Annotated in this window: 238 protein-coding genes, 2 tRNA genes and 1 pseudogene (2 of these 241 only partly in view); 155 read left to right on the top strand and 86 right to left on the bottom strand. The window is 60.3% G+C overall.

The window, feature by feature from the left end:
- Both CAK95_RS21145 and CAK95_RS21150 read right to left on the bottom strand, forming a co-directional pair.
- On the bottom strand, positions 1-587 hold the 5' portion of the coding sequence (locus CAK95_RS21145) for an amino acid ABC transporter permease (RefSeq protein ID WP_086089711.1). 76 nt of this gene lie to the left of the window's left edge; 587 of the gene's 663 nt are visible here — the first part of the coding sequence; the start codon lies at positions 585-587; the stop codon falls past the left edge of the window.
- Between the two features lie 22 nt (positions 588-609).
- Positions 610-1383, bottom strand: coding sequence for a transporter substrate-binding domain-containing protein (locus CAK95_RS21150; protein WP_425349712.1), 774 nt, complete (start codon positions 1381-1383; stop codon positions 610-612).
- Positions 1384-1510: 127 nt separating this feature from the next.
- On the opposite strand from CAK95_RS21150, the gene CAK95_RS21155 reads away from it, so the two are divergent.
- The 8 genes from CAK95_RS21155 to CAK95_RS21190 all read left to right on the top strand — a co-directional run bounded on the left by CAK95_RS21155 (position 1511) and on the right by CAK95_RS21190 (position 7488).
- On the top strand, positions 1511-2173 hold the full coding sequence (locus CAK95_RS21155; protein WP_147413493.1) for a DUF6778 family protein: 663 nt from the start codon (positions 1511-1513) through the stop codon (positions 2171-2173).
- Between the two features lie 97 nt (positions 2174-2270).
- Positions 2271-2347 (top strand) — tRNA-Trp (locus CAK95_RS21160).
- 187 nt (positions 2348-2534) lie between these two features.
- Positions 2535-2732 (top strand): preprotein translocase subunit SecE, encoded by a 198-nt coding sequence (secE, locus tag CAK95_RS21165; protein ID WP_086089713.1) that lies wholly within the window; start codon positions 2535-2537, stop codon positions 2730-2732.
- A 65-nt stretch (positions 2733-2797) separates the two neighbouring features.
- Positions 2798-3328: a transcription termination/antitermination protein NusG gene (gene nusG / locus CAK95_RS21170; protein WP_086089714.1), complete on the top strand. Its 531-nt coding sequence runs from the start codon at positions 2798-2800 to the stop codon at positions 3326-3328.
- A gap of 142 nt (positions 3329-3470) precedes the next feature.
- Positions 3471-3902: a 50S ribosomal protein L11 gene (rplK, locus tag CAK95_RS21175; RefSeq protein WP_086089715.1), complete on the top strand. Its 432-nt coding sequence runs from the start codon at positions 3471-3473 to the stop codon at positions 3900-3902.
- 2 nt (positions 3903-3904) lie between these two features.
- Positions 3905-4606 (top strand): 50S ribosomal protein L1, encoded by a 702-nt coding sequence (rplA, locus tag CAK95_RS21180; protein ID WP_086089716.1) that lies wholly within the window; start codon positions 3905-3907, stop codon positions 4604-4606.
- Positions 4607-4835: 229 nt separating this feature from the next.
- Positions 4836-5300, top strand: coding sequence for a (2Fe-2S)-binding protein (locus tag CAK95_RS21185; RefSeq protein WP_086089717.1), 465 nt, complete (start codon positions 4836-4838; stop codon positions 5298-5300).
- A 4-nt stretch (positions 5301-5304) separates the two neighbouring features.
- Entirely contained in the window at positions 5305-7488 is a 2184-nt protein-coding gene (locus CAK95_RS21190; protein ID WP_086089718.1) for a xanthine dehydrogenase family protein molybdopterin-binding subunit, read from the top strand.
- A 130-nt stretch (positions 7489-7618) separates the two neighbouring features.
- Here CAK95_RS21190 and CAK95_RS21195 read toward each other — a convergent pair whose 3' ends face one another.
- Entirely contained in the window at positions 7619-7906 is a 288-nt protein-coding gene (locus CAK95_RS21195; RefSeq protein WP_086089719.1) for a hypothetical protein, read from the bottom strand.
- Positions 7907-8217: 311 nt separating this feature from the next.
- Here CAK95_RS21195 and CAK95_RS21200 point away from each other — a divergent pair, with 311 nt between their 5' ends.
- The gene (locus CAK95_RS21200) at positions 8218-8613 is read left to right on the top strand and encodes a DUF4168 domain-containing protein (protein WP_086089720.1); all 396 of its coding nucleotides are present in this window, start codon (positions 8218-8220) and stop codon (positions 8611-8613) included.
- Between the two features lie 37 nt (positions 8614-8650).
- Here the strand turns inward: CAK95_RS21200 and CAK95_RS21205 are convergent, their stop codons facing one another.
- Positions 8651-9850, bottom strand: a complete 1200-nt coding sequence (locus CAK95_RS21205) for a cobalamin-independent methionine synthase II family protein (protein WP_086089721.1) — start codon at positions 9848-9850, stop codon at positions 8651-8653.
- Between the two features lie 495 nt (positions 9851-10345).
- Between CAK95_RS21205 and rplJ the strand changes: the two genes are divergently transcribed.
- The 38 genes and pseudogenes from rplJ to CAK95_RS21395 all read left to right on the top strand — a co-directional run bounded on the left by rplJ (position 10346) and on the right by CAK95_RS21395 (position 42311).
- Positions 10346-10864, top strand: a complete 519-nt coding sequence (gene rplJ, locus CAK95_RS21210) for a 50S ribosomal protein L10 (protein ID WP_086089722.1) — start codon at positions 10346-10348, stop codon at positions 10862-10864.
- A gap of 42 nt (positions 10865-10906) precedes the next feature.
- A complete protein-coding gene (rplL, locus tag CAK95_RS21215) occupies positions 10907-11284 on the top strand; it encodes a 50S ribosomal protein L7/L12 (RefSeq protein WP_086089723.1) in 378 nt (125 codons plus the stop codon).
- Between the two features lie 343 nt (positions 11285-11627).
- Complete coding sequence (gene rpoB / locus CAK95_RS21220) at positions 11628-15746, top strand: DNA-directed RNA polymerase subunit beta (RefSeq protein WP_086089724.1); 4119 nt, start codon at positions 11628-11630, stop codon at positions 15744-15746.
- A 99-nt stretch (positions 15747-15845) separates the two neighbouring features.
- On the top strand, positions 15846-20048 hold the full coding sequence (rpoC, locus tag CAK95_RS21225) for a DNA-directed RNA polymerase subunit beta' (RefSeq protein ID WP_086089725.1): 4203 nt from the start codon (positions 15846-15848) through the stop codon (positions 20046-20048).
- A 308-nt stretch (positions 20049-20356) separates the two neighbouring features.
- Positions 20357-21310, top strand: a complete 954-nt coding sequence (locus CAK95_RS21230; RefSeq protein WP_086089726.1) for an AraC family transcriptional regulator — start codon at positions 20357-20359, stop codon at positions 21308-21310.
- A 239-nt stretch (positions 21311-21549) separates the two neighbouring features.
- Positions 21550-21834, top strand: a complete 285-nt coding sequence (locus CAK95_RS21235; RefSeq protein ID WP_086089727.1) for a hypothetical protein — start codon at positions 21550-21552, stop codon at positions 21832-21834.
- 1039 nt (positions 21835-22873) lie between these two features.
- Positions 22874-23245: a 30S ribosomal protein S12 gene (rpsL, locus tag CAK95_RS21240; protein ID WP_086089728.1), complete on the top strand. Its 372-nt coding sequence runs from the start codon at positions 22874-22876 to the stop codon at positions 23243-23245.
- An 11-nt stretch (positions 23246-23256) separates the two neighbouring features.
- Positions 23257-23727 carry a 30S ribosomal protein S7 gene (rpsG, locus tag CAK95_RS21245; protein WP_086089729.1) on the top strand — a complete coding sequence of 157 codons (471 nt, stop codon included), beginning with the start codon at positions 23257-23259 and terminating at the stop codon, positions 23725-23727.
- 21 nt (positions 23728-23748) lie between these two features.
- Positions 23749-25821 (top strand): elongation factor G, encoded by a 2073-nt coding sequence (fusA, locus tag CAK95_RS21250; protein ID WP_086089730.1) that lies wholly within the window; start codon positions 23749-23751, stop codon positions 25819-25821.
- Positions 25822-25872: 51 nt separating this feature from the next.
- Positions 25873-27063, top strand: a complete 1191-nt coding sequence (gene tuf / locus CAK95_RS21255; RefSeq protein WP_086089731.1) for an elongation factor Tu — start codon at positions 25873-25875, stop codon at positions 27061-27063.
- 125 nt (positions 27064-27188) lie between these two features.
- Complete coding sequence (gene rpsJ / locus CAK95_RS21260; RefSeq protein WP_086089732.1) at positions 27189-27497, top strand: 30S ribosomal protein S10; 309 nt, start codon at positions 27189-27191, stop codon at positions 27495-27497.
- Between the two features lie 22 nt (positions 27498-27519).
- Entirely contained in the window at positions 27520-28272 is a 753-nt protein-coding gene (gene rplC, locus CAK95_RS21265; protein WP_086089733.1) for a 50S ribosomal protein L3, read from the top strand.
- On the top strand, positions 28272-28892 hold the full coding sequence (gene rplD / locus CAK95_RS21270; RefSeq protein WP_086089734.1) for a 50S ribosomal protein L4: 621 nt from the start codon (positions 28272-28274) through the stop codon (positions 28890-28892). The genes rplC and rplD overlap by 1 nt, the downstream gene beginning before the upstream one ends.
- Positions 28889-29188, top strand: coding sequence for a 50S ribosomal protein L23 (locus CAK95_RS21275; protein WP_086089735.1), 300 nt, complete (start codon positions 28889-28891; stop codon positions 29186-29188). The genes rplD and CAK95_RS21275 overlap by 4 nt, the downstream gene beginning before the upstream one ends.
- 22 nt (positions 29189-29210) lie before the next feature.
- On the top strand, positions 29211-30050 hold the full coding sequence (gene rplB / locus CAK95_RS21280) for a 50S ribosomal protein L2 (protein WP_086089736.1): 840 nt from the start codon (positions 29211-29213) through the stop codon (positions 30048-30050).
- Between the two features lie 12 nt (positions 30051-30062).
- Positions 30063-30350 carry a 30S ribosomal protein S19 gene (rpsS, locus tag CAK95_RS21285; RefSeq protein ID WP_086089737.1) on the top strand — a complete coding sequence of 96 codons (288 nt, stop codon included), beginning with the start codon at positions 30063-30065 and terminating at the stop codon, positions 30348-30350.
- A gap of 20 nt (positions 30351-30370) precedes the next feature.
- Positions 30371-30754, top strand: a complete 384-nt coding sequence (rplV, locus tag CAK95_RS21290; protein WP_086089738.1) for a 50S ribosomal protein L22 — start codon at positions 30371-30373, stop codon at positions 30752-30754.
- Between the two features lie 11 nt (positions 30755-30765).
- A complete protein-coding gene (gene rpsC, locus CAK95_RS21295) occupies positions 30766-31476 on the top strand; it encodes a 30S ribosomal protein S3 (RefSeq protein WP_086089739.1) in 711 nt (236 codons plus the stop codon).
- Between the two features lie 12 nt (positions 31477-31488).
- Positions 31489-31902 (top strand): 50S ribosomal protein L16, encoded by a 414-nt coding sequence (gene rplP, locus CAK95_RS21300; protein WP_086089740.1) that lies wholly within the window; start codon positions 31489-31491, stop codon positions 31900-31902.
- A gap of 5 nt (positions 31903-31907) precedes the next feature.
- Complete coding sequence (gene rpmC / locus CAK95_RS21305; RefSeq protein WP_086089741.1) at positions 31908-32105, top strand: 50S ribosomal protein L29; 198 nt, start codon at positions 31908-31910, stop codon at positions 32103-32105.
- 10 nt (positions 32106-32115) lie between these two features.
- Complete coding sequence (rpsQ, locus tag CAK95_RS21310; RefSeq protein WP_086089742.1) at positions 32116-32367, top strand: 30S ribosomal protein S17; 252 nt, start codon at positions 32116-32118, stop codon at positions 32365-32367.
- Positions 32368-32402: 35 nt separating this feature from the next.
- Entirely contained in the window at positions 32403-32771 is a 369-nt protein-coding gene (gene rplN / locus CAK95_RS21315; RefSeq protein WP_086089743.1) for a 50S ribosomal protein L14, read from the top strand.
- Positions 32771-33088 (top strand): 50S ribosomal protein L24, encoded by a 318-nt coding sequence (gene rplX / locus CAK95_RS21320; protein ID WP_086089744.1) that lies wholly within the window; start codon positions 32771-32773, stop codon positions 33086-33088. The genes rplN and rplX overlap by 1 nt, the downstream gene beginning before the upstream one ends.
- A complete protein-coding gene (rplE, locus tag CAK95_RS21325; RefSeq protein ID WP_086089745.1) occupies positions 33081-33644 on the top strand; it encodes a 50S ribosomal protein L5 in 564 nt (187 codons plus the stop codon). Before rplX ends, rplE begins: the two co-directional genes overlap by 8 nt.
- A gap of 40 nt (positions 33645-33684) precedes the next feature.
- Positions 33685-33990, top strand: a complete 306-nt coding sequence (gene rpsN / locus CAK95_RS21330; protein ID WP_086089746.1) for a 30S ribosomal protein S14 — start codon at positions 33685-33687, stop codon at positions 33988-33990.
- Positions 33991-34002: 12 nt separating this feature from the next.
- Positions 34003-34401 (top strand): 30S ribosomal protein S8, encoded by a 399-nt coding sequence (rpsH, locus tag CAK95_RS21335; RefSeq protein WP_086089747.1) that lies wholly within the window; start codon positions 34003-34005, stop codon positions 34399-34401.
- On the top strand, positions 34401-34934 hold the full coding sequence (rplF, locus tag CAK95_RS21340) for a 50S ribosomal protein L6 (protein ID WP_086089748.1): 534 nt from the start codon (positions 34401-34403) through the stop codon (positions 34932-34934). Before rpsH ends, rplF begins: the two co-directional genes overlap by 1 nt.
- Before the next feature lie 17 nt (positions 34935-34951).
- Positions 34952-35311 (top strand): 50S ribosomal protein L18, encoded by a 360-nt coding sequence (gene rplR / locus CAK95_RS21345; protein ID WP_086089749.1) that lies wholly within the window; start codon positions 34952-34954, stop codon positions 35309-35311.
- A 45-nt stretch (positions 35312-35356) separates the two neighbouring features.
- Entirely contained in the window at positions 35357-35917 is a 561-nt protein-coding gene (gene rpsE, locus CAK95_RS21350) for a 30S ribosomal protein S5 (protein WP_086089750.1), read from the top strand.
- Between the two features lie 43 nt (positions 35918-35960).
- Entirely contained in the window at positions 35961-36152 is a 192-nt protein-coding gene (rpmD, locus tag CAK95_RS21355; RefSeq protein WP_086089751.1) for a 50S ribosomal protein L30, read from the top strand.
- Between the two features lie 113 nt (positions 36153-36265).
- Positions 36266-36739, top strand: a pseudogene (rplO, locus tag CAK95_RS21360) (50S ribosomal protein L15); the annotation flags it as partial.
- A gap of 217 nt (positions 36740-36956) precedes the next feature.
- Positions 36957-38288: a preprotein translocase subunit SecY gene (gene secY / locus CAK95_RS21365; protein WP_086089753.1), complete on the top strand. Its 1332-nt coding sequence runs from the start codon at positions 36957-36959 to the stop codon at positions 38286-38288.
- Positions 38285-39223, top strand: coding sequence for an adenylate kinase (locus CAK95_RS21370; RefSeq protein ID WP_086089754.1), 939 nt, complete (start codon positions 38285-38287; stop codon positions 39221-39223). The genes secY and CAK95_RS21370 overlap by 4 nt, the downstream gene beginning before the upstream one ends.
- Positions 39224-39393: 170 nt before the next feature.
- Complete coding sequence (rpsM, locus tag CAK95_RS21375) at positions 39394-39762, top strand: 30S ribosomal protein S13 (protein ID WP_086089755.1); 369 nt, start codon at positions 39394-39396, stop codon at positions 39760-39762.
- 51 nt (positions 39763-39813) lie between these two features.
- A complete protein-coding gene (gene rpsK / locus CAK95_RS21380) occupies positions 39814-40203 on the top strand; it encodes a 30S ribosomal protein S11 (protein WP_086089756.1) in 390 nt (129 codons plus the stop codon).
- A 103-nt stretch (positions 40204-40306) separates the two neighbouring features.
- Complete coding sequence (locus CAK95_RS21385; RefSeq protein ID WP_086089757.1) at positions 40307-41338, top strand: DNA-directed RNA polymerase subunit alpha; 1032 nt, start codon at positions 40307-40309, stop codon at positions 41336-41338.
- A gap of 127 nt (positions 41339-41465) precedes the next feature.
- Positions 41466-41888: a 50S ribosomal protein L17 gene (rplQ, locus tag CAK95_RS21390; RefSeq protein ID WP_086089758.1), complete on the top strand. Its 423-nt coding sequence runs from the start codon at positions 41466-41468 to the stop codon at positions 41886-41888.
- A gap of 129 nt (positions 41889-42017) precedes the next feature.
- Positions 42018-42311 carry a DUF1330 domain-containing protein gene (locus CAK95_RS21395; RefSeq protein WP_086089759.1) on the top strand — a complete coding sequence of 98 codons (294 nt, stop codon included), beginning with the start codon at positions 42018-42020 and terminating at the stop codon, positions 42309-42311.
- Positions 42312-42364: 53 nt separating this feature from the next.
- Here CAK95_RS21395 and CAK95_RS21400 read toward each other — a convergent pair whose 3' ends face one another.
- Entirely contained in the window at positions 42365-43381 is a 1017-nt protein-coding gene (locus tag CAK95_RS21400) for a zinc-binding alcohol dehydrogenase family protein (protein ID WP_086089760.1), read from the bottom strand.
- 147 nt (positions 43382-43528) lie between these two features.
- Between CAK95_RS21400 and CAK95_RS21405 the strand changes: the two genes are divergently transcribed.
- A complete protein-coding gene (locus CAK95_RS21405) occupies positions 43529-43903 on the top strand; it encodes a winged helix-turn-helix transcriptional regulator (protein ID WP_086089761.1) in 375 nt (124 codons plus the stop codon).
- Between the two features lie 74 nt (positions 43904-43977).
- Here the strand turns inward: CAK95_RS21405 and CAK95_RS21410 are convergent, their stop codons facing one another.
- The 3 genes from CAK95_RS21410 to CAK95_RS21420 form a co-directional block, all read right to left on the bottom strand.
- Positions 43978-45492 (bottom strand): tripartite tricarboxylate transporter permease, encoded by a 1515-nt coding sequence (locus CAK95_RS21410; protein ID WP_086089762.1) that lies wholly within the window; start codon positions 45490-45492, stop codon positions 43978-43980.
- Positions 45493-45513: 21 nt separating this feature from the next.
- A complete protein-coding gene (locus CAK95_RS21415) occupies positions 45514-45978 on the bottom strand; it encodes a tripartite tricarboxylate transporter TctB family protein (protein WP_086089763.1) in 465 nt (154 codons plus the stop codon).
- A 327-nt stretch (positions 45979-46305) separates the two neighbouring features.
- Entirely contained in the window at positions 46306-47877 is a 1572-nt protein-coding gene (locus tag CAK95_RS21420; RefSeq protein ID WP_086089764.1) for a spermidine synthase, read from the bottom strand.
- A 186-nt stretch (positions 47878-48063) separates the two neighbouring features.
- On the opposite strand from CAK95_RS21420, the gene CAK95_RS21425 reads away from it, so the two are divergent.
- From CAK95_RS21425 to CAK95_RS21435, 3 genes are all read left to right on the top strand, one after another.
- On the top strand, positions 48064-49491 hold the full coding sequence (locus CAK95_RS21425; RefSeq protein WP_086089765.1) for a DegQ family serine endoprotease: 1428 nt from the start codon (positions 48064-48066) through the stop codon (positions 49489-49491).
- A gap of 187 nt (positions 49492-49678) precedes the next feature.
- Positions 49679-51013 carry a replication-associated recombination protein A gene (locus tag CAK95_RS21430; RefSeq protein WP_086089766.1) on the top strand — a complete coding sequence of 445 codons (1335 nt, stop codon included), beginning with the start codon at positions 49679-49681 and terminating at the stop codon, positions 51011-51013.
- 218 nt (positions 51014-51231) lie between these two features.
- Entirely contained in the window at positions 51232-52416 is a 1185-nt protein-coding gene (locus CAK95_RS21435) for a GGDEF domain-containing protein (RefSeq protein WP_086089767.1), read from the top strand.
- Here CAK95_RS21435 and CAK95_RS21440 read toward each other — a convergent pair.
- The gene (locus tag CAK95_RS21440) at positions 52400-53266 is read right to left on the bottom strand and encodes an alpha/beta hydrolase (protein WP_086089768.1); all 867 of its coding nucleotides are present in this window, start codon (positions 53264-53266) and stop codon (positions 52400-52402) included. The genes CAK95_RS21435 and CAK95_RS21440 overlap by 17 nt on opposite strands.
- Positions 53267-53510: 244 nt before the next feature.
- Here CAK95_RS21440 and CAK95_RS21445 point away from each other — a divergent pair, with 244 nt between their 5' ends.
- From CAK95_RS21445 to CAK95_RS21490, 10 genes are all read left to right on the top strand, one after another.
- Entirely contained in the window at positions 53511-55001 is a 1491-nt protein-coding gene (locus CAK95_RS21445) for an RluA family pseudouridine synthase (protein WP_245303484.1), read from the top strand.
- A gap of 94 nt (positions 55002-55095) precedes the next feature.
- Entirely contained in the window at positions 55096-55617 is a 522-nt protein-coding gene (locus tag CAK95_RS21450; RefSeq protein WP_157699695.1) for a hypothetical protein, read from the top strand.
- A gap of 58 nt (positions 55618-55675) precedes the next feature.
- Positions 55676-55930, top strand: coding sequence for a hypothetical protein (locus CAK95_RS21455; RefSeq protein ID WP_086089771.1), 255 nt, complete (start codon positions 55676-55678; stop codon positions 55928-55930).
- A gap of 70 nt (positions 55931-56000) precedes the next feature.
- A complete protein-coding gene (locus CAK95_RS21460) occupies positions 56001-56324 on the top strand; it encodes an ArsR/SmtB family transcription factor (RefSeq protein WP_086089772.1) in 324 nt (107 codons plus the stop codon).
- Positions 56317-56778 carry an SRPBCC family protein gene (locus tag CAK95_RS21465; protein WP_086089773.1) on the top strand — a complete coding sequence of 154 codons (462 nt, stop codon included), beginning with the start codon at positions 56317-56319 and terminating at the stop codon, positions 56776-56778. The genes CAK95_RS21460 and CAK95_RS21465 overlap by 8 nt, the downstream gene beginning before the upstream one ends.
- Positions 56779-56817: 39 nt before the next feature.
- A complete protein-coding gene (locus CAK95_RS21470) occupies positions 56818-57303 on the top strand; it encodes an SRPBCC family protein (protein WP_086089774.1) in 486 nt (161 codons plus the stop codon).
- 51 nt (positions 57304-57354) lie between these two features.
- Positions 57355-57879 carry an SRPBCC family protein gene (locus CAK95_RS21475; RefSeq protein WP_086089775.1) on the top strand — a complete coding sequence of 175 codons (525 nt, stop codon included), beginning with the start codon at positions 57355-57357 and terminating at the stop codon, positions 57877-57879.
- A gap of 71 nt (positions 57880-57950) precedes the next feature.
- Positions 57951-58448 carry an Lrp/AsnC family transcriptional regulator gene (locus tag CAK95_RS21480; protein WP_086089776.1) on the top strand — a complete coding sequence of 166 codons (498 nt, stop codon included), beginning with the start codon at positions 57951-57953 and terminating at the stop codon, positions 58446-58448.
- 125 nt (positions 58449-58573) lie between these two features.
- Positions 58574-59830 (top strand): ornithine--oxo-acid transaminase, encoded by a 1257-nt coding sequence (rocD, locus tag CAK95_RS21485; protein WP_086089777.1) that lies wholly within the window; start codon positions 58574-58576, stop codon positions 59828-59830.
- A gap of 25 nt (positions 59831-59855) precedes the next feature.
- The gene (locus CAK95_RS21490; protein ID WP_086089778.1) at positions 59856-60770 is read left to right on the top strand and encodes a dimethylarginine dimethylaminohydrolase family protein; all 915 of its coding nucleotides are present in this window, start codon (positions 59856-59858) and stop codon (positions 60768-60770) included.
- On the opposite strand, the gene CAK95_RS21495 is transcribed toward CAK95_RS21490, so the two are convergent.
- The 3 genes from CAK95_RS21495 to CAK95_RS21505 form a co-directional block, all read right to left on the bottom strand.
- Positions 60751-61806, bottom strand: coding sequence for a 2-oxoacid:ferredoxin oxidoreductase subunit beta (locus CAK95_RS21495; protein WP_086089779.1), 1056 nt, complete (start codon positions 61804-61806; stop codon positions 60751-60753). The genes CAK95_RS21490 and CAK95_RS21495 overlap by 20 nt on opposite strands.
- Positions 61807-61965: 159 nt before the next feature.
- Positions 61966-63807, bottom strand: coding sequence for a 2-oxoacid:acceptor oxidoreductase subunit alpha (locus tag CAK95_RS21500; RefSeq protein WP_086089780.1), 1842 nt, complete (start codon positions 63805-63807; stop codon positions 61966-61968).
- Positions 63780-65582: an FAD-dependent oxidoreductase gene (locus tag CAK95_RS21505; protein ID WP_086089781.1), complete on the bottom strand. Its 1803-nt coding sequence runs from the start codon at positions 65580-65582 to the stop codon at positions 63780-63782. Before CAK95_RS21505 ends, CAK95_RS21500 begins: the two co-directional genes overlap by 28 nt.
- Positions 65583-66009: 427 nt before the next feature.
- Between CAK95_RS21505 and CAK95_RS21510 the strand changes: the two genes are divergently transcribed.
- The 3 genes from CAK95_RS21510 to blaOXA all read left to right on the top strand — a co-directional run bounded on the left by CAK95_RS21510 (position 66010) and on the right by blaOXA (position 68395).
- Positions 66010-66687, top strand: coding sequence for an HAD-IA family hydrolase (locus CAK95_RS21510; protein WP_086089782.1), 678 nt, complete (start codon positions 66010-66012; stop codon positions 66685-66687).
- A gap of 24 nt (positions 66688-66711) precedes the next feature.
- Positions 66712-67485: an ATP12 family chaperone protein gene (locus tag CAK95_RS21515; protein ID WP_086089783.1), complete on the top strand. Its 774-nt coding sequence runs from the start codon at positions 66712-66714 to the stop codon at positions 67483-67485.
- Positions 67486-67570: 85 nt separating this feature from the next.
- Positions 67571-68395, top strand: coding sequence for a class D beta-lactamase (gene blaOXA, locus CAK95_RS21520; protein ID WP_086089784.1), 825 nt, complete (start codon positions 67571-67573; stop codon positions 68393-68395).
- 62 nt (positions 68396-68457) lie between these two features.
- Here the strand turns inward: blaOXA and CAK95_RS21525 are convergent, their stop codons facing one another.
- Positions 68458-68976 (bottom strand): Dps family protein, encoded by a 519-nt coding sequence (locus CAK95_RS21525; RefSeq protein ID WP_086089785.1) that lies wholly within the window; start codon positions 68974-68976, stop codon positions 68458-68460.
- Positions 68977-69118: 142 nt separating this feature from the next.
- On the opposite strand from CAK95_RS21525, the gene fliK reads away from it, so the two are divergent.
- Together fliK and CAK95_RS21535 are read left to right on the top strand one after the other, a co-directional pair.
- Positions 69119-70153, top strand: a complete 1035-nt coding sequence (fliK, locus tag CAK95_RS21530; RefSeq protein WP_086089786.1) for a flagellar hook-length control protein FliK — start codon at positions 69119-69121, stop codon at positions 70151-70153.
- On the top strand, positions 70150-70413 hold the full coding sequence (locus CAK95_RS21535) for an EscU/YscU/HrcU family type III secretion system export apparatus switch protein (RefSeq protein ID WP_086089787.1): 264 nt from the start codon (positions 70150-70152) through the stop codon (positions 70411-70413). Before fliK ends, CAK95_RS21535 begins: the two co-directional genes overlap by 4 nt.
- Here CAK95_RS21535 and CAK95_RS21540 read toward each other — a convergent pair.
- On the bottom strand, positions 70410-71093 hold the full coding sequence (locus CAK95_RS21540; RefSeq protein WP_086089788.1) for a DJ-1/PfpI family protein: 684 nt from the start codon (positions 71091-71093) through the stop codon (positions 70410-70412). The genes CAK95_RS21535 and CAK95_RS21540 overlap by 4 nt on opposite strands.
- A 264-nt stretch (positions 71094-71357) precedes the next feature.
- Between CAK95_RS21540 and CAK95_RS21545 the strand changes: the two genes are divergently transcribed.
- The gene (locus tag CAK95_RS21545; RefSeq protein ID WP_086089789.1) at positions 71358-72338 is read left to right on the top strand and encodes a hypothetical protein; all 981 of its coding nucleotides are present in this window, start codon (positions 71358-71360) and stop codon (positions 72336-72338) included.
- A gap of 71 nt (positions 72339-72409) precedes the next feature.
- On the opposite strand, the gene CAK95_RS21550 is transcribed toward CAK95_RS21545, so the two are convergent.
- The gene (locus tag CAK95_RS21550) at positions 72410-72847 is read right to left on the bottom strand and encodes an SDR family NAD(P)-dependent oxidoreductase (RefSeq protein WP_086089790.1); all 438 of its coding nucleotides are present in this window, start codon (positions 72845-72847) and stop codon (positions 72410-72412) included.
- Between the two features lie 140 nt (positions 72848-72987).
- Between CAK95_RS21550 and CAK95_RS21555 the strand changes: the two genes are divergently transcribed.
- The 4 genes from CAK95_RS21555 to CAK95_RS21570 all read left to right on the top strand — a co-directional run bounded on the left by CAK95_RS21555 (position 72988) and on the right by CAK95_RS21570 (position 76586).
- A complete protein-coding gene (locus tag CAK95_RS21555) occupies positions 72988-73476 on the top strand; it encodes a TetR/AcrR family transcriptional regulator (protein WP_210190725.1) in 489 nt (162 codons plus the stop codon).
- 226 nt (positions 73477-73702) lie between these two features.
- Positions 73703-75229: an acyl-CoA carboxylase subunit beta gene (locus CAK95_RS21560; RefSeq protein WP_086089792.1), complete on the top strand. Its 1527-nt coding sequence runs from the start codon at positions 73703-73705 to the stop codon at positions 75227-75229.
- A 32-nt stretch (positions 75230-75261) separates the two neighbouring features.
- Positions 75262-75552 carry a hypothetical protein gene (locus CAK95_RS21565; RefSeq protein ID WP_086089793.1) on the top strand — a complete coding sequence of 97 codons (291 nt, stop codon included), beginning with the start codon at positions 75262-75264 and terminating at the stop codon, positions 75550-75552.
- 167 nt (positions 75553-75719) lie between these two features.
- Positions 75720-76586, top strand: a complete 867-nt coding sequence (locus tag CAK95_RS21570) for a hypothetical protein (protein ID WP_086089794.1) — start codon at positions 75720-75722, stop codon at positions 76584-76586.
- Between the two features lie 95 nt (positions 76587-76681).
- On the opposite strand, the gene CAK95_RS21575 is transcribed toward CAK95_RS21570, so the two are convergent.
- From CAK95_RS21575 to CAK95_RS21585, 3 genes are all read right to left on the bottom strand, one after another.
- On the bottom strand, positions 76682-77083 hold the full coding sequence (locus tag CAK95_RS21575; protein WP_086089795.1) for a type II toxin-antitoxin system VapC family toxin: 402 nt from the start codon (positions 77081-77083) through the stop codon (positions 76682-76684).
- Complete coding sequence (locus CAK95_RS21580; protein WP_086089796.1) at positions 77080-77322, bottom strand: FitA-like ribbon-helix-helix domain-containing protein; 243 nt, start codon at positions 77320-77322, stop codon at positions 77080-77082. The genes CAK95_RS21575 and CAK95_RS21580 overlap by 4 nt, the downstream gene beginning before the upstream one ends.
- A gap of 575 nt (positions 77323-77897) precedes the next feature.
- Positions 77898-78791: a hypothetical protein gene (locus CAK95_RS21585; protein WP_120265352.1), complete on the bottom strand. Its 894-nt coding sequence runs from the start codon at positions 78789-78791 to the stop codon at positions 77898-77900.
- A 242-nt stretch (positions 78792-79033) separates the two neighbouring features.
- Between CAK95_RS21585 and CAK95_RS21590 the strand changes: the two genes are divergently transcribed.
- Complete coding sequence (locus CAK95_RS21590; RefSeq protein WP_086089797.1) at positions 79034-79501, top strand: FKBP-type peptidyl-prolyl cis-trans isomerase; 468 nt, start codon at positions 79034-79036, stop codon at positions 79499-79501.
- A 48-nt stretch (positions 79502-79549) separates the two neighbouring features.
- Here CAK95_RS21590 and CAK95_RS21595 read toward each other — a convergent pair whose 3' ends face one another.
- Entirely contained in the window at positions 79550-79936 is a 387-nt protein-coding gene (locus CAK95_RS21595; RefSeq protein ID WP_086089798.1) for a hypothetical protein, read from the bottom strand.
- Positions 79937-80143: 207 nt separating this feature from the next.
- Here CAK95_RS21595 and CAK95_RS21600 point away from each other — a divergent pair, with 207 nt between their 5' ends.
- Positions 80144-80530, top strand: a complete 387-nt coding sequence (locus CAK95_RS21600) for an MAPEG family protein (RefSeq protein WP_086089799.1) — start codon at positions 80144-80146, stop codon at positions 80528-80530.
- Positions 80531-80599: 69 nt separating this feature from the next.
- Here CAK95_RS21600 and CAK95_RS30055 read toward each other — a convergent pair whose 3' ends face one another.
- Positions 80600-81259, bottom strand: a complete 660-nt coding sequence (locus CAK95_RS30055; protein WP_245303485.1) for a GFA family protein — start codon at positions 81257-81259, stop codon at positions 80600-80602.
- On the opposite strand from CAK95_RS30055, the gene CAK95_RS21610 reads away from it, so the two are divergent.
- Positions 81195-81473, top strand: coding sequence for a winged helix-turn-helix transcriptional regulator (locus CAK95_RS21610; RefSeq protein WP_245303486.1), 279 nt, complete (start codon positions 81195-81197; stop codon positions 81471-81473). The two genes, CAK95_RS30055 and CAK95_RS21610, sit on opposite strands and share 65 nt — an antisense overlap.
- A 558-nt stretch (positions 81474-82031) precedes the next feature.
- On the opposite strand, the gene CAK95_RS21615 is transcribed toward CAK95_RS21610, so the two are convergent.
- Both CAK95_RS21615 and CAK95_RS21620 read right to left on the bottom strand, forming a co-directional pair.
- Complete coding sequence (locus CAK95_RS21615) at positions 82032-82367, bottom strand: PRC-barrel domain-containing protein (protein ID WP_086091565.1); 336 nt, start codon at positions 82365-82367, stop codon at positions 82032-82034.
- Between the two features lie 263 nt (positions 82368-82630).
- Positions 82631-83062, bottom strand: a complete 432-nt coding sequence (locus CAK95_RS21620) for a DoxX family protein (protein ID WP_157699696.1) — start codon at positions 83060-83062, stop codon at positions 82631-82633.
- Between the two features lie 181 nt (positions 83063-83243).
- Here CAK95_RS21620 and CAK95_RS21625 point away from each other — a divergent pair, with 181 nt between their 5' ends.
- Positions 83244-83645, top strand: a complete 402-nt coding sequence (locus CAK95_RS21625) for a cupin domain-containing protein (RefSeq protein ID WP_086089802.1) — start codon at positions 83244-83246, stop codon at positions 83643-83645.
- A gap of 20 nt (positions 83646-83665) precedes the next feature.
- On the opposite strand, the gene CAK95_RS21630 is transcribed toward CAK95_RS21625, so the two are convergent.
- Positions 83666-84016, bottom strand: coding sequence for a hypothetical protein (locus CAK95_RS21630; protein ID WP_120265353.1), 351 nt, complete (start codon positions 84014-84016; stop codon positions 83666-83668).
- 158 nt (positions 84017-84174) lie between these two features.
- On the opposite strand from CAK95_RS21630, the gene CAK95_RS21635 reads away from it, so the two are divergent.
- Together CAK95_RS21635 and CAK95_RS21640 are read left to right on the top strand one after the other, a co-directional pair.
- Complete coding sequence (locus tag CAK95_RS21635; protein ID WP_086089804.1) at positions 84175-85191, top strand: TRAP transporter substrate-binding protein; 1017 nt, start codon at positions 84175-84177, stop codon at positions 85189-85191.
- Between the two features lie 19 nt (positions 85192-85210).
- Positions 85211-86260 (top strand): cyclase family protein, encoded by a 1050-nt coding sequence (locus CAK95_RS21640; RefSeq protein WP_198343750.1) that lies wholly within the window; start codon positions 85211-85213, stop codon positions 86258-86260.
- Between the two features lie 9 nt (positions 86261-86269).
- Here the strand turns inward: CAK95_RS21640 and CAK95_RS21645 are convergent, their stop codons facing one another.
- Positions 86270-86986, bottom strand: coding sequence for a cell wall hydrolase (locus tag CAK95_RS21645; protein ID WP_157699697.1), 717 nt, complete (start codon positions 86984-86986; stop codon positions 86270-86272).
- A 147-nt stretch (positions 86987-87133) separates the two neighbouring features.
- Between CAK95_RS21645 and CAK95_RS21650 the strand changes: the two genes are divergently transcribed.
- Positions 87134-87526 (top strand): carboxymuconolactone decarboxylase family protein, encoded by a 393-nt coding sequence (locus tag CAK95_RS21650; protein ID WP_086089806.1) that lies wholly within the window; start codon positions 87134-87136, stop codon positions 87524-87526.
- A gap of 136 nt (positions 87527-87662) precedes the next feature.
- Here CAK95_RS21650 and CAK95_RS21655 read toward each other — a convergent pair whose 3' ends face one another.
- Both CAK95_RS21655 and CAK95_RS21660 read right to left on the bottom strand, forming a co-directional pair.
- Positions 87663-88106: a hypothetical protein gene (locus CAK95_RS21655; RefSeq protein ID WP_086089807.1), complete on the bottom strand. Its 444-nt coding sequence runs from the start codon at positions 88104-88106 to the stop codon at positions 87663-87665.
- 163 nt (positions 88107-88269) lie between these two features.
- Positions 88270-89397 (bottom strand): S-(hydroxymethyl)glutathione dehydrogenase/class III alcohol dehydrogenase, encoded by a 1128-nt coding sequence (locus CAK95_RS21660; protein WP_086091567.1) that lies wholly within the window; start codon positions 89395-89397, stop codon positions 88270-88272.
- 135 nt (positions 89398-89532) lie between these two features.
- Here CAK95_RS21660 and CAK95_RS21665 point away from each other — a divergent pair, with 135 nt between their 5' ends.
- A complete protein-coding gene (locus tag CAK95_RS21665; protein WP_086089808.1) occupies positions 89533-90411 on the top strand; it encodes a DMT family transporter in 879 nt (292 codons plus the stop codon).
- A gap of 10 nt (positions 90412-90421) precedes the next feature.
- On the opposite strand, the gene CAK95_RS21670 is transcribed toward CAK95_RS21665, so the two are convergent.
- The 3 genes from CAK95_RS21670 to CAK95_RS21680 all read right to left on the bottom strand — a co-directional run bounded on the left by CAK95_RS21670 (position 90422) and on the right by CAK95_RS21680 (position 92206).
- A complete protein-coding gene (locus CAK95_RS21670; protein ID WP_086089809.1) occupies positions 90422-90820 on the bottom strand; it encodes a PaaI family thioesterase in 399 nt (132 codons plus the stop codon).
- Between the two features lie 16 nt (positions 90821-90836).
- Positions 90837-91472 (bottom strand): alpha/beta hydrolase, encoded by a 636-nt coding sequence (locus CAK95_RS21675; RefSeq protein WP_120265354.1) that lies wholly within the window; start codon positions 91470-91472, stop codon positions 90837-90839.
- Between the two features lie 74 nt (positions 91473-91546).
- Positions 91547-92206 carry a peroxiredoxin gene (locus CAK95_RS21680; RefSeq protein ID WP_086089810.1) on the bottom strand — a complete coding sequence of 220 codons (660 nt, stop codon included), beginning with the start codon at positions 92204-92206 and terminating at the stop codon, positions 91547-91549.
- Positions 92207-92451: 245 nt separating this feature from the next.
- Here CAK95_RS21680 and CAK95_RS21685 point away from each other — a divergent pair, with 245 nt between their 5' ends.
- From CAK95_RS21685 to CAK95_RS21705, 5 genes are read left to right on the top strand one after another with little or no spacing between them, the layout of a single operon-like run.
- Positions 92452-93747 carry an MgtC/SapB family protein gene (locus CAK95_RS21685; RefSeq protein WP_086089811.1) on the top strand — a complete coding sequence of 432 codons (1296 nt, stop codon included), beginning with the start codon at positions 92452-92454 and terminating at the stop codon, positions 93745-93747.
- A gap of 59 nt (positions 93748-93806) precedes the next feature.
- The gene (locus CAK95_RS21690) at positions 93807-95813 is read left to right on the top strand and encodes an acetyl-CoA carboxylase biotin carboxylase subunit (protein ID WP_086089812.1); all 2007 of its coding nucleotides are present in this window, start codon (positions 93807-93809) and stop codon (positions 95811-95813) included.
- Positions 95814-95866: 53 nt separating this feature from the next.
- Positions 95867-96391, top strand: a complete 525-nt coding sequence (locus tag CAK95_RS21695; RefSeq protein ID WP_086089813.1) for a DUF805 domain-containing protein — start codon at positions 95867-95869, stop codon at positions 96389-96391.
- Complete coding sequence (locus CAK95_RS21700; protein WP_086091569.1) at positions 96391-96855, top strand: gamma-glutamylcyclotransferase family protein; 465 nt, start codon at positions 96391-96393, stop codon at positions 96853-96855. Before CAK95_RS21695 ends, CAK95_RS21700 begins: the two co-directional genes overlap by 1 nt.
- On the top strand, positions 96852-97151 hold the full coding sequence (locus CAK95_RS21705) for an acylphosphatase (RefSeq protein ID WP_086089814.1): 300 nt from the start codon (positions 96852-96854) through the stop codon (positions 97149-97151). Before CAK95_RS21700 ends, CAK95_RS21705 begins: the two co-directional genes overlap by 4 nt.
- 2 nt (positions 97152-97153) lie before the next feature.
- On the opposite strand, the gene lipB is transcribed toward CAK95_RS21705, so the two are convergent.
- Positions 97154-97897, bottom strand: coding sequence for a lipoyl(octanoyl) transferase LipB (lipB, locus tag CAK95_RS21710; RefSeq protein ID WP_086089815.1), 744 nt, complete (start codon positions 97895-97897; stop codon positions 97154-97156).
- A gap of 84 nt (positions 97898-97981) precedes the next feature.
- Between lipB and CAK95_RS21715 the strand changes: the two genes are divergently transcribed.
- The 5 genes from CAK95_RS21715 (at position 97982) to CAK95_RS21735 (ending at position 101683) form a co-directional block, all read left to right on the top strand.
- Positions 97982-98224 (top strand): FliM/FliN family flagellar motor switch protein, encoded by a 243-nt coding sequence (locus CAK95_RS21715; protein WP_086089816.1) that lies wholly within the window; start codon positions 97982-97984, stop codon positions 98222-98224.
- A gap of 128 nt (positions 98225-98352) precedes the next feature.
- Positions 98353-98437: transfer RNA gene (locus CAK95_RS21720), tRNA-Leu, on the top strand.
- Positions 98438-98602: 165 nt separating this feature from the next.
- On the top strand, positions 98603-100012 hold the full coding sequence (gene mgtE / locus CAK95_RS21725; protein ID WP_086089817.1) for a magnesium transporter: 1410 nt from the start codon (positions 98603-98605) through the stop codon (positions 100010-100012).
- 12 nt (positions 100013-100024) lie between these two features.
- Positions 100025-100492 carry a PaaI family thioesterase gene (locus tag CAK95_RS21730; protein WP_086089818.1) on the top strand — a complete coding sequence of 156 codons (468 nt, stop codon included), beginning with the start codon at positions 100025-100027 and terminating at the stop codon, positions 100490-100492.
- A gap of 18 nt (positions 100493-100510) precedes the next feature.
- Positions 100511-101683 (top strand): isovaleryl-CoA dehydrogenase, encoded by a 1173-nt coding sequence (locus CAK95_RS21735; protein ID WP_086089819.1) that lies wholly within the window; start codon positions 100511-100513, stop codon positions 101681-101683.
- 94 nt (positions 101684-101777) lie between these two features.
- On the opposite strand, the gene CAK95_RS21740 is transcribed toward CAK95_RS21735, so the two are convergent.
- Both CAK95_RS21740 and CAK95_RS21745 read right to left on the bottom strand, forming a co-directional pair.
- Positions 101778-102527 (bottom strand): acetoacetate decarboxylase, encoded by a 750-nt coding sequence (locus CAK95_RS21740; RefSeq protein WP_086089820.1) that lies wholly within the window; start codon positions 102525-102527, stop codon positions 101778-101780.
- Between the two features lie 126 nt (positions 102528-102653).
- Positions 102654-103472, bottom strand: a complete 819-nt coding sequence (locus tag CAK95_RS21745) for a 3-hydroxybutyrate dehydrogenase (protein ID WP_086091570.1) — start codon at positions 103470-103472, stop codon at positions 102654-102656.
- A gap of 180 nt (positions 103473-103652) precedes the next feature.
- Between CAK95_RS21745 and CAK95_RS21750 the strand changes: the two genes are divergently transcribed.
- From CAK95_RS21750 to CAK95_RS21790, 9 genes are all read left to right on the top strand, one after another.
- The gene (locus CAK95_RS21750; protein WP_245303487.1) at positions 103653-104810 is read left to right on the top strand and encodes a patatin-like phospholipase family protein; all 1158 of its coding nucleotides are present in this window, start codon (positions 103653-103655) and stop codon (positions 104808-104810) included.
- An 81-nt stretch (positions 104811-104891) separates the two neighbouring features.
- Positions 104892-105239, top strand: a complete 348-nt coding sequence (locus CAK95_RS21755) for a helix-turn-helix domain-containing protein (protein WP_086089822.1) — start codon at positions 104892-104894, stop codon at positions 105237-105239.
- A 101-nt stretch (positions 105240-105340) separates the two neighbouring features.
- Positions 105341-106162: an aldo/keto reductase gene (locus CAK95_RS21760; RefSeq protein WP_086091571.1), complete on the top strand. Its 822-nt coding sequence runs from the start codon at positions 105341-105343 to the stop codon at positions 106160-106162.
- Positions 106163-106169: 7 nt separating this feature from the next.
- Positions 106170-106988 (top strand): aldo/keto reductase, encoded by an 819-nt coding sequence (locus CAK95_RS21765; RefSeq protein ID WP_086089823.1) that lies wholly within the window; start codon positions 106170-106172, stop codon positions 106986-106988.
- The gene (gene queC / locus CAK95_RS21770) at positions 106979-107704 is read left to right on the top strand and encodes a 7-cyano-7-deazaguanine synthase QueC (RefSeq protein ID WP_183044167.1); all 726 of its coding nucleotides are present in this window, start codon (positions 106979-106981) and stop codon (positions 107702-107704) included. The genes CAK95_RS21765 and queC overlap by 10 nt, the downstream gene beginning before the upstream one ends.
- On the top strand, positions 107689-108267 hold the full coding sequence (locus CAK95_RS21775) for a VUT family protein (protein ID WP_086089824.1): 579 nt from the start codon (positions 107689-107691) through the stop codon (positions 108265-108267). Before queC ends, CAK95_RS21775 begins: the two co-directional genes overlap by 16 nt.
- Before the next feature lie 15 nt (positions 108268-108282).
- Entirely contained in the window at positions 108283-108975 is a 693-nt protein-coding gene (locus CAK95_RS21780; protein ID WP_086089825.1) for a ribonuclease activity regulator RraA, read from the top strand.
- Between the two features lie 39 nt (positions 108976-109014).
- The gene (locus tag CAK95_RS21785) at positions 109015-109842 is read left to right on the top strand and encodes a YdcF family protein (RefSeq protein WP_086089826.1); all 828 of its coding nucleotides are present in this window, start codon (positions 109015-109017) and stop codon (positions 109840-109842) included.
- A 94-nt stretch (positions 109843-109936) separates the two neighbouring features.
- Positions 109937-110116 (top strand): hypothetical protein, encoded by a 180-nt coding sequence (locus CAK95_RS21790; protein WP_086089827.1) that lies wholly within the window; start codon positions 109937-109939, stop codon positions 110114-110116.
- A gap of 1 nt (position 110117) precedes the next feature.
- Here CAK95_RS21790 and CAK95_RS21795 read toward each other — a convergent pair whose 3' ends face one another.
- Positions 110118-110801: a DUF599 domain-containing protein gene (locus tag CAK95_RS21795; RefSeq protein WP_086089828.1), complete on the bottom strand. Its 684-nt coding sequence runs from the start codon at positions 110799-110801 to the stop codon at positions 110118-110120.
- A gap of 394 nt (positions 110802-111195) precedes the next feature.
- Between CAK95_RS21795 and CAK95_RS21800 the strand changes: the two genes are divergently transcribed.
- From CAK95_RS21800 to CAK95_RS21815, 4 genes are all read left to right on the top strand, one after another.
- The gene (locus tag CAK95_RS21800) at positions 111196-111603 is read left to right on the top strand and encodes a rhodanese-like domain-containing protein (RefSeq protein WP_086089829.1); all 408 of its coding nucleotides are present in this window, start codon (positions 111196-111198) and stop codon (positions 111601-111603) included.
- A 90-nt stretch (positions 111604-111693) separates the two neighbouring features.
- Positions 111694-112344 carry a glutathione S-transferase family protein gene (locus CAK95_RS21805; RefSeq protein WP_086089830.1) on the top strand — a complete coding sequence of 217 codons (651 nt, stop codon included), beginning with the start codon at positions 111694-111696 and terminating at the stop codon, positions 112342-112344.
- Between the two features lie 88 nt (positions 112345-112432).
- On the top strand, positions 112433-114550 hold the full coding sequence (locus tag CAK95_RS21810) for a VTT domain-containing protein (RefSeq protein WP_086089831.1): 2118 nt from the start codon (positions 112433-112435) through the stop codon (positions 114548-114550).
- Positions 114547-115296 (top strand): endonuclease/exonuclease/phosphatase family protein, encoded by a 750-nt coding sequence (locus tag CAK95_RS21815; protein WP_245303488.1) that lies wholly within the window; start codon positions 114547-114549, stop codon positions 115294-115296. The genes CAK95_RS21810 and CAK95_RS21815 overlap by 4 nt, the downstream gene beginning before the upstream one ends.
- Before the next feature lie 244 nt (positions 115297-115540).
- Here CAK95_RS21815 and CAK95_RS21820 read toward each other — a convergent pair whose 3' ends face one another.
- Positions 115541-116224 (bottom strand): DUF1236 domain-containing protein, encoded by a 684-nt coding sequence (locus tag CAK95_RS21820; protein WP_157699698.1) that lies wholly within the window; start codon positions 116222-116224, stop codon positions 115541-115543.
- Positions 116225-116492: 268 nt separating this feature from the next.
- Between CAK95_RS21820 and CAK95_RS21825 the strand changes: the two genes are divergently transcribed.
- Together CAK95_RS21825 and CAK95_RS29720 are read left to right on the top strand one after the other, a co-directional pair.
- Positions 116493-118091, top strand: a complete 1599-nt coding sequence (locus CAK95_RS21825) for a carboxyl transferase domain-containing protein (RefSeq protein WP_425349713.1) — start codon at positions 116493-116495, stop codon at positions 118089-118091.
- 2 nt (positions 118092-118093) lie between these two features.
- Positions 118094-118390, top strand: coding sequence for a hypothetical protein (locus CAK95_RS29720; RefSeq protein WP_086089835.1), 297 nt, complete (start codon positions 118094-118096; stop codon positions 118388-118390).
- A gap of 82 nt (positions 118391-118472) precedes the next feature.
- Here CAK95_RS29720 and CAK95_RS21835 read toward each other — a convergent pair whose 3' ends face one another.
- Positions 118473-118946 (bottom strand): RidA family protein, encoded by a 474-nt coding sequence (locus CAK95_RS21835; protein ID WP_157699699.1) that lies wholly within the window; start codon positions 118944-118946, stop codon positions 118473-118475.
- 139 nt (positions 118947-119085) lie between these two features.
- Between CAK95_RS21835 and CAK95_RS21840 the strand changes: the two genes are divergently transcribed.
- Together CAK95_RS21840 and CAK95_RS21845 are read left to right on the top strand one after the other, a co-directional pair.
- Positions 119086-119325, top strand: coding sequence for a hypothetical protein (locus tag CAK95_RS21840; RefSeq protein ID WP_086089837.1), 240 nt, complete (start codon positions 119086-119088; stop codon positions 119323-119325).
- Positions 119326-119437: 112 nt separating this feature from the next.
- On the top strand, positions 119438-120139 hold the full coding sequence (locus CAK95_RS21845) for an SDR family NAD(P)-dependent oxidoreductase (protein WP_086089838.1): 702 nt from the start codon (positions 119438-119440) through the stop codon (positions 120137-120139).
- Positions 120140-120144: 5 nt separating this feature from the next.
- On the opposite strand, the gene CAK95_RS21850 is transcribed toward CAK95_RS21845, so the two are convergent.
- Genes CAK95_RS21850 through CAK95_RS21860 form a run of 3 tightly spaced genes read right to left on the bottom strand, consistent with a single transcriptional unit; the run spans position 120145 to position 123142 of the window.
- Positions 120145-120876: an MBL fold metallo-hydrolase gene (locus CAK95_RS21850; protein WP_086089839.1), complete on the bottom strand. Its 732-nt coding sequence runs from the start codon at positions 120874-120876 to the stop codon at positions 120145-120147.
- Positions 120873-122093: an MFS transporter gene (locus CAK95_RS21855; RefSeq protein ID WP_086089840.1), complete on the bottom strand. Its 1221-nt coding sequence runs from the start codon at positions 122091-122093 to the stop codon at positions 120873-120875. Before CAK95_RS21855 ends, CAK95_RS21850 begins: the two co-directional genes overlap by 4 nt.
- On the bottom strand, positions 122090-123142 hold the full coding sequence (locus tag CAK95_RS21860) for a YeeE/YedE thiosulfate transporter family protein (RefSeq protein WP_086089841.1): 1053 nt from the start codon (positions 123140-123142) through the stop codon (positions 122090-122092). The genes CAK95_RS21855 and CAK95_RS21860 overlap by 4 nt, the downstream gene beginning before the upstream one ends.
- Before the next feature lie 389 nt (positions 123143-123531).
- Between CAK95_RS21860 and CAK95_RS21865 the strand changes: the two genes are divergently transcribed.
- Positions 123532-123744 carry a hypothetical protein gene (locus tag CAK95_RS21865; protein ID WP_086089842.1) on the top strand — a complete coding sequence of 71 codons (213 nt, stop codon included), beginning with the start codon at positions 123532-123534 and terminating at the stop codon, positions 123742-123744.
- Between the two features lie 14 nt (positions 123745-123758).
- Here the strand turns inward: CAK95_RS21865 and CAK95_RS21870 are convergent, their stop codons facing one another.
- Positions 123759-123977, bottom strand: a complete 219-nt coding sequence (locus tag CAK95_RS21870) for a CsbD family protein (protein WP_086089843.1) — start codon at positions 123975-123977, stop codon at positions 123759-123761.
- Positions 123978-124063: 86 nt separating this feature from the next.
- On the opposite strand from CAK95_RS21870, the gene CAK95_RS21875 reads away from it, so the two are divergent.
- From CAK95_RS21875 to CAK95_RS21895, 5 genes are all read left to right on the top strand, one after another.
- Positions 124064-124399, top strand: coding sequence for a GYD domain-containing protein (locus CAK95_RS21875; protein WP_086089844.1), 336 nt, complete (start codon positions 124064-124066; stop codon positions 124397-124399).
- Between the two features lie 101 nt (positions 124400-124500).
- Entirely contained in the window at positions 124501-125508 is a 1008-nt protein-coding gene (locus CAK95_RS21880) for a hypothetical protein (RefSeq protein ID WP_086089845.1), read from the top strand.
- A gap of 64 nt (positions 125509-125572) precedes the next feature.
- Positions 125573-127528, top strand: a complete 1956-nt coding sequence (locus CAK95_RS21885) for an acetyl-CoA carboxylase biotin carboxylase subunit (protein WP_086089846.1) — start codon at positions 125573-125575, stop codon at positions 127526-127528.
- A gap of 89 nt (positions 127529-127617) precedes the next feature.
- Positions 127618-128055: a DUF1489 family protein gene (locus CAK95_RS21890; RefSeq protein ID WP_086091573.1), complete on the top strand. Its 438-nt coding sequence runs from the start codon at positions 127618-127620 to the stop codon at positions 128053-128055.
- A gap of 71 nt (positions 128056-128126) precedes the next feature.
- On the top strand, positions 128127-129065 hold the full coding sequence (locus tag CAK95_RS21895; protein WP_086089847.1) for a dioxygenase family protein: 939 nt from the start codon (positions 128127-128129) through the stop codon (positions 129063-129065).
- A gap of 31 nt (positions 129066-129096) precedes the next feature.
- Here CAK95_RS21895 and CAK95_RS21900 read toward each other — a convergent pair whose 3' ends face one another.
- Together CAK95_RS21900 and glsA are read right to left on the bottom strand one after the other, a co-directional pair.
- Positions 129097-130743, bottom strand: coding sequence for an MFS transporter (locus CAK95_RS21900; protein WP_245303489.1), 1647 nt, complete (start codon positions 130741-130743; stop codon positions 129097-129099).
- Positions 130744-130791: 48 nt separating this feature from the next.
- Complete coding sequence (gene glsA, locus CAK95_RS21905; RefSeq protein WP_086089848.1) at positions 130792-131796, bottom strand: glutaminase A; 1005 nt, start codon at positions 131794-131796, stop codon at positions 130792-130794.
- 261 nt (positions 131797-132057) lie between these two features.
- On the opposite strand from glsA, the gene CAK95_RS21910 reads away from it, so the two are divergent.
- A complete protein-coding gene (locus tag CAK95_RS21910) occupies positions 132058-133026 on the top strand; it encodes a FecR family protein (RefSeq protein WP_086089849.1) in 969 nt (322 codons plus the stop codon).
- Positions 133027-133090: 64 nt separating this feature from the next.
- On the opposite strand, the gene panC is transcribed toward CAK95_RS21910, so the two are convergent.
- The gene (gene panC / locus CAK95_RS21915) at positions 133091-133945 is read right to left on the bottom strand and encodes a pantoate--beta-alanine ligase (RefSeq protein WP_086089850.1); all 855 of its coding nucleotides are present in this window, start codon (positions 133943-133945) and stop codon (positions 133091-133093) included.
- A 297-nt stretch (positions 133946-134242) separates the two neighbouring features.
- Between panC and CAK95_RS21920 the strand changes: the two genes are divergently transcribed.
- From CAK95_RS21920 to CAK95_RS21930, 3 genes are all read left to right on the top strand, one after another.
- The gene (locus tag CAK95_RS21920) at positions 134243-135157 is read left to right on the top strand and encodes a division plane positioning ATPase MipZ (RefSeq protein WP_086089851.1); all 915 of its coding nucleotides are present in this window, start codon (positions 134243-134245) and stop codon (positions 135155-135157) included.
- Positions 135158-135249: 92 nt separating this feature from the next.
- Positions 135250-135978 (top strand): vWA domain-containing protein, encoded by a 729-nt coding sequence (locus CAK95_RS21925; protein WP_086089852.1) that lies wholly within the window; start codon positions 135250-135252, stop codon positions 135976-135978.
- Positions 135979-135984: 6 nt separating this feature from the next.
- On the top strand, positions 135985-136683 hold the full coding sequence (locus CAK95_RS21930; protein ID WP_086089853.1) for a DnaJ domain-containing protein: 699 nt from the start codon (positions 135985-135987) through the stop codon (positions 136681-136683).
- 53 nt (positions 136684-136736) lie between these two features.
- Here the strand turns inward: CAK95_RS21930 and CAK95_RS21935 are convergent, their stop codons facing one another.
- Positions 136737-138443, bottom strand: a complete 1707-nt coding sequence (locus tag CAK95_RS21935; protein WP_086089854.1) for a serine hydrolase — start codon at positions 138441-138443, stop codon at positions 136737-136739.
- Between the two features lie 408 nt (positions 138444-138851).
- Between CAK95_RS21935 and CAK95_RS21940 the strand changes: the two genes are divergently transcribed.
- Positions 138852-139205, top strand: coding sequence for a phasin family protein (locus CAK95_RS21940; RefSeq protein WP_086089855.1), 354 nt, complete (start codon positions 138852-138854; stop codon positions 139203-139205).
- 69 nt (positions 139206-139274) lie between these two features.
- Here CAK95_RS21940 and CAK95_RS21945 read toward each other — a convergent pair whose 3' ends face one another.
- Positions 139275-141017, bottom strand: a complete 1743-nt coding sequence (locus CAK95_RS21945) for a TadE/TadG family type IV pilus assembly protein (protein ID WP_086089856.1) — start codon at positions 141015-141017, stop codon at positions 139275-139277.
- 1019 nt (positions 141018-142036) lie between these two features.
- On the opposite strand from CAK95_RS21945, the gene clpS reads away from it, so the two are divergent.
- The 3 genes from clpS to CAK95_RS21960 all read left to right on the top strand — a co-directional run bounded on the left by clpS (position 142037) and on the right by CAK95_RS21960 (position 146361).
- A complete protein-coding gene (clpS, locus tag CAK95_RS21950) occupies positions 142037-142372 on the top strand; it encodes an ATP-dependent Clp protease adapter ClpS (protein WP_245303895.1) in 336 nt (111 codons plus the stop codon).
- A gap of 80 nt (positions 142373-142452) precedes the next feature.
- A complete protein-coding gene (gene clpA, locus CAK95_RS21955) occupies positions 142453-144903 on the top strand; it encodes an ATP-dependent Clp protease ATP-binding subunit ClpA (RefSeq protein ID WP_086089857.1) in 2451 nt (816 codons plus the stop codon).
- Between the two features lie 159 nt (positions 144904-145062).
- On the top strand, positions 145063-146361 hold the full coding sequence (locus tag CAK95_RS21960) for a gallate dioxygenase (RefSeq protein ID WP_086089858.1): 1299 nt from the start codon (positions 145063-145065) through the stop codon (positions 146359-146361).
- Positions 146362-146385: 24 nt separating this feature from the next.
- Here the strand turns inward: CAK95_RS21960 and CAK95_RS21965 are convergent, their stop codons facing one another.
- The 3 genes from CAK95_RS21965 to CAK95_RS21975 all read right to left on the bottom strand — a co-directional run bounded on the left by CAK95_RS21965 (position 146386) and on the right by CAK95_RS21975 (position 148756).
- Positions 146386-147003, bottom strand: coding sequence for a glutathione S-transferase family protein (locus CAK95_RS21965; protein ID WP_086089859.1), 618 nt, complete (start codon positions 147001-147003; stop codon positions 146386-146388).
- A 210-nt stretch (positions 147004-147213) separates the two neighbouring features.
- Complete coding sequence (gene zigA, locus CAK95_RS21970; RefSeq protein ID WP_086089860.1) at positions 147214-148419, bottom strand: zinc metallochaperone GTPase ZigA; 1206 nt, start codon at positions 148417-148419, stop codon at positions 147214-147216.
- A 61-nt stretch (positions 148420-148480) separates the two neighbouring features.
- Positions 148481-148756: a hypothetical protein gene (locus tag CAK95_RS21975; RefSeq protein ID WP_086089861.1), complete on the bottom strand. Its 276-nt coding sequence runs from the start codon at positions 148754-148756 to the stop codon at positions 148481-148483.
- Between the two features lie 186 nt (positions 148757-148942).
- On the opposite strand from CAK95_RS21975, the gene CAK95_RS21980 reads away from it, so the two are divergent.
- Positions 148943-149677, top strand: coding sequence for an AzlC family ABC transporter permease (locus tag CAK95_RS21980; RefSeq protein WP_086091576.1), 735 nt, complete (start codon positions 148943-148945; stop codon positions 149675-149677).
- Positions 149674-150021 carry an AzlD domain-containing protein gene (locus CAK95_RS21985; RefSeq protein ID WP_086089862.1) on the top strand — a complete coding sequence of 116 codons (348 nt, stop codon included), beginning with the start codon at positions 149674-149676 and terminating at the stop codon, positions 150019-150021. The genes CAK95_RS21980 and CAK95_RS21985 overlap by 4 nt, the downstream gene beginning before the upstream one ends.
- Positions 150022-150025: 4 nt before the next feature.
- Here CAK95_RS21985 and CAK95_RS21990 read toward each other — a convergent pair whose 3' ends face one another.
- From CAK95_RS21990 to CAK95_RS22005, 4 genes are read right to left on the bottom strand one after another with little or no spacing between them, the layout of a single operon-like run.
- Positions 150026-150454 (bottom strand): HIT family protein, encoded by a 429-nt coding sequence (locus CAK95_RS21990; RefSeq protein ID WP_086089863.1) that lies wholly within the window; start codon positions 150452-150454, stop codon positions 150026-150028.
- Positions 150455-150459: 5 nt separating this feature from the next.
- On the bottom strand, positions 150460-151713 hold the full coding sequence (locus CAK95_RS21995) for a GNAT family N-acetyltransferase (RefSeq protein WP_086089864.1): 1254 nt from the start codon (positions 151711-151713) through the stop codon (positions 150460-150462).
- Positions 151714-151735: 22 nt separating this feature from the next.
- The gene (locus tag CAK95_RS22000) at positions 151736-152461 is read right to left on the bottom strand and encodes a glycerophosphodiester phosphodiesterase family protein (protein ID WP_086089865.1); all 726 of its coding nucleotides are present in this window, start codon (positions 152459-152461) and stop codon (positions 151736-151738) included.
- A gap of 27 nt (positions 152462-152488) precedes the next feature.
- Positions 152489-152956 carry a RidA family protein gene (locus CAK95_RS22005; RefSeq protein ID WP_086089866.1) on the bottom strand — a complete coding sequence of 156 codons (468 nt, stop codon included), beginning with the start codon at positions 152954-152956 and terminating at the stop codon, positions 152489-152491.
- 145 nt (positions 152957-153101) lie between these two features.
- Between CAK95_RS22005 and CAK95_RS22010 the strand changes: the two genes are divergently transcribed.
- On the top strand, positions 153102-153971 hold the full coding sequence (locus tag CAK95_RS22010; RefSeq protein WP_086089867.1) for a cell envelope integrity EipB family protein: 870 nt from the start codon (positions 153102-153104) through the stop codon (positions 153969-153971).
- A 45-nt stretch (positions 153972-154016) separates the two neighbouring features.
- On the opposite strand, the gene CAK95_RS22015 is transcribed toward CAK95_RS22010, so the two are convergent.
- Both CAK95_RS22015 and CAK95_RS22020 read right to left on the bottom strand, forming a co-directional pair.
- Positions 154017-155285 (bottom strand): DNA polymerase IV, encoded by a 1269-nt coding sequence (locus CAK95_RS22015; protein ID WP_086089868.1) that lies wholly within the window; start codon positions 155283-155285, stop codon positions 154017-154019.
- Between the two features lie 30 nt (positions 155286-155315).
- On the bottom strand, positions 155316-155663 hold the full coding sequence (locus CAK95_RS22020; protein WP_425349629.1) for a DUF3572 domain-containing protein: 348 nt from the start codon (positions 155661-155663) through the stop codon (positions 155316-155318).
- 80 nt (positions 155664-155743) lie between these two features.
- On the opposite strand from CAK95_RS22020, the gene CAK95_RS22025 reads away from it, so the two are divergent.
- Positions 155744-156115: a response regulator gene (locus CAK95_RS22025; RefSeq protein ID WP_086089870.1), complete on the top strand. Its 372-nt coding sequence runs from the start codon at positions 155744-155746 to the stop codon at positions 156113-156115.
- A 12-nt stretch (positions 156116-156127) separates the two neighbouring features.
- A complete protein-coding gene (locus tag CAK95_RS22030; RefSeq protein WP_086089871.1) occupies positions 156128-157501 on the top strand; it encodes a PleD family two-component system response regulator in 1374 nt (457 codons plus the stop codon).
- Between the two features lie 157 nt (positions 157502-157658).
- Here the strand turns inward: CAK95_RS22030 and CAK95_RS22035 are convergent, their stop codons facing one another.
- Positions 157659-158621, bottom strand: a complete 963-nt coding sequence (locus tag CAK95_RS22035) for an MBL fold metallo-hydrolase (protein ID WP_147413495.1) — start codon at positions 158619-158621, stop codon at positions 157659-157661.
- Positions 158622-158730: 109 nt separating this feature from the next.
- Between CAK95_RS22035 and CAK95_RS22040 the strand changes: the two genes are divergently transcribed.
- Positions 158731-159606, top strand: coding sequence for a LysR family transcriptional regulator (locus CAK95_RS22040; protein WP_086089873.1), 876 nt, complete (start codon positions 158731-158733; stop codon positions 159604-159606).
- 513 nt (positions 159607-160119) lie between these two features.
- Here the strand turns inward: CAK95_RS22040 and rpmG are convergent.
- From rpmG to topA, 5 genes are all read right to left on the bottom strand, one after another.
- On the bottom strand, positions 160120-160287 hold the full coding sequence (gene rpmG / locus CAK95_RS22045; RefSeq protein WP_086089874.1) for a 50S ribosomal protein L33: 168 nt from the start codon (positions 160285-160287) through the stop codon (positions 160120-160122).
- 175 nt (positions 160288-160462) lie between these two features.
- The gene (locus CAK95_RS22050) at positions 160463-161197 is read right to left on the bottom strand and encodes an NUDIX hydrolase (protein ID WP_086089875.1); all 735 of its coding nucleotides are present in this window, start codon (positions 161195-161197) and stop codon (positions 160463-160465) included.
- Complete coding sequence (locus tag CAK95_RS22055; RefSeq protein WP_086089876.1) at positions 161194-161640, bottom strand: DUF983 domain-containing protein; 447 nt, start codon at positions 161638-161640, stop codon at positions 161194-161196. Before CAK95_RS22055 ends, CAK95_RS22050 begins: the two co-directional genes overlap by 4 nt.
- A complete protein-coding gene (gene rnr, locus CAK95_RS22060; RefSeq protein WP_425349714.1) occupies positions 161637-163931 on the bottom strand; it encodes a ribonuclease R in 2295 nt (764 codons plus the stop codon). The genes CAK95_RS22055 and rnr overlap by 4 nt, the downstream gene beginning before the upstream one ends.
- A gap of 36 nt (positions 163932-163967) precedes the next feature.
- Entirely contained in the window at positions 163968-166721 is a 2754-nt protein-coding gene (gene topA / locus CAK95_RS22065; RefSeq protein ID WP_086089878.1) for a type I DNA topoisomerase, read from the bottom strand.
- A 211-nt stretch (positions 166722-166932) separates the two neighbouring features.
- Between topA and CAK95_RS22070 the strand changes: the two genes are divergently transcribed.
- Positions 166933-167118 (top strand): hypothetical protein, encoded by a 186-nt coding sequence (locus CAK95_RS22070; RefSeq protein WP_086089879.1) that lies wholly within the window; start codon positions 166933-166935, stop codon positions 167116-167118.
- On the opposite strand, the gene dprA is transcribed toward CAK95_RS22070, so the two are convergent.
- Genes dprA through CAK95_RS22090 form a run of 4 tightly spaced genes read right to left on the bottom strand, consistent with a single transcriptional unit; the run spans position 167115 to position 171161 of the window.
- Positions 167115-168212 (bottom strand): DNA-processing protein DprA, encoded by a 1098-nt coding sequence (gene dprA / locus CAK95_RS22075; RefSeq protein ID WP_245303490.1) that lies wholly within the window; start codon positions 168210-168212, stop codon positions 167115-167117. The two genes, CAK95_RS22070 and dprA, sit on opposite strands and share 4 nt — an antisense overlap.
- Before the next feature lie 23 nt (positions 168213-168235).
- Positions 168236-168862, bottom strand: coding sequence for a glycerol-3-phosphate 1-O-acyltransferase PlsY (plsY, locus tag CAK95_RS22080; RefSeq protein WP_245303491.1), 627 nt, complete (start codon positions 168860-168862; stop codon positions 168236-168238).
- Positions 168863-168894: 32 nt separating this feature from the next.
- Entirely contained in the window at positions 168895-170202 is a 1308-nt protein-coding gene (locus CAK95_RS22085; protein ID WP_086091578.1) for a dihydroorotase, read from the bottom strand.
- Positions 170203-170207: 5 nt separating this feature from the next.
- Positions 170208-171161: an aspartate carbamoyltransferase catalytic subunit gene (locus CAK95_RS22090; protein WP_086089881.1), complete on the bottom strand. Its 954-nt coding sequence runs from the start codon at positions 171159-171161 to the stop codon at positions 170208-170210.
- A gap of 131 nt (positions 171162-171292) precedes the next feature.
- Here CAK95_RS22090 and CAK95_RS22095 point away from each other — a divergent pair, with 131 nt between their 5' ends.
- Together CAK95_RS22095 and CAK95_RS22100 are read left to right on the top strand one after the other, a co-directional pair.
- Positions 171293-172906: an acyl-CoA dehydrogenase family protein gene (locus CAK95_RS22095; protein ID WP_086089882.1), complete on the top strand. Its 1614-nt coding sequence runs from the start codon at positions 171293-171295 to the stop codon at positions 172904-172906.
- Positions 172907-172986: 80 nt separating this feature from the next.
- Complete coding sequence (locus tag CAK95_RS22100; RefSeq protein WP_086089883.1) at positions 172987-173328, top strand: hypothetical protein; 342 nt, start codon at positions 172987-172989, stop codon at positions 173326-173328.
- Positions 173329-173360: 32 nt separating this feature from the next.
- On the opposite strand, the gene ruvX is transcribed toward CAK95_RS22100, so the two are convergent.
- Entirely contained in the window at positions 173361-173849 is a 489-nt protein-coding gene (gene ruvX / locus CAK95_RS22105) for a Holliday junction resolvase RuvX (RefSeq protein WP_086091579.1), read from the bottom strand.
- 136 nt (positions 173850-173985) lie between these two features.
- Between ruvX and CAK95_RS22110 the strand changes: the two genes are divergently transcribed.
- Positions 173986-174765, top strand: a complete 780-nt coding sequence (locus CAK95_RS22110; protein WP_086089884.1) for a CPBP family intramembrane glutamic endopeptidase — start codon at positions 173986-173988, stop codon at positions 174763-174765.
- A gap of 16 nt (positions 174766-174781) precedes the next feature.
- On the opposite strand, the gene CAK95_RS22115 is transcribed toward CAK95_RS22110, so the two are convergent.
- The gene (locus CAK95_RS22115; protein ID WP_147413496.1) at positions 174782-175252 is read right to left on the bottom strand and encodes a hypothetical protein; all 471 of its coding nucleotides are present in this window, start codon (positions 175250-175252) and stop codon (positions 174782-174784) included.
- Between the two features lie 84 nt (positions 175253-175336).
- Between CAK95_RS22115 and CAK95_RS22120 the strand changes: the two genes are divergently transcribed.
- A complete protein-coding gene (locus CAK95_RS22120; protein ID WP_086089886.1) occupies positions 175337-176419 on the top strand; it encodes an Ntn hydrolase family protein in 1083 nt (360 codons plus the stop codon).
- 102 nt (positions 176420-176521) lie between these two features.
- A complete protein-coding gene (locus CAK95_RS22125) occupies positions 176522-176761 on the top strand; it encodes a hypothetical protein (RefSeq protein WP_086089887.1) in 240 nt (79 codons plus the stop codon).
- 52 nt (positions 176762-176813) lie between these two features.
- Here CAK95_RS22125 and CAK95_RS22130 read toward each other — a convergent pair whose 3' ends face one another.
- The 3 genes from CAK95_RS22130 to CAK95_RS29350 form a co-directional block, all read right to left on the bottom strand.
- On the bottom strand, positions 176814-177155 hold the full coding sequence (locus CAK95_RS22130) for a DUF2218 domain-containing protein (RefSeq protein ID WP_425349630.1): 342 nt from the start codon (positions 177153-177155) through the stop codon (positions 176814-176816).
- Positions 177059-177409: a hypothetical protein gene (locus CAK95_RS29345; RefSeq protein ID WP_183044226.1), complete on the bottom strand. Its 351-nt coding sequence runs from the start codon at positions 177407-177409 to the stop codon at positions 177059-177061. The genes CAK95_RS22130 and CAK95_RS29345 overlap by 97 nt, the downstream gene beginning before the upstream one ends.
- Positions 177410-177567: 158 nt before the next feature.
- Positions 177568-178005 carry a hypothetical protein gene (locus tag CAK95_RS29350; RefSeq protein ID WP_147413500.1) on the bottom strand — a complete coding sequence of 146 codons (438 nt, stop codon included), beginning with the start codon at positions 178003-178005 and terminating at the stop codon, positions 177568-177570.
- Here CAK95_RS29350 and CAK95_RS22135 point away from each other — a divergent pair.
- Positions 177989-178513, top strand: coding sequence for a hypothetical protein (locus tag CAK95_RS22135; RefSeq protein WP_086089888.1), 525 nt, complete (start codon positions 177989-177991; stop codon positions 178511-178513). The two genes, CAK95_RS29350 and CAK95_RS22135, sit on opposite strands and share 17 nt — an antisense overlap.
- Before the next feature lie 15 nt (positions 178514-178528).
- Here the strand turns inward: CAK95_RS22135 and CAK95_RS22140 are convergent, their stop codons facing one another.
- From CAK95_RS22140 to CAK95_RS22175, 8 genes are all read right to left on the bottom strand, one after another.
- Positions 178529-179356: a DoxX family protein gene (locus CAK95_RS22140; protein WP_086089889.1), complete on the bottom strand. Its 828-nt coding sequence runs from the start codon at positions 179354-179356 to the stop codon at positions 178529-178531.
- Positions 179357-179383: 27 nt separating this feature from the next.
- Positions 179384-180241, bottom strand: a complete 858-nt coding sequence (locus CAK95_RS22145) for an SDR family oxidoreductase (RefSeq protein ID WP_086089890.1) — start codon at positions 180239-180241, stop codon at positions 179384-179386.
- Positions 180242-180282: 41 nt separating this feature from the next.
- A complete protein-coding gene (locus tag CAK95_RS22150; RefSeq protein WP_086089891.1) occupies positions 180283-180948 on the bottom strand; it encodes an HAD hydrolase-like protein in 666 nt (221 codons plus the stop codon).
- Positions 180949-180954: 6 nt separating this feature from the next.
- The gene (locus CAK95_RS22155; protein WP_086089892.1) at positions 180955-181230 is read right to left on the bottom strand and encodes a GNAT family N-acetyltransferase; all 276 of its coding nucleotides are present in this window, start codon (positions 181228-181230) and stop codon (positions 180955-180957) included.
- A 115-nt stretch (positions 181231-181345) separates the two neighbouring features.
- On the bottom strand, positions 181346-181948 hold the full coding sequence (locus tag CAK95_RS22160) for an HXXEE domain-containing protein (RefSeq protein WP_086089893.1): 603 nt from the start codon (positions 181946-181948) through the stop codon (positions 181346-181348).
- Between the two features lie 59 nt (positions 181949-182007).
- Positions 182008-182802, bottom strand: coding sequence for a potassium channel family protein (locus CAK95_RS22165; protein ID WP_183044168.1), 795 nt, complete (start codon positions 182800-182802; stop codon positions 182008-182010).
- A gap of 149 nt (positions 182803-182951) precedes the next feature.
- The gene (locus CAK95_RS22170; protein WP_086089894.1) at positions 182952-184085 is read right to left on the bottom strand and encodes a fatty acid desaturase; all 1134 of its coding nucleotides are present in this window, start codon (positions 184083-184085) and stop codon (positions 182952-182954) included.
- Positions 184086-184254: 169 nt separating this feature from the next.
- A complete protein-coding gene (locus CAK95_RS22175; protein WP_086089895.1) occupies positions 184255-184437 on the bottom strand; it encodes a hypothetical protein in 183 nt (60 codons plus the stop codon).
- Positions 184438-184444: 7 nt separating this feature from the next.
- On the opposite strand from CAK95_RS22175, the gene CAK95_RS22180 reads away from it, so the two are divergent.
- Both CAK95_RS22180 and CAK95_RS22185 read left to right on the top strand, forming a co-directional pair.
- Positions 184445-184843, top strand: a complete 399-nt coding sequence (locus CAK95_RS22180; protein WP_086089896.1) for a hypothetical protein — start codon at positions 184445-184447, stop codon at positions 184841-184843.
- Positions 184844-184958: 115 nt separating this feature from the next.
- Positions 184959-185537, top strand: a complete 579-nt coding sequence (locus CAK95_RS22185; protein ID WP_086089897.1) for an NAD(P)H-dependent oxidoreductase — start codon at positions 184959-184961, stop codon at positions 185535-185537.
- A gap of 25 nt (positions 185538-185562) precedes the next feature.
- On the opposite strand, the gene CAK95_RS22190 is transcribed toward CAK95_RS22185, so the two are convergent.
- Positions 185563-185910: a hypothetical protein gene (locus CAK95_RS22190; RefSeq protein ID WP_086089898.1), complete on the bottom strand. Its 348-nt coding sequence runs from the start codon at positions 185908-185910 to the stop codon at positions 185563-185565.
- Positions 185911-186664: 754 nt separating this feature from the next.
- Here CAK95_RS22190 and CAK95_RS22195 point away from each other — a divergent pair.
- The 3 genes from CAK95_RS22195 to CAK95_RS22205 all read left to right on the top strand — a co-directional run bounded on the left by CAK95_RS22195 (position 186665) and on the right by CAK95_RS22205 (position 189712).
- A complete protein-coding gene (locus CAK95_RS22195; RefSeq protein WP_198343752.1) occupies positions 186665-187405 on the top strand; it encodes a nucleoside deaminase in 741 nt (246 codons plus the stop codon).
- Between the two features lie 669 nt (positions 187406-188074).
- On the top strand, positions 188075-188701 hold the full coding sequence (locus CAK95_RS22200; protein ID WP_086089899.1) for a hypothetical protein: 627 nt from the start codon (positions 188075-188077) through the stop codon (positions 188699-188701).
- 144 nt (positions 188702-188845) lie between these two features.
- Entirely contained in the window at positions 188846-189712 is an 867-nt protein-coding gene (locus tag CAK95_RS22205; protein ID WP_086089900.1) for a hypothetical protein, read from the top strand.
- Positions 189713-189782: 70 nt separating this feature from the next.
- Here CAK95_RS22205 and uvrA read toward each other — a convergent pair whose 3' ends face one another.
- The 3 genes from uvrA to CAK95_RS22220 form a co-directional block, all read right to left on the bottom strand.
- Positions 189783-192734, bottom strand: coding sequence for an excinuclease ABC subunit UvrA (uvrA, locus tag CAK95_RS22210; RefSeq protein ID WP_086089901.1), 2952 nt, complete (start codon positions 192732-192734; stop codon positions 189783-189785).
- Between the two features lie 240 nt (positions 192735-192974).
- The gene (locus CAK95_RS22215) at positions 192975-193769 is read right to left on the bottom strand and encodes an outer membrane protein (protein WP_198343753.1); all 795 of its coding nucleotides are present in this window, start codon (positions 193767-193769) and stop codon (positions 192975-192977) included.
- Between the two features lie 223 nt (positions 193770-193992).
- Positions 193993-194766, bottom strand: coding sequence for an outer membrane protein (locus CAK95_RS22220; protein WP_157699700.1), 774 nt, complete (start codon positions 194764-194766; stop codon positions 193993-193995).
- 371 nt (positions 194767-195137) lie between these two features.
- Here CAK95_RS22220 and ku point away from each other — a divergent pair, with 371 nt between their 5' ends.
- From ku to CAK95_RS22235, 3 genes are all read left to right on the top strand, one after another.
- A complete protein-coding gene (gene ku, locus CAK95_RS22225) occupies positions 195138-196049 on the top strand; it encodes a non-homologous end joining protein Ku (RefSeq protein ID WP_086089904.1) in 912 nt (303 codons plus the stop codon).
- Between the two features lie 12 nt (positions 196050-196061).
- Entirely contained in the window at positions 196062-198761 is a 2700-nt protein-coding gene (ligD, locus tag CAK95_RS22230) for a DNA ligase D (RefSeq protein ID WP_183044169.1), read from the top strand.
- Positions 198762-198960: 199 nt separating this feature from the next.
- The gene (locus CAK95_RS22235; protein ID WP_086089906.1) at positions 198961-199452 is read left to right on the top strand and encodes a single-stranded DNA-binding protein; all 492 of its coding nucleotides are present in this window, start codon (positions 198961-198963) and stop codon (positions 199450-199452) included.
- Between the two features lie 11 nt (positions 199453-199463).
- Here CAK95_RS22235 and CAK95_RS22240 read toward each other — a convergent pair whose 3' ends face one another.
- The gene (locus CAK95_RS22240; protein ID WP_086089907.1) at positions 199464-200087 is read right to left on the bottom strand and encodes a MarC family protein; all 624 of its coding nucleotides are present in this window, start codon (positions 200085-200087) and stop codon (positions 199464-199466) included.
- A gap of 184 nt (positions 200088-200271) precedes the next feature.
- On the opposite strand from CAK95_RS22240, the gene gyrA reads away from it, so the two are divergent.
- The 7 genes from gyrA (at position 200272) to tgt (ending at position 207791) form a co-directional block, all read left to right on the top strand.
- Entirely contained in the window at positions 200272-202995 is a 2724-nt protein-coding gene (gene gyrA / locus CAK95_RS22245; protein WP_245303493.1) for a DNA gyrase subunit A, read from the top strand.
- A 90-nt stretch (positions 202996-203085) separates the two neighbouring features.
- The gene (locus CAK95_RS22250) at positions 203086-203685 is read left to right on the top strand and encodes a DUF4337 domain-containing protein (RefSeq protein WP_086089909.1); all 600 of its coding nucleotides are present in this window, start codon (positions 203086-203088) and stop codon (positions 203683-203685) included.
- 164 nt (positions 203686-203849) lie between these two features.
- A complete protein-coding gene (gene coaD, locus CAK95_RS22255; RefSeq protein ID WP_086089910.1) occupies positions 203850-204347 on the top strand; it encodes a pantetheine-phosphate adenylyltransferase in 498 nt (165 codons plus the stop codon).
- Positions 204348-204386: 39 nt separating this feature from the next.
- The gene (locus tag CAK95_RS22260) at positions 204387-204932 is read left to right on the top strand and encodes a peptidylprolyl isomerase (protein WP_086089911.1); all 546 of its coding nucleotides are present in this window, start codon (positions 204387-204389) and stop codon (positions 204930-204932) included.
- Positions 204933-204999: 67 nt separating this feature from the next.
- Positions 205000-205464 (top strand): peptidylprolyl isomerase, encoded by a 465-nt coding sequence (locus tag CAK95_RS22265; protein WP_086089912.1) that lies wholly within the window; start codon positions 205000-205002, stop codon positions 205462-205464.
- 111 nt (positions 205465-205575) lie between these two features.
- A complete protein-coding gene (queA, locus tag CAK95_RS22270; RefSeq protein WP_086089913.1) occupies positions 205576-206661 on the top strand; it encodes a tRNA preQ1(34) S-adenosylmethionine ribosyltransferase-isomerase QueA in 1086 nt (361 codons plus the stop codon).
- Positions 206658-207791, top strand: coding sequence for a tRNA guanosine(34) transglycosylase Tgt (gene tgt, locus CAK95_RS22275; protein ID WP_086089914.1), 1134 nt, complete (start codon positions 206658-206660; stop codon positions 207789-207791). Before queA ends, tgt begins: the two co-directional genes overlap by 4 nt.
- Before the next feature lie 102 nt (positions 207792-207893).
- Here tgt and CAK95_RS22280 read toward each other — a convergent pair whose 3' ends face one another.
- Positions 207894-208808: a LysR family transcriptional regulator gene (locus CAK95_RS22280; protein ID WP_086089915.1), complete on the bottom strand. Its 915-nt coding sequence runs from the start codon at positions 208806-208808 to the stop codon at positions 207894-207896.
- A 146-nt stretch (positions 208809-208954) separates the two neighbouring features.
- On the opposite strand from CAK95_RS22280, the gene CAK95_RS22285 reads away from it, so the two are divergent.
- The 3 genes from CAK95_RS22285 (at position 208955) to CAK95_RS22295 (ending at position 211841) form a co-directional block, all read left to right on the top strand.
- A complete protein-coding gene (locus CAK95_RS22285; RefSeq protein ID WP_086089916.1) occupies positions 208955-209908 on the top strand; it encodes an amidohydrolase family protein in 954 nt (317 codons plus the stop codon).
- Positions 209909-209983: 75 nt separating this feature from the next.
- Entirely contained in the window at positions 209984-210985 is a 1002-nt protein-coding gene (locus CAK95_RS22290) for a Bug family tripartite tricarboxylate transporter substrate binding protein (protein ID WP_157699701.1), read from the top strand.
- Positions 210986-210989: 4 nt separating this feature from the next.
- Positions 210990-211841 carry an amidohydrolase family protein gene (locus CAK95_RS22295; protein WP_086089918.1) on the top strand — a complete coding sequence of 284 codons (852 nt, stop codon included), beginning with the start codon at positions 210990-210992 and terminating at the stop codon, positions 211839-211841.
- 196 nt (positions 211842-212037) lie between these two features.
- Here the strand turns inward: CAK95_RS22295 and CAK95_RS22300 are convergent, their stop codons facing one another.
- Both CAK95_RS22300 and CAK95_RS22305 read right to left on the bottom strand, forming a co-directional pair.
- Complete coding sequence (locus tag CAK95_RS22300) at positions 212038-213222, bottom strand: 3-hydroxybenzoate 6-monooxygenase (RefSeq protein WP_086089919.1); 1185 nt, start codon at positions 213220-213222, stop codon at positions 212038-212040.
- A 1059-nt stretch (positions 213223-214281) separates the two neighbouring features.
- Complete coding sequence (locus CAK95_RS22305; RefSeq protein WP_086089920.1) at positions 214282-215463, bottom strand: tyrosine-type recombinase/integrase; 1182 nt, start codon at positions 215461-215463, stop codon at positions 214282-214284.
- Positions 215464-215636: 173 nt separating this feature from the next.
- On the opposite strand from CAK95_RS22305, the gene CAK95_RS22310 reads away from it, so the two are divergent.
- Positions 215637-215951: a helix-turn-helix transcriptional regulator gene (locus CAK95_RS22310; RefSeq protein ID WP_086089921.1), complete on the top strand. Its 315-nt coding sequence runs from the start codon at positions 215637-215639 to the stop codon at positions 215949-215951.
- A gap of 67 nt (positions 215952-216018) precedes the next feature.
- Here the strand turns inward: CAK95_RS22310 and CAK95_RS22315 are convergent, their stop codons facing one another.
- Together CAK95_RS22315 and CAK95_RS22320 are read right to left on the bottom strand one after the other, a co-directional pair.
- Positions 216019-216711, bottom strand: a complete 693-nt coding sequence (locus CAK95_RS22315) for a uracil-DNA glycosylase (protein ID WP_086089922.1) — start codon at positions 216709-216711, stop codon at positions 216019-216021.
- On the bottom strand, positions 216689-217345 hold the full coding sequence (locus CAK95_RS22320) for a LabA-like NYN domain-containing protein (protein ID WP_086089923.1): 657 nt from the start codon (positions 217343-217345) through the stop codon (positions 216689-216691). The genes CAK95_RS22315 and CAK95_RS22320 overlap by 23 nt, the downstream gene beginning before the upstream one ends.
- 338 nt (positions 217346-217683) lie before the next feature.
- On the opposite strand from CAK95_RS22320, the gene rpoZ reads away from it, so the two are divergent.
- The 3 genes from rpoZ to CAK95_RS22335 all read left to right on the top strand — a co-directional run.
- On the top strand, positions 217684-218070 hold the full coding sequence (gene rpoZ / locus CAK95_RS22325) for a DNA-directed RNA polymerase subunit omega (RefSeq protein WP_086089924.1): 387 nt from the start codon (positions 217684-217686) through the stop codon (positions 218068-218070).
- 179 nt (positions 218071-218249) lie between these two features.
- Complete coding sequence (locus CAK95_RS22330) at positions 218250-220544, top strand: RelA/SpoT family protein (protein WP_086089925.1); 2295 nt, start codon at positions 218250-218252, stop codon at positions 220542-220544.
- Positions 220537-221127, top strand: partial view of a pyridoxine 5'-phosphate synthase gene (locus CAK95_RS22335; protein WP_086089926.1) — the 5' portion only. 183 nt of this gene lie beyond the right edge of the window; 591 of the gene's 774 nt are visible here — the first part of the coding sequence; its start codon is at positions 220537-220539; its stop codon lies beyond the right edge, outside the window. Before CAK95_RS22330 ends, CAK95_RS22335 begins: the two co-directional genes overlap by 8 nt.

Raw genomic sequence — 221127 nt, forward strand, 5'->3', positions numbered from 1 at the left:
AGGGTGACGACGAGATAGACTTCGAAAGCGCGGAAGTTGCGCGACTGGATATAATTGGCCGCATAGGTCAGATCTTCGGCGGAGATCTGTGAGACCACCGCAGAGCCCAGCATCACGATGACGATCTGCGATGACAGGGCCGGATAGATTTTCTGGAACGCCTGCTTGAGCACCACATAGCGCAGCACCTGCATCCGCGACATCGCCAGGCTCTCGCCGGCTTCGATATGCCCTTTCGGGACGGCCTGGATGCCGGCGCGGATGATCTCGGTCGAATAGGCGCCGAGATTGATGGTCATCGCCAGAAAGGCGGCGACCGTTTCCGACAGCTTGATTCCCGCTGCCGGCAGCCCGAAGAAGATGAAGAAGAGCTGGACGATGAAAGGCGTGTTGCGGATGATCTCGACATAAGCGCCGACCAATAAATCCAACCATTTCGGACCGAAGGCGCGGGCCGACGCGCCAGCGGTGCCAAGCGCGATGCCGGCGATTGTCGAGACGATGGTCAGGACAATGGTGAAGATCAGGCCGTGCAGCAACACGTCCCAGTAGGGAAGAAGATCGGAGAAGACGAGCGTGTAACCCATGACGGGAGTCTTGCTCGGCCGATCAGAAGCCAGCCGGCAACGACGCCTTCAGCCATTTCTCCGAAATCTTGTTGAGTTCACCGGATTTCTTTGCCTTGGCGATGATTTCATTGACCTTGGCCATCAGCTTCGGCTCGTCCTTGTTCATGCCGATATAGCAGGGGCTGTCCTTGATCACGAATTTCAGCACCGGCGGCCGCGCCTTTGATTTGTCCGCGATCGATGCCGCCACGGTATTGCCGGTGGCGATCAGGTCGACCTGTCCGGAAATAAAGGCCGAGATGGTGGCATTGTTATCTTCGTAACGCTTGACCGTCGTCCCCGCAGGAGCGGTCTTGGAGATTTCCTGTTCCTCGATCGCGCCGCGCGTCGCGCCGATGGTCTTGCCGGCGAGGTCCTCGACCTTGGTTGCCGCAATTTCTTTGGTGCCGTAGACGCCGGAGAAGAATGGCGCATAGGCCTCGGAGAAATCGATCACCTTCTCGCGCTCGGGATTCTTGCCGAGGCTGGAAATGACGATGTGGGCTTTCTTGGTTTGCAGATAGGGGATCCGGTTGGCGCTGGTGACGGCGATGATCTCGGTTTTGACCCCAAGTTCCTTGCCGATCAGATTGGCCATGTCGATGTCATAGCCGACCGGCTTGAGGTCCGGCCCCGCCGAGCCGAACGGGGCGAAATCCTGGGGGACGGCCACCTTGATCACTTTGGCCTTCATGATGTCGTCCAGCGCATCGGCGCGAGCAATCGAGGCGCTGCCCAGGGCGAGAATGCTCAAAAAAGCGGCACGAAATGCGATGGTTGCGAGTGTCAAGGCGGCCTCCACAGGTCCCGGTGTGCTATTTTGGCCAATAGAGCAAAGACCGTGCCGAAGGTGTGGAATTTTTCAACGTCTCCGATCCGTCTGGCCCCGTTAAATCGTGGCTATGATTGAGCTTCTCCTTGGAGTTGTGGCATGGAGGACGGTAGGGTTGTGGGGATTTTACAGTATGTTTCTGCGATTTATTGCGGTGATGAGCCTTGCCTGGGCTGTCAGTGGATGCGTGACCACGAACCAGCATTCGCTGTCAGGGTCGGATCTGCAGAGTTTCAAGCTTGCTGAGGTTCGCGTTGTTGTGCCGCCGGAAGCTAGCATCGTCGGATATGACGGGATTAACGAGTATCTCGCCGGCCGAAATGTTCCGAACTACGAGCTAAATGCCGCCACCGAAACGGAGGAGGCGAAACAATGGACGCGTGATCATTTGGCGGCACGTATCAAAGGCGCGATGCAGCAAAACCTCGCTGGCACCTTCAATGGAAATCGGCCGGTCCGTGCCGAAGTCACCGTGCACGGCTTCATGTTATCCAGCGCCGTCCAGCGGATCGTTGTCGGCGGTAACTACCATATGGTTGCTGACGTCACGTTGGTTGATGCGAAAACGGGTGCGGTCATCGTCGCTTATCCGAAAATGGTCCACGTCGTTCAGGCCCTGAATGGATGGGCTGGGGCGATCGTTCAGGCGGCTTACGATGCCGCCAACTCACCCGGCGAGAGGGTGGTGAAGGGCTTTGCCGAGCAATATCGGGGTTGGCTGCTGAAGACGTAAGGGAGGGGCTTTTCGCCGTTTCCCGCTCTTGCAAACCGCCCATCCATAAGGCATATCGGTCTGGCGGCGGGCCGAATGGTCCGCCGCAGCCGTTTGGAGGAGTGTAGCTCAACTGGCTAGAGCACCGGTCTCCAAAACCGGGGGTTGGGGGTTCGAGTCCCTCCACTCCTGCCAGTTGCGACGGCTGGCAGGACAACCTTGATTTCCGACGGCTTTCGCAGTACTTACACGGCTTCGCTTCAGCGGCCCGGTGACGGACATCCGCGGCGAAGGGCATCCCAAAACAAGGGCCGGATGTGGCTCGTTCCTTAAGAACAAGGATCGGGCGACAAGACGGCTCGTTTGAGCACCGGCAAGATCGATGGCGAAGTTCAGTCCGTTCAAGTTTCTGCAGCAGGTACGCGCCGAGACCGAGAAGGTCACCTGGCCGTCGCGCCGCGAGACCGCCATCACCACCGCGATGGTGTTTGTCATGGTTGCGGTGTCGTCGATTTTCTTCCTGCTGGCCGATCAGGCGATCCGGCTACTCATTACGACGATTTTGAACATGGTGCGCTGACTGTCGCCGTTGAATAGAGACGTCACAAGACCCCGGACCGAAAAGACTTTGGAAGAATAAGAGACATGGCCAAGCGCTGGTACATCGTTCACGCCTATTCGAATTTCGAGAACAAGGTCGCCGAATCCATTCGCGAGCAGGCCAAGCAGCGCGGCCTGACCGAGCATTTCGAGGAAGTGCTGGTCCCGAAGGAAAAGGTCACCGAGGTGCGCCGCGGCCGCAAGGTCGATACCGAGCGCAAGTTCTTTCCGGGTTATGTGCTGGTGAAGGTCGACCTGACCGACGAGGCTTATCACCTGATCAAGAATACGCCGAAGGTCACGGGCTTTCTCGGCGCCGACAACAAGCCGATGCCGATCTCCGAGGCCGAAGCCGGCCGTCTGCTGCAGCAGGTGCAGGAAGGCATTGACCGTCCGAAGCCGTCGGTTTCGTTCGAAGTGGGCGAGCAGGTGCGTGTCTCCGATGGTCCGTTCGCGTCATTCAACGGCACCGTCGAAGAAGTGGACGAGGATCGTGCGCGCGTGAAAGTCGCGGTGTCGATCTTCGGTCGCGCAACGCCTGTCGAACTCGAATTCGGGCAGGTGGAGAAGGTTTAAGATTTCTGCGTTGGCGCCGGCCTCAGTCCGGCCCTGACGAAGAAGAAGAGCCGTGGGAGGTGAGGACGGCCGCCAACCGTCCAAGAGCTGCACCACGGCACCTGAACCGGGCCGGCAACGGCTCACATCACAGGAGTAGTACATGGCAAAGAAAATTACCGGCTATGTAAAATTGCAAGTGCCGGCCGGCGCCGCCAATCCGTCGCCGCCGATCGGTCCCGCGCTTGGCCAGCGCGGTCTGAACATCATGGAATTCTGCAAGGCATTCAACGCGCAGACTGCCAAGCTCGAAAAGAACATGCCGATCCCGGTCACCATCACGGTGTATCAGGACCGGTCCTTCACCTTCGAAATGAAGCAGGCGCCCGTGTCCTACTTCATCAAGAAGGCGGCGAAGATCGACAAGGGGTCGAAGGCCCCGGGTCGTGACAAGGCCGGCAAGATCACGCAGGCCCAGATCAACGAAATCGCCGAGCAGAAGATGAAGGACCTGAACTGCGACACCGTCGAGGCTGCGGCCAAGATGATCGCAGGCTCCGCCCGTTCGATGGGCATCGACGTGGTGGGAGGCTGATCATGGCTTTTGAAGGCAAGCGCGCCAAGAAGATCCGCGAAGGCATCGATCGCGACAAGCTCTATGCGCTCGACGAAGCGGTGAAGATGATCAAGGACCGCGCCAAGGCGAAGTTCGACGAGACCATCGAAGTGGCGATGAATCTCGGCGTCGATCCGCGTCACGCCGATCAGATGGTGCGTGGCGTCGTCACGCTGCCGAGCGGCTCGGGCCGTACGCAACGCGTCGGTGTGTTCGCACGCGGTGCCAAGGCGGACGAGGCCAAGGCGGCCGGTGCCGATGTCGTCGGTGCCGAAGACCTGTTCGAGAAGGTCAACAACGGCGAGATCGATTTCGATCGTTGTATTGCGACCCCCGACATGATGCCGCTGGTCGGCCGTCTCGGTAAGGTGCTCGGCCCGCGCGGCATGATGCCGAATCCGAAGGTCGGCACCGTGACCATGGACATCGCCAATGCGGTGAAGGGTGCCAAGGGCGGCTCGGTCGAATTCCGCGTCGAGAAGGCCGGCATCGTTCAGGCCGGCGTCGGCAAGGCCTCTTTCACAGCCGACGCACTGGTTGCGAACATCAAGGCGTTCGCCGATGCGGTGCAGAAGGCCAAGCCGGCAGGCGCCAAGGGCACCTTCGTGCAGAAGGTGTCGCTGTCCTCGACGATGGGGCCGGGCCTGAAGATCGAGCCGAATTCGATTTTCGCGCAGAGCTGATCTTCGTTTCAAAGACACGATGAGAAAAAAAGCCCGGCAGCGATGCCGGGCTTTTTGTTTGGGACATATTTTATTTTGCTGATGTGAATTTTATTCCAGCGTGCAGGGACAGTTTTCGCGACGACCAAAGTCTAATTCGCAAACGCTTCAGAATTTTTGCCGGCGCTCTGGCGATTTTGGAACCGCTGTCTACATCCGTTCCAATCAGTCCTGGTTCTGGAGAGAACGTATGGCGGCCTACTCGTTGCGCATCAACGGGCAAACTAAAAACGTTGAAGTATTACCCGACACACCTTTGTTGTGGGTCATCAGGGACACTGTTGGACTCACGGGAACGAAGTTTGGGTGCGGGATCGCGCAATGCGGTGCTTGCACAGTGTTTGTGGATGGTAACCCGACACGCTCCTGTCAGTTGCAGGTCTCCGATGTCGGCAACAGTGAAATCACAACCATCGAAGGAATCGGCGGGCGCGAAGCGCAGGCCGTGCAGAAGGCTTGGGTCGCGCGCGATGTGCCGCAGTGCGGCTATTGCCAGTCCGGTCAGGTGATGAGCGCGGTGGCGCTCCTGAAAGATAACAAGAAGCCAAGTAATGAGGATATCGACAATGCGATGAGCGGCAATCTCTGCCGCTGCGCGACCTATGTCCGCATTCGCGCCGCGATCCACGACGCAGCCAAGTCGCTGGAGGGCTGAACGCATGACGATTCATCAGCGCAATCTGTCGCGCCGGTCGATGCTGCAAGGCATGGCCGGGCTTGTCATCGCGTTCCATCTGCCGCGGCAAGCATCGGCGCAATCGGGCGCCGCGTCGATCTTCCGTCCCGACGGAAAGGCCGCCGTGTTCGCGCCCAATGCCTTCATCCGCGTCGGCACCGACAACACCGTCACCATTCTGTCGAAACATATCGAATTCGGGCAGGGGCCGTTCACCGGCCTTGCGACGATCGTTGCCGAAGAGCTCGATGCCGACTGGTCGCAGATGCGTGCCGAGCACGCGCCGGCGGATGCCAAGCTCTACAACAACACCGCCTTCGGTCCGATTCAGGGAACGGGCGGATCGACGGCGATCGCCAATTCGTATGATCAGCTGCGCATGGCCGGCGCCACTGCGCGGGCGATGCTGGTGCAGGCCGCAAGTGCGGCGTGGACGGTACCGGTGTCCGAGATCACCGTGGAGCGTGGCGTGCTGCGGCACGCGGCCACCAAACGCGAAGCGACCTTCGGCCAGATGGCCGATGCCGCAGCGAAACTGCCGGCGCCGGACAATGTGAAGCTGAAAGACCCGAAAAATTTCAGGTTCATCGGCCGCGAAGGCTCGGTTCACAAGCTCGATGTGCCGAGCAAGGTCAACGGCACGGCGCAATTCACCATCGACATTCGCGAGCCCGATATGCTCACGGTGGTGGTCGCGCATCCGGATCGTTTCGGTGCGACGGTCGCACGCGTTGACGATGGCGAAGCCCGCAAGGTGCCAGGCGTTGTGGACGTGAAGGTGCTGCCGAGCGGCGTCGCCGTTTATGCCAACGGTATGTGGCCGGCGCTGAAAGCCCGCGATCTGCTCAAGATCACGTGGGACGACAGCAAGGCTGAAAAGCGCAGCACGCAGCAATTGCTGGACGAATACCGCGCATTGTCGCGCAAGCCCGGCACCGTCGCCGGCAAGCATGGCGATGCGGATGCGGCGCTGTCGAAAGCCGGCAAGGTGATCGAGGCGGAATATATCTTCCCGTATCTCGCCCATGCCGCGATGGAGCCGCTCGACGGCTATCTGCAGTTTGGCAACGATCGTGCTGTCGCGCGGTTCGGCAGCCAGATCCAGACGCTGGATCAAGCGACGATCGCGACCATTCTCGGATTGAAGCCGGAGCAGGTGGATATCCAGACGATGCTCGCTGGCGGCAGCTTCGGCCGCAGGGCGCAGCCGGCATCGCAATTTGCCGCCGAACTCGCCATGGCGGCCAAGGCGATCGGCCCCGAACGGCCAGTGAAGCTGGTCTGGACGCGCGAGGATGACATGCGTGGCGGCTTCTACCGGCCGCTGTTCGTGCATCGCCTGCGCGGCGCGGTGCAGGATGGCAAGATCGTGGCGTGGTCCAACACCGTTGTTGGCCAGTCGTTCCTGAAAGGCTCGCCCTTTGAGGGTCTGATCAAGGACGGCGTCGACGGCACATCGGTCGAAGGCTCGCGGAACATTCCGTACGACGTGGCCAATTTCCAGTGCGACCTGCACACAACCGATGCCGGCGTGCCGACCTTATGGTGGCGCTCGGTCGGTCACACCCACACCGGCTACGCCGTCGAATGCTTTGTCGATGAATTGCTGCAGGCGGCGGGCAAGGACCCGGTGGCCGGGCGTCTCGAACTGATGACCAAACATCCGCGCGCGGCTGGTGTTCTGCGTGCCGTGGCGGAGCTTGCGAAATGGAACGGGCCGGGTCCGGTCAACGGGCGCGCCCGCGGCGTTGCGGTGGTTGAAAGCTTCAACACCTTCGTCGCACAGATCGCGGAGATCTCGGATGGCGGTAATGAAGGACCGCGCGTGCACAAGGTCTGGTGCGCGGTCGACTGCGGCATTGCCGTCAATCCCGATGTCATCCGTGCGCAGATCGAAGGCGGTATCGGCTATGGTCTCGGTCACGTGCTGTTCGCAGAAGTGACGCTCGATCAGGGACGCCCGATGCAGAGCAATTTCGACACCTACCGGTCGCTGCGCATCAACGAGATGCCGGAGGTCGAAGTCGCGATTGTGCCATCGTCCGAAAAGCCGACGGGCGTCGGTGAACCGGGCGTGCCGCCGATCGGTCCGGCCGTTGCGAATGCCATGGCGCGGCTCGGTCATGAGCGGCCGCGGCAATTGCCGGTCGTGAAAGGCGTTGCGTGACGAGGACGTTGTCGCTCGTCGCTGCCGCGAGACATGGCAAGTGCTGATCGGGAATCCGCATCCGCGAATTCCCGATTACGCCGGACAAGATTTTACCGAACGGCCTCTAATTCCGAGGCGCCAGCCAGGATCAGGCGGCCAGTTGAACGGCGATGTCCGTTGGCACGGGTTCGTGCGGCGCTAATTGCGTGCGGGTCGAGTCCGCCCAATTCGCAAGATTGATGACGACGCCTGTTTTCTGCTTGGTGTCGCCATCGGACTGTGTCGACTCCACGATGCTCAGTCCCTGACCATCGAGAAAGAAGGTGTGATCACCGAACAGTCTGGTGAGTTCCGACATGACCGGATGACTTTCGGGTATCGCTTGTGCGGGGAACTGGTCGAGGGTCTGTTCCACCTGAGTTGGTGTCAGTTTCATGACATCTCCTCTCGCGGGTTTCGTGTGCGAAAGCGTGACGCGCAGCTTTCACGACCTCATCGCTAACTCGCCCAAGTGGCGAGTATACGGCGACTTAGGACACGACATCTGTTGTTCAAGACAATAAAGCCGCGCTTCCATGAATAAGGCAGCGGAACACACGTGTTTTGCACAGTCTGTGCATTTTTTGTGCGGAACATTCGGCGCCGCCGCGTCTTGACCCATGTTGCCGCGTTGGGGGTGCGAGCACGGCGTGGTCTTGCGTCGAGCGAACGCTGGCGGGGCTGTCCAATCAATGTTCGGAGAAAGACATGCGCGTATTCACATTGACTTCTGTCGCCATCCTGGGGCTGGCCGGTTCGCTGATCGTTGGTCCTGCGAATGCGCAATCCGCGCCGGCTGCGAAGCCGCAAACAACGTCGCCCAGTGCGATAGCACCGTCGGATCTGTCCGATCAGAAAATCGATGCGGTCGCCACGGCGCTCGAGAATGTCACGAAGGTCGATCAGGAATATTCGCAACAGATTGCCAAGGCGCCAGAAGCCGACAAGCAGCGCATTGTCGAAGAGGCGAACAATGTGATGGTCAAGGCCGTGACCGATCAGGGATTGTCGGTGGAGGAATACAGCAAGATCATCGAAGTGGCCTCAAACGATGCCGGCCTCCGTCAGAAAATCCTGCAGCGCATCCCGTCCGCGCGACAATAGCGCGTAACGGTCCGTCACTGCGGTGACGCAGCGCGGCTCAAGCCGCGCTGCGCTTGCCCCAGAGGTTTTGGGATGCGATGCGGGCGCCTTCGGCCAGCGAGCGCAGCTTCGCCCACATGATGCTTTCGTGCACGCGTTTGGCGAACGGGCTCTGCGCAAAGCCGCAATCCGTGCCGGCCATCACGTTCTCACGGCCGACGAGCTTGGCAAGACGCGTCAGCCGCTGCGCCACGAGTTCGGGATGCTCGACGATATTGGTTGCATGACTGACGCAGCCGGGGATCAGCATCTTGCCCGCAGGCAGTTTCACAGTCTCCCACACCACCCATTCGTGTTCGTGGCGCGGATTGGCGGCCTCATACTGATACGCGCCGCATTTCACCTGCAGCATCATGTCGACGATGTCCTTCATCGGCACGTCATGCGCATGCGGGCCATTCCAGCTTCCCCAGCACAGATGATAGCGTGACTTTTCTTCGGGGATGCCGCGCAGTGCGTGATTGAGCACGTCGACGCGGAGCTGGGCCCATTTGCGATAATCGCCGAGCGTCATCGGCGGCACCATCTTCTCGTACATATAGGGCAGGAAGGCATCGTCGATCTGCACGTAGAGACCGGCATCGACAATGGCCTTGTATTCGGCGTTCAGCGCATCGGCGAGCGCGAACAGACAGGTTTCCTCGTCCTTGTAGAATTCGTTCTTGCTGCCGGGCAGGGCGCTGGCCGGTGCCACCACGGGAAGAAACGCGCCCGGCGCTTTCGCCTTGCTGGCCGCGTGTTTGAGATTGTCGATGTCGCGCGAAACCTGCTTCTGGCCGATATACGAAAGGGCGCCATTGACGACAAAGCGATTGCCGAGCCGTTTGCCGAGCCCGGTCGCGGCATCGTATTCGGCGTAGAACTCGGGGAAGGCTTTACGATCGTTGCCGCCGCCGGCCTGCGTCAGCGGATCCTTCGCTTCTTCGGGCGTGAGCGGACGCGTGGTGAGGCCACTCAATCGTTCGTGGACGTAAAAAGCCCAGTTGCGGCCTTTGGAGAATTCGCCGTCGCTGACAATGTCGACGCCGACATCGACCTGCTGCTGCACGACCTCGTCGATCGAATCCCTCAGGCAGGCTTGGTAGGCGGCTTCGTCATACGGCTCGCCTGCTTCGATCTTGCGCAGATGGTGGACCAGTTTCGGCGGCCGGACCAGACTGCCGACATGGGTGACGAGAATGCGATCGGGTGTCGCCATGATGCTCTTCCTCCAGGGCTCTTCTTTGTGTGAGCTTTACGCATTCTACGAGCATGACACTGCCGATCCACCCTTGCCGTGGGGGAGGGGATAAGTCAGGGCTTGGCAAGCGTGACAGAAGGGAATAGAAGACGACCATTGGCGTGCTGGCTATGTCGGCACGCCTTTGCGCGTTCCTGATGGAACACGCGGCAGTCCGGCTCAGCCGGGCCGCCTCCTGTCCAAGACTGCCGGTGCGGGGTTACCCGCCTAATTGCCAAATTCGAAAGAAGGCGGCTGCCAGCATAGACGGGTGAGAGACGTGTTTCTGGCCGGCTATGCCGCGCCGTTGACCGGTTCGAACCTTTCAAATCCCACGTGGCCAAGGGCGCGAGCTCGGCTGCGGTGGAGGGCAGGGCTTAACGGAAGCGCCGTTCTGCCCCTTAAGCATTCCGGGCAGAATGGTTGTCGCAACGGGTGGGTTCCGGAAAGGGGTCCACCAACCGGAGAGAGCTTGTGAACCGAACGGAAAAAACTGAGTCCGTCGAGTCGCTGAAGGAGGTCTTCAAGTCCTCCAAAGTGGTCGTTGTGGCTCATTATTCCGGCCTTTCGGTCGCCCAGATGCAGACCCTGCGCAAGCAGATGAAGCAGGCGGGCGCCCAGGTGAAGGTCGCGAAAAACCGTCTCGCCAAGATTGCTCTTGATGGCTCCGATGCTGCCTCGATCGCGCCTTTGCTGAAAGGGCCGACCCTGATCGCCTATTCTCTGGCCGATCCGGTAGCAGCACCGAAGGTCGCCACCGACTTTGCCAAGGCGAACGAGCAGTTCGTCATTCTTGGCGGAGCGATGGGCAAGACCGCCCTGGACGTGAATGGCGTGAAGCAGCTGGCTTCTCTGCCTTCGCTCGACGAATTGCGTGGGAAGATCGTCGGCCTGCTTGTGGCCCCGGCGACCAAGATCGCGCAGCTCACGACCGCACCGGCCTCCAAGGTCGCGCGCGTCGTCCAGGCCTATGCCAGCAAGACTGCGGCGTGACACCGACATCAATCATCAAGGTTCGAATAGGATAATAATACCATGGCTGACTTGCAGAAAATCGTCGACGATCTGTCGTCCCTGACCGTCCTCGAGGCGGCTGACCTCGCCAAGATGCTCGAAGAAAAGTGGGGCGTTTCCGCCGCTGCTGCGGTGGCTGTCGCCGCTGCTCCGGGTGCTGGCGGCGGTGCCGCTCCGGCTGAAGAGAAGACCGACTTCACCGTCGTCCTGGCCGCGGCCGGCGACAAGAAGATTGAAGTCATTAAGGAAGTTCGCGCTCTGACCGGCCTCGGTCTGAAAGAGGCGAAGGACCTCGTTGAAGGCGCTCCGAAGACCCTCAAGGAAGGCGCCAACAAGGAAGAAGCCGACAAGATCAAGGCGACCCTTGAAAAGGTCGGTGCCAAGGTCGAGCTTAAGTAATCTCTTGATTGTGCCGTACGGCCGGGTTCCGCCCGGCTGTACGCTCTCCGGAGAAAGGCCGGGATTGCCCCGGTCTTGACGTCAAAGTGAGTGGACCCGCCCAAAAATCGCCCTTTCCGGGCAATTTTTGGCAGCGGGCACTGGACATTGTGGCTATTGGGCCTATATGGGTTCGATATCCCCTTATAGCGCCGCTTCGCGGCGGCAGATGCGGCGGTTCGAGCCCGGCTCGAATCATCTTAAACGCAGGCACCCGACGCCTGTCCTGATGGTCGCGATGATGGCGGCCTTTCGGAGAGTCGTCCCGGCTGTCTCAGAACGACAGACGAGAGAAGGACGGTTTATGGCGCAGACGTTTATCGGTCGGAAGCGCGTTAGAAAATTTTTCGGAAAAATCCAGGAAGTGGCGGAGATGCCGAACCTCATCGAGGTTCAGAAGGCGTCCTATGACCAATTCCTTCTGGTGACGCCCCCCGAGGGCGGCCGGCCCGACGAGGGCCTGCAGGCGGTCTTTAAGTCCGTCTTCCCGATCAAGGATTTTTCCAACACCTCGCAGCTCGACTTTGTCGGCTACGAGTTCGATCCCCCGAAATACGACGTCGATGAATGCCGCCAGCGCGGCATGACCTATGCTGCGCCGCTCAAGGTGACGCTGCGCCTCATCGTGTTCGATGTCGATGAAGAGACCGGCGCCCGCTCCGTGAAGGACATCAAGGAGCAGGATGTCTACATGGGCGACATCCCGCTGATGACCAACAACGGTACGTTCGTCGTGAACGGCACCGAGCGCGTTATCGTTTCGCAGATGCATCGTTCGCCCGGCGTGTTCTTCGATCACGACAAGGGCAAGACCCATTCATCCGGCAAGCTGTTGTTTGCGGCCCGCATCATTCCCTATCGCGGTTCGTGGCTCGACATCGAGTTCGATGCCAAGGACATCGTACATGCGCGTATCGACCGTCGCCGCAAGATCCCGGTGACGTCGCTGCTCTATGCGCTCGGCATGGACGGCGAGGAAATCCTCAAGACCTTCTACAACATCGTTTCTTACAAGCGCGCGAAGGAAGGCTGGCGCGTGCCCTTCGATGCCGACCGCATGAAGGGTTACAAGGCCATCAACGATCTCGTCGATGCCGATAGCGGCAAGGTCGTTGTCGAAGCCGGTCGCAAGATCACCGTGCGTCAGGCGCGTCAGCTCGCGGAAAAGGGCCTTAAGGCTCTCCGCATGACCGATGAGGAGCTGCTTGGCAATTACATTGCCGAAGATCTCGTCAACATGAAAACCGGTGAGATCTACGCCGAAGCCGGCGAAGAGATCACCGAGAAGCTGCTTGAAACGATCAACGAGCTCGGCATCAAGGAATTGCCAATCCTCGACATCGATCACATCAATGTCGGCGCCTACATCCGCAACACGCTCGCGGTTGACAAGAACATGACGCGTGAAGACGCGCTGTTCGACATCTACCGCGTGATGCGTCCGGGTGAGCCGCCCACGATCGATACCGCATCGGCGATGTTCCAGTCGCTGTTCTTCGATGCCGACCGCTACGACCTTTCGGCCGTTGGTCGCGTGAAGATGAACATGCGCCTCGACCTCGATGCGCCGGACACGATGCGCGTGCTGCGCAAGGATGACATCCTTGCCGTGGTGAAGACGCTCGTCGATCTGCGCGACGGCAAGGGCGAAATCGACGACATCGACAATCTCGGCAATCGCCGTGTGCGTTCGGTCGGCGAGTTGATGGAGAACCAGTATCGCGTCGGCCTCCTGCGTATGGAGCGCGCGATCAAGGAGCGCATGTCGTCGGTCGATATCGACACCGTCATGCCGCAGGACCTGATCAACGCCAAGCCGGCGGCTGCCGCGGTGCGCGAGTTCTTCGGCTCCTCGCAGCTCTCGCAGTTCATGGATCAGACCAACCCGCTGTCCGAGATCACGCACAAGCGTCGTCTCTCGGCGCTTGGACCAGGCGGTCTGACTCGCGAACGCGCTGGCTTTGAAGTGCGCGACGTGCATCCGACCCACTATGGCCGTATCTGCCCGATCGAGACTCCGGAAGGTCCGAATATCGGTCTGATCAACTCACTTGCGACCTATGCGCGGGTGAACAAATACGGTTTCGTGGAAACGCCTTATCGCAAGGTGAAGGACGGCCGCGTCACCGACGAGGTCATCTATCTCTCGGCGATGGAGGAGGCTCGTTACACGGTCGCGCAGGCGAATGCGCCGATCGATGCCAAGGGCCGTTTCACCGAAGACATGATCGTCTGCCGTCATGCCGGCGATGTTGCGCCTTATCCGCGCGACAAGGTCGACTTCATGGACGTGTCGCCGAAGCAGCTCGTCTCGGTCGCCGCGGCGTTGATCCCGTTCCTTGAGAACGACGACGCCAACCGCGCGCTGATGGGCTCGAACATGCAGCGTCAGGCGGTGCCGCTGGTTCGTGCCGAGGCGCCGTTCGTTGGTACCGGCATGGAAGGCGTGGTGGCGCGTGACTCCGGTGCGGCCATCGGTGCTCGCCGTGCGGGCGTGATCGATCAGGTGGATGCCACCCGTATCGTTATCCGCGCGACGGAAGAGACCGACCCGACCAAGCCGGGCGTCGACATCTATCGTCTGATGAAGTTCCAGCGCTCCAACCAGAACACCTGCATCAACCAGCGACCGCTGGTGCGTGTCGGTGACGTGGTGAAGAAGGGCGACATCATCGCCGACGGCCCGTCGACCGAACTCGGCGAGCTCGCGCTTGGCCGCAACGTGCTGGTCGCGTTCATGCCGTGGAACGGCTACAACTTCGAGGACTCGATCCTTCTGTCAGAGCGCATTGTGCGCGACGACGTCTTCACTTCGATCCATATCGAGGAATTCGAAGTGATGGCCCGTGACACCAAGCTCGGACCGGAAGAAATCACGCGCGACATTCCGAACGTGTCGGAAGAGGCGCTGAAGAACCTCGACGAAGCCGGCATCGTCTATATCGGTGCTGAAGTCCGCGCCGGCGACATCCTCTGCGGCAAGATCACGCCGAAGGGCGAAAGCCCGATGACGCCGGAAGAAAAACTTCTGCGCGCCATCTTCGGTGAGAAGGCCTCGGACGTTCGCGATACCTCGCTCCGCGTGCCGCCAGGCGTGCAGGGCACGGTCGTGGAAGTGCGCGTGTTTAACCGTCACGGTGTCGACAAGGACGAGCGTGCGCTCGCGATCGAACGCGAGGAAATCGAACGCCTCGCCAAGGACCGCGACGACGAACAGGCGATCCTCGACCGCAACGTGTTCGGGCGTCTGGCCGAGTTGCTGGATGGCCGTCAGGGCGTTGCGGGGCCGAAAGGCTTCAAGAAGGACACCAAGATCACCCGCGCGACCCTGGATGAATATCCGCGTTCGCAATGGTGGCAGTTCGCGACCTCGAACGACAAGCTGATGGCCGAGATCGAGGCCATGCGGAAGCAATACGACGAGTCGAAGAAGCTGCTCGAGCAGCGCTTCCTCGACAAGGTCGAGAAGCTGCAGCGTGGCGACGAACTCCCGCCCGGCGTGATGAAGATGGTCAAGGTCTTCGTCGCGGTGAAGCGCAAGATCCAGCCCGGCGACAAGATGGCCGGACGTCACGGCAACAAGGGTGTCGTGTCCAAGATCGTTCCGGTCGAGGACATGCCGTTCCTTGAGGACGGGACGCATGCGGACATCGTGCTTAATCCGCTCGGCGTGCCGAGCCGCATGAATGTCGGTCAGATTCTTGAGACGCATCTTGGCTGGGCGTGCGCCGGTCTTGGCAAGCGCATCGGCCAGGCGGTCGATGCGTATTATGCCAAGCAGGATACGCGTCCGCTGAAGGATACGCTGAAGAAGGTGTATGGCGAGGACGAGACCATCAAGTCGCTGGACGACAAGGGGATCATCGAACTCGGCAGCAACCTCCGTCATGGCGTGCCGATTGCGACGCCGGTCTTCGACGGCGCCAAGGAAACCGACATCGAGCAGATGCTCGACATGGCGGGTCTCGATCACTCGGGGCAGATGACGCTGTTCGATGGCCGCACCGGCGATCAGTTCGATCGTAAGGTGACTGTCGGCTACATCTACATGCTGAAGCTGCATCACCTTGTCGACGACAAGATCCATGCCCGTTCGATCGGTCCTTACTCGCTCGTCACCCAGCAGCCGCTGGGCGGCAAGGCGCAGTTCGGCGGACAGCGTTTCGGCGAAATGGAGGTCTGGGCGCTCGAAGCTTACGGCGCCGCCTACACGCTGCAGGAAATGCTGACCGTGAAGTCCGATGACGTGGCCGGCCGTACCAAGGTCTACGAAGCGATCGTGCGTGGTGACGACACGTTCGAAGCCGGTATCCCGGAAAGCTTCAACGTCCTGGTCAAGGAAATGCGCTCGCTCGGCCTCAACGTCGACCTGCACAATTCGAAGGTCCAGCGGCCCGGCGAACTGCCGGAAGCCGCCGAGTAATTCGCGAAGAGAGACGGGACGGCGAGGGCGCCGTCCCGACCGACGACAGCGAAACCCTTTACGGCCAATGGCTCTTCAGAGCCGGCCGAGGAGAAGACGATGAACCAAGAAATTATGAATCTGTTCAGCCCGCAGGTGCCGGCTCAGGTCTTCGACCAGATCCGCATCTCGATCGCGTCACCTGAGAAGATTCAGTCCTGGTCGTACGGCGAGATCAAGAAGCCGGAAACCATCAACTACCGGACCTTCAAGCCGGAGCGTGATGGCTTGTTCTGTGCGCGCATCTTCGGCCCGATCAAGGACTACGAGTGCTTGTGCGGCAAGTACAAGCGCATGAAGTACAAGGGCATCATCTGCGAGAAGTGCTCGGTCGAAGTCACGCTCTCGCGCGTGCGTCGTGAGCGCATGGGCCATATCGAGCTCGCGGCTCCGGTCGCCCATATCTGGTTCCTGAAGTCGCTGCCGAGCCGCATCGGCCTTCTGCTCGATATGACGCTGAAGGATCTCGAGCGGATTCTGTACTTCGAGTACTACGTCGTTCTGGAGCCGGGCCTCACCCCACTGCAGGACCGTCAGCTCTTGTCCGAAGAGGAATATCTCAAGGCGCAGGACGAATACGGTCAGGACAGCTTCACCGCCATGATCGGCGCGGAAGCGATCCGTGAGATGCTGAAGGCGCTCGACCTGCACAAGATGCAGGCCGATCTGCGCGCCGAAATCGGCGAGACCGATTCTGACATCAAGAAAAAGAAGTTCGCCAAGCGCGTGAAGCTGATCGAAGCGTTCATCGAGTCCGGCAACAAGCCGGAATGGATGATCCTGACGCATGTGCCGGTGATTCCGCCGGACCTGCGCCCGCTCGTTCCGCTCGATGGCGGACGCTTTGCGACCTCGGACCTCAACGACCTGTATCGCCGCGTCATCAACCGCAACAATCGTCTGAAGCGGTTGATCGAACTGCGTGCGCCGGACATCATCATCCGCAACGAGAAGCGCATGCTTCAGGAAGCGGTCGATGCGCTGTTCGACAACGGCCGTCGTGGCCGCGTCATCACCGGCGCCAACAAGCGTCCGCTGAAGTCGCTCGCCGACATGCTGAAAGGCAAACAGGGCCGGTTCCGCCAGAACCTGCTCGGCAAGCGCGTCGACTATTCCGGCCGTTCGGTGATCGTGGTCGGTCCCGAGCTGAAGCTGCATCAGTGTGGCCTGCCGAAGAAGATGGCGCTCGAGCTGTTCAAGCCGTTCATCTATTCGCGGCTTGACGCGAAGGGCCTGTCCACCACCGTGAAGCAGGCGAAGAAGTTGGTCGAGAAGGAGAAGCCCGAGGTTTGGGATATTCTCGACGAGGTCATTCGCGAACATCCGGTGATGCTGAACCGCGCGCCGACGCTGCATCGTCTCGGCATTCAGGCGTTCGAGCCGGTGCTGATCGAAGGCAAGGCGATCCAGCTTCATCCGCTGGTTTGCGCCGCGTTCAACGCCGACTTCGACGGCGACCAGATGGCTGTGCACGTTCCGCTGTCGCTTGAAGCGCAGTTGGAAGCGCGCGTCCTGATGATGTCGACCAACAACATCCTGCATCCGGCGAACGGCCAGCCGATCATCGTGCCGTCGCAGGATATCGTGCTCGGTCTCTATTATCTCTCGCTGATGCGTGACGGTGAGCCGGGTGAAGGCAAGGTGTTCGGCACCATCTCCGACATCGAGCATGCGCTGTCGCAGAAGGTCATTACGCTTCACACCAAGATCAAGTATCGCTGGGTCGGTACCGGTCCGGACGGCAAGCCGTTCAACAAGCTCTACGACACGACACCGGGCCGCGTACTACTCGGCCAGGTGCTGCCGAAGAGCTCGGTTGTCACGTTCGATGTCGTCAACAAGCTGATGACCAAGCGTGAAATCTCGAACATGATCGACACCGTCTACCGTCACTGCGGTCAGAAGGACACGGTCATCTTCTGCGATCGCATCATGGCGCTGGGCTTCCATCACGCTTTCAAGGCCGGCATCTCGTTCGGCAAGGACGACATGGTCGTACCTGAGGCGAAGTGGAAGATCGTCGACAAGACCCGCGAAGAGGCTAAGGACTTTGAGCAGCAATACAATGACGGCCTGATCACGCAGGGTGAGAAGTACAACAAGGTGGTCGACGCCTGGTCGAAATGCACCGAGGCGATTGCCGCCGAGATGATGACCGAGATCTCGACCACCAAGAAGGATCCGAAGACCGGCCGTGAAAAGCAGATCAACTCGATCTACATGATGGCCCATTCCGGAGCGCGCGGCTCGCCCGCCCAGATGCGGCAGCTCGCCGGTATGCGCGGTCTCATGGCCAAGCCGGACGGCTCCATCATCGAGACACCGATCGTCTCGAACTTCAAGGAAGGCCTGACGGTGATGGAGTACTTCAACTCCACCCACGGTGCCCGTAAGGGTCTCGCGGATACGGCGTTGAAGACGGCGAACTCCGGTTACCTGACACGCCGTCTCGTCGACGTGGCGCAGGACTGCATCATCACGTCGTTCGACTGCGGTACGGATGCAGGCATCAAGGTGCGTGCGATCATCGACGCGGGCACCGTGGTGGCATCGCTCGGCATCCGTATCCTGGGTCGCACCACGGCCGAGGATGTGAAGGATCCGGCGACCGGCGAAGTGATCGTGCCGAATGGCACGCTGCTCGGCGAGGCCGAGGTCGACAAGATCACACAGGCGAATGTGCAGGAAGTGCGCATCCGTTCGGTGCTGACCTGTGCCTCGACTGCCGGTGTCTGCGCGGCTTGCTACGGACGCGATCTGGCCCGTGGTACGCCCGTCAACATGGGCGAAGCGGTTGGCGTCATCGCGGCGCAGTCGATCGGTGAGCCCGGCACCCAGCTCACGATGCGTACGTTCCATATCGGTGGCGCGGCGCAGATCAACGAGCAGTCGTTCATCGAGTCGAATTTCGAAGGCACGATCAGGCTGAAGGCGAAGGACAAGCAAGCCAACGCCGTGATCAAGAATTCGGAAGGCGCTCTCATCGTGATGAGCCGCAACGTCACGCTTGCGGTCGTCGATCCTGACGGCACCGAGCGGGCGACCCATCGTCTGCCTTATGGCGCGCGTCTGCGCGTCAATGAGGGCGATGTGGTGAAGCGCGGACAGCGTATGGCGGAATGGGATCCTTATACCCGTCCGATCATCACCGAAGTGGACGGTTTCGCCGAACTGGAAGATCTGGTCGAAGGTCAGTCGGTTGCGGAAACGCAGGACGAATCCACCGGCATCACCAAGCGCGTGGTGACCGATTGGCGTACGTCCCAGCGTGCGGCGGATCTGCGCCCGGCGATCGCGATCAAGGACAAGGACGGCAAGGTCCTCAAGCTGGCCCGCGGTGGCGACGCTCGCTATCCGCTGGCGATCGACGCGATTCTTTCGGTTGACCAAGGCGCGGCCGTGTATGCAGGCGACGTCATCGCCCGTATCCCGACCGAGAGTGCCAAGACCCGCGACATCACCGGCGGTCTGCCGCGGGTGGCGGAGCTGTTCGAGGCGCGTCGTCCGAAGGAAGCGGCGGTCATCGCCGAAATCTCCGGTACGATCCGCTTTGGCCGCGACTATAAGAACAAGCGTCGCATTTCGATTGAGCCTGCGGAGCAGGATGTCGAGCCGGTCGAGTATCTGATCCCGAAAGGCAAGCACATCCATCTTCAGGATGGCGACCTGATCGAGAAAGGTGACTCCATCGTCGAAGGCAATCCGGCGCCGCACGACATTCTGGCGATCAAGGGCGTCGAGGAACTCGCCGCCTATCTGGTCAACGAAATCCAGGAGGTCTATCGGTTGCAGGGCGTGGGCATCAACGACAAGCACATCGAGGTGATTGTCCGTCAGATGCTGCAGAAGGTGGAGATCGACGACTCGGGCGAGACCGACCTGATCCAGGGCGAGCAGCTCGACCGTGTCGAGATGGACCAGATCAACGCCAAGGCGGTGGAGCAGGGCAAGAAGCCGGCGACCGGCACACCGGTTCTGCTCGGCATCACCAAGGCTTCGCTGCAGACGCGATCCTTCATCTCGGCGGCGTCGTTCCAGGAGACCACGCGCGTGCTGACGGAGGCTGCCGTTAACGGCAAGGCCGACACGCTCGACGGCCTCAAGGAAAACGTCATCGTTGGCCGCCTGATCCCGGCGGGCACCGGAGCTATGATGAGCACGCTGCGCGAAATCGCCACCAAGCGCGACTCGCTCATTCTGGACGAGCGCGAGAAGGAAGCGGTGAAGCCGGTCGAAACGCCGGCGCTGCCGGCGGCGGAATAACACTTCGCATTCGCGACACGAATGGAAAAGGCCGCTCTTCGGAGCGGCCTTTTTCGTGGGTAATGGCCTCTAGAGCATGAGGCCGAAAAGTGCGAAGCGGCTTTCGGACGACATCATGCTCCAACTTATTAGAATCGATCACGTTTATGATTTTGGATCGATTCGATCCAAAATCATCGTGATCTAGGGGCGGCGTGACGGTGGGTCTGCGATTATCGTCTACATGGGAGCAGTTTTTCGTTTTGCTTTTATTTTTTCTGTAATTTGATACCGTTCGCGGCTTTTCAAATTAACGGCCCGCGCAAGCCATGCCGAGTTTTTCAACCGACGATCTGCCGCAACACGAGCGCTTCACGCATTGGCGTGAAGTGCGCGCCAAGAACATCTTCGGCGTCAGCATCGATCTCGACAAGGATCAGCACGCGCAGTTTCATGGCCGCTGCTCCGCGATGTCCATCGGCGGCGCGGCGCTCGTTGAAATGCATGCGTCATCCTATCATGTGACGCGTACCGAACGGGATATCGCACGCTCGCCGAGCGACTCCCTTTGCATCTATCAGCAGCTTGATGGCGGTGGCTGGTTCGAAGCAGGCGGTAGCGAATTTATTGTTTCGGCCGGCTCGCTCGCGACAAGTCATTCCGATCTGCCGTACAAGACGACGCCGACAACGGATGCCGGTTTCCATCTGCGGCTGGTGAAAATTCCGTTCGCGCGCTGCAAGGCGCTGATCGAGCGTGAGCAGGATCTGCCGGCGCGGCCGCTGCATGTTGAGCCCGGCCTCACAACGTTGTTCGCGGATTATTTCTCATCCTTTGTCGAGCAGGCGCCGCATCTGTATGGCGCAGGGGCGGAAGCTGCTGTGCAGACGCTGGCGCAACTCGCGATCGTCGCACGCGGCATGGCCGCGCCGCAGGAGCAACGCAGCCGCAATGCCATTCGCGCCGGTCTTTTGCAGAAAGCGCGACAAACCATCGAGAACAACATCGACCGATCCCATCTGTCGCCGGCGACGATCGCCGGCCTGCTCGGCATTTCAGTTCGTCAGCTTCACCTGTTGTTTGAACCGACGGGAACGACTTACGCGCGTTATGTTCTGTCGCGCCGCCTCGAACATGCGCGCCTGTTATTGAGCCAGCTGCCACCACGTCCTGTTGCCGATATCGCTTATGCCTGCGGCTTCGACAGTCTTTCGACTTTCTATCGCAGCTTCCGGACCGCCTTCGGCCTGTCGCCGGCGGATTTTCGCGATCTGCAAAAGTAGATCGTTGTCCTCAACGACAATTCGTCTGCATCCCGGGTGAGGCGCTTTCTCCAGACGCCATTCGTCGTTCGATCGTTATCTCAACCTGAAATCATTCCGGGCCAAGCCGGAAAGAGCGTGATTTGCACGCAATGGGATACGCTTTTGCACGCAACGAGACGACAATTCGCAATGGATTTGGCAGATAGCGTCCGCGTTTTAAGTGTCCCTGCCACAGATTATTTCGAAGGAACAAATTTATGAAATCGGTTCTCACTCTGGCCGCTGTAGCAGCCACGTTTGTCACCATCTCGTCATCCCATCCGGCGCTGGCGCAGCAGAACGCCGACGACGTCAAATGGATCAAGGAATGCGTCGAGGATAACAAGGACGAGGGGCAGACGGCTCCTGTCATTCTCGGCTACTGCACCTGCATGAACAACAAGATGTCGTCGAACGAAACGCGTTCGATCACGCAATGGGAAAAGTCCAATCCGCGCGCTGTGGAAGCCTGTGCTCGTCAGGCGGGTTGGAGAGGCCGGTAATCGTCGCAGCGATGCAGCGCAGCAATATGGTCGGATGCACGAACGTAAATCGTTTTCGATTGCGTCCGAGTCCGTCCATCACGCGGCCTTCACACGATTGTGGTTGTCGGATGCGCTGCGATGTGAGGATGTCGCTGGAAATCAGACGTCAGTTGCTCTTTGATGTCTCTGCCACTTGCTCAAGTTCTTTGCGGACTTGCACGAAATGGGCGTCGCCTTGCGCGCAAGTGAGACGACACACGTGCGGTGATCTGCAAAAAAAGCCGCGAGTTCTTCGACTTTTCATCACCAAACAATTTTCAAGTTCGATAGCGCTCGGACCTCGGCCGCGCGGCGTCTGGTTTTCGCCGCGGTCACGGAAATTCCGATCTGGCATGACGCGCCGTTTTTGCGCGTTCGAACGGGCGAGGGTGTCCCATAGCGGCACAGCCGCGCCGAGCGCTGCGATCCGGAAAACCGGTGGCGGCTGGGGCGAGGCCGCCGCCTGAGGCCGGCGCATCCCGGCCAACCGCCGTTGCTGGCGCGCACCACAGGTCACGCCGGAGATTGCACCGGCGGGCCGAGGCGGCAATTATGCTGTTCTTAGGTGCTATATTGCTTCCGCATGGGCGCTGGCCAAGCGATGATGCGCCGGGCGGTCACGATGACGTGCCAGAAAGCCCCGATAATTCAGGCTTCTTTGCTTGACTTGGCCGATTCTCGCTTATACAACCCGCCCACCTTACGGCAGGCGGTGAGTTTCGCCTCGTCGGCACGGCCACCCAAAAACGACACCTAAGCCATTGAGTTTTAAGCTCTTCTGGCTGTCGTGGACGGCGACCAAAAGCCTCGACGAATGAACCTCAGACGCTGTCGTTGATGGCAAGAAAGTTAGTTCGAGACTCATGATCGCACAGCATTCGCCGTGCGGTCCTCTGAAACGCGAAGCGCCATTCCGCAAAACCGGGGCGGATGGCGTGAATTTCTTTTGCGCGTGTGAACGCGTGTCCCGGCGAGGGGCTTTGGTGCCCCGCACGGTGAGGATGAAGGCTTAAATCGTATGCCGACGATCAACCAGTTGATCCGCAAGGGTCGCGTAAAACCGACCTACCGCAACACGGTGCCGGCCCTGCAGGCTGCTCCGCAAAAGCGTGGCGTGTGCACGCGCGTCTATACGACCACTCCGAAGAAGCCGAACTCGGCGCTTCGCAAGGTCGCAAAGGTGCGTCTGACCAATGGTTTCGAGGTAATCGGTTACATTCCGGGTGAAGGCCATAACCTTCAGGAGCACTCGGTGGTCATGATCCGCGGCGGCCGCGTGAAGGACCTTCCGGGCGTTCGTTATCACATCCTCCGCGGCGTCCTCGACACCCAGGGCGTCAAGAACCGCAAGCAACGCCGTTCGAAATACGGCGCGAAACGGCCGAAGTGAGGTAGCGCGTCATGTCCCGTCGTCACTCCGCCGAGAAGCGCGAAATCAATCCGGACCCGAAGTTCGGTAATCTCGTCGTTTCGAAGTTCATGAATTCGCTGATGTATGACGGCAAGAAGTCTGCCGCCGAGCGCATCGTCTATGGCGCTTTCGACATCATCGAAGGCAAGACCAAAGGCAATCCGCTGCAGGTCTTCCAGCAGGCTCTGGACAATGTGATGCCGTCGATCGAAGTGCGCTCGCGCCGCGTCGGTGGTGCGACCTATCAGGTGCCGGTTGAAGTGCGCTCGACCCGCCGTCAGGCGCTCGGCATCCGCTGGCTGATTTCGGCGGCGCGCGATCGTAACGAAAAGACCATGATGGATCGGCTCTCGGCTGAGTTGCTCGATGCATCGAACAACCGTGGAAACGCCGTGAAGAAGCGGGAAGACGTGCACCGGATGGCGGAAGCCAACCGCGCGTTCTCGCATTATCGCTGGTAATCGGCTTTCAGGACACTCGACATGCCCCGTCTCCACGCCATTGAGGACTACCGCAACTTCGGCATCATGGCCCACATCGATGCTGGAAAAACCACGACCACGGAGCGGATCCTCTATTACACCGGCAAGAGCCACAAGATCGGCGAGGTGCATGAAGGCGCCGCGACGATGGACTGGATGGAGCAGGAGCAAGAGCGCGGCATCACCATTACGTCAGCCGCGACCACCGCATTCTGGAACGGCAAGCGCCTCAACATCATCGACACCCCGGGTCACGTGGACTTCACCATTGAAGTCGAGCGTTCGCTGCGCGTGCTCGATGGCGCCGTCGTCGTGCTGGACGGCAACCAGGGTGTCGAGCCGCAGACCGAAACCGTGTGGCGTCAGGGCGACAAGTATCGCGTTCCGCGTATCGTCTTCGCCAACAAGATGGACAAGATCGGCGCCGACTTCTTCAAGTGTCTCGATGACATCGTGAAGCGTCTGGGCGCTCGTCCGATCGCGATCCAGCTTCCGATCGGTTCTGAGAATAACTTTAAGGGTCTCGTCGATCTCGTCCGCATGAAGGCGGTGGTGTGGGAAGACGAAGCCCTCGGTGCGAAGTACAACGACATCGACATTCCGGCCGATCTGCTCGATCAGGCCAAGGAATATCGCGAGAAGATGATCGAAGCCGCCGTCGAACTCGACGACGATGCGATGACCGCCTATCTCGAAGGTAACGAACCTTCCGAAGAAACGCTGAAAAAGCTGCTCCGCAAGGCGGTGCTGACTGGCGCCTTCTATCCGGTGCTCTGCGGTTCGGCCTTCAAGAACAAGGGCGTGCAGCCGCTGCTCGACGCAGTCGTCGATTATCTGCCGTCGCCGATCGACGTTCCGGCTATCAAGGGTACAGACGACCACGGCAACGAGATCGTCCGCAAGGCCGATGACAAGGAGCCGATGTCGCTCCTGGCATTCAAGATCATGGACGATCCGTTCGTCGGCACGATCACGTTCTGCCGTATCTATTCGGGTATTCTGCAGAGCGGCACCGGCGTCATCAATTCGACGCGCGAGCGCAAGGAGCGGGTGGGGCGCATGCTGCTGATGCATGCGAATAACCGCGAAGACATCAAGGAAGCTTACGCCGGCGACATCGTCGCGTTGGCCGGCCTCAAGGAAACCCGCACGGGCGACACGTTGTGCGATCCCGACAAGCCGGTGATCCTCGAGAAGATGGAATTCCCCGAGCCAGTGATCGAGATCGCGATCGAGCCGAAGTCGAAGGCCGACCAGGAAAAGCTCGGCGTTGCCCTGGCGAAGCTCGCTGCGGAGGATCCGTCCTTCCGCGTGTCGACCGATCAGGAAAGCGGCCAGACCATTCTGAAGGGAATGGGCGAACTGCATCTGGACATTAAGGTCGATATCCTGAAGCGGACCTACAAGGTGGATGCGAATATCGGTGCGCCGCAGGTGGCGTTCCGCGAGCGCATCACCAGGCCGGCCGAAGTTGATTACACCCACAAGAAGCAGACCGGCGGTACCGGCCAGTTCGCACGGGTGAAGTTCATCGTCGAGCCGAACGAGCCGGGCAAGGGCTTCGAATTCGAGTCGAAGATCGTTGGCGGCGCGGTGCCGAAGGAATACATCCCCGGTGTCGAAAAAGGCCTCAACAGCGTTCTTGGTGCGGGCGTGGTCGCCGGCTTCCCGGTCGTCGACGTGAAGGTGCAGCTGGTCGACGGCGCGTACCACGAAGTCGACTCGTCGGCGCTGGCCTTCGAAATCGCCTCGCGCGCTGCCTTCCGTGACGCACTGCAGAAGGGCAAGTCGGTCCTGCTCGAGCCGATCATGAAGGTCGAGGTCGTGACGCCGGAAGACTACACCGGTTCGGTGATCGGCGATCTCAACTCGCGGCGCGGCCAGATCCAGGGTCAGGACATGCGCGGCAACGCCAATGTCATCGACGCCATGGTGCCGCTGATGAACATGTTCGGCTACGTCAACACGCTTCGCTCGATGAGCCAGGGGCGGGCGACGTTCACGATGCAATTCGATCATTACGCAGAGGCGCCGGCGAACGTCTCGGCTGATGTTCAGAAGAAATACGCTTAATCGACTACCTGTTTAGACCAACCGTCAGAAAGACCCGGAAGGGAGAGTTCTATGGCTAAAGAGAAATTCAACCGCAGCAAGCCGCACTGCAATATCGGCACCATCGGTCACGTCGACCATGGCAAGACGTCGTTGACGGCTGCGATCACGAAGGTTCTGGCGGAGTCGGGCGGTGCGTCCTTCACGGCCTATGACCAGATCGACAAGGCGCCGGAAGAGAAGGCGCGCGGCATCACCATCTCGACCGCTCACGTCGAGTATGAGACGCCGAACCGTCACTATGCGCACGTCGACTGCCCTGGCCACGCCGACTACGTGAAGAACATGATCACCGGTGCGGCGCAGATGGACGGCGCGATCCTCGTCGTGTCGGCTGCTGACGGCCCGATGCCGCAGACCCGCGAGCACATCCTGCTCGCCCGCCAGGTCGGCGTGCCGGCGCTCGTCGTGTTCCTGAACAAGGTCGACATGGTCGACGATCCGGAGCTGCTCGAGCTCGTCGAACTCGAAGTGCGCGAGCTTCTCTCCAAGTACAATTTCCCGGGCGACACGATCCCGATCATCAAGGGCTCGGCTCTCTGCGCTCTCGAAGACAAGGATCCGAAGCTCGGCCATGACGCTGTGCTTGAGCTGATGAAGGCGGTGGACGATTACATTCCGCAGCCGGAGCGTCCGATCGATCAGCCGTTCCTGATGCCGGTTGAAGACGTGTTCTCGATCTCGGGCCGCGGCACTGTGTGCACCGGTCGCGTCGAGCGCGGCATCGTGAAGGTCGGTGAGGAAGTCGAGATCGTCGGTCTGAAGCCGACGCTGAAGACGACTGTTACCGGCGTTGAAATGTTCCGCAAGCTGCTCGATCAGGGCCAGGCGGGCGACAACATCGGCGCGCTGCTGCGCGGCACCAAGCGCGAGGAAGTCGAGCGCGGCCAGGTGCTCTGCAAGCCGGGCTCGGTGAAGCCGCACACGAAGTTCAAGGCCGAAGCCTACATCCTCACCAAGGAAGAGGGTGGCCGCCACACGCCGTTCTTCACCAACTACCGTCCGCAATTCTATTTCCGCACGACCGACGTGACCGGCATCGTGCATCTGCCGGAAGGCACGGAAATGGTGATGCCGGGCGACAACATCGCGATGGAAGTGCACCTGATCGTGCCGATCGCGATGGAAGAGAAGCTCCGCTTCGCTATCCGCGAAGGTGGCCGCACCGTCGGCGCCGGCGTGGTTGCAAGCATCATCGAGTAACTGAAGTGTCGCCCTCCGCGAAAGCGGAGGGCCCAGTATCCCGCGAGGTCGCGGGTGAACTGAGACGTTAGCGATTACTGGGTCGGCCGCCGTCGCGGACGATGACAGTTCAGAGAGAAACGACAATGAACGGCCAGAATATCCGGATCCGGCTCAAGGCGTTCGATCACCGCATCCTCGATGCGTCGACGCGCGAGATCGTCAACACTGCCAAGCGCACAGGCGCGCAGGTGCGTGGGCCGATTCCGCTGCCGACCAAGATCGAGAAGTTCACGGTGAACCGCTCGCCTCACATCGACAAGAAGAGCCGTGAACAGTTCGAAATGCGCACGCATAAGCGTCTTTTGGACATCGTCGATCCGACGCCCCAGACGGTGGACGCGCTGATGAAGCTCGACCTCGCCGCAGGCGTCGACGTCGAGATCAAACTCTGAGCCGGCATAAGGAAACGAAGCCATGCGCACCGGAGTGGTCGCAAAGAAGGTCGGAATGACGCGGGTCTTCACTGAGGCCGGCGAGCATGTGCCGGTAACGGTGCTGGAGCTCGCAGGCTGCCAGGTTGTCGGCCATCGCACGAAAGACAAGAACGGTTATGTCGCGCTGCAGCTTGGCGCCGGCACCCGCAAGGTCAAGAACGTGTCGAAAGCCGAACGCGGCAATTTCGCCATCGCCAAAGTCGAGCCCAAGAGCAAGATCGTGGAATTCCGCGTCAGCGATGACGGCGTAATCCCGGTCGGCGCGGAGATCACCGCCGATCACTTCGTGGTTGGTCAGTATGTCGACGTCACCGGCACCTCGATCGGCAAGGGTTTTGCCGGCGGCATGAAGCGCTGGAATTTCGGCGGTCTGCGGGCCTCGCATGGTGTGTCGATCTCGCACCGTTCGATCGGTTCGACCGGTGGCCGTCAGGATCCCGGAAAGACCTTTAAAAACAAGAAGATGCCCGGCCATATGGGTGTTGAGCGCGTGACCACGCTCAACCTCAAGGTGGTGCAGACCGACATCGAGCGCGGTTTAATCCTCGTAGAAGGGGCGGTGCCCGGCTCGAAAGGTGGCTGGATCACCGTCAGAGATGCGGTGAAGAAGGCTCTTCCGAAGGACGCAGCCAAGCCTGGCAAATTCCGCGAGACCGGTGCGTCGAATGGCGTCGCCGAGACCCCGGCTGCTGCCGAGCCAGCGGCTGAAGCCGAGACGAAAGAGGGCGCGTGATGGAACTCAAGATGCTCTCGCTCGACGGCAACGAGGCCGGCGCCGTCACGCTGAACAAGGACATTTTCGGGCTCGAACCGCGCCCGGATCTGATCCACCGTTGCGTCGTGTGGCAGCTCGCCAAGCGCCGCGCCGGCACGCACAAGGTCAAGACCCGCGGCGAAATCGCCCGCACCGGCAAGAAGCTGGCGGCGCAGAAGGGCACCGGCGGCGCGCGTCACGGCTCGCACCGCGTGAACTTGTTCCGCGGCGGTGGCCGTTCGTTTGGTCCGGTTGTGCGCAGCCACGAAATCGGTCTGCCGAAGAAGGTGCGGGCGCTCGCGCTCAAGCACGCTCTGTCGGCGAAGGCCAAGGATGGCGGCCTGATCGTGCTCGACAAGGCCGCCATGACCGAAGCCAAGACCAAGGCTTTGTCGGAACACTTCTCGAAGCTCGACATCGTCAATGCGCTGATCATTGACGGCACCGAGATCGATACGAATTTCCGCAACGCCGCCCGCAACATTCCGCACGTCGATGTGCTGCCGATCCAGGGCATCAACGTCTACGACATTCTTCGTCATGGAAAGCTGGTGCTGACCAAGGCGGCCCTTGATGCGCTGGAGGCGCGCTTCAAATGAGCACGAAAGATCCGCGCCATTACGACGTGATCCTTTCGCCAGTGATCACCGAAAAGTCGACCGCCGCCTCCGAGTACAACAAGGTTGTGTTCAAGGTCCGCGGCACAGCGACCAAGCCGCAGATCAAGGATGCGGTCGAGAAGCTGTTCGATGTGAAGGTGAAAGCCGTCAATACGCTGGTCCGCAAGGGCAAGCTGAAGGTGTTCAAAGGCAATCTCGGCGTCCAGTCGCCGAGCAAGCGCGCGATCGTGACCCTTGAAGAAGGTCATCGCATCGACGTGACGACAGGCCTGTGACGAGCGCGGCAAGGAACGAGTCATGGCACTAAAAAAATACAAGCCGACCACGCCGAGCCAGCGCCAATTGGTGCTGGTGGATCGCTCGGGTCTGTACAAGGGCGCGCCGGTCAAGACGCTGACCGAAGGCAAGCACTCGACCGGTGGCCGCAACAATAACGGCCGCATCACCACGCGTTTCCGCGGCGGCGGTCACAAGCAGGCCTATCGCATCATCGACTTCAAGCGTCGCAAGGCCGACGTTGCGGCGAAGGTGGAGCGGCTCGAATACGATCCGAACCGCACCGCGTTCATCGCGCTGGTGAAGTACGATGACGGTGAGCTCGCCTATATCCTGGCGGTGCAGCGCATGGCCGTCGGCGACACGATCGTCTCCGGCGAGAACGTCGACGTGAAGCCGGGCAACGCGATGCCGGCCGGCAACATTCCGGTTGGCACCATCGTGCACAATGTCGAGCTGAAGATCGGCAAGGGTGGGCAGATCGCCCGTTCGGCCGGTTCTTACGCCCAGATCGTTGGCCGCGATGGCGAATACGTGATCCTGCGCCTCAACTCGGGCGAGCAACGCCTCGTGCATGGCCGCTGCATGGCGACCATCGGCGCGGTGTCGAACCCCGACCACATGAATACCTCGATCGGCAAGGCGGGGCGTACCCGCTGGCTTGGCCGCCGTCCGCACAATCGCGGCGTCACCATGAACCCGGTCGACCATCCGCATGGTGGTGGTGAAGGTCGTACGTCCGGTGGCCGTCATCCGGTCACGCCGTGGGGCTTCCCCACGAAGGGCAAGAAGACCCGCACCAACAAGTCCACCACCAAATTCATCGTTTCGAGCCGCCACGCTCGGAAAAAGAAGAAGTAAGGAACGACCGTCATGGCGCGCTCGGTCTGGAAGGGTCCATTTGTCGACGGCTATCTGCTGAAGAAGGCAGACAAGACGCGTTCGTCGGGACGGCACGAGGTCATCAAGATCTGGAGCCGGCGCTCGACGATCCTGCCGCAATTCGTGGGCCTGACTTTCGGTGTCTACAACGGCCAGAAGCACGTACCGGTGCAGGTGTCCGAAGAAATGGTCGGTCACAAGTTCGGCGAGTTTTCGCCGACGCGTACGTTTCATGGCCATGCGTCGGACCGCAAGGCCAAGCGCGGTCCGGGCGCTTAAGAGTTTGAGAGGATAGGGTCATGGGCAAGACAGCGCGCGAACGCACGCTTCCCGACAACGAGGCCAAGGCCGTCACCCGCAACATCCGGGTGTCGCCTCAGAAGCTCAATCTCGTCGCGCAATTGATCCGCGGCAAGAAGGTTGCGACTGCGCTGAACGATCTGCAGTTCTCGCGCAAGCGCATCGCGGTCGACGTGAAGAAGTGCCTGGAATCGGCGATCGCCAATGCCGAGAACAATCACGACCTCGACGTCGACGATCTGATCGTTGCCCAGGCCCATGTCGGCAAGGCGATGGTGATGAAGCGCTGGTCGCCGCGCGGCCGCGGCCGTTCGGGCAAGATTTTGAAGCCATTCTCGCATCTGACGATCGTCGTTCGTCAGGTCGAGGCCAAGGCTGCTTAAGGAGAATTAGGATGGGTCAGAAGATCAATCCGATCGGGCTTCGCCTCGGCATCAACCGGACCTGGGACTCGCGCTGGTACGCTGGCAAGACCGAGTACGGTACGCTGCTGCACGAGGACATGGCGATCCGCAAGGAACTGATGAAGCAGCTCAAGCAGGCCGCCGTTTCGAAGATCGTGATCGAGCGCCCGCACAAGAAGTGCCGGGTGACGATCTACTCGGCTCGTCCGGGTGTTGTGATCGGCAAGAAGGGCTCCGATATCGAGAAGCTGCGCAAGTCGGTTGCGAAGCTGACCTCGAGCGATGTGGTCATCAACATCGTCGAAATCCGTAAGCCGGAACTCGATGCGCAGCTCGTCGCTGAATCGATCGCCCAGCAGCTCGAGCGCCGCGTGGCTTTCCGCCGTGCGATGAAACGTGCGGTGCAGACCGCGATGCGTCTCGGTGCCGAGGGTATCCGCATCAACTGCTCGGGCCGTCTCGGCGGTGCCGAAATCGCGCGTCTTGAATGGTATCGTGAAGGCCGGGTGCCGCTGCATACGCTGCGCGCCGATGTCGATTACGGCGTTGCGACGGCTTTCACCACCTACGGCACCTGCGGCGTGAAGGTCTGGATCTTCAAGGGCGAGATCCTCGAACACGACTCGATGGCGCAGGACAAGAAGATGAACGAAGGCGGTAGCGATGCGGGGCGTCCGCGCCGCGAAATGACCGCCGGATAACGAGTTAAAGTCATGCTGCAACCAAAGCGCACCAAGTTTCGCAAGGCCTTCAAGGGACGCATCCACGGCGTCGCGACGTCGGGCACTGCGCTCGACTTCGGCCAGTTCGGCCTGAAGGCGATGGAGCCTGAGCGCGTCACCGCGCGCCAGATCGAGGCCGCTCGTCGTGCTCTGACGCGTCATATGAAGCGCGCCGGCCGCGTGTGGATCCGCATCTTCCCGGACGTGCCGGTGTCGAAGAAGCCGATCGAAGTCCGCATGGGCAAGGGCAAGGGTACCCCGGAATTGTGGGTGGCCCGTGTGAAGCCCGGCCGCGTGATTTTCGAGATCGACGGCGTGCCGATCGAACTCGCCAAGGAAGCGCTGACGCTGGCCGCCGCCAAGCTTCCGATCAAGACGCGCTTCGTTGCGCGTATCGCGGAGTAACGAGCATGAAGATCGCAGACGTCCGCGTGATGAGCGTCGACCAGCTCGACGACGAAGTGCTGAAGCTGAAGAAAGAGCAGTTCAACCTGCGCTTCCAGCGTGCCACCGGCCAGCTTGAGAACACCTCGCGCGTTCGCCAGGTGCGCCGCGATATCGCGCGTCTGAAGACGGTCGCGCGTCAGAAGAATACGAAGAAGGATTGAGGGGTCAAAGATGCCAAAGCGTCAGTTGCATGGCCTCGTCGTGAGCGACAAGCAGGACAAGACGGTCATCGTGAGCGTCGAGCGCCGTTTTACGCACCCGGTTTTGAAAAAGACCATCCGGCGTACGACCAAGTACCACGCTCATGACGAGACCAACGAATACTCGGTCGGCGACATGGTCTGGATCGAAGAGCACAAGCCGATTTCAAAGCTCAAGCGCTGGTCTGTGACCCAGGGCGAAAAGAAAAAGAAGGTGCTGTGAGCTTTTCTCGCAGCGAATGAAGGATTGGGTGTCCCATGATTCAGATGCAAACTAACCTGGACGTTGCCGATAATTCCGGCGCGCGCCGCGTCATGTGCATCAAAGTTCTGGGCGGCTCGAAGCGGAAATATGCCACCATCGGCGACATCATCGTGGTGTCGGTGAAGGAGGCGATCCCGCGCGGCCGCGTGAAGAAGGGCGACGTCATGAAGGCGGTCGTCGTGCGGATTTCGAAGGACATCAAGCGGTCCGACGGTTCCGTGATCCGTTTTGATCGCAATGCGGCCGTGCTGATCAACAATCAGTCGGAGCCGGTCGGCACCCGTATCTTCGGACCGGTGCCTCGCGAATTGCGTGCCAAGAACCATATGAAGATCATTTCGCTCGCCCCGGAGGTGCTGTGATGGCGGCCAAGATCCGTAAAGGCGACAAGGTCATTGTCCTGACCGGCCGCGACAAGGGTCGCTCCGGTGAGGTGATCGAGGTGCGTCCGACCGAAGGTCGTGCGCTGGTTCGCGGCGTCAACATGGTGAAGCGTCACCAGAAGCAGACGGCGCAGCAGGAAGGCGGCATCATCTCGAAAGAGGCGAGCATCCACCTGTCGAATATCGCGCTGGCGGACCCGAAGGACGGCAAGCCGACCCGCGTTGGATTCAAAATCATGAATGACGGACGCAAGGTGCGTGTCGCACGGCGTTCGGGAGCTGAGATCGATGGCTGATACGCAGAAGTCATACGTTCCGCGTCTGAAGACGCAGTTCGACGAGGTCATCCGCGGCAAGCTGACCAAGGATTTCGGTTATACGAATCCGATGCAGGTGCCGGTGCTCACCAAGGTTGTGCTCAATATGGGCATCGGCGAGGGCGTCAACGACCGCAAGAAGGTCGAGAATGCCGCGAACGATCTGGCCCTGATCGCCGGTCAAAAGACGATCATCACGCGTTCGCGCAAGTCGATCGCGAGCTTCAAGCTGCGCGACGGCCAGGCGATCGGCACCAAGGTCACGCTGCGCAAGACGCGGATGTATGACTTCATCGACCGCCTCGTGAATATCGCGCTGCCTCGCGTGCGAGACTTCCGCGGCCTGAACCCGAAAAGCTTCGATGGCATGGGCAATTATTCGCTCGGCCTCAAGGAACACATTATTTTCCCGGAAATCGACTACGACAAGGTGTCGGATGTCTGGGGAATGGACATCACAATCTGCACGACGGCGCGCACCGATGACGAGGCGCGTGCGCTGCTCGTGGCGTTAAACTTCCCCTTCCGGCAGTGAGAGCTGAAACCTCTCAGACGCGGATAGTCAGGAGACTTTGATGGCGAAGAAGAGTTCGATCGAGAAGAACAAGCGGCGTCGCAAGATGACGAAGTCGTTTGCCGGCCGCCGTTCGCGGCTGAAAGAGATCGCCATGGACAAGACCAAGCCGATGGAAGAGCGCTTCGCGGCCTCTCTCAAGCTTGCCGAATTGCCGCGCAATTCGTCAGCCACGCGTATTCGCAACCGCTGCGAGGTGACGGGCCGTCCGCGCGCCTATTACCGCAAGCACAAGCTGTCGCGTATCGCGCTCCGTGAGCTCGGCAACAAGGGCCTGATTCCAGGCCTTGTGAAGTCGAGCTGGTAAGGGAGGTCGGACATGGCTGTGAACGATCCGATCGGCGATTTGATCACCCGCATTCGCAATGCGCAGGAGCGGCACAAGCAGAAGGTGTCGTCGCCTGGTTCCAAGCTGCGCGAGCGCGTTCTCGAGGTGTTGAAGTCCGAAGGCTATATCCGCGGGTTTTCGACCGTGGAGCACAAGGACGGACGCAACGAGCTGGAGATCGAGCTGAAATATTTCGACGGCACGCCGGTGATCCGCGATATCTCGCGTGTGTCGAAGCCCGGCCGCCGCGTCTATGTGGCGGTGAAGAACCTGCCGCGGGTCAATAACGGCCTCGGCATTTCCATCCTGTCGACCCCGAAGGGTGTCATGGCGGATCACTCCGCGCGTGACGCCAATGTCGGCGGCGAACTGCTCTGCACGGTGTTCTGATGTCCCGCGTCGGCAAGAAACCGGTCACTGTCCCGTCAGGCGTTACCGCCAATGTGCAGGGCAAGACCATCAGCGTGAAGGGGCCGAAAGGCACCTTGTCGCTCGTCGTCGACGACCGCGTGAAGGTCGCGATGGACAAGGGTGAGATCAGCGTCGATCCGGCTGACGAGAGCAAGGAGGCGCGCGCGCTGTGGGGCACCACGCGAGCGAACCTGAACAATATCGTCACCGGCGTCACGCAGGGCTTCGAGCGCAAGCTCGAAATCACCGGCGTCGGTTATCGTGCGGCCGTGCAGGGCAAGAACCTGCAGCTCGCGCTCGGTTACAGCCACGACGTCGTCTATCCGATCCCGGAAGGCATCGCGGTTGCGACGCCGAAGCCGACCGAAATCGTCGTGACCGGCATCGACCGCAGAAAGGTCGGCCAGGTGGCGGCCGAGATCCGCGCTTACCGTCCGCCGGAGCCCTACAAGGGCAAGGGCGTGAAGTATTCCGACGAATTCATCTTCCGCAAGGAAGGCAAGAAGAAGTAACGCCTGAGGGCACGTTTATGGCACACAAAACCAAGACAGAGCGCCGTCAGGCGCGTGTTCGCCGCGCCGTCAAGGCGGCGGCCAACGGCCGCATGCGGCTTTCCGTGCATCGCTCCTCCAAGCATATCTATGCTCAGGTGATCGATGACGTGAACGGCGTCACGCTCGTTGCCGCATCGACGCTGGAAAAGACCCAGCGCGAGACCGGCAAGACCGGCGCCGATATCGAAGCGGCGAAGGTGGTCGGCAAGCTCGTTGCCGAACGCGCAAGCGAGAAGGGGATCAAGAATGTGGTCTTCGATCGCGGGCGCTTCATGTTCCATGGCCGCATCAAGGCTTTGGCCGACGCTGCGCGCGAAGGTGGACTGAGTTTCTAACCGGGCAAAAGGCAGAGGGCCTTCAGCGCCCGAGGGATAGACGATATGGCACGTGAACCCAGACGCGAACACCGCGGTGAACGGGAAGAGTCGGAATTCATCGACAAACTCGTTCACATCAATCGCGTCGCGAAGGTGGTGAAGGGCGGCCGGCGTTTCGGCTTTGCCGCGCTGGTGGTGGTCGGCGATCAGAAGGGCCGGGTCGGTTTCGGCCACGGCAAGGCACGCGAAGTGCCGGAAGCGATCCGCAAGGCGACCGATGCGGCGAAGCGCAACCTGACGCGCGTTCCGCTGCGCGAGGGCCGCACGTTGCATCACGACGTGTATGGCCGTCATGGCGCCGGCAAGGTTCAGTTGCGTGCGGCTCCGGCCGGTACCGGCATCATCGCCGGTGGCCCGATGCGCGCGGTGTTCGAGTCGCTCGGCATGCAGGACATCGTCGCCAAGTCGCTCGGCTCGTCGAACCCCTATAACATGGTGCGCGCGACCTTCGACGCATTGAAGAACCAGGATTCGCCGCGTTCGGTTGCGGCGCGTCGTTCGATCAAGGTCTCGACCCTGCAGGCACGTCGCCGCGAAGAGGGTGTCGAGGCAACCGCCGAATAATACGATCGAGCAATCGGTCCGGTCACTGGAAAGCTGGTTAGTCATGGCAGCGAACAAAACCATTAAGGTCGAGCAGGTCGGTAGCCCGATCCGCAGAGACAGCGCGCAGCGCAAGACGCTGATCGGTCTCGGCTTGAACAAGATTGGCCGCGTGAAGGAATTGCAGGACAATCCTTCGACCCGCGGCATGATCGACAAGGTCGGGCATCTGGTCCGCATCGTCGAAGGAAAATAGTTTTTCGTCATGCCCGCACGCGTTGCGGGCATCCACGTCTTACTCGTTTGAGACTGAGACGCGGGCGGTCGGGTCAAACCGGCCATGACAAGAGAGAGAACGAGGACTGGGTTATGAAGCTCAATCAGATCGCAGCCCGTCCGGGCTCCACGAAGGCGCGGACCCGCGTTGGTCGCGGTATTGGCTCGGGCAAGGGCAAGACCGGCGGCCGCGGCGGCAAGGGCCAGACCGCGCGTTCCGGCGTTCGCATCAAGGGGTTCGAAGGCGGCCAGATGCCCTTGCATCGCCGTCTGCCGAAGCGCGGCTTCCGCAACACGATGTTCGCGCTGGCGCTGAACGAGATCAACCTCGATCGCATTCAGACGGCGATCGACGCCGGCACGCTCGACGCCAAGAACCCGATCGACATCGATACGCTGGTGAAATCCGGCGTGCTGAGCCGCGCCCGCGACGGCGTGAAGCTGCTCGGCGGCGGTGAAATCAAGGTGAAGGCTGATTTCGTGGTTTGGCGTGCCTCGAAGTCCGCCATTGCCGCGGTCGAGAAGGCCGGCGGTACGGTGAAGGTGCTTGCGCCTTCCAAGGAAGAGCCGAAGGAGCCGCGCGGCAAGAATGCCCGTTTCGCGGCCGGTATCGACAAGCCGAAGATCATCGAATCCGCCCCGGCTCCAAAGGGTGGCAAGAAAAAGGCTGACGCCAAGGCCGACACCAAGGCAGAAAAGCCAGCCAAGGGTGCAGGCAAAGCCTCGACGTGAGCCCCATATGACGCCTGCAGGGCGACGGGGTTAGACGGGGTCAGGAGCGAGCATGGTCTCTGCAGCGGAACAATTGGCAGCCAACATCAACTTCTCGGCGCTTGGAAAAGCCGAGGAGTTGAAGAAGCGTATCTGGTTCACGCTTGGCGCTCTGCTGGTCTACCGGCTCGGCACGTATATTCCGCTGCCGGGTATTGATCCGTCCGCGTGGGAACAGATTTTCCGCACCCAGGCCGGCGGCATTCTGGGCATGTTCAACATGTTCGCCGGCGGCGGCATCCAGCGCATGGCGATTTTCGCGCTGAACATCATGCCGTATATCTCGGCCTCGATCATCATTCAGCTGATGACGACGGTGTCGCCGACGCTGGAAGCGCTGAAGAAAGAGGGCGAGGCGGGCCGCAAGACGATCAATCAATACACCCGCTACCTGACCGTGGTGCTGGCCGTGTTCCAGGCCTATGCCATTGCCATCGGCCTTGAAGGCGCCGGCAATGTGATCAGCGATCCGGGCTGGATGTTCCGCATCTCGACCGTGATCACTCTGACGGGCGGCACCATGTTCCTGATGTGGCTCGGCGAGCAGATCACCTCGCGCGGTATCGGCAACGGCATTTCGCTGATCATCATGGCCGGCATCGTCGCCGAGCTGCCGTCGGCCATCGCCGGAACTCTTGAACTCGGCCGCCAGGGCGCGCTGTCCACCGGACTGATCCTGGTCGTGATCGTGATGGCGATCGTCGTCACCGCTTTCATCGTGTTCATGGAGCGCGCCCAGCGCCGCCTGTTGATCCAGTATCCGAAGCGCCAGGTCGGCAACCGCATGTTCGAGGGCCAGTCCTCGCATCTGCCGCTGAAGCTCAACACGTCGGGCGTGATCCCGCCGATCTTCGCGTCATCCCTGCTGCTGTTGCCCACCACGATGGCGAACTTCGCCGCCGGGCAGGGATCGGGCTGGTTGACCACGATCACGACGCAGCTCAGCCACGGACGGCCGCTGTTCCTCGTGCTGTATATCTCGCTGATCGTATTCTTCTGCTTCTTCTACACCGCGATCGTGTTCAACCCGACCGAGACCGCGGACAATCTGAAGAAGCATGGTGGCTTCATTCCGGGCATCCGTCCGGGCGAGCGCACCGCCGAATATATCGATTACGTGCTGACGCGCATCACGGTGATTGGCGCAATCTACATTTCGATCGTGTGCCTTATCCCGGAAATCCTGATCTCGTATGCGGCTGTGCCGTTCTATTTCGGCGGCACATCGCTGTTGATTGTGGTGACGGTGACTATGGACACGGTCGCACAAGTTCAGGGACACTTGCTGGCACACCAATACGAAGGCCTGATCAAGAAATCGAAGTTGCGGGGGCGACGTAGATGAGGTTGATCCTGCTCGGACCGCCGGGGGCGGGTAAGGGCACTCAAGCGCAGAGGCTGGTTGAGAAGCACGGCATCGTGCAGCTTTCCACTGGCGATATGCTCCGCGCCGCGGTTGCGGCCGGCACGCCAGTAGGACAGCGCGCCAAGGATATCATGGCGCGCGGCGAGCTTGTTCCGGACGATGTGGTGGTCGATATCATCGCTGACCGGATCGAGCAGCCCGACGCGAAGAATGGTTTCATTCTCGATGGGTTTCCGCGCACGGTCGGCCAGGCCGAAGCGCTGGAAAAGCTGCTGGCGAGGAAGGGCCTGAAGCTCGACGGCGTGATCGAGCTGATGGTCGATGACAGCATCCTGCTGCAGCGGATCGAGAAGCGAATCGCGGACATGCAGGCGCGTGGCGAACCCGTCCGGGCCGATGACAATGCCGAATCGCTCGGCAAGCGCCTGACTGCCTACCACCTCCAGACGGCGCCGCTGTCGCATTACTACCGCCAGAAAGGCCTGCACAAGGCCACCGATGGCATGGCGCCGATCGATGAGGTGACCGAAGCGATCGGGCAGCTTCTGGCGTCGAAACCGCGCCGGAAGGCCGCTGCTACGGGCAAACGCCGGGCCCGGGTGACGACTGGTCGCCGCCCGGCAGGCCGCAAGCCGGCTGCGCGGACCGCGCCAAGAAGTGCTTCAGGAGGCGCGTCAGGGCGCGCGACTGGCAAGTCGACCGCCAAAAAGGCGAAAAAGGTATCTAAGGGTGTCGTCCGCAAGGCCGCCGCCAAGAAGAAGCCGGCCAGAAAGGCGGCTAAACGCACCAAAGCCGCGAAAGCGGCCAAAAGTGCAACCACCCGCCGCAAGGCGGTCAAGACGAGGAACTCGACCCGGAATCGGGCTTCAAAAGCCCGTTCCGGCCGCGGCCGGAGGTTGACGAAGCGTCGTTGAATCCGTACATACCGCGTCATTCAGTGGGAGAACGTACGCGCGATACCGGGCCCCGAAAGAGGCGGGGGCAGGGTGTCGTGCTAAATTATTGCGGTCCCCTCCGGAGACACGGACAGAACAGAAAGGTTGATCGGCAGTCCTGACCGACTGTCGGCACATGGAGCGAGATCGTGGCCCGTATCGCAGGTGTCAATATTCCGACCAACAAGCGCGTCGTCATCGCGCTTCAATACATTCATGGCATCGGCGAGAAAGCAGCCGACGACATCATGCAGCAGCTACACATTCCGTATGAACGGCGTGTGTCGCAACTCACCGACGCCGAGGTGCTGCAGATCCGCGAGATGATCGATCGCGATTATACGGTCGAGGGCGATCTGCGCCGCGAAACGGCAATGAACATCAAGCGTCTCATGGATCTCGGTTGCTACCGCGGTCTGCGTCACCGCAGGGGCCTGCCGGTGCGCGGTCAGCGCACGCACACCAACGCCCGTACCCGCAAGGGGCCGGCGAAGGCGATTGCAGGCAAGAAGAAGTAATTTCGGATTGGTCGCTCCGGGTCGCGAACCGGAGCCGCGAAAGGAACGAGAATGGCAAAGGAAGTGACGCGCGTCCGTCGCCGCGAGCGCAAAAATATCGTCTCCGGCATCGCGCATGTGAATGCCAGCTTCAACAACACCATGATCACCATAACCGACGCACAAGGCAATACGATTGCTTGGTCGACGGCTGGTACGATGGGGTTCAAAGGCTCGCGCAAATCGACCCCTTACGCCGCGCAGATTGCGAGCGAAGACGCCGCCAAGAAGGCGCAGGAACACGGCATGCGCACGCTTGAAGTCGAAGTGTCGGGCCCGGGCTCGGGACGCGAATCAGCCCTTCGCGCGCTGCAGTCGGCGGGCTTCACGATCACCTCGATCCGCGACGTGACGCCGATCCCGCATAACGGCTGCCGTCCGCGCAAGAGGCGCCGCGTATAAGCGATACGACAACCCGGCGGCTGGGCGTATTCGTCTGCCGCCGCCGACACCTCTCACGGGGCGGGCGTGGGTTTCGCAGAACAAGACCGAGCCGTTTAAGGCGATGGGTGCAAACGTGACGATCCAGAAAAATTGGCAGGAACTGATCAGGCCGAACAAGCTGCAGGTGTCGGCGGGTGCCGATCCGCGTCGTGAGGCGACGCTGATCGCAGAACCGCTTGAGCGCGGCTTTGGTCTCACACTTGGTAATGCGCTGCGGCGCATTTTGTTGTCTTCGCTGCAGGGCGCCGCTGTGCAGTCAGTCCATATCGACGGTGTGCTGCACGAATTCTCGTCGATTGCCGGCGTCCGCGAGGACGTGACCGACATCGTCCTCAATATCAAGGACATCGCCATCAAGATGCAGGGCGAAGGCCCCAAGCGCATGGTGGTGAAGAAGTCCGGCCCCGGCATCGTGACCGCCGGCGACATCTCGACCGTCGGCGATATCGTCATCCTCAATCCGGAACTCGTGCTCTGCACCCTGGACGAGGGGGCCGAGATCCGCATGGAATTCACCGTCAATACCGGCAAGGGCTATGTCGCCTCCGAGCGCAATCGTCCCGAGGATGCGCCGATCGGCCTGATCCCGGTCGACAGCCTGTATTCGCCGGTGAAGAAGGTCTCCTACAAGGTCGAGAACACCCGCGAAGGTCAGATCCTCGATTACGACAAGCTGACGCTGCAGATCGAAACCAATGGCGCGGTGTCGCCTGAGGACGCGCTCGCCTATGCTGCACGCATCCTGCAGGACCAGCTCAACGTGTTCGTGAATTTCGAGGAGCCGCGCAAGGAAGTCGTCGCCGAGTCGATCCCCGATCTCGCCTTCAACCCGGCCTTCCTCAAGAAGGTGGACGAACTGGAATTGTCGGTGCGTTCGGCCAACTGCCTGAAGAACGACAACATTGTCTATATCGGCGATCTCGTTCAGAAGACCAAAGCCGAGATGCTGCGGACCCCGAATTTCGGCCGCAAGTCGCTGAACGAAATCAAGGAAGTGCTGGCGCAGATGGGCCTGCACCTCGGTATGGAAGTGCCTGGCTGGCCGCCGGAGAATATCGACGACCTCGCCAAGCGTTTCGAGGACCATTACTGAGTTTGAGTTGACCCGTCATGGCTGGATTTCGTCCGGCCATGACGTTGTAAAGGGCGAACGCAGGAAGCCCACCTGAGCAGAGAGTCCGGCGGATTGTCGCGACACAGAGAAGAGAAGGAATAGTTCAATGCGTCACGGCAAGGCTCACCGGAAACTCAACAGGACCGCCGAGCATCGCAAGGCGATGTTTGGCAACATGTGCGCAGCCCTGATCAAGCACGAGCAGATCATCACCACGCTGCCGAAGGCGAAAGAGCTTCGCCCGGTTGTTGAGAAGCTGATTACGCTGGGCAAGCGCGGCGACCTGCATGCGCGCCGGCAGGCTGTTGCGCAGATGCGCGACGTCGGCATGGTCAAGAAGCTCTTCGAGGTGCTTGGCCCCCGCTACAAGGAGCGCAACGGCGGCTATACCCGCATCATCAAGGCTGGTTTCCGCTACGGCGATTCCGCTCCGGTTGCGGTGATCGAATTCGTCGATCGCGACGAGGATGCAAAGGGCCAGGATTCAGGTCCGGTGCAGGCCAAAGCTGAGGACGCGGCCGCAGCGTAACGCTGCCTGCCGAACCGATTTGAAAAAGCGGCGCACACAAGCGCCGCTTTTTTTGTTTGTGCCAATCGTCGAAATCCGGAGCCCGGCGTTACTTCCATCAAAGCTGGAAAGGACTCTGAGGAGAAATCGATGGCGGCCTATGTGATATCGGAAGTGGAGTTCCGCGATCCGGCGCTGGTGGCACAATATCGGGCGATTGCGCAGGACACGATCGAACGCTATGGCGGCCGTTATCTCGTTCGCGGCGGGGCCGCCGAACTGGTCGAAGGCAGCGGTGAGCTGCGCACGATGATCATCGTCGAATTTCCGTCGATGGAGGCCGCGCGCCAGTGGTACCGCTCTCCCGAATATGCCGAGGCGCTAAAGGTGCGCCGCGATGCGCTGGAGCGCCGGCTGATCTTCGTCGAGGGTGTCCCCGGTTGATTGCCGCCACAACTTTTCGAATCCGGCAGGTCATGTCACCGGCATAAGCGTTCTCAATCCCATCCCGCCAGCACGATCTTGCCCTTGGCGCGCCCGCTTTCCAGCATGGCATGCGCGCGCTTCAGATTGGCGGCATTGATCGCGCCATACTCCTCGCCAAGCGTCGACCTGACAACGCCGTCGTCGATCAGCGCCGCGACATCGTTGAGCAGATTATGCTGCGCGATCATGTCAGCGGTCTGGAACAGGCTGCGCGTGTACATGAATTCCCAATGCAGCGCGACGCTTTTGCGCTTCAACAGCGACACCGCGAGCGTTGCCGGATCGTCAATCAGTCCGAAATGACCCTGTGGTGCGATCAGATCGACAATCGCTTCGAAATGCTGGTCGGTGTTGGTCAGGCTGGCGACGAGGCTGACCGGCGGGATTTTCAGCTTGTCGATCTGCTCACGCAGCGGCTTGCTGTGATCGATCACCGCATGCGCGCCGAGATCGAGACACCACTGCGTGGTTTCCGGGCGCGAGGCCGTGGCGACAATCGTCAACCCGGTGAGGCGCCGCGCCAGTTGAATGAGGATCGATCCGACGCCGCCGGCGCCGCCGATGATCAGCAGGGTTCGATCATCGGGTGACTTGCCCGGGCGAACGGCAAGTCGGTCGAACAGCAACTCCCAGGCGGTGATCGTCGTCAGCGGCAGGGCCGCGGCCTGCGTGAACGAGAGTGATGCCGGCTTACGTCCGACGATGCGCTCGTCCACGAGATGCAGTTGCGCGTTTGCGCCCGGCCGGTCGATCGCACCCGCATACCAGACTTCGTCGCCTGGCCTGAACATCGTCACGTCCGGGTCGATGGCATCGACCACGCCTGCGACGTCCCAGCCAAGGACCGCCGTTTCACCGTCGGACGGCGCTGACCGCACCCGCATCTTGGTATCGACCGGATTGACCGAAATCGCTTTCACCGCAACGCGCAGGTCGCGTCCCGCCGGCGTCGGGACGGGGAGATCGACATCGATCAGCGATTGCGCATCCGCAATGGGAAGGGACTTGTGATAGCCGACGGCTTTCATGATTGGCATCCGCGCGATGAGACCGGAATTGAGAATGAAGGTTGTGGTGACTTGCGTGTTTTCTGCTAGGAATACAAGTACTGCCCTGAAGTGTAGATAGGGACCATTTGGATACTAATAGCCGTTTTCGCGGGGAAATGACGCGTCATGAAAACGAAACGATATGATTGCGCACCCGGCTGTCCGGTGGAGGCGACCCTCGATCTGATCGACGGCAAATGGAAGGGCGTGATTCTGTATCACCTGCAGGACGGCACACTCCGGTTTGGCGAGTTACGCAAAAAACTGAATGCCATCACCCAGCGCATGCTGACCAAGCAATTGCGTTCGCTGGAAACGTCCGGCCTGATCACCCGCACGGTCTATGCTGAGGTGCCGCCTCGCGTGGAGTATGGCTTGTCGGCCGAGGGAAGGCGTCTGCAGCCGGTGATCGAAGCGTTGCGGCTCTGGGGTGAAGCCTATCTCGCCCGGCAGTCCAGGGAGACTGCAGAGCCGCGCAAGCGGCGTGCCCGCGCGGCATGACTTGATACGTCTTCGCTGGTGGGTTGCCTTTTGCCTTATCGGCGCGGAAAGATCCGTGTTTGCTTGTTGTCAGCTTACGTTGCCTCGATCGCCTTGGCCGGCCGGCGGCGCAATGCACCGAACGCCGCCCATGCCAGCAGAGCAGCCGTAATGGCCATGACGGTGGCACTGATCGGGCGTTCCAGGAACACCATGAAGTCACCGCGCGAGATTAATAACGTGCGGCGCAGGTTTTCCTCCATCAGCGGCCCCAGTACGAAGCCGAGGAGCAGCGGAGCGGGCTGAAAGTCGACCAGACGCATGGCATAGCCGAGCCCTCCAAACACCATGACCATTACGACGTCGGAGGGGCTGTTATTGATGCTGTAAACGCCGATGCAGACGAACATCAGGATGGCGGGATACAAAAGGTGATAGGGGATCACCAAAAGCCTGATCCATAGGCCGATGAGCGGTACGTTCAGGATCACGAGCAGAACATTGCCGATCCAGAAGCTCATGACCAGGCCCCAGAACATGTCCGGATGTTTGGCCATCAGTTGCGGGCCCGGCACGATGCCGTGGATGGTGAGCGCGCCGAGCATCAGCGCCATGACGACATTGCCTGGAATGCCCAACGTCATGGTCGGAATGAACGCGGTCTGGTCGGCCGCGTTATTTGCGGCTTCCGGTGCCGTAATGCCTTCGATCGCGCCTTTTCCGAATCGGGAGGGATCGCGTGCGATTTTCTTTTCGATCGCATAGGCCATGAAAGAGGCGATCACACCCCCGGTCCCGGGCAGCGCGCCGAAGAATGAGCCGAGGCCCGTACCGCGCAATATCGGCATCCAGGAGCGGCGGACTTCGTCGCGGGTGGGAATCATCGAACGAAAGGTGATGCTCTTGCGGTCAATCTCCCCGCGCCGGATCGTACGAATGCTTGCGATAACCTCGGAAACGCCAAAAAGACCCATGGCGACGACGACAAGGCTCACGCCATCGTATAATTCAGGGATATCGAAAGTGAAGCGCCCAGCTCCCGTCTCAAGATCGGAGCCGGCGGTGCCGAGCAAAATGCCGAGCACGACCATGGCGATGCCCTTGAGAGCGGAGCCGCTCGAGATGGTCGAAGCCGCGACCAATCCCAACACCATCATTGAGAAATATTCGGCCGGCCCGAATTTCAGCGCAGCGCTCACGATCAGCGGGGACAGCAGCATCATGACGACGATACCGATGCTGCCGCCGATAAAGGATGCGACCGTGGTCATCAAGAGCGCGACGCCAGCGCGGCCCTGCTTGGCCATGGGATAGCCATCGAGACAGGCGACTGCGGCCGAAGGCGTGCCGGGCAGATTGAGCAGGATCGACGCGGTAGAGCCGCCATAACTCGCCCCATAGAACACGCCGGCCAGCATGACGATCGCGGACGTTGCGTCGAGATGAAACGTGATCGGCAGCAACAGCGAGATCGCCGCGAGTGCGCCGATGCCCGGCAATACGCCGACCAGCGTCCCGAGGAGAACGCCGACGAAACAATAAAACAGGTTGGACAGGGAGAAAGCGACCGTCAGCCCGATCGTCAGATTGTCGATGAAGCTCGCAAACATGAATGTCCTCGCGGCCGTTCGTCAGAATGACGGAATGAAAGACGGCCATATGAATGGCTGTATCGGCATGCCGAGACCGACACGGAAGATAAGCACCGCCAGTAATGACAGCGCCGCGCTGAGAAGCGCTGCTTCGACAAATCGAAGCTTATTGTCAGCGAGAACGGCCGCTAAGGTTAGCAGCACGATCGCTGGCACGAGGCCTGCGGTCCTGATGGTGAGCGCAAACAGCAGTGTGCTGACGAGGACGGCGGCCAACGAGCGATAATCAGGCTGAGGCAGACGACCTGGCCTGAACAATGCAGGGACGGCGACGAGCACGCCGAGGCCGGCAAGGATGTAGCCGAGTGCCATCGGAAACATGCCTGGGCCCATATGAGTGACAGTGCCGAGCGGTAAATTCTGCGCTGCATGAACAGCACAAAATACGCCCAGCGCGATCAAAGCGGCACCGCCAATGATGTCGCGATAATCACGGGTCTGCATGAATGATCAGCCTCGTCGTGGCGTTGGATGTCTATTTGGGGAAGCAAGCAGGGGACTTTGTCCAGCACGATTTATGCGGGACGCGCCTCCTGTTTACGGCCAACCTGCCACACGTATTCCCTGCCGATACCCTGTGTACATTGACAGGTAGCTCAGACACTTGGGGCCGAAGACGCGCGCTAGGGCGTGTCGAAATTCATTCGCGAGGCTTGTTTCTTCAAGGTGTGGCAACAGGCGAAGTGCTCACGGCAGTGATATCGACTGCTTGTTCGTGCGAGCGCGACAATTCAGCGCACACAGACAGCGGAAGCAAATGGAGCGTCTATTTTATTTCTTCTTCTCTGGCCCGCCGATCGCGCCATAGAGATCGACGGGGGCGAAGTCGTCGGTGATGATTTCGCCGCGCTTGGTTTGCGATTTCACATCGGCAATGCGCTTGCCGATCATCTTCGGCAGCGAATAGCGGAACTTGTATTGTTCCTGCATCGCCTCGGCGCGCTGTGAAAGAGTCTCCGGCGAAATCTCGGCGTCGGTGACCACCGTAATCACTTCGCCTTCGCCGGACGGATAGAGATCGACCCGCTTGAAGACGTCGCCGAGTGTCAACACCGTCGAGGCATAAAGCTTCGTGCCGTCATGCACGTTAAACGCCGCTGCGCCGCCGGGATTCAGCCGATTCTTGAGAAGCTGGTAGAACTCCTTCGTCAAAAGATGGAACGGCACGAAACCGCCGTGGAACGCATCGACCAGGATCAGGTCGTATGTCTTCTTGTTGCGATTGAGATAGACGCGGCCGTCGGCGTCGAAATATTTGACGCGGTCGGAATCCGTGATGCCGAAATAGTTGCGCGCAGCGGTGATGACGCCGGGATCGATCTCGACTGTGTCGATCTGTACGCTCGGCATCGCGCGGCCGAGATAGGTCGAGATCGAGCCGCCGCCGAGGCCGATCATCAGGATGCTTTTCGGCTCGGCCGGATAGATCACCGGGACCGTCATGAATTGGGTATAGGCGACAGGAAGGTCATCGGGATCGCGCAGGTTGGTCACCGACTCGGTGTAGTTCCAGCCCTTGAGCTGAAACGACATGGTGATTTCGTTGCGGCGCTTATGAATAAAGATGTCGTTGTATTCGGTCTCGATCCGCGTGAGCTGACCGTCCGGCTTTTTCAGAAGTTCGCTGCGCAGCTTTTCGTTGACCAGCGTATCGGCTTGCGCCTCGTTGCCAGCGAACGCGGCAAGGAGGGCCAGCAGCGATAATGCGACGGCGTTGCGGTTCTGCCGGGTGAGCGCGGGGAGCATGATCAGCAATAATGCGGCAACGATCCCGGCCGTTCCGAGCGAGAGCGTGATCGCACGCGAGCCCATGGTCGGAATGAGGTAGAAGGTGGTGCCCAGCGTGCCGATAATCGAGCCTGCGGTGGAGACGCCATAGACCGTGCCCGACACCATGCCGCTCGACGCCGGCGATTTCAGGAGCAGCCGGATTGCGAATGGCGAATACATGCCAAGGAATGTCACCGGGAAGAACAGGATGGTGATCGCGGAGACGAGGCTGCCGATCTTGATATCATCGATCGCATTCAGCACGACTTCCAGCATCGGCTGGGAGAAGGCCGGCAGCACGAGGATGTAGAGGGAGCCGATCAGGACGGTAATGCCGAGGACGCGCGGGGAGGGCGTGCGGTCTGCCAGCCAGCCGCCGATGAAATAGCCGACGGTCAGTGACAGCAGCACGGTCGAGATCAGCGAGGCCCAAGTATAGATGCCGCTTCCGAAATAGGGGTTGAGGTAGCGCGAGCCGAGCATTTCGAAGCTCATGACGATGGCCCCCACCACGAAGGCGACGACATAGATGATCACCGCCGCGGCCGCGGTTCTGCCCGGAATTTCGCTCACGAAGGTCTCCTCGACACTGAATCCTGCCGTTGAACCGGATTATCGGCGACTTTCACTGCCCGGTACAAGCAGTTGCTCTCGTTGAATTATTCGCTCCAGCCGATGAACATCATGTGTACGCGCCGGCCCTTCTATTGACGCAAGCTCCGGCCTATATCTGACCGCAGATTCGCTACGGGATTTCCTATGACAGATCGTCGCTCCCTCCGGACCGTTCTCGGCATTTTGGCTCTGACCGCGCTGACACTGGCTCCTGCCGCCCACGCCCAAGATCGCGTTCAGGATCGCGTGGTGCCGCGCAGCGGCGCGGAACTGAAACTGTCGTTCGCCCCGGTGGTGAAACGGGCAACGCCTTCGGTCGTCAACGTCTATGCTGCGCGTGCGGTCGAAGTTCGCAATCCGCTGTTCGACGATCCATTGTTCCGCCGCTTCTTCGGCGCGCCGGGCAACATCCCGCGCGAGCAGATGCAACGCTCGCTCGGTTCCGGTGTGATCGTCGATCCGAGCGGTCTGATGATCACCAACAATCACGTGGTCGAAGGCGCGACCGAAGTGAAGGTCTCGCTCGCCGACAAGCGCGAATTCGAGGCCGAGATCGTTTTGAAGGATTCCCGCACCGACCTTGCCGTGCTGCGGATCAAGGACGCGGGCAAGGAGCGTTTTCCTGCCGTCGAGTTCGGCAATTCGGACGAGTTGCAGGTCGGCGACGTGGTGCTGGCGATCGGCAATCCGTTCGGTGTCGGCCAGACCGTGACCCATGGCATCGTCTCGGCGCTGGCGCGCACGCAGGTCGGCATCACCGATTACCAGTTTTTCATCCAGACCGATGCGGCGATCAATCCCGGCAATTCCGGCGGCGCGCTGGTCGATCTGTCGGGCAAGCTGGTCGGCATCAATACAGCGATCTTTTCGCGCTCGGGCGGCTCACAAGGCATCGGCTTCGCCATTCCGGCCAACATGGTGCAGGTGGTCGCAGCGTCCGCGAAAGGCGGCGGCAATGCGGTGAAGCGGCCGTGGCTCGGCGCGAAACTGCAGAACGTGACACCGGAAATCGCCGAGGGGCTGGGCCTCAAGCGCGCCTCCGGCGCACTGGTCGCAAGCGTCTCGTCCAACTCGCCGGCGGCGAAGGCCGGGCTGAAATCCGGTGACGTGATCGTGTCGATCGATGGCCAATCGGTGGAGGACCAGAACGGGTTCGATTATCGCTTCGGACTGCGGCCGCTGGGTGGCAACGCGCAGGTCGGCGTATTGCGCGGCGCCAATGAAACGACGCTCGCCGTTGCCTTGGTGACGGCACCGGAGCGGCCGCGGGAGGAGATCGTCATCAAGGCGCGCTCGCCCTTGACGGGGGCCAAGGTCGGCAATCTGTCGCCGGCATTAGCGGACGAGTTGCGGCTCGATCCGTCGACCGAAGGCGTTGTGGTGCTCGAGATCGCCGGCGGCTCGCCGGCACAGCGTCTCGGCTTTCAGCGTGGCGACGTTGTGCTGGCGATCAACGAACAAAAGGTAGAAACGAGCAAACAACTCGAAAGGGTCACGCGTGATACCAATCGCCTGTGGCAGATCACCATCCTGCGCAACGGCCGTCAGGTGACGGCGCAGTTCGGGGGATGAGTACCGGTTGCACCACTGGGGTGTCCCGGATGCAGTGCAGCGCCGCAAGCGCGTTTACGCGCGTCTTCGACGCGCTATGGCGGTGCACTGCTAAGCCGGGACCCATCCTTCAGTTTTGCAATATCTGGGTCCCGGTTCTGCACGGCAGCGTTTCACGTTGCTGTGCGCCCGGGACACGAGACCGCTCATGACGCCGCGCGCCAAGCAAAGCGGCCCCAACCTGTTCACCGCGGCAGGGCTGGACAAGAATGCGCCGCGCCCGCTGGCCGATCGGTTGCGTCCGCAGAAACTGTTGGAGGTCGTGGGGCAGGACCACCTGCTTGGGCACGACGGCACGCTGACGCGGATGCTGGAGACGCGCTCGCTCGGCTCACTGGTGTTCTGGGGGCCGCCCGGCACCGGCAAGACCACGGTGGCGCGATTGCTGGCGCAGGAAACCGACCTGCATTTCGAGCAGATTTCCGCGATCTTCACTGGCGTTGCCGATCTGAAGAAAGTGTTCGAGCAGGCGCGCGCGCGGCGCGAGAGCGGGCAAGGCACGCTGCTGTTTGTCGACGAGATTCACCGGTTCAATCGCGCGCAGCAGGATTCATTCCTGCCGGTGATGGAAGACGGCACCATCGTGCTTGTCGGAGCCACCACGGAAAACCCATCGTTTGAACTGAATGCGCCGCTGCTCTCGCGTGCGCGCGTGCTGGTGTTTCGTTCGCTGGACGAAGCGGCGATCGAAAAGCTGCTGGCGCGCGCCGAAGAGATCGAGGGCAAGCCGTTGCCGCTCGATGCGGATGCGCGGGCCTCGCTGATCCGCATGGCCGATGGTGATGGCAGAGCCTCTCTGACGCTGGTCGAAGAAGTGTGGCGCGCCGCGCGCGCCGGTGAAATCTTCGATGAAGCCGGGCTGCAGAATATCGTGCAGCGCAGAGCGCCGATCTACGACAAGGGCCAGGACGGGCATTACAATCTGATTTCGGCCCTGCATAAATCCGTGCGCGGATCCGATCCCGATGCGGCGCTCTATTATCTCGCGCGCATGTTCGATGCCGGCGAAGACCCGCTCTATATCGCGCGGCGCGTCGTGCGGATGGCGGTGGAGGATATCGGGCTCGCCGATCCGCAGGCGCTGGTGATCTGCAATGCCGCCAAGGATGCTTACGATTTCCTCGGCTCTCCCGAAGGCGAGCTCGCCATCGCACAGGCGGTGATCTATGTCGCCACCGCGCCCAAATCGAATGCCGGCTATACGGCCTATGGCGCGGCGATGCGCACCGCCAAGGAGCACGGCTCGCTGCTGCCGCCCAAGCACATCCTCAATGCGCCGACGCGCTTGATGAAGGATGAGGGCTATGGCCGCGGCTATGCCTATGACCACGACACGCAGGAAGCGTTTTCTGGCCAGAATTATTTCCCCGACGCCTTGCCGCGCCAGACATTCTACGATCCGCCCGAGCGCGGCTTCGAACGCGAGATCCGCAAGCGGCTGGATTACTGGGCCAAGCTGCGCAAAGAGCGCAATTCGTCGTAGCGTGCCAGCGCTTTCCGGAAGAGCGGGCCTTGCGTCCATCGCTTCGGCAAGGCGGCTCACGAAACAGTGACACATCGGAGGATCGGCGCAGGCTAGACGACGTGTCTTTACCGGTTGGACTGCGGCGGGCGGCAGCCCGGCGCTGACGACGCCCGGTGAAGATCGGCTGGACTTGGGGGGTAACGCAGAAATTGGACGAATCCATTTCGAGAACCACGATGGCCCTGATCGGGCCGGGGATCCTCAGCGTCTTCGGGCTTGCCTTCCTGTGGGCCTGGATCATCGAAAAGAAGCGTCACTACCTGCTTCTCCTTGCGGCCGCCCCGGTCCTGTTCGCCTTGGGCGTGATCGTCCAGGTGTTTTCCTGGCCCCCCGGCGTCGGTCCGAATGCGTTGCTGTCCGGCCTTTTCTACACACTAGCGGTGCTGCTTACGGCGGAGGCGATTGTCCGCAGGTCCGGCAAGCGGTTCGGTCTTCCGCTTGATCTCGTCTTCCTCACGGCCATCATGGGTGGCCTGTGGTATTTTGCCTATATCGCGCCGAACGTGCTCGTGCGCGTCTATATCCAGAACTTCGGATACGGGCTCATCTTCCTCGTCGCCGCTCTGTTCTTGACGCATCTGATGCGCGGCAGGCGTGTCGATCGCGTGCTGTTTTGGGTGCTGCTTGCCTTCAGCGTTCACTTTTTCGTCCGTACGGTGCTGACAATCGGCTTCAGCGCGCCAGTCGGCGTCAAAGCGTTTGGTGCATCGCTGTTCTGGCATGCGCTGCATTTGTCACTGGCGGTGCTGGGCGCAGGCCTTGCGCTGACTGTGCTTGCGGCGGCGCTGTCCGACGTGATCGACGACTTGCGCCGGGAGGGCGAGGTCGATGGGTTGACCGGTGTGCTCAACCGTCGCGCTTTCGAAAACCGTGCTTCATCTCTGATGGCTAAGGCGGAATATACACCCTGTAGCCTGGTGGCCTGCGATCTCGATCGCTTCAAAGAGATTAACGATCGTTACGGACATGCGGCCGGCGACGAGGTTTTAAGGGTTTTTGGTGATTTCCTCAGGGTGGCCATTCGTGCATCCGACCTTGCGGGACGGATTGGCGGCGAGGAGTTTGCCATTCTGCTGCCGGGCTCAACCCGGGATGACGCGTATCGGCTTGCGGAGCGCCTGCGCGTTGATTGGTCGGAGGTCGAATTTGCATGTCTTCCCGCCGGCAAACGCGTGACGTCGAGTTTCGGTATTGCCGAGGTGAGGCCAGGCGATGACCTTTTCGAACTGCTCGAGCGTGCTGACACGCAGCTGTATCAAGCCAAGGCGACGGGACGAAACCGCACGGTCTTCGACGATGCCGCCTTGTACCGGATGGCAGAACCGCTCGATCGTGAGCGCGTCGCTATTTCAAGCTCTTGATGAATTCGAGGATCGGCCCCGTTAGCGCCGTATCGTCCGTACCAATCGAATAGCCGAGCGACAGGTGGCTGTGCTGATCGAGGAGCAGCGTGCGTGGCTTGCCGCCCGGCGCATTCGCCATTGCGGCAGCCAGCTTTTCGAATTGCGAGACGAAAGGTCCCGGATCGCGTTCGGCATAAACGAGCATGGAAGGAATGCCCAGTTTGTCGAGGCCGTTGATCGGCGAGCGCTCGGCATAGAGCGAAGCATCGTCGCCGATATAGGAGCGGTAATTGTCGGTCAGCGGGAAGGTCGTCATGTCGTAGATGCCGGAGGTCAGGATCAGCCCGGTGAGGCTGATGCCCCTCGGACCGTGGAACTGCGGCATGGCCGCGTAGGTGCCGGCATGGGTAGCTCCGGCCGAATGTCCGAACAGGATGATTTTCGACGGATCGCCGCCAAAGGTCGCAATATTGTCGATCACCCAACGCACGGCGGCGCCAACATCTTGCGCGCCCGCCGGCCACGGGCCTTCGGGCGCCAGCCGATAGGTGATGTTGACGCCGACCAAGCCGTTGCGTGCGGCCCAGAGCGGGACATTGTCGTAATAGGGCGTGCCGGGCGTATGCTTGTTGCCGCCGGTAAAGCCGCCGCCATGAACGAAAACCAGCACCGGCCGGGTGCCGGTCGCACCTTGCGCGGTGAAGACATCGAGGATGTTGCGCTCTGCCGGTCCGTATTGGATGTTGCGGACGACGGTCACACCCGGATAGGGCTCCTTGTCGTGCATGGCGGCATAGATCGCGCCGGTCTTGGCGGGATCGATGACGCGGCCGATGGCGGCGATCTGTGCGGCGATGTCTGGGGACATGGGACGTGACCTTGGGCTTGTTTTTATGAGCCGCAGGCGACAGCGCAGGGCGCCGGAACCGCCGCAGCAGGCGAAGAGCGCTTCATAGGCATCGAAGTTTCGCTTTCGGCAAGCCATTTTGTGCTAAGGCGCCGCCATGACATCGCGCCGGAACCGCCCGCCCTCGAAACAGCATCGCCGCCCGGAAGGGGGACGGCCGCATAAGCCATCGCGCCCGCTCAAAGGGCGGTCGGAACCGCGTGACGTGCGGACCGAAGAGCGCGGCCGCCAAGACGACCGTAAACTTTCCGACCGTAAACCTTCCGGCCGGACATTCTCCGAACGAAGCGAGGCGACATTTCGGGAGCGTAAGTTTTCCGATCGCAAGTTTTCGGAACGCCGACCGGAGCGCAGGCCTGCAGACGACAGGTCTTCAGAGTATCAGTCGTCTGAACGGAAGCCGTCCGGGCACAAGCGTCCGGCGCGCAAATATGGCGAAGAAAAATCCTTCGAGCATGGATCCGAGCGCCTATCGCGCGGGCGCAAGCCTGATGATCGCAAGTCCGATGGCCGCAAGCCTACGGATCGCGACCGCAAGTCAACAGATCGCCAGCGCACCGAACGCAAATTCACCGACCGCAAACAGATGGCGGATCGTCGGCCGGAACATCGCAAACCCTTCGAGCGCAGATCGCCAGAACGCCGGCAACCTGAACGCAACATCGATCAGCCGGAGATCGCGGCCGAAACACCGGCTGTACAACTCAGCGCGGCCGTACAAACCGTCGAAGTGACGCCCGACGAGAACGGCATGCGCGTCGACCGTTTTCTCGAAGCGCGCTTTGCCGGCCTGTCCTTCAGTCATATCCAGCGCATCATTCGCAAAGGCCAGCTGCGCGTCGATGGCAAGCGCGTCGAGCCGAAGGATCGTCTTGAAGCTGGGCAATCGGTGCGCATTCCGCCGTTGCGGCTCGATCCGGAAAAGCCGCGTCCCGAAGGCGGCAAGGACGAAGAGACACGCCAATTCCTGAAATCCATCACCCTGTTTGAAGACGACGACGTGATGGTGCTGAACAAGCCGGCCGGGCTCGCGGTGCAGGGCGGTTCCGGCACTACACGCCATATCGATGGCATGCTTGGCGTTATCCGCACCAAGGACGGACAGCGTCCGCGCCTCGTGCATCGGCTCGACAAGGATACGGCCGGGTGTCTGCTGATCGCGAAATCGCGGTTTGCCGCCGCGGCGTTGGCCAAGACCTTCCGCTCGCGCTCGGCGCGCAAGATCTACTGGGCGCTGGTGCCCGGCGTCCCGAAGCCGAAACAGGGCCGCATCTCCACTTATCTGGCGAAGGAAGAACGCGAGGACGATTCCGTCATGCGCGTTGCCCAGCATGGCGAAGAGGGTGCAAGCCACGCCATCACCTACTATGCGGTGGTGGAAACGGCGGCGGCGCGGCTGGCCTGGCTGTCGCTGAAGCCGGTCACCGGACGCACGCATCAATTGCGCGTGCAGCTCGCGCATATCGGCCATCCGATCGTCGGCGATCCGAAATACTTCAACATCGAAAATTGGGAATTGCCGGGCGGTATCCAGAACCGCCTGCATCTTCTGGCGCGGCGGATCGCGGTGCCGCATCCACGCGGTGGCGTGATCGATGCCACGGCGCCATTGCCACCGCATATGCAGCAGACCTGGAATCTGCTCGGGCTGGATGCCAGCCGGTACGATCCGATTGAAGACGCGCCGGAAGGATAGTTGATCGCAATCAGGGACCTGAAACAGCCTTCGCGCGTTCCTATATGGAACCGTGCTTCAAGCATTGCTGCTGAAGCACAATCTGAGGCTCTGGATGATCGACGTGCGAAAACACCTCAAAGCTCCTGTTTTGCTTGCGATTTGCTTCTGTGTTGCTGGTTCTGCAGCGCAGGCGCAAGATCGCACCGGCCTGGATGAGTATCCTTATTCGATCATGAAGCCGGAGCCCGGCGCACGGCGCGCTCGCCCGCCTGTGCAGCAAGTGACGCCGCCGGAAGCGGAACCGCAATCGCGTCCTGTGCAAGAGGCCAGGAAGACAACCCGCCGCGTGCGCGGTTCGTCCACGTTCTCGACGATCCCTACCTACCAGTCGCCGCTGACGCCGCTCGGTACGGCACCAACCATCGGCACGGCTCCCACACAGGCTTATCCGGCGTCGCGAGCTGCGCCGGTGCCTGGCGTGAGAGGAACCGGCGGAGCGATTGCCGTTACGCCGCCGCGCCCGGCCGGCCAGAGTTTCCAGGGTCGCGCGGCGAGCTGTGTGCATGCCGGCAGCGCCGCGGGAGTACGGCCAGGGCAGCTCGGCACCTTCACGCGCAGCTGCGTCAATCGCTGAGGCAACGGCTGGAGCTGTCCGCGGCGGAACTTTTTACCGTCTCTCCGGTTGGACAGCGATGGCGCGTCAGCTTTCACAACGGACTCTGCCGCAAGCGGCGCTCTCGCCGTCTTTGACTGCGCGCACGGCCGCCGCGGGCGCCTTGGCTGTCGGCGCGCTGGCGCTCGGCGCTGCGGCCATCGGCGCGTTTGCCATCGGCCGTTTGATCGTCGGCAAGGCGCGCGTCCGGTCGCTGGAGATCGACGATCTCACCGTCAATCGCCTGCATGTCGTGAACGCCAATCGCAGACATTCCTCTCGCAAAACCAGGTGATTAGCAGCGAACCAATCCGCGCATTTTGGCGTTGCCTTGACATGCAACCAAATAGTTGCATATTGTGGCCATGAAGAATCTCGACCCGGTGTTCAAGGCACTGGCTGACGAAAGCCGGAGAGGGCTGCTGGACCGCTTGCGCGCACGCAACGGTCTGACGCTCGGCGAACTCTGCGAACGTCAGGACATGACGCGGCAGGCGGTGAGCAAGCATCTGGCCATTCTGGAGGAGGCCAATCTCGTCGTCACGGTGAAGCGCGGGCGCGAGAAGCTGCACTATCTCAACCCAGTGCCGATCCATGCGATCGCGGAACGCTGGATCGGCAAATACGAAAGTCATCGCCTGCAGGCGCTGAGCGACCTGAAGGCCAGTTTGGAGAAGCGTAATGGGTAAGCCGAGTTTCGTTTATGTGACCTACATCCAGACGACGCCGGAGACATTGTGGAATGCGCTGCTCGATCCGGAGATGACCAAGGATTATTGGGGCCGGCATCGCAATGTATCGGACTGGAAGACGGGCTCGGCGTGGCGTCACGAAGATTACGACGATGCGAATAATGTCCGCGTTGTCGGGACGGTGCTTGAAAGCAATCCGCCGCACCGTCTGGTTTTGAGCTGGGCATCGCCTGAAAAAGGTGACGATCCGGCGAAACAATCGCGCGTCACTTTCGACATCGAGCCGTATATGGGCGAGGTGCGTTTGACCGTGACGCATGAGGATCTCGATAACGAGATGCTGCGTCGCGTGTCGGGCGGCTGGCCGGCCATTCTCTCCAGCCTGAAGACCTTGCTCGAAACCGGCAAGGCTATGCCGATGACGCAGAAGCGCTGGTCCGGCAAAAGCTGAACATCATGGACCGAAATCGTTGTACGCAGGGAGTGGGACATGACTGCTGACAAGCCGAAATTCGTCTATGTCACCTACATCGCCTCGACGGCCGAAAAGGTCTTCGAGGCGCTGACGGACGCATCCATTTCGAAACAATTCTGGTTCGGCTTTCACGTCGATTCGAACTGGAAGAAAGGTTCGGCCTTCGCGCTGAAAAAGGACGGCGTCACCATGGACTCGGGCGTCGTCCTGTTGTGCGAACCGCCGCATCGGCTCTCCTACACATGGCATCCCGAATACGAAAGCCATCGGCATGAGCGGCCATCGCGCGTGCTGTTCGAACTCGAACAGTTGAAGGGCCAGGTGAAGCTCACCGTCACGCACGATGATTTCGACGAAGACAGCAAGGTGTTCGAAAGCATCAGCGGCGGATGGCCGCTCGTTCTCTCGAGCCTCAAGAGCATGCTGGAGACCGGCAAGTCACTGGAGCCGACCTTCAGCGAAGACGACATCAAGAAGCTCGAGGCGGCATGCGCGCAATGAAAGATCGAGCATTCGATATTGCGCGGTATGTCGCTGTGAAAGGGTGAGGGCATGACCGACATCAGCCAGTTCAAGCCGAAGACCGTCTACGTCACCTATATTGCCTCGACACCGGAGAGGGTGTGGCAGGCTCTGACCGATCCGGAATTCAGCCGGCAATATTTCTTCGGTTTCGCTATCGACGTCGAACCGAAGCCGGGCGGTGCGTTCCACTACCGCTATCCGGATGGCCGCGTTCACATCAGCGGTAAAGTGCTGGATTGGTCGCCGCCGCGCCGTTTCGTCTGCACCTGGATCGTGGAAGGCATGGAAGGCTTCGGCGAGTTGCCGGAATGCATCGTGGCCTATGACATCGAGCCGGCGGGCGACGCGGTCAAACTGACGATGACCGAGTCGCATAGCTGGGACGTGCCCGAGGCGATCATGGCTGGCGGCCGGTCCGGCTGGCCGGCGATCCTGTCCAATCTCAAGAGCGTCTTGGAGACCGGCAGGCCGATGACCATCCAGATGGCGCCGCCGGAGGGGTTTATGGAAGCGGTAAAACGCGCGGTTGCGGAGAGGCCTTGGAAACGATGACGCCTTAACAAGGACGCCTTCGAGACGATAACGGACTACAATGCCGGCCTCGCATCCGAATCGGGGTCGATATGGCCGTCAAACGTCCGCCCGCGCTCGATCGCATCGACATCAAGATTCTCGCTGCGCTTCAGCAGGACGGGCGGCTGACCATCCAGAAACTGGCGGGGATCGTCGGCCTCACCGCGCGGCCATGCCTTGAGCGGGTGCGCCGCCTGGAAGCCGCCGGCATCATTGCCGGCTATCGGGCGGTGCTGGCGCTGGAGCGTTTGTCGAAGCCGGTCACGATCTTCGCGGAGATCGCTCTCGAAAAGCAGGGCCATCAGGATCGTCTGGAAAAGCGCCTTGTGGCGATCGAAGAGGTCGTGGAGTGCTGGGAGGTCAGCGGCAATGTCGACTATGTCGCGCGTTTCGTCTGTGCCGATCTCGGACGCTACGAAACGCTGACGGCCGATCTAATCGATGACAAGACGCTGGGCGTGTCCCGCATCGTCAGCCACATCGCGCTGCGTCCGGTGCGGCGCTTTGGCGGTTATCCAATGTCATTGTTGAGCCCGCCATACGGTTAATGCACCGCGACAGCAAGTTCTGTCGCCGCCAGCGCGCCTTGCAGCCGTTTTTGTCGCCAGCGTGTCTGCATTCAGCAACATAAGCATCTGCACGCACCTATTCTTTATTGATGGAGGTGCGCCCAATGACACGCCCAGGGAAACGCTTTGAGATCCGGTCGGAAACGCCGCTTGCTTTGGAGCAGCGTTATTCCGCGCATAACTACGATCCGCTTCCGGTGGTGCTGACACGCGGGAAGGGCGCGTTCCTGTGGGACGATGCCGACCGCCGTTACATCGACATGATGAGCGCTTATTCCGCAGCGAGCCATGGTCATGGCCATCCGCGGATTCTGGCGGCGCTGGAAGCGCAGGCGTCCCAATTGGCGGTGCCATCACGCGCTTATTTCAATGACAAGCTTGGACCGTTCCTTGCGGCTTTGTGCAAACGCACCGGCCTCGACGAAGCCTTGCCGATGAACACCGGCGCCGAGGCGGTCGAAACCGCGATCAAGGCCGCGCGCCGCTGGGGCTATTACGTCAAGGGCATTCCGCATAACAAGGCCGAAATCATCGTTGCGGACGGCAACTTCCACGGCCGCACCACGACGATTGTCGGGTTCTCGTCGGAGCCCGATTATCGCGATGGCTTCGGACCCTTCGCGCCCGGTTTCGTCTCGGTGCCGTTCGGCGATCTGTTGGCGATGAAAAGGGCGATTACGCCGCGGACGGCGGCCATTCTGATCGAGCCCATTCAGGGCGAGGGCGGAATCATCGTGCCGCCGCAAGGCTATCTCGCCGGTCTGCGCCAACTCTGCGACGAACACCGCGTGCTGCTGATCCTCGATGAAGTGCAATCCGGTCTTGGCCGTGCGGGCGACTGGTTCGCCTTCCAGCACGAAGGCGTGATGCCCGATGGCATTGTGCTCGGCAAGGCGCTGGGCGGCGGCATGCTGCCGGTCTCGGCCTTCGTCGCGCGCCGGGAGGTGATGGCTGTGTTCACGCCGGGGTCGCATGGTTCGACCTTTGGCGGTAACCCTCTGGCGGCGGCGGTCGGCTTCGAGGCGTTGCGCGTGATCGAGGAGGAAGGCCTCGTCGAGCGAAGCCGCATGCTGGGCGAACACATGTTCGATCGTCTGCGCGCGATCCGCAATCCGGCTTTGAGGGCGGTGCGGGGACGCGGACTTTGGGCGGGCGTGGAGATCGATCCCAGGCAAGCCAGCGCCCGCGATGTCTGTTTGCGGATGCTGGATAAAGGCGTGCTGTCAAAGGACACCCACGGCACCGTCGTCCGCCTCGCGCCACCGCTCGTGATCCGCAAATACGATCTCGATATCGCGCTTGATATCTTTGCCGAGGCGCTGAACGAAGCGGTGCCATCGGGGCAGCCGGTCGCCGCGTAACCAATCGATCCATCGAGGGGAAGCTATGAAAGTCCAGTCGAACCCACGCATCCTGATGTGCCGGCCCGAACATTTCGGAGTCGTCTATGCCATCAATCCGTGGATGGACCCGTCTGAATGGGAACGCGATGTGCGCAAGCTGGCCGCGGCCTCGCACAGCCAGTGGATGGCGCTGCGCAAGACGCTGCGCGATCTCGGTGCGCGGATCGAGCTGGTGCCGCCTGTGGCCGGTGTGCCCGATCTCGTCTTCACCGCCAATGCGGCGGTGGTGATGGACCGCAAGGCGCTGCTGGCGCGCTTTCGTCATCCGCAACGGCGCGCGGAAGAAAACCATCTTGCCGCGGCCTTCCAGAGCCTGCGCGCGCGTGGGATCATCGACGAGATCGTGACGCTTCCCGATGATGTGACGCTGGAAGGGGCAGGCGATTGCGTGTTCGACCGCGCCCGCAATCTGTTCTGGCTTGGCTATGGCCCGCGTTCCGACGCCGCCGCGGCAAACACCGTCAAGGATGTGTTCGGCCTCGATGTCGTGCCGCTCGAACTGGTCGATCCGCGCTTCTATCACATGGATACGGCGCTGAGCGCCTTGCCGCGTGGCGAGATCATGTATGTTCCGCAGGCCTTTTCAGCGGAAGGCAGGGCAGCGATCGCTGCGCATGTGCCGGCCTCGCAGCGCATCGGCATCGCCGAGGATGACGCCGTGCAGCTTTGCGCCAATGCGGTCTCAATCGGTGACACGCTGGTGATGTCGGCCTGCAGCGATTATCTGAGCGCGCAGCTTGCGGAGCGTGGCTATCGCGTGGTGACGACGCCGCTGACCTCGTTCCTGCGCAGCGGCGGTTCGGCCTTCTGCCTGACGCTGCGGCTCGACCTGACATCGGCACAGTCGGCCAGCCAGTCCGCTCCCAAAATGCGGGACGCTATCGCAGGCCGGCGTTGATCCGGTCGAGCGCCGCCGAACCGGGACACAGCTCTTTCTCGCCGAGCGCATTCAGCGGCATCTGCACGGTCTTCAATGACGTGTGCAGATCCTGCGGCTCGTCGGCGATGTAGAGCACGCCGGTGACGATCTGTCCTTCCGACGCATGCTTCTGCAGGAAATTCATCGCCGCATAGCGGTCATGGATTTCGTAGTCGGCACCGAGCTTGCGCAACGCCAGTTTCGAGCCGTCGTGCTGCTCGACGATCTGCACCGTGCCTTCGGGATAATCCACCGCAATCGGTGCGCGGGCCGAAATCACGTCGAGCCGGTTCACCGCTTCGTTATGCTCGCGCACATAATCGAAGCTTTTGGTCGAGCCGGCATGATTGTTGAAGGCGACGCACGGCGAGATCACGTCGAGGAAGGCCGCGCCCTGATGTTCGATGGCGGCCTTGATGATCGGCACGAGCTGTTTCTTGTCGCCGGAGAAAGAGCGGGCGACGAAGGTGGCGCCAAGCTGCAGCGCCATGGCGGCGAGGTCGATGGAATTGTCGGTATTGATCACGCCGCGCTTTGACTTAGAACCGCGATCGGCGGTCGCCGAGAACTGTCCCTTGGTCAGGCCGTACACGCCGTTATTCTCGACGATATAGGTCATGTTGACGCCGCGCCGCATCACATGCGCGAACTGGCCAAAGCCGATCGAGGCCGAGTCGCCATCGCCGGAAACGCCCAGATAGATCAGGTCGCGATTGGCGAGATTGGCGCCCGTCAGCACCGACGGCATGCGGCCATGCACGGAATTGAAGCCGTGCGAATTGCCGAGGAAGTAAGTCGGCGTCTTCGATGAGCAGCCGATGCCGGAAATCTTCGCCACCCGGTGCGGCTCGATCGAGAGTTCGAAACACGCCTCGATGATCGAGGCGGTGATCGAGTCATGACCGCAGCCGGCGCACAGCGTCGAGATCGTGCCTTCATAGTCCCGGTGCGTGTAACCGAGGTCGTTCTTCGGCAGCGCCGGGTGGTGGAATTTCGGTTTGGCGATGTAGGTCATGACGCGTCCTTTACCCTCCCCTGGAGGGGGAGGGTCGGCGTGCGAAGCACGCCGGGGTGGGGTGATGGAATGACCGTGTCACCCCATCCCGGCGCACTATGTGCGCCGACCTCCCCCCTCCAGGGGGAGGTGAAGAGTGACGGCTGCGGCAGAACATTTTCATGACGCCGCCTGCTTTCGCTTGACCTTCAACTGGTCGAGATGATCGCCGATCGCCTTGGCGATAAAGCGCGCGGTGATCGGCGTGCCGTCGAAATGCAGGATCGGCACCAGCCGCACCGGATCGATGCCGCATTCGTTGACGATCAGCGAGCGAAGTTGTCCGTCGCGGTTCTGCTCCACCACATAGACGAAGTCGTGATCGGCGACGAAGCTGTTGACGCTGGAATGGAACGGGAAGGAGCGAATGCGCATGCGGTCGAGCCGGTGGCCTTTGGCCTCGATCAGTTCGATCGCCTCATCCATCGCCGGTGATGTCGAGCCATAATAGATCACGCCGTATTTCGTTTGCTGTTCCGCATTGGCGATCAGGGGACGCGGCACGATGTCTTTGGCGCTCTCGAATTTGCGGAGAAGCCGCATGACGTTGTCGACATAAGGTCCGCCTTCTTCGGTGTAGCGGGCATAGCGGTCGCGGGTCGAACCGCGGGTGAAGAAGGAGCCGCGGGTCGGATGCGTGCCTGGATAGGTGCGATAGGGAATGCCGTCACCATGGACGTCGAGATAGCGGCCGAAATCGGTGCCGGCCTCCAGCTCCTCGTAGGTCATCACCTTGCCGCGGTCATATTGGCGCGTGTCGTCCCATGTCAGCGGCGCGCACAGCCGGTGGTTCATGCCGATATCGAGGTCGAGCATGACGAAGATCGGCGTTTGCAACCGGTCGGCGAGATCGAACGAGAGGGCGCCGAATTCGAACGCCTCGTGCGGGTCTTCCGGAAACAGCAAGATGTGCTTGGTGTCACCATGCGAGGCATAGGCGCAGATCAAGAGATCGGATTGCTGCGTGCGAGTCGGCATGCCGGTCGATGGCCCGCCGCGCTGCACGTCGAAGATGACGGCCGGCACTTCAGCGAAATAGGCCAGGCCGCAGAATTCCTGCATCAGCGAAATGCCGGGACCGGACGTGGCGGTGAAGGCGCGGGCGCCATTCCACGATGCGCCGATCACCATGCCGATGGAGGCGAGTTCGTCCTCGGCCTGGATGATGGCGTATTTGGCTTCGCCGGTGTCCTTGTCGACGCGCAGCTTGGCGCAATAGCGGGTGAAGGCGTCAGCGAGTGACGAGGACGGTGTGATCGGATACCAGGCGCAGACGGTGGCGCCGCCATAGACGGCGCCGAGCGCCGCCGCGGAATTGCCCTCGATGAAGATGCGGTCGCCGACCTTGTCCGATGCGCGCACCCGCAAGCCGATCGGGCATTTCAGATTTTCCAGAGCCCAGTCGCGGCCGAGATGCAGCGCATGCACGTTCGGGCCGATCAGCTTGTCCTTGCCCTTGTACTGCTCGCCGATCAGCGTCTCGATCACTTTCGCATCCATATCGAGCAATGCCGACAGGACGCCGAGATAGATGATGTTCTTGAACAGCTGACGCTGGCGCGGGTCGGTATATTCCTTGTTGCAGATCGCGGTCAGCGGCACGCCGATGACATTGATGTCGTCGCGGAATTTCGATTGGGGCAGGGGCTTGGTCGAGTCGTAAAGCAGATAGCCGCCCGGTTCGATCCCGGCGATGTCCTTGTCGAAGGTCTGCGGGTTCATCGCTACCATGAAGTCGACGCCGCCGCGCGCGCCAAGATGGCCCGCTTCCGTGACCCGCACTTCATACCAGGTCGGCAATCCCTGAATGTTGGAGGGAAAGATGTTGCGGGGAGAAACCGGTACGCCCATCCGCATCACCGCGCGGGCGAACATCTCGTTGGCACTCGCCGAACCTGACCCGTTCACATTGGCGAAGCGGATGACGAAGTCGTTTACGCTGCTGATCGTGCCGCCTGGCATTTCGTCTCACCCGCATATGCCATTTCGATAAGATATTTTTGCATGTCCCAGGCGCCGGTCGGGCATCGTTCGGCGCACAGGCCGCAATGCAGACAGACGTCCTCGTCTTTCACCATGACACGGCCGGTCTTCAGATTGTCCGCGACATAGAGATCTTGCGTCAGATTGTTGGCCGGCGCGCTGAGGCGCTGGCGCAGGTCCGCTTCCTCGCCATTCTGTGTGAAGGTGATGCAATCCATCGGGCAGATATCGACGCAGGCATCGCATTCGATGCAGAGTTGCCCGGTGAACACCGTCTGCACGTCGCAATTCAGGCAGCGATGCGCTTCGCCAAGCGCGAGCTTAACGTCGAAGCCCAGTTCGACCTCGGCCTTGATGTCGCGCAACGCCACCGTCTTTTCCCTTAAGGGGACGCGGAAACGCTGATCCAGCGTGATGTCGTTGTCATACGACCATTCGTGGATGCCCATCTTCTGGCTTTCGATCTCCACATGCGGCAATGGCCGCTCGGTGATCTCTTCGCCGGAGAGCAATTTGTGGATCGACAGAGCGGCGTCATGTCCGTGCGCCACCGCCCAGATGATGTTCTTGGGTCCGAAAGCGGCATCGCCGCCGAAGAACACTTTCGGGTTTGTCGACACGAAGGTTTTCGGATCGACGACCGGCATGTTCCATTTATCGAACTCAATGCCGATATCGCGTTCGATCCAGGGATAGGCATTCTCCTGGCCGACCGCGACGAGCACGTCATCGCAGGGGAAATGCTGATCGGGTTCGCCCGAAGGCACGAGATTGCGCCGGCCCTTGGCGTCGTATTCGGCTTTCACCTTCTCGAAGGTGATGCCGGTCAATCTGCCATTCTCGTGCGTGAAGGCTTTGGGCACGAGATAATTGTGGATCGGGATATCCTCGTGCATCGCGTCTTCCTTTTCCCAGGGAGACGCCTTCATCTCATCGAAACCGGAACGCACGACGACCTGCACATCCTCGCCGCCGAGCCGTCGGGCGGAACGGCAGCAATCCATCGCGGTATTGCCGCCACCAAGCACGATCACGCGCTTGCCGATCTTGTCGATATGGCCGAACGCGATCGAGGACAGCCAGTCGATGCCGATATGGATGTTCCTGGCCGCTTCCTTGCGGCCGGGGATGTCGAGATCGCGGCCGCGCGGCGCACCGGAGCCGACGAACACCGCATCGTAATTTTCAGCCAGCAACGATTTCAGGCTATCGATACGCTGGCCGCCGCGAAATTCGACGCCGAGATCGAGGATGTAGCCGGTTTCTTCATCGATGACGGAATCGGGCAGGCGGAATTTCGGGATCTGCGTGCGCATCATGCCGCCGGCGCGCGGATCGCCGTCAAACACGATGCATTCATAGCCAAGGGGCGCGAGATCGCGGGCAACGGTGAGCGAAGCGGGTCCGCCGCCGACCAGCGCGACGCGCTTGCCGTTTTTGCGCTGCGCCTTGCGCGGCATCCGCGCCGACACGTCATTCTTGTAGTCGGCGGCGACGCGCTTCAAGCGGCAGATCGCCACCGGTTCCTCTTCGACACGGCCGCGCCGGCAGGCCGGTTCACAAGGGCGGTCGCAGGTGCGTCCGAGAATTCCCGGAAACACGTTGGATTGCCAGTTGACCATGTAGGCGTCGGAATAGCGCCCCTGTGCGATCAGCCGGATGTATTCGGGAACGGGCGTATGCGCCGGACAGGCCCATTGGCAGTCGACGACTTTATGAAAATAGTCCGGCGCCGAAATATCGGTCAGCTTCATTCGGTCCTCGGACGCGCCTATGCAGCACGCGTGGCGCGCAAACGACGGTTTTCCCCCGATGGTCCGGCTTGTGCCGCCGAATCCACTTCCTAAACCTAATTAGTCTAGTTCTTGAATTCTAGTCGCCAAAAGACGCATAGCGGAAGTCACTATCGAGTTAAGTTTGTCGCGCGCATGCGAATGACCCGCCTTGCGGAACACGCGATTGACCGATATTGCGATGCAACAGCGCGTAGGCACCACCTCAGCGCGTGTTGTTTCAGATCTGTGAAAAAAATCAGCCTTGCGGGGCGGTCTTTTGCGGGGCAGGGCTGTTGCCGACGCGGGTTAACCCGGCTTTTTCAGTTTGGCTGTTCCATTCACTTTTCTTTGCTCTCGCGCACCAATCATCACAGCGCGGTGAGTGTCAGGCGAGATGTTTAACGGAATGAAACTTGTCATCTTCGATTGCGACGGCACGCTGGTGGACAGCCAGCACATGATCTGCGCGGCGATGCAGCGCGCTTATGACGCCCATGCCATTGTCTGCCCGCCCCGTGAGACTGTGTTGTCGATCGTCGGGCTGTCGCTGCGCGAAGCATTCGAAGTGCTGGGGCGCGGACACGACGATTTCCCGTTCGATGGCATGATCGAACACTACAAGCAGGCCTTTTTCGATCTTCGTCATTCGGTCGATCATCAGGAGCCGCTTTATACCGGTGTCCGCGAAACGATCCTGACTTTGGCCAGCCGCGGCGATTGCCTGCTCGGTGTTGCCACCGGCAAATCGCAACGCGGGGTCCGTGCCATTCTGACCCATCACGGCCTGCTGTCGCATTTCGCCACCATCAAGACAGCGGACGATGCACCGTCCAAGCCGCATCCCGGCATGATCCTGGAGGCGATGCGCGAGGCGGGCGCGGAGCCCGGCGACACGCTCATGGTCGGCGATACCTCCTACGATATCGAGATGGCCCGCGCCGCCGGTGTGACGTCCATCGGCGTGACCTGGGGTTATCACACCGAGGCGGTGCTGAAAGCCAGCGGCGCTGACCATGTCGTCAGCGATCACATGGAACTGGCCGCTTCCATCGACGGTTTACTCTTTGCGCCGCAGGCGGCCTGAGGCCGAGCGCGGTCGAGATAACTCATGCGCGATATTTTCGAAGACATTTTCAAGAATGATCCGCTCGATCCGATGGAGGCGGCACGGCGCCATGTTCGCCCGACCTTGCGCAAGCGCTTTTACGATACGGCCGGCGTCACCCAGAACGGTGATCTGTTTGAGGTGACACTCGACGGCAAGCCGGTGCGCACGCCTGCGCGCCATGCGCTGGCAACCCCGTCGCGGGCGTTGTCGCAGGCCATCGCCGACGAATGGCAGGCCCAGACCGATATGATTGATCCGGCTCATATGCCGCTGACACGTCTTGCAAACTCGATCATCGATGGCGTCGCCGCATCGCCCGAGCTGGTGCATGATGAGATCGTCAAATATCTCGGCTCCGATCTTTTATTCTATCGCGCCGACGGCCCGGAGCGATTGATCGAACGGCAGGCCGCGGCCTGGGATCCGGTGGTGGCCTGGGCGGCGAATGCGCTCGACGCTCATTTCATCATGGTCGAAGGGGTTGTCTTTGCCGCACAGCCGCCGGAAGCGGTGGCCGCGGCCGGCAAGGCGATCCCGACTAATCTCTGGCGGCTCGGCGCGGCCCATTCGGCGATGACACTGACCGGTTCGGCCTTGCTGGCGCTTGCGCTCGCCCATGATGCGATCTCGCTGGACGAGGCCTGGAAGGCTGCTCATGTCGACGAGGACTGGCAGATGGAACAATGGGGCCGCGACACGCTGGCGATGCAGCGCCGCGAGCATCGGCTGGCCGAGATGAAAGCCGCCGCCGCGATTCTGAAATTCATTCGATAAGCCCGTAGCCTCTCTCCGGATAAGACAATTGGATAAACCAGTCACTGGCCACGATTGCGCCATAACCTTTGGCTTTCTGCGGCGCATGAGCAAGATCGATCGTCGTACCTTCGTCACGACTTTGGCCGGTGCCGCTGTCTGCCCCTTCGTTGCCGGCGCTTCTCCGAATTTCGAACTGAAAGCGGACATGGCCGCCAGATTCAGCGAAGCCGGCACCGAGGGCGTGTTTGCCGTGCTGCGCGTGCGTGACAACAAGCTGCTGTCGACAGATGAAGGACGCATGCGGCAGCCCTTCATCCCGGCTTCGACCTTCAAGGTGCCGCATGCGCTGATCGCGCTGGAGACCGGCGTCGTGGCCGATGCCGATAAGGAAATCATCCATTGGGACGGGCAGGTGCGGTCGATCGAGGCCTGGAACAAGGATCACACCTTGCGCAGCGCCATGGCCGTGTCGGCGGTGCCGGTCTATCAGCAGATTGCGCGCCGCATCGGCACCGAACGCATGCAGAAATATCTCGATGCGTTTCAGTACGGCAATCGCGAGATCGGGCCTGTGATCGACCGCTTCTGGCTGGATGGGCCATTGCGCATTTCGGCGCTGGAGCAGATCGCGTTTTTCGACAAGCTGCGCCGCGGCGATTTGCCGGTGTCAAAGCGCAGTCTCGATATCGCCCGCGAGATCATTCCATCCGAAGCGGTTTCCGGCGGACACCTCCGCTCAAAAACCGGTGCGCTCGGTATCGATGGGACGCCGGGCGAGAAGGCGACGCTCGGCTGGCTGGCCGGTTATGTCGACCGTGGCGAGGATTCGTCGGTCTTTGCGATGAACATCGATATCCGCAGCCCGGCCGATCTCGCGCGCCGCATGGAGATCACGAAATCGATCCTCGGCGAGATCGGGGCGATCTGAAGGAATGCCATCATACCAGAATCACGTGCTGGCGCACGTGACCCGGAATGACAAAATTGGGATTACTGCCCCGTCGCGGTCGCCGCACGGCCGCTCTCATACAGGAACCACACCCGCTTTTCGGCTTCATCGATGAAGTTTTCGAGCAGGCTCGCGGTCGCGACATCGCCGTGTTCGTCGCATACGTCGTGGACCTGCCGCATCGACGCGATGAAGCGCTGGTTGTCCTCGCGCAGTTCGGCCAGCATGTCCTGCGTGTCGACATAGGGAGCGTCGTTGTCGGCGAGCCGCTGCTGGCGCGAAATGTCGCCGATCGAGCGCAGCGTCGTACCGCCGATCTTGCGGACACGTTCGGCGATGACGTCGGTCATCGCGAAGATCTGATCGCCTTGCTCGTCGAACATCAGATGATAGTCGCGGAAATTCGGGCCTGAGACATGCCAGTGAAAATTCTTGGTCTTCAGGTACAGCGCAAAGGTATCGGCAAGCAGCGCATTCAGCGCGCCGGAAATATCCTTGGTGGCATTGGCGCCGAGGTCGGTCGGGGTGGCGAGGCGGGCTTTGGTTTTTTCAGCGCTCATGGCGATAGGTCCAGTGACAAGGGAGGGGGAGGGTTTGAATAGTCTAGATCGATGAAATGAGGCTTTTGTTCCGGGACAACAGACGGCGCACGGTAAACAGCCCGTTAACGCCCGTTTCACCCTTGAACATTAGCATGCTTGCATGACGAGGATTAGTGCGGGCTTGCCTCAAAACATTGTTTTCAGCCCTTCCGCGGTTGATCTGTCGACCATGCATGCCGGTAAGGCTGTGCTGCCCCGCGCTGCGAGCATCGCACCATCGATGCCGGACAACGCGGCGCTTGCAGCGAACACGGTGATCAAGGATGCGGCGGCCCGGCTGGTCTCGCAGCAAAGCGGACTGGCACAGCTTTATGGGGATCTGGACGCGGCGATCACACGCACGGATCTGCCGCAAGCCGTGCGGGCGGCGGCACAGTCCGTCCTGTCATTGCGCATGGACGCTGGCCATGCCGATGCGCTGAAGACCGCCGTGCTGAAATCGGGCTTGTTCACCGAAGCGATGCTCGCTGCCGGCCTTGCGCCCGCGGGTGACATGAAAACCGCTTTGCTGTCGCTCCGGCAGACATTGCAAAGCTGGCTCGGTGTATCGGTGCCGGAGACGCGTGCCGATCCGCAATTGCCGCCGCCGTTTCGTGGCGCAGCACCGGTCGCGCAACAGCCTGCCGTGTCACCGCTTGCGATGCTCGATGCTCGTGCCGCCGGTTTTCAGCTTCTTGCCGAAACCGACGGCGCGCTGGCGCGTCAGACATTGCTGCAGATTGCGTCGCTGCCGGATGCCGTCGCCCCGCAGCAAACCGACGCTTCGCCCAAGCTGACGATGGATATTCCGCTGGCGACACCGCTCGGCACCGCGATCATCCAGCTTCAGATCGAACATGACGAAGAACGGCAGGATGGCGAAGCCAGCCGCGAGAAGACCTGGCGCATCAATCTGGCGATCGATCTCGAGCCGCTGGGGCCGGTGCGGGCCAGCGTGTCGCAGATTGGCGGTCTCACGCATGTCGCGCTGATGGCCGAACGCAAGGACAGCGCGAAGGCCCTGCGCGATGATTTGCCGATGCTTGAAGCATCGCTCGCCGAAGCTGCGCTCGATGTCGGCGATTTGCAATGCCGCACCGGCAAACCGCAAATCTCATCGGCGCCGGCCGGACTGTTCGTGGATCGCGCGTCATGAGCGGGCAAAAGGTTGCGGTCGCGCTGAAATACGATGCGCCGACCGCGCCGCGCGTCACCGCCATCGGGCGTGGCGAACTGGCGGAGCGCATCGTCGAAGCGGCGAAGGCCAATGGCGTGCCGTTGTCGGACAATCCGGTTTTGGCCGAGGCGTTGTCGAAAATCCCGCTGGATCAGAACATTCCGGAGAGCCTGTACCGCGCCGTCGCGGAGGTGCTGAGCTACATTCTGCGCACGTCCGGCCGCATGGGGAATCGTTAGACTTTACTGCGCAGGTTGAAAGCGGCTCGTTCGGTCGCCGCTCTCCGTCTGGCGATGAAGGGGGCGATCTTCTCGCGCATCGCCTCGACCACGGCTTCCGGGGCTGAGCGGGGTGATCCGGCTCGAAACGGCGGCTCAGGATCGTATTCCATCTGTAACTGTATCTCTTGGGCGGTTTGCTCTCCGAAGAGATCGGCAACAACGGTCAGCGCGAAATCGATTCCAGAGGTGACACCTGCGCCGGTCACACGATTTCGGTCTTTGACGACACGCTCAGCGGTTGGGATGGCACCCAGCAAACGAAGCTGATCAATCGAAGACCAATGGCAGGTCGCCCGGTATCCGTTCAACAGACCCGCTGCGGCGAGGACCAGTGAGCCGGTGCAAACGGATGTTACCAATTGGCAGCTCGGCGCGATGCGGGATAAAAAATTCAAAGTCTCTTTGTCGTCCATCAGGTCGATCTGGCCCGGTCCTCCCGGAACACAAATGAGATCGAGAGCGGTGCAATCAGCAAATCTCATCGTGGGAAGGATCGACATGCCACGATCGGACGAGACGGGCTCAATCGTCTTCCAGAGCAGATGAACGCTGGCCCCCGGCACCCGGTAGAACACCTCCGCCGGACCTGTCAGATCGAGTTGCGTCAACTTCGGAAAGAGAACGAAGCCAATCTGCATTCTTCCAAGCCCCGCTGATGATCCGATCCACTGTAATTCAGTACGGTGCGACCGTTAAGGGGCTGCGAGCTGACCGTCCCGCCAAGTCTTTAGCCAAGTCTCCAGCCAAGTCTCTCTCTTTCTCTTCTCTCCGAAGTCACTGCGCGGACAATGCGGATCCGATATCGCTTGCGTCGGCCGCGCTGATGATGAACGTATCCGCCAGATCAAAGCCTTCACATCGCGGCGTTGAACCCTTTTTCGATTCCGGGCGACATTGTCCTCATGAAAATCACACTCGATCTGTCGAAGTTGCTCGAACAGGGCAAGATCACAGCCGCCGACGCTGAGCGCCTGAAGGCGCTGGCCGCGACCGAAACCGGCAATCTCGGCCTCAATATCCTGACCGGCTTCGGCGTCATCGCCGCAAGTGCCGGCGCCGTCGCGGTGATGCTGACGGCGTTCGATTTCACCGCGCAATCGGCGGCGATCATCGGCGGCTGCGTGTTCGGTCTAGGCCTTCTTCTTCTGCTGGCCCGCGGCGAGATGGTAAGCCTGCTCTCGCAGACGCTGATCCTGATCGGCGCGCTGACCGGCGGTGCGGGTTTACTGATCCTTGAAGATGGTTCGCTGCGCGCTGCGGCTTTCGTCACCGCCGTGCTGGCGGTGACGGCGGTGCTGGCGCGATCCAGTCTGATGGCGGCCTTGGCGGTGGTGTCGCTCGCCGGCTGTCTCGGTGCGCGGACCGGCTATATCCACGCGATGTATTCGCTGTCGATCCAGGAGCCGCTCGTCACGGTGGTGCTGTTTTCAGGTCTCGCGTTCGCGCTGTATCTGATCTCGCAGCAGGTGAGGGCCGATTACGAGCGCATCAGCCTCGCGGCAGCGCGCATGTCATTGGTGCTGGTGAATTTCGGTTTCTGGATCGGCTCGCTCTGGGGCGACCGTCTGCGGCTCTACCGTTACATCGTCTATAACGATCCGAAGGGCGGCCCGGATTTCACCGCCCATGGCGCGGTTATCCCGCCTTATGTCTTCTCGATCGGCTGGGCGGTGGCGCTGATCGCCGCCGGCGTCTGGGGCGTCAAGTCGGGACGGCGCTGGGTGGTCAATCTCGCCGCGGTATTCGGCGGCATCCACTTCTATACGCAGTGGTTCGAGCATCTCGGCGCCAATGCCTTCAGCGTGCTGGCGGGCGGCATCCTGCTGATCGTGATTGCCTTCGCGTTGCGAACGCTGAATCGCAAGCCTTCGCCGGCGTCCTGATCGCTCTCTTAAGAAATTCGTCGCCGGGGCTCGGTGGGGCGTCGAACGAGCCCCGGCGACAACGGCCTGGGCTACAGACAGGCCGCCTTGACAACTGCCGGCGTGGGCTCTGGTGACGGCAGCCGTACGAGCAGGCTCTTCAGCCGGTCCTTCATCCCGGTGAGGCCAAAGAGTGAATTTTCAGGGTTTTGGCGCGTGGCATCGCCGGCCCGGTAGAGCACCTGGCCGGCCTCGTTCGTCACCACATCGACGCGCGCGCCACCGGTCAGTTCGCCATAGGCAAAGACCGCGGCCGCGCAGGCACGGATGCTCGCGCAGTCTGTTGTATCCAGGTAATGCAAAATCGCGCCGTCACGCTCGAGATCGGCCATCTCGTCCAGCCGCCGCGCGGCGGCATGCACGACATAGCCGTCAGCCAGGAAGCGACGCACAGTCTCTTTGCCGGTGCTGGAAGCCGCACCGGTAACGACTGCCACCTTGGAGGGAATCGTGGAAGACTTGGTATTCATGGTGGCTCCTGATCGGCCCCCCGGCCCATCGGATCGCGTTACAGATTGACAGAATAGCGAAAAATGTTACATTGTCAACCATGTCAGACATAACTGTCGCTACATCACGGGATCGTGAAGACGAGCGCCGCGACGCCATCATGGCCGGCGCCCACGCCTGTTTTCTGCAATACGGCTTTGCCAAGACCTCGCTGGATGACATCGCCCAGCGCGCTGGTATCTCGCGGCCGCTGATCTACCGGAAGTTCAAGAACAAGGAGGCCATCCTCGCCGCCCTCTACGACTTCAAGCTCAACGCTCTTTACCCGCAGGTGGAGGCGGTGCTGGCAAAGCGGGGCAGTGACAAGCGCGAGACGCTGCTGCGGATGTGGGAGGTGCTGCTGCTCGATGCCTGGGCGGAGCTGATCCAGATCCCGATGGTGTCGGAGCTGTTCGATGCCTGTTCGCGCCACGTGCCTGAACTTGAAAAGAAGCATGAGTTGCGGCGGATCGAATATGCGCAGGCCGTGCTCGGCTCGCATGACCTCGCCGAGGTGTTCGTGCTGGCCACCAAAGGGCTGACCAAGGATCTGCCGAGCGAAGCGGTGCTGCGCCGCCGGCTGATGATCCTGATCGACCGGTTCGTCTGATCTGCAAACACTCTTTGCCGTCATTCCGGGGCGCGGGCCTTCAGCCCGCGAACCCGGAATCCAGTCAGACACTCCTGGATTCCGGGCTCGCTTGCCGCGCAAGCGCCCCGGAATGACACCCAATGGGAGAGGTGAACAAGAGCGCCGCTCGTGACGCCGAATCCTGCCTCGTGCTATGGCCAAAGGAAGCCGAATTCGAGCGCGCAGGGCAAAGGGCGGCAAGGGCATGAAAGACATCATCGAAAAACTCGATCTCCGCCGGGACAACGCCAAGCTCGGCGGCGGCAAGGCCCGCATCGAAGCGCAGCACAAGCGCGGCAAACTCACGGCCAGAGAGCGCATCGAACTCCTCCTCGACAAGGGCTCGTTCGAGGAATTCGACATGTTCGTCGAACACCGCTCGAACGAATTCGGCATGGAGAAGCAGAAGATCCCCGGCGACGGCGTCGTTACCGGCTGGGGCACGGTCAATGGCCGCACCGTCTTCCTGTTCTCCAAGGACTTCACCGTGTTCGGCGGTTCGCTCTCCGAAGCGCACGCCCAGAAAATCATCAAGGTGCAGGATATGGCGCTGAAGGCGCGGGCGCCGATCATCGGCCTGTTCGATGCCGGCGGCGCGCGCATCCAGGAAGGCGTCGCAGCTCTCGGCGGCTATGGCGAAGTGTTCAAGCGCAACGTGATCTCGTCCGGCGTCATCCCGCAGATCAGCGTCATCATGGGACCGTGCGCGGGCGGCGATGTCTATTCGCCGGCGATGACCGATTTCATCTTCATGGTGCGCGACACGAGCTACATGTTCGTCACCGGCCCCGACGTGGTGAAGACCGTCACCAATGAAGTGGTGACAGCGGAAGAACTCGGCGGCGCCTCGGTGCATACGACCAAAAGTTCGGTGGCCGACGGTGCGTTCGAGAACGATGTCGAGTGCCTTCTTCAGATGCGCCGGCTGATCGACTTTCTCCCCGCGAGTTTCGATGCCGGCGTGCCGCAATGGCCGACGCTCGACGATCCCGACCGCATTGACAATTCACTCGATACGCTGATCCCCGACAATCCGAACAAGCCCTACGACATGAAGGAGCTGATCCTGAAGGTCGTGGACGAGGGCGACTTTTTCGAAATCTCGCCGAGCTTCGCCAAGAACATCGTCACCGGCTTCGGCCGCGTGGCCGGCCGCAGCGTCGGCTTTGTCGCCAACCAGCCGATGGTGCTGGCCGGCGTGCTCGACTCAGATGCCTCGCGCAAGGCCGCGCGCTTCGTGCGCTTCTGCGATGCCTTCAACATCCCGATCGTCACCTTCGTCGATGTGCCGGGTTTCCTGCCGGGCACGGCGCAGGAATATGGCGGGCTGATCAAGCATGGCGCCAAGCTGCTCTTCGCCTATTCGCAGGCGACGGTGCCGCTGGTCACCGTCATCACGCGAAAAGCCTTCGGCGGCGCCTATGACGTGATGGCGTCTAAGCATGTCGGCGGCGATCTCAACTATGCCTGGCCGACCGCGCAGATCGCGGTGATGGGCGCAAAGGGCGCGGTGGAGATCATCTTCCGCGGCGGCGATGCCGACACCATCGCCGCGCGCACCAAGGAATATGAAGAGCGTTTCCTGTCACCCTTCGTCGCCGCCGAGCGCGGCTATATCGACGACGTGATCATGCCCCACTCGACACGCAAGCGCATCGCGAGAGCGCTGGCGATGTTGCGGACGAAGAAGGTCGAGATGCCGCCGAAGAAGCACGATAACTTGCCGTTGTAGCAAGATTGCGGATGTGATCCGCGGGGGGAGACATGGATTGGCTTGTCGTAGCAGGCGTAGTTAGTCTTGGATTTTTAGTTGGACTTCTTGTCGGCTGGTACGTGAACGAGGATCAGCCATTTACGGCAACAGGGCTTGTTGCGTCGATAACGATCTTATCCGGAGCAGGGGTATTGGGGGTATTTCATATGATTGCTCCGACCGGGCCAACGCGAGAGTTTTGGCTTTATCCCATTGCGGTATTGTTGGGGGTTCTGATCGCGCCTCCATTGAGTAAGCTTTACGATCGATTGTATGTCGAAGACAGCAAGATCAAGCGATAAGAGATTTTCACCTTCGTCGCCGATACGGCCTGCTCAACGAGCCTGATTTTGTCTGCACTCGACGAGGAAGCGCATCGTCCGTGCTCTGGCCATGCAGCGGACCAAGCAGGTCGAGATGCCGCCGAAGAAGCGCGTGAATTTTGCCGTTGTGAGGGGAAGGTGCTCTTGTGCCCATCGATTTGCATCATCGATTGTCGGAGTTTTCTTACGGATACGGAGTAACGCGTGAGATTGAGCGTTATTTGGCCGCAGTCGGGATTGAGGCGACACCGTTTCTACCCAGCCTGTTGCACGAGGCAAAACTTGGATTTGACGTGGCATTCGATAGGCCTGGCAAACCGCTGCTGTTGCAATTTAAGCTTGGAGAGGTGGTGAAGCGCTTCAAGAGCAAAAGCGGCAAAGCGGCACCAACTCTTCAAAGACCATTTTGGCGCTTTCGGGTAGATACCGCTGAGCCGGACGGACAGTACGACGTATTGTTGAAGGCTGAAAAGGCCGGTGCGGAGGTATATTACGCCGCACCGCGTTTCACAGATTGGGACGCATATGCCAGCCATTTCCAAAAGGGGAAGGTTCTTGATCGATCTTTGCTGATGAGGCCTTCAGAAATTGAACAAAAGCTAATTAGGCAGGGCGAGCCCGATGGATCACATCTTGTGGTCTACGATCGTTCCTCAGTCCACGTATATTCGGACGGCGATGAGGTTGAGGAAGTCGATCCAGAGGAATTGGCAGAGAAGATACGAGCCGATCTGCTTCAGCAAAGGGAGAGGGCGGACTTGCTACTTCAGCGAGTATACTTGGGTTTAGGGGAATTTAGAAGGGTTAGGCTTGTGGACGGACATATCGAACAGGCCGCACAAACTTCGCCCGATTTGGCTCGCTCACCGAAGCGGCGCGCGCAGGAGCGTGAACGTCGCCTTGAGTCGTTTAAAGGGCGCGCCGATCGAGAAGGAGATGCGATTTTCGCGGCTCTGGGTGCGGAAACTTGGTCTATGGGCACGCAGCTGATTTTTGCAGCGTTGAAAACGTGACCAGTGTAGCCCGGATGCAGCGAAGCGAAATCCGGGGCATAACAATCCCGCATTTCCGTTGCGCTCCCATGCAGGGTACGTTTCCGTCAAAGCCGCTACAGCCCCTTAGCCTTGATCTTCGTTTTCTTCGTCGCTGCGAGCAGTCGCTCGTCAGCGGTAATGAGCGTTGCGGCTTCGCGCTCGGCCAGCGCCAGATAGAAGCAATCGTAGATCGGATGCCGCAGGTCCGTCGCAAAGGCCAGCGCGGGCGTCATCAAATCCTCGACGGGTAAAAGCCGATGATAGTGCGCAACGACGATTTTGAGCGCGTGCTGTGCGTCGGCCGCGTTCATGTCGCCCCGCATCGCGCTTTTCCAGATGGCATTGCCAATCTCGGCGATCACAAGCGAAGGCGCGATGATGTCGGTGTCGCTGGTGCGAAGCAGTGCGGCCTTGTTTGAATCGGCTTCAGGCAAAACCCATTTTACTGCCACGCTGGCATCGACAATCAGCGTCATCGATACCGTTCGTCATTGTCGCGCCACTCCCTGATATCGGCCGTGGAGTCGCCTGTGACCTTCCCGATCTTTTGACGCAAGCGATCGGCCTCAGCCCAGGCTTCTTCCTTGCTGGGCTTCGCGGCTGCAGTCAGCGCCTCGCGGGCAATCTCGCTCACCGACTTGCCCTCGGCCTTCGCCTTTTGCTTCAGGCGGTCGGCGGTCGCCTGATCGACGTTGCGGACCAGAATGTCCACCATCTCCGCCTCCTGCGGATGATATCAGTCTGATATCAAGATGGGGCGGCGCGATCTTTTTGTCAAACGCTCTTGACAATATTCCTATAAGCAAATAATCCTATATCCGCTCGCCCCAAGCGAGGGACGTTCTGCAGGACGTTGCTGGATGGGGGTGAGTGCGGCGCCCGCGGGTGAGGCTCGTCACCTCACACTCGGGCGGTGCCGGGGCTCCGCCCGGGACCACTAAGAGTCCCTGCCAGGAGCTGGCTGACACGGGCCTCGTTTCGATACGAGGTCCGCGCGAAGCGCGGCCCGGCACTGGTTAAACGTCGCGGTGGAGCGCTGGAAGGCGGGGTGTCCCGATCGCAAGGGACGCCGACGCCAAGGCGCATTGGACGCCGCGCAAGCGGTGGAGGATGCGTCGCGGCGTAGTGAAAAGGAACAGCGCCTTCCGGCGCTCCACTCCCTCGCACATCACACGCACCGGGTGTTTCCGGTGCGTGCCAAGACGCATGCCGGGTGTTCCCGGCATGCGACGCACAAGCACGCGCAAAAGAGGCAAGCGCAGGATGTTGAGCGACGTGAGCCCTGATGGGTCAGTTAATCGCCGCCATCTTGCCGGTGGCGATGTCCGTCACCGATCCATCCTCGAGGCTGATGCGATAGATCTCGCGCAGCACATTGCCGGCAAATCCGAGCTCGACGATGGAGACGGTCTTGAACGTGGCGGGAATGCCGTCCGGCAGGATCTGGTTGAATTCCTTCGCGGTCTGATCGAAGGTGGCCTTGATCTCGGGTGTGAATTTCGCCATCGAATAGACCAGCGTGTTGTGCGGATTATGCGCGGCCAGGGTCTTGCCGTCCTTGACGACATTCAGGCCGCTGACGCCGACCGTCCGCACCAGCTCCTTTCCGGCCTCGCTCATCACGGCATAAACCGGGCCGGTCACCCGCGGCAGCGGGCCGTCGCGCAACGGCGTCAGCGCCACGGTGGCGGCGGTGTTGAAGGCCATCATCGCGTCAAAGCCCTCGCCGGATTTGACGATGCCAAGATCGAGCCACCACGGATGGCCGGCGCCTTTGGCGGCTTCGGTGGTATAGAAGTTCTTCAACGTGACATTCAGCACACCCGGCAGCTTCGGCAGCGCCTTCAGCATCTTTTGCGGCGTTTCGGGATCGGCATTGTGGATGTGCAGCACGGTGACATGCGGAATGTTGAAACGCTGCGCCTCGTCTTCGAGCTTGGCATTCAGCAGTTTCTCGCGCAGCAGGCCGCCGGTGGCGACCGCCAGCCGATCGTTGACGTCCTTGGGCAGCGTATAGACGAGACCGAACGTACGCTTGTGCTCACGGAAGGCCGGCGAGGCGAGGGCGCTGTTGTCGACCGGGGTCTCCGTCTGGGCCTGCGCGATCGGAGTGGTCAGGGCAAAGGCGCTGACCATGACGAGCGCGGCCATGCTGCTTGTCAATGTGTCGGTGGTCTTGAACATACGGTGGCCCCTTTCGTGAGCAACGTGCAATAAAATGCCGGATTCCGGTGAAGGACGCAGAGCGGCGACGCATCGACCCGCCGCCACGATGGTTCTCGGATACGCCGGCAATCTGGCGCGATCGTATGACAGTGATGTTACGGCAGCGTCGTCATCCACCGGGGCGTATGCTAAGTCCGGCCCTTGCGCTCCCTTTCCTGCGGGCTACAAGGGGCCGGAAGCATTCAGGGAGAAAACGACCAATGCGAACCTTCCCAGGCCTGACTTTCCCAGGCCAGAACCTGAAGGCTGTGGTCGCCGCCTTCGCAATGATGAGCATCGCAATTATGACCTCCGACGACGCCAACGCCCAATCGAAACCCGTCACCACATCCTCGGGCCTGCAGATGACCGACACCAAGGTCGGCACTGGCGCTTCGCCGAAGCAGGGCCAGACCGCGGTCGTGCATTACACCGGCTATCTCAATGACAACGGCGCCAAGGGCAAGAAATTCGATTCATCGGTTGATCGCGGCCAGCCGTTCGAGTTTCCGGTCGGCGCCGGCCGTGTGATCAAGGGCTGGGACGAGGGCGTTGCGACGATGAAGGTCGGCGGCAAGCGCACCTTGGTGATCCCGCCGCAGCTCGGCTATGGCGCGTCGGGCGCCGGCGGCGTCATCCCGCCAAATGCGACGCTGATCTTCGATGTCGAATTGCTCGGGGTGAAATGAGTTGTAGGGTGGGTTACGCGCCTTCGGCGCCAACCCACCCTGCACGCTTCACCGCTGCAAATTCTGCAGCGTCGTCGCATTCGGGCAGTAATCCTTGAAGCTCTGCACCGCACGGCCGTGACCGATCTCGTCGGCGCAATGAAGTTTTGCAGTGCAGCCGGCGCAGGTGCGCTCAAGTTCGCGCATGGTCTTCGGCGGCACTTTATCTTCGTCGATGCCGGTCACGTCCAGCATATGGCAAAGAAGTTCGGTCGAGCCGGGTTCGCGGCCGACCAGCCAGCGCAGATCCTCGGGCCGGCCGCGCACATGCGCGCGCAACCGCTCCATCTCCTCGCCGCGGGCCTTTTCGAGGAAGGCGAGGTCGCGCTCATAATCATTGGGCTTCAGCCAGTCGATGAGCTTGCCGATCATGGGCCATTGTGCGCGAACGGACATGGATCATCCTCCCGATTACATCGGCAGACAGCCTGACACGATCTTCGGGAACGGCGTTGATCCGGATCAACCGCGCAAGCGCGACGGCAAAAAAGTGTAGGATTGACGAAGGCGCATGCGGATCGGCGGCTTCGCAACGTTTATCATCGGGCCGCGCTTCGCGTAGAGCCGTTGGCTCAATCGACCCAACGTGCATAGGGATCAACCATGCCGCATTACACCGCGATCGTCACCATCCTCGCCGTGCTGTTCTACTTCTTTATCGCGACGCGCGTCGCTGCGGCTCATATCAAGTTTGGCGTCAAGCTGCCGGCGATGTCCGGCCATCCCGATTTCGAGCGCATCTATCGTGTGCAGATGAACATGCTGGAATGGATGCCGATCTTTTTGCCGCTGCTCTGGCTGTCCGCGATCTATTTCAGCGATGCCGCCTCGGCCGCCGTCGGTCTTTTGTGGATCTTCGGCCGCATCCTGTATTTTCGCGGCTATCGCCAGGCGGTGGACAAGCGGGTGCCCGGCTTTCTGATCCAGGCAACGGCGTGCATTTTGCTGTTCATCGGCGCTGTGACCGGGTTGGTGATGGAGTTGCTGTAGGGAGGCGTGCCAGCAATGCGCAGGATGGGTTGAGCGTCAGCAAAACCCATCAGCGAAGCGCCCTTCTGACTATATCGGCGGGCGGGGAGGCATCTCGGGAAATGACGGCAGACTGGCGTCCGGTCGGTCCCAGGACGGGGCCCGGTCGGTATAGACGACCAGTTGCGGCTGGAAAATTTCCGGATCGTCGAGACTCGATGCGCGGATGAAGGCGAGGCCGGGCATCCCGGAATTGGTGGAATAGATCGGCGTCCCACATGTCGGGCAGAACCCACGGCTGACCACATTCCCGCTGTCCGCCGGAGCATCGTAGAAAGTCAGATCGCCGATAACACGAAAGCCTGCCTGCGGCACCCCCATATGCGAGCAGTGTCCGGTGCCGCTCGATTTCCGGCAATCCAGACAATGGCAATGACCGCTTGCGACCGGCTCGCTATCGCCCTCGTAGCGGACGCGCCCGCACAGGCACCCGCCGGAAAATGTCGCCGACATCAATCCCCCCTCTAACTTGTAAAAGACAAGTGACATGCTTTCATAGTGAGTTGCAAATTGCAAGTGATAGGCTACGCAGATGAACACAATCGATTCGCAAAGATCCGGGTGCCCGATCGCCACGACACTCGATTTGGCCGGCGACAAATGGACGTTCGTCATCGTTCGGGACATGCTGACCGGGAAGTCGCGTTTTGGAGAGTTCTTGGCTTCGCCCGAGACAATCCCGACGAACATCCTGACCGAGCGCCTCAAGCGCATGGAGAAAGCGGGCTTGTTGCTGAAGCGCGCCTATCAATTGAACCCGCCGCGATTTGAATATCTCCTGTCGAAGAAAGGCATGGCGCTGCTGCCGATCCTTCAGGAGATGTGCCGGTGGGCCAATACATTCATTCCCGGAACGTGGACGCCGCCGAAGAGCTTTATGTCCCGAAAAACGGACACCCGATAAAGGCCTACAGGTTCGACATCATTGAACTGAACTGTCTTTTGACAATATTCCTATAAGGATATAGTCCTAACGCCGCTCGCCCCAAGCGAGGGCCGTTCTGCACGACGGAACCGGACGGGGGAGTGCCGCGCCCGCGGGCCTGGCTTCGTCAGCCGGGCACTCGGACGGTGCCGGGGTACGCGCAAACAAGTTTACGCAGTTTGCGCAAGCGCAACTGCTATGCCGGAGTTACTAGGGACCCCTGCCAGGAGCTGGCTGACACGTGCTTCGACCCAAAGCCGAGGTGCGGGGTAAAGCGCGGCCCGGCACCTGATAAATCGGCGCTGTGGAACGCTGGAAAGGCGGGACGCCCGATCGCAATGGGCGTCGATGCTGAAGCATGCGGGCGGCGTTAGCTTTCGTCGACTGTCTGTGAAAGCGTCTGTGAGAACGGTGCCTTCCGGCGCTCCATGCCCTCGCACGTTTAACAACGCCGCCGGTGGTCGGGCGAGCGGGAGATCGCGCATGCGCGTTGTTTTTTTACGACATCAAGCGGCGCGGAGCCGCCTTCCGTATCGTTTACGTGCCCCAGTACAGCGGCGGCGCGTAGGGCGGGGCGCGGTTGCCCCAGTCGAACGCATCGCCATCGAGTTCAGACGCGCCGGCCTGCATTTCGGCCAGCGTCAGGTCGGCTTCATAGACGCGGCGTTGCGAGTTGTATTTCAGCGAGTTCCACAGCACCGGATAGTGATGCGTATTGCTGAACATAAAGCCGCTATGCCGCACCACAGCATAGGCAACGGCGCCGGTGGTCTTTTCCAACATCAGCCGCTCGATGGTGCCGAGCTTCTCGCCGTCGCGCCCATAGACGGCGGTGCCCTCCACGAGATCGCTGGGAACGAGAGTGTGAGTCATGACGTCCTCCTTGCCGGGCGGGCGCGTTCGGCAGCAGAGCCACTCGCGCGCCGATGGCGCCAGTTGCGCCCGGCTCTGGTCCGCAACCATCGCGGGCCATGTTTTTGTCAGCGTATCAAAGGCGCAGGCCGGTGGAGGGTTCCCTACCTGCGGCCAAACATCACGATCGCGCGATCCGCAGGGCCGGGTCGGATGCGTGTGCAGACAAAAAACCTCCGGCTTTTCACCGGAGGTTTTCGTAAGACCGAGAACGATGCTGTTTTTCAGGCCGGCGCGAACAGGGCCGTGGAAACGCGGATGCGCCTGGCGAGAATGTCCTTCCACGCGTGCACCGCGAGCGCCAGCGACGCAACGCCCCAGAACACGATGTATTCGACGCCGCCGAAATTCCACATCCAGTGCACACCTTTGGTGGCGAAAGTACCATAAGCCGCGAGCGCCATCGTGCCGGCAGAGGCAAGGCCGACATAGCGGGTGTAGAGATTGAGTGTCAGTCCGACGGCGCAGACAAGTTCGGTGGCGATCGCCAGCAGCACCCAGAAGGCGGCCGGCTCAAATCCCATCTTGGCGAAAGCCGCGACCGATCCCTCGAAGCCGTTAATCTTGAAAAATGCATGTGGAAGATAGAACAGCCCGCACATCAATCGGACGACAACGGTGGGATTGGTGAGGTCAAAGTCTTTGGACAGCGTCATGGTCGCACCTTTCAATTGATCGAATTGGATCGCTGGCATTCTGGCGCGAGCTGCTTGCGTTGTGTTTTGATCTGCCTCAACGTTCCGGCATTTGAGTGGCTTGCGATAGTGCCTAGAAATGCATCAAAATGCTGCGTGGTTTGTCGACACTGAAATATGAAAACATGTTGGGGAGGGCTTGATGTTGAAAATGCTTTGGGCCGCTTTGCTGGCCGGATCGCTTTCCTTCAGTGCGTATGCGCAACAGCCGCCGGTGCAGCCGTCGCCAATCAAACGTACGCCGATCGGCAAGAGCGATGTGCCCAATTCGAATTACGAAGTCATCACCGCGATGGTCGAGCTTGCGCCTGGCTTCAAGGCGGGGCGTCATTCGCGTCCCGGCATCGTGCAGGCGCAGGTGGTGGATGGCGAGTTTTTATTGGCGCTCGACGGGCAGCCGGAAAAGACTTTCAGGGCTGGCGAAGCTCTGGAGGTGCCGCATGGCGCGGTCCACAACGAAGGCGCGGTCGGCGACAAGCCGGCGAAGCTGATCGCGGTCTATGTCGTGGAGAAGGGCAAGCCGTTGGTCGTACCGGCGCAATAGCCCCAGCACGCCACATCCGCTTAGCGTTTTGAATCGTCCGGAGTCGCCGGCTTTGTCTGCTCCGGTGCTGGCTGCTGTGCGGGCTGGTTCGGCTGTTGCGCTGCCGGTGGCGTCTGGTCGACATTCTTGCCCCCGGCGGTATTGCCGCCGGTCTGTTCCTGCTGTGGCGCGGCGCCCGTCGTTTCCGTGCCTGGGGTGGAGGCGACGTCGCGTTCCGGCTGGTTCAGACCATAGATCGTCAGGCCCAGAATGAGTGCGCAGGCTGCAGCGACCAGCGTCATCTGCACCCAATTGGCGCGCCCGCTCGACAGTTTCAGTTGCGGGTCGGGCTGCAGCTCTTCGCGGGTCGGTCTCTTGTCCTTGTCGGTCATGACGAAGCTCCGTGCATCTCGCATATGCAACCGCCCGGGAGGCATCTGGTTCCTCGGTCCCGGCAGCGGGCAGGGCTTGCGTGACATCGATTGCTTAGTGCTACGACGAATGATTAGCTTCGCAAATCAATGCAGCCGCGTGCTGAGCGGGAGAGATCATGATGGTTCGTTTCGCTCTGATCTTACTTGCATCGTGTCTTGCCATCGCGCTCGATCTGCCGCGCAGTCAGGCGCAGGAAACAACGCTCACCTTCAGTCATTTCCTCGGGCCGTCGAGCTTCTTTCAGCTCGACGTGGCCGAGCCATTCGCCAAGGAGCTCGAAGCCAAGACGGGCGGACGGGTGAAGGTGAAAATCTTCAACGGTACAGATCCGCAAGGCAAGGTCACCGAACAGGCGACACAGGTGAAGAACGGCACGGTCGACATCGCGCTCGGCTTGCGCGGCGCCGAGGGGGACCGGTTTCCTGGCTCTTCGGTGATCGAACTGCCTTTCCTCGTACCGGATGCTTTGCGCGGATCGAAGGCGCTGTGGTCACTCTATCAGGACGGAACGCTGGCCGACGAATACAAGGATTTCAAAGTCCTTGCGCTGTTCGTGCACAACCCAGGGCTCATCCACACCAGCAACAAGAAAGTTCTGGAGCTGTCGGATCTGAAGGGCTTGCGTCTGCGCTCGCCGAACAAGACGGTGTCAACGGCGCTGGAATATGTCGGCGCCGTGCCTGTGCTTTTGCAGGTCAACGACGTGATGCCCGCGGTGAAGGAGGGAAAGATCGACGGCATCGTCACCAACTGGGGCAACCCGCTGCAGGGCTTCAACGATTACATGAAGCATCATACCGACACGCAGTTCTACACGTCGGCCTTCTTCATCGTGATGAACCGCGCCAAATTCGACTCGCTGCCAAAGGACGTACAAGCGGTAATCGATTCCATGTCGGGCGAGGTCTGGTCTGCGAAATTCGGCCCGCTCTGGGATAAATGGGACAAGCCGGTGCGCGACGGCGCGGCAGGTCCGGGGCATGAGGTGATCGTTCCGGACGAGGCAGTCATGGCGCAATGGCGTGAGGGCTTGCGTCCCGTCACGGAGAGTTATCTCGAGACCTTGAGCAAAAGTTTTCCGGGAGCGCGCCAGGCTTACGAAAAGCTGAGCGCGCAGTTGCGTCGCAATTGATCAGGCAGGGGGAAGCAAGGTGTTCAGAACCGCAATCGTCATCACGCTCGTTGTGAGCACGACCGCTTTTTCAGCATCGACCGACGTGTCGGCGCAAAGCCGCTGGCCGGCCGGCGACCAGATCGGCATGGCCAACAATCTCGGCACCGCGACATGGCAGCGCTGTGCGCCGCTGCTGGCCAATCCGAAAGCGAAATCCTACGAGATCTCGCATGTCCGCTCGAACACCATGCCGCAATCGCCGTTCGGCACACCATTGGTCGAGAAATATCGTCCGACGGTCGGCATTCCCGGTACGCGCCATGCCTTCAACGGCGAGGACACGATAAGCGGCGAGCCGGGCGCGCAGGGCACGCAGATGGATGCGCTGGGGCATTTCGCCGTGTTGCCGGAGCCCTGGGACGGCAAGAGCGAATTTCCGTCTAGCCGCGCAACGTACTATGGCGGGTATACGCAACAGCAGGTGAAACCCGCGCCTGACGTGCCGCTGCAAAAACTCGGCATTGAGAACGTGCCGCCCATTGTCACGACCGCCGTGCTGCTTGATGCCAAGACGCATCTCGGCAAGGGGCAGGCGATGCAGCCGGGCGCTGTGGTGACCGCCGCCGACATCGAAGCGATGCTGAAGGCGCAAGGGCTTGGGGAGCGGGGACTGATGCCAGGGGACGTGCTCTACATCTACACGGGATGGGGCGACGGCTGGATCGATCCCGACACCGCAAAAGATTATTACACCAAAGGTCCGGGGCTGGCCTATGACGCGGCGAAATATATAGAAGATAGGCAGGTCGTGCTGGTTGCGCTCGACAATCCGTTCACCGATCCGGTACCCGACGGACTGCTGATGGGAAAAGCTGGGCCGGCGCCGGGGACGCCGCCCGCGCTGCCATTCGCGATCCATCATCACAATCTGGTTCAGGCCGGCATTCACCAAATCCAGAACGCCAATCTCGGCGAACTAGCAAAGGACAAGGTGTGGCTGTCCTGCACGATCATCCTGCCGCTGCGATCCAAAGGCGGATCAGGATCGCCCGTGCGGCCGGTTTCGATCGGGGTGCCAGCGCAGTAGCTTGCCTTGCTACCGCCGCGCGACCGTGACCTTCTTTGGCGGCTGCTTCTTGGCCGCGGCGAGCGCGCGTTTCGCCTTCGCGACCTTTTTCTTCTTGAGCGCTTCCTGCCGTTTGCATTCGGCATGCTCGGCTTTCGCAAGCTCGATGCGCTCGGCAGTGCTGGCTTCGCGGAAGAATTCGTGGCGACCGGCCTGCACGACAGGGACGAACTCCTTCCTGAAGCGGCAGGCATTGCGTGGCGACGTCAGCGCGGCGTTCATGTAATAGCGGATGGATTGCTCTTCGACATTGCTGCGGCCTTCCAGTTCGTCCTTGGCAATGGCCATCGAATAGGTCCAGGCCGCTCCGCCGCGGGGCGTTCGTCGTGCGCTGGGCAGACAGGCAAAGGAAAACTGGCAGGTCTTGCTGCGTTGATAGAAGACGACGTCGCAAATGTTCGAGCCGCCCCAGATCGCCCTGTTGGCATTGGCCCGTGCAACGACGACACGCGCGACATGACGCTGTCCAATCTCCGGCTCGTCCGTGGAGCCGCCCTCGAAATAGACCGCGAGGGCGAGACAATAGAGCTGTGTTTCGGCAACGATGTTGCGGCTGATATCGATATTATCGTCGCGGATGACGCGCGGCTCTTCAAATAAAACGGCCCGCGCTTGTGCGTGACCGATATTCAGACATGCAATGGTTGTTGCGAACGCAAGATGAAATAATGCAGTCTTCGGCTGCATTGCCTCCCTCCCACTTCCGTCCTGTCCCTTCGCGATCCTATAAACAGGGCACGCCATTTGGCCAGACCCCTGAAAGGGAAAGTCCCAGCTCAATTGTGGCGAGGGAACCGGGCAGGGCAATCGAGTTCTTAAGAAAGGGTTAACGTCATGGCCGCCGCGACTATGATCGAATATGATGAGGCATCACCGGCGGTTCGTGCGGTGTTCGACGACATCAAGGCGTCTCGCAACGTGCTGGACGTCAACAATTTCTGGAAGTATCTCGCGCGCGATCCGGCGCTGCTGCAGCGCACCTGGGAGAGCGTAAAACAGGTGATGGCGCCCGGTGCGCTCGATCCCTTGACCAAGGAAATGATCTATCTCGCGGTCAGCGTCACCAACGGCTGCGCCTATTGCATCGCCAGTCACACCGCAGCCGCACGCAAGGCCGGCATGACCGAAGAGATGTTCGGCGAGGTGATGGCCGTGACCGGCATGGCCAACGAAACCAATCGGTTGGCGAATGGCTATCGCGTGCCGATCGATCCGATGTTTGATTGAAGCCTTAGAGCGTTTTCGAGTGAAGTGGGTACCTGTTCGCGTAAAGAAAACGCGTCAAAACAAAAAGCGAGAGCCCTGGCTTTGATTCCATCAAAGCCAGGGCTCTATTAACACAGGCTCGTATGGGTGAGGGCTGCTACCACTCTTCTGGGCAGGGCAGTAGCATCGCCCACAGATCGGGGCCGTTTTTCACGATCTTCATTTTCGGCGTGAGTCCGCCCTTGCGCTCGATCCAATCCAGCACGGGTTCGGGATAATAAGACATCAGATCCCGCGTGCCGGATGCGCTGGCAAGCTTTCCCTTGAATGGCCAGTTTTGCACCGTATAGGCTTCATGAAAGCCAAGGCTTGCACGCGGTGTCACACAAATTTTGTTGTGGGGCACGATGCCCAATACCAGGGTGCAGGCTGAATTGCAGATGCCATCGATGATAACGCGCTCGCCGCTATCGCGAACGCGCTTGTACTTGACCTTGTATTTTTCGACTTCGCCGCCGTGATCGCGCGTAATGCGCAGGTCGGCAAAGGCCGGCACGGACGTCAGGCAGAGCAAGCCGACGACAACCCCCACAAACCGCATCCCCGCCCCGAACTGATTTCTGACGCACACTCACTGCGCATCCCAAAAGGCCGCAGCTGGGCAACAAATTGGCGAAATCGCGTTTTCAAATGGTTAACGTTAAACATCCGTTGCCGGGATTGGGTGTTCAACGACAGGGCTGGCGCCCCCCAACGTTAAGCCCTCAATAGACCACGACGCTCCGGATGCTCTTGCCTTCATGCATCAGGTCAAAGCCCTTGTTGATGTCCTCCAGGGGCAGGAGATGCGTGATCATCGGGTCGATCTCGATCTTCTTGTCCATGTACCAGTCGACGATCTTCGGCACATCGGTGCGGCCTCTCGCGCCGCCAAAAGCCGAGCCTTTCCACACGCGGCCGGTGACAAGCTGGAATGGCCGGGTCGAAATCTCCGCACCCGCCGGCGCGACGCCGATGATCACCGAGACGCCCCAGCCGCGATGACAGGCTTCCAGTGCCTGACGCATGACCGTGACGTTGCCGGTACAGTCGAATGTGTAGTCGGCGCCGCCGATCTGGTCGGCCGGCGTTTTGGTCATATCGACGAGATAGGGGACGAGGTCCTTGCCAATTTCTTTCGGATTGACGAAATGCGTCATACCGAAGCGCTCGCCCCAGGCCTTGCGATCGTTGTTGAGGTCGACGCCGATGATCATGTCGGCGCCTGCAAGTCTTAATCCCTGGATCACGTTGAGCCCGATGCCGCCGAGGCCGAACACGATCGTCTTCGAACCGATCTCGACCTTGGCCGTGTTGAACACTGCGCCGATGCCGGTGGTGACGCCGCAGCCGATATAGCAGATCTTGTCGAAGGGCGCGTCCTCGCGCACCTTCGCGACGGCGATTTCCGGCAGCACGGTGAAGTTCGCAAAGGTCGAACAGCCCATATAGTGATGCAACGGCTTGCCATTGAGCGAGAAACGCGAGGTGCCGTCCGGCATCAGGCCTTGACCCTGCGTCGAACGGATCGCAGTGCAGAGATTAGTCTTGCGCGAGAGACACGACGGGCATTGCCGGCATTCGGGTGTGTAAAGCGGAATGACGTGATCGCCTTTCTTCACGCTGGTCACGCCGGGACCGACGTCCACGACGACGCCGGCACCTTCATGCCCCAGAATGGCAGGAAAAAGGCCTTCCGGATCGGCGCCGGATAGCGTGAATTCGTCGGTATGGCAGATGCCGGTCGCCTTGATTTCGACCATGACTTCGCCGGCCTTTGGGCCTTCGAGCTGGACCGTCATAATTTCCAGCGGCTTGCCCGCCGCTGTCGCCACCGCCGCGCGCACATCCATGGCAATCTCCATTCCAGCGCCGCGAATTGATCGCGGCCATTCCATTCTTGCCTGTCATGCACCGATTGCAACGCCTAGCGCAATGACATTGCGGCGAGCGTCCGCTAAAGACGTCCGCTGCTGGGAACTGCCTTTGTGAAGCCGTCTTTTTCCGACCTCGCCATCCGCGCAGCGCCGCTCACTTTCGTGTTCCTGTGGAGCACGGGGTTTATCGGCGCAAAATTCGGTATGCCTTACGCGGAGCCGATGACCTTCCTGACGCTGCGAATGGCTTTCGTCGTCGCCATTCTTGCATTGATCGTTGCGGTGGTTCGGCCGCGCTGGCCGGTGGGTCTCGAGGCGGCGCATAGTGCGGCCGCGGGACTTCTGGTCCACGGTCTTTATCTCGGCGGCGTCTTCGTTGCCATCGGCCAGGGCGTGCCCGCCGGAATTGCGGCTTTGATTCCGGGGCTTCAACCCATCCTGACATCCACGATCGCCAGCCGCTTTCTGGGTGAGCGGGTGACACCGTTGCAATGGTTTGGCCTTGCTATGGGTCTCATTGGCGTGCTGCTGGTGCTGCACGATCTCACCATCATCGGCTCAGGCTCGATACTTGGCTGGATTGCGTCATTCATGTCGTTGATCGGAATCACACTTGGGACGCTCTATCAGAAGCATTTCTGCGGGCCGATTGATTGGCGCAGCGGTAATTTGATCCAGTTTGGTGCCTGCACGATCCTGTTCGGTGCCGCCGCATGGATATTCGAGACGGGTCACGTCATCTGGAGCGGCGAGTTCATCTTCGCGATGTTCTGGCTGGTCGTCGTGATGTCGATTTTAACAATCGCGCTGATGTACTGGCTGATCAAGCGCATCCCCGCAACCCGGGTCGCGAGCCTGTTCTATCTGGTGCCGGCAACCACGGCGGTCCTGGCCTGGCTCTTGTTCAACGAACGGCTGGATGCGCTGTCTATCAGCGGTATTGTGCTGTGTGCCGCGGCTGTCTTCATCGTCAATTACCGCAAGGCGTAAATGTCGGCCTTCACGTCCCAAACTTGCCCGGGATCACGAGCTGCGTCTGCGTAACGATCGCCGCGAGCTTTCCATCGCCTCGGGAAATCTTTGTCTGCCAGACCATCGTGGTGCGTCCGCGATGAAGTGGCGTGCATTCCGCCCTGACGGTGTCGCCGATATTGATGGCGGCAAAGAAATTGGTCTTGCTTTCGATCGTCGCCGTCGTCGTGTTTTCAGGAAGATTGATGATCGTCGCCGCGCCGCCAAGGTCGTCGGCCAGCGCCATCACCGCGCCGCCATGCATGTTGCCGTTGCGATTGCCGAGCTCCGGCCGCACGTGCAGTTCGGCTTCGACGCGTTCGGGAGAATAGTGGATGACCTTGATGCCCAGCGTGGAGGCGAAGGGCGGCGGCTGATCCTGACGCATGAGCTTCCAATATAGATTACGCCTGAGCGGGAAAATATCGCTCAAGCCAGTTGAACGCGAAGATGAGATCCTGCTGCGTCAGAGTGTGTCCAGCCGGAACCATTTCCAGCGTCACGTCGGCACCGGCTTCACCGAGCAATGCAGCAAAGTAGGATGGTTGATCAGAGGGCACGAGCGGGTCGTCCTTACCGGACAGGAGCAACACCGGAAAACCGGTCAGGTCGGGGAGGGGCCGCGGATCGAATGGCAGCATCGCCCTCATCAACAATGCGCCGGCAAGCTGATCCGGATCGCGCCGCATTAACGACCAACCGATATTGGCGCCGTTGGAAAAGCCGAGCACGACGGGCGGAGCCAGGTGATAGACAGCCCGCGCCCGCGCCAGAAACCCCGCCAGCTCATTCGTGCGTGTTTCGAAATCGGGAAGGTCCCAGACGCCTTCTTCGTGACGGCGGAAGAAGCGGTTGAGACCTTCTTCAGACACTCTCCCGCGCGGAGACAGAATTGCGGCGCCTGGAGCCAGCATTTCGCCAAGCGGAATCAGGTCGTTCTCGTCGGCGCCTGTGCCATGCAACAACAGAAGTGGTGGCCGCGACGGATCTGCCGCCGGAATGTATCGATGAACGAATCCAAGATCGGGTGCCTGTGTCACGGCCCATCATACATGCCGTTGGGGTGTGGCATGCAAGTGCCGGGACGCAGATCAAGCCCGCGCCCCGGCACAGACTACTTCGGCTGTGGGACGATGCGGATATACGGCTTCGGCGCCTTCCAGCCCTGAGGATAGGTCTTCTTGGCGTCCTCGTCTGTCACAGAGCCGGCAATGATCACGTCTTCGCCTTGCTTCCATTGTGCAGGCGTCGCCACTTTGTGCTTGGCTGTGAGCTGCAGCGAATCGATCACGCGCAGCACTTCATCGAAGTTGCGGCCGGTTGTCATCGGATAGACCAAGACCAGCTTGATCTTCTTGTCCGGTCCGATGACGAAGACATTACGGACAGTCTGATTGTCCGCGGGTGTACGCTTCGTCGGGTCGCCGGATACGGCGGCCGGCAGCATGCCGTAGGCCTTCGACACGTTGAAGTCGGAATCGGCGATCATCGGATAGTTCGGGGCAAAACCTTGTGTTTCCTCGATGTCCTTCGACCAGTCGGCATGGCGGTCGACGGGGTCGACGGATAGGCCGATGATCTTCACGCCGCGTTTGTCGAATTCTGGTTTGATGCGCGCCATATAGCCGAGTTCGGTCGTGCAGACCGGTGTGAAATCCTTGGGGTGCGAGAACAGCACGCCCCATGAATCGCCCAGCCAGTCATGGAAGCGGATTTTTCCCTGCGTTGTTTCGGCCTCGAAGTCGGGCGCTGTGTCGTTGATCTGAAGTGTCATGATAATCCTCCTGAAGGCTCTTTCAGCGATCGCGCTCTTCCGAGCGAGGCAAAATTAAACTAATGGCAAAAGAGCAGACGCCGGTCGGTGTTGGCGACACTATATAAAGGGGAATGGGAACAAATATAAGACGGTAATGTCCCAGTTTGAGGCCGATGCAGAGTGACTTTTTCTTGAATTGCAAATGGCATCGCAACAATTTTTTCCAAGCCGGATCATGGCGACTTCCGGTAGCTTGAGCCAGCATGGATATTGAGAGTCTCCTGTCCCATTTTGCCGTAGCGCTTGGCATCGGTCTCCTGATCGGCATCGAGCGGGGCTGGCGTACGCGTGATCATGCGGAGGGCAGCCGGACGGCCGGGGTTCGCACTTTTACAATCATAGGCCTGCTTGGCGGCACCATCGGTATGATTGCGGACGCCACAGGGGCACCGCTCAGTCTTGCGGGCGGTGTCATTCTGGGGCTCGGCTTCATCGCCTTTGCCGTCCCCTTCACAATCATGTGCCGCGACGAAAATCTTGCCGACAAAAGCTATTCGGCGACCACGGCAATCGCCGGCATGCTCACTTTTGCGTTGGCCGCTTATGCGATGATCGGCGATATGCGCGCCGCCGCCGCTGCGGCCGTCGCGACCGTTTGCATTCTGGCCCTGCGTGCGCCGCTGCATGAATGGCTGACGAAGATCAACGAGAACGAAATCCGAAGTGCGCTGATCCTGCTGGCGATGACGTTCATCGCCTTGCCGATTATACCGAACGACCCGATCGGTCCGTTCGGCGGTGTCAAGCCGCGTGAGATATGGCTGATTGCCATCATCCTCGCGGGGGTGTCGTTCGCCGGCTATGTTGCGGTTAAAGTGCTGGGTGCCCGGCATGGCACGTTGCTGGCTGCCGCCGCGGGCGGCCTCGTTTCCTCGACGGCCGTCGCCGCATCGAATGCGAAGCGCGCCGCCGCCGGCGAGGGAACACCGCGTTTGCTGGCAGCCGGCGTTGCGCTGGCAACCGCCGTGTCATTCGCCCGCGTGATCGCGATCGTGGCTGTCCTGAAGCCGGACCTTTTGCGGCTGATTGCGCCGCCGCTCGTCGTGGCTGTCATCATCGCGACGGCCTATGCCTTGATCACGACTTACTGGCGGAAAGGAGAAAAGGACGAGGACCAGACGGTGAAGTTCCGTAATCCGTTCGGCTTCTGGTCGGTGATCGGATTTGCGGTGTTACTGGCCGCGATCGTTCTGGCCGGACGTGTGCTCGGGGAGAGCCTTGGTGCTGCGGGCGCCATCATCGGCGCGCTGGCGTTAGGCCTCGCCGACGTCGATGCTGTGACTGTGTCAATGGCAAACCTGACGCCGCAGCCCTTGTCTCTTCAAAACGCGGCGGTTGCCATTCTCGCTGCCGTGGTCAGCAATAACCTTAGCAAGATTGCCATTGGTGCCGCGGTCGGCCGCGGCGCCTTCGCCATCGAGATCGCCGCGATGGCCTTCCTCTGTTTTGCCGGCGGAGCGGTCGCCTTTTGGCTGGCGGCTCTGATGCTGTCGGCGTAATCCGAATTGACATTTCTGCTGCAGCGCCGAAAAGTTAGGCGAGTAGGGGCTATCGCCGTATGTTCAAGCGAATTCTGATCGCCAATCGCGGCGAAATCGCCTGCCGGATTATCAAGACCGCCCGCCGCATGGGCATCGAGACGGTGGCCGTTTATTCGGATGCCGACCGTGATGCCTTGCATGTTGAGATGGCGGATGAAGCCATTCACATCGGACCTCCGCCGGCGGCCGAAAGCTACCTCCTGATCGATAAAATCGTGGCGGCATGCCGGGCGACCGGCGCCGAGGCCGTGCACCCCGGCTACGGCTTCCTGTCTGAACGGGAGGCCTTTCCCAGGGCGCTTGAGGCGGCCGGCATCGTCTTCATCGGGCCGAATGCCAAGGCCATCGCTGCCATGGGCGACAAGATAGAGTCCAAGAAGGCGGCGGCCGCAGCCAAGGTCTCGACCGTTCCTGGCTACCTCGGTGAAATCGCCGATGCCGAACAGGCCGCAAAAATTGCCGACGAGATCGGCTATCCGGTGATGATCAAGGCGTCAGCCGGTGGAGGCGGCAAGGGGATGCGCATTGCCTATTCGCACGCCGAAGTGGCCGAAGGGTTTGCCCGTGCGCGCTCGGAGGCGAAATCGTCCTTCGGCGACGACCGCGTGTTTGTGGAGAAATTCATCGTCGATCCGCGCCACATCGAAATCCAGGTGCTGGGCGACAAGCATGGCAATGTCATCTCTCTCGGCGAGCGCGAATGTTCGATCCAGCGTCGCAACCAGAAGGTGATCGAGGAAGCGCCATCGCCACTGCTCGACGAGGCGACACGCAAGACCATGGGCGAGCAGGCGGTCGCGCTGGCAAAGGCCGTCGGCTACGACAGCGCCGGTACGGTCGAATTCGTCGCCGGGCAGGATCGCTCATTTTATTTTCTGGAGATGAATACGCGCCTGCAGGTCGAGCATCCGGTGACCGAACTTGTCACCGGTATTGACCTTGTCGAGCAGATGATCCGCGTCGCGGCCGGCGAGGAACTGGCGATCAAGCAATCTGATGTGAAGCTGGTCGGCTGGGCTGTGGAAAGCCGCGTCTATGCGGAAGACCCTTATCGTGGTTTCCTGCCATCGACCGGTCGTCTCGTCCGCTACCGGCCCCCCGTTGAGTCGCAGATTAACGGCGTTACGGTGCGCAATGACACCGGCGTGTATGAAGGCGGCGAAATCTCGCTCTACTACGATCCGATGATCGCCAAGCTCGTCACGCATGCGCCGACACGCGAGCAGGCCATCGACGCGCAATCCGATGCGCTCGACGCATTCTATGTCGGCGGTATTCGGCACAATATTCCGTTCCTGTCGGCGCTGATGGCGCATCCGCGCTGGCGATCGGGCAAGCTCTCGACCGGCTTTATCTCCGAAGAATTCCCGGACGGCTTTCATGGTGTCGCGCCCGAAGGCGAGACGGCGCATGTGCTGGCGGCCGTCGCAACGGCGATTGATCACGTGCTGGGCGAGCGCAAGCGGCAGATTTCCGGCCAGATGCCGCATCGCCTCGTCACGCGCGAGCGGCAGCGCGCAGTGTGGCTCAACGACGACGAATACAAACTCGACGTCACACGCGCCAACGGTACCATCGAGGTTGCATTCCGTAACGGCGCCACCCACACGCATCGGATCGAGTCGGACTGGCGGCCGGGCGATCCGGTATGGATCGGTCGCGTCGATGGCAAGCCGGTCACGGTGCAGGTCAATCCGATCCCGAACGGTTTCGACCTCAGCCTTCGTGGCGTGCAGGCGCGGGCCTATGTGTTCACGGAAAGCGAGGCGGCTTACGCCCGTCTCATGCCGATCAAGAAGGCCGCCGATACCGGCAAGTTTTTGCTCTGTCCGATGCCGGGGCTTGTTGTCTCTATTGCCGTGGCTGAAGGGCAGGAGGTGAAGGTCGGAGAGACGCTGGCAGTCGTTGAAGCCATGAAGATGGAAAACGTCCTGCGCGCCGAGCGCGACGGGACGGTGAAAAAGATCCACGCCAAGAAAGGGGATAGTCTTGCTGTGGATGCCGTGATCATGGAATTTGCCTGAGTCTCAGAAACAGTGGCGTTGGCGTCTGCGTGGTCGCATGCGATCCTGATCCGATGAGCATTCTCGAATCGTTTTCTCCGTCGGGCGAATTGGAACAGGGGCCCTATGTGCGCTCCATGCTGGCCCTGCTGATTGGCGCGGTCTTGTCGCATCTGTTGACCGCGCCCGCTGTGCTGACGCAACTCGGCATCCTGCCGTTCCTGATCGTGCAGATTGTCATTGTCTGGTGGTGGTTCGCGCTGATCGTCAAGCGTCTCCACAACGCCGAGCGCAGTATTCTCGGTGTGACTGCGGTGGCGCTGATCTCATTCACCGCCGTCATTTTCCTGGCGGTAATGCTGGTCCTGCAGGTCAGTGATACGAGCGCAAACGCCGTCGGATCATGGTTGCCGGCATCGATCGGACTGCTGCTCTATCCCTTTGTGTTCTTCTTCAATCTTGTGACCGGCCCCGCAACCAGTGCGCAGGATCTGCACATCGCGTTGCTGGCGCTAATGATCGTTGCTCCACCCTTGCTGACGATCTGGTGGTCGGTCTGGGCGGCGCTGCAGCCGTCCGAACTTCATACGACTGAATGATGCTGTTGCATTTCGCTTATGGCTCGAACATGAGCCGTGTGCCGATGCGACAAAGATGTCCAGGCGCGGCTGAGGCTGGTCTCGCCATTTTGCGTCACCATCGCTTTGTCGTTATGACGAATGGCTACGCTTCGGTGGTGCCCGCACCGGGCGAAACGGTTCATGGCGTGCTGTGGCGGATCACGCCGCGCGATTTGGCCGCACTCAACGCCTATGAAAATGTGGCCGGCGGTCTTTATCGTCAGGCGATGCTTCCCGTCATTCAGGGTGCAAAAACGATGGCGGCCTTGATCTATCTCGGAAACGACATGGGCGAGGGGCGTCCTCGTCCTGGATATATCGAGCTCGTTGTCGAGGCAGCACGCGAATGGAATCTGCCTTCTGATTATATTGAAGGTTTGGCGCGCTGGTCGCCTGGTGGTTGGCGTGGTGCGTCCGCGCCGGACACAGGAGCGATCGGATGAGTGAGCGCGTCATTCGCCAGGTTGTCATTCGCGGCCGTGTGCAAGGTGTCGGATATCGCGACTGGACACGCCACGTCGCGCGGGACCGGGGCATCGAAGGCTGGGTGCGCAACAGACAAGATGGGAGTGTGGAGGCTGTGTTTGCCGGCACGCCGCAAGCGGTGTCCGGCATGATCGCGGCTTGCCGTAAAGGGCCCTCGAATTCAGCCGTTCAGGCAATTCAGGAGCGTGACGGAACGGCGGAAGAGTTCGAATTGCGCGGCGACAGGGCGTTCGCGGTTCTGCCGACAGCCTGATTTCAGTCTGTCCCCCTGCGAGCTTCCGCCTCCGCGGGAACAGCCAATTCGGATGACCCGAACAATCCTTCAAACTCAACCTTCAGCGCCATATCGAGATCGCCCATCGTGACCGGCAAGCCGAGGTCGACAAGGCTGGTCACGCCGAATTTCTGCTCGCGCACCCCGCAGGGGACGATGCCGGCAAAATGCGACAGGTCGGGCTCCACATTGACGGCAATCCCGTGCAGCGATACCCAGCTTTTCAGCCGGATGCCTATCGCTGCGATCTTGTCCTCATAACCGTCGCCCTTGACCGGCCGCCGCACCCAGACGCCGACGCGATCGTCACGCCGCTCGCCCTGCACGTTGAAATGGGCCAGCGCCCGGATGATCCATTCTTCCAGCGTCGCGACGAAAGCCCGGACATCCGGCCGGCGGCGCTTCAGGTCCAGCATTAGATAGACCACACGTTGGCCAGGCCCGTGATAGGTCATCTGACCGCCACGGCCGGCCTGGTAGACGGGGAAACGGGCCTCCAGCAATTCGGTCTCACCGGCGCTGGTGCCCGCGGTATAGAGCGGAGGGTGTTCCACCAGCCAGATCAGCTCCGGCGCCTGGCCAGCCGCCACGTCGGCGACGCGAGCCTCCATGCCGGCCAGCGCCACGTCATAGGGCGTCAAGCCGCTGTCCACCCGCCATTCGGGGGCAGGACTGCCGGGACGGGCAGGAAAGCCCAGAGAGAGCTGATTTCGGGAATTAACCACCGATTAACCATAGCATGGTGACCTGCCTGCACATCACTCCGGTACCCGAATCCGGGTGCCGACAGGCCGCAAGGACATAACCACGTGCCCACACTCGACAAGGTCTCTCTCGATATTTCGGTTGTTCTCGGTACCTGCGTGATGCCGGTCCATCAGGTCCTGCGGCTCGGCCGAGGCGCGATCATCGAGCTGGACGCCAGCGAGGAGGATAACGTGAAGATCCTTGCCAATAATATGCCGGTCGCGGAAGGCACTGTTGCCGTCCACGGCAACCGGATCGCGGTCGAGGTTCAGCGCCTTTTGCCGAAATCGCCTGATATCCGCTAGCAGCGGCAAAATTTTCTGGAGGTTTATTCGGCAGACGGGGCGGCTCTTCGGATTGCGCTCTTGTCCGTCCGGATTCCTTTTGTTACATGCTGCCGACCTCACGCCGGAATACCGGCGCTTACCCAAACGCGGCCGTGGCGGAATTGGTAGACGCACTGCCTTGAGGTGGCAGCGGGTAACACCGTGGAGGTTCGAGTCCTCTCGGCCGCACCAAATTTTCCAAAACCTGATCGCGCAAGACCCTGATCGGGATTGAAGCGTCGAACGAACGCGCAATGCTCGTGTCCACACGAACATTGCGCGTTTGTTTGCGGGCCGCCATACCAGCGCGTACAAGCCGCGACACGTCACCAGCACCGATCAGGGCCTTCCGCTTCCATGCTCGAGCCAAACGACCAGAGCGAGACGAGGGCATCCGAGGACGAGTTCCGCGACGAGGATGGCGCGATTCGTCACGACTTTCTCGAACGGGTCCGCGACGCCGTGACCCATCATGACAGCGCCGTCCTGCGTAGACTGGTCGGCGCCCTGCACGAGGCCGATACCGGCGACCTGATCGAAGCGCTCGAACCCGATTTGCGACCGCAGCTCATCGAGCTGATGGGCAAGGACTTCGATTTCTCCGCCCTTACGGAAGTCGATGACGCCGTCCGCGAGGAAATCCTTGAGGAACTGCCGCCCGAAACCGTCGCCGAAGGTGTCCGCGAACTCGACTCGGACGATGCAGTCTACATTCTCGAGGATCTCGACCGGCAGGACCAAGTCGAAATCCTGCAACAATTGCCTGCGACGGAGCGCATCGTCCTTGAGCGTAGCCTGCTGTATCCGGAGGAATCTGCCGGCCGGCGGATGCAGACCGAATTCATCGCCGTGCCGCCGTCATGGAATGTCGGGCAGGCGATCGACTACATGCGCGAGACTGCCGATCTGCCCGACCGCTTCTACGAACTCTATGTCGTCGATCCTGACCAGAAGCTGCGCGGCGCTGTCGCTCTCGACCGATTGCTGCGGACAAAACGTCCGGAGTCGGTCCTCGATCTCATGGACGAGGATCGCCGCCGTGTGAAGGCGACCGACGATCAGGAGGAGGTGGCGCGCATGTTCGAGCGCTATAACCTCGTCGCAGCGCCGGTTGTCGATGAAAATGACCGCCTCGTGGGTGTCCTGACCTTCGACGACATCGTCGACGTGATCGAACAGGAGGCGGAAGAGGATATCATGGCCCTCGGCGGCGTCGGTCCGGAAGAAGAGCTCTCCGATCCAGTCTGGGTCACCGCCAAAGGCCGATTCACATGGCTGTTTGCCAATTTGCTGACGGCGCTGATGTCCGCCTGGGTGATCAAGCAGTTCGAACATTCGATCGAGAAAATGGTGTCGCTCGCCGTGCTGATGCCGATCGTGGCCTCGATGGGCGGCAATGCCGGGACGCAGACCATGACCGTCGCCGTGCGGTCGCTGGCGACGCGCGATTTGAGCGATGCCAACGCGGCCCGTTTTGCGCGGCGCGAATTGCTGGTCGGGCTTTTGAACGGCATCGCCTTCGCGGTCATCATGGGTGTCATCGCTGTGGTGTGGTTCAATGTTGCTGATCTTGGCCTTGTCATTGCGCTGGCGATGGTCTGCGTTTTGACGGCCGCGGCGCTCGGTGGTTTTGTCATTCCATTGGCGCTGACCAAACTTGGCGTCGATCCGGCGGTATCGTCGGGACCTTTCGTGACGACCATTACGGACGTCGTCGGCTTTTTCTCGTTTCTGGGGATTGCAACACTCTGGTTTGGACTGCGTTGAGGATCTTTGCCGATGACTATTTTCAAGCCACGCAATGCGGACTGGGAAACCTGCGTGCGCGACAGCTTTGCCCGCCAGCCATTCATGACCTTGGTCGGTGGTGAGATCACGTCCTTGTCGCCCGGTTTTTGCGATGTCGCGCTGAAAGCGCGGCCCGACCTCTGCCAGCAACGCGGCTTTTTGCACGGCGGCGTGACCACAGCGCTGGCCGATACCGCGGCCGGCTTTGCGGCTTATTCGCTAATGCCGCCGAATTCGGCTCCGCTGACCGTCGAACTCAAAATTAACCTCATGTCGCCGGCGCTGGGTGAGCGCTTCGTTGCCTGCGCTCGCGTCTTGCGGCCAGGGCGGACACTCACCATTGTGGAAGTGGATGTGAATGCGTACGGCCAGGGCGGATCGAAGTTGATTGCCCGGATGCTGGCAACCATGATCTGCATGGAAAATACACCCGATGCACCGCAAGAGTTGCACGGGTAAGTCCGCAGGAGGAATGTGATGATCCCGAATGCCTGGTCCGGCTTTGATTTCGGCCTCGGCGAAGAGGCTGACATGCTGCGGCACTCGGTATCTTCTTTCGCGCAGGACAAGATCGCGCCGCGCGCCGACGAGATCGACCGCAGCAATACCTTTCCGCGCGAGCTCTGGCCGCAAATGGGCGCGCTCGGTTTGCTCGGCATCACCGTCGAGGAAAAGTGGGGTGGATCGGGCCTCGGCTATCTGGATCATTGCGTTGCGATGGAGGAAATTTCGCGTGCCTCCGGCTCGATCGGCCTGTCTTATGGCGCCCATTCCAACCTCTGCGTCAACCAGATCCGCCGCAACGGCAGCAACGACCAGAAGAAGCGCTATCTGCCCAAGCTGATCTCCGGCGAACATGTCGGTGCGCTGGCGATGTCCGAGCCGAACTCAGGCTCCGACGTGGTATCGATGCGCACCCGTGCCGACAAGAAAGGCAGCCGCTACATCCTCAACGGCTCGAAGATGTGGATCACCAACGGTCCCATCGCTGAAACCCTCGTCATTTACGCCAAGACGGATGCGACCGCCGGCGCGCGCGGCATGACGGCTTTTATCGTCGAGAAATCGTTCAAGGGATTTTCGACCGCGCAGAAGCTCGACAAGCTTGGCATGCGCGGATCCGACACCGGCGAGATCGTTTTGCAGGATTGCGAAGTGCCGGAAGAGAATGTGCTGGGCGCCGTCGGCAACGGCGTCAATGTATTGATGTCCGGTCTCGACTATGAGCGTGTGGTGCTGGCAGCCGGTCCTCTCGGACTGATGCAGGCCTGTCTTGATCTTGTCGTGCCCTATGTCCACGATCGCAAGCAGTTTGGTCAATCGATCGGCCGTTTCCAGCTCATGCAGGCCAAGCTCGCCGATATGTATGTGAACATGAATGCGGCCAAGGCTTATGTGTATGCCGTCGCCAAGGCGTGCGACGAGGGCCGCACCACGCGCGAGGATGCCGCGGGAGCGATCCTGTTTGCGTCAGAGAAGTCGACACAGATGGCGCTCGACGCGATCCAATGCCTCGGCGGCAACGGCTATATCAACGAGTTTCCCGCCGGACGCCTGCTCCGCGATGCCAAGCTGTACGAGATCGGCGCGGGAACGAGCGAAATCCGCCGCATGCTGATCGGCCGGGAGATTTTCGAGAAGACGAAGTGATGGCATCCCTTTGCCGCTCGTCCCCCGCCGAAAACGGGGAACCAAAACTTTATGCGCTGGATTCCCGCATTCGCGGGAGTGAGCGGAGATTAGTTCACGCGTCTTTCAAATAATCATGCAGCACGCGGCCATAGGGCAGCGTCAGATCCGCAACGAAATGATGCGCGCCGACAACCTTGCGAACCGGCAGGTCGGCAACCGGTGCATTTACATGCGGGATCAAGTGCAGCCGGCCCGGTCCGAGCCATGAGCCCTTCACGGTGATGTCGGTGAGGTTATAGGCGACGAGCTGACAAATCTGCGGTTCGCCGTCGACGCCCGGAACGATTTTGAGATTGACGGCGGTCTTGGACAGTGTCGCCGTCGTGCGCTCGCCGTTGCCAGCCATCTTCTCGTGCTTGTAGCCCATGGTGCCCATAGCGACGAGCTGGTTGGAATAGGCGAGGGTACCGGTCAGCGTGTCCTTGACAATTTCAAGCTTGGGATGCGCGTATTTTTTCGGGAAGCCCCAGATCTCGCGGCCGGCTGCAATCGGTGGATCATCGTCGAGATACATCTGCGAGACGAAGTTGACCTCGTCATCGCCAAATTTACACGGAATGACAATACCGGATTCCGTATAGCTGCCGAAGCCGGATGAATCCGGCATCTTGATCCATTCGTAATGCACGAGCGGCTGCGCGACTGGTTCCAGCGGCTCCGGCAATTGCTCGCGGATCACCTCCGGGTCGGTCTCGTAGGTGATGATCATGTACTCTCGGTTGACGAAACGGTACGGGCCGGCCGGGTAGCTAGGGCCGGCCGCGGGCATCGACGGCAGGTCGAGGATCTGCTGCTTGCGCATTGTTGTTGCTGCGTCAGATCACGATGATTTTGGATCGAAGCGATCCAAAATCATGGCGTGACCGATTCTAATACGTTGGAGCATGATGTTGTCCGAAAGCCGCTTCGCACGTTTCGGCATCATGCTCTAGTGTGCGGTCCAGCCGCCATCGACCGGCATGATCGCGCCAGTGATTGAGCGTGCGCCATCAGAGCACAGGAACACAGCCAGCGCGGCGAGTTCGTCGACTTCGACAAAGCGCTTGGTCGATTGCGCTGCCAGCAGCACGTCACGAACGACGGCTTCTTCGGAAATCCCGCGCGCCTTTGCTGTATCCGGGATCTGCTTTTTTACCAGCGGCGTCATCACATAGCCCGGGCAGATGGCGTTGGCGGTGATGTTGTGCTCGGCCAATTCCAGCGCGATGGTCTTGGTGAAGCCGGCGATGCCGTGCTTGGCGGCCACGTAGGCCGACTTGTAGGGCGAGGCCACGAGCGCATGTGCAGAGGCGATGTTGATGATGCGGCCCCAGCCCTTCTTTTTCATGCCGGGCACGACGAGGCGCGAGGTATGGAATGCGCCGCTCAGATTGATGGCGATGATCGCATCCCATTTCTCGACGGGGAATTCCTCAACGGGCGCGACATGCTGAATGCCGGCATTGTTGACCAGGATATCAACGCCGCCGAATTCCTCTTCGGCGAGGGTGATCATCTGTGCAATCTGGTCTGGCTTGCTGATATCGGCGTTGCTGTAGATGACATCGACATTATGGTTGCGTGCGAGATTGTCGCGCTCATCGGCAATGTCTTTCGGATCGCCCATGCCATTGAGGACGATATCGGCGCCGGCCCGCGCGAAGGCGGTGGCGATGCCAAGTCCGATGCCGCTGGTTGATCCAGTCACGATCGCGGTCTTGCCGGCAAGGAAACGAGCGCTTTCGGTCAGGCTGAGGGGTTCATGCATGGAGTGATCCTTGCGCGTTTGCTGTCCCAAGCCTTGCGCCCGTGCTGTGACAGCGATGTGAAGCAGGCCACCGTAAGCCGTAAACCACACACCATTTTAATGCCGAGTGTTTCGGCAAAGTGTCATCCCGGCGTCACGTCTCCATCGTCACATTTCGGCGGCCATGAAGGAGACAGTCAGGTGGATGCCAGAGTCACAAACACGCGCCGTCCGTCCGGTGTGACGCGGCCTGAGCGCTGCGATCGGATTGCCTTGGTGCTTCAGGGCGGCGGCGCACTCGGAGCCTATCAGGCCGGTGTCTATCAGGCTTTGCACGAAGTCGGGCTCGAGCCGGAATGGGTATCCGGGGTGTCGATCGGCGCAATCAACTCGGCTATCATTGCCGGCAATCCGCCGCGCCGCCGGCTTGAACGCCTGCGTCAGTTCTGGGAGCGGATCACCGAGCGAAAGATCTGGAATTACACGCCGGATGGCGACGTGTTCCGACGCATGCGCAATACCCAAAGCTCATGGATGACCATGATGCAGGGGCAGCCCGGCTTCTTCACGCCGCGTAAATCCGGCCCGTGGCTCAGTGTTGCGGGGGCGGAGGATGCGACGAGCTACTACGACAACGCGCCTTTGCGCGAGACCTTGCTCGAACTGGTCGACTTCAACCTCATCAATGAGCAGCAGGTTCGCTTTTCGGTCGGCGCGGTGAATGTGCTGAACGGCAATTTCCTCTATTTCGACAATGCCAAGGAGGACATCGAACCAGAGCATATCATGGCCAGCGGGGCGCTTCCGCCGGCCTTGCCGATGACCAAGATCGGGACCGATTATTTCTGGGACGGCGGCATCGTCTCCAATACGCCGCTGCAGCATCTGCTGGACCAGGACGACGACCTCAACACACTTGTGTTTCAGGTCGATCTGTTCAGCGCGCGGGGGACACTGCCCCGTGACATCCAGGACGTCATGGCCCGGCAAAAGGACATCATGTATTCCTCGCGCACGCGCTACACGACCGACGTGTTCCGCCGGATGTATAATCTGAAGACCAAACTCCATCAGGTGCTGAGCAAGGTGCCGGAAGATCAGCTTTCGGATGACGAGCGCAAGCTCAAGGAAGAATTGAGGGATCTGCCGGAGATTGCCATCCTGCATCTGATCTATCAGCAGAAGGCCTATGAGAGTCACGCCAAGGATTACGAATTCTCCGGCACATCGATGCGTGAGCACTGGCAGAGCGGTTACGAAGATACCAAGCGCACGTTGCGCCGGCACGACTGGCTCGAGATTCCGCCGGAAGGCGAAGGCATCGTCGTGCATGACGTGCATCGCGAAGAACGTGGATGAGATAAAAAAGCGCACGGCTCGGTCGTTGACCGAGCCGTCATGTTAAGGGTTCATTGAACGATTGCGCGGATGATTGGGCGCATGAATCACAAACCCGATTTGCGATTGCGTCTGAAAGCCGACGGCCGGATTGTCGAGATCCTCGCCGATGGCAGCGAACGCGTTGTTTCCGAAACAACTCATTTTCCGCAATTCGCGGCGCCCGCTGCCCCAGCATCGGCCGGTCGCGATGCCGTTTATGCTCGGGCAATCCGCTCCGCCGCGCGCATGACCCAGGCCGAGTTTGCAGCCCGGATCGGCGTACCGGTCGAGACGGTGCGTAACTGGGAGCAGGGCAAGCGCTCGCCCCGTGGTCCGGCCCGCGCATTACTCCGCATGATCGAGGGCGCGCCGGACGTCGCCTTTTCGGTTCTGTCGAAAAAACACTAGCAGCCCGATTTACCCGCCGCATGGCTTGGCAGGCGTCCGCCCGCGCGGCATTCTCGTGCCCAATACCGTCCTGGATTTCCCCCAACTGTGAGGATTGAATGATTCCCGTCGTCGAGGCCAAAGGTACAAAAATTCCCTCCATTGGGCTTGGCACGATGACCCTGAAGGACGATGTCTGCATCGAGGCTGTCAGCGCGGCCTTGAAAATGGGATATCGACATGTCGATACAGCCACCTTCTATGCCAACGAAGCTGAAGTGGGTGAGGGTATCCGCACGTCCGGCATTCCGCGGGACGAGATTTTTCTCACCACCAAGGTCCGGCATGGCGATCTGGCGCCCGATGATTTCGAAGCTGCGGTCGACGCAAGCTTGAAGCGGCTTGGCGTGCCCTATGTCGATCTTCTGCTGATCCACTGGCCCAATCCGGCCATTCCGCCGGCAGCCTATATTCCTAATCTATGTAAGGCGAAGCGCACCGGGCAGGCCAAGAATATTGGCGTTGCCAATTTCACGATCGCTTTGCTCGACGAAGCCGAGAGACTGGCCGACGAGCCACTGATCAACAACCAGATCGAAGTCCATCCGTTTCTGGACCAAAATACCATTCTCGCGGATTGCGAGCGGCGCGGCATTTCAGTAACCGCCTATTGTCCGCTCGGCCGCGGGCGTATTCCCGGCCATGCCGCGCTCGACCGCATCGCCACGGCCTACAACAAAACCGAAGCCCAGATCGCGTTACGTTGGTTGGTCCAGCAGGGTCTCAGTGCTATTCCGCGAACGGCCACTCCGGAAAAGATGAAGCTCAATATCGACATATTCGATTTCAAACTATCGGAAGCGGAAATGACCGAGATCGGAACGCTCGCCGAGCCGAATGGGCGCCTGATCAACCCACCTCAAGCGCCGAAATGGGATATCTGAAAGGACCATGCTGTTTCTCGATACCAAGGGCGCGCATATTCCGATCCTCGGCCTCGGTACCTGGGAGCTGAGGGGACGTGAATGCGCGCGGCTGGTCGAGCAGGCGGTTCGGCTCGGGTATCGGCATTTTGACACGGCGCAGATGTATGGCAATGAGCGCGACGTCGGTGACGGCATCCGCGCCTCAGGCATCAAGCGAAGCGAAGTCTTCGTTGTCACCAAGGTAGCGCCCGATCATCTTGCTCCGGGTTTGCTTGAGCGCTCGGTGAAGGAATCCATTGGGTACTTGCGGCTCGGCGAGATCGATCTGCTGCTCTTGCACTGGCCCAACAAGGGTATCCCGCTAAGTGAAACAATCGATGCATTGGTCCGGGTCAAGCGCGAGGGGCTGGTTAGAAATATCGGTGTATCGAATTATACCGTGGCATTGATCGAGGAAGCGGCGAAGCTTTCGGACGAACGGCTGGTCTGCAATCAGATCGAGTGTCATCCCTATCTCGATCAGTCCAAGGTCATCGCCGCTTGCCGGGCTCATGATATGGCCGTGGTCGCCTATTCGCCGATCGCGCGAGGCCATACCATCGACGACGCCGTGATGTCCCGCATTGGCAAGGTGCATGGCAAGACGCCGGCACAAGTCTCGCTTCGTTATCTCATTCAGCAGGGCATCGGTGCCATTCCACGTACCAGCCGGGTCGAACGCCTTGCGGAAAACATCGCTATTTTCGATTTCGAACTGACCGATGCCGAGATGGTCGAGATCGCAGCGCTCGCGCATCCGGACGGACGCATCGTCGACTGGTCGTGGTCGCCGCAATGGGATTGAGTGTGGCGGCATCGGAACGGGCGATCGTTCTGTTTTCGGGCGGGCAGGATTCGACCGTTTGTCTGGCCTGGGCGCTTGAGCGGTTTGCGGAAGTCGAAACCATCGGCTTCGACTATGGCCAACGCCATGCGGTTGAGCTGGCGGTCCGTCCGGTCATCCGCGAGAAAATGCGCAGCCTCAAGCCGGAATGGGGGGGGCGGCTCCGCGACGATCACGTGATCGACCTGTCAGTCCTCGGCGAAATCTCCGAAACGGCGCTGACCCGCGATGTCGCCATCGATATGGCCGATAGCGGTTTGCCGACCACCTTTGTTCCCGGCCGCAACCTCATGTTCCTCACCTTCGCCGGGGCTTTGGCGTATCGGCGCGGGGCCAAAAACCTCGTCGCCGGGATGTGCGAGACCGATTATTCAGGCTACCCGGATTGCCGGGATGACACCGTCAAGGCGATGCAGGTGGCTTTGACCCTTGGCATGGACCGCCGTTTTGTGGTGCATACGCCTCTCATGTGGATCGACAAGGCCGCCACATTCGCTCTCGCCTATGAGATCGGCGGGCAGGCGCTGTTGGAATTGGTCGTCGAGGATACGCATAGCTGCTATCTCGGCGACCGCTCGCAGCGCCATGATTGGGGCTATGGCTGCGGCGAATGTCCGGCCTGCCAGTTGCGGGCGGCCGGGTTTGCGAAATGGAACGACGAATGCAGAAAGAGCTAACAAATAACGAGACGCGACGCTGGGTGGAAGGTGCGCTGTTTTTTGCCTTGTTTTGTTTGACCATCCCGGCGGCCAATTGGCTGATTCAGCATGTCGGCACCGTCTGCACCCGCAATGGCCCCTGTCTCATTCCGGTCGCTCCCGGCCTGATGGCGCCGTCGGGTGTGTTGATGGTCGGCGCAGCCTTGGTGCTGCGCGACCTGGTGCAGCGGCGGCTTGGTTTCCTCGCGGCTGTCGCTGCGATCCTGATCGGCGCTGCCATTTCGGGGCTTGTGGCGCCGCTCGCGCTCGTGACCGCATCGGCGGCGGCCTATCTGCTGTCGGAATTTTCCGATCTCGCTGTCTATACACCGCTGCAGGAGCGTCGCTTCGTGACTGCCGTGATCGCATCGAGTGTGGTTGGGCTGATCGTCGATTCCATCGTGTTTCTGTGGCTTGCCTTCGGTTCGCTGGAATTCCTGGCGGGGCAAGTCGTCGGCAAAGGCTGGATGGTGCTGTTGTCGGTCCCGCTGATCATGTATTTGCGACGCCGCGATCGGGAAATCGGACTTGGCCCGGCGTAACGCGACAGGAAAAAGATGAGCGCCCTCGAAGACCTTCGGCATATCACCACCGGCACGATCACCACCTTGTTGCTCAAGCGAGGCATCCGGCATAGCTGGATGACCGGACCGATGCCGCTGACGCCCGGCGGCAAACGCGTCGTTGGTCCGGCCTTCACGCTGCGCTTCGTGCCTGTCCGTGAAGATCTTGCGACACCGGAAAGCTGGGGCAAGCCGATCTCGACCCGTGCCGCCATCGAGGACATGCCGGAAGGCTGTGTCGCCATCGCCGATGCGATGGGCGTGAAGAATGCCGGCATCTTCGGTGATATCCTGTGTATGCGCATGGTGAAGCGTGGCGTGCAGGCGCTGGTGACCGATGGCGTCATGCGCGACAAGACCGGCATCCTCAAAACCGCTCTGCCGCTCTGGTGTTCGGGCATCGCAGCGCCGGCCTCGGTCAACGGACTGACCTTCGTCGGCTGGAACGAACCGATCGCTTGCGGCGGCTGCGCGATTTTTCCCGGCGATATCATCGTTGCGGATGACGATGGTGCGGTGGTCATTCCTCAGGCGCTGGTCGAAGCCATTGCCAAGGAAGGCCTTGAACACGAAGAATACGAGGAATGGGTCGTTAAGGAAGTGGAGAAGGGTGTGAAACTGCCCGGCCTCTATCCGATGAATGACGAAACGCGGAAGCGCTACGAAGCAGAACGGAAGAGAAAATAGCGCCGATCGCGCTTCGATCACGACCAAACGAGGGCTTGCATGTTTGGATTATCCAAGCTTCTCGGCTTTTTTCTCCTCCCATCCAATCTTCTGATCCTGTTGGCGCTGATCGGCATCCTCTTGATGGGGACCCGCTACAAGCGCCTTGGACAGATTCTGACGATCGGGGCCGTGCTGTTGCTGACGATCATCGGCATCGGGCCCGTGGGCAACGCACTGATGGTGCCGCTCGAGGATCGGTTTCCGAAATGGGATCCGCGGTCCGGTTCGCCTCAGGGCATCATCGTTCTGGGCGGAGCGGTTTCGCCGGATGTTTCGGCGGTCCGTGGCGAGATTGCTTTGAATGAGGCCGCTGAGCGCATGACGGCCGTCGCCAAGCTTGCGCGCGAATATCCCGACGCGAAGATCGTTTTCACCGGTGGCAGCGGGCGGTTATTTGGCGGCGCCAGCGAGGCCGACTTTGTCGCTAGTCTGTTCGAGAGCTTTGGCGTCGCGCGTCATCGGATCGTCTTGGAGAACAAGGCGCGCAATACCATCGAGAACGCGGTTTTGACCAAAGCTCTAGTCAATCCGAAGCCACAGGAGCGCTGGCTGCTGGTCACATCGGCCCATCACATGCCGCGTTCGGTCGGCATCTTCCGCAAGGCGGGATTCCCGGTCGAGGCGCATCCGGTCGACTTCCGGACGAGAGGTGCTGACGATCTCACCACGACCTTCGGATCGATCGCCAGCGGCTTGGCGCGGACGGACACCGCCATCCACGAATGGGCCGGATTGCTGGTCTATTGGCTGTCGGGAGACAGCAGCGAGCTATTTCCAGGCCCGCGAGCCGCTACGACCATCCGAGCGGAGAGCCGCCGCCGCTAGGCGTCGGTTTTTTCAAGCCGGGAATCGTCATGGTTACCAAATTGAAAACATTTCAGCCCACACTCCCGACCCATGGGTTGAGGGGGATCGTGTTGTGTCAGCCAATATACGTGTCATTCCGGTCGACGGTGTCACGGCGCTTCCGGACATTGACGAACTACCCAATGAAATGGACATTCGCCGCGACAAGCGCGAATTGCTGCTTCTGAATATTGCAGCCGGGCTTGCTGTTTCGCTTGTGTCCTTCGCCTGGATTCTACTCGCGCTCGAATAAGCTATTCTGCCTTGATCGAAGCGCTGGCGTCGGACACGAATTGCCGCGCCCACATCACGGCGAAGATCGCGAGGGTCGAGAAGAACAGCAACCATGGAGAAATGAACCAGCCGAGATAGCCAAGCGCGAAAAAAAATGCGCGCTGGCCGCGATTGAAGTGGCGGCCCGCCGCCTCGCACAGTTTTCCCGTGCGGAGCGCGTGACGTTTGGCCTCCACCGTATCTTTCTCTGTCGACGGCGGCATCGCACCGATCATGATCGCAACGTAATTGTAGAGCCGGTACGACCAGGCGAATTTAAAAAATGCATAGACAAAGATCGTCGCGAGTCCGATGGTCTTGATCTCCCACTGCATCCGCGTAGTCGGAAAGCCGAATGGCAGCGTCGACACGATCGTGATGAGATCTTCCGTCGACCGCAGCACGGTCAGTGTGCCACCGATCGCGATCAGCGAGGTGGAAGCAAAGAATGCCGTGCCGTTCTGCAGGGAGGCCATGATCTGCCCGTCGACCATGCGCATTTCGCGGTTGAGCATCTGCTGCATCCACGCATCGCGATAGTCGTGCATACGCGCATTCAGGCCGCCACGGCCGTGTGGGGTCAATTCAAGCAGAGCCGCATAGCCCGCCCAGGTCACGATAAAAAAGGCCAGGGCGAATAGATCGAGGGGACTAAACAGCGTCATGGCAGGCTCTGGAAGGGATGAGCAGGACTTATTTTTGTGGATCGAGGGGAGCGCCGAAAATGCAACCTGTGATTGTGTTTGGTTTGCCTCAAGTGTATTATACTAAAGTAGTGGTGCGTGGGGCGTCCGGTGCGAATCCCATGTGCAGACCGGCCCTCCACAATCTTTCAGGAGATGGCCTATGCCACAACAACAGACCCAGCAACCCCAGGAATCGACCCTGGCCACAATGCTGTGGACCGGCGGTGCGCTTCTCGTCGTTGCGTTGATTGCGATTTACGTCGCCATGTGATTCAGCGGCGGAGCGGCGCGACCTCTCTGGCCGCGCCGCTGACTGAGGCTTGACCTACGCATCGATGCCCGTGGATGCTGCATCGGTGCAGGAGCTTTGAAGATGCCTCAGACCATCACGACAAGCGTGCGCTCGCTGGTCGACGCTGCCGAGAAGGAAATCGAAAATCTCTCGGTGAAAGAGGCGATCGGCCTACATGGCCGTGACGATGTGATCCTTGTTGATATCCGGGACATTCGTGAATTGCAGCGCGACGGCCGCATCCCTGGCGCGTTCCATTGTCCGCGCGGTATGCTGGAATTCTGGATCGACCCGGAAAGCCCGTATCACAAGGACATCTTCGCGCAGGACAAGACTTACGTTTTCTTCTGCGCCGGCGGCATGCGATCGGCATTAGCGGCCCAGACGGCGAAGCACATGGGTTTGAATCCGGTTGCGCATATTCGAGGCGGCTTCGGTGCCTGGAAGAAAACCGGCGGGCCGATCGAAGTGCCTGCACCCAAGACCTAGTATTCATTCGCGCGCCTGATTGCCGCGATCAGTTCTTTTCGCTTGCGAAGCAAGGCACCCCGCATCAGAAATGCGGCGGGGAAATTTCACATGTCACTCAAGCTTATTCTCGGCAACAAGAACTATTCGTCCTGGTCGCTGCGGCCATGGATTGCCATGCGCAATGCCGGCATTCCTTTTGAAGAAGAGGTGATCCCGCTTTATGAGCCTGGCAGTGTCGAGCGTATGGCAACCTATTCGCCAACGGGTAAGGTGCCGGTGCTGCTCGATGGCGACATGGTGATCTGGGAATCGCTTGCGATCCTCGATCATATTGCGGAACGTTTTCCGAAAGCCCAGCTTTGGCCGGACGATCAGAAGGCACGGGCGCATGCACGTGCCATCTCCGCCGAAATGCATGCTGGCTTTCTCCCGCTGCGTCGTCATTGCCCGATGAATATGCGGCGCGAAAGCAGGAAGCGGGAATTGACCGGTGATGTAGCGGCCGACGTTCGGCGGATCGAGCGGATCTGGACGGAATGCCGCGAATGCTTTGGTGATGGCGGACCGTTCCTGTTCGGGGCATTCGGTGCCGCGGATGCGATGTATGCACCGATCGTGTCACGTTTCGCCAGTTATGCGATCGGTGTCGGCGCAGCGGCAGAAGCCTATATGGCCGCTGTGATGGCGCTCCCGGCCTGGGTGGAGTGGCGCAATGCCGGGATTGCGGAACCATGGGTTATGCCCGGTAACGAGGTGTAGAAATAGTTCCGCATAAGTCCCCTGTGGAACCGGCTTTGGACCGAGGACGTTTCCGGTTGGCATTGGATAGCCAACATGACGAGCCTCGATGCCTGCCTCTCTTTTTCGCGAAACTGAAAATGTCTGGCGCATCGCGCATGCAAACCGGGCCTCGATGCTTGTCGATGGTGCTGCTTGTTTCGGCGCCGTGCGCGAAAGCCTGCTCAAGGCGCAGCATTCGATCTATATCGTGGGCTGGGATATCGACAGCCGGATGCGTCTCGTTGGAGCCAGCGGCCGTGCTGATGATGGACTTCCCGAGACATTGGCAGAGTTCCTGTCGGCCTTGGTGGAGCGCCGGCCCGAACTGACAATTCGTCTTTTACTGTGGGATTTTTCCGTTTTGTATGCGCTTGAGCGGGAAATTTTCCCGTCTCTGGCGCTCAATTGGAAGACGCCGGATCAGATTCAATTTTGCCTCGATAACGACGTGCCGCTCGGGTGCTCTCAGCATCAGAAGATTGTGGTCGTCGATGACACAGTGGCCTTTTCCGGTGGTCTCGATCTGACCATCCGACGCTGGGACACATCCGACCATGCGCTTGAAAATGACCGGCGTGTCGATCCGTTCGGCCGCAGCTATCGTCCATTTCATGACGTCCAAGCCGTCGTTGACGGGGAGGCGGCTCGCGTGCTCGCCGATCTTGTGCGCGATCGTTGGCTGCGGGCCCAGTGCGCTGAACTGCCGGAGGCTTTATTACAAGGTGATTGCTGGCCCGACAGCGTGAAGCCGGACTTCACCGAAGCTCACGTCGGCATCGCGCGCACGCAACCGGCCTGCAACGGCATGAAGGAGGTGCGGGAAGTCGAGCGTCTGTTCATGGACATGATCGATGCCGCCGAGCGCAGGATCTATATCGAAAACCAGTTCATGACCTCGCACGCGATTGCCGAGCGGTTGGCGCAGCGGCTGCGGCGCAAGACGAAGCTCGAAGCCGTTCTGGTCGCCCCCAACACTCCGGAATCCTGGATCGAAACGCATACGATGCGGAACGGCCGCATTCGCTTTCAGGAGATTCTGCAGAAAGCCGGCGTCAGCGCTCGTGTCCGGATCGTCTATCCGGAGGTTGCGAGCGACGATAGGACCGTCGACACCATGGTCCATTCCAAGATCATGGTGGTGGATGACCGATTGCTTCGAATCGGCTCTGCCAATCTCAACAATCGTTCGATGGGCGCCGACACTGAATGCGATCTCGTGATTGAGGCGAAAAGCCATCGGCAACGCAAGGTCATCGAACGCTTGCGTAACCGGCTTCTCGGTGAGCATTGCGGGGGCTCGGCGGAAGACGTCGCGGAACTGCTGGACGATACCGGTTCGCTGGTGGCGGTCGCCGATATCCTTTCGCGCAACGGCCACAGCCTGCGGCCGATTGAAGACGGCGCACCCGATCCTGACGAAGTGACCGCCTATCTCGAAAGCCTGGCTGACCCGCCACGGCCGGTCACATGGCGGTCGATCTTCGGGTCCACATGGCACTCGGTCCGTAAAGTGATGTCGGCTGGTCTCTTCAAATTCACGATGATCGCCTTGCTTCTGCTGGGGCTCACTCTTGCATGGCGTCTGACGCCACTGGCAGAGATGGCCAGTGCCGAGGCGGCAGGAGCCTTTCTTACAACGATGGCCCAGTCCTATTGGGGGCCGCTTGCCGTGCTCGGTGCATTTCTGGCCGGGGGGCTCGTCGCCTTTCCCGTCACCATCCTGATTGCGGCAACGGCTGCAAGCTTTGGCCCCTGGCTCGGGTTCACCTATGCGCTGATCGGCGCGATGGCCAGCGCATTGCTCACCTATGCTATCGGCGCGATGATGGGACGCGCCGCATTGCAAAATATTCTTGGGCATCGGCTGACGGATATTCGCAACAAAATCGCGCGGCAGGGGGTGCTGGCAGTTGCCGCCATCAGGCTCGTGCCGGTCGCGCCTTTTACGCTGGTCAATCTTGTAGCCGGCGCCAGCGGCATCGGCCTGACGCATTACCTCGTCGGCACCGTGCTCGGGCTTCTTCCGGGGCTCGTGCTGATGTCGCTACTCGGCAACCAGATCATGCGGATCGTGGCGTCGCCGAGCCCTGTTGATATTGTTATCTTCGTCGCGCTTATCGCGGCCTGGATTGTCACTGCCCTCGCGATCCAGTCGGCATTCTCGAAATACGGACAGACCTCTTGAGCGCTGAGCGAAGGCGCGCCATCCGGGTCATGACCTGGAACATCCATGGAGCGATCGGCCGCAATCCGCGTTTCGATCTTGAGAAAGTTGTCGCGCTGATCCTGCGCGCCGATCCGGATATCGTTGCCCTGCAGGAGGTGGATTCGCGCCGCGCGATGGATGGCGATCCGTTTCTGGTGCTGCAGGAAATGCTCGGCCATTATGGTGTCGGCGCCAAATCGATCGTTACCAGTGACGGCGATTACGGACAGATCCTGATGAGTCGCTGGCCGCTCAGCGATACCGAAATTCACGATATTTCCTACGGCGAACTCGAGCCGCGCCGTGCTATCTGCACGCGGATCGCGACGCCGGATGGAAGACTATATGTGGTGGCAACCCATCTCGGTCTCAGCATCCGCGAGCGCAGGCGACAGGCGCGCGAACTGCTGAAAATCATCGGCGAGGCCACACCTTTCGTTCTGATGGGAGATTTCAACGATTGGTTCTGGCCAGGCTCGATCCGTCGGATGCTCGCGCGCATCCTTCCGGATCACTCGGACTACCGGACATTCCCGTCTTTCAGTCCGCTATTCCGACTGGATCGGATCTATTGTCGTCCACATGGGATCTTGCTGCAAAGCTGGACAGACGGGGAAGCGCGGCATCTGTCCGATCATCTGCCGGTAATTGGGGATGTCGTGCTTGACCGTACACCAGACATCGATGCAGCCGTTTCCATCGCTGCGGCAACAACGAATGGGTAGAGACCGTGCGGCAGGCCTGAAAACAGAAAACCCGGCCACTGGCCGGGCTTCCCTTCGATGAACGCTACACGGGGAGTACATCCGTCCCCAACGCGCATCGAACTTCTGAAACTATCTCAATCAGGTGTTAACGTTTTATGACATTTCGCAAGTTTAACGGCGAAGTCGGCGCTTAGTTCCACCGGTAAGCTGAAAAAAGCGGAGGGGATTGGCAAATCTCCTCCGCTGGCAGGTGACGGTCTTCCTACGCCTCGATCACCGCGACGATGCGGTAGGTGTCCGGCTCGATGATGACGATCTCATCGCCCACAAGGATGAAGCGGTAAGAACGCCATTCCGGATAGACTTCAACAACGGTCGCGGGCAGGGCATGCAGCGTCACGCTTCGCGGCACAACTGTACCGACCGACACGTTGAAGTTCACGTTCGTGACCGGCCGCACATTGGTCTGCTTGATCGTCGTCGAGATCTTGGTGCGCTGCTCGGTCGTCAATGATGCGCCACCCGCGGAGCCGGCTGCACCCTGACCGGTGGTTCTGTCAGGACGCGACTTGGTGTCGGTAGCACCTTTCTTGTCGGATTTCTCCTGTGCGCGGTTTTCCCGCTGGTTCTGCTGATCCTGCGCACCCTTCCGGTCATTCTGACGCTGCTCCTGACTGCGCTGCGGACGATCGCCTTTCTGATCCATCTGCTGTTCGGTCCGGCCACTCTCGGCTCCGCCGCGCGGCTCGCCCTGGCCGGTCGTGCCACCACGCATCTCACCTCCGCCACGCATTTCGCCACCACCCGGCTGAGCCGACGGGGCCGATTGTTGGGCGGGAGATGTACTCTGTGGCGGCTGCGCAGCGCCTCCGCCGCCCATTCCCCCCTTATCCTGCGCTACGACGACGCCGGCACTGGCTATCAGCGCGATGGCGGAAACGGACATCAACACATTTTTCCTCATAGAAGGCTCCTCTGGTTTCTTTTCCTGATGTCCCCGTGCTCAGGCTATTTGCCCAGTCCTGCAATGAACGCGTGGTGCATAGTGACGTTCCGGAATCGGCGAGAAATCTTCTTAACGCACGTTCAGTTCCTTCGCGTTTGCTTGAGGGATCAGGTGCTTGCGGCATTGCAGCGCCAAAGCCCCAATTTTCTTTCCTGGCCAGGCGCGGCATAGTTCCGCCGAATGGAATCGGGAGATTGATGTGGCGCGCATTGAATCGAACCTTGAAACGCAATCGCGGGATTTTCGCGCCAACGCCGCGCAATGGCGCGACCTCATCGATGAGTTGAAAGAAGCGCGTTTTACAGCCTCGCTCGGCGGCAACGAAAAATCGCGTGAGCGCCACGTCGCGCGGGGCAAGCTGCTGCCGCGCGATCGTGTGATGCGGTTGATCGATCCGGGCTCCCCCTTTCTTGAACTATCGCCGCTGGCCGCTTTCGGCCTCTACGAGGACGCGATCCATGCCGCCGGCATTATTACCGGCATTGGTCGCGTATCTGGCCGCGAATGCATGATCGTGTGCAATGACGCCACCATCAAGGGCGGTACCTATTACCCGCTGACGGTGAAGAAGCACATCCGCGCGCAGGAGATCGCACGCGAGAACCGGCTGCCGTGCATCTATCTCGTCGATTCCGGCGGCGCCAATCTGCCGAACCAGACCGATGTATTTCCTGACCGCGAGCATTTTGGTCGCATCTTCTATAATCAGGCGCAGATGTCGGCGGCCGGCATTCCGCAGATCGCGGTGGTGATGGGCTCTTGCACTGCTGGCGGCGCCTATGTGCCGGCGATGTCGGATGAGACTATCATCGTCAAAAATCAGGGCACGATCTTCCTCGGCGGGCCGCCGTTGGTGAAGGCCGCAACAGGCGAGGTGGTGTCGGCCGAGGACCTGGGCGGCGCCGACGTGCATACGCGAAAGTCCGGCGTGGCCGATCATCTGGCATCGAACGACGAACATGCGCTGGCGATCGCACGCCGCATCGTCGCCAATCTCAACACGACAAAGCAGGTGAATATTCCGCTGCTGGCTTCGCGCGAGCCGTTGTATGATGCCGCCGAGCTCGAGGGACTTGTGCCGACCGATCTCAAGAAGCAATATGATGTGCGGGAAATCATCGCACGCATCGTCGATGCATCGGAATTCGACGAGTTCAAGAAGCTCTATGGCACAACGCTTGTCACCGGCTTCGCGCATCTGCATGGCATGCCCGTCGGCATCATCGGCAATAACGGCATTCTTTATTCCGAGAGCGCGCTGAAGGCGGCGCATTTCGTCGAGTTGTGCTGCCAGCGCCGCATTCCACTGCTGTTCTTGCAGAACATCGTCGGCTTCATGGTTGGCCGGGATTACGAGGCCGGTGGTATCGCCAAGGACGGCGCCAAGATGGTGATGGCTGTGGCTAACGCGCGCGTACCGAAGCTCACGCTGATCGTTGGCGGCTCGTTTGGCGCCGGCAATTATGGCATGTGCGGTCGTGCCTATGGTCCGCGATTCCTGTTCACCTGGCCGAATGCCCGCATCTCGGTGATGGGAGGCGAGCAAGCAGCTTCGGTTCTTGCGACTGTCAAGCGCGACAATATCGAAGCCGGTGGCGGCAAGTGGTCGGAAATCGAGGAAGAGGAATTCAAGGCGCCGATCCGCGATCAATATGAGCGCGAGGGAAATCCCTATTATGCGACTGCGCGGCTATGGGATGACGGCATCATCCTGCCGAGCGAAACGCGCCGCGTGCTGGGATTGGCGTTGTCAGCGTCCTTGAATGCGCCAGTGGAAGAGACGAAATTTGGCGTGTTCAGGATGTAGCCATGAAGACTCTATCGCCCCCAACATTTCCAATTGTTGTCATCGAGGATCGATATGGAGGGGCCTACAGTCGAGGCATTTGGTTTGCCGTTGCGCGAGCGGACGTCATCATAGAGGGACAAAGCCGCGGTGCTTGGTGCCTCGATCATGGCCCAAATGGCGGTGATATCGAGGCAAATATCTTTTGGCATGAGCCGCCGATGTGGGTCGCCAGTGGCGCAAGCCCGGATGCCGCTTTGCTCGCTCTGGAATGCAAAATCCAACGCCCCCTCGGTATGGCTCTTCCAAATCTGGAATAGCGCGCAGCCGTTTCGCCGCGTTTCGAACGGAACGTGAATAGTGAGGGCATCGACGACTGCGTTGATGCCCTCAAATCAAAACCTACTTCGCAGCCACTGCCGCAACAACATCCACCTCGAACATCATGCCGGGCCGCGCGAGCTGTACCACGTTGAGGAAGGTGTGCGGCGGCAAGGGGAGGTCCTTGAAAGTCTCTTCGCGGCATTTGCGCATCTCCTCACGATAGCGCACATCGGTGACGTAGGATGTCGCCTTCACGATATCCGCGAGCGTTGCGCCATTGGCCTCCAGTGCCTTTTTGACCTTGGCCCACGACATGCGGCATTGCTCGAGGAAATTGTCCTTGTGGTGGATCGAGCCATTGTCCGGGTCTTCCGAGCCGATGCCGGCGAGATAGATCGTCTTGGCCGGGCCAGTCACGACCACTGCTTCCGAAAAGGCGCCGGTCGCGAACTTGCTGTAATTGTAATTCTTCTTCTCGAATTGCTGAGAAAAGGCAGGGCTCACACTCATACTGATGAGGGTGAGCAAAGCGGTTGCGGCTCGTATGAGCATGACAGCTCCTTGTGCTGGCAGAAATTGCGGGTTTGCGCGGCGCGTGCAGCAAAGATCGTGCCATCGCCCCAAAAAATGCGGAACCTTCAAGGCCTCGCCGCCATTGAAAGAATCCAACCCACGAGAAAGGGAGAGGCGCATGTACAGGGTTTACTCAGGACCTCCGGGATCCGAACCGATCAGCCCGCTCAACAAGGGCAAGCACCTGTTCAAGGAATTTACAGCGCTCGATGAGGCGATGGGGTTTGCACACCACCTAAAAGCCACGGGACGCGTCGCATTGCTCATCGAGGGCGACGACGGCACGCATCTCGACCGTAAGGATCTGGCCAAGGCTCTGCATCACCGCGGCAATGAACAGACGCACGGAGCCTGGTAACCACGTCTGAAGGTGTCATGAGAGAATAGCGGATAAGCCATTCAGGCCGTTCGCTTGTGCTTCTGCCGGCATAGACATTATCTTCTGCCGCATTTCAGCAGGAGATCTGTTCATGCCGGCTTCCTCTCATAAAACGGTGCTGATTGTTGGTGTGGGGTCAGGTCTCAGCGCATCTCTCGCACGACTTTTCTCCAAGTCTGGGCTGAAAATCGTGCTGGCGTCGCGCTCGACCGACGGTCTTGCCGGGCTGGCGAGTGAAACCGGTGCCAAGGTTTTTGCTTGTGATGCCTCTCAGGAAAATCAGGTCGAGCAGCTTTTCAGCGACATCGACGCGACGCTCGGTTCGCCCGATGTTGTGATCTACAATGCGAGCTTCCGGACGCGTGGTGAGTTCATCGAACTCGTTCCCAAGGATGTTCAGAAAGCGATTGCGATATCCGCCTTCGGCGCTTTCCTGGTGGCGCAACAGGCGGCGCGCCGCATGCTGCGGAACAAGCATGGCGCGATCTTCTTCACGGGCGCGTCTGCCGGCGTGAAGGGCTATCCTCGATCGGCGCCATTCGCGATGGGAAAGTTTGCCTTGCGCGGGCTGTCACAAAGCCTCGCGCGCGAATTGCAGCCGCAGGGCATCCACATCGCCCATTTCGTGATCGACGGCGGCATCCGTTCGGCGCGGCGAACAGAACCAAGTGAAAAGCCGGACTCGCTTCTGGATCCCGATGCGATTGCGCAGACTTATCTCGACGTGTTGCGGCAGCCGCGCAGTGCCTGGTCATCGGAGATCGAAATGCGGCCTTGGGTCGAAACGTTCTGAGGCCCTCAAAGCTCAATCACCATTCCATCGGCCGCGCAATCGTAATCAACATCGGCAACGCGGGCGAGCATATCCTTGCTCATGTGCGTCAGGACCACGCGCTTCGCATTGATGCGCGGCAAATGCTGGCGAAGGACCATATGCGACAAGTGCGCTTTGGTGGTTCTCTCGAACGTATAGCATTCGCAGATGAAGAGATCAGCGTCACGGGCGGCATCGACCAAGGTCTCGGTCCATTCGGTATCACCTGAGAAGCAGAGCGTCTGGCCGTCGGCCTCGATCCGATAGGCGAGGCAGGGGCCGGCGCGTTCGTCGTGGACGACAGGGAAGGCGGTCACGGTCATGCCAAGGAAGGGTGTTGGCTTGCCGATTTCGATTTCATGGACCAGCAACACGAAGGGCAGGGTACGTTCTCCGGGAAAAGCCAGCGCGACAGCACGATCAAGCCAGGATTGCAATCCCGGCGGTCCGACCAGCAGCAACGGTCGCTCCCGTTTCGCGTTGAATTGCGCGTCCAGCAGGAAAAACGGAATACCGCCGAAATGATCGGCATGGAAATGCGTGAAAAAGATCGCATCGATGGCGTTGTTGTCGATGCCCAGACGCTTCATTCCGACAACGGACGTCGCGCCGCAATCGAGCAGGAACGATCGATCGCCAGCCGTGACATGGATGCAGGTGTTGAACCGGCCGCCCGATCCGAATGCATCGCCGCAGCCTATGAATTGCACCTTCATGTTGTTGCTGTCGCATGGCGCCGCGCCCAGCCAGCGGCGAGTGTCAGCAGCCCAAATCCTGCAACGCTCCAGCAGACGACCGGCGCCCATTTGAGGACGGCTGCAAACTCCTCGTGGTGATGCCAGCCTGCCCAGATCACTCCCATGCGTAAGAAGGTCGCAAATGCCAGAGCGGAGAAAAGCAGGCCTACCATCCTGCCTTCGTTCCCATTGTGGCCGGTGGCAAATGCAGCGGTAAATGCGCTCATCAGGATGCAGCCCCATGCGGCACCGGCGGCGAATTGCGCAATCACGAGCAAGTTCAGTGCCGTTGCGAACTCCGCCGCCGAAATGGCGAAAGCGCCGATTACCCCAAACACCCCCATGACGCCAAATGCGCCCCAGCGCTTGACCAGCAGAGTGGCTGGGAACATCGCTATGTTGAAGCCGATCCAGAAAATCGGCATCAGCCAGTCCAGCTCACTGGTGAATTTGCGAAACAGCGGTGCCGTGTTGACGGTGAAGTGCATCTGATAACCCACCGCAAGAATCAGCATTGTGACGGCAAAGACGATGCGCGCAGTTGTCGGGCGTGCCGTCACGGACGCGGCGGTCACATTGGGCCGCTGACCCGCCATGATCCGTTCGACATGGGCAAGGCCGAAGGTTGCCAGCACCAGCGCGACGCTCGACAGCGCGAAGGGAATGCGCGGATCGAGCCCGCGCAGGGTGATGGCAAGATACGGGGCGAGGGCGCCAGCGACGCCATAACCCAGCATGACAATGGCAGAGAGAAGCGGCATCGCCGGCTTCGCGGCATATTTTCCGAGCAGCATGACCGGCGGTGCGCGCAACGCCGACGACGTCGCGGTCCACACGATGGTGGCGGCGAAGAATATCCACTGGCCAGCGGTCCCGGCGTCAGCGATGAAGGGCAACGCGAGGAAGGCGGCGCAGGATATCACAGTCACGATGGCCACCCAGCGCCCGATCTGTCCGACGATGCGCGACATCCGGTCAGCGGCAATGCCGGTTGCGACGTCGAAGATCGTGAAGATCGCCTGATCCATCATCAGGATCAGGATGACTGTGCCGGCGGCAATGCCGACGCCGGCGGCGAGCGTCGGCAGATAGATCGCGTAAACGGTCCAGCACAGTGTGAACAGTAACTGCAGAAGAGCAATATAGAGCGCGATTATGTTTGAGACCTTAGGCCCTGCTTTAACCGCTTCGCTCATGATCTTTCCCGCCGCGCAAGATCGGCGCTGACATCGGCAATATACAGGTCTTTGCGGCAGGCAACACGCATCTCGATGCTGAAGAAGGCGCGCATAGTCAGCAACGCAATGAAGATGCCGAGGATCAGCGCGGCATAAGCCGGCAGAGCATGTGGCGACAGGCTCGGAATTCCGTACAGTACCAGGGCATCATTGCCGCCGGGCAACAAGGCCGTTCCAAGTCCCATCAGCGTGCCGCCGATGATGTTGCGCAACCATGACCAGCGTGGCCGCCAATCCATACGGAAACTTCCGCGTTGCCAGGTTGAAACCAGCATTCCAAACAGCACCGCGCCCATGACGACCCAGCGTCCGTAAAGCGGTGGCGGGCGCGTGCCGAAATAGCCTTCGATTACCTGCTGCAAGGTCGTGGTGTATCCAGGCGATCCGAACAGCAGGAAGATCGTGCCGCTCGCGAGCCCGATCAGCAGGGCCGCGGTCGACAGGCGATATTGCGGCGCGAGCACCAGACTGCGCAGCGTTGCCCCGTCGGGGCGTGAGCGCCACAGGCGGATCAATTCGTATGCGACCCAGATGAACAATACCGCGCCGATATAAGGCGCATAGACAAGCATATCCGGCACCTTTCCGGGGACTGCGACCGGTCGTGCCACCACATTTATCCCGACCAGGCCGACAAAGATCAGCACGCCGAGCGCGAAACCGACGACGGTGATGATCATTCCTACTTCGCCGTCCACCATGCGCGCCATCGTTGCGTAAGCACAAGCGCCGTTGATTCCCGAACCGATACCAAAAAGAAGGCCGCCAAACACGGCGGTGAATGTCAGTTGCCAGCCGCCGATGCCCGTTGCTGTTTGCGGAACCAGAAGGAAAACCGGAATCGTGATTGCGAAAACCCACACCGCCGATTTCACGATGCTTGCAAGCATGTAGCCGGTTTTTGAGTGCGTCAGTTCGGCAACCGCGCGCACAGTGCAGACGCTTGCACGATGAGCTGCAAAGCCAAGAATGCCGGCCAAAAAGCAGGAGACAATAAGCGCAAACATTGATCTTGAAATTCCAGCGCCAACGGTCGGAACTTAACGGCGAAGCATTGCACAGGCAAAGCGGGGAAAGCCGCATCATCGCAGTGATTTGAGCGGAGTTTTTCCAAGATTCCGTGATTTTAGCGGAGAATTCGCCACCGTGTCGTGGCTCGTCCGCGATGAACCTGCAGGCGTTGAGGGCAGGTTTGAGGGCGCCTCATTTCACGCCACGGTTCCAATCGGGGTGGACGCTAACTATATGATTAGAAGGGTAAAATAGCGTCCTTTGGGGTGCTGAATTTTCCCCATTAAACGGAAGATGGTGATATAATGGCCAGTGAGAATGAAAATTCAGGGCCAGAAAGTCGGCATTGGCCTTGGCGCAGGTAGGGGCGAACCTGTCGCGCAGGATGGAGTGGAGCGTGTTGAAATCTCACAAATATACCGTGGGGCAGACGGTCCGTTACATGGCGGGGCCGCTCAACCGAGCGACCGCAGATGGAAGCTACAAGATCATCAAGTTGCTTCCGCCCGATGGTGACGAGCATCAATACCGGATCAGAAATACCGAAGAGGCGTTCGAGCGTGTGGCCAAGGAAAGCCAGCTCGATCGTCATCGCTGATTGTCGCTGTCCAGCTAGGCGCGGTTGATCCGCGCACGCAGATCGGCCCAGCCTTCCTGGACGCGAACTTTCAAGCTGTTCCAGTTGGTTTCGACGACGTCCCAATTGACCATGGGGCGGTTTTCCGCTGCGCCCGGACCCGTGGCGACAGTCGATGTCGTCATGCTGTCATGGTAATATGTGCCGGCAGCCAGAAGAATTGCGCCGAGAAGCATTCCGATGATCAATCGCATAGGCCCTCTCCTGTGCGGAGTCGCCGGATCGAACGCGCGGCGCCAAAATTTGTTCCGGCAGAGGATGGGCAGTTTTGGAGGCTGACATGCCAATATTCATCACTCAGGGCCGGTTTACCCGTGAGGCTATCAAAGGCATGGTGGTGAGCCCTGAGGACCGCGCCGATGCTGTTGGACGGCTGTTGTCGAAGGCCGGTGGCCGGTTGATCGGGTATTACGTGACCTTTGGCGAGTACGATTTTCTTGTTATCGCGGAAGCTCCCGGCGAAACGCAGATGGCGGCCGTCTTGCTTGCGGCTGCAAGCGGTGGTGGCGTTACCGATCTCAAGACAACGCTGGCAATGACCTCGATCGAAGCTAAAGGTGCGTTTGCCGCTGCGGGCGATCTGACACCCGGGTTCCGTTCGGCTGGCGGCGTTTAGCGTCTTGCTAAGTTTGCCTGAAAGGGTCTTGCTTTGGCCTGTTTTCAGAGCTCCAATTTGGGGCTTCGGCAGATGGGGCGGAGATGCCGGGTATACAGAGCATGGCTGATATGATTGCGCTTCCAGTTTGGGCGATAGGTGCTGCTTTACTTGCGGTCGTTGCGCTGGCCGCGGTGGCGATCGCGCGGGTCGGGTCGCAGCAGACCTTCGGCTTTTTTGCCCAGGTCGCGGCATCCCTGCTGCTTGTCGGCGTTGCGTGGCTTTATCTGGAGCGGCTGGACTATCAGGACCATGCCGAGCAGCGCCGCAATGTCGAAGCGCGTTTGTCGTCTTTGACGGTGCAGGCTTTGTCGCCCAATTCGAGCCTCGCCTGTTTGGACAGCGAGGCCGGGGAGGCCGTCACCGAGTCCTGCGAAAAGGCGGTGTATGCCAGTCCCGAACAGGTCGCCGCCGCGCTGGCCTATGTGGGTCTTCGTCTCGATATTCTCCGGGACATCGCGGCGATTTCCGATCCCAGGGACGAACGCTTTGCCCAGCTCCGCGCTCCGCTTGCCCGTAGCATCGAGGCCGATCGTTACGGCCTTGTCGCGCAGGTATTGCAAGGCCGCGATAGCTGCACACCCCAATCCTGCTATGCCTTTGCACTGGTGCAGCGCCGCGACCAGCTTGTCGCGAACATGACCGAGCGCGCCTATGATGCCAAGGTCGTGCGCTATGCTTCCGGCTGGGGCGAGAGGCAGCCATCTGGCCCCGCACTTGCGTCGCAATCTCCGCAGCCGACCGGCAAGCCGGTCGACATGAATTTCCCGACCGCGGCATCCATTCCACCGGTCAGCATCATGTCGAACGAGCCAGGCATGCCTGGCCAGAACGGCATGGATTCGACGACTGTCAAACCTGAATCGAAAGCGGCTGAAGCCAAGGCCGAATCACGCGAGCGGGCACCGGCCGCCCAACCGCAGCAAAAGCGCACTTCAGCGCAAAAGGCCGCTCCAAAGCAGCAACAGCCCGCGCCACAAGCGGCTGGGTCCGCGGCGGATCCATTCCCGCAGCCGATCTCGTCGGCCCAGACGACGGGTGGTTCGCCAACGCCAATCTCCCCGCAATAGAGTACGCTCTTTTATTGCCGTCCATGCGCAGGCATTCTGCGCGTCCACGCGGGGTCGGTGATTCATGTTGAACTCAGTTTTGATTGCCAATCGCGGCGAGATCGCCTGCCGGATCGCACGCACGGCAAAGCGCCTCGGGATGCGGACGGTTGCCGTTTATTCGGAAGCCGACGCTGCGGCGCTGCATGTTCGTTTATGCGATGAAGCCTACCTCATCGGTCCGGCACCTGCGCGTGAGAGCTATCTGTCGATCGGCAAGCTGCTGAAGGTCGCGCAGGAGAGCCGCGCAGCCTGTATTCACCCGGGTTACGGCTTTCTCTCCGAGAACCCTGACTTTGCCGAAGCTTGCGCCGAGGCGGGCATCGTCTTTGTCGGACCGCCGCCAGCAGCGATCCGTGCGATGGGGCTGAAGGATCGTGCCAAGGCGCTGATGCAGCAGGCCGGCGTGCCGGTAGTGCCCGGCTATCATGGAGATCAGCAGGACGCGAATTTCCTCAAACGCAAAGCGTATGAGCTTGGCTATCCCATACTGATCAAGGCGATCGCCGGCGGTGGCGGCAAGGGCATGCGCCTTGTCGAGCGCCATGCAGATTTCGAAACGGCGATAGAAGCTGCGAAACGCGAAGCGGCATCTGCGTTCGGCGACGATCGCGTGTTGATTGAGAAGTATATTTCGGCGCCGCGCCATATCGAGATCCAGATATTCGCCGACAAGCACGGTAGCGCCATTCATCTCAACGAACGTGACTGCTCGCTGCAGCGGCGTCATCAAAAGGTGATCGAGGAAGCGCCGGCGCCCGGAATGACGCCGCAACTGCGTGCGCGCATGGGAGAAGCCGCCGTCGCCGCCGCCAAGGCTGTCGGCTATGCTGGTGCCGGCACCGTCGAGTTCATTGCCGATGGCTCCAATGGTCTGAAAGCCGATGGCTTCTGGTTCATGGAAATGAACACCCGTTTGCAGGTCGAGCATCCGGTGACGGAAGCCGTCACCGGCTTCGATCTGGTCGAATGGCAATTCCGTGTGGCCGATGGCAAGCGATTGCCGATCGTGCAGGCCGACGTACCGTTGCAGGGGCATGCGATCGAAGCGCGGCTTTACGCCGAAGATCCCGAACGCGGCTTTCTGCCGTCGACCGGCAAGCTCGTCGCTCTGTCGTTTCCGCAAGGTGATGGCATTCGTATCGATAGCGGCGTTGAGCAGGGCGGCGAGATTACCCCTTACTATGATCCAATGATCGCGAAGGTCATCGCCCATGCCGACACGCGAACCGAAGCGCTTAACAATCTCGCACGCGCGCTCGGCGAAACGATAGTCGCCGGTCCGCGCACCAATCTCGCATTCCTCGGCGCCTTGTGTCGATCGGCCGATTTCCGCGATGGCAAATTCGATACCGGCTATATTGCGCAGCATCACGACGAACTCGGTCTCGATGTTCACGGTATCGATGCTGGCGCGGCTGCGCGTGGGGCTTTGCATTTGCTGTCGCGTACGGATCGCAAAAGCCAGGACGAAACCGAGGTTGCGCCATCACCGTGGGATATCGCCGACGGTTTCCAACTCTCGGGTCCGCGCAAGACAATCTTGCCGATCCTCATCAACGGCGAGCCGGATGTTGCCGTCCTGGATTATGGTGGAAGGCAGAGCGTCTTCGTGCATGGTGCAGAACCCGATATGGCGGTGCAATTGGTCGAGACACCGGGCGCTGTCTACGTGCTGCGCGCGGGACGACAGACACTCGTTGCGCTGAGAGACTTCGAGGCAGCGGAGGCCGACCATGCCGACAGCGACGGGGTCATCCGCGCTCCGATGCATGGTAAATTGCTGGCTGTCCTCGTCACGCCGGGTGAGGCGGTGACCAAGGGCCATCGGCTGGCCGTGATCGAAGCCATGAAGATGGAACATGCCTTGGTTGCACCGCGCGACGGCGTGATCGGCGATGTCGCGGCGGAAATCGGTGCTCAATTGGCAGAGGGCGCCCGCATCCTGTCGATTGAACCTGCGGGAACCGGTGCGGCCTGACCTGTGGATCGGCTGCCGGCGCCCTTTACCCGGACGGTCAGCGCTTTATTGAAGAGGCGGGGGGCGTGGAGTGAAATACAAGAGAGATGATGCCACTTCATCTGATCAAGCTTGCCGTGGGTTGCGACTCCATCGATGACCTGAAGGAGTGGGTTTCTGCCCGCCTCAAGGAAAAGAAGAAGCGTGGGCAGAAGCCCGAGCATATCCACACCACCCGCATGGTGCCCAAGCGCGCGGACGAGTTGACCGACCGCGGCTCGCTTTATTGGGTGATCAAGGGGCAAGTGATGTGCCGCGAGCGCATCCTTGCCATTCGTCCATTCGTGGACAAGGAGGGTATTGGGCGCTGTCACATCGTGCTCGACGGCAAGATCAAGCCGGTGATGCCGCGGCCCTACCGGGCCTTCCAGGGCTGGCGTTATCTCGCCGACAAAGACGTGCCAGAAGACATCAGCAAGGCCGCCCCTGGCGTGGCCATCATGCCAGAGCATCTGCGCCGCGAACTGCGTGAACTCGGATTGCTTTGAGCTTTTCCAGAAAGAGGGTGCTATAAACCCCGGCAGGAAACGTCCGCAAGAAAAGCCAAGCGAGAACTGCCATGATCATTTCCGACCAGAACGAAGTTACCGTCGCCGTCCTTGAGGCGATGGAGAAAACGCCGGACCCGCGTCTGCGAGAGATCGTGACGCTGATGATCAAGCACCTGCACGGGTTCATCCGCGAAGCGCGGCTGAGCGAGGAGGAGTTCCAGCAGGCTTGCAACTTCATCGTCCGGATTGGCCAGAAGTCCAACGCGTCGCACAACGAAGCGGTGCTGATGGCCGGTTCGCTCGGCGTGTCGTCGCTGGTCTGTCTGCTCAACAACGGCAATAAGGGCCAGACCGAAACCTCAGCCTCGATGCTTGGACCATTCTGGCGGCTGGAATCGCCGCATACCGAAAACGGTGGTTCGATCGTCCGTTCGGCGACTCCCGGACCTGTGCTCTTCGTCAACGGCTCTATTGTTGACAGCAAAGGTGCGCCGATCGCCGATGCGATCATCGATGTGTGGCAGTCATCGCCGGAAGGGCTTTACGAAAATCAGGATCCCAGCCAGGCCGATATGAATCTGCGTGGTCAGTTCCGCAGCGATGCCAATGGCAAGTTCCGGTTTCGCAGTGTGATGCCCGCTGGCTATCCCATTCCGGTCGATGGTCCGGTGGGTGATTTCATCCGCGCGGTGAAGCGGCCGCACAATTACCGGCCGGCGCATGTGCACTTCCTGATTTACAAGCCGGGCTTCAAGACGCTGATTTCGCAGATCTACGTGAATGATGATCCGCTGCTTGAGACCGACGTGCAGTTCGGCGTCACCAAGGCGCTGATCGGCAATTACGTGCGGCATGAGAACGAGCCCGCGCCGGAAGCCGATGTGAAGGGCCCGTGGTATTCGCTCGACTACACCTTCGCCATGGAGAATGGCGAGGCAAAGCTTCCGCGTGCGCCGATCACCGGCAAGCAGGTCGCGGATGTGCCGTCGCCGGCGATGGCGAAGTAAGCGGTCCGTCAAGCGGAACCGCCGCTACAATTCAGGTCGATCTTGCAGGTCTTGCTTCATCTGCCGGTATCTCACCCGGGATGTAGTTCGGCAGCCGTCCGGCAGGGATGATCGAGAGTAATGCCAGGCCAGCCATGATCAGCAGGCCAATCTTCAGGGCCCGCAGGCGCGCTTCCGTATTGATACGGACCGCCTCCGCGACCTGAGCATGATTGGCCGTCGTTCCGGAAAGAATGGTTTCCAGCCGATCGTTACTGATGAAATTAATATTGTCGAGATCGACTTGCGCCTGAAGCTCGGGCGTTAATTTTGGTGTGGCGGCAACGCTGCCGAGAACGAGCCCGCTCAGCAATCCGACAAGGAGCGCCCCGGCGACCGCGGTTCCAACCGCGGCGGCAAGGTTTTGCGTTGTCCCGCGCAGCGAGCCGACATCGCCGGCGAGATCCTTCGGCGATGCCGTAACCAGAACATTGAACAGCAGCGTCACCAGCGAGCCTTGTCCGATGCCGAACAGCACGAGGCCGACCAGCACGGGCACGGCGCTCCAATCGTTGCGCACGACATAAGCAAGCCATACAAGCGCGATCGTGCACAGCACGAAGCCATAGCGGCCGATTTGCCGTGGTGTCAGCCGGTCATAGAATCTGACGATCAGCATGGCGGTGAAAAACACCGTGAGATTGAAGGGCATCATGGCAACGGCAGTCGCCAGAGGCGAGCGGCCTTGCACGATCTGGATATAGAGCGGAACCGTGAAGTTCAGCGCTGCTTCCAGTGCGACGACAGCAAACAACGCATAAACTGCGGCGCGCTCCTCCGGTGAATCGATCACTGCGAGTGCCAGAAGCGGTGTTTTGCCGGCCGCCTGGCGGCGATGGGTCCACATCAGGAAGGCTTGGCCGAGCACGATGCCAAGCACGATAAAAATGGGGGCGGGGGATAGCCCGAACAGGCTCATCGGCGCGTTCTGGGTCGCCAGCATCACGCCCCAGTTATTCAGATTGTTGAAGCCGAAGCTGATCAGGATGATGGCCGCAGCCGCTAATACGACCCCCACCATGTCGATCTGCACATCCGCCCGGCCGGTATCCGGCTTAAGCCGGAAGCTCAGGACAAACACGAGAGCCGAAACGGCGATCAGAATTCCAAATGCCGGACGCCACCCGATATAGGTGCCGAGAATACCACCGATTACGAAAGCCAGGACGCCTGCGCCAGCACGCGCGGAGCCTAGTGCGCCGACTGCGGTCGCTTGTTGCCGCCCTTTGTAATTCTCTGCGATGAGAGCGACAAGCGATGGCACGATGACGGCAGCCGCCGCACCGCACAGCGCCTGCGCCGTGATCATTAGCGTTGCGTTCGGGCTGAACGTCATCAGGAGTTGTGCCAAGCCGAACACGACCACGGCTGCACGAAAAACCTGTAACGCCCCGTAACGCTGCGCCAGCTTGGCACCGAGCATCACAAATCCAGCCACCAGCATGGAATAGGCGACAATGCCGGTTGCGATCGTGGTTGGCGGAACACCGAAGCTTTTGACCATGCCCCCAAGCGCGACGGGCAAAGAGGCGACGTTGAAGGACATGATCATCTGGCCGAGCGCGATGGCGATCATCGGCACCCATGAATCACGCGCTTCGGTATGGGCGTGGTCGATATAAGCGGTATCTGTGCTCATGACCTTCTCCAGCGCTGCTATCTTGTGGATGTCGATGCCCTATTGTGTTCAGACTTCCGGTTGCGATACGAACAAATCCATTCCCAGCCGTTGCGAAAGAAATTTCGCGGCAAGTTGTCCCTTGATGCTGTTTCCGGCCGCATCGAGCGGCGGCGCAAATGTGCCTAATCCGCCTTTGCCGGGGGACACCGTGACAATTCCGCCTCCGATGCCGCTCTTTCCTGGTAGACCGATTTCGTAGAGCCAATCGCCAGACGTTTCGTAAAGGCCTGCCGTGGCCATCACTGCGAGGGTGTGGTGGCAAACGGAAGCGCTGACCACGCGGTCCTTTGTGATGGGATTGACGCCGCCATCGGCAAGGGTCGCGCCCATTACTGCAAGGTCTTTGGCGCTGACATTCAGCGAACATTGCCGCGTATACAAGTCTGTCGCTTCCGCCGGATCAGAGTAGATTCGATCGAGGCTCTGGAGCAGACGCGCGATCGAACGGTTCCGGAAATTTGTATCGGATGCTGATGTGTAGACTTCCTCATTCAACGGCAAAGTTCGACCTGCAAATCGCGAAAGGCCATCGTGGATGAAGATCCATTTGTCTGCCTTGGTCTTGCCCGGCACAAGGCTCGTTGTTGCGATCGCGCCGGCATTCACCATCGGATTTGTGAGGCCGTCGGGACTGCGTTCGATGGCCGTAAGCGAATTGAAGGGCAGGCCGGTGCTATTTGCGCCAAGTTTTTCTCGTGCTGCCTCGGGGCCGATCAGTTCGCAGATCAATGCGAACAGGAATGGTTTCGACACACTCATGATCGAGAAGTCGTAGTCCGTATCTCCGACAGCGTAGAGACTACCATTCGTTCCCGCGACGCAGATGCCAAACAGGTCGTCCGGGACCCGCGCGAGTGCCGGGTAAATTTGTGAATTCTCACCGTCCAGATTGGACTGAAAGCGGACATACGCTTCGTCCACCAGCCTTTTGACTTCGTCTGGTGTAGGCAGGTGACCTGTCGATATGTAAGACAATTCACTCGAGTGACCGCCCGGGGGCTTCGCTTCCATGCCAAAAACGCTCCCATGCCAGCTTCGATTTTGGTTATGACACGGCTTACCTTCCTAAGATTCAGCCTTGCTGGAGCGTAAAGTTTTCGGCGAATAAGATCGCGGCGTATGCAACGGCAAACGATGATCCCTTAGTTTACCGCTAATCACGCGCGAGTGACATCCCCGTGAGATCGTCGAATCCGGCTTGCGGCAAATTTTCCTGTCCGTTAGTCAGCAGCGCCCTCCTTAAGCGACTCTCTCTTGACAATCAGGACTGACATGGCCGGGTTTCGACGTCTTGCGACGCTTGCGTTGTGCGCTGGTCTCGCATTTGCACCGTTGAATGCGGTCGCACAGGACATGCGATTCGTGCAGGACGCGCAAATTACAGGGGACATTCAGGCGGAGCAGAAGATGCAAATCGCGCAGGCCAACCCGTTTCCGCAGCCGGTCGGCAAGCCGCCGGCGGGGCCGAAGAGCACCCAGCAACAGGCAAGCGGCAGCAATCCCGGTGCGGCGACCGCCTCAAGCGCTGTCGGCAATGTCGCAAGCGTCACGCAGCCCGCCAGTGTGGCCCGTGGTGGCGCCGGCTCTGCGGCGCTGAAGAAGGGTGACGAGATCAGGAAAGGAGACCGGCTGCAGACAGGTGCGGGCGGAACACTCGGCGTGACTTTTGACGACGAAACATCGTTCAGTCTCAGCTCGAACGCGGCCATTACGGTCGACGATTATCTCTATAAGAAAGGTTCGAAAAGCCGGGCGCTTGTCAGCGTCACGCGCGGGACCGTGGGTTTTGTTGCGGCGCAGGTGGCCAAGACTGGTGACATGAAGATCAATACGCCGACAGCGGTGCTTGGCATTCGCGGCACTACCGGCGTTATCGATGTGCCGGCCGGTCAGCCGACCAATGTCAAGCTTTATCCCGACGCCAATGGCACGGTTGGACGTATCGAGGTGTTTGGCCGTGACGGACGATTGCTCGGCCAACTGACACAGGCGGCCACTGGTCTTGCGCTGCAGTTCGTCGCGCAGCAACTGAATGCTGTGCCTCTGACGATTTCACCGGAGCAATTGCTGCGCGACCGCAATCTCGTGCAGAACCTGTTCAACCTGCAGAATATCGGCCGTCAGTTGATCAACCGGCGCCTCAACCTGCGCAATATAGACCCGCGCAACATCCCGGGTGCGCCGCAAATCCCGTCAATTCCGGGCCTGCCGTCGATCCCAGGGCTGCCGAGGCTGCCGTAACGGTCTCTGTAAAAGCCAATGGCGGGCTTGAGAGCCCGCCATTGGTATCGGTGTTGCAATGCGTTTAAACACCCAGATTGTCGATCAGCCGCGTCTTGCCAAGTTTCGCTGCGACCAGCAGACGGATCGGTCCGTCTGCGGCCGGGGCAATTGGCGCCAATGAATCCGCGTGTCGCGCTTCCAGATAGTCGACCTTAAAGCCGGCGCGCTCGATCGTTGTCCGGCCTGTCGCCATGACATCGGCAATCGGCTTGCCGGCTCTGATTTTGGCGGCGCTGTCCTTCAGCACACGATGCAAGGTCGGCGCGACCGTGCGCTCTTCTACCGACAGGTAGACGTTGCGGGACGACATCGCCAGTCCGTCCTTGTCCCGCATCGTCGGAACGCCGACGATGGTCACGGGGATGTCGAGGTCTTTCGCCATCCGCGTGACGACCTTCAATTGCTGATAGTCCTTCTGGCCGAACAGCGCGATGTTCGGAGCCACCTGGAGGAACAGCTTCGAGACCACGGTCGTCACGCCGCCGAAGAAATGCGGCCGGAAGGTATCTTCAAGTCCCGCCTTGGCCGGACCGCCTGGCGTCACCGCTGTGGAAAACCCGTCCGGATACATGACCTTTTCGGTCGGCGCCCAGACGAGGTCGACACCAAGATCGGTCAAGGCAGCGAGGTCGCGCTGGATGTCGCGCGGATAGGACGCGAGGTCTTCGGTCGGCGCGAATTGGGCGGGATTGACGAAGATCGAAACCACCACGACGTCCGCGCGGCGGCGCGCCTGTTTGATCAGTGCAAAGTGGCCGTCATGGAGGGCGCCCATCGTAGGAACCAGTGCAACTTTCCGGTGCTTTCCGCGCAGCCCGGCGACCGCCTTCCGCAATGGCGCGATCGACCTGACGACGATTGGTTTCTTGATGGCCATGAAAACTCCGTGGATGGCGGGCCGATAGATCGCATCGATCCAAGTCGTAAACGTGATCGATTCTAATACGTTAGAGCATGATGTCGTCCAAAAAACGCTTCGCCCTTCTCGGCATCATGCTCTAGGAGTCCGTGACATTAGCAAAGCGCAAGTAAAAGCATCTGACGGTGGCGTAGTGCCAACACCTGGCCTGCGTGGGTTAAGGATGAACCGGTTAATCCCAAGCTTAGTCATGATAGGGCTCTTGACCCGACGCCACACAAAAATGAGGATGCCGGAAGCAGGGATTTTTGAGTCATGTTGGTTCAGGCGAATCCCCATAAGTCAGCGCACGTCATTGTCGTTGGAAATGAAAAGGGCGGGTCGGGGAAATCCACGACAGCCATTCATGTCGCGATCGCGCTCTTAAGGGCAGGGCAGAAAGTTGCGACCGTCGACCTCGACTCGCGCCAGAAGAGCCTGACCCGTTACGTCGAAAACCGCAGGCTCTGGGCACGACGTGAAAAGCTGCCGCTCGATATCCCGCTGCATTTCTGCGTCGCGCGCAGCGAAGGCGTTCGCAACGACGAGAACGAGCACGCCGAATTCACAGTTTTCGCCGAAACCGTTGCCGCGGTTGAGCACAGCCATGATTTTGTGGTGATCGATACGCCGGGTTCGGACAGCTATCTGATGCGTCTTGCGCATGCGATGGCCGATACCCTAATCACTCCGTTGAATGACAGTTTTGTCGATTTCGATGTGCTGGGCACCGTCGATCCGCAAACCTATGCGCTGACCGGAACCAGCCATTATTCGGAGATGGTCCGCGAAGCTCGCCGCCAGCGTCGCAAGGTCGATCAGGACGCGGCTGACTGGATCGTGGTGCGTAATCGTCTGTCGACGCTCGGGTCCCGCAACAAGCGGCTGCTGTCGGAGGGCCTGCGCCAGCTCGGATTGCAGCTCGGCTTCCGTGCCGCTGACGGCTTTTCGGAGCGGGTGGTCTACCGCGAGTTTTTTCCGCGCGGGCTGACAGCCCTCGACGATATCAACGAGTCGACGCTTGGAACCCGGCCAAACATGTCCCATGTCACCGCCCGGCAGGAAGTGCAGGGTCTTCTGGCCGCGCTCAAGCTGCCGATCGACGAAAAGGGCCGCCGCCGGGCCGCCGCCCGGGCAGAGTGGTTCAATTCGGCCAACAAGCCGCTCGAGGTTCAAGACATCCTCGACTGAGGCCTAAGTGTCGCGCCGAAGTTGCGCGCGGCAGGGGCGATAACGACCTATATAAATCCGGAGGAGTCGAACGGATTCCAACAAAGGACCGCATGGGCAACGATCGTTCTGACGCCAAGGTCACGAAAACGGGTGCGGGCAAGCCGGTTGCCTCGCGCGCCGAAATTGATTCCTTCCTCGCCAAGGTCGCGACGATGACCCCGACGGTTGCTGCGGGCCAGCGCGGGCGGCTGGTTTTCGCGCTCGACGCCACCATGAGCCGCCAACCGACCTGGGACGCCGCCTGCAGCCTGCAGGCCGATATGTTTCAGGAGGCGGCATCCATCGGTGGCCTCGATGTGCAACTTGTCTATTTCCGTGGGTTGGACGAATGCCGAGCTTCGGGTTGGGTCGCCCATCCGGAACGACTTGGCACGCTGATGGAAAAGATCGACTGCCGGGGTGGACATACCCAGATCGGCAAGGTGCTGGGCCATGTCCGCCGTGAATCCGAAAAGCGCAAGGTTCAGGCGTTGGTCTATGTCGGCGATGCGATGGAAGAATCTGTCGACGACCTTTGCGCGGCCGCTGGTGAGCTGGGGCTGCTTGGTGTACCCGCTTTCATGTTTCAGGAAGGCCACGACAGCATCGCCGAGAATGCCTATCGCGAAATTGCCCGTCTCAGCCGAGGAGCCTACAGCCGCTTTGCACCGGGTGCGGCACGGGAGCTTGCGGAATTGCTGCGCGCGGCCGCTGCCTATGCGGCGGGTGGTATGAAGGCGCTGGCCGATCTCTCGCGCAAGCAGGGCGGCGCACAAAAATTGCTGCGCCAGATGAGCTGAGTGTCGATGGCTCCGCTTCTTCTCGGCATTGCGGTTCTGCTCGTCCTGATCTGGGCGATGTATGGATTTGCGCGCATCGATGTGAAGGTGCTCGCTCCCGTGCTGCGCAAGGCCGGTGGCTATGCCGCACTGGCAGGGGCGGTGTTTCTGACGGCGCGCGGCCAATTCGGACTGGCGCTGCCATTGGGTTTCGCAGCGTTGACGATGCTGGGCTGGCTGCCGGGTACTGCGAGCCTCGGCAAGCGCACAAACAAGAGCGCCGGTCAGATTTCTCGTGTGCGTTCGGCCTTTCTGGAAATGGAACTCGATCACGATACCGGTGCAATGCGCGGCCGTATTCTCGCCGGCCGCATGGAAGGCGTTACACTTGACGCACTCGACGTACCGGCGATGGTATCGCTGCTGCCGGAAATCGATGAGGAAAGCCGCGCCTTACTGATGGCGTATCTTGACCGCCGCGATCCCGCTTGGCGTGAGAACGCGGATGCGGGTGCGGCAGCGGGGCCTGCTCACGTCGACCGTGGAAAAATGACGGAAGAGGAGGCTTATCAGGTCCTTGGCGTTAAGCCGGGGGCGAGCGCTGCGGATATCGGCCGCGCGCATCGGGCGCTGATGAAGAAACTGCATCCCGACCAGGGAGGGTCGACTTACCTCGCGGCGCGAGTCAACGAGGCCAAAGACCTTCTTTTGCGACGACATCGCTAACACCCCACACGCAACGACGCTACAAATGCTACAGAGACTTTAGTTTTTGGACGTCAGTTCTTGACCGCGAAACACGCGATCTGATTTTTCTTCAACTGACGGCACGCCTGTTCGGCAGCGCTTTCACGCAATCCGGCAAACCGTGCCCGGTAGTAACGCTTATCGCCTTTTTCAAAAATTTCGGTAAACGGCTCGGCGTCCTTCAGCAGGCTTGTCTTGTTTTTCGCGTCAGCGAGTTTTTCCTTCGCTTCGCTTGCATCTTCAAAAGCGCCGACCTGAATGATCCAGCCGCTCCGCTTTTTGGTTTCGCTGACTGTTGGTGTCTCAGCTTTGGCGGTTTGAACCGGAGCTGCGGCTTCAACGCGTGCAGCAGGAACCGGCATTGGCGTCACTGAAGCCGTGACGGTGCGGGGCATCTCATCGCGAGACGCGAGATCTCTTGATGACAAAACTCCTAGGACGCCGGGCCGCGCACCAGGCGGTGCTGGCGGCAGGGCATCGGAAATGGTTTCAGTCCGTGCCGGTTCACCATTCGATGTTCGCGTTGCGATCGGTTCCGGCGCAAGTAGCGACATCGGTGCTGATGCGGTCCTGACCGGGCCTGCTTTGACCGACAATGTCTTAACCAGCCGCGGCCTGATCGGTTCGGTCGAGCCCGGTGTCGGCTGTTCAGATTGGGAAGCGGATTTTGTCGGCACGTTCGCCGCAGCCGATGCGACGCGAACTGGACGTTCCACAGGGCGTTCAGCTTGCGCGGGAGCCGCTGCAGGCTGGGGCGCAGGAACTGGCTGCGCGGCTGGACCTGGGGAACCAATCGGTGTTGGGAAGGCCACGCTGGCGTCGGCAACTTCAACGATCTTCGGCGCTGTGCGCTTCACCGCGGCGAGCGAGATTTTCTGCTCGATCAGGCTGCGCATCTTCGCATCGCGCGCACCGCCCGAAGCGCCGCCGAGGACGACTGCAACAAGCCGGCGATCGCCACGCTGCACCGCACTGACGAGATTGAATCCTGACGCATTGGTGTAGCCGGTCTTGATCCCGGTCACGCCCTGAACGCGTCCGAGCAGCCGGTTGTGGTTGGCCATGCGGACGCCGCGATAGGCAAAGGACTCGGTCGCGAAGTAACGATAATAACGCGGAAAACGATCCTGGATGGCGAGACCGAGTAAGGCTTGGTCGCGGGCTGTCGTCACCTGATCCGAATTCGGCAGGCCGGAGGCATTCTTGTAGACCGTGCGCGTCATCCGCAGTGCGCGCGCCTTGCGGGTCATGAGGACGGCAAACTGATCTTCCGAGCCGGCTAGCGCTTCGGCAACCACAACAGCGGCGTCATTGGCCGATTTCGTCACCAGCGCCTTGATGGCGTCTTCGACCATCAGCGTTTGTCCAGGACGCAAGCCGAGTTTGGTCGGCGCCTGAGCGCTGGCATGGGCCGACACTTCCATCTGGCTATCGAGCCTGATCTTGCCAGCTTCAAGCCGCTCGAAAAGGAGATAGAGCGTCATGATTTTGGTGAGCGACGCTGGATGACGCTGCGCGTCGGGATTGGTCGAATGAAGGACGTCGCCGGTGTTGGCGTCGACGACGATGTCGGCATAGCGAGGGCTGTAGGATTGGCTGACTGCAGCGCGCTTTGAAAAAGATTTGCGTTTGCTGCGCGCGTCGGCAGATGCCGTCAGCGAAACAAATGCAAAAGCCGATACAAAAACGACAACGCTACAACGTAGGCCAAACGAGGCCTTGGTCGATACGCGAAACATGGTCAACCTGCGTCCCCGTTCGCTAGGTCATGATGACTTTGGATCGGTTCGATCCAAAGTCATCATGATCGCTTCATTACGTTGGAGCATGATGCGGGCCGAAACCCGCTTCGCACTTTCGGCATCATGCTCCAGGCGCCCTCACGCCCGATGGCCTTCCCCAAAGGCGGATCTCCAGCCGCCAATCCGGAGGACCCGAACCGGCTCCTAAACCACAGTCAATCAAGGTATGAGCGTGGCATTGCTAAAAAGTTAATAAAAACTGAGGCTTAGATTTTGTACGCAGGCGCAATAAAACATCTTGCAAATTTGTGCAATGCAACATATTTATGACACGCGGCGGTCGCGGGACGGCCGAAAGACGGACATTTCAGTCGCGGCTTTGCGGCCGGAGCAAAGGGCAGAGACATGATCAATACGTTTGACGTGAAGTCCTTCGAAGAATTCCAGAAATTCGGCAAGGACAGTGTGGACGCTTCGATGAAGGCATTCGGTGCCGTGTCCAAGAGCGCGCAGGCGATCGCTGTTGAGAGCGTCGATTACTCGAAGCGCGCTTTCGAAGACGGCACTGCGGCGATGGAAAAGCTGTTCGGCGCCAAGTCGCTCGAATCGGCAATCGAGATTCAGCAGAGCTATCTGAAGAGCGCCTATGAAGGCTTTGTCGCTCAGGCGACCAAGATGAGCGAACTTTACAATGATTTCGCGAAGGAAGCCTACAAGCCTTACGAAGGCTATGTCGCGAAGATGACGCCAGCGAAGTAATCGCTGCAGTTGTCACGAGACGACAAAGCCCGGCATTTCAGCCGGGCTTTTTTGTTTTCCTTGGGATAGTCACTTCGCGATTCTGAGTTGCGACAGTTCTGTCCCGATCTGTTTGAAAACATCATTCAGCGCCGTACCGCTCGTCACCATCCAGAACTTGTCGGGCGAGCTCGCGCAGTTCTGCAGTAATGTCGACGTCGGGCCATTTTCCGTGTTGACGTGCACGGTATAGATCGTCATTCCGGCGGCCTTCACATTGGCGCACGTGCCCACCGTGGCGGACTCGTACATGCGCTTGTCCACCGACGTACTGGTGCTGGAGCCGTTGCCGTACCAGCGGTCGAGGGTGTTCAAGCCATCCGACATCAGCACGATCACCTCATTGTAGGTGAAGTTCTGATCCTTGGCCGGAGGGGTCGGGAAGGGACCGCCGCCGACCAGCGACTGCCAGCCATGGACCAATCCGATCGGCTGATTGGTGGCGCCGTCTGGATAGAGTCCGTCGATCGTGGACTTCATCGCAGTCCAATTGTAGCTCAGTGCCATCACCTGCGGTGAGCAATAGGCGTTCTGTTCTGCCGGGAACAGCGAGGCGGGAGTGCCGGTGCTGGGTGCCGTTACCTTGCGGTCATAATCATTGCTCGGCCCACTGGAGGTGCCGCGATCGGTGACGCAACCATTCCAGGTGCTGTGTGCCGGCGTTGCATATGGAACCCCACTATTGAGGGTGAGCGCGGGCGTGTAGGTCGCATTCGTATTTGTTGGGCGCCAGGTATGCTCGTAATAGTTGGGCTTCGTCTGGCAGGTCTTGCTGGAGCCGTTGCCTGAACACGTGCAGATATTGGTGTTAGTGGTGGAGCAGGCGCAGTTACTTCCCACGCATTTCGTCCAGGTATTGTAGCAGCCGTTGTAGATGATACCTATTTTTCTAGATATCTTGTTTCCACCGTCGCGACCGGGACATATCAGCCCGCTGGAATTTCCGCTCGAGGGAATGTTCGACACGTTCGTGGTGCCCTGAGCCGCCGAGACACAGCCAAAACCTTGAGCGTAAGAAGTGAACGGGCATCCGGATCCGGCGCTTGTCGTATACCAAGTGTTCTGGTCCGGCTTCGCGCCCCCCGCCGTCGGATTCAAGATGTCGGGTTCGGCTTCCCAATCGGTCCAGCCAACCCAGTTTGCATTGTAATTGCTCGCGCCGACATTGACGTTCTTGCTGAACGGGACGATCGAAACATAGACGTCGCCGTTGTTCGAGGCGGCCGATTGTAATTGCGTCAGCAGGTTTTTCGCCGCCGTCTTCAACGCGGGCATCTTGCCGGCACTGTTCATCGAGCCGGTGGTATCGAGAACCAGCGCGACTCTCAGTTTGGTGTTACCCCATTTGATCGTCGACTCGTCCGCGATGTTCATCTGCGTGACGCCGAGAATGCTGGCGATTGTCGTGTCGATGCTCGCATCCCCATGCAGGCTGAGCTCGCCGCCCGATGCATTATTGTAGGTCGATGTCACCGTCAGACCTTTCAAATCGGTCTGCTTCAAATTCGCCTGAACATAAGCGAGCGCCTTTTGGTCAAGTTCGCTCTGCGAGAGCGAGGACACTTCGCGCGAGAGCATGAGTGCGGCCGCATCAAGGGCACCCTGAAGCGATGTCTTCGCCGAATTGTAGCGGCTGTAATCGATTGCCACGCCGACCAGGCCGACGATCGGGATAATGGCCAGCCCGAATATCATGGCGACATTGCCGCGCTGGCACTGTTTGAGCTCCGTCAGCTTGCGCGAAAACCATGTGGCAATCCGAAGGGTCGTCATGACGGGGTCAGGCCTGTTTGTTTATCGTTTGCCTGACCGGTAAACGGTTCCTCTGAAAGGGCTGTAAAATGCTGCGAAGAAAAATAGTTACAAATCGTAAACGAATTCGCTCAAGTGTTATTTGCGGCCGGACGAGAAATTGCCGGCTTATGGGCAATCGCGACAAATACCGATATGGGCCGAGAGCTGATCCGCATTCTCGTGCGTTCAGGATGATATGCCGTCGCCGGCTACCGCAAACTGCATCGCGCTTGATGTTCGCATCCTTAACGTTTGGTACGCCTTTCGACTTCGTGGCGCTTTAGGGCAGTCTGCCATTGCCTCCGCGGCGCCCATGACCCCGATGAGCGGCATGAGCACACGCGCAAAGAAGATTGCGACACGCCTTCGCTTGGCCGGCGAAAAATCCGCAACGCCGCGCCGCCCGCAGGGTGGTCTCGTAAAAAGCCGTTGTCCCGCTCATTTGCATATTCACGGAAATCCGGGGTGCGAAACTGGATGACAAGTGTCAAGCCACGGGTCGCTTACCTTCGAGCGGTTCCAACCGAGGGAAATTCGTTGCAACGCGATGAAGGAGGCGTCGGCAAGGCGCGTTTCATTCAAAGGATCGGGTTTACGGCACGTTAGCTAGGCCCAGTCAGCCTTGTCCTTTGCCGGGGAGAAATTCCGGATTTCGATTCGCGGAGCGGGCTCCGCCTCTCGAAAATCCGCCCAAGGTGCCTCTGTGGTGAGGAATTCGGGACCCGCCGCCGTGAATTGTCCGCATTTTCGCGGATCATTGACATTCGCGGCTGTGAGCGTCGTCCGGCGCTGTATGCGTCAAGCCATTTGCCGGCCTTGCCTTTTTGCCCACGACGCATATGTGGCCCGGTCTGGCACAGCGCTTGCTCCGCGATTATGATGTGGCCAACCTGTTCCTATATATCGCGAACACCGCTCACGACCTTCGAATGCCCGAAAGTGCCATGCTTCTAGTTCGATCGACGGCCCTCCCTGCATCCTCGCGTTTCGCGCCACGGATGGCGGATGACGACCGCAAGAAGCGCCAGGATCCGGGCGGACCAGGCACTTCGGTCATTACCAAGACCAAGCCGCAGACCAAGCGGCCGAGCATGTACCGGGTGTTGCTGCTGAATGACGACTACACGCCGATGGAATTCGTGGTTCACGTTTTGGAACGGTTCTTCAACAAGGACCGGGAGGCGGCGACCCAGATCATGCTGCATGTCCATCATCACGGAATTGGCGAGTGCGGCATCTACACCTACGAGGTCGCCGAAACAAAAGTGACACAGGTCATGGACTTTGCCCGCAAACATCACCATCCTTTGCAATGTGTGATGGAGAAAAAGTAGCCTTGGAGAGAGCGTCGTCGGGGAGAGAACGGACTGAAGGGCCGGGGGCGGCCATCAACGAGACCTGTTAGGGATATCGAATGCCAAGTTTCTCGCGCAGCCTTGAACAATCGCTTCACCGGGCACTCGCGCTCGCCAATGAGCGGCATCACGAATACGCGACATTGGAACACCTGCTGCTGGCGCTGCTGGATGACTCCGATGCCGCGGCCGTGATGCGCGCCTGCAATGTCGATCTCGACAAGCTGCGCCGCTCGCTGACGGCCTATCTGGAAGCGGAACTCGAGAACCTGATTACCGACGGCGGTGAGGATTCAAAGCCGACCGCCGGGTTCCAGCGCGTCATCCAGCGCGCCGTCATCCATGTCCAGTCCTCCGGCCGCGAGGAGGTGACCGGTGCCAATGTGCTGGTTGCGATCTTCGCCGAGCGTGAGAGCCATGCAGCGTATTTCCTGCAGGAACAGGATATGACGCGCTACGACGCCGTGAATTACATCAGCCACGGCATTGCCAAGCGCCCGGGTCTGACCGAGTCGCGCCCGGTCCGGGGTGCTGACGAGGATACCGACGCCAAGGGCGGCGACGAGTCGAAGAAGAAGGGCGACGCCCTAGAGGCTTACTGCGTCAACCTCAACAAGAAGGCGAAAGAGGGCAAGATCGATCCGCTGATTGGCCGCGATGCCGAGATCAGCCGCACGATCCAGGTCTTGTGCCGCCGCCAAAAGAACAATCCGCTCTTCGTTGGCGATGCCGGCGTCGGCAAGACCGCGATTGCGGAAGGCCTGGCGCGTCGTATCGTCCACGGCGAAGTCCCTGACGTGCTGAAGAATTCGACGGTCTTCTCGCTTGACATGGGCACCTTGCTGGCCGGAACCCGCTATCGCGGCGACTTTGAAGAGCGCCTGAAACAGGTGATCAAGGAGATCGAGGCCACCCCCGGCGCGATCATGTTCATCGACGAGATCCACACGGTCATCGGCGCCGGTGCAACTTCCGGTGGCGCAATGGATGCGTCTAACCTGTTGAAGCCCGCTTTGGCCTCCGGGTCGCTGCGTTGCATCGGCTCGACCACCTACAAGGAATATCGCCAGTATTTCGAGAAGGACCGGGCGCTGGTTCGCCGGTTCCAGAAGATCGACGTCAACGAGCCGTCGGTGCCGGATGCGATCGAAATCCTCAAAGGTCTGAAGCCGTATTTCGAAGAATACCACAAGCTGAAATACACCAACGATGCCATCAAGGCAGCGGTGGAACTGTCGGCCCGCTACATCCACGACCGCAAGCTGCCGGACAAGGCGATCGACGTGATCGACGAGTCCGGTGCGGCGCAGATGTTGCTGCCGGATTCCAAGCGCAAGAAGACCATCGGCATCAAGGAAGTGGAGACCACCATCGCGACGATGGCACGGATCCCGCCAAAGACCGTGTCGAAGGATGATGCCGCAGTGCTGCAGCATCTCGAGCACACGCTGAAGACGGTGGTCTATGGTCAGGACAAGGCCGTGGAATCGCTGTCGGCTTCGATCAAGTTGGCGCGTGCTGGCCTGCGCGAACCGGAAAAGCCGATTGGCTGCTATCTGTTCTCAGGCCCGACCGGCGTCGGCAAGACCGAAGTCGCAAAGCAGCTTGCGGCCTCTCTCGGGGTCGAACTGATCCGCTTCGACATGTCGGAATATATGGAACGCCACACCGTCTCACGGTTGATCGGCGCGCCTCCCGGCTATGTCGGCTTCGATCAGGGAGGCCTGCTCACCGATGGCGTCGACCAGCATCCGCATTGCGTGTTGCTGCTTGATGAGATCGAGAAGGCGCATCCGGATCTGTTCAACGTGCTGTTGCAGATCATGGATCACGGCAAGCTTACCGACCACAATGGCAAGCAGGTCAGCTTCCGCAACGTGATCCTGATCATGACCACGAATGCTGGCGCAGCCGATCTCGCCAAGGGCACCTATGGCTTCACCCGCAACAAACGGGAGGGCGATGATGTCGAGGCGATCAACCGGCTCTTTGCACCGGAATTCCGCAATCGTCTCGATGCCACCATCACCTTCGCGCATCTGTCGCAGGACGTCATCTCGAAGGTTGTCGAGAAATTCGTGCTGCAGCTTGAGGCTCAGCTCGCCGACCGCAATGTTACGATCGAATTGTCGGACGAGGCGTCGCGCTGGCTGATCGCAAACGGTTACGATGAACTCATGGGTGCGCGGCCGATGGCCCGCGTGATCCAGGAAAACATCAAGAAACCGCTTGCCGACGAGGTGCTGTTCGGCAAGCTCAAGGACGGCGGCCATGTCAAGGTGGTCGTGGTGAAGAACGAAGCGGGCCGGGATGCGCTCGGTTTCGAGTATGTCGAAGGCCCGGTTACGCCGAAGCCGGAGAAGCTGCCGGCCGCCGGCGCAAAGCCGAAGCGCAAACCGCCGCAGCGTAAGCCCAAGCCGCCGTCAGGCTCGGGCGGCAAAGGCGGCCCCGGTGGCACCGATCCATCTGGCCGCGGCTCGGTGCCGAAGGTCCCCTTGGTGAAGGTGTGATCGCTTCAATCCAATCTTTTCAGAAGGCCGGGCCAACACCCGGCCTTCTTTTTTTGCCCCGGCTTGCGATAGGTCAATGTTGTGGGCAGGCGCGGTCTGCAGCCTGATTAAGTGGAAGCGGGCGCCATTCGCCGCTCAGATCAGGCAGGAAGCCACGTCATGGCCAGAATTGTTGGTGCGATCGCGACATCGCACACCCCGACCATCGGCTTTGCCTATGATCGCAACAAGCAGGACGATCCGGTTTGGGCACCGATCTTCGAGGCTTACAAGCCGATCCAGCGCTGGATTGCCGAAAAGAAGCCGGACGTGCTGTTCATCATCTACAACGACCACGTAACGTCATTTTTCTTCGATCACTATTCGGCGTTTACGCTCGGGATCGACGACAGCTATGCGGTTGCCGATGAGGGCGGCGGCGCCCGCGCCCTGCCACCCGTGAAGGGTCACGCGCCGCTGTCGCACCATATCGGCATGGCGCTGATGGCTGACGAATTCGATATGTCATTCTTTCAGGATCGGGCACTCGATCACGGTTGTTTCTCGCCATTGTCGATGATGTGCCCGCACACGCCGCAATGGCCGGTCTCGATTGTGCCGCTGCAGGTCGGTGTATTGCAATTTCCGATTCCGTCGGCGTTGCGGTGCTGGAAGCTCGGCCAGTCGCTGCGCCGTGCCATCGAGAGCTACCCGGAGGATATTTCGGTTGCGATCGTTGCGACGGGTGGGCTTTCGCATCAGGTGCATGGCGAGCGCTGCGGTTTCAACAATACCGCTTGGGACGCGCAGTTTCTCGATCTGATCGAGCGCGACCCGGTCAAGCTCACCGAGCTGACCCACGCTGATTACGCGCGTCTCGGCGGCATCGAGGGCGCGGAGGTCATCATGTGGCTTGTCATGCGCGGTGCGCTATCCGCCAATATCCGCAAGATCCATCAGACTTATTACCTGCCCTCGGTCACCGGCATTGCGACGGCCATTTACGAAAACGAAGCCATCGAATCGATGGCGGACACCGACGCAAGATATCTCGACCATATCGGTCGCCAGCTTCAGGGTGTGGAGCAACTGCCCGGAACCTATCCGTTCACGCATGCCCGCTCGCTGAAGGGCTATCGGCTTAACAAGTTTCTGCATCGTCTGGTCGAGCCGGCGCATCGCGCCCATTTCCTCGCCGAGCCGGAAGCAGCTTTCAGTGAGGCGAAGCTCAGCGAGGAAGAGCGCGGCATGGTGCGGCGGCGCGACTGGCGGGCGATGATCCAGTATGGCGTGAGCTTCTTCATGCTGGAAAAGCTGGCCGCGGTCACCGGCTCTTCCAATCTCCATATCTATGCGGGGATGCGCGGGCAGACGCTGGAGGATTTCATGAAGACCCGCAATGCACCCGGCGCGCTCTATTCGGTCGCCGGCAAGGATGCGAAACAATTCGCCTGGGACAAGGAGAAGGCGCCCGCCTGATCCTTGTCGGCGCGGCCATTGGCATCAGGCCTTGGCCGGCATCGCTGCATCGTCGAGTTCGGTTGCCCGGATATGCGCCGGACGATGTTCGAGTTTCTTCCAATAGGCTTCGAAAGCCGGCCGCTTCTCGATCGTGCCGAATTGCATGCCCCAGGCGATATGTGAGCCTACATAGACGTCGGCGGCGCTGAAGGTATTGCCGGCGATGAAGGGGTTCGCTGAAACGGCATATTCCAGCGTGTCGAGGGTCATGTTGTAATTGCCGTATCCCATCATCGCCTGCCTTTCGGCGGGTGGCTCGAAGCCGAGCGCGCGATTGCTGGCCGCATATTCCAGCGGGCCGGAGGCAAAGAACAGCCAACGGTAATAATCGCCACGCTCAGGCAGCGGCGGGGCGAGCTTGGCATGCGGGAAAACGTCGGCGAGATAAGCGCAGACCGCCGCGCATTCGGTGACGATCGTACCGTTGTGCTTGATCGCCGGAACCTTGCCCATGGGGTTGATCGCCAGATAGTCCGGCGACTTCATCACGCCGAAATCCAGCATCTCGGTGCGATAGGGAATACCCACTTCTTCCAGCATCCAGCGGGCAATACGCCCCCGCGACATGGGATTGGAATACAAAACCAGTTCGTCAGCCACGCGACACCTCCCTGAAGACAATTAAGAACATAACAAGAACATTTATATTCTGTCATCAGGAAAGTGTTAGCGGCTTTCTGTGGCGAACCGGAGAAGCCACAAGCGGAATGAGAGCGTTTTCGAGCGAAGTGGGCACCGGTTCGCGTAAAGAAAACGCGCCAAAACAAAAAACTAGAGCCCGGCTTTGATTCCATCAAAGCCGGAGCGACCTTACGCAGCCTGCCGTTTCCACAGCGGGAAGGGGTCGGGGAGGCTCTTCCACTGTTCAATCGCCATGGCCTTGTCGGATGACGGCACGAGGCATTCATCCAGTCGCCGGATCAGGTCCGCCTCATCCATACCGGTGCCGATGAAGACCAGCTCCTGGCGGCGATCGCCGTAATCGTCAGCCCAATAACTTTTCAGCATCTCGCGCCACTGCGCATCTTTCGGCCAATGCTGCAGCGGGATCGCGCTCCACCAGAAGCCGCTTCCGCCTGTCCGCGTGATCGTGCCGGCCTGACTGAGTTCGCCGACCCAGTCCGGCCGCGTCGCCAGCCAGAAATGACCTTTGCTGCGAATGACGCCGGGCCATTCCGACTGGATGAACTGGTGAAACCGTTGGGGATGGAAAGGGCGTCGTGCGCGATAGACGAAGCTCCGGATACCGTATTCCTCCGTCTCTGGCTTATGATCGGCAAATTCGTACAATTCCTTGAACCAGATCGGGTGCCGCTGCGCTTTTTCGAAATCGAAGCGGCCGGTATTCAGCACACGGTCGAGCGGCACCTGGGCGAAATTCGCCTCAACGATATCGGCATCGGGGTTGAGCGCACGGACGATCTTGTGCGCGGCGTCGCGTTTCTGCGGCGTTGCATCGGCGAGCTTGTTCAGCACCACGACATCGGCAAATTCGATCTGCTCGACCAGGAGATCGACAATCGTGCGATTGTCGTCGTCGCCAAGTGACTCGCCACGCAGACGCAGAAAATCCTTTGACGAATAATCGTTGAGGAGATTGGCGGCGTCGACCATCGTGACCATAGTATCGAGGCGTGCGACATCCGAAAGGCTTTCGCCGTCTTCATCGCGAAAATCGAATGTCGCAGCCACCGGCAACGGTTCGGAAATGCCGGTGGATTCGATGACGAGATAATCGAAACGCCCGGCTTGTGCGAGCGAGCGCACTTCCTTCAGCAAATCGTCACGCAGCGTGCAGCAGATGCAGCCATTGGTCATCTCGACCAGCTGCTCATCCGTCCTCGACAGGTTCGCACCGCCATCGCGGATCAGGTCCGCGTCGATGTTCACTTCGCTCATGTCGTTCACAATCACCGCAACCCGCATTCCCTGCCGGTTGTTGAGAATGTGATTCATCAGGGTCGTTTTGCCCGCGCCCAGAAAGCCGGAAAGAACGGTGACGGGAAGTTTTTGCATGTCTGATGCCGAACAGGTTGGGAAAGGGAAGGGATGTCATCGGATGTGATGCGCGCCGTTGCTACTGACGCGTGGTGTTAGGCGCCGTGCCGGTGCGGATCTCGTGCGCGATCCGGGCGAGGATCAGTGCGGCATTGGCCGGTCCGTAGACATTCACCAGCCGCGGCAGGGTTTCGCTCATGAGGATCGCCAGCAGCGTCGATCCGATCAGCCCTGTAGTCTCCGCCTGCGCGATCCCGATCCGAATGGCATCGCGGCCTCTGCAATGCTGGGAGGATGGATCGGTCAGGTTGATCCCGTCCGGCTCGAGAAGCGCCCGGTCGCCTGTAACGCTCATGCCATGTCTCCATTGAATATGTTATGTTATAACATAACATATTTTGGAGGCAACCCTCGCGTATGAGATCGGGAGCAGCGACACCATCGTCGGGACGCTTTGGCCCACAACCTTTGGCCGGGCGCATAAGAGGCATGAAGTGCGCCACCGTTGCATGACTCAAGGGCGCGCCGCATGGTGCGCGCGATGCCGGCCCCCTACGCAATCGACTTCCCGAGCAGCACTGCGGCTTATCTCGGCGGCCTGCGCGCGGCCGCCTTTTCCGTTTTCGCCTATGTGTTGTTCGGGACCTATATCGGCATCGGCGCGCTTGCCTACGATTTCAATTTCAGCCTGCTGTGGGTCACGACGTCCACATTGCTCGTCTGGGCGGGGCCTGCTCAGGTCATCCTCATCTCGACGCTGGGAGGCGGCGCACAGATCGTCGAAGCTGCGATCGCTGTCGGACTGAGCGGTGTGCGCCTGCTGCCGATGGTTGTCTCGCTGATGCCGCTCCTGCGCGGCCCCAAGACAAAGACCCATCAGCTACTGGCGCCGGCGCATTTCACGGCCGTCAGCATGTGGGTGGAGACGATGCGGCTGGCGCCGCAGATGCCGGCCGAGCGGCGCATTCCGTTCGCGAACGGTATTGCCACAGGCTACATGGCTTCGGCGATGCTGGCGACCGTGCTGGGCTATTATCTTGCGGCTGGCCTGCCATCGCTTTTGACCGCTGCGCTACTCTTCCTGACGCCGATGTCATTTTTGGTGTCGATCGCCCGCAACTCCAGTTTCCTCGTTGATCGACTGGCGCTGCTGCTGGGTTTGGTCCTCGGGCCCATCCTTGCGTATCGTAATGTCGAGCTCGACGTGATGTGGGCCGGCGTCGGCGGTGGCACACTGGCCTATCTCGCACATCGTCTGCGGGACAGCCTGCGATGAGCCTGACCACCTCTGAATTGTGGCCTTATCTCGTGCTGGTCCTTGCCGGGTTTCTTCCGAATGAGATCTGGCGCTGGCTGGGTTTTATGCTTGCGCGCGGCGTCGATCAGGAATCGGAAATCCTGGTCTGGGTGAGGGCAGTCGCAACGGCGGTCCTTGCCGCCGTCATTGCCAAGCTGATCTTCTTTGCGCCCGGCGCGCTGGCGTCGGTACCGCTGGCGGTGCGGCTTGTCGCGATTGCCGCGGGCTTTGTAGGGTTCGTCCTATTCCGGCGCTCGGTCTTCGCCGGCGTTGCCACCGGCGAAGCGGTTCTCATTCTGGGCGCGCTCGCGTTGCGACCTTGAAGTGTCAGGCTGCTTGCATCGTCGCGGCCAGCTTCTTGGCCTGAGCGGCCAGGATTTCCGGCTTTTCCTTCTCGCTGGCCGGCGGCTTCATCATCACGCCTTCCTTGCGCGGGATCACATGCACATGCAGGTGGAAGACGACCTGGCCGCCAGCGCTCTCATTGAATTGCTGGATCGTGACGCCGTCGGCTTCGAATACCTGCATGCCGGCTTTCGCAACTTTTTGCGCGATTTTCATCACATGTGCGAAGTCGTCCGGTGCAACATCCAGCACATTACGGGCGGGGCTTTTGGGGAGCACGAGGGCATGGCCGGGCGCGCGCGGCATGATGTCGAGGAACACAAGCGCGCGGTCGTCCTCATAAACCTTGTTACACGGCAATTCGCCACGCAGGATTTTTGCAAAGATATTATTGGGGTCGTAAGCCGGCATTGTTCTCACTCCAAAGCGTCAGTCTTTCGGAACGGCGTCAGGGCTTCAAGCTCGCGGCCTGCGGCATCCACATAAGCGCGTTCATGTTTGAGGTAGTCCGCGATCGCCTGTCTTAGCCCGGGGTCGGCGATGTAATGCGAGGAGTAGGTTGTCACCGGCACATAGCCGCGCGTCAGCTTATGCTCGCCCTGTGCTCCGGCTTCAACGCTCTTGAGCTTGTTCGCAATCGCGTAGTCGATGGCTTGATAATAGCAAAGCTCGAAATGCAGAAAGGGATGGTGTTCGATCGCGCCCCAGTGCCTTCCGAACAACGTATCCGACCCGATGAAATTGATCGCGCCGGCAATATAGCGGCCATTGCGCTTTGCCATCACCAGCAGGATCTTGTCGGCCATCGTTTCGCCGATCATCGAATAGAAGGAGCGGGTGAGATAGGGCCGGCCCCATTTGCGGGAGCCGGTATCCATGTAGAAGGCGAAGAAATCGTCCCACACGGCTTCCGTCAGGTCGCTGCCAGTCAGATGGTGGATGGTAATGCCGGATTCGGACGCGTCCCGGCGTTCCCGCTTGATCACCTTGCGCTTGCGCGATGCCAACGCGCCAAGGAACTCATCGAACGAACTATATCCCTCGTTCTGCCAGTGGAATTGCTGGTCAGTGCGCTTCAGGAACCCCTTGGTCCCGAGGAAGTCCCAGTCCTCCTGCGGCAGAAAGGTGAGGTGCACGGACGAGGCGTGCCGCTTCTGACAGAGCGCCACCAGGCCGGCGGCCAGCGTCTCCCGGACCGTCTTAGCGTGCGGCGACGGCGGTACCAGCAGCCGCGGGCCGCTGGCAGGTGTGAATGGCACCGCAACCTGCAGCTTGGGATAGTAGGAACCACCCGCGCGTTCATAGGCGTCGGCCCAGCCGTGATCGAAGACATACTCGCCGCGCGAATGCGATTTCAGATAGCAAGGCGCCGCCCCGAGCAAGCGGCCATCCGTCGTTTCGATCAGAAGGTGCTGCGGCGCCCAGCCAGTCCGCGAGGTGGCCGAACCGGACCGCTCAAGTGCGGACAGAAAGGCATGGGAAACAAAGGGATTACCGAGGGTTTCTGATCTGTTTCTTTGTGTTTCGCACCTGGATTCATCCAAAATGTGAAGCGTCTTTTGCGCGGCCAGGAGATCCCAATCGGCCGGCGCGATCTCCTCAAGGCTGGAGATGATCCGGACTTGCAGGTCGAGACGGGCGGTGGTCGGGCTTGCGGATTCAGATGACATCGCCGCACGTCTTACCCGACTTTTATGGCCGAAATCCCTCAAAAATCATCTGATCAGCCCAGCGGCTGGCGCGGGCACGGTCGGCGTCGGTTCGCACCGTCCAGGTTAGCAAGGGAAGGCCGAAGGCGTAGCGGGCCAGCAGCGGCAGGGAGGCTGGCAGGTCTTGTACCGACCAGGCTACGAAGTGCGGGCGAGCCTGGAACACCGCGCCCAAATAGGTGGCGGTGCCAACACCAATTCCGCTCAGTAACTTTCGCTCCGCCACCAGCCCGCGCGGCAGTCCCGGCGCGGTCATGGCGATGGCGGAAATCATCGCCGGATCGAACGACATGACGGCGACCGGCCCGGCATAGCTTTGCAGGACCTGCGCTGCCCGTATGGCAAGTCGCGCATCGCCGTTAAAGTGGCTTTTAAGCTCGATCACGAGCGGGACGCGGCCCTCAACCAAAGTGCAAAGATCGTCGAGCATCATCATGCGATCGGCGGTTGCTTTGAAGCTGATGGTCTTCAGCTCATGCGAGGAGAGAGCAGCGATCGGGCCTCGCCGCTCCGTCAATCGATCCAGCGTTTCGTCGTGGAAAACCATCGCTTCGCCGTCGCCCGCAAGCTGCAGGTCGCACTCGATGGCGTAATTCCCGACAATCGCGGCGGAGAAGGCCGATGCGGTATTTTCGACGATGCCGCGTGCCGTCTCATGTAATCCGCGATGTGCCACTGGCCGCGCGGTCAGCCAGTCCAATCCGGGCATGGTGCAATCCGGGTTGGTGATCGTGCGTCAGGAGACCTCGAACATCCCCTCGACTTCAACGGCCGCATCCATCGGCAGCACCGAAACGCCGATCGTGCTGCGCGCATGCCGGCCCTTGTCGGCGAAAGCGGTGACCATGAGGTCGGAGGCCCCGTTCATAACCTTCGGGGAATCGAGGAAGGTTGGATCTGCATTGATGAAACCGCCAAGGCGGACGACGCGCACGACCTTGTCGAGGTCGCCCAAGGCGGCCTTGATCTGTGCCAGTACATTGACTGCGCAGGCGCGGGCAGCCTTCTGTCCGTCCTCGATCGAGACATCGGCACCGAGCTTGCCTTTGGCCACCAACTTGCCATCGGCATCAAGGCAGAGCTGACCGGACACCACCAGCAGATTGCCGGTGCGAACGAAGCCGACATAATTGGCGACTGGAGCCGCAGGCGTCGGCAACACGATTCCGAGATCGACCAGCTTTTTCTCGACGGCTCCGGCCATTCGTTCCTCCTGCGCCGCATGCGCCTCACAATGGACGTATTCTCTTCGCCGATTGGGACCCTATCCGCAAGTGTCCAAGGCAAGTATCCAAGACAGTTGCAGCAACCCGGTGGCAATTCTATCTTCGGTGCCGCGAGGATTCCTCATGACTGATACGCGTTTGGATTGGTGCACGGCCGTTGCTGTGGTGGCGTTGTCGGCCGGTCTTGCCGGAGCGGCTCCCGCACAAAAGACGGACGTGCCGAAGCCGGACGTGGTGGAATTCGTCCCGCATCGTGCGGTCTATGACCTCAAACTGTCGTCGGCGCGTGGCAACCGCCCGGTCGAGTCGGTTCGCGGCCGCATCCTCTATGATTTTTCTGGCAATTCCTGCGAAGGCTATGCGCTGCAATTCCGTCAGGTATCGGAAATCGATGCCGGCGAGGGCAGCTTGATGACGACGGATATGCGCGCCACCACGTGGGAAGATGCTGCCGCCAAGACCTTCCGTTTCAACTCGCAAAACTACATCGATCAGAAGCTGAAAAGCGCAGTCGATGGCCGTGCCGAACGCAATGGCGCGAAGGTCGGCGTCAATCTGAGCAAGCCGGCCTCAAAGAAATTCGGTATCGATTCGGGCGGTATCCTTTTCCCCACCGATCACATGCGCCGCATCATCGTCGCCGCGCGGGCCGGGCAATCCTTATTGCAGGGCCCGGTCTTCGACGGCTCGGAAACCGGCGACAAGGTCTATGAGACGCTGAGTGTGATCGGCCCGGTGATCGAGCCTGAGACGCGTAAGCCTGAGGACGCGGCCGCGAAAGACCAAACGCTTTCGAAGATGCGGCGCTGGCCGGTCACCATCAGCTATTTCGATCGGTCGAAGGCGGGCGGCGAGCAGACGCCGGTTTATTCGATCCGGTTTGAATTATACGAGAACGGCATTTCGCGCGCGTTGTCGCTCGACTACAACGATTTCGTTGTGGCCGGCGAAATGACCTCGCTGGAAGTGCGTCCCGCCAAGCCCTGCAAGTAACAAGCCTGCAAGTAACAAGCCTGCAAGTAAGATTGCGCCATTGCGCTAGCGCTCGCCATCCTCGTCGAAGCCGATCCCGCGTATGATCGAGCCGCGCCCGAATTTGGCGCGCAGCACGTCGAGCGTGCGCTCGCTGGCGGCGGCCTTGCGCCCCTTCGGATCAAGCAGGTCATCGGGATCGGCCACGTCCGATGGCTGCAGGTGTGAGACGCCAATGCCGATCAGGCGGAATTTTGTGCCATCGATCTCGCGGGCCAGGAGATCACGCCCGCAGTCGAAGATCCGTTTGGCAAGTTGCGTCGGATCGCTCAGCGATCGGGCCCGGGTTCGGATCTGGAAGTCGGTACTTTTAAGTTTCAGGGTCACGGTCGAGCCACTCAGCGCCTTGGCCTTCAAACGCGCGGACACGCGGTCGCTCAAATCCCACAGGATCTTCTCCAGCGGCCGCATCGCGCCGATGTCGTGATTGAACGTGGTTTCGGCGGAAATGCTCTTGGCGTCCCGGTCCGGCACCACCTTGCGGTGGTCGATACCGCGGGACAGGCGGCTCAGACGCTGGCCTTCCGAGCCCAGCTGCCGCATCAATTCCGTCTCATCGTATTTCTGCAGGTCGGCGATGGTGCGAAAACCATCGCGGGCCAGGCGCTCCTGCGCCACCTTGCCGATACCGAAGATGACCGAAATCGGCTTTTGCGCAAGGAAACTCGCGGCTTCCGCACGCCCAAGCACAGCAAACCCACGTGGTTTGTCGAGCTCGGACGCGATCTTCGCCAGGAACTTGTTGTAGGACAGGCCGATCGAAACCGTAATCCCGATCCGCCGCTCCACCTCCATCGCAAACTGCGCCAGCGACTTTGCCGCACTCCGGCCATGCAGCCGCTGGGTGCCGGACAGATCGAGAAACGCCTCGTCGATCGAAAGCGGCTCCACCAGCGGCGTGAGATCGCGCATGATGGTGCGGACCTCCCGTGCGACCTCGACATATTTCGCCATGTTCGGCTTGACGATTGTGGCGTCTGGGCAGAGCTGCCGGGCCTTGAACATCGGCATTGCCGAATGCACCCCATAGGTCCGCGCGATATAGCAGGCCGTCGACACCACCCCGCGCGTGCCGCCGCCAATGATCAGCGGCTTGTCGGCCAATGACGGATCATCCCGCTTCTCGATCGTGGCATAGAAGGCATCGCAATCGATATGCGCGACCGAGAGTTCCGCAATCTCGGGGTGCCGGAGCAGGCGAGGCGAGCCGCAAGCCTTGCAGCGGCCGGCGGGACCAGCCTCCACAATGCAGTCACGGCAAAAGCCAGGAGTCATGGACAGCCTTGGGTCATGGACAACCTTGGGTCATGGCGTATCGCGTTCCCAATCGCGGCCGGCGAGCGCTTCGCGAGCGGCGAGAATGCTCGCTGGCTCGTGAGCCGTTTCCGCCGCAAATGCCAGCATGACGGATTCATTATTGGCGAGGTGATCGAGCACGCCGGCAAGGAACAGCGGTTCGCGCGCGGCGGCCCTAATGTCGCCCGGACCGATTCCAGTTGAAGCAAGGAATAAACCCAGTCGCTCGGGGTCTGAAGCAATGAAGCTAAGTGCTTGGACTGCCACAGTTTCGGCGGCTCTGTGTGTCAGCTTTACCTTGTTCGCCATCTGGTTGTGTTTGCCTTTCCGTAACACATCAGCATTACCGTGATTCATAGCCCGAACCCGCATTTTGGCGAGGGGCACAATGCCTCGGATCACTGGGCGAGGTAAGAATAGCCCGGGAGGGGCGGTGAATGGCCAAGACTGTCCTGATCGTGGAGGACAATGAGCTCAACATGAAGCTCTTCCACGACCTCCTGGAAGCGCACGGTTATCAGACCATCGGCACCCGGAACGGGATCGATGCGATGGACCTTGCGCGGCAGCATCGGCCCGATTTGATTCTCATGGATATTCAGCTGCCGGAAGTGTCTGGCCTCGAAGTCACCAAATGGCTGAAGGACGATGCCGAACTGAAAGCCATTCCGGTGGTCGCGGTCACCGCTTTCGCCATGAAGGGCGATGAGGAGCGCATCCGGGCTGGTGGTTGCGAAGCCTATCTCTCGAAGCCGATTTCGGTCGGCAAGTTTATTGAAACGATCCGTCACTTTCTCGGGAATGCATAGGGAATTCGCCGCATGACCGCGCGCGTCCTCGTTGTTGATGATGTACCGGCTAATGTGAAACTGCTTGAGGCACGGCTGTCGGCTGAATACTTCGACGTGACGACGGCCCATAGCGGTGCCGAGGCGCTCGCCGCCTGTGAGCGCGCCGAATGCGATATCGTCCTGCTCGATGTGATGATGCCGGACATGGATGGCTTTGAGGTATGCCGCCGGCTGAAGAGCAATCCGGCGACGCATCATATCCCGGTGGTGATGGTGACGGCGCTCGATCAGCCGTCGGATCGGGTGGCGGGTCTTCAGGCTGGCGCCGACGATTTCCTGACCAAGCCGGTGTCGGACATCGCTTTGATTGCCCGCGTAAGGTCGCTGACCCGCCTGAAAATGATGACCGACGAATTGCGCATGCGCGCGGTCACGTCGCGCGAGATCGGCATCGAAAGCGCCGAACGCGAATCGATCATGGAGCCGGGGCAGGGCGGCCGCATTCTGATCGTCGACGATCGTCGCTCCTCCTATGAGCGGCTCGCTTCGATGCTCGAAAAGGATCATGTGGTCGACATCGAGCCAGATCCGAGCGCGGCCTTGTTCCGGTCGGCCGAAGGCAATTACGAGTTGATGATCGTGTCGCTGAGCCTTGAGAATTTCGATGGCCTGCGGCTGTGCAGCCAGTTGCGCTCGCTCGATCGCACGCGCAGCCTGCCGATTCTCGCCTTGTGCGAGCCCGATGACAACGCCAAGCTCATGCGCGGCCTGGAAATCGGCATCAACGATTATCTGTTGCGTCCGATTGATCGTAACGAATTGCATGCTCGCGTGCGCACGCAAGTCCGCCGCAAGCGCTATACCGAACGCTTGCGCGACAACGTGCAGATGTCGATCGAAGCGGCGATTACCGACGGACTGACCGGCCTGCATAATCGCCGCTACATGGAAAGCCATCTTGGCAAGCTGGTCGAGCAGGCAACATCGCGCGGCAAGGAACTTGCGGTTCTGGTGCTCGACATCGATTATTTCAAATCGATCAATGACAATTACGGGCACGATTGCGGCGACGATGTCCTGCGCGAATTCGCAATCCGCGTGCGCAAGTCGATCCGCGGCATCGATCTGGCTTGCCGGATGGGCGGTGAGGAATTCGTCGTTGTCATGCCGGAAACGGACATGGCGGTTGCTGCGACTGTTGCCGAGCGTCTTCGCCGCCGCATCGCGGCGGAGCCTTTCCCGATCGAGCAGGGCAACCGGATGGTCGATGTCACCATCTCAATCGGGATCGCGACGCTGGAATCACAGCACGACAATGCCACGCAGATTCTGAAGCGGGCCGACCAGGCGCTGTATCGCGCGAAGCGCGACGGACGAAACCGCGTCGTGGCGGACGCCGCTTAGTGCATGATGGCGAAAAGTGCGGAGCGGCTTTCCGATGGCATCTGTTCTTACGACGTCATGCTCTAATGGATGCGGGGTCGATCACTTTTACGATTTTGGATCGCTTCACTCCAATCATCGTGAACTATCGAGTGCGACGCGATAAGCGTTCCTGATCTTATCCCAAGGGACGCCAGGGGGATGGCACATAGTGGTAGCTTGTTGTGTCTCTCACGACGTGTCCGACTCCTGGAAAGGCGAGATGCATGCCTGCAATCCGCATTCGATCCGATGCAACCTGAGCAAAGATGCGTCTCCGGGTCGCGGAAGCTGCCGCCTGATCCACATCGAAAGACAAACCCCATTCGGGCTGCGCGAACTGAAACGGGGCGACATGAACAACGTCGCCCCAGATGAACACGGCGTCATCGCCGCTCCCGATGATAAATCCGGTGTGTCCAGGCGTGTGCCCAAATATCGGCACTGAGCGGATTCCCGAAATGGGCTCGGCGCCGGGACCAAAGCTCGTCACGCGGTTGCCATAGGCGCGTAGCACCGCGTTCGCGATGCGGATCATCGGCTGCATAGCCTCAGGTGCGCGAGACGGCAGTCCTCCATCGGTCCAGAAACGCAGCTCGGGTTCGGAGACAAAGACCTCCGCATTTGGAAAGGCGCGCTCGCCCGTGGCGTCGAGTAGGCCACCGCAGTGATCAGTATGGAGGTGTGTCAGAAGCACCGCTGAAACGCGGGCGGGGTCAAGACTCGCCAACTGCATTTCCTGCCTCAGCCGTCCGGTTGACTCACCCCGCAGAGGCCCAACACCGGCGTCGATCAGCACAAGACGATCACCACTCTCGAGCGCGAAGGCGTTTACAGCCGTGGGTATTGGGCCAGGCCTCAAAAAGGCTTTGCGAGCCAGTTCGCCCGCGCGTTCATCCGTCGCGGCCGGGAATAGGGCATGCGGGAGATCGAGATAACCATCGCAAAGTGCTGTGATCATCGTCTCCCCCACCGGAATACGATAGTGGGCCGGAGCCTGCTGCATCGGCCCGGTGGAGGGCTGCTCCCGCGCCCGTAGACCGGACGCGGAAATTAGTGAAGCGGCTGATCCAGCAGCGATGAAATGACGACGTATGATCACGTCCTGCCTCCGTCGAACAACTCGTGAATTGTCGGCATCATTGATTCAGGCGTTGATCTCAGCAATTCCAGATATGAAATCCCGGTTTCCGCTTTTGTGAGATGCGCCGATGAGCTGGCCTGATATTCAAGCTTTCTTGGCAGTGGCGCAGGAGGGACAGCTCTCGCGCGCCGCGGAACGTCTCGGCACCTCCGTGCCCACCCTTCACCGCCGTCTCGCCGCTCTTGAAGCGGCCGTTGGCGCCACCCTTTTCGTGCGGGGGAATGCGGGCCATCGGCTAACGGAAGCTGGCGAGCGTCTCATTGGATCGGCGACCGCGATTGAGACTGCAGTCTCGGCGTTTCATAGGAATGCCGCGTCTATACGCACTGCGCCGGAGGGCAGACTCCGTATCGCTGCTCCTGAGATGATTGTGCGCCACCTTCTTGCACCCCGCGTGGATTCGCTGCGCCGAACTTCGCCCCGCCTTGTGCCCGAGTTCATCTCAGCTCCTGGCCGCACGCGCCTTGTGGAGCGCGACGCAGATTTGGCGGTGCGCCTAGCGGATCCCGGCGAGCCATCACTCATTGCGCGGCGCATTGGCAAGGTTCGTTTCGAGCTTTATGCGCCCGATTCAGTGAGAGCCGTTCATCGTGCCGTCCGTACCGCCGATCATTGGCTCCCCCTTCCGTGGATCGGCTGGACCAGTGAGTTCGCAAGCCTGCCTATCGCCCGTTGCGTGGCAAACCTTCTTCCTATCGAGAGCCAAGTTGGGGCGGCAAACGCTTTGCTCCAACAACTCGTTCTGGCACGCACGCTCGGGGCAGCGCTCGTGCTGCCAAGTTTCCTCGCGCAGTATGAACCGGGGTTGCGCCGGGTTGAAGCCGCGCCGTCGCCTCTGCTGGAGGAGCCGATCTGGCTTGTTGTCAATCAGGAGTTCCGCGGCACGCCGGCTGCCAAGGCGGCAATCGCCTGGATTAAAGCCAACCTGATCGACTTGCGCTGAGCGGCGCAACCTTCTTCGCGAGTCTGATGGGACGCAAAACCAACGGCCCAACCCGTGAAGCGCGTCGCAGCGCTCAAGTCTCCAAATCTTGGCAAACAAAAAAAGGCGGCCGCGCGGTCGCCTTTCCGCATTTCGGCCATTTACTACACCCTACTGTCGTAGAAACCATGTTCCTTTAGGTTGACAGAAGGTTACCCGGCCGGGTGGGGACTTCGGCTTTGATTTCCAAAGTGCAGGGGGATAGCTTTCCAATCGGGACGGGATCGGATTTGACCGGTCCGGAAGGGACCCCGGCGCGGCGCCGGTAGCTAAGTCCCAAGGATTTGGTCCAAGTCTTTGAAAACCCTACGGAATGCTCAGGTCCGCCGCATCTCCTGGGTCCGTGGGGTTCGGCCGGTCCGGGGGCGGTGACGAGTGGCCTCCTCATGACACCGCTTCCGGCCGGCCACCTCTCCACGCAAACGAAAAAAGCGCCCGAAAGGGCGCCCTTTCGCACATGTCCCAGGTGTCAGACTACTTGATCTTGGATTCGCGGAATTCGACGTGCTTCTTCGCGATCGGATCGTATTTCTTCTTCGACAACTTGTCGGTCATCGTGCGCGAATTCTTCTTTGTAACGTAATAAAAGCCGGTATCCGCACTGGATACGAGCTTGACCTTAATGGTGACGGCTTTCGCCATGGCAGACCTCGATTGACGGGATTTGGCCGGGAAACTAGCGGCAACGCCGCCAAAGTCAAGGAAGCGAGAGCGTTTTCGAGCGAAGCGGGCACCGGTTCGCGTGAAGAAAACGCGTCAAAACAATAAGCTATAGCCTTCCGGCTTTGATGCCTATCAGAAGCGGAAGGTTCTAAGGTCACGAAATCAGTTTGCGCAGGAACCGCGTCCGGGGCATTCGGTAATAGGGAACAGGCAGTTCGTGCCCAAATCCGGCCGACACACGGGCCTGCAGCTCCTCGAGGACAACGCCGGTAATGGTCGGCATATCGAGGGTCCTGGCCTCGGTGAGCGGCATCCAGACCAGTTCCACCAGTTCGGCATCGCCGTGTACGACGTTCTCGACCCGGTGCGCGATCGCCGAGGCATCGACGGCAAAAAAGCGAGTGTCGAAGCGCTTGGGACGCCGTGTTGGCGTCACCGCCCGGGCAATGTAATGCAAGGCCGACAGGTCCGGATAAAACCCGGTGGCGGCAAACTCAGCCCAGGGCCCTGCAGGCGTTTTCGGCGTGTCCGAGCGCTTTGCACCGAACAGGAGGCCCGTTTCCTCAAAGGTCTCGCGAATCGCAGCCAGCGCCAGCGCACGGGCTTTAGCGGCACTGGGGCGCTGGGTTTCCTGCATCAGGTATTTTTCGGTGAAGGGATTGAGTTCCGCCGCAACCGGCATCAGTCGGTCATTTGTCTCCATCCGCCCACCGGGAAAGACAAATTTCCCCGGCATGAATTTGTGGCCGTGGTGGCGCTTTCCGAGCAGCACTTTTGGGGTGGCTTCGGAGCGGTCGACGATGATCAGCGTGGATGCATCACGCGGACGGACATTGTCGAATGAGCGGTCCCGTTCTGCTTTGGTTAGTCGGTCCGAAAAGTCGTTCATTGCTTGCCGCTGGTCACCACAGGTCGCTGCAGCAGGATGTCATCCGAGGGCGCGTTTTTGTCAAAGCCATGCATGCGTGTTGCCCATTGCCAGGCAATCACAGCGCCCTTGATCGGATGCATCAGAGCGAAAGCGAGAATGAGCGTCAGCGGAATCCACAAGGCGGCATGCAGCCAATAGGGCGGCGCATATGCCATCTCGACCGCGAGCACGAGCGGCACGACGATGTGGCCGACAATGACGATGTTGATATAGGCCGGAAAGTCGTCGGCCCGGTGATGATGCAATTCCTCGCCGCAGGCTGGACAATTGTCATTCGTCTTGAGAAGGGCGCGGAATATGCGGCCCTGGCCGCAGGCCGGGCAAAGCCCGCGCAGGCCGCGCTTGAAAGCGGTCCAGCCGTCGCGAGGCGCTTCCGACACATCGACATCTGCCATCATCATCCGCGCCGCTTGCGGGGCGTCCTCTTTTTCTGGCCAGAGCGTTTTCGTTCGCTGCGCTCCGGCTTGCCGCCGATCTTCCGGCGCTGCGGCTTCTCGATGCGCCCATCCGAAAGGAGTTCGAACCGCAGCGCGCCCGCAACAGGAATGGCCTCGACCAGACGCACCGTCACGTGGTCGCCCAGCCGATAAGTCTCACCGGTCGAGCGGCCGATCATCGCGTGCCGGTCCTCGTGGTACTGGTAATAGTCATCGCCGATCGTCCGGGCGGGAATGAAGCCATCCGCTCCGGTTTCGTCAAGCTTCACGAACAGGCCGGCGCGGGTCACGCCGCCGATCCGGCCTTCGAAGGTCGCGCCGATCCGATCGGCGAGGTGGTGAGCGATCAGACGATCGACTGTTTCGCGCTCGGCCTTCATCGCCCGGCGTTCGGCCGCGGAAATACGGGCGGAAATCTCGTTCAGCGACAAGAGGTCGGCGCTTTCAGGAAGTGCACCATCGCCGAGCTTGAGCGCGCGGATCAGCGCGCGGTGGACGATCAGGTCCGCATAGCGGCGGATCGGGGATGTGAAATGAGCATAGCGCCTGAGCGCCAGACCGAAATGCCCGTAATTCTCGGCGGAGTATTCGGCCTGCGCCTGGCTTCGCAACACCACCTCGTTGATCAGGATTTCGGTGTCCTTGCCCTTCACGCGTGCCAGCACATCATTGAATAGCGACGGTCGCAGCACGCTGCCTTTCGGAAACGACATGTCCATCGTGCGCAGCAATTCGCGCAGCGCTTCGACTTTTTCCAGCGAGGGCTCGTCATGCACGCGATAGACCAATGGCGTACTCGCGCGCTCCAGCGATTCCGCCGCTGCCACGTTGGCGAGGATCATGAATTCCTCGATCAGCTTATGCGCGTCGAGGCGTTCAGGGATGATCACGCGATCGAGTGTGCCGTCCGGCTTCAGCAGGATCTTCCGCTCGGGCAGATCGAGATCGAGCGGGCCGCGCTGGTCGCGTGCTCTTTTGACGGTGCGATACGCAGCATAAAGTGGATCGAGAACCGGCTTCTTGATTGGGCCGGTCAGATCATCGGTTCGGTCATCGAAGGCATCCTGCGCCTGAGTGTAGCTGAGCTTGGCGGCCGATCGCATCAGCACACGATGGAATGTGTGTGACTTCTTGCGACCGTCCGATGCGATCACCATACGGACCGCAAGTGCGGCTCGATCGACATTTGGCTTGAGCGAGCAAAGATCGTTGGAGATGCGCTCGGGCAGCATCGGCACGACGCGGTCCGGGAAATAGACCGAGTTGCCGCGATCCAGCGCCTCGCGATCGAGCGCTGAGCCGGGCAGAACGTAATGGGCGACATCGGCGATTGCGACAGTGACGATATGGCCGCCGCGATTGTCGGGATGGTCATCCGGCTCCGCAAAGACGGCATCGTCGTGGTCTTTCGCATCCACCGGGTCGATGGTGACGAGCGGGATTTTGCGCCAGTCCTCGCGGCCCTTGAGATCGGCAGGCTTGGCGGCTTCCGCTTCGGCCAAGGCTTCGGTTGAGAAGACATTCGGAATGCTGTGCGCGTGGATGGCGATCAGACTGACGGCACGCTCACTCTTCAGCGAGCCCAGCCGCTCCTTGATGCGACCGGTCGGCAGGCCGAAGCGGCCTTCCTTGGTGATGTCGGCGGCGACAAGTTCGCCATCCTGCGCATCCATGGTCGCGCTGGGGGCGATCGAAAGTTCGCGGCCGAGCGATTTCTTGTCGACCGGAACAAGGCGGCCGCCGCCGGTGGGCAGCGCCCGGAAGATGCCGAGAATGCGCTTCTTCGCATGCGTGAGGATCTTGATGACGCGGCCTGAATAGCGCGCTTCCTGGTCGGGCTCGCGCAGTTCTTCGAGCCTTAACAACACCCGATCGCCGACGCCGGCGGCTTCGCCGGGTTTCGGCCGGCGCACCGTTCCGATCCGGATTTTCGGTGCCTCACCGTGCGCTTCTTCGTCCCACTCCGTTGGAATCGCTAGCAAATCGCCGTCGCGATCGCGGCCGGTCACGTCGGCCAAAGTGACCGAGGGCAGGGTGCCCGGCTTGTGCAGCTTGTGGCGGCGCTTCTCGACCGCGCCCTCATCGGCCAGACTACGCAGAGCACGCTTGAGTTCTGCACGATCCGCATTCTTCAGGCCGAACGCGCGTGCAATCTCGCGCGTGCCGGCTTTGCCGGGATTGTCCTTGATGAAGGCGAGCAATTGCTCCCGGCTTGGAAAGCCAAATGTCTGTTTTGGTTTCGTGCGGGCCAAGATTGCCTTTCAGATCAGCCGTGCAGGAGGATGCACGGCTTAATTCGCGACCTTGCGTTTGGGTTCGGGTTTGGCAACAGGAGGACGCGATACTGACTTCGATTTGGCTGCGCTGCCGCTGGCCTTCGATTTGGTTTTACGGGCCGCCGGTTTCGGCTTTGCGATCGCCTCACCTTTTTCCGCAGAGGCTGTCTTCGCCGCCTTCTTGGCTTTCGCCGCCGGCCTGTCTGCCATCTCGCCTTTGGCTGCTTTAGGAGCCGCCTTCTTCTTTTTGCTACCGCCACCAGCCGCAATGCGTGCGTCGATCAGTCCGACCGCTTCCTCAAGCGTGATGTTATCCGGTGTCTTGTCGGCAGGGAGCGTGGCGTTCACGCCATCATGGCTGACATAGGCACCATAGCGCCCGTTCTTGACGATGATCGGTCCACCTTTGTCCGGATGGTCGCCGAGCGAGCGGCCAGGATCGGCGCCGAAGCGGCGACTCTTGCCGGGATTGAGCTTCTTGTCGGCAATCAGCGCCACCGCACGATTGAGCCCGATATTCAGGACATCGTCGCCCGGCTCAAGATTGGCGTAGGTCTTGCCGAGCTTCACATACGAACCGAACCGGCCAATACCGGCCGTGATCATCTCGCCGCTTTCGGGATCCTTGCCGACATCGCGTGGCAGCGACAAGAGACCGAGCGCCTTTTCAAGATCGATATCATCTGGCGTCATGCCTTTCGGCAGACCGGCGCGCTTCGGTTTCTCTTCCTTGCTGCCTTCACCGAGTTGCACATAAGGGCCAAATCGGCCACCACGTACCGAGACGTCAAGGCCTGTCTCCGGATCCTGACCCAGGACACGCGTCGCGCTGTCTCCGCCATTCGAACTTGGCGCAAGTTGCCGCGTGTAGCGGCACTCTGGATAGCGCGAGCAGCCGACAAAGGCACCGAAGCGGCCGACCTTCAGCGACAATTGTCCTTCACCGCAATTCGGGCATTGGCGTGGTTCGCCGCCATCCTCGCGTTTCGGGAAAACGTGCGGGCCAAGCAGCTCATTGAGCGCGTCGAGCACCTGCGTGATGCGCAGGTCCTTGATATCGCCAACAGCGGCAATGAAGTCATCCCAGAAATCACGCAGAAACTTGTGCCATTCCAACTCGTTGGCCGAAATACGGTCGAGCTGTTCTTCCAGCGACGCGGTGAAGTCGTATTCGACATATTTCTGGAAGAAGCTTTCCAGGAACGCGACGACGAGACGTCCTTTGTCTTCCGGCACAAGACGTTTCTTGTCGAGGCGCGTGTAACCGCGATCCTTCAGCACTGCGAGGATCGATGCATAAGTCGAAGGGCGGCCGATTCCGAGCTCTTCCATGCGCTTGACGAGCGAGGCTTCCGTGAAACGCGGCGGCGGTTCGGTGAAATGCTGGGTCGCGCTGATCGATTCTTTCTTTAGCGGCTCGCCCTGCGACATCGCCGGCAAACGCTTTCCGTCTTCATCGTCGGTGTCGTCGTCCTGACCTTCCTGGTATAGCGTCAGGAAGCCGTCGAACTTGATCACCTGGCCGGTCGCGCGCAGTTCGAGCAGACGGCTCGCCACCTTGGCTTCGATATCGACGGTGGTGCGTTCGAGTTCGGCCGATTGCATCTGGCTGGCAACGGCACGGTTCCAGATCAGTTCGTAAAGTCTGGCCTGGTCTGAATCGAGCGAACCCTTGACGTCGCGCGGCGTGCGGGAAGCCTCGGTGGGACGGATTGCCTCGTGCGCCTCCTGAGCGTTCTTCGATTTGTTTTGATAGCGGCGCGGTGCATCCGGCACATAATCCTTGCCATAATTTTTGCCGATCATCGAACGGATGCCGGTGATGGCTTCCGGCGCCATGTCGATGCCGTCGGTACGCATATAAGTAATGAGACCGACAGTCTCACCGCCGATGTCGATACCTTCATATAAACGCTGCGCGATCCGCATGGTGTGCGCGGGCGCGAAGCCCAGTTTGCGGCTCGCTTCTTGTTGCAGCGTCGATGTGGTGAAGGGCGGCGGCGGATTGCGCCGTGCCGGCTTGGCCTCAACAGAGGCAACCTTGAACGCAGCGGTTTCGAGCGCCTTCTTGAAATCCTCGGCTTCCTGACCGGTGCCGATATCGAGGCGCTGGATCTTCTTGCCGTCTGCACCGACAAGGCGCGCTTCGAAGGTTTCGTTGCGTGGTGTCGCGAGCGTTGCGACGAGCGACCAATATTCTCGCGTGATGAACTTTTCGATCTCAAGTTCGCGGTCGCAGACAAGGCGCAGCGCCACCGATTGCACACGGCCAGCCGAGCGGGCGCCCGGCAGCTTGCGCCACAGCACCGGCGAGAGCGTGAAGCCGACGAGATAGTCGAGGGCGCGGCGCGCGAGATAAGCATCGACCAGGGCATGGTCGATCTTGCGCGGGTTCTTCATCGCCTCGCTGACAGCCTGCTTGGTGATGGCGTTGAACACCACCCGCTCGATTTCCTGGTCCTTGAGGGCTTTCTTCTCCTTCAGCACCTCGAGAACATGCCAGGAGATGGCTTCGCCTTCGCGATCCGGATCGGTGGCAAGGATCAGTTTGTCGGCGGATTTGACGGCTCGGGCGATATCGTTGATGCGCTTCTGGGCGCGTTCGTCGACTTCCCAGATCATCCTGAAATTGGCATCGGGGTCCACCGAGCCATCCTTGGCTGGAAGATCCCGAATATGGCCGAACGAAGCCAGAACCTCGTAGCCCGGGCCGAGGTATTTATTGATGGTCTTGGCCTTGGCTGGGGACTCGACGACAACGATATTCATGAATTTCCAATGGCTTAAGTCTGATTTTCAGACTACGCGAGCGATTCCGCCGCTTAAGTGGGGCCGGACCATGGGTAAATCGACCCCCTCTGTCAAATGACGGCTCTGCGAAACGCGCCATTGAAAGGTTGCAAGTCTGACAGTTGTTGCAACCTAAGATAGTTAATATATTATGATGCAACCTAAATCGAATCGTATGAGGCGCTTTTAAATGATCTGGAATGCGCCTCGTCGCGGGAGCGACCAAAGCGAGGCCGCGGCTTATATTGCCGATATGGCCGCCAGCCTGGCGACAATGGCGCGCAGGCATGGTCTGGGCACCCTTGGCTATCTGCTCGATATGGCAAGGATGGAAGCGGAGAATGCCGCCGAGGCGGATAAGGGGGAGAGCTCCTAGAGAAGCGCGACGCGTCCGCCCGCTTGCCACTCCAGTTTGCCGGCGATTTCGAGTTCCAGCAAAACCGTGCGGACCACGGCCGGCCGGGCGCCTGAGAGGCGAATGAGATCGTCGATATCGACGGGTGTCGGTCCCAACAGGCTGATGATGCGGCGCCGTTCGTCCGGAGCGGCGTCTCCTGTGTCGCCTAGTTCGTGCTCCGGTTCTTCCATCGGCAGTTCGATCGTCCGTCCGAGGATTGGCGAAATCACGCCGATAATGTCGTTTGCTTCGGTGACAAGCGCTGCGCCCTGTTTCAACAGGCCATTTGTACCTTCGCAACGTGGATCCAGCGGCGAGCCGGGCACGGCGAAAACTTCGCGTCCCTGTTCCAGCGCCATGCGCGCGGTGATCAACGATCCGGAGCGCCGCGCGGCCTCGACAACAAGGACACCAAGTGACAGGCCAGAGATCAGCCGGTTACGGCGTGGAAAGTCGCGGGCGCGCGGCTCCCAGCCGAACGGCATTTCCGAGATCGCAGCGCCTTTCTCCAAAATTTGATCGAGTAATTCCTTATGTTCAGGCGGATAAATGCGATCCTGACCGCCCGCGAGAACTGCAACAGTTCCGCTCTCGATCGTCGCGCGATGAGCGGCGGCATCGATGCCACGCGCGAGACCGGATGAGATGACGAAGCCTTCCCGGCCAAGTTCACGCGCAATTTGCGCGGCAAATTTCGCCCCGGCCGCCGAGGCGTTACGGGAGCCCACGATTCCGACAATGGGCATCTTAAGAGCATCGATGTCGCCGCGGGCCGCAATGAGCGGTGGCGCATCGTCGATCATCCGCAAGCGTGCTGGGTAACCGGGCTCGCCCAATGCAAGAAAGACGGCATGCTGGCGCTTCGCTGTTTCGATCTCGCGTTCGGCTTCTTCAACGGAGTAAATACGGCCCGGCGCCTGAGCGCCGCCGCGGCGGGCAAGACCGGGCAATGCTTCAAGCGCAGCGCGCGCACCACCATAACGGTTCACCAACACACGAAAGGTGCGGGGTCCGACATTTTCGCTACGGATCAGGCGGAGCCAATCGAGGCGCTGTCCGTCGGTGAGTTTCACTCCGTCGGCGGGCTCCGCCCGTGTCACGACTTCACCGTCGACTGACCGATCTTGTTTTCGGTGCCAGATATCAGCCTAGCAATATTGGCGCGGTGCATGACGAAGACCAGCACGGCCAGAACGAAGAACAATTTCGCCGGCGTCGGGAGCTCGAGAGTCCAAAGGATGGCCGGCGTTGCGGCGCAGGCGATCAGCCCGGACAGCGACGAATACCGTGTAATAAAAGCGATCGCGACCCAAATTCCGGCGTAGATGAGCACAGCCTGCCAGGAGAACCCGAGCAGCACACCGATAAAGGTTGCAACGCCTTTGCCTCCCTTGAAGCCGAGCCATACGGGAAAAAGATGCCCAAGAAATGCTCCAAGGCCCGCCGCGATGGCTGCCGGTTCGCCAAGAAGATGATGTGCGATGAGAACCGCAACGGTCCCCTTCAGCATATCCAATAGCAATGTTGCGGCGGCGAGGCCCTTGCGGCCGGTGCGCAGCACATTGGTGGCGCCGATATTTCCCGAACCGATCGAGCGGATATCGGGGCCGCCGAATATCCGGGTCAAAACCAGCCCGAATGGGATCGATCCCAGCACATAGCCGAACACAAATGCGCCGAGCAGAGCAGGCCACATGGCTAGAAAGATCGACCAGTCCGTCATGTTCGCTGCGCCCCGCTCGCGCGATCATCGCGTCAGGTGGAAGCGTACTCGTAGGCAGTGCGTCCGGCAACGATCGTGCGTACCACGCGGCCTTCCAGCCGCGCCTCGTCGAATGGCGTATTCTTGCATTTCGACTTCAGGTCGGACGGATCGAGCACCCAGGAGATGTCCGGATCGATCACGATCACATCCGCTGGGGCGCCATTGCGGAGCGTGCCGCCGGGCAGGCCGAGCAATTCAGCCGGTTTCGACGACATGGCGCCAAGCAAGGTCGTCAGTCGCACCCCGTGATTGTTAACAAGCCGGAGGCCGGCGGCGAGCATCGTTTCGAGCCCGATAGCACCTGGAGCCGCTTCGGCAAATGGCAGCCGCTTGGTCTCCACGTCCTGCGGATTGTGGTCCGACATAATGACGTCGATCAGCCCGGAGGACACAGCATCGACCAGTGCGAAGCGGTCTTCCTCCGCTCGCAGCGGCGGCGTGACCTTAAAGAAGGTTCGATAGGAGCCGATATCGATCTGATTCAGCGTCAGATGATTGATCGACGCCGATGCCGTGACCGGCAAGCCATTCTCTTTGGCCCGCTGCAATATTTCGAGTGACTGCCGGCACGTGATCGATGCCGCGTGATAGCGACAGCCCGTTAGTGCGACGAGGCGCATGTCACGTTCCAGCATGATCGCTTCGGCAGCCGTCGGGATGCCGTGCAAGCCGAGACGCGTGGCGAACTCGCCTTCATTCATCACGCCTTCGCCAACGAGGTCCGGATCTTCCGTGTGATGCACGACAAGGGCGTCGAAATCGTGCGCATAGGTGAGGGTGCGGCGCATCACCTGCGCATTGGTGACGCTGCGTGCGCCATCAGTGAAGGCGACTGCACCGGCGGCCTTGAGCAGGCCGATCTCGGTCATCTCCTGACCTTCAAAATTCTTGGTCAGTGCCGCCATCGTCTGCACATGGACGATAGCGGTGTCACGCGCGCGTCGAAGGATAAAATCGACGATGGCCGGGTCGTCGATCGCCGGCGTGGTGTCGGGCTGGCAGATGATCGTGGTCACGCCGCCGGCCGCCGCCGCCTGGCTCGCAGTCGCCAATGTCTCGCGATATTCCGCGCCCGGCTCGCCAACGAAGGCGCGTATGTCGATCAGACCCGGCGCCACGATGTGGCCTTTGCAGTCGACAATTTCGGTGCCGGCCGGCACGCCGGCAGCGCTGATGCCACGCTTGGCTTCGCGGATGACGCCATCGGCCATCAACACATCGCCGGGAAAATCCAGATCGCGCGACGGATCGACGATGCGGGCGTTGGCGAGGAGGATGGGGCGGCGATCGGACAACATCAGCGTCACGCGTTCGGCAAGTTGCGGGCGAGGGCTTCGAGCACGGCCATGCGGACGGCAACGCCCATTTCGACTTGCTCGCGGATCAGCGATTGCGCACCATCGGCGACGCTGGAATCGATTTCGACGCCGCGGTTCATTGGCCCCGGATGCATCACAAGGGCATCCTTTTTGGCATAAGCCAGCTTACGCTGATCAAGGCCGAAATAGGCGAAGTATTCCTGCGACGATGGCACGAAGGAGCCGTTCATGCGCTCGCGTTGCAGCCGTAGCATCATGACGATATCGGCGTCCTGAAGACCTTCGCGCATGTCGCGCATGACCTTGACGCCAAGCCGCTCAACGTTGGACGGTAATAGTGTCGATGGTCCAACGACGCGCACATTCGCGCCCAATGCATTGAGCAGGATGATGTTGGATCGCGCAACGCGCGAGTGCAGAACATCGCCGCAGATAGCAACGATCAGGCCTTCGATGCGCCCCTTGTTGCGACGGATCGTCAGCGCGTCGAGCAGGGCTTGGGTCGGATGCTCATGCGCACCATCGCCCGCGTTGATGACGGAACCATCTACCTTCTGCGCCAGCAATTCGACGGCGCCGGATGCATGATGGCGCACGACCAGAATATCCGGATGCATGGCATTCAGCGTCATGGCCGTATCGATCAGCGTCTCGCCCTTTTTCATGGCGGACGAATTCACCGCCATGTTCATGACGTCGGCGCCGAGACGTTTGCCGGCGAGTTCGAACGAGGATTGGGTCCGCGTCGATGACTCAAAGAACAGATTGATCTGTGTGCGTCCGCGCAGCGACGTGCGCTTTTTCTCAATCTGGCGGTTGAGTTCGACGAATTCTTCAGCGAGGTCGAGGAGGCCCAAAATCTCCTCGCGCGAAAGCCCTTCGATCCCCAACAAATGGCGCCGGTTGAGGACGAAGGATGATGTGGCCGCAATGTTCATTAAAGCCGGCTCTATAGGCCCATCTCGATCTCGCCGCAAGGCGGCATCGCAGCCATCCCCAACACTTGATGAATCGATGGGATCAGGCCGCCAGACGCATGGTACGATACGCGGCCATCGGGAGGCCCCGCATGTCCAATGACGCGAGAACCGATTCGGAACTCAACCAACCGCCGTCCTTCGTGGATGTCAATCTGTTCAGCGCCGATCGGGCGTTGTGCGAGGCCGTTGCAGCCAACGGAGGGGGCACTGACGATACGCTGATGGATTTCGGCCGCCGCTGGGGCCGGGCGGAAATGTTCGATCTGGCCCGTTCGGCGGACGCCAATAGTCCCCGCCTCGGTGGCGATATCGTTACCTTCGATCCAGCCTATCATCGCTTTATGGCCGAGAGCATGGCCGAGGGCCTGCATTGTTCAACCTGGAATATTGATGGCCAGCCAGCCAGTGCGCCGTCAGAGGTGTTGCGCGCGTCGCGCTTTTACATGGTGGCGCAGGTCGAGAACGGGCACATGTGCCCGATCACCATGACGCGCGCCTCGGTGGCCGCACTCGCCGCGGCGCCGAAGTTGTTGGCGCAAGTGATGCCGAAGATTGCCTCGCGGACATACGATCCGGAATTTCGATCGTGGCACACCAAAAGCGCGATGACGCTCGGCATGAGCATGACCGAAAAACAGGGCGGCACCGATGTCCGTACCAACACCACACAGGCCGTGCGTGATGGCGATGCCTATCGCCTCAACGGACAAAAATGGTTCATGTCGGCTCCGATGTCGGATGCGTTCCTCGTGCTCGCGCAAGCATCCGACGGGCTGACTTGCTTCTTCATGCCGCGTTTTCGGCCCGACGCGAGTGAGAACGGTCTGCATTTCGTCAAGCTCAAGGACAAGCTCGGTAACCGCTCCAACGCATCCTCAGAAGTTGAGTTTCACAATGCCTACGCCTTACGTGTTGGCGACGAGGGGCGAGGCATTCGCACTATCCTGCAAATGGTGCAGCTGACACGACTCGATTGCGCCATTTCATCTGCCGGCATCATGCGGGCGGCGCTCGCGCGTGCGGTCCATCATGCGCGCTTTCGCATCGTCTTTCAAAGAAATCTCGTCGATCAGCCGATGATGCGAGCGGTGCTGGCCGATCTCGCGCTCGATTCTGAAGCGGCCGTCGCCGTGGTCATGCGCCTATGTCGCTCTTTCGATCTTGCGAAAAGCAATGCATCAGAAGCGGCGCGCGCACGCGTTCTGACGCCGTTGATAAAGTATTGGATCTGCAAGACGGCGCCAGCCTTTGTCTACGAAGCCATGGAATGCCTTGGCGGCAACGGCTACGTCGAGGATTATGTGTTGGCGCGCCTTTATCGCGAAGCGCCCGTCAATGCGATTTGGGAGGGCTCCGGCAATGTCATGGCGCTTGATGTGCTGCGGGCGCTGAGAAGCGACGAGGCCCGGTCGGTCATGGACTCGCTTGGTGGAGAAGTGAGCGATTTTCCTGTTGCGAGAGAAACGATCGACAAGATTGTTCGTGTATTGAATTTGATCGACGTTGAATCACATGCACGGTTCATTGTCGAACATCTTGCACTGATCGCAGCAGTTGCATCGTTGCAGAAAAGCGCGCCGGAAATTGCCGAAATTTTTTCGCAAACGAGATTGAATGGTGGCAGTGGTCGAACATATGGTGCAGCCAATTTCGCAAGCATGCACTCACGATTGCTTGAGCGTGTTCTTCCAACGGCCAAATGAGGAACCACCTTCGCTGCATTGCGTTGCCCCGCCTGGGACAGGGAGCCAGTTGGGGGAAGGCTATAACATGGAGGTTCAAAATGGCATTTTCGAAAAAGTCGCTCGCTCTCGGTTTGGCGGGAATCCTGACTGTCGCTGCAACGACTCCGTCCTTTGCTCAACGCTGGGAGCCATGGGCTGCTGGCGCTGCCGGATTTGCGGCCGGCACTGTGATTGGTAGTGCAGCGGCTACCGCGCGTGCTTATGGCCCCGGCGGTTATGCTTATGGATATGCGCCAGGATATGACGCCTATGCTTATCAGCCGGGCGCTTCCTACCCCGACAATTATTATGGCACCGGCCAATACGGCCACTACGACTCAGGCTTCTTGGATTGCGCGACGGACGGTCAGTATAATCGGACCGACTATAGCGCCTGCTGATCAAGCGTGATGACGTTGGAGAAAGGCGGGGCTCATAGCCCCGCCTTTTCCTTGGCAAGGCGGAGATAATCGAGTGCACCTTGCAGAATGAAGGCGGCGGCGTGCTGGTCGATGACTGCAGCACGTTTCGCACGGCTTGCGTCGACTGCAATTAATTCCCGCTCGACCGCAGCGGTTGAAAGTCGTTCATCCCAGAGCGCGATCGGCAACTCCGTCAGTTTTGCGAGATTTCGTGCAAAGGCCCGTGTTGATTGGGCGCGAGGTCCTTCAGAGCCATCCATGTTCAATGGCAGGCCGAGCACAAGGCCTGTCGCTTTACGCTCTGCGGCAAGCGATAACAGCCGTGCGGCATCGACACTGAATGTTTTGCGTGAAATCGTCTCCACGCCAGCGGACAAGCGACGATCGGGATCGGACGCGGCAATGCCGATTGTTTTCGTTCCAAGGTCGAGACCGAGCAATGCCCCGCGCGGAGGCAAATGCGCAACGACTTTGGAAAAAGGCAGGATCAATGCGGGCATGCTACACTCATAGCATGCAAGGATGCAGATGTGTTGCCGCGTGCTAACGAAGCTGAGGTTTTTTTTGCTATTTGATGAGATTTGAACCTTTTGCCGGGAAGCTGCGACCTTCCGATAAGGCGAGATTTTCTGCATCATGACCGACGTGACTTTGCCCAAGCCGGGCGCTGATCTGACGAGCAATCCCTGCCGGACATGGGGCTTTTGGTCTACGACAATATTTGGCGTAATCTCCATCTTCGTTTGGGTGCTAGCTCAGACGCTGGCAGGCCTCGCTGTTCTGAAATGGCTCGGCACAGGCCTGGATGCATCTGACCTCGAGCTGCACATCGTCACGACGCATGCCCTGACGATCTCGATCGCTACCATTGCTTCGATGCCGCCGGCCACCGCCGTCCTCTTTCTTGCTGCCTGGCGCGCACGTTGCTCCATCACCGAATATTTTGCGCTGAGATGGCCGGCGCGCAAGGATCTGCTGATTGGCGTCGCCATCATCGTCGTCCTGCTGCCGCTTGGCGATCTTACGTCCTATCTCACGGGGCACGATATCGTTCCTGCGGCCGTCGTCGATGCTTATAAAACGGCGCGGGCGTCCGGCCATGTCCTCACGCTTGGCTTTGCCCTCGTTGTGATTGCACCGCTGATGGAAGAGATATTGTTCCGCGGCTTTTTGTTTCGCGGCTACGCAGCCTCACGCCTTGGTGTTACCGGTGCGATCCTGCTGACATCCGTAATCTGGGCGTCGATGCATATCCAGTATGATGTCTTTTATATTGTTCAGATCATTGTGCTCGGCTGTGTGTTTGGCTGGATCCGCTGGCGAAGCGGAACGACCTTGTTGACGATCATTCTGCATGCGCTGGTGAACCTGACCGCGCTTCTGCAGGTCGCCTATATCGTCGAACGGGCGGCTTGATATGAAATGCGTTATTCTACTTTCTCGGGAAGAAGCTGTCGCGGATGGCATCGATGCGAGCCGGCATTGGGTTGCGGTCTGGCTGCTGCAGCGAGAGGGAGCCGGTCTGATCACAAAGCACTGTGCCACCGTTGCGGATGCGCCACGTGCTATTATCGATCTCCCGATATTCGCACATCCGGCTGTCGGGAGAGGCGATGTAGATAGAGCCTTTGGCCAGGATGCTGGCTTGCGATTCAATCGGCAGAGCGCTGCTGCTGGAGGCGTCTGCCATCAGGAAGGCGGGAAAAATTCGCCCATCCGACAAGCTGAGAGCAAATACGAAGACCAGCATGATGAAAGCCAGGATGGCGCGGGTCCAATCGCGCACGGCCTGTTGGTGGAGCTTCGCCGACCGGTTTGTTTTCGGCATCACGCTGTCCTGAAAGCGCCCGAATGTTAAGAGAGCACAATTGAAAGTTGGTTTACGCCGGAAAGTGGTGGCCATTCAGCGGCTTAGTGCCGGTTAATTTTGGGTCAACGATTGGCGGTCTCCTGATAGAGTTTGCCGGAACGAAAGAAAGTTCAGACGATGACTCTTTCCTCCTTACCGGAAATCCCGGTTGTCGATGTCCGTATTGGCGGTCCATTGCGTCAGGCACAGGAAGGGGCGGCGCGGGCCCGTGCGCTGCGCGACGACTGCCTCACATTCTTTCCGTCGGCGACGTCGCTCGCATTGCCGGCGCTGGACCGTCTGGCGCGCCGTTGGTTGTCACGCTCCCAGTCGCCCTATGTCCCTGAAATTGAAGGCATTGCCGCGTTTCTTGGTTTCAGCGGTGTCTGGTTTCTCAATGGCTCCTACCAATGGGGCTGTACCGCAATGGCGCGGGACGAAGAGGGGGAGCCCTGGCTGGCGCGAACGCTGGACTGGCCTTTTCCGGGGCTCGGCCGCCATGTCGAAATCGCCCATAAGTGGGGAGCGGCCGGTGATTTCTATAACGTCACCTGGCCGGGTTACGTTGGCACATTGACGGGGATGGCACCTGGCCGGTTCGCCGCTTCGATCAATCAGGCGCCACTTTGGCGGCGCACGCGTCATCCATGGCTGCGGCCGGTTGACATTGCCGCCAACGCTGTGTCGACATGGCGCATCCGTCACATCCCGCCCGATCAGCTGTTACGTCAGGTGTTTGAAACCTGTTCGGATTTCGAAACCGCGCGGGTCACACTCGAACGCACGCCTGTGGCGCGCCCGGTCATCTTCACGCTGGTCGGCGTCAAAGCCGGCGAACGATGCGTCATCGAACGAACCGAAGAGGATTTCGAGACACGCAACACCATGACCGTTGCGGCCAACGACTGGCACGTTCGCCGCGATCCCTGGGAAGCCCGCATCGGCGGCGATCTTCTCCTGACCTGTGGTTACGACGAAGCGTCGGACAACAGCCGTAGTCGAAGCGAGGCGATCAACGGTTTCGACGGATCCATAATGCAAGGGCCGTTCGGATGGCTGGTCGAGCCGGTGCACAACCGCTACACCCGGCTGGCTGCGGAAATGTGCCCGGCACGCGGGATCATGCGGGTGATGGGCCTCGACGAAACACCGGAGAAAGGTCTTGCCGTACCTGTGACGCAGATACGAGAAGTGATTGCGCCTGCCGTGATCGCAGCCTGACTGGGCTGCGTCATTCCGCCGCCATAGTCCGCACCTACCGCTTGAAAATGGCTGCAACGTCCGGATTCGGTCCGGTCGTGCGTCCATTTTCAGGAGGAAAGGATGAAGGCTCTTATCTTGGCTGCGGCACTGACCATCATGGCCAGCGGCGCTCACGCTGCAGCCTGCAAACTCGAGGCTTCCAATAAAAAGCTGCACGGTGCTGCGCTGAACAGCTTCATGACCAAATGCGAGAAGGATGCTCAGGCGGCGTGCGACAAGTCCGCGGCTGACAAGAAGCTCTCCGGTGCCGCAAAGACCAGCCACGTCAAAAAATGCGTCTCTGACGCAGTGGGCGGCTGATCCTAAGACGTATCAAGGCGAGCCCGCGATGACCGGGTTCGCCTTCCTCGTATCAGAGTCTGGTCCAACGAATATCGCCGAAGTCTTCGCGGAAGGCGAAGCGCTTCAGGTGATCGACCACGACATTCTGCGTGCGTTCCAGCGTGGCTTCGTCACCGGCCCGAATGCGCATGGTCAGTGCGTCATCCGTCGCTGAGAAATCACACAGCCGATCGTCCGAAAAAGGTTCACGCCCGCTCTCCGGCGTGAATTCGACCGCGAATTTGTGACTCCAGTGTTTGCAAATTTGCAAATGCTCTAATCCGCGGGTTTGGCGCCGACGTGGAAGCCGCCGCGAAGGGCACTCATCCGTTGAGCGACGGATTGGTCCATCGGCTTCGTGTTGACAGTCCAACTCGCCGCTTCGTCGCAGATGACATCCTCGCCATCCCGAATTGTCCAGGTCGCATTGTCAATCCAGCGCTGGCGACAGATGTTGCCATAGACCGGGACGAACAGGAGGGCGCCCTTCTTCAGTTCTTCTTTTGTCGCCAATGCAATTTGCTCGGCTCGGAGCGCCGTCCGTGCAGCTTCACCGGCAATTTGGGCTTGTACGCCATATCCGAGCAGCAACGCGCCCAGCATCAGAGTCACCGCAACGGCGATCATGACACCGCGTTGTTGCTCCTTGCGCCAGGACCGGGCGGTGGGGACCGCCGGCTGTACCGGCAAACCACGCGGTGCAGGATTTCCGCGCACTCCAGAATTTCGCGAGGATGAAGAGTTGTACCGGACCGGCGGACGCGGCGGCTGCCATTTTTTATTGGTCATAAAGGCTGCATTCCCATCACAGCAGCTAAGTAGCCATAAAGCATTCCCCGCCGATGAAAGGTGAAGTTCGTTTTTGTTTCAAATTGTATCGAAGCCGAAGGCGGCGGAGATAAAACATTTGTCGTTTTATTGTGCCGGCGCCTTCGTATCGGCGCGCTTTGGCCAAACGTGCATTCACGGATATCGTCGAGCTTCCACTGATTGCCTTCACGCACCGAGGCATAACGGACGACCAGGGGCAGCTCTTTTGCGCTGACGCAGCCACCCGTCGCGGCGGTGTCATCCGGCTTTTCCGATTTAATCCCATTCCCACGCATTGACCCTGCGGCTCGAAGCGCCGACATAGTCGGCCGCCATGTTTTGCGGTATCTGAAATATCGCGGCCAAATCAGAACTGCTTTGCCACACGTCAGCGCCATGAAGAGAAGATCCATTGCCGTTTTCGCTGGACTGGCCCTGCTGGCGATTGCCGGGGCCTTCGCGGTGCCTGTCATGATGACGGCTGCCATTGTCGATCCAGGCCAGACGACGCCGACAGATCAGGCGATGATTGCGCATTGGGAAAAGCATCGGAAGACGCTGGATCAGATTACCGAAATGCTGCGGAGCGATCCGGCGCTGAACCGGCTCGGCATGAACTGGAGCGATCCGGACGATCCAACGCGCGCCCATGTGCCGCCGGAACGCATCGCCGATTACCGCGATCTGATGCGCGAAGCGTCCATTATCAGCGTCAGCCGCGGCCACCGCTCGGTGCAATTCCTGTTCCATTCCAGTGGTCTTTCCGTCGGCGGTTTCGGCAAGAGCTTCGTGCGCGGTGAAGCATCGCGCCATGCCGAAGTGATCGATGGCGATCTCGATGCGGCCGCGGCGGATCGGCCGAAGGTTCTTCTGCAACGTCCCATCGACGATGGCTGGTGGCTGCAGCGCGACGGAAGTTGATCCTCCATTCTCAGCCTAAGCAGTTGCCAACATGCGCAACCGCTTAGGCATCAGACCGGCACGGCCGATCACGCCGTCGAGCGAGAACGGACCTGCGCCGCGCGGCATGAAGGTCAGAAACAGAACCATCATCAGCAGCGGGTATTCCCAGCCGCCGCCGGCATTGGCCCAGATGAAGCCATTGTGGAAATGCCCGCCGATGACCGTGGCAATGAAGAAGTATAACGCAGCGCAAGGCGCGGCGAGGCGTGTGAGCAAACCGAGCCCCATACCGATGACGATGCCGAATTCGCAAAGCCCCCCAAGGACAACGAAGAATTCCGGATAGGGCAATCCCATGCCGGCGAAAGCTTTCACATCGTCGAGACGCGGGCCGGGACCGGCAAACAGCTTCTCTGTACAATGTGGCACGAGGTCAAAGCCGATATAGATACGGATGATTGTCAGGTGCCAGTCGGGCGCGCTCATGAATGCCGCTGCGCCGCGGGCAGGATCCTTGCGCAGACAATCGAAGAACTGGAGCACGAAGGCGATGAAGGCTGCGAGCAGCGGCCATGTCACGATGGCAACGCCATGCAGGCCGGCAATGCGCCAACCGATCAGCATGGCCATCAGACCGCCCAGAAATCCGGCGACCGGGGAACGAGGCATGACCAGAATTGTGATCGCGACCGACAAGGCGAGCCAAGTCAACATGAACACTTTGGCTTGCAGTGGCAGCGTTGCGGCAGGAAGAGTTGCTGCGGCGTAGATCGCTGCGATCAGACCGATCGCAGTGAGACTGCCCGTGACCAGCGGAGAAATATGCGCCGGCCGAGGCTCGGCGGTATCGTTCGCATCCATGTGTGTTTTCTCGCTGGTTCAAAGCAGCTATTCGCGCTCGACATCATGCGGGATTTTCCGTGACATCCACCAATCGACCACGCGGTCGCTGGCAAGATAGCGTCCGACCGGACCGAAATGGGCCCAGAAGCCGACATTGTATCGTGTACGGGGGCGGGGGGTGGTGCCGGCCTTGAAGACCACGCGCGCGACCTTGTCGAGCGGCATGGTGCCGAACGTCTTTGGGTCGAGGAAATGCAGCATGTAGGCGCCGACATTGCGGCTATAGATGCGGTAGGGTGAATCCGGCCCCATATCGGGGATGTTGCCGATCACCTTGTCGCGGTAGGGCGATACGAAAGGGCCCGGCAATACATTCACCAGGTCGACGCCGAATGGTTTGACTTCCGCTCGCATAGCGTCGGCCAGCGCCTCTACGGCATATTTTGTCATATGATAGACGCCACCGCCCTGGGCTGTGACGCGGCCTGCGAGCGATGAAATATTGACGATGCGTCCACGACCGGCCCGTCGCATGCCTGGCATGACGAGCTGCGACATGCGCAGAAGTCCAAACACATTCGTTTCGAACGCACGACGGACGAGCTCCGGAGACACTTCCTCCAGCGGCCCGTATTGGCCATAGCCTGCATTGTTGATCAGCACACCGACCGGGCCATGCCGCTGCGTCACATCCCGGACGACGGCCTGCTGCGAAATCTCGTCGGTGACATCCAGTGGCAAAGTTTCGCAGCCGGCGGCGGCCAGTCTTTTCAGTTTCAATGGATCGCGGGCGGTGGCGATGGTGAGGAAACCTGCTTCGCGAAAGAGCAGGGCGGTGGCTTCGCCGAGACCGCTGGAGCAGCCGGTGATCAGGACAGGGGCGGATTTGGATGGAGCGGACATTGCGCCTCTTTACGATAACGACGACACGGCACAGCTCCATGTTAGGCGAAAGTCGTTGCGCGAGGATTATTTTTCTTGCCCACAAGCGTGATCGTAATGTCATCAACGGTGCTGAAAATCTCATCCGGGTTCAGTGACCGCAGAATATCGGGATCGGCATAGCCCCAAGTCACCGCGCCAAAGGCAATGCCGGCCGCGCGTGCCGCCTCACAGTCCCGTGCTTCATCGCCAATGGCAATCGTCTGTTGTGGCGGAACACCCGCCCGCTTCATCACCCGCGAGAATTTTGCAGCCTTGCCGAATAGTGAGGCACCACAATCGAAATGGTTGAACAGCAGCGCATGATCCGGCCCAAGCTGCAGCCGGGCGTTGGCTTCGTTGTCCGACGAGACCAGCGCCAATAGGGTACCTGCCTCTTTCAGGGCTTTCAGCATCGCCGGCACGCCAGCAAAGAGCGGTATGTTTTGCAGATGCGAGCGCTTCAAACCGCGCATGCGCGAGGCGATCATCGGCAGTTTCCAGAGCGGAACATCGAGAGATTTCAGAATCTCGCGTGAACCCTTGCGTCTTAATGCATCGATCTCGCCCGCGTCGATTGGCTTGAAGTCAAACTCGCGTGCGACATCGTTCACCACCCGCAGAAACCACGGGAAGCTGTCGGCCAAAGTGCCGTCGAGATCGAAAATGGCGAGCTTGTATTTCGGCAATGTGACTTAAGCCACGAGATCGGCGAATTCGGCATGCTTGGCGATGAAGGCCGAGATGAACGGGCATTTCGGGATGACCTTCAGGCCGCGCGCACGCACCTGTTCCAGCGCACCGTGGGCGAGCCTTGAGCCGATGCCCTGGCCGGATAATTCGTGCGGCACTTCGGTATGCGTGAAGGTGATGATGCCGGGCGCCAGCGTGTAATAGGCGAGCGCGAGATGATCGCCCGCCTTCAATTCGAAACGATGTTCGGCGGGATTGTCGGTAACGGCGTCTGTCATTTATCGGCCCTTAAGCAATCAGCCCTGAAATTCAGGATGATTCGATAGCACAAAACCGCATGAACGAGCATAAAGGCCGACCTTTCAGTCCCTGAGCGCGGACGGATCATATGCTTTATGCGGACCTCGTCTTGTCGCGCGCACGGCGGAACGGCACGACGAACAAAGCCGCGACGGGAATATGCAGCACGACGCCTAGGACGAGCACAAGGACGACCTGCAACCCGGACAGGGTGCCCGCGGAAACTTCACGCGTCAGCACCCAAATCGTAAATGGCAGGAACAGTACGATCGAGGTGATAAGGCCGGGATTGTAAATGCGAAAGCGGATCGAGGTGACAATGTGGATGACAGCATTGATCAGCGTCACGCCAACCCAGCCAAGGCCAATCCACCGCAGCGGCCCAGGGAACAAAGCGGCAAGAGCGACCGGCAGCCAGACATAACCGATGTTGATCAGCGCGACGCCGCCTTCGTCCACTGGCCAGTCGTCATTGCCGCTTTTGAAGACATGGGCATTGGCGAATTGGCGGAAGCCCCCCGGCCACAGATGCTCCTCGGTCTGGTGTACCATGTAGATGACGAGCAGGGCGGCGAACAGCGCCCGTTCGCTGGTGGGATCGCTGCGGAACAGGATGAGCCATAAGACGGCGCCGATCGCAGCCAGTGCCGGAAGCCACTTCTGCCAGTTCGCCGATGTGTAAGAGAGCGGATGCATGCAGGGTGATCCTTTAAGGATGGGACGCACGCGACTCTATTTCTAGTAATATTGTAGCACTAATCCTGATCCTCATTCGGAATCTTCAGCATCTTGCCGCAAGCCTTGCAATGAACTGCGTCCGGGTCGTGCATCAGCAATCCGCAATCGGGGCATTCGAACCGTACCTTGCGCGGCCGCAGGAGAGCGCGGGCGAGATTGAAGAATAAGGTCACGCCGAAGATCATGATCGCGACTGAGATCAGCCGGCCGGTGGTGCCCTGCAGCGTGATGTCGCCGAAACCGGTGGTCGTCAGCGCGGTGACAGTGAAATAGAGCGCATCGGCGTAATTGGTGATGCCTGGATTGATGAGGTGCTGCGTCTCGTAGACGAAGCCGGTCGTCACGAACAGGAACACCGCGAAATTGGCGACCGCGAGAAAGACCTCCTCGTTCCGGCGGAAGTAGGGGAAGTCGGCGCGAAGCCGCGCCAGCAATTGATAGCTGTGCAAGAGGCGCAAGGTGCGCAGCACCCGCAAGAAGCCCACCGGTTCGCCAGCCAGTGGAGCCAGAAACGATACGATCGACGCTGCATCGGCCCAGGTGACAGGATGCAGAAGGTCGCGCAACGGCCGGTTGCTGATGAACAATCGCGCGCAGAAATCGGCGAGGATCAGAACGCCGAAGATGACATCAAGCACCTCGACCCAGTTCTCGCGTGCGCCGAACGAGGTGGCGACAATGAAGATCAGCGTGACGATGTCGAAGACGAGGAGACCATAGCGGAAGCGATGCGCCTCGGCGGAATGACCTTCATAGAGCGTTTTCAGCCGATTGCGGAAGCCGGCGACGGGGGATGCGGGGGCTGCACTCATCTTGTACGGGGGCTCGAAACCACTGCTACGACGCTGCGACCCTTAATGGTGTTCCGTACAACGGCCGCGATCCGATATCCGGATCATAAGCGCAGATCAGCCGAGGGGGATTAGTTTCTTTACCCTCACCCCGTGTGGTTCCATCGCCGTTAACCAGCCGCCCGCGCCTCGTGGAACGAGACCAGTTGCCGGCGATCCTCATCCCACAATGTCAGCCGCACGCAGCCAAGACTCTGCAGCAAGGTCAGGCGGCCGATCTTGCCGAGCTCGGGGTGATCGCGGAGCACACGCGGCAGCCGGTAATAGGGAATGCGGCTGCACAGATGATGAATGTGATGGATGCCGATATTGGCGGTGAACCAGCGCAGCACAGGCGGCAGATCGTAATGTGACGAACCATGCAGGGCTGCGTTATGCAGATCCCAGTTCGCATTGCGGTTCCACGACGTCTGCTCGAACTGATGCTGGACATAGAACAGCCAGACGCCGAGCGAGGCCGCGATCAGCATGATCGGCACATGCACCAGCAGAAAGGCCTTAAGGCCGATGAACCAGATCAGCGTGCCGGCAATCAGCGCCATCGCCGCATTGGTGGCCATGGTGCTGACCCAGGGCAGCCAGCCGCCACGCATCATGCCGACCGGCAGGCGGTGTTGCAGGAGGAACAGATAAGCCGGCCCGATACCGAACATCACCAACGGGTGCCGGTAGAGACGGTATTGCAGACGGCCGAACCGCGAGCGGCCGAGATATTCGCGCACGGTGAGGGTGTCGATGTCGCCGATGCCGCGGCGGTCGAGATTGCCGGACGTGGCGTGATGGAGGGAGTGGCTGCGGCGCCAGAAGTCATAAGGCGTCATGGTGAGAACGCCGATGACGCGGCCGATCCAGTCATTCGCCTGCTTGTGCGGAAAGAAGGCGCCATGGCCGCAATCGTGCTGGATCATGAACAGCCGCACCAGAAAGCCGGCGGCCGGCACGGCGATCAGCAGTGCGAGCCAATAGCCGACGAATGTCACTGCTGCCCACATCACGAACCACAAGGCCACGAGCGGCAGAAAGGTGATCGCAAGTTCGATCACGCTGCGGATACGGCTTGGCTCGCGATAGCGATTGAGGATGCGGGTCCAGTTGCGGGCATCGGTCACGTCGGGGGTGGCGGGATCTTCGGTCACACAGTTGCGGGCAATCGCGTCTGCGGTGGCGACCGGCGTACCGGTCGTCTTCGGTCCGTTGAGATGAATCAAGGCAATTCCGTTTCGGCCGGTGCCTGGCACCGGCATTGCGCCGCCCGCGCTTGGTGTCGGTCTTTCGAGGTTCGATTAGCACGAAGCCGAACCAAAAGGCATAAATATGTTCTCCCTGAATGGGTGCGGAACCGGGATGTCTTTTGCCGGTTGTCATGCGGGCATTGACATGGCGGGCACTCACACGGCGCATCTACGTGCGCTCTCAACGTCCAAAGGGGACACGCATCATGGCAAAGGCAAAGAAGGCTGCCAAAAGGACAACGGCCAGAGCAACGACGAAGAAAACCGCGAAACGCAGGACGACGCGCAGGGCCTCTGCCGGACGCGCCGGCGCCAAGCGCGCGACCTCGCGGCGCGCCAGCAGCAAGGCCGGCCCGATGGGCATAAGCGGGATGTTCGATTTCACGCCGCCCGGCTGGGTCAGGGACGTGATGAATTCGCAGACCAGCCGCGTGATCATGGCCGAGGCGCTGGTGGCTGCGGCCGGTGCCGCCGCAGCCGTGCTGGCCGCGTCGCGGACCGAGAGCGGCCAGAAAGCCGGGCAGGCACTGGCCGATGGCGGCACGCTGATGAAGGAAGCCGCGATCAGCGCCGCCGCGGCCGCGCGCGACGTGATCAGCAGGGGTGCATCCGATGCGCTCGGCTCCGCCGCCCGCACGCTGATGGGGGCGGCCGAGGAAACGCAGCGGGAGGTGGCTGAGCGGGCTTTTCGCATGACGCGCGACAAGGACCAGTCGCATGATATGGCCGAGGAGGCCCGGCGTTATCGCGAGCGCGAAAAGCCGCACTGACCGCACCGCAAAGACAGAAGGGGCGATGGTGATAGGCCGGGCTGCGTCAAAGCGCGCCCGTTGTTGATTTGCGATATCTCAAGCGGCCCCGTCGTCCGCCATGCTAGGATTATGCATGGCAAAGATCGCGATCATTGTCGGACATCCGCAGGAGCAGACCTTTTGCGAGGCGCTGGCGGAAGCCTATGAACGCGGTGCCAGGGCTGCGGGGCATGAGGCCAAGCTGTTCGCGCTGGCGCACATGAGCTTCGACCCGATCCTGCGCGGGGGCTATCGCTTTGAGCAGCCGCTCGAGCCCGACCTGCGCACAGCCTATGATTGGCTCGCCGCCAGCAGTCATTGGGTGATCGTCTTTCCGCTCTGGCTCGGCGACATGCCGGCGATCCTGAAGGCTTTTCTCGAGCGTATCCTGCAGCCCGATCTGATCCTGCGGCGCGACACCGAGAGCGCGATGAACTGGCGGATCTTCGAGAACAAATCCGCCCGCCTGATCATGACCATGGGCATGCCGGTGATGGTGTATCGCCTCTGGTACTGGCCGCATGCGCTGAAGCTGTTCCGCAACAACATCCTGCATTTCATCGGCGTGAAGCCGGTGCGCGAGACGCTGTTCGGCATGGTCGCCGACGTCTCGCACGAAAAGCGGGAGCGGTGGCTGAAAGAGGTCGAGGCGCTGGGCAAGGCCGGCGCGTGAGCGCAGCGGCATCGCCGCGTCCCCGTCATGGCGCATCCGGCCCGATGTCGCTCTCCGTCGCCTTTGACATCACACGCTTGTGCCATGCTTCCAGCGCCGCCCATTCGTCTTCGTTGCGCGCCATCATCTCGTCGAAGGTGAGGCCCTCGGCCTGGCCTTCGTCGAAGCCCTCCAGGAAGGCCAGCGCCTCCGGCGGCACCAGCGACAAGGCGGGCATGCAGGTGCGCGGATCGCCTTTGCAGGCCTTTCGGCGACGGCAGGCCCGCGTTCCGCAAAAGCGCCAGAGACAATAGAGGTCGGAAAGCCGTCGCGCGGCGGTGTGCAGTGTGAGGCGGCGTTTGGTCCGCGGGGTGGATCGTTTTGAACGTGACATTGAAGTCTCCCTGATTGTCCGCTCGTCCCCGCGGAGGCGGGGACCCAGGGGTTTGAGCAACTTGATCGCTTGTGGCTTTCTGGATTCCCGCCCTCGCGGGAATGAGCGGAGCAAGATGTGAAAGCCGGGATCAGCAAGGCGTGCGTCATCGCCCCTGTTGTTTGAGGCGCGGGGGCGCCTTGCACGCATCCCTTCGCGTGGCACGCAAAGGGCGAGGGGACGGAGCACCGGGCGGCGCACCTGTCCTTCAGTTGAGCCGCGCTGCCTTGCGACAACGCGGGCGCCTCCCGGCGCTCCGTCGTGACGTTTATGCGGCGCCGGGCCGCGCTTCGCGCGCGGTTCGTATCGAAACGAACCGCGTGTCAGCCGGCTCCCGGCAGAGGCTCTTAGTGGCCTCGGGCGGAGCCCCGGCGCCGCCCGGGGCCGGCTTGCGAGGCCGGACGCGGGCGCCACACCTGACGTCGCGTTTGCGACATCAGCCGAAACAGGATCGGCTCGCGCGAGCGCGCCAGCCCCGTCTCGGCGATCCCACGCAAGCCGGAGCAACCGGTTTTTGCGTCCCTCACGCGGGATCGGCGGCTAGGACTATAATCCAGATCCGGCAGGGCGGGGATAAGTTTTTTTTGTGCGATCGCCGGCCCGATTGGCAGCGCCGATCCGCCGGCCTGAATCCACCGTCGAACGGAATGAGCCCTTTGTTTTAACCTTTGGAGGCTTCAATCCCGCGGTCAGAATAAAAACCAAGGGAAGCGCCATGACCCAATGCCAGTGCGGTCACTCAACATGCGATCACGTGCCGAGCCACTTGCCGGATGCCGGACGGCGCGCGTTCTTCGGCGCGGCGGCGGCCGCCGCCGTCACCGTGGCCACGACATCGGCGCTGCAGGCGCAGACATCCGGCGTCGGCGTCACCGCGGACAAGCTGCCGGCCGGCAAGCGCGCCTTCATGGAGGAGGCGACGCGGCTCGCCATCGAGTCGGTTGAGAAAGGCTGGGGCGGACCATTCGGCGCGGTGATCGTGAAGGACGGCGAGATCATCGGCCGCGGCCAGAACCGCGTGCTGCTCACCGGCATTCCGGTCTATCACGCCGAGATCACCGCGATCATGGATGCGTCGGCGCGGCTCAACCCGAAGGCGCTGCTCGGCAGCGACTACGGCGCCGGCACCATCCTGGAGATGATCCCGCGTCCTGCCGGCTCGCCCGACCCGGTGCCGGAGCGCGCGAAAATGCTGAGCGGCTGCGAGATCTATATCAACGGCGCGCCGTGCCCGATGTGCATGAGCGCGATCTACTGGTCGCGCATCGACCATGTCTATTTCGCCGCCAGCCTGAAGGACACCAGCGCCATCGGCTTCGACGACGCCTTCCAGTACGAGGATTTCGCCAAGCCGTGGGCGGACCGGCGTATCGCGGTGACCGAAAATTTCGAACGCGACACCGGCCTGAAAGCGTATGCGGCGTGGATGAACAAGACGGACCGGCATCCGTATTGATGGCGCCGTATTAATCGCCTGCATCAGCCCCGGCGGGCTTGCGAAGCCGGACGCGGGCGCCACACCTGACATCGCTTTCGCGACATCAGCCGAAACAGGATCGGCTCGCGTGAGTGCGCCAGCCCTGTCCCGGCGATCCCACGCAAGCCGGAGCAACCGGTTTTGCGTCCCTCACGCGGGATCGGCGAGGGCAAGATTACGGCCGTGCGAGACGAGGGGGACAAGATTTTTTGAAAGGGCGCGCGTGGACGGAAGCCGCTGTCATCGCGGGACCTGACCCGGCCGAGCACGTCACTGTCATGGCGGGCTTGTCCCGACGATGCTTGTCACTGTCATGGCCGGGCTTGACCCGGCCATCCACGTCTTTTGCCAATGCGATACGGGGATAACTGGGAAGCAGCAACACATCGGAGTTGCCGAATCAGCTGCGGCTTCCCAAAGTGGGAGAAGTGATTCGGATCGACCACGGCAATGGCGATCTGGAATCAGCAAACAAGGCTTATGTTCGCTAGAATCTTCTCAGTTGACGAGTCGGTTTGTATCAAGAGCCGGAGAAAAGTCTAGCGCACATACGTCGCAAATCACAGGAGTGATACGATGACGACGGAGTGTGACGATTGTTCCAACTGGTCGGGCCTTTCGCCCGTCTGCAAGTGATCGGAGGCGAGGATGCCAACGATTGCTCTGCCGACCTTCCTCAAAATCTTGGGAAAGAGTTCGCCACAGAAAGTCACAGAATATAGCCGTTACTTAAAACCTGGCGGCTACAATTTCTACCACTCGCTGCATGACGCTGCGTATGCGCATACGATCGGCGGCGAGAGCTTCGAGGAATGTTTGGACAGTATTAAAGCCATTCCTCGGGTGTCGGAGCAGAAGTATAACGTCAATGCCTTCAAGCAGCTTGGCAAGTGGATCACGAAGAGCGGCGGCGCCAGCTTTTTCGCCGCCCCGGCAACGACGGTCGCATCGCCGAAGGGACACATCACCGTGAAGCTGCAGCCCGCGTTTGGTTGCGTCATCAGCGGCGAGCGCTGGCTCCTGCAGCTCTTCTATGCGAAGGACGCTACGCTCTCGAGGAGCGCGGTCTCGCTCGGCAAGCGCATGATGGAAAAGCACCTGGCGGTCGGCGACTTCGCTGATTGCAAGGTCGGCATCCTCGACCTTCGTAAACGCGAGGTTCTGAGTCCGCAGTTGGACGAACTCGCCATGGATCTTCTTCTCGACTCGGAATTCGGCTGGATCGACAGCTTCTTCGAGGCGCGGAAGGAACAGGTCAAGAAAGCCGCAGCGTAGTCGCCCGCATGCAACGAAAGTCTCCGGGCGTTACGCCAGGCGACTGTGCGCAGTCTGGTTTTAATTTCAGTTCATCTGAGCTGCGCTTGCTAGCGAATTTATTTCAGCCGCGGGCTTCTTGCAGCCTTACGAAAAAGCTAAACTATGGCCGAATTCAAATTGCACTCATGGTCGGCGAGAAACCCGCTGGCGATAATTGCGCTATTTATCTCGCTTATATACGGAATGAGTGCGCTATTGCTCGGAACATCAGTAGAAAACTTGACAACGCAAAATCAAACCGTGCTTGTCATCTTCATAGTTGGATTTCCCGTTGTCGTTTTGACGGTGTTCACTTGGTTAGTCTCGCAACATCACACGAAGCTCTATGGCCCATCAGACTTCCGGAGCGACAAAAGCTTTTTGGATGCCGGTCGTAACGCTCCGTCTGAGGAAGTGGGTAAGCGGCTAGAAGCGGAATTGGCGAGTGATTCTCCTATTGAGAAGTCAGATTCATCGCCGGAGCAGGCAGCAACATCATTAGAAATCAGGAAGACGCCGGAGGAAAAAGTCGAAGGGATAATCTTCGCAAAGGGCGTCGCGCGCTCGCAGCAGTTAAGTAAGGCTTTTCTCGCTGAAAGTCTCGTCTTTCAGGCGCTGCAATCAGAGTTTGGAGGATCGATCAGACGAGAAGTGGTTGTGTCAGGTGTGCACATCGACGGGCTTATATACACTCCGGACGGGAGCGTAGTAATTGTCGAGGTTAAGATATTCTCTGATCGATACGCAGAAGTATTTCGTCGTATTCGAGACGCGAGAAGCTTTCTTCAATCAGCGGAAGTCGCATTGCAGAGAGAGGGGATCGTGGGTGCAAAATCTCTGCTGGCAATTGTGATAGACGGAAATACAGGGCGACTATCCGAGCTGCGTTCGAAATTACAAAATTATTCTCGAGAAGAAGACCCGATCCAAATACGAATGTTCGGTTTGCAGGAGCTAATTTCGCAATTCGGTCTTGCGGAAAAATCGTGAAATACCGATGGGGTCGCATGAGGGGAAATAAGTTTTTCCAGTTCGGTATCAGCCATGCGACCAAAAGCGCTCACTCCGCCGCCTCAACTTTCCTTCTCTTCGGGCCACCCTTGGCCAGCACCGGCTTGAGATACTGCCCGGTATAGCTGCGCTTTTCCTTCACCACGTCTTCGGGCGTGCCGGCCGCCACGATCTCGCCGCCGCCGTCGCCACCTTCGGGGCCGAGATCGATGATCCAGTCCGCGGTCTTGATGACTTCGAGATTGTGCTCGATCACCACGACCGAATTGCCGGTCTCGACCAGCTCGTGCAGCACGTCGAGCAGCTTCGCCACGTCATGGAAATGCAGGCCGGTGGTCGGCTCGTCGAGAATATAGAGCGTGCGGCCGGTGGCGCGCTTACTCAATTCCTTGGCGAGCTTGATGCGCTGCGCCTCGCCGCCGGACAGCGTGGTCGCCTGCTGGCCGATGTGGATATAGCCGAGGCCGACGCGCTGCAGCGTGGTCAGGATATCGCGGATCTTCGGCACCGCCTTGAAGAAGTCGGCGCCTTCATCGACCGTCATGTCGAGAATGTCGGCAATCGACTTGTTCTTGAAGGTGACGTCGAGCGTCTCGCGATTGTAGCGCTTGCCCTTGCAGGTCTCGCAGGTGACGTAGACGTCGGGCAGGAAGTGCATCTCGATCTTGATGACGCCGTCGCCCTGGCAGGCCTCGCAGCGGCCGCCCTTGACGTTGAAGGAGAAGCGGCCGGGCTCGTAGCCGCGCGCTTTGGCTTCGGGGAGGCCGGCGAACCATTCGCGGATCGGCGTGAAGGCGCCGGTATAGGTCGCCGGGTTCGAGCGCGGCGTGCGGCCGATCGGCGACTGGTCGATGTCGATGATCTTGTCGATGTGTTCGAGGCCCTCGATCTTGTCGTGCGGGGCGGGGGCATCGCTCGCGCCGTTCAGCTTGCGGGCGATCGACTTGTAGAGCGTGTCGACCAGGAAGGTCGACTTGCCGCCGCCCGAGACGCCGGTGACGGCGGTGAACAGGCCGAGCGGGATTTCGGCGGTGACGTTTTTCAGGTTGTTGCCGCGCGCATTGACGACCTTGAGCGCGCGATGCTTCGTCGGCGCGCGGCGCTCTGGAACGGGAATGCCGTATTCGCCGATCAGATATTTGCCGGTGATCGAGTGCTTGTCGCTCATGATCTGATCCGGCGTGCCCTGCGCGACGATGCGGCCGCCATGCCGGCCGGCGCCGGGGCCGATATCGAGCACATAATCGGCGAGGCGGATCGCGTCCTCGTCATGCTCGACCACGATCACGGTGTTGCCGAGATCGCGCAGGCGTTTCAGCGTTTCAAGGAGGCGCGCATTGTCGCGCTGATGCAGGCCGATACTCGGCTCGTCCAGCACATAAAGAACGCCGGTGAGGCCCGAGCCGATCTGCGAAGCCAGACGAATGCGCTGGCTTTCGCCGCCGGAGAGCGTGCCGGAGGCTCTGGCGAGCGTCAGATATTCGAGGCCGACATCGACCAGGAAGCGCAGGCGGTCGCGGATCTCCTTCAGGATGCGGACGGCGATTTCGGTCTGCTGCTTGTTCAGTTGCTTGGGAATGTCGTTGAACCATTCCGCCGCGCGCTTGATGCTCATCTCGGAGACCTGGCCGATATGCAAGCCGCCGATCTTCACGCACAACGCTTCCGGCTTCAGGCGATAGCCGTTGCAGGCATCGCACGGCACGTCGGTGAAATACTTGCCGAGCTCCTCACGCGCCCATTCGCTTTCGGTTTCGCGGAAGCGCCGTTCCAGATTGGTGATGACGCCCTCGAACGGCTTTTTGGTGTTGTAGGACCGCATGCCGTCGTCATAGGTGAACTTGATCTCGTCGTCGCCCGAGCCATAGAGGATCGCGTCTTGAGTCTTCTTGGCCAGCGCCTTCCACTTGGTGTCGAGCGTGAACTTGTAATGCTTGCCGAGCGCTTCCAGTGTCTGCACGTAATAGGGTGACGATGATTTCGCCCATGGCGCGATCGCGCCCTTGCGGAGCGTTGCGTCCTTGTCGGGGATGACGAGGTCGGCATCGATATGCTGCTCGACGCCGAGGCCGCCGCATTTCGGGCAGGCGCCGAACGGATTGTTGAACGAAAACAAACGTGGCTCGATTTCGGCAATGGTGAAGCCGGAGACCGGGCAGGCGAATTTCTCCGAGAACAGCATACGCTCTTCGGCATGCGCGCCCTTCAGCCGCTTGCCTTCGACGGCGGCGCCATCGGCGAATTCCGCCACCGCCATGCCTTCGGCGAGATGCAACGCGGTCTCGAAGCTTTCGGCGAGCCGCTGCTTGATGTCGGATCGCACCACGATGCGGTCCACCACCACGTCGATATTGTGCTTGAACTTCTTGTCGAGCACCGGCGCGTTGGCGATCTCGTAATATTGGCCGTCGATCTTCAGCCGCTGGAAGCCGCGCTTCATCCAGTCAGCGATCTCTTTCTTGTATTCGCCCTTCCGGTCGCGCACGACCGGCGCCAGGATGTAGAGGCGGGTGCCCTCTGGCAGCGCCAACACGCGATCGACCATCTGCGACACCGTCTGGCTTTCGATCGGCAGGCCGGTGGCGGGCGAGTAGGGCACGCCGACCCGCGCCCAGAGGAGGCGCATGTAGTCGTAGATCTCGGTGACGGTGCCGACGGTCGAACGCGGGTTCTTCGAGGTGGTCTTCTGCTCGATCGAGATGGCCGGCGAGAGGCCGTCGATCTGGTCGACATCCGGCTTCTGCATCATCTCCAGGAACTGCCGGGCATAGGCCGACAGCGACTCGACGTAGCGGCGCTGCCCTTCCGCATAGATCGTGTCGAATGCGAGCGAGGATTTGCCGGAGCCGGACAGGCCGGTGAACACCACCAGCGAATCGCGCGGCAGGTCGACATCGACATTCTTGAGATTGTGCTCGCGCGCCCCGCGGATCGAAATGAACCGGCGGTCGGCGGCCAAAGAGGATTTGGATTTGGCGCTCTTGTCGAAAAGGTCGTTCATGCAGCCGGATCTTCGGGCCTGGAGGTCATTAATTCAGGGCGGCGGAGGTCCGGCGCGCGGAAGGCAGGCGGGCGGACAGATGCGAACATAGTAAGAACGGCGGCAATGCGCTAGTGCCCGCCGACGCACTGCTGCCATCTGGGGACAAGTGGGCGGCGCCGGCTGGCCGGGATCATGTCAAAAACAAAAGGGCCGGCGTGAAGCCGGCCCTTTGGCAATGTCGTGCCGCTGCGAGGCGGATCAGTATCGTGCGACAACCGGCGAGACCGGCGTCTTGCCCCAGTCGAACTTGTAATTCAGTCCAGCTTTGAGCGTGTGGACCGAGTCGAGTTCATGGCGCCAGCAGAAGGTGGCACCGCCTGACGTGCCGCAAACATCGGCGTCTTTCAGGTCGATAAACAGATACTCGATTTTTACGCTCCAGTTGTTGAGCCAAGCCCATTCAATGCCGCCGCCGACGGCCCAGGTCGTGAGCGTCTCGTTGTTCGTTGCGTTGATGAGACCGCCGCCGCAGCCGCCAGTCGAGCAGTTGTCGAACGTTGCCCGATTGAGATTGACGAATGCCGCGCCGCCCTTGGCATAGAGCATGACGCGATCCCAAGCATAGCCAAGCCGGCCACCGGCGAAGCCGTACCATTCGCCCACCCTGGCGCTCGAAAGCGTATCCAGGGCCGGGCTCAAGGGATCGGCCGCCAGGCCATCCAGCTTGATGTAGCCAAATTCGCCCTCGATGCCCCAAACCCATGGCGAACCGACAGCCTGCCAATTCCAGCCGATCGTGCCGCCGCCAATGAAGCTGGAATCCAGCCCATGCGACCAGGACGAACCGGCAACATTGTAACCATCCAGGTCGGTACTGTTTGCGTCACCGCCCCAAGCGCCACCTGCGAAGCCGCCGATATAGAAACCGGTCCAGTTGTAAATAACGGGCGCGGGTGGAGGAGCCTTATAGGCGGGACGCAAGTCCGCCGCGCTGACCGGCATACAGAGTGCGTAACCAATGAGTGCTGTGATTCCCAATCGAGTTTGCCACATGGTGTCCCCCGTCGGCATAAAACTCTTGGTGCAGCCAATATACATGTATTCCGTGGGAGTAGCGTGATGTTTCAGCAACGCTCATTAAAAAACGTAACCTCTGTTTGCTCGAGCAAATTTTGTTGCTTGACAGTGTAGGTGTTTTTTTGCCGCCGACTCACTGCCAAAACAAAAGGGCCGGCGTGAAGCCGGCCCTTTGATCGTTGGATGAACGCTCGGGGGATCAGTATTTCGCCATCACCGGGGCCGGGGTCTTGCCCCAATTGAAGGTGTAGTTCAGGCGGCCCATGATGGTGTGGATCTGCGTATCGAAGTCGATGTAGCTGGCGGGGGAGCCATTGGTTTGAGTGGTGAGCTTATCGCCCATCGTCAGGTCGTAGTAATTGTATTCGACCGCGAAGCTCCAGTTCGGCGCGAAGGCATATTCAACGCCGCCGCCAACCGTCCAGCCGCTGGCATTGCCAGAGACGGAGGAGGTGACGCCGTTCGTCGCATTCAGCGTGGAGAGTTCGACACTGGCGCCGGCCCAGCCACCCTTGGCGTAAGCGAGCCAGCGATCCCAGGCATAACCGATCTGACCGGTTACTGAATACAGCTGGTCGATGTCGGTGGTGCGGAAGCGATCCGGGAAGCCGAGATTGGCAAGCGCGACCGACGCTTCGGTGATCTGCAGGTCCGTACCGGACCACATGCCTTCGACACCGAGAACCCAGTTGCCCCATTGCCCGCGCCAGCCAACCTGACCACCGGCGATCCAGTTATCTTTGCTGTGGGTGTTGTTGATGAAGAGGCCGTTGATCGTCGCATCGGTTGCCCAATCGGCATCCATGAATGCGCCGCCGACCTGACCGCCGATATAGAGACCCGACCAGTTGTAAATCGTTACCGGCGGCGGAGCCGGCGGTGCCTTGTACACCGGCCGAGCCATGTCGGCAGCTTGTGCCGCGCCGAAGCTGAGCGCCGCCGCGACGACGGTTGTTGAAACGAGAAGCCGCATATTCAAACCCCCCAATGTTGCGAGCGCAACGTCAGAAAACGAACGCGGCATCAACGACAACATTTCGATTTAGTTTCAGCTCAAAAGAGCGAAATTCGACTGTGTTGCAATTGAGCGACGTTCAGCCAATCGCCTAGGTTGTTACAATAACAATCACGCGTTTTCTCGCTAGGACTTTTCTGCAACATTCTCATCAAATTGCAAAGATGGTGCGTTGATAGGGGTTGACAACAACTGAGCGGTACTACGTTCCAGAAATTTCGAAGCAAAATTTATGGCGAAGTTATTTCTTCTATGAGCGCTGTGCGGAACTTTGTTTGTTCCGAGTCGTTCAAGACAGTTGGCGGGGTAGATTCGGAAAAGGGTTCTCCATGGCCACGCGTGCGTATTGGTCCGGCCGTATTCGATTGGCGTTGGTTTCAATCCCTGTGGAAGTGGTGTCGGCCACCAAGACGTCAAGCCGAATTTCCTTTCATCAGATCCACGAGCCGAGCGGAAAACGCATCCGCTACGAGAAGGTCGTGCCCGGCATCGGTCCGGTCGATACTGATGAAATCGTCAAAGGTTATGAGGTCGAGAAGGGCAAATATGTGCTGCTCTCCGACGAAGAAATCGCCGATGTGAAACTGGAAGCGAAGAAGTCGATCGATCTCGTGCAATTCGTCGATGCCGACGCGATCGAACAGATCTATTTCGAGAAGCCGTTCTATATCCTGCCATCCGAGGAAGACGAAGATGCCGAAGAGGCCTATATCGTCCTGCGCGATGCGCTGAAGAAAACAAACAAGATCGGGCTTGGCCAGATCGTCGTGCGCGGGCAGGGCTCGATCGTTGCGATCAAGCCATTCGGCAAGGGCCTGTTGATGGAGACACTGCGCTACGCCGACGAAGTGAAGAAGGCGGACACGGTGTTCGAGGATGTGCCGGCGAAGAAAGTCGACGCCGATCTGATCGATCTTGCGGAAGAATTGATCGACAAGAAGTCCGGTGAATTCCATCCGGAGAAATTCAAGGACACCTACACGGTTGCGCTGCGCGAACTGATCAAGGCGAAGCAGGAAAACCGTCCGCCGCGCGAGATCGAGGAAGCGCCGCCGGCATCCAATGTCATCAATCTCATGGATGCCTTGAAACGCAGTGTCAGAGGTGGCAGCGCCGAGACAACCAAGGCGGAGAAGTCTGAATCTGGCGGCACACGCAAGGCTGCGCGCAAGACCAAATCCACAGGCAAGCCGGCCAAGAAATCCGCGCGCAAGACCTCAGGCCGGCGCAGGGCGGCATAACAGGACCACATCATGCCGCGCGGCAGCCTTCGCGACTATCACGCCAAGCGGGACTTCAAGCTAACGGCCGAGCCGAAGGGCGTCGTCGGCAAACGCAAGTCGACCGGTTTGCGCTACCTGATCCAGAAGCATGACGCATCACGCCTGCATTACGATTTCCGGCTGGAATGGAACGGCACGCTGCTGAGCTGGGCGGTGCCGAAAGGACCGAGCGAGAATCCCGACGACAAGCGTCTTGCGGTGCATGTCGAGGATCATCCGATCGAATATGGCGATTTCGAAGGCACGATTCCCGAAGGACAATATGGCGGCGGCACGGTGATGCTGTGGGACACCGGCACCTGGGAGCCGCATGAAGACGATGTCGATGCCTCGCTGAAGAAGGGCAAGCTTGGCTTCACATTGTATGGCAAACGGCTGAAGGGAAACTGGGCGCTGGTGAAACTTCGCCGGCGCAGCCCCAAAGACAAGGACAATTGGCTGCTGATCAAGGAGCATGACGAATACGAGCGCAAGACCGGCAAGCTGACGGTCGAGCGCGAGACGTCGAGCGTGAAATCCGGCCGGGCAATGGATGAGATCGCCGCCGGCAAGACGGTCTGGCAATCGAACCGGGGAAACGGGCGCGGGTCTTCACGTGGGTCTTCGGAAGTCGAAGAGATCATTGCGGGACCGGCGAGAACGAAAAGCGCCAGCGGCTCAAAAAAAAAGTCCTTAAGTCAGTCAAGCGAAAAGCCGCCAAGCAAAACATCAAGCGTAGGCAAAACGTCAATCGCAAGACTGCCGGCCTTCATAGCGCCGCAGCTCGCAACACTGGTCGAGGCCCCGCCAAGCGGAAATAACTGGCTGCACGAAATCAAATATGACGGCTATCGCGCGGTCGCGGCGGTTGCCGGCGACAAGGTCGCGATCTGGACGCGCAACGCGCTGAATTGGACCGACAAATTCCGGTCGCTGGTCCCGGCCTTGCTGAAGCTTCCCTGCGAGAGCGCATTGCTGGACGGCGAGATCGCCGTTGCTGATGCGGAGGGCCGTACCGATTTCGGGGCGCTGCAGAATGCGCTGAGCGAAGGGGCGGGCCGCATGGCCTATTATCTCTTCGATCTGTTGCTTCTCGATGGGAAGGATTTGCGCCAGCGTCCGTTGATCGAGCGCAAGGACATACTGCGCGATCTTTTGTCATCCTCGGCCGGCAAGGGACCGCTGATCTATTCCGACCACGTGGTCGGTCATGGCGAAGAAACCTTTGCGCAAGCGAGCAAGCTCAAGCTGGAAGGCCTGATCTCGAAAGAGGCCGGTGCGCCGTATCGTTCGGGCCGCACGCGGAGCTGGCTGAAAAGCAAATGCGGTTTCGAGCAGGAATTCGTCATCATCGGCTGGCGGCCATCGACCAAGGCAGGACGGCCATTCTCATCCTTGCTGCTGGCGGTGCGCGAGGGCGATCATTATCGGTATGCCGGGCGCGTCGGCAGCGGCTATTCGGGGGCAGGACTCGAAAGCCTGTCGAAGCAGTTCAAGGCGCTGGCGCGCAAGACGCCGCCGGTGAAGGATGTGCCGCCGGACATCGCGCGGCGCGCGAAGTTCATCGAACCGCAGCTCGTCGCCGAAATCGCCTTTCGCGGCTGGACGCGCGATGGCCTCGTCCGGCAGGCGTCGTTCAAGGGATTGCGCAGCGACAAGCCCGCAAAAGAGATCGTGAAGGAGACGCCGATGCCGACACGCAAGGTGGCCAAGGCTGCTGCGACATCCGCAAAGAAGGCGGCAAGCAAGTCTGCGCCGAAAGCGAGCAGCGCGCGGCGGAAGGCGGCGGCCCCGCGCAAGCCTGTCCGTTCGTCCGCCAGCGACGGTGCAGAGCAAATCGAAGGCGTCCGCGTCACCCATCCCGATAAGGTGCTGTTCGCGGCCCAGGACGTCACCAAGCGCGAGTTGATCGATCATTATCTGTCGATTGCCGATGCGATGCTGCCGCATATTGTTGACCGGCCGATCAGCCTCGTGCGCTGTCCGAGTGGCAGCGGCGGATCGTGCTTCTATCAGAAGCATGCCTCGGATGGCTTTCCCGGCGAGTTCAAGTCGATCAGCATTCGCGAGAAATCGGGCACCGACAAATATCTCTATATCGAGGACGAGCGCGGGCTCATCGCCGCGGTGCAGGTGGGCGTGCTGGAACTGCATCTGTGGTGCTGCCATGTCGACGATGTCGAGAAGCCGGACCGGCTGATCTTCGATTTCGATCCCGACGAGGGGCTCGACTTCATACATGTCAGGGAAGCGGCGAAGGAGATGCGCGCCCGGCTGAAGGATCTCGGTCTTGAATCCTTCCCGATGGTGACGGGCGGGAAGGGCGTGCATGTGGTCGCACCGCTCAAGCCCGGCCATAGCTGGGACGAGCATCGCGAATTCGCCGAAGCGCTGGCGCGGGTGATGGCGGAGGAGCATCCCGACCGTTTCGTCGCCAACATGTCGAAGGCCAAGCGCAAGGGAAAGATCTTCGTCGATTATCTGCGCAACCAGCGCGGCGCGACGGCGATCTGCCCGTTCTCGACGCGGGCGCGGCCAGGTGCCTATGTCGCGATGCCGGTGTCGTGGCAGAAGCTGGCCCGGCTCGACAATGCGCATCCGGTGGCGGTGGGCGAGGCGGCAAAGTTTTTGGGCCGCAGCGATCCCTGGCCGGGCTACTTCAAGCTCAGGCAGCCGCTGCCGAGGATGTAGGGCCGAGCGCGCGATGCCGGAGGCCTTTGAGTTGCGCAGCGGTATTTTTGCTGCTAGAACAAAAAGAGAACTTTGTTGACGGTATGGTGTTGAACCGGCCTTGTGCGCGACCACTTGTGGAAAAGGCTTGCTGCGGCAAGCGGCGGCGGACGCGACGCACTAGGGTGCGGGATTGCGCCGGTTTGAACGGGAGAGTGTTATGGCGGGTTCGGTGAACAAAGTGATCCTGGTAGGAAATCTCGGGAAGGACCCCGAAATCCGCCGGACGCAGGACGGGCGGCCGATTGCCAACCTCTCGATCGCGACGTCCGACACCTGGCGCGACAAGGCGACCGGCGAGCGCAAGGAAAAGACCGAGTGGCATCGCGTGGTGATCTTCAATGAGGGCCTGTGCAAGGTCGCCGAGCAATATCTGAAGAAGGGCGCCAAGGTTTACATCGAGGGTGCGCTGCAGACCCGCAAATGGACCGACAAGGACGGCGTCGAGAAATACTCGACCGAAGTGGTGCTGCAGGGCTTCAACTCGACGCTGACCATGCTGGATGGCCGCAGCGGTGGCGGCGGTGGTGACCGCGTGTCCGATTATTCTGGGGCTGACGATTTCGGCTCGCCCGGACCGACCGCCTCGCGCCGGCCGGCGATGGCTGGCGGCGGCGGTCGCGGCGACATGGACGACGAAATTCCGTTCTAGCCCGGGCCGCGTTAAGCCCACGCCGCGCGCACGCCGTCGATCACGAATTGCACGGCGAGCGCGGCGAGGATGACGCCGAGCAGGCGCTCCAGCACGATGTTGCCGGTGACGCCGAGCAGTTTCGCCAGTCGCGCGCCGATCATGAAGGCGAGCAGGCACGAAATCAGCACGATGGCGATGACCGCAATCAGACTGCCCAGGCGGACGATGTCCTGGCCGGCGCGTCCAGCCAGGAGAATGGCGGCGGTGATCGCGCCGGGGCCGGCCATCAGCGGGATCGCCAGCGGGAAGGCGGCGATATTGCGCACCTGATCGTCGATCGCCGCTTCCGCCTCATGCGATTTCCGCACGATGCGCACGCCGAACACCATTTCTGAGGCGATCGAGAACAGCAGCAGGCCGCCGGCGATGCGGAACGCCGGCAGGCCGATGCCCAGCTTGTTCAGGAGCCAACTGCCAATCAGCGTTGCCCCGCACAGGATGGCAAAGGCAATCAGGCTGGCGCGCAGCGCGACCTGACGGCGCGCCTTGGCCGGCAGCCCCTTCGTCAACGAGACGAAGATCGGCACGAGCCCGAGCGGATCGACCACAACCAGCAGAGTGACGAGGGCCGAGATGAAGAAGTCGAACGGCATGCAACGAGCCTCGCCCGAAGCGTGAAAAAAGGCAATGCTGGGGCAGGTTCGTAGGTGACTAAAAAGGGTCGCCTAACAATTTGAAATATAAGAGAAATTTACGAGGTTTCCGTCATAAAAGTGTTGGCTTTGGCGACGTGAATCGGCTATGGGAGCGCCAGCCGAATTCTGCTGGAAAAATTCCTTGTCTGAACCTGAAAATCCCGCGTCCGGAGGCTCCCTGCCGCCGGATATTCGCCCCGTGTCGATCACGGAGGAAATGAAGCGCTCGTATCTCGATTACGCCATGAGCGTGATCGTCTCGCGTGCGCTGCCGGACGCGCGTGACGGCCTCAAGCCCGTGCATCGGCGCATCCTCTATTCGATGAACGAGCAGGGGCATACGCCCGACAAGAAATACGTGAAATCGGCGCGTATCGTCGGTGACGTGATGGGTAAATATCACCCGCACGGCGACCAGGCGATCTATGACTCGCTGGTGCGTATGGCGCAGGATTTCTCCATGCGCCTGATGCTGATCGACGGGCAGGGCAATTTCGGCTCGGTCGACGGCGATCCACCCGCGGCGATGCGTTATACAGAATCGCGCCTGGCGCGTCCGGCGATGTCGCTTCTGGCCGACATCGACAGCGACACCGTCGATTTCAATCCGAACTATGACGGCAACGAAAGAGAGCCGGCGGTTCTGCCGGCGCGTTTCCCCAATCTTCTGGCCAATGGCGCCGGCGGCATCGCCGTCGGCATGGCGACCAATATTCCGCCGCATAATCTCGGCGAACTGATCGACGCTTGCGTCGCGATGATCGACGATCCGGCGATCTCGATCGACGACCTCAACGCGATCATTCCGGGACCCGATTTCCCGACCGGCGGCGTGATCCTTGGCCGCGGCGGCATCCGCAACGCTTATCACACCGGCCGCGGCTCGATCATGATGCGCGGCAAGGTCGAGATGGAGACGGTCCGCAAGGAGCGGGAAGCCATCGTCGTCACCGAAATCCCGTATCAGGTGAACAAAGCCACAATGGTTGAGCGCATCGCCGAACTGGTGCGCGAGAAGAAGATCGAGGGTGTCGCCGACCTGCGCGACGAGTCCAACCGCGAAGGCTATCGCGTCGTCATCGAACTGAAGCGCGATGCCATTCCCGATGTCGTGCTGAACCAGCTTTATCGCTACACGCCGCTGCAGACCTCGTTCGGCGCCAATATGGTGGCGCTGGATGGTGGCCGCCCGCTGCTGATGAACCTGAAGGACCTGTTGTCGTCCTTCCTGGCGTTCCGCGAAGAGGTGGTGTCGCGGCGCACCAAATTCCTGCTCAACAAGGCGCGCGACCGCGCGCATGTGTTGGTCGGTCTGGCCATCGCCGTCGCCAATATCGACGAGATCATCCGGCTGATCCGGGCATCGAAAGACGCCAACGCGGCGCGCGAGGCGTTGATCGCGCGCGACTGGCCGGCCCGGGATGTCGAGGCGATGATCACGCTGATCGACGATCCGCGTCACCGCATCAACGAAGACGGCACCTACAAGCTCTCCGAGACCCAGGCACGCGCCATTCTCGACCTGCGGCTGCAGCGCCTGACCGCGCTCGGCGTCGAGGAAATCCAGGCCGAACTGGACAAGCTGGCGGCCGAGATCAGCAATTATCTCGATATCCTGCGCTCGCGCGCGCGGATCCAGCAGATCGTCAAGGACGAACTGGCGGAAGTGAGGGACGCCTTCGCGACGCCGCGCCGCACCGAGATCGTCGAACAGATGGACGAGGTGGAGGAGGAAGATCTCATCCACCGCGAGGACATGGTCGTCACCGTCTCGCATCAGGGTTACATCAAGCGCGTGCCGCTCTCGACCTATCGGGCGCAGCGCCGCGGCGGCAAAGGCCGTGCCGGCATGCAGACACGGGACGAGGATTTCGTCGCGCGGCTGTTCGTGGCCTCGACCCACGCGCCGATGCTGTATTTCTCCTCGCTCGGCCGCGTCTACAAGCTGAAGGTCTGGAAGCTGCCGGTGGCAGCACCACAGGCGCGCGGCAAGGCGCTGATCAATATCCTGCCGCTGGCGCAGGGCGAGCGCATCACCACCATCATGCCGTTGCCGGAAGACGAGACGACGTGGTCCGAACTCGATGTGATGTTCGCGACCACCAGCGGCACCGTGCGACGTAACAAGCTGTCCGATTTCGCCGACGTGCGTCCGTCCGGCATCATCGCCATGAAGCTTGAAGATGGCGAGGCGATCGTCGACGTGCAGATCTGCACCGAGAAGGACGACGTGCTGCTGACGGCCGCCGGCGGCCAATGCATCCGCTTTGCTGTGCCGGAAGTACGTGTCTTCACCGGCCGTACATCGCGCGGCGTGCGCGGCATTGCGCTGGCCGAAGGCGATACGCTCATCTCGATGACGATCCTGCGTCATGTGGAGGCCTCGTCCGAAGAACGCGTCGCTTATCTGCGCCGGGCCAATGCCGTGCGTCGCGGTGGCGAAGCCGACGAGACCGCGCCGGCCGACGCAGAGGAGACCAATGGCAACGGCATCGAACTGGGCGAGGCGCGCTATGTCGAGATGTCGGCAGCCGAGCAATTCGTGCTGACACTCTCCGAACGCGGCTATGGCAAGCGCACATCGTCGTACGAGTACCGGATCACCGGCCGCGGCGGCAAAGGCATCACCGCCATGGCGATCACGCAGAAGAACGGCAAGATCGTCGCCTCCTTCCCGGTGGAAGAGTCGGATCAGATCATGCTGGTCACCGATGCGGGCAAGCTGATCCGCACCGGTGTCAGCGGCATCCGCATCGCCGGCCGGTCGACGCAGGGTGTGATCGTGTTCGACACGGCGGAAGACGAGCGGGTGGTGTCGGTCGAGCGGCTGTCCGACGACGGCGAAGACGTCTCCAACGGATCGTAAATCGGGCGCGCAAGCCCGCTTTTATCATAATCCAGCAAACGAACTGTAATTCGCGGCATTCAATGACGCGAACAGGATGAGGGGTGTGTCATGCAGGCGGAAGACGCAAGCGAGCTGATGGATCAGGAAAAGATCCACGACAGGTTCAAGCAAAGAGCTGCGATCGCGATCGCTTTCTTCGCCATGCTGCTGGCGATCACCGGGCTTGGCGGTCAGAATGCGACCAAGGAAGCGCTTAACAGCAATATCCAGGCCTCGAACTACTGGAGTTTTTTCCAGGCCAAGAATGTGCGCCAGACCGTCTATCAACTGGCCGCCGACGAATTCGAGCTGGCGTGGCTGAACGACACGACATTATCGCCGGAGGCGAGGGCGGCTTTGAAGACAAAGGCCGAAGCCTACCGCAAGACCGTCGCGCGCTATGAAAGCGAGCCGGAGACCAACGAAGGCAAGAAAGAGCTCATCTCGCGCGCCAAGGAAGAAGAAGGCAAGCGCGAGCACGCGCTGAAACAGGATCCTTATTTCGATTACGCCGAAGCGCTGCTGCAGATTGCGATCGTGCTGATTTCGGTCGCGATCGTTGCCGATCTGGTCTGGCTCAGCTTTTTCGGCGGCGCGATCGGTGCGATCGGCGGGCTTTTGATGGTCAACGGCTATCTGCTGCTGGTGAACGTGCCGTTCCTCAGTTGAATGGCGCTAACGATCCGGAGTGACCGCCGATGTCGGGAGCACAGCCACCTTCGCGCCGGACGATGATTTTCAGTAAACGAAAATAAACGTTCGCCGGTTAAGGCCATGCGTCATGAGCCTCGATACCCTTGCGGGTCGCACGGTGGCGGGCTAGACGGAACTGTATGCCGCGCATCGCCCTTTATGCCGGGTCGTTCGACCCTGTCACCAATGGCCATCTGGACGTGGTCCGGCAGGCCGCAAGGCTGGCCGACCGGCTCGTTCTTGCCATCGGCGTCCATCCCGGAAAAACCCCGATTTTTACCGCCCAAGAGCGCATGGACATGCTGGCCGAATGCTGCAAACCGATCGCGCGCGAGATCGGCTGCGAGATCGGCTATCTGACCTTCGACGACCTCGTGGTGCGGGCGGCGCAGCGTGAAAGCGCGACCATCCTGATCCGCGGCCTCCGCGACGGCTCGGACTTCGATTATGAAATGCAGATGGCCGGTATGAATGGGGCCATGGTGCCGGAGGTGCAGACCATCTTCCTGCCGGCATCCCCCGATGTACGCCCGATCACCGCCACACTCGTGCGGCAGATCGCCAAAATGGGCGGCGAGATTTCGCATTTCGTGCCGGCCAGTGTCGCCGCGCGCCTGAAGGCGAAATTTTCCTCTTAAGGTCCACGTCAAGGTCCAAGACTTCATTCAGGAGCTTTCATGATCCGTATCTTCGCCTTGCTGGCTGCGCTTGTGCTCGCTGCCCCGGCCCAGATCCAACCGGCGCTCGCCCAATCCGATCCGCAGAACACGCTGGTGCTGGAAACCACCAAGGGCCCGGTGGTGATCCGCCTGCGCGCCGATATCGCGCCGAACCACGCCGCACGCCTGAAACAGCTGGCGCGCGACGGTTTCTATAACAACGCGCCGTTCCACCGCGTCATTCCGGGCTTCATGGCGCAGACCGGCGACGGCGATCGCGGCGATGGCCGCGGCAAGTCGAAATATCCGAACATCAATCAGGAATTCTCACAGGTGCCGTTCCGTCGGGGCATCGTCGGCATGGCGAGAGCCAGCGATCCGAACTCGGCCAACAGCCAGTTCTTCATCACCTTCGGCGAGGCGCCGCACCTGAACGGGCAATACACCGTCGTCGGTGAAGTGGTGTCCGGCATGGATAATGTCGACAAGATCAAGAAGGGCGAGCCGGTGCAGGATCCCGATCGCATCACCCGCGCCTTCGTCCAGGCCGACGGCAAGAAATAGCCGGCAGCAACACTGAGGCCGGTGGACGAAAACCGCTGCCGGCCGTCATAACAAGGAGAAGAGAACAATGGCGACCGATCCCGAAAACACGCTGAAGCTCGAAACCACCCAGGGCGATGTCGTCATTGCCATGCGGCCGGACCTCGCGCCGAACCATGTGGCGCGCATCAAGGAACTGGTGCGAGAAGGCTTCTATGACGGCATCGTCTTTCACCGCGTGATCGACGGCTTCATGGCGCAGACCGGCTGCCCGCACGGTACCGGTACCGGCGGCTCGGGCAAGAAGCTGAAGGCCGAGTTCAATGCCGAACCGCATGTGCGCGGCACCGCCTCGATGGCACGGGCGCAGAACCCCGATTCCGGCGACAGCCAGTTCTTCATCTGCTTCGACGACGCGCCGTTCTTGAACAAGCAATACACGGTCTGGGGCAAGGTCGTTGAAGGCATGGAGAATGTCGACAAGATCAAGCGCGGCGAGCCGGTACAGAATCCCGACAAGATCATCAAGGCGACGATGCTGGCGGACGCTTGATTGGTCATTCCGGGACGGCCCAATGGGCCGGGCCCGGTATCCAGTCTTCCTTTCGTGGTTCTGGATTCCGGGCTCGCTTGCTTTGCAAGCGCCCCGGAATGACAAACGACCATGCAAACCTCACTCTTCGATTTCGATTTGCCCGCCGAGAACATCGCGCTGCGGCCCGCTTCGCCGCGCGATGCCGCGCGCCTGATGGTGGTGTGGCCGGGGCAATCGCCCGAGACCGAAGACAAGATCGTGCGCGATCTGCCGGACCTGCTGCAGGCTGGCGACGCGCTGGTGGTCAACGACACCAAGGTCATTCCGGCGCGGCTGTTCGGCCGGCGCATCGGTCGCGGCGAGGAGCCGAAGATCGAAGCGACCTTGCACAAGCGCATCGATGGCTCGCGCTGGCGCGCCTTCGTCAAGCCGGCCAAGCGCTTGCAGGCCGGGGACATCGTGCGCTTTGGCGACGAAGGCAAGGTGTGTTTCCTCGGCCAGCTCGATGCGACGGTGGAAGACAAAGGCGAGGGCGGCGAGGTGACATTGTCCTTCGCCTTTCACGGCGCGATACTGGATCAGGCCATCGCCGAGCGCGGCGCGATGCCGTTGCCGCCGTATATCGCGTCGAAGCGTCCCGCCGACGAACGCGATCTCACTGATTACCAGACCATGTTTGCCGACGAGGAAGGCTCGGTCGCAGCACCGACAGCGGCGTTGCATTTCACGCCGTCGCTGATCGAGCGATTGATTGCGAATGGCATTCAGTTGCATCGCCTGACCTTGCATGTCGGAGCAGGGACGTTCCTGCCGGTCAAGGGCGAGGATACCGCCGAACACAAGATGCATTCCGAATGGGGCGAGATCGACGAGACGACCGCGAACGCGCTCAACGCGGTGCGCGCCAAGGGCGGGCGGATCGTGCCGGTCGGCACCACGGCGCTAAGGCTTCTCGAAAGTGCCGCAGACGAGAGCGGCACCGTTCGCCCCTTCTGCGGCGAAACCGATATCTTCATCACGCCGGGCTATCGCTTCCGCGCGGCCGATCTGATGATGACCAATTTCCACCTACCGCGATCGACGCTGTTCATGCTGGTCTCGGCCTTTGCCGGGCTCGACACGATGCAGCGCGCCTATGCGCATGCGATTGCGACGGGATACCGGTTCTATTCGTACGGGGATGCGTGTTTGCTGCATCCGGCTGAGCAACGATGAGCAATCCCTTCTCCTTCCACCTCATTGCCTCCGATGGCACCGCGCGCGCCGGCGAGATCGAGACCGCGCATGGCCGTATCGCGACGCCGGCGTTCATGCCGGTCGGCACGCAGGCGACCGTGAAAGCGATGATGCCGGATGACGTGGCGCGCACCGGCGCCGATATCCTCCTTGGCAACACCTATCACCTGATGCTGCGGCCGGGACCCGAGCGCATTGCGGCACTTGGCGGCCTGCATCAGTTCATGAACTGGCACAAGCCGATCCTGACGGACTCGGGCGGCTTCCAGGTCATGTCGCTTTCGCAATTGCGCAAGATCGACGAGAAGGCGGTGACCTTCCGCTCGCATCTCGACGGCGCGATGTACGAACTCTCGCCGGAGCGTGCGGTCGAGATCCAGCGTCTGCTCGGCGCCGATATCTCGATGCAACTCGACGAGTGCATTCGCCTGCCGGCGAAGCGCGACGAGATCGATCGGGCGATGCAGCTCTCGCTGCGCTGGGCAGAGCGCTGCAAACGCGCCTTTGAAGGCGCAAAACCCGGCCATGCGTTATTCGGCATCGTGCAGGGCGGCGACGATCCGGCGCTGCGCATTGCGAGCGCGAAGGCGCTCGTTGACATGGATTTTCAGGGCTACGCGATCGGCGGTCTTGCGGTCGGCGAGCCGCAGGCGGTGATGCTGTCGATGATCGATATCGTCGCGCCAGTACTGCCGGCAGACCGGCCGCGTTACCTGATGGGCGTCGGCACACCGGACGATCTGATCGAAGCGATCTGGCGGGGCATCGACATGTTCGATTGCGTGATGCCGACCCGCAACGGACGCCACGGCGTCGCCTTCACCCGCTATGGCCAGATCAACCTGAAGAACGCGCGCCACGCCGACGATCCGCGGCCGCTCGACGAGCGCAGTCCTTACGCCCCGACGCGCACCTATTCGCGCGCCTATCTGCATCACCTCGTCAAGGCGAACGAGACGCTGGGCGCCATGCTGCTGTCGCAGGTTAACCTCGCCTATTACCAGGCGCTGATGCTGGGCGCTCGCGAAGCCATTGCCGCCGGCACGTTCAACGACTATCGCGTGTCCGTGAAAGCCGGCTGGGAAGAGGGCGACATTCCACCACGCTAAGCACTCACCAACCGGCATCTACTTCGCGCGACAACGCATTTTTATTGACGCGTTTTCTTCACGCGAACCGGTTCCCACTTCGCTCGAAAACGCTTTGGCGCATCAAATCTCGCGATAAATGTCCCTGATCTGACGCCGGAACCACGCGTGTTTGGCATCGTGCTTATTGCGCACGTGCCAGACCATGCTGGTGGTGATGGCGGCGACATCCAGCGGTACCGGCCGTTTGACCAGGCCGAACGACTTTTCGAAAACGCCCGAGGCCAGTTCGGTAAAAACGCCGATCATGTCGCTGCGCGAAAGCAAATAAGGGACCGCCGTGAAGTTGGAGACAGAGACAAGCGGATCGCGTCGCAGATTGTGACGGGACAGCAGCTCGTCGAAGATCGCCGTACGTGCGCCGGTCGCGCTGACGACGATATGCGGAAACGAAAGCACCGCTTCAATGTCGAACCGCTTCCGGGCTTTGGCGAGAGGATGCTCGCGCCGGAACACGCAGAACAGTTTTTCATCGCGCAGCCGCTCGATGTTGAGATGCGGTGGTCTCTCGTCACACCAGGCCAGCGCCACATCGGTCTGGTCGGCATCCAGGAGATCCATCGCACGGGTTCGATCCGCAGTTACGATGTGGAGCGACATATTCGGCGCAAACTGTCGCAAGCGATCGAACAACGGCGGGACAATGGCCAAGCTGAGCCGATCAGGCGCGCTCAGCCGCAATGTTCCCGATGCCCGCGCCGGATCGAATTCCGTATCGCTGCCAAGACATTTTTCAATCTTGTCGATCGCTTCCCGCAGCGGCCGCCGGATCGCTTCGGCGCGCGGCGTCAGGACCAGCCCTCCTTTGGAGCCGCGAACCAACAGATCATCGCCGAGCAAGGTACGCAGTCTGCGCAGCGCATTGCTTACCGCGGGCTGCGACCGGTGCAGCACTTCGGCTGACCGCGTGACATTGCGCTCTGTGATCAGGGTGTCGAGGACCCGCAGAAGATTGAAATCGAGATGGCTGAGATTCACGAGGCACCATTCACGTGATGAATTATGCCAATTGGTATTATAAATTATGAAAATGGGGAAGTGTGCCTATTCTGCGGGCAACGGGCCCCCGGCGATGCAGTCCGTCGGCAAACAACATTGGCCCGACCCCAAGGGAGGGAAATCCGATGTTGTCACGACGCACGTTTCTGAACGGTACTTTGGGGGCCGGCTTATTGGCCTCGCAGGGCGCTCAACCCATCTCGGCTCAACCCATGCAGACCCAGCCGGCAAAAAAGCGAACGATCGTCGATGCCCAGGTCCATCTCTGGCAGGCCAATTCGCCCGAACGCCCATGGGTCGCCGGCATGAAGCCGCAACTGCCCGAACCTTTCACCATTGAAAAATTGCTCCCGCTGATGGATGAGGCCGGAGTCGACCGCGCCATCATCGTGCCGCCGAGCTGGGAAGGGGACCGGATCGATTACGCGCTCGAGGCGGCACAAAGATATCCCAGCAGATTTGGCGTGATGGGCCGTCTGCCGCTGAAGACGCAAATGACCGCCGACGATCTCGTGCGGTGGAAGGCGAGGCCGGGACTGCTTGGCATCCGGCTAACCTTCCTTGGTGCAACGGCCGCGGCCCTGACGGACGGCACGGCGGACTGGCTCTGGCCCGCCGCAGAAAAGGCCGGCGTCCCGATCATGTTTCTCACCGCCGGCACGCTTCCGCTCTTCGCCAAGATCGCCGAACGCCATCCAAACCTGACATTGATCATCGATCACATGGGCGTGTCGTCGCAGGTTGTCACTGAAAAGAAGATTCCAGTGGCGATCGACGATGCTGTTGCCCTTGCCAAGCATCAGAACATTTCAGTCAAGCTCTCGGCAGCGCCGGCCTATTCGTCGGAGACGTATCCGTTCGGCGACATGACGAATTACATTCAGCGGCTGTTCGATGCCTATGGACCACAGCGCTGTTATTGGGGCACCGACGTCACCAACGGATTTGCAAAGGCCACATATCGCGAACGGCTTGCGCATTTCATGCAGGAGCTGAAATTCCTCTCCGAAGAAGACAGGGATTGGATCATGGGGCGTGCGATCATCGCACGGTTGAAATGGAGCGAGGACCGATCGTGAGAATTCGAACGCTTGTTGGACTTGAACTCGTGGCGCAAAGCTGTTTTTTGGCGCCGTGATTGAAGGAGTATGATGATGTCTCATAAACACGCCGCAGCCAGCCGGCTGCTCGGGAAGTGTCTCGCCTTGGCCGGATTGGCCGCAATCGCACTGGCGCCGTTGCCGGTTCAGGCGCAAAGCAAATATCCGGATCGCCCGGTGAGGGTGATCCTGCCATTCGGCGCCGGTGGCGTCGCCGATATCACCACGCGCCTCGTGGCCGAGAAGCTGGGCGACAAGCTCGGTCAGCGCTTCGTGGTCGAGAATAACCCGGGTGCTGGCGGTGTGGCCGCGGCTCGCGCGGTGATGCAGTCACCCGCCGATGGTTATACGCTCGCGGTGTTCTCCAACGGCACCGCGATCAGCGTCAATCTGTTCAAGTCGCTTCCGTTCGATCCGGTGAAGGACTTCGTGCCGGTTTCGGCGATGGGCTATTTCGACCTGATCTTCGTGACCAACGCCAACGGTCCTTACAAGACGCTGGGCGATTTCATGAAGGCCGCGAAGGAAAAGCCGGGCGCGCTCAATGTCGGCACCATCGCCGCGGGTTCGACCCAAAATCTCGGTGCGGAATTGTTCAAGTCGGTGACCGGCCTCGATTTCGTGATCGTGCCGTTCAAGACCTCGGGCGACGTGCTGGTCGGTCTCGAGCGCGACGACGTACAGATGGGCACGGAATTCTACGCCGCCTTGCGTGGCGGTCTCGACGCCAAGAAGTTCATTCCGGTCGCTGTCTCCGGTCTGAAGCGCGGCGAATATCTGCCGGATGCGCCGACGGTGAAGGAGGCTGGCAACGTCGATTTCGAGGCGACCTCATGGAACGCCATCTTCGCCAAGGCCGGCACGCCGCCGGAGATTGTCGCGACCCTCAACAAGGCCCTCAACGAGGTCCTGGCCGACCCGGAAGTGCGCAAGAAGGCGCTTGAGATGGGCATCGAAGCGCGTGGCTCAACGCCGCAGGAACTCGAAGCCCGACTGAAGTCCGACATCGCGAAGTGGGGCAAGGTGATCGACACCGCGAAGATCGAGAAGCGTTAATTGAATGTCGGCTGTTTTTGACCTTTCAACCCGCCGGAAGCCTGCGTTCAAGCTTCCGGCGGGTTCAACCGACGCGCACTGCCATGTCTTCGGACCGGGCGATGTATTTCCCTATGCATCGAACCGGCGCTACACGCCGGACGATGCGCCGAAGGAAATGCTGAAGTCGTTACATGACTTTCTCGGTATCGATCGCGCGGTCATCGTGCAGGCGAGCTGCCACGGCAATGACAACCGGGCGATGCTCGATGCGCTGGCCTGGCGGCCGGACCATTATCGCGGTGTTGCAATCCTCGACGAGAATTCGTCCGGCAACGACATCGCGGCGATGGCGCGGGCCGGCGTGCGCGGGGCGCGCTTCAACTTCGTGAAGCATCTCGGCGGCTCGCCGGACATGGATGTGTTCAACAACATCCTGCGCCGCATCAAGCCGCTCGGCTGGCATGTGGTGCTGCATGTCGATGCGCCGGATATTATTCCGCTGTCGGACATGATCCGCAATCTGCCGCTGCCTTTCATCATCGATCACATGGGCCGCGTGCCGGCGAAGGACGGGCTCGACCAGAAGCCGTTATTGGCCTTGCTCGATCTCGCCAAGCTCGATCGCTGCTGGATCAAGGTCTGCGGCGCGGAGCGGATCGACTTCCCGCCTTATGACAAGGCGGTGCCGATCGCCAGGAAGATCGTCGACACGATTCCCGATCGCGTGTTGTGGGGGACGGATTTTCCGCACCCGAATTCGACGCACGAGGCCGATGAAGCCGATCTCGTCGATCTCATCCCGAAGATCGCGCCCGATCCCATGGTGCAGAAGAAGCTCCTGGTCGACAATCCGGCGAAGCTTTACGGGTTTTAGCATCGCAGCCAACACTTCTCTCCGCTCATTCCCGCACCCGGGTCTGCGCATCCAAGTCGCATAGAGCCGACTTGGACAACGAACTTGCCGATCTCGGGTAAACCCGAGATCGGAGCAGCCCAAGTGTAAACTCCAGCGGGAATCCAGGACACTGGGTCCCGCCTGCGCGGGGACGAGCGGGCAAGGGAGCTCTGTCTCACATCGATCCGTACAGCCATGCGATGCCGTCGAAGGACTGCGACGGCGTGCGGGCTGACAGCATCATGTCGCGCAGTTCGGCTGCGGGGCCGCGGGCGTGATAGAATTCGCCATAGATGCGGGCCATGATCTGCACCCGCGCCGTGCGCAGATAGCGCTGCTGCTGATAGGCCTGGAACGCGGCCGGCAGATCGTCGGGCTGCTCGGCCACTTTCTCCGCGAGCCACACCGCGTCTTCGGTCGCCTGGCAGGCGCCCTGGGCGAGATATTGCAGCATCGGATGGGCGGCATCGCCAAGGAGGGTCACGCGTCCCTTCGACCAGTTCTTGATCGGCTCGCGATCGCACAGCACCCAATAGCGCCAGGTCTCGATCCGCTCCAGCATCCGCAGCACTTCGGGCCGCTGGCCCTTGAAGTGGTCGAACAGGAGCTGCTTGTCGCCCTCGCTGTCCCAGCCCTCGGAATAATGGTCGGAATGGAAGACGGCGACGAGGTTGTAGAGTTCGCCCCGCCGCAGCGGATAATGCACGAAGTGGGTGCGGGGGCCGGCCCACAGGATCACGCCGGGCTGCCACAGGTCCGCCGGCACATCCTCTTTCTTCAGCACGGCCCGATAGGCGATGTGACCCGAGACGCGCGGCTTGCCGTCACCCACGACCCTGCCGCGGATTTTCGACCACAGGCCATCGCAGCCGATCAGGGCACGGCCCTTTATCCGCCCGCCGTTCTTGAGAACGGCCGTGGCGGTCTTTCCATCGTCCTCGAAATCGGCCACCTCGCGGCTGGTTTCCAGGGTGATCAGGCCTGAGCCCTGACAGGCTTTCAGGAAGGTGGCGTGAATGTCATGGCGGTGGGTGACCGCATAGGGCTGCTTGAACCGCCTGATGAATTCCTCATTGAGTGGGACTTCCGTGATCAGCTTGCCGGTCAGGGCATCGCGCATCTCCTGATGCGGCGGGACCCAGGCGTCGGCAAGGATCGCGTCCTTCAGGCCGATCTTGTCGAGGGCCATGAAGATGTTCGGGCCAAGCTGGATGCCGGCGCCGATTTCGCGGAAGTCATCCGATTGTTCGAGCACGCGGACCGGGAAGCCTTTCAGCGCCAAGGCATAGGCCGTTACCAGCCCGCCGATGCCGCCACCCACAATCAGAAACGGCAGATCCTGATCGTTCAACCCCGCCATGGGCGTAGTCTCCGTCGGAAAAACTCCTTTAAGCCCTAAGCTTTTTTGTCGGTTCTTCTTAATCGGATGGAGCGGCTCTGAAAACCGGCTCGGCATCATGCTCGAAGAAAAACCCGCCGTGGATGCACGGCGGGTCTTTTAATGCGATATGGCTACTTCGGTCTGGACGGCTTTGTTTCGATACGACAATCAGAAATCGTCCGGCAGCGCCACGGCGGTCCAGAATTCATGGTCGCAGGTGTCGCAGGACCACGTATGCCGGATGTGGCCTTGGCCTAGAAATTCGGTGGCTCTGGCGGCGAAGAGCATGTCGCCGCAACGCGGGCAAGCCGGCCTTTGAAACGCAGGATAGGGGGGGCAAGCCGGATCGCACGACGAGAGTCTCATGTCGGTCCTCCTCTTGTTATCCCCCGATGAGCATTGGCCGAGAGCAAGTCCCCCAATGAGTTTTGAAGGTGTACTGGCTGTTCATGGCAACATAGCGACTCATTTTCGAGCGTGACGTGTTCCTTCAGTGAATTTTCCGTACTCAACTGGTCTGTTTCCTTGCGGTCGAGATTTGCTAGTCAAATCAAAGACTAAGATGTGTTCTTCTCTGTCCGAAAGGGGAAAGAATGCAGATGAAAGCAAGGAATGATCTGGGTGAGACACCAGGCAAACGCCGTAGGAAACGATTTTATCCGCTGGGATAAATCGTCGCATGGCGCAGATCTGGGTCAGTGGCGGATCAGCCAGTGGCCTAGGGATAGCGTAGGTAGGACGCCAGATGGCCACCTTCGCCCTCTCAGGAGTGGCGGCAGCACTTCCATTGGACGCCCATTTCCGGGCGACAGCTGTTTCACCCATCGTCAAGAGCATCATTTTACCGGATGGTGGCTGCGCCAAATCAGCGCGGGTAGGGGCCACGCGCAGCCATATTTAGAGCCCACGCGATCGGAGCTTTGGCAGCTCAACGCTGCCGGTTATGCGAAAATTGCCAGTGGGGGAAGGGCGGCTCAACGGCCGCAGGGGTTATCGGGCCGCGACCGCCTGGCCCTGTGTGTCAGCCATAGTCGCAAACTAGATCACAGCCGATTCCAGTTTGGCTCCCGAGCCACCGATCACCTGTGCCACGATCTCAGCGGCGTTGTTGAGGGTGTTCTGAGCCAGATGGGCGTAGCGCTGTGTCGTGCGCGGCTGGGTATGGCCAAGCAGCCCTTGTACGACATAGAGCGAAACGCCCTCATTGACGAGGAAGCTGGCAAAGGAATGCCGCAGGTCGTGCAGGCGCACGCCTTCGAGGCCGGCGCGCTCCTTGATGCGTGTCCATGGAAAATGCAGCGACGGACACGGCCGGCCTGTAATCGGCGACGGAAAAATGTAGGGATTGTCGTCCAGCCTGGGGATGGAGCGCAGCAAAGCCATCGCCCGTCCGTTCAAGGCGATCACGCGCGGCCGTCCAGTTTTGGATATCGGCACCAGCAGCGTCCGCCGCTCCCAGTCGATATAGTCCCATTTGGCGTGCGAAACTTCGTTGCGCCGGGCTCCGGTCAGCAACAGCATCATGATTGTCTGCGCGGCAGATCGGTTTTCGTCGATATTGATCGACTCGATCAGCCGCTGTGTTTCTTCGGGAGAGAGAAAGCGGTCGCGCTGGACATCGGGCGCCGTATTCAATCCGAAGGTTGGATTCTCCTTCACCCCGGCAATTTTCCACTTGCGGGCGAGATTGAAGATGAAGCGGATCAAAATCAGCACGCGGTTGATGGTGCCGCTCGCATAGCCCCGGTCACGCATCCGCTGCATCAAGTCCGCGATGGCATCTCCTGTGATTTCGTCGAGAGGTTTGGTGCCAAGGACCGGCAGGATGTGAACGCGGAAAACGGTTTCGTCCGTTCTCCAGCTCCGTTTGTAAGCCTTGACGTGCGGCAGATAGCGGTCCCGGACCAGTTCGGCGAGGGTCGGGATCGCGCGCAACTCGCGCCGGCGAGCCTGCGGATCGTCACCCAAAAGGGCCTGCGCAAGAATAATGCGAGCCTTTTTGCGGGCCTGATCGAGCGTAATCGCATCGGCCGGGCCGATTTTGTATTGCCGCTCGCGGCCACGCTCATCCGTGTAGCGCTGGTAGAACGTCTTTCCTCCGGAACGGCGCACTTCGAGCATGAAGCCGCGCTGTTCGGAATCGAAGTAGTCGACCTTGGCCTTGCCGGGGCCGCATGTCGCACAATCCACGAATGGTCGGGTGAGAACGGCCTTGGGCATGAAACTCAACAACGCTTTTTTGACGAAGTTAATGTCACACCAAAGGACATTTACTCGTCAAGTCATTGTTTTAACAAGTATATTTTTAACGACAACTATGTCGTGTGTGACGAATTGCACGTCGCGCAAGATGACGAATATGTCGTAAATACGGACATCGTAGGCGAGGCGAGATGATCGGCGACAACCGACAAGCCAAATTTTCGGTTGTCCCGAACACGCGCTCGGTCAACCAGGAACGACGTGATTTCGCGGCCAAGGTGCGGGCGGCGAGGGCGTTGCTGGGCTGGAGTCAGGCTGAACTGGGACAGCGTGTTGGCGTGACGCAGCGCTCTATCAACCGGCTTGAACAGGCCAATGTCGACATTCGCCGGTCGACGGCAGTCGCCATAGAACAAGTTCTGCGCGACGAGGGCGTATCATTCGAAATCATTCAATCCGGCGGATTCAGGATTGTCGTTTTGCCGCGCTCTCACAAACGCTCTTAGATTGATGACGACGATGCTTGGGCTGGCGCGGGTCGCATTGTTGAAAACAGCGCCTTGCGATTGATCGTTACGCCGAGCGCCGCTGATCCTCGTTCAGAAAGTCCCGGACGGCGGCGAAGACGGCGCGAAACATTTGCGGCGTCAGCACGCCGGTATTCGTGTTGTAGCGCGAGCAATGATAGCTATCGAACAGCACGATATGGCCGAGACTGTTCTGCGCACCGTGGCCGAACTTGACGGCCGATTTGCGCGCCCCGAACGCCGTCACCACGGCATCGTGCGCGATGCGGCCGAGTGCGACGATCGCCTGCAAATCCGTCATCTCGCCAATGGTGGCTTCAAGGAATGAGCGGCAGGTCGCGATCTCGACCGGCGTTGGTTTGTTTTCTGGCGGTACGCAGCGCACCGCATTGGTGATCCGCGCATCGATCAGGTCGAGGCTGTCATCGACTCGCGCTTCGAAATGACCGTGCGCAAAGCCGTATTCGACCAGCGTCTGGTAAAGAAGGTCGCCAGCATAATCGCCCGTGAAGGGACGGCCAGTGCGATTAGCGCCCTGCAATCCGGGCGCGAGACCGACGATCAGAAGCCGCGCCGTCTTCGGTCCGAATGAACCAACCGGCGCGTTGAACCAGCCCGGCTCTTCCTCACGCCATCGCATCCTGAATTCGGCCAGGCGGGGGCAGAGCGGGCAGTCGCGTCCGGGCTTTCCGCTGTCGCGAATGAATGCTGGATTCTCAGTCCTCGAAGTCGTCGCCATCGGGACCAATGGGCGCGCGCTGCGAAGCAGGCCGCTGCAGGAATTGCGGGGTATGCGACCGGGTTTCGCGTCCTTCGCGTGGCTCCCGGTGGGTGGCCGGACGCTCCGCCGGATCGCGGCCAACCTTGCTCTGCAAATGAATGATGTCGATAAATTCGTCGGCTTGCCGTCGCAATTCATCCGCCACCATGGGCGGCTGTGACGACATGGTGGAGACGACTGTGACGCGAACCCCGCGCCGCTGCATCGCCTCGATCAGGGATCGGAAGTCGCCGTCGCCGGAAAACAGCACCATGTGATCGATCGAGCCGGCCAGTTCCATGGCGTCGACGGCGAGCTCGATGTCCATATTGCCCTTCACCTTGCGGCGCCCGGTCTGGTCGACAAATTCTTTCGTGGCCTTGGTCACCACGGTGTAGCCATTGTAGTCGAGCCAATCGATCAGTGGGCGGATCGACGAGTATTCCTGATCCTCGATCACCGCCGTGTAGTAAAAAGCGCGCAAGAGATAGCCACGGGACTGGAATTCGCGCAGCAAACGCTTGTAATCGATATCAAAACCCAGAGATTTTGCTGTCGCGTAAAGATTTGCACCGTCAATGAACAGGGCTGTCTTTTCCAGATTCGATGCCATCGCTCAATTTTGTCCTTATCTCGTTCAGCAACCAGCCGCGGCGACGGTAATGTTCAATCCGTCGCGCCAGCGGACGACGCGGGACAACACAAGATGAAGCCTTGAAAAAACCCCAGATGCGCCGCGAAATCTGCCGCCCCTACGCACTAGTCCGCAGTGGGCCAATTTGTTCCCAAACAGTTGTTAATACTTTGCTCGTTAACAGGGTCAGATCGGCCCTCCAAGTTAAAAAGCCAAGTCCTTGAGCGTAAATTACTTCTTGCGGATTCGGGGGCATGCGGGTACCAACGACGCTAATTTCCAGGTGAATAACCCGCAATACAAGGAGTGACGAGCCCATGGCCCGTGTCACCGTAGAAGATTGCATTGACAAGGTTGAAAACCGCTTCGAACTCGTGCTGCTCGCCAGCCATCGCGCGCGCATGGTTTCGTCCGGTGCTCAGATCACTGTCGACCGCGACAATGACAAGAACCCGGTCGTCGCTCTTCGTGAGATCGCCGAAACGACGATCTCTCCGGGCGACCTGAAGGAAGACCTGATCCACTCGCTGCAGAAGTATGTCGAGGTCGACGAGCCTGAAGCAGAAGCGCCGCTGATCGGCACGTCTGGTTCGGCCGATGCCGACGACACCGATGTTGCGATGGAGCACATGAGCGAGGAAGAGCTGCTGCGCGGGCTGGAAGGTCTGACGCCGCCGGAAGCTCAGCCGGAGGAAGAGGAATAAGCGCTGTCGCGCTTCTTTCAGAAGGCCCGGCTTGCTCGCCGGGCCTTTTTGTTTCTTAACCCTCGTGATCGGTCTTGCCGCCACGTTCAAACGCCGTGATATCATTTCTTTAGGAGGTTGGACAAAAGGGTGTCCGGCCGGAGCGGATCATGGCGCGGTCTAACCCACAACTGCCCCGCATGCAGAACCAGTCCCGTGCTCGTGCACCGCTGGAACTCGCGGCGGCACGTCCATCGTCCGACACCGAAAAGCCAAAGCGGCCGGCCAAGCCGCAAATGATGCGGCAATACGAACTGGTTGACCGGGTCCGTCGCTACAATCCGGATACGGATGAAGCGCTTCTGAATCGCGCCTATGTCTACGCGATGAAAGCTCATGGCGAGCAAAAGCGCGCATCGGGCGATCCATATTTCTCGCATCCGCTCGAGGTCGCGGCGATCCTGACCGACCTGCAGCTCGATGATGCCACTGTTACGGCTGCGCTGCTGCACGACACGATCGAGGATACGCCGGCGACACGGGCGGAAATCGACGAACTGTTCGGGCCCGAGATCGGTGCACTGGTCGAAGGTCTCACCAAGCTGAAGAAGCTCGACCTCGTCACCAAGGAAGCCAAGCAGGCCGAAAATCTCCGCAAGCTGCTGCTTGCGATCGCTGACGATGTGCGCGTGCTGCTAGTGAAGCTCGCCGATCGTCTGCACAACATGCGCACTCTGCATCACGTTCGGCCGGATACGCGGCGCCGGATGGCTGAAGAGACCCTGGATATCTATGCGCCGCTTGCCGGCCGTATGGGTATGCAGGAGATGCGGGAAGAGCTTGAAGACCTTTCATTCCGCGAACTCTATCCGGACGCCTATAATGTCGTAACCGAGCGGCTGCTGACACTGGGTTTGCGTAACAAGGATCTCACCATCGACATCGAGCAGCAGCTCACGCGCAAACTTGCCGATCGCGGCATCGCTGCCACTGTCAAAGGCCGCCAGAAGCGTGCCTATTCGATCTGGCGCAAGATGGAACGCAAGTCGGTCGGCTTCGAACAACTGTCGGACATCTTTGCGTTCCGCGTCATCGTGAACACGGTGGCGGAGTGCTACCAAGCGGTTGGTGTTGTTCACACAACCTGGCCGGTGGTGCCGGGGCGTTTCAAGGATTACATCTCGACACCCAAGCAGAACGATTATCGCTCCATCCATACGACCGTGGTCGGTCCTGGCAAGCAGCGCGTCGAATTGCAGGTCCGCACCAAGGAGATGGACGATATTGCCGAATACGGAATCGCCGCGCACGCCCTGTACAAGGATGCAAACGTTTCACCGTCCGAGATGCTGTCGCGCGAATCCAACGCTTATGCGTGGCTGCGTCGAACGATCGAGCTTCTTTCCGAAGGTTCAAGCTCGGAGGAGTTTCTCGAACATACCAAGCTCGAGTTATTCCACGATCAGGTGTTCTGCTTTACGCCGAAGGGAAAGCTGATTGCGCTGCCGCGTCATGCAACGCCGATTGACTTTGCCTATGCGGTCCATACCGACGTCGGCAACATGGCCGTCGGCGCCAAGATCAACGGCAAGATCGCGCCGCTGGCGTCGGAACTGCAGAATGGCGACGAAGTCGAGATCATTACCTCGAAAGCGCAGAAAGCGCCGCCGGCAGCGTGGGAGTCCATCGTCGTCACCGGCAAGGCCCGCGCCTCAATCCGCCGCGCCACACGGGTCGCCGTGCGAAGCCAGTATGCCGGCCTGGGCCGACGAATTGTCGATCGATTGTTTCATCGCGCCAAGAAGGAATATTCCGACGAGAAGCTGCAGGGCGCCTTGCCGCGTCTTGCCCGCGCTTCAATCGAAGAGGTCATGGCAGCCGTTGGTCGTGGCGAAATGAAAGCGTCCGACGTGGCCCGCGCCATGTATCCCGATTACCTGGAAGAGCGTGCGGCGCTGGCCGCGCCGAAGGGCGATAGCTCCTGGTTCGGTCTACGAGGTGCCAAGGCGGTCAAAGCCAAGCTGCCGGCGGGTGATCTTCCCGGCGCCATTCCGGTCCGCGGCATCAATAGCGATCTGCCAGTGCGGTTCGCACCCAATGGAGGCGCAGTGCCGGGCGACCGTATTGTCGGAATCCTGACGCCGGGCGAGGGCATTACCATTTATCCAATCCAGTCGCCGACGCTGAAAGAGTTCGAGGATCGGCCGGAAGCCTGGCTCGATTTGCGATGGGACATGGACGAGCGCGAACCGCAGCGTTTTCCAGCCCAGATCGTGGTGCAGTCTGTGAACGAGCCTGGTTCGCTGGCACAAGTGGCGCAGGTGATCGCCGAAAACGATGGCAATATCGATAACATCCATATGACGCGGCAATCACCGGATTTCACGACTTTGACGATTGACCTCGAAGTGTATGACCTTAAGCATCTGACGGCGATCATCGCGCAATTGCGTGCCAAACCTGTCGTGGCAAGTGCCGCACGTGTGAATGGATGACGAGAAACGGATCGTGTCGCAAGCACCTTACCTTCGCCTCGGCGTGAATATCGATCACGTCGCAACCATCCGCAACGCCCGTGGCGGGCGGCATCCCGATCCGGTGCGTGCGGCAAAGCTTGCGGTGGCGGCCGGAGCCGATGGCATCACGGCGCATCTGCGCGAAGACCGCAGGCATATCCGCGATGAGGATATCGCGCGGCTGAAAGCCGAAATCGACAAGCCGCTGAATTTCGAAATGGCCGCGACCGAGGACATGATCGCTATTGCCGTGCGCACACGACCGCACGCAGCCTGCCTTGTGCCGGAACGCCGCGCCGAACGCACGACCGAAGGCGGACTGGATGCCGCCGGCCAGAAGAACGTCATTGGCAGTGCAGTAAAAACGCTGTCCGATGCCGGCATCCGCGTGTCGTTGTTCATCGCCGCGGACCAACGCCAGATCGAAGCCGCTCATGCCGCCGGCGCGCCGGTCATCGAACTGCATACCGGTTCCTGGTGTGAAGCGTTGCTGGAAGGCGATGCAGATGTGGCGACAAAGGAATTCGAACGGCTGGCGAAGTCAGCCGCGTTCGCCAAAAGT

The sequence above is a fragment of the Pseudorhodoplanes sinuspersici genome (genome assembly GCF_002119765.1).
In the GTDB taxonomy this organism is placed as follows: Bacteria; Pseudomonadota; Alphaproteobacteria; order Rhizobiales; family Xanthobacteraceae; genus Pseudorhodoplanes; species Pseudorhodoplanes sinuspersici.

What these genes read in the sequence shown, in the direction of transcription:
- CAK95_RS21155 (WP_147413493.1), top strand. Translation starts at nt 1,511, where the DNA reads ATGATTGAGCTTCTCCTTGGAGTTGTGGCATGGAGGACGGTAGGGTTG.
- secE (WP_086089713.1), top strand. Translation starts at nt 2,535, where the DNA reads ATGGCGAAGTTCAGTCCGTTCAAGTTTCTGCAGCAGGTACGCGCCGAG.
- nusG (WP_086089714.1), top strand. Translation starts at nt 2,798, where the DNA reads ATGGCCAAGCGCTGGTACATCGTTCACGCCTATTCGAATTTCGAGAAC.
- rplK (WP_086089715.1), top strand. Translation starts at nt 3,471, where the DNA reads ATGGCAAAGAAAATTACCGGCTATGTAAAATTGCAAGTGCCGGCCGGC.
- rplA (WP_086089716.1), top strand. Translation starts at nt 3,905, where the DNA reads ATGGCTTTTGAAGGCAAGCGCGCCAAGAAGATCCGCGAAGGCATCGAT.
- CAK95_RS21185 (WP_086089717.1), top strand. Translation starts at nt 4,836, where the DNA reads ATGGCGGCCTACTCGTTGCGCATCAACGGGCAAACTAAAAACGTTGAA.
- CAK95_RS21190 (WP_086089718.1), top strand. Translation starts at nt 5,305, where the DNA reads ATGACGATTCATCAGCGCAATCTGTCGCGCCGGTCGATGCTGCAAGGC.
- CAK95_RS21195 (WP_086089719.1), bottom strand. Translation starts at nt 7,906, where the DNA reads ATGAAACTGACACCAACTCAGGTGGAACAGACCCTCGACCAGTTCCCC.
- CAK95_RS21200 (WP_086089720.1), top strand. Translation starts at nt 8,218, where the DNA reads ATGCGCGTATTCACATTGACTTCTGTCGCCATCCTGGGGCTGGCCGGT.
- CAK95_RS21205 (WP_086089721.1), bottom strand. Translation starts at nt 9,850, where the DNA reads ATGGCGACACCCGATCGCATTCTCGTCACCCATGTCGGCAGTCTGGTC.
- rplL (WP_086089723.1), top strand. Translation starts at nt 10,907, where the DNA reads ATGGCTGACTTGCAGAAAATCGTCGACGATCTGTCGTCCCTGACCGTC.
- rpoB (WP_086089724.1), top strand. Translation starts at nt 11,628, where the DNA reads ATGGCGCAGACGTTTATCGGTCGGAAGCGCGTTAGAAAATTTTTCGGA.
- rpoC (WP_086089725.1), top strand. Translation starts at nt 15,846, where the DNA reads ATGAACCAAGAAATTATGAATCTGTTCAGCCCGCAGGTGCCGGCTCAG.
- CAK95_RS21230 (WP_086089726.1), top strand. Translation starts at nt 20,357, where the DNA reads ATGCCGAGTTTTTCAACCGACGATCTGCCGCAACACGAGCGCTTCACG.
- CAK95_RS21235 (WP_086089727.1), top strand. Translation starts at nt 21,550, where the DNA reads ATGAAATCGGTTCTCACTCTGGCCGCTGTAGCAGCCACGTTTGTCACC.
- rpsL (WP_086089728.1), top strand. Translation starts at nt 22,874, where the DNA reads ATGCCGACGATCAACCAGTTGATCCGCAAGGGTCGCGTAAAACCGACC.
- rpsG (WP_086089729.1), top strand. Translation starts at nt 23,257, where the DNA reads ATGTCCCGTCGTCACTCCGCCGAGAAGCGCGAAATCAATCCGGACCCG.
- fusA (WP_086089730.1), top strand. Translation starts at nt 23,749, where the DNA reads ATGCCCCGTCTCCACGCCATTGAGGACTACCGCAACTTCGGCATCATG.
- tuf (WP_086089731.1), top strand. Translation starts at nt 25,873, where the DNA reads ATGGCTAAAGAGAAATTCAACCGCAGCAAGCCGCACTGCAATATCGGC.
- rpsJ (WP_086089732.1), top strand. Translation starts at nt 27,189, where the DNA reads ATGAACGGCCAGAATATCCGGATCCGGCTCAAGGCGTTCGATCACCGC.
- rplC (WP_086089733.1), top strand. Translation starts at nt 27,520, where the DNA reads ATGCGCACCGGAGTGGTCGCAAAGAAGGTCGGAATGACGCGGGTCTTC.
- rplD (WP_086089734.1), top strand. Translation starts at nt 28,272, where the DNA reads ATGGAACTCAAGATGCTCTCGCTCGACGGCAACGAGGCCGGCGCCGTC.
- CAK95_RS21275 (WP_086089735.1), top strand. Translation starts at nt 28,889, where the DNA reads ATGAGCACGAAAGATCCGCGCCATTACGACGTGATCCTTTCGCCAGTG.
- rplB (WP_086089736.1), top strand. Translation starts at nt 29,211, where the DNA reads ATGGCACTAAAAAAATACAAGCCGACCACGCCGAGCCAGCGCCAATTG.
- rpsS (WP_086089737.1), top strand. Translation starts at nt 30,063, where the DNA reads ATGGCGCGCTCGGTCTGGAAGGGTCCATTTGTCGACGGCTATCTGCTG.
- rplV (WP_086089738.1), top strand. Translation starts at nt 30,371, where the DNA reads ATGGGCAAGACAGCGCGCGAACGCACGCTTCCCGACAACGAGGCCAAG.
- rpsC (WP_086089739.1), top strand. Translation starts at nt 30,766, where the DNA reads ATGGGTCAGAAGATCAATCCGATCGGGCTTCGCCTCGGCATCAACCGG.
- rplP (WP_086089740.1), top strand. Translation starts at nt 31,489, where the DNA reads ATGCTGCAACCAAAGCGCACCAAGTTTCGCAAGGCCTTCAAGGGACGC.
- rpmC (WP_086089741.1), top strand. Translation starts at nt 31,908, where the DNA reads ATGAAGATCGCAGACGTCCGCGTGATGAGCGTCGACCAGCTCGACGAC.
- rpsQ (WP_086089742.1), top strand. Translation starts at nt 32,116, where the DNA reads ATGCCAAAGCGTCAGTTGCATGGCCTCGTCGTGAGCGACAAGCAGGAC.
- rplN (WP_086089743.1), top strand. Translation starts at nt 32,403, where the DNA reads ATGATTCAGATGCAAACTAACCTGGACGTTGCCGATAATTCCGGCGCG.
- rplX (WP_086089744.1), top strand. Translation starts at nt 32,771, where the DNA reads ATGGCGGCCAAGATCCGTAAAGGCGACAAGGTCATTGTCCTGACCGGC.
- rplE (WP_086089745.1), top strand. Translation starts at nt 33,081, where the DNA reads ATGGCTGATACGCAGAAGTCATACGTTCCGCGTCTGAAGACGCAGTTC.
- rpsN (WP_086089746.1), top strand. Translation starts at nt 33,685, where the DNA reads ATGGCGAAGAAGAGTTCGATCGAGAAGAACAAGCGGCGTCGCAAGATG.
- rpsH (WP_086089747.1), top strand. Translation starts at nt 34,003, where the DNA reads ATGGCTGTGAACGATCCGATCGGCGATTTGATCACCCGCATTCGCAAT.
- rplF (WP_086089748.1), top strand. Translation starts at nt 34,401, where the DNA reads ATGTCCCGCGTCGGCAAGAAACCGGTCACTGTCCCGTCAGGCGTTACC.
- rplR (WP_086089749.1), top strand. Translation starts at nt 34,952, where the DNA reads ATGGCACACAAAACCAAGACAGAGCGCCGTCAGGCGCGTGTTCGCCGC.
- rpsE (WP_086089750.1), top strand. Translation starts at nt 35,357, where the DNA reads ATGGCACGTGAACCCAGACGCGAACACCGCGGTGAACGGGAAGAGTCG.
- rpmD (WP_086089751.1), top strand. Translation starts at nt 35,961, where the DNA reads ATGGCAGCGAACAAAACCATTAAGGTCGAGCAGGTCGGTAGCCCGATC.
- secY (WP_086089753.1), top strand. Translation starts at nt 36,957, where the DNA reads ATGGTCTCTGCAGCGGAACAATTGGCAGCCAACATCAACTTCTCGGCG.
- CAK95_RS21370 (WP_086089754.1), top strand. Translation starts at nt 38,285, where the DNA reads ATGAGGTTGATCCTGCTCGGACCGCCGGGGGCGGGTAAGGGCACTCAA.
- rpsK (WP_086089756.1), top strand. Translation starts at nt 39,814, where the DNA reads ATGGCAAAGGAAGTGACGCGCGTCCGTCGCCGCGAGCGCAAAAATATC.
- CAK95_RS21385 (WP_086089757.1), top strand. Translation starts at nt 40,307, where the DNA reads ATGGGTGCAAACGTGACGATCCAGAAAAATTGGCAGGAACTGATCAGG.
- rplQ (WP_086089758.1), top strand. Translation starts at nt 41,466, where the DNA reads ATGCGTCACGGCAAGGCTCACCGGAAACTCAACAGGACCGCCGAGCAT.
- CAK95_RS21395 (WP_086089759.1), top strand. Translation starts at nt 42,018, where the DNA reads ATGGCGGCCTATGTGATATCGGAAGTGGAGTTCCGCGATCCGGCGCTG.
- CAK95_RS21400 (WP_086089760.1), bottom strand. Translation starts at nt 43,381, where the DNA reads ATGAAAGCCGTCGGCTATCACAAGTCCCTTCCCATTGCGGATGCGCAA.
- CAK95_RS21405 (WP_086089761.1), top strand. Translation starts at nt 43,529, where the DNA reads ATGAAAACGAAACGATATGATTGCGCACCCGGCTGTCCGGTGGAGGCG.
- CAK95_RS21410 (WP_086089762.1), bottom strand. Translation starts at nt 45,492, where the DNA reads ATGTTTGCGAGCTTCATCGACAATCTGACGATCGGGCTGACGGTCGCT.
- CAK95_RS21415 (WP_086089763.1), bottom strand. Translation starts at nt 45,978, where the DNA reads ATGCAGACCCGTGATTATCGCGACATCATTGGCGGTGCCGCTTTGATC.
- CAK95_RS21425 (WP_086089765.1), top strand. Translation starts at nt 48,064, where the DNA reads ATGACAGATCGTCGCTCCCTCCGGACCGTTCTCGGCATTTTGGCTCTG.
- CAK95_RS21430 (WP_086089766.1), top strand. Translation starts at nt 49,679, where the DNA reads ATGACGCCGCGCGCCAAGCAAAGCGGCCCCAACCTGTTCACCGCGGCA.
- CAK95_RS21435 (WP_086089767.1), top strand. Translation starts at nt 51,232, where the DNA reads ATGGCCCTGATCGGGCCGGGGATCCTCAGCGTCTTCGGGCTTGCCTTC.
- CAK95_RS21440 (WP_086089768.1), bottom strand. Translation starts at nt 53,266, where the DNA reads ATGTCCCCAGACATCGCCGCACAGATCGCCGCCATCGGCCGCGTCATC.
- CAK95_RS21450 (WP_157699695.1), top strand. Translation starts at nt 55,096, where the DNA reads ATGATCGACGTGCGAAAACACCTCAAAGCTCCTGTTTTGCTTGCGATT.
- CAK95_RS21455 (WP_086089771.1), top strand. Translation starts at nt 55,676, where the DNA reads ATGGCGCGTCAGCTTTCACAACGGACTCTGCCGCAAGCGGCGCTCTCG.
- CAK95_RS21460 (WP_086089772.1), top strand. Translation starts at nt 56,001, where the DNA reads ATGAAGAATCTCGACCCGGTGTTCAAGGCACTGGCTGACGAAAGCCGG.
- CAK95_RS21465 (WP_086089773.1), top strand. Translation starts at nt 56,317, where the DNA reads ATGGGTAAGCCGAGTTTCGTTTATGTGACCTACATCCAGACGACGCCG.
- CAK95_RS21470 (WP_086089774.1), top strand. Translation starts at nt 56,818, where the DNA reads ATGACTGCTGACAAGCCGAAATTCGTCTATGTCACCTACATCGCCTCG.
- CAK95_RS21475 (WP_086089775.1), top strand. Translation starts at nt 57,355, where the DNA reads ATGACCGACATCAGCCAGTTCAAGCCGAAGACCGTCTACGTCACCTAT.
- CAK95_RS21480 (WP_086089776.1), top strand. Translation starts at nt 57,951, where the DNA reads ATGGCCGTCAAACGTCCGCCCGCGCTCGATCGCATCGACATCAAGATT.
- rocD (WP_086089777.1), top strand. Translation starts at nt 58,574, where the DNA reads ATGACACGCCCAGGGAAACGCTTTGAGATCCGGTCGGAAACGCCGCTT.
- CAK95_RS21490 (WP_086089778.1), top strand. Translation starts at nt 59,856, where the DNA reads ATGAAAGTCCAGTCGAACCCACGCATCCTGATGTGCCGGCCCGAACAT.
- CAK95_RS21495 (WP_086089779.1), bottom strand. Translation starts at nt 61,806, where the DNA reads ATGACCTACATCGCCAAACCGAAATTCCACCACCCGGCGCTGCCGAAG.
- CAK95_RS21500 (WP_086089780.1), bottom strand. Translation starts at nt 63,807, where the DNA reads ATGCCAGGCGGCACGATCAGCAGCGTAAACGACTTCGTCATCCGCTTC.
- CAK95_RS21505 (WP_086089781.1), bottom strand. Translation starts at nt 65,582, where the DNA reads ATGAAGCTGACCGATATTTCGGCGCCGGACTATTTTCATAAAGTCGTC.
- CAK95_RS21510 (WP_086089782.1), top strand. Translation starts at nt 66,010, where the DNA reads ATGAAACTTGTCATCTTCGATTGCGACGGCACGCTGGTGGACAGCCAG.
- CAK95_RS21515 (WP_086089783.1), top strand. Translation starts at nt 66,712, where the DNA reads ATGCGCGATATTTTCGAAGACATTTTCAAGAATGATCCGCTCGATCCG.
- blaOXA (WP_086089784.1), top strand. Translation starts at nt 67,571, where the DNA reads ATGAGCAAGATCGATCGTCGTACCTTCGTCACGACTTTGGCCGGTGCC.
- CAK95_RS21525 (WP_086089785.1), bottom strand. Translation starts at nt 68,976, where the DNA reads ATGAGCGCTGAAAAAACCAAAGCCCGCCTCGCCACCCCGACCGACCTC.
- fliK (WP_086089786.1), top strand. Translation starts at nt 69,119, where the DNA reads ATGACGAGGATTAGTGCGGGCTTGCCTCAAAACATTGTTTTCAGCCCT.
- CAK95_RS21535 (WP_086089787.1), top strand. Translation starts at nt 70,150, where the DNA reads ATGAGCGGGCAAAAGGTTGCGGTCGCGCTGAAATACGATGCGCCGACC.
- CAK95_RS21540 (WP_086089788.1), bottom strand. Translation starts at nt 71,093, where the DNA reads ATGCAGATTGGCTTCGTTCTCTTTCCGAAGTTGACGCAACTCGATCTG.
- CAK95_RS21545 (WP_086089789.1), top strand. Translation starts at nt 71,358, where the DNA reads ATGAAAATCACACTCGATCTGTCGAAGTTGCTCGAACAGGGCAAGATC.
- CAK95_RS21550 (WP_086089790.1), bottom strand. Translation starts at nt 72,847, where the DNA reads ATGAATACCAAGTCTTCCACGATTCCCTCCAAGGTGGCAGTCGTTACC.
- CAK95_RS21555 (WP_210190725.1), top strand. Translation starts at nt 72,988, where the DNA reads ATGGCCGGCGCCCACGCCTGTTTTCTGCAATACGGCTTTGCCAAGACC.
- CAK95_RS21560 (WP_086089792.1), top strand. Translation starts at nt 73,703, where the DNA reads ATGAAAGACATCATCGAAAAACTCGATCTCCGCCGGGACAACGCCAAG.
- CAK95_RS21565 (WP_086089793.1), top strand. Translation starts at nt 75,262, where the DNA reads ATGGATTGGCTTGTCGTAGCAGGCGTAGTTAGTCTTGGATTTTTAGTT.
- CAK95_RS21575 (WP_086089795.1), bottom strand. Translation starts at nt 77,083, where the DNA reads ATGACGCTGATTGTCGATGCCAGCGTGGCAGTAAAATGGGTTTTGCCT.
- CAK95_RS21580 (WP_086089796.1), bottom strand. Translation starts at nt 77,322, where the DNA reads ATGGTGGACATTCTGGTCCGCAACGTCGATCAGGCGACCGCCGACCGC.
- CAK95_RS21585 (WP_120265352.1), bottom strand. Translation starts at nt 78,791, where the DNA reads ATGTTCAAGACCACCGACACATTGACAAGCAGCATGGCCGCGCTCGTC.
- CAK95_RS21590 (WP_086089797.1), top strand. Translation starts at nt 79,034, where the DNA reads ATGCGAACCTTCCCAGGCCTGACTTTCCCAGGCCAGAACCTGAAGGCT.
- CAK95_RS21595 (WP_086089798.1), bottom strand. Translation starts at nt 79,936, where the DNA reads ATGTCCGTTCGCGCACAATGGCCCATGATCGGCAAGCTCATCGACTGG.
- CAK95_RS21600 (WP_086089799.1), top strand. Translation starts at nt 80,144, where the DNA reads ATGCCGCATTACACCGCGATCGTCACCATCCTCGCCGTGCTGTTCTAC.
- CAK95_RS21610 (WP_245303486.1), top strand. Translation starts at nt 81,195, where the DNA reads ATGCTGACCGGGAAGTCGCGTTTTGGAGAGTTCTTGGCTTCGCCCGAG.
- CAK95_RS30055 (WP_245303485.1), bottom strand. Translation starts at nt 81,259, where the DNA reads ATGTTCGTCGGGATTGTCTCGGGCGAAGCCAAGAACTCTCCAAAACGC.
- CAK95_RS21615 (WP_086091565.1), bottom strand. Translation starts at nt 82,367, where the DNA reads ATGACTCACACTCTCGTTCCCAGCGATCTCGTGGAGGGCACCGCCGTC.
- CAK95_RS21620 (WP_157699696.1), bottom strand. Translation starts at nt 83,062, where the DNA reads ATGACGCTGTCCAAAGACTTTGACCTCACCAATCCCACCGTTGTCGTC.
- CAK95_RS21625 (WP_086089802.1), top strand. Translation starts at nt 83,244, where the DNA reads ATGTTGAAAATGCTTTGGGCCGCTTTGCTGGCCGGATCGCTTTCCTTC.
- CAK95_RS21630 (WP_120265353.1), bottom strand. Translation starts at nt 84,016, where the DNA reads ATGACCGACAAGGACAAGAGACCGACCCGCGAAGAGCTGCAGCCCGAC.
- CAK95_RS21635 (WP_086089804.1), top strand. Translation starts at nt 84,175, where the DNA reads ATGATGGTTCGTTTCGCTCTGATCTTACTTGCATCGTGTCTTGCCATC.
- CAK95_RS21645 (WP_157699697.1), bottom strand. Translation starts at nt 86,986, where the DNA reads ATGCAGCCGAAGACTGCATTATTTCATCTTGCGTTCGCAACAACCATT.
- CAK95_RS21650 (WP_086089806.1), top strand. Translation starts at nt 87,134, where the DNA reads ATGGCCGCCGCGACTATGATCGAATATGATGAGGCATCACCGGCGGTT.
- CAK95_RS21655 (WP_086089807.1), bottom strand. Translation starts at nt 88,106, where the DNA reads ATGCGGTTTGTGGGGGTTGTCGTCGGCTTGCTCTGCCTGACGTCCGTG.
- CAK95_RS21660 (WP_086091567.1), bottom strand. Translation starts at nt 89,397, where the DNA reads ATGGATGTGCGCGCGGCGGTGGCGACAGCGGCGGGCAAGCCGCTGGAA.
- CAK95_RS21670 (WP_086089809.1), bottom strand. Translation starts at nt 90,820, where the DNA reads ATGCGTCAGGATCAGCCGCCGCCCTTCGCCTCCACGCTGGGCATCAAG.
- CAK95_RS21680 (WP_086089810.1), bottom strand. Translation starts at nt 92,206, where the DNA reads ATGACACTTCAGATCAACGACACAGCGCCCGACTTCGAGGCCGAAACA.
- CAK95_RS21685 (WP_086089811.1), top strand. Translation starts at nt 92,452, where the DNA reads ATGGATATTGAGAGTCTCCTGTCCCATTTTGCCGTAGCGCTTGGCATC.
- CAK95_RS21690 (WP_086089812.1), top strand. Translation starts at nt 93,807, where the DNA reads ATGTTCAAGCGAATTCTGATCGCCAATCGCGGCGAAATCGCCTGCCGG.
- CAK95_RS21695 (WP_086089813.1), top strand. Translation starts at nt 95,867, where the DNA reads ATGAGCATTCTCGAATCGTTTTCTCCGTCGGGCGAATTGGAACAGGGG.
- CAK95_RS21700 (WP_086091569.1), top strand. Translation starts at nt 96,391, where the DNA reads ATGCTGTTGCATTTCGCTTATGGCTCGAACATGAGCCGTGTGCCGATG.
- CAK95_RS21705 (WP_086089814.1), top strand. Translation starts at nt 96,852, where the DNA reads ATGAGTGAGCGCGTCATTCGCCAGGTTGTCATTCGCGGCCGTGTGCAA.
- mgtE (WP_086089817.1), top strand. Translation starts at nt 98,603, where the DNA reads ATGCTCGAGCCAAACGACCAGAGCGAGACGAGGGCATCCGAGGACGAG.
- CAK95_RS21730 (WP_086089818.1), top strand. Translation starts at nt 100,025, where the DNA reads ATGACTATTTTCAAGCCACGCAATGCGGACTGGGAAACCTGCGTGCGC.
- CAK95_RS21735 (WP_086089819.1), top strand. Translation starts at nt 100,511, where the DNA reads ATGATCCCGAATGCCTGGTCCGGCTTTGATTTCGGCCTCGGCGAAGAG.
- CAK95_RS21740 (WP_086089820.1), bottom strand. Translation starts at nt 102,527, where the DNA reads ATGCGCAAGCAGCAGATCCTCGACCTGCCGTCGATGCCCGCGGCCGGC.
- CAK95_RS21745 (WP_086091570.1), bottom strand. Translation starts at nt 103,472, where the DNA reads ATGCATGAACCCCTCAGCCTGACCGAAAGCGCTCGTTTCCTTGCCGGC.
- CAK95_RS21755 (WP_086089822.1), top strand. Translation starts at nt 104,892, where the DNA reads ATGAATCACAAACCCGATTTGCGATTGCGTCTGAAAGCCGACGGCCGG.
- CAK95_RS21765 (WP_086089823.1), top strand. Translation starts at nt 106,170, where the DNA reads ATGCTGTTTCTCGATACCAAGGGCGCGCATATTCCGATCCTCGGCCTC.
- queC (WP_183044167.1), top strand. Translation starts at nt 106,979, where the DNA reads ATGGGATTGAGTGTGGCGGCATCGGAACGGGCGATCGTTCTGTTTTCG.
- CAK95_RS21775 (WP_086089824.1), top strand. Translation starts at nt 107,689, where the DNA reads ATGCAGAAAGAGCTAACAAATAACGAGACGCGACGCTGGGTGGAAGGT.
- CAK95_RS21780 (WP_086089825.1), top strand. Translation starts at nt 108,283, where the DNA reads ATGAGCGCCCTCGAAGACCTTCGGCATATCACCACCGGCACGATCACC.
- CAK95_RS21785 (WP_086089826.1), top strand. Translation starts at nt 109,015, where the DNA reads ATGTTTGGATTATCCAAGCTTCTCGGCTTTTTTCTCCTCCCATCCAAT.
- CAK95_RS21795 (WP_086089828.1), bottom strand. Translation starts at nt 110,801, where the DNA reads ATGACGCTGTTTAGTCCCCTCGATCTATTCGCCCTGGCCTTTTTTATC.
- CAK95_RS21800 (WP_086089829.1), top strand. Translation starts at nt 111,196, where the DNA reads ATGCCTCAGACCATCACGACAAGCGTGCGCTCGCTGGTCGACGCTGCC.
- CAK95_RS21805 (WP_086089830.1), top strand. Translation starts at nt 111,694, where the DNA reads ATGTCACTCAAGCTTATTCTCGGCAACAAGAACTATTCGTCCTGGTCG.
- CAK95_RS21810 (WP_086089831.1), top strand. Translation starts at nt 112,433, where the DNA reads ATGCCTGCCTCTCTTTTTCGCGAAACTGAAAATGTCTGGCGCATCGCG.
- CAK95_RS21820 (WP_157699698.1), bottom strand. Translation starts at nt 116,224, where the DNA reads ATGTCCGTTTCCGCCATCGCGCTGATAGCCAGTGCCGGCGTCGTCGTA.
- CAK95_RS29720 (WP_086089835.1), top strand. Translation starts at nt 118,094, where the DNA reads ATGAAGACTCTATCGCCCCCAACATTTCCAATTGTTGTCATCGAGGAT.
- CAK95_RS21835 (WP_157699699.1), bottom strand. Translation starts at nt 118,946, where the DNA reads ATGCTCATACGAGCCGCAACCGCTTTGCTCACCCTCATCAGTATGAGT.
- CAK95_RS21840 (WP_086089837.1), top strand. Translation starts at nt 119,086, where the DNA reads ATGTACAGGGTTTACTCAGGACCTCCGGGATCCGAACCGATCAGCCCG.
- CAK95_RS21845 (WP_086089838.1), top strand. Translation starts at nt 119,438, where the DNA reads ATGCCGGCTTCCTCTCATAAAACGGTGCTGATTGTTGGTGTGGGGTCA.
- CAK95_RS21850 (WP_086089839.1), bottom strand. Translation starts at nt 120,876, where the DNA reads ATGAAGGTGCAATTCATAGGCTGCGGCGATGCATTCGGATCGGGCGGC.
- CAK95_RS21855 (WP_086089840.1), bottom strand. Translation starts at nt 122,093, where the DNA reads ATGAGCGAAGCGGTTAAAGCAGGGCCTAAGGTCTCAAACATAATCGCG.
- CAK95_RS21860 (WP_086089841.1), bottom strand. Translation starts at nt 123,142, where the DNA reads ATGTTTGCGCTTATTGTCTCCTGCTTTTTGGCCGGCATTCTTGGCTTT.
- CAK95_RS21865 (WP_086089842.1), top strand. Translation starts at nt 123,532, where the DNA reads ATGGAGTGGAGCGTGTTGAAATCTCACAAATATACCGTGGGGCAGACG.
- CAK95_RS21870 (WP_086089843.1), bottom strand. Translation starts at nt 123,977, where the DNA reads ATGCGATTGATCATCGGAATGCTTCTCGGCGCAATTCTTCTGGCTGCC.
- CAK95_RS21875 (WP_086089844.1), top strand. Translation starts at nt 124,064, where the DNA reads ATGCCAATATTCATCACTCAGGGCCGGTTTACCCGTGAGGCTATCAAA.
- CAK95_RS21880 (WP_086089845.1), top strand. Translation starts at nt 124,501, where the DNA reads ATGGCTGATATGATTGCGCTTCCAGTTTGGGCGATAGGTGCTGCTTTA.
- CAK95_RS21885 (WP_086089846.1), top strand. Translation starts at nt 125,573, where the DNA reads ATGTTGAACTCAGTTTTGATTGCCAATCGCGGCGAGATCGCCTGCCGG.
- CAK95_RS21890 (WP_086091573.1), top strand. Translation starts at nt 127,618, where the DNA reads ATGCCACTTCATCTGATCAAGCTTGCCGTGGGTTGCGACTCCATCGAT.
- CAK95_RS21895 (WP_086089847.1), top strand. Translation starts at nt 128,127, where the DNA reads ATGATCATTTCCGACCAGAACGAAGTTACCGTCGCCGTCCTTGAGGCG.
- CAK95_RS21900 (WP_245303489.1), bottom strand. Translation starts at nt 130,743, where the DNA reads ATGAGCACAGATACCGCTTATATCGACCACGCCCATACCGAAGCGCGT.
- glsA (WP_086089848.1), bottom strand. Translation starts at nt 131,796, where the DNA reads ATGGAAGCGAAGCCCCCGGGCGGTCACTCGAGTGAATTGTCTTACATA.
- CAK95_RS21910 (WP_086089849.1), top strand. Translation starts at nt 132,058, where the DNA reads ATGGCCGGGTTTCGACGTCTTGCGACGCTTGCGTTGTGCGCTGGTCTC.
- panC (WP_086089850.1), bottom strand. Translation starts at nt 133,945, where the DNA reads ATGGCCATCAAGAAACCAATCGTCGTCAGGTCGATCGCGCCATTGCGG.
- CAK95_RS21920 (WP_086089851.1), top strand. Translation starts at nt 134,243, where the DNA reads ATGTTGGTTCAGGCGAATCCCCATAAGTCAGCGCACGTCATTGTCGTT.
- CAK95_RS21925 (WP_086089852.1), top strand. Translation starts at nt 135,250, where the DNA reads ATGGGCAACGATCGTTCTGACGCCAAGGTCACGAAAACGGGTGCGGGC.
- CAK95_RS21930 (WP_086089853.1), top strand. Translation starts at nt 135,985, where the DNA reads ATGGCTCCGCTTCTTCTCGGCATTGCGGTTCTGCTCGTCCTGATCTGG.
- CAK95_RS21935 (WP_086089854.1), bottom strand. Translation starts at nt 138,443, where the DNA reads ATGTTTCGCGTATCGACCAAGGCCTCGTTTGGCCTACGTTGTAGCGTT.
- CAK95_RS21940 (WP_086089855.1), top strand. Translation starts at nt 138,852, where the DNA reads ATGATCAATACGTTTGACGTGAAGTCCTTCGAAGAATTCCAGAAATTC.
- CAK95_RS21945 (WP_086089856.1), bottom strand. Translation starts at nt 141,017, where the DNA reads ATGACGACCCTTCGGATTGCCACATGGTTTTCGCGCAAGCTGACGGAG.
- clpS (WP_245303895.1), top strand. Translation starts at nt 142,037, where the DNA reads ATGGCGGATGACGACCGCAAGAAGCGCCAGGATCCGGGCGGACCAGGC.
- clpA (WP_086089857.1), top strand. Translation starts at nt 142,453, where the DNA reads ATGCCAAGTTTCTCGCGCAGCCTTGAACAATCGCTTCACCGGGCACTC.
- CAK95_RS21960 (WP_086089858.1), top strand. Translation starts at nt 145,063, where the DNA reads ATGGCCAGAATTGTTGGTGCGATCGCGACATCGCACACCCCGACCATC.
- zigA (WP_086089860.1), bottom strand. Translation starts at nt 148,419, where the DNA reads ATGCAAAAACTTCCCGTCACCGTTCTTTCCGGCTTTCTGGGCGCGGGC.
- CAK95_RS21975 (WP_086089861.1), bottom strand. Translation starts at nt 148,756, where the DNA reads ATGAGCGTTACAGGCGACCGGGCGCTTCTCGAGCCGGACGGGATCAAC.
- CAK95_RS21980 (WP_086091576.1), top strand. Translation starts at nt 148,943, where the DNA reads ATGCCGGCCCCCTACGCAATCGACTTCCCGAGCAGCACTGCGGCTTAT.
- CAK95_RS21985 (WP_086089862.1), top strand. Translation starts at nt 149,674, where the DNA reads ATGAGCCTGACCACCTCTGAATTGTGGCCTTATCTCGTGCTGGTCCTT.
- CAK95_RS21990 (WP_086089863.1), bottom strand. Translation starts at nt 150,454, where the DNA reads ATGCCGGCTTACGACCCCAATAATATCTTTGCAAAAATCCTGCGTGGC.
- CAK95_RS21995 (WP_086089864.1), bottom strand. Translation starts at nt 151,713, where the DNA reads ATGTCATCTGAATCCGCAAGCCCGACCACCGCCCGTCTCGACCTGCAA.
- CAK95_RS22000 (WP_086089865.1), bottom strand. Translation starts at nt 152,461, where the DNA reads ATGCCCGGATTGGACTGGCTGACCGCGCGGCCAGTGGCACATCGCGGA.
- CAK95_RS22005 (WP_086089866.1), bottom strand. Translation starts at nt 152,956, where the DNA reads ATGGCCGGAGCCGTCGAGAAAAAGCTGGTCGATCTCGGAATCGTGTTG.
- CAK95_RS22010 (WP_086089867.1), top strand. Translation starts at nt 153,102, where the DNA reads ATGACTGATACGCGTTTGGATTGGTGCACGGCCGTTGCTGTGGTGGCG.
- CAK95_RS22015 (WP_086089868.1), bottom strand. Translation starts at nt 155,285, where the DNA reads ATGACTCCTGGCTTTTGCCGTGACTGCATTGTGGAGGCTGGTCCCGCC.
- CAK95_RS22020 (WP_425349629.1), bottom strand. Translation starts at nt 155,663, where the DNA reads ATGAATCACGGTAATGCTGATGTGTTACGGAAAGGCAAACACAACCAG.
- CAK95_RS22025 (WP_086089870.1), top strand. Translation starts at nt 155,744, where the DNA reads ATGGCCAAGACTGTCCTGATCGTGGAGGACAATGAGCTCAACATGAAG.
- CAK95_RS22030 (WP_086089871.1), top strand. Translation starts at nt 156,128, where the DNA reads ATGACCGCGCGCGTCCTCGTTGTTGATGATGTACCGGCTAATGTGAAA.
- CAK95_RS22040 (WP_086089873.1), top strand. Translation starts at nt 158,731, where the DNA reads ATGAGCTGGCCTGATATTCAAGCTTTCTTGGCAGTGGCGCAGGAGGGA.
- rpmG (WP_086089874.1), bottom strand. Translation starts at nt 160,287, where the DNA reads ATGGCGAAAGCCGTCACCATTAAGGTCAAGCTCGTATCCAGTGCGGAT.
- CAK95_RS22050 (WP_086089875.1), bottom strand. Translation starts at nt 161,197, where the DNA reads ATGAACGACTTTTCGGACCGACTAACCAAAGCAGAACGGGACCGCTCA.
- CAK95_RS22055 (WP_086089876.1), bottom strand. Translation starts at nt 161,640, where the DNA reads ATGATGATGGCAGATGTCGATGTGTCGGAAGCGCCTCGCGACGGCTGG.
- topA (WP_086089878.1), bottom strand. Translation starts at nt 166,721, where the DNA reads ATGAATATCGTTGTCGTCGAGTCCCCAGCCAAGGCCAAGACCATCAAT.
- CAK95_RS22070 (WP_086089879.1), top strand. Translation starts at nt 166,933, where the DNA reads ATGATCTGGAATGCGCCTCGTCGCGGGAGCGACCAAAGCGAGGCCGCG.
- plsY (WP_245303491.1), bottom strand. Translation starts at nt 168,862, where the DNA reads ATGACGGACTGGTCGATCTTTCTAGCCATGTGGCCTGCTCTGCTCGGC.
- CAK95_RS22085 (WP_086091578.1), bottom strand. Translation starts at nt 170,202, where the DNA reads ATGTTGTCCGATCGCCGCCCCATCCTCCTCGCCAACGCCCGCATCGTC.
- CAK95_RS22090 (WP_086089881.1), bottom strand. Translation starts at nt 171,161, where the DNA reads ATGAACATTGCGGCCACATCATCCTTCGTCCTCAACCGGCGCCATTTG.
- CAK95_RS22095 (WP_086089882.1), top strand. Translation starts at nt 171,293, where the DNA reads ATGTCCAATGACGCGAGAACCGATTCGGAACTCAACCAACCGCCGTCC.
- CAK95_RS22100 (WP_086089883.1), top strand. Translation starts at nt 172,987, where the DNA reads ATGGCATTTTCGAAAAAGTCGCTCGCTCTCGGTTTGGCGGGAATCCTG.
- ruvX (WP_086091579.1), bottom strand. Translation starts at nt 173,849, where the DNA reads ATGCCCGCATTGATCCTGCCTTTTTCCAAAGTCGTTGCGCATTTGCCT.
- CAK95_RS22110 (WP_086089884.1), top strand. Translation starts at nt 173,986, where the DNA reads ATGACCGACGTGACTTTGCCCAAGCCGGGCGCTGATCTGACGAGCAAT.
- CAK95_RS22115 (WP_147413496.1), bottom strand. Translation starts at nt 175,252, where the DNA reads ATGGCCACCACTTTCCGGCGTAAACCAACTTTCAATTGTGCTCTCTTA.
- CAK95_RS22120 (WP_086089886.1), top strand. Translation starts at nt 175,337, where the DNA reads ATGACTCTTTCCTCCTTACCGGAAATCCCGGTTGTCGATGTCCGTATT.
- CAK95_RS22125 (WP_086089887.1), top strand. Translation starts at nt 176,522, where the DNA reads ATGAAGGCTCTTATCTTGGCTGCGGCACTGACCATCATGGCCAGCGGC.
- CAK95_RS29345 (WP_183044226.1), bottom strand. Translation starts at nt 177,409, where the DNA reads ATGATCGCCGTTGCGGTGACTCTGATGCTGGGCGCGTTGCTGCTCGGA.
- CAK95_RS22135 (WP_086089888.1), top strand. Translation starts at nt 177,989, where the DNA reads ATGAAGAGAAGATCCATTGCCGTTTTCGCTGGACTGGCCCTGCTGGCG.
- CAK95_RS29350 (WP_147413500.1), bottom strand. Translation starts at nt 178,005, where the DNA reads ATGGATCTTCTCTTCATGGCGCTGACGTGTGGCAAAGCAGTTCTGATT.
- CAK95_RS22140 (WP_086089889.1), bottom strand. Translation starts at nt 179,356, where the DNA reads ATGGATGCGAACGATACCGCCGAGCCTCGGCCGGCGCATATTTCTCCG.
- CAK95_RS22145 (WP_086089890.1), bottom strand. Translation starts at nt 180,241, where the DNA reads ATGTCCGCTCCATCCAAATCCGCCCCTGTCCTGATCACCGGCTGCTCC.
- CAK95_RS22155 (WP_086089892.1), bottom strand. Translation starts at nt 181,230, where the DNA reads ATGACAGACGCCGTTACCGACAATCCCGCCGAACATCGTTTCGAATTG.
- CAK95_RS22160 (WP_086089893.1), bottom strand. Translation starts at nt 181,948, where the DNA reads ATGCATCCGCTCTCTTACACATCGGCGAACTGGCAGAAGTGGCTTCCG.
- CAK95_RS22165 (WP_183044168.1), bottom strand. Translation starts at nt 182,802, where the DNA reads ATGAGTGCAGCCCCCGCATCCCCCGTCGCCGGCTTCCGCAATCGGCTG.
- CAK95_RS22170 (WP_086089894.1), bottom strand. Translation starts at nt 184,085, where the DNA reads ATGCCGGTGCCAGGCACCGGCCGAAACGGAATTGCCTTGATTCATCTC.
- CAK95_RS22175 (WP_086089895.1), bottom strand. Translation starts at nt 184,437, where the DNA reads ATGCCCATCGGGCCGGCCTTGCTGCTGGCGCGCCGCGAGGTCGCGCGC.
- CAK95_RS22180 (WP_086089896.1), top strand. Translation starts at nt 184,445, where the DNA reads ATGTTCGATTTCACGCCGCCCGGCTGGGTCAGGGACGTGATGAATTCG.
- CAK95_RS22185 (WP_086089897.1), top strand. Translation starts at nt 184,959, where the DNA reads ATGGCAAAGATCGCGATCATTGTCGGACATCCGCAGGAGCAGACCTTT.
- CAK95_RS22190 (WP_086089898.1), bottom strand. Translation starts at nt 185,910, where the DNA reads ATGTCACGTTCAAAACGATCCACCCCGCGGACCAAACGCCGCCTCACA.
- CAK95_RS22195 (WP_198343752.1), top strand. Translation starts at nt 186,665, where the DNA reads ATGACCCAATGCCAGTGCGGTCACTCAACATGCGATCACGTGCCGAGC.
- CAK95_RS22200 (WP_086089899.1), top strand. Translation starts at nt 188,075, where the DNA reads ATGCCAACGATTGCTCTGCCGACCTTCCTCAAAATCTTGGGAAAGAGT.
- CAK95_RS22205 (WP_086089900.1), top strand. Translation starts at nt 188,846, where the DNA reads ATGGCCGAATTCAAATTGCACTCATGGTCGGCGAGAAACCCGCTGGCG.
- uvrA (WP_086089901.1), bottom strand. Translation starts at nt 192,734, where the DNA reads ATGAACGACCTTTTCGACAAGAGCGCCAAATCCAAATCCTCTTTGGCC.
- CAK95_RS22215 (WP_198343753.1), bottom strand. Translation starts at nt 193,769, where the DNA reads ATGTGGCAAACTCGATTGGGAATCACAGCACTCATTGGTTACGCACTC.
- CAK95_RS22220 (WP_157699700.1), bottom strand. Translation starts at nt 194,766, where the DNA reads ATGCGGCTTCTCGTTTCAACAACCGTCGTCGCGGCGGCGCTCAGCTTC.
- ku (WP_086089904.1), top strand. Translation starts at nt 195,138, where the DNA reads ATGGCCACGCGTGCGTATTGGTCCGGCCGTATTCGATTGGCGTTGGTT.
- ligD (WP_183044169.1), top strand. Translation starts at nt 196,062, where the DNA reads ATGCCGCGCGGCAGCCTTCGCGACTATCACGCCAAGCGGGACTTCAAG.
- CAK95_RS22235 (WP_086089906.1), top strand. Translation starts at nt 198,961, where the DNA reads ATGGCGGGTTCGGTGAACAAAGTGATCCTGGTAGGAAATCTCGGGAAG.
- CAK95_RS22240 (WP_086089907.1), bottom strand. Translation starts at nt 200,087, where the DNA reads ATGCCGTTCGACTTCTTCATCTCGGCCCTCGTCACTCTGCTGGTTGTG.
- CAK95_RS22250 (WP_086089909.1), top strand. Translation starts at nt 203,086, where the DNA reads ATGCAGGCGGAAGACGCAAGCGAGCTGATGGATCAGGAAAAGATCCAC.
- coaD (WP_086089910.1), top strand. Translation starts at nt 203,850, where the DNA reads ATGCCGCGCATCGCCCTTTATGCCGGGTCGTTCGACCCTGTCACCAAT.
- CAK95_RS22260 (WP_086089911.1), top strand. Translation starts at nt 204,387, where the DNA reads ATGATCCGTATCTTCGCCTTGCTGGCTGCGCTTGTGCTCGCTGCCCCG.
- CAK95_RS22265 (WP_086089912.1), top strand. Translation starts at nt 205,000, where the DNA reads ATGGCGACCGATCCCGAAAACACGCTGAAGCTCGAAACCACCCAGGGC.
- queA (WP_086089913.1), top strand. Translation starts at nt 205,576, where the DNA reads ATGCAAACCTCACTCTTCGATTTCGATTTGCCCGCCGAGAACATCGCG.
- tgt (WP_086089914.1), top strand. Translation starts at nt 206,658, where the DNA reads ATGAGCAATCCCTTCTCCTTCCACCTCATTGCCTCCGATGGCACCGCG.
- CAK95_RS22285 (WP_086089916.1), top strand. Translation starts at nt 208,955, where the DNA reads ATGTTGTCACGACGCACGTTTCTGAACGGTACTTTGGGGGCCGGCTTA.
- CAK95_RS22290 (WP_157699701.1), top strand. Translation starts at nt 209,984, where the DNA reads ATGTCTCATAAACACGCCGCAGCCAGCCGGCTGCTCGGGAAGTGTCTC.
- CAK95_RS22295 (WP_086089918.1), top strand. Translation starts at nt 210,990, where the DNA reads ATGTCGGCTGTTTTTGACCTTTCAACCCGCCGGAAGCCTGCGTTCAAG.
- CAK95_RS22300 (WP_086089919.1), bottom strand. Translation starts at nt 213,222, where the DNA reads ATGGCGGGGTTGAACGATCAGGATCTGCCGTTTCTGATTGTGGGTGGC.
- CAK95_RS22305 (WP_086089920.1), bottom strand. Translation starts at nt 215,463, where the DNA reads ATGCCCAAGGCCGTTCTCACCCGACCATTCGTGGATTGTGCGACATGC.
- CAK95_RS22310 (WP_086089921.1), top strand. Translation starts at nt 215,637, where the DNA reads ATGATCGGCGACAACCGACAAGCCAAATTTTCGGTTGTCCCGAACACG.
- CAK95_RS22315 (WP_086089922.1), bottom strand. Translation starts at nt 216,711, where the DNA reads ATGGCGACGACTTCGAGGACTGAGAATCCAGCATTCATTCGCGACAGC.
- CAK95_RS22320 (WP_086089923.1), bottom strand. Translation starts at nt 217,345, where the DNA reads ATGGCATCGAATCTGGAAAAGACAGCCCTGTTCATTGACGGTGCAAAT.
- rpoZ (WP_086089924.1), top strand. Translation starts at nt 217,684, where the DNA reads ATGGCCCGTGTCACCGTAGAAGATTGCATTGACAAGGTTGAAAACCGC.
- CAK95_RS22330 (WP_086089925.1), top strand. Translation starts at nt 218,250, where the DNA reads ATGCAGAACCAGTCCCGTGCTCGTGCACCGCTGGAACTCGCGGCGGCA.